Below are 229179 nucleotides of genomic sequence, written 5' to 3'. Positions count from 1 at the left end.
GAGCGAGAAGCGCCGCTCGTAGTCGTCGATCGTGGTCTGCCCGGCGAGCAGGTCGACGCGGGTGTTGAGCCGCGCCTCCTGCAGCACCCGGCGCAGCACGCCGTCGGCGCTGTCCAGGGTGATCGAGCCGATCGCGTCGTCGCCGCCGGCCGCGATCGCCCGCAGCTCGGTCAGGTAGCCGTCGGCGAACGCGGTGACCAGCCCGCTGATCACGTCGTCGGAGAGCGCCTTGCTGTAGCCGATGAGCGCGACGCTCGCGCTGAACCGCTTGAGGTCCCAGATGAACGGGCCGACGTAGGCCTCGTCGAAGTCGTTGACGTTGAAGACCAGCACGCCGGACGAGTTCATGTAGGTGCCGAAGTTCTCGGCGTGCAGGTCGCCGTGAATCCAGACCCGGCTGGTGCGCTCGTCGAGGAAGCTGTCGTCGCGGTAGGCGCCGGCCTGGTCGGCGTAGAAGAGCGAGGCGCTGCCCCGGTAGAACGCGAACGGCGACGCCGCCATCTTGCGGAACTTGCGCCGGAACGCCGCCGGGTCCAGCGCGATCAGCTCGCCGAACTCCCTGATCAGCACGTCGATGATGAAGTCGGCGCGGTTGTGCTCGCTCATGTTCGCAGACTAACGCCCTCAGGCAGGCGGGCGGACCAGCGGTGCGGTCAGCGAGCCGGCGTCGCGGGGCTCGGCCGGCGGGCCGGGGATCAGCGGATCGGGCCGGGACACCCCGCCCGGGCCGGACTGCTCGGCCGCGATCTTCTCCTGCAGGCGCAGGATGCCGTGCAGCAGCGCCTCGGGCCGCGGCGGGCAGCCGGGCACGTAGACGTCGACGGGTATCAGCTGGTCGACGCCCTTGGTCACCGAGTACGAGTCCCAGTACGGGCCGCCGCAGTTGGAGCACGAGCCGAACGAGATCACGTACTTGGGCTCGGGCATCTGGTCGTAGAGCCGCTTGATCGCCGGGGCCATCTTGTCGGTGACCGTGCCGGAGACCACCATCAGGTCGGCCTGGCGCGGGCCGTGCGCGAACGGGATCACCCCGAGCCGCATGAAGTCGTGCCTGCTCATGCTGGTCGCGATGAACTCGATCGCGCAGCAGGCCAGGCCGAAGTTGAACACCCACATCGAGTAGCGGCGTCCCCAGTTCAGCACGAACTTGATGGGTTCCCCGAGCACTCCTGGCAGACCGGCCACGCCGTCAACCTACCCCCTACCAGGCCGGCCGCTGGAGCTGGCTCAGGAAGCCGGCCAGCAGGGCCTCCCGCAGCGCGGGCGGCGCGACGTCCAGCAGCGAGTTCACGGCGGCCATCGCGCCGCCGACGCCGTCGGCCAGGCCGAGGCCCGCGGCCAGGCCCTCGATCAGCTCGGGCGTGACCATCTCCGGGGTCAGCGCGCCGGCGGCCTCGAGCAGCTCGGGCGGGAGCGCGACCGGGCCGCGGGCCCGCGTCGCGGCCACCGCGGCGGCCAGATCGGACGCGAACCCGGCGGCGGTCTCCCCCACTGCGGCGGTCACCGTGAGGTGGATGGTCGCCGGAATTCTCCCGTACGCGAGCTGGGGCTGGGTGTGCCACCCGCGCGCTGCCAGCTCGTCGGCGAGCACGAACAGGTCGACGCCCGGCTCGGCCGCCAGGCAGACGACGGTGGTCTCGGCGGGCGCGTACAGCCGGACGCCGTCGGTGGCCTCGACCGCGGCCGCCAGCACGCCGACCGCGTCCCGGGTCTTGCCGGCCAGCCGCAGGTAGCCGTCGTCGCCGAGGTGCCGCAGCGTGGCGACGGCCGCGGCGATCGGGCCGCCGGACCGGGTGGACGAGATGACCGGGTTGATCATCGTGTACCCCGGCCAGTCCGCGTACGCGAAGTACTGCGGCATCCGCAGGGCGGCGTCGCGGTGCAGCAGCACGGAGACGCCCTTCGGCGCGTACGCGTACTTGTGCAGGTCGGCGGAGATGCTGGTGACGCCGGGCACGGAGAAGTCGAAGTCCGGCAGGTCGGCGCCGAGCCGCTTGAGGTACGGCAGCACCCAGCCGCCGAAGCAGGCGTCGACGTGGAACCGGACGCCGCGCTCGGCGGCGGCCGCGGCGAGCTCGGCGATCGGGTCGACCACGCCGTGCGCGTACGACGGCGCCGAGGCCGCCACCAGGACCGTGTCCGGGCCGATCGCCGCGGCCATCGCCGCCGGGTCGGCGCGCAGATCGGCGCCGACGGGCACGACGTCGAGCGCGACCCGCAGGTAGTGCGCGGCCTTCGCGAACGCGGCGTGCGCGGTCGACGGGATCACCAGCCGCGGCCGCTCGATCTCCGGGTGCGCGTCGCGGGCCGCCTTGACCGCCAGGATCAGCGACTCGGTGCCGCCGCCCGTCACGCTGCCGACGACCTCCGGCGCGGCCGTGCCCGGCCCGGCGCCGAGCAGCCGCGCGGCGGAGGTGACCAGCGCGTTCTCCATGACCAGCAGGGACGGGAACGCGGTCGGGTCCAGGCCGTTGACGTGCGCCGAGATCGCGTACGCGGCCCGCGCCAGCTCGTCCAGCCCGGCGACGGCCGGGTCGTAGACGTACGCGAAGAGCCGGCCGCCGTGGGTGGGCAGGTCGGCGGTCCGCAGCTCCCGCAGTTCGGCCAGCACCTGGTCACCCGGCACCCCGTTGCACGGCAAGGCTTCGATCATGACCACGACGCTAGTCCAAATGACCGCCGCTTCGACGGCCCGGGCGTGAACTGCGCCGCACGCCCGGGCCGTGCCGAAGGGTGGGGATCAGGGGAGGTCGATCGGGCGCAGGACCCGGTCGATGCCGTGGGCGATCTGGCGGTTGCCCTTGTTGATGTCGAAGCGGTTGATCCGCGGGTTACGGTCGCTGCGGTCGGCGTCGATCAGGGAGATGCGCTGGTGCCGACGCGGCCCGTACACATTGACCTTGATCTTGGATCCGGCGGCCGTGGTGAGCTTGACGTTGTCGCTCCTGAGGGCGGCCTTGCGGGTGATCGCCGCACCGGGGACGACGTGGTAGAGCAGCACCGCCTCGACGGTGTCGATGCCGAGGCCCGCGACGGCGGTGAAGGCCTTCCGCTCGCCCGGCAGCTTCCTCGTGTGCGTGATGTCGGCGACCAGCCCGCGGAACGCGCGATCGTTCGGGAGGAAGGCGGTCAGGGGAACCTTCCCGTCGGCGAGCACGGCGACCTTGCTTCCGGGCTTGGCCTTGAGCACGGCGGTCACGGCGGCGGTGAGGATGTCGTAGTCGCGGCCGTTACGGTCGAAGCCGCTCTTGTCCGCGGTGAGGACCGCCGCGAGGGACCTGGTCTTGAGAGGATGCCTGCCGGCGGCCTGCGCGGGGGCGGCGCCGAGTGCGGAGGCGACGATCGCGGTGGTGGCTACGGCGGCGGCCTGCTTACCGAGACGGGTGAACCTCATCTTTGAGCATCCCTTCCGGGTACGGGTGGTGGCTCCGACAGCCACCACCCGTACTTCGCTCAGGCCCCACCGGCTGGATGCACCTACTTCGTGAGGGTTCCGCGCAGCAGGCTCTTGCCAGAATGCGTGGCGTCGCCGTCGTGCGGCTCGTCGCTGACGTCGACCAGCCGGTACCGGTTCAGGTCGGTGCCCGGCGGCACCGCGAGCACGGCCTCCGCCTGCGCGGGCAGGCTCCCGACGGCCACCATCTTGCCGGGAGCGTCCGGGTCCAGCAGCCAGACCTCATGAAAACCAGAGGTCAGGGGCAGGTTGCGTACGTCGATGCGCAGTTGCCCGTCGGACAGCACGCGCACGTCACCGCCCGCGCTCGCCGGGGCCGTCGCCAGCGGCGTGAGTGTCGCCCGGGCCGTCACCCGCGCGGCCGGTGCCCTGTCGGTGAACCGGTCGAATGCGACCGTGCCGGCCACCGCGAGAACGGCTGCCGCCGCCGCCGCGAGAGTCGGCGTGAGCCAGCGTGGCCGAGAGCGCCGGGCACGGTTTTCCGCGATGTCGATGACCGGTGCCGGCGGTTCGGCGGATGTCCGGGTGCCCGCGATTTCCGCCTCGATGGCTTGCCAGAGGTGTTCGGGCGCGGCGGGCAGGTCGCGTAGCTCGCCGGTTTGTGAGGCGATGTCGGCGACGTCGCGCAGCGCCTGCATCTCGTGCCGGCAGACGGCACAGTTCTCGAGATGATCGAGTTCTGTCAGCTCCTCGAGTTCCTCAGAGAGCGCGAGAAGAGCCAGCCGATCGGGATCCAAGTGTGGTTGCACCGTCCACCTCCCAACGACGTCGCAGGTTCGCCATTCCGCGCCGGATATGGCTTTTGACCGTACCGAGCGGCAGTCCGGTGACCGCCGCTATCTGTGGATGAGTGAGATCGTCGAAGAACGCCAGCTCCAGTGTGCGTCGCTGCTCGTCGGGCAACCGGCTCAGCTCGTCGGCGACCACGAGGCGGTCGACGATGCGCTCCGGTGACTCCTCGGCCGGCGCCGCCGGCTGCTGGGCCTGCACGGTCTCGGTGGTCCGGTGCTCGCGCGCCGCCGCCCGGATCCGGTCCACCGCTTTGCGGCGGGCGATGCCCAGCAGCCAGCCCAGCATCGTGCCGCGTTGCGGATCGAAACCGTCCCGCCCGGTCCATGCCGCCACGAACGTCACCTGGGTGACGTCCTCGGCGTCGGCCCGGTTGGTCAGCAGACGCTGAGCCAGATAGAGCACGGCCGCACCGTGCCTGTCGTACACCTGACGTAGTGCCGTCTCGTCGCCGGCGCGTAACCGCTCGGCGAGCTCGTCGTCGGGACTCATCGACCTCCTTCCCGTTCGCCGGTACTCACTGACTGTTCGCTTGCCGGGCCTCCGGCGGTTGCAGCTGTTTTCGTCCGGCTGCATCCATGCGTCGCTGCCACGGCGAAGGACAGGGCGTACAGATAACGACGAATCCCTCAGGAGATCCGATGCGCATTCTGCCTCTCGGTCGCGCCGCCGCCGTCGGCGCGGTTTCCCTGCTCGCCTTCGGCGGTGTCGCGGGACTGGCCACGTCGCCGGCGTACGCCAAGGCGAACTCTCAGGTGTCGGTCGTCCACGGCATCCCGGGCCAGGCGGTGGACGTCTACGTCAACGGTGAGAAGACCATCCCGGACTTCCAGCCCGGCAAGGTCGCCGGGCCGCTGAGCCTGCCGGCCGGCGAGTACGACATCGCGCTCACCAAGCCCGGCGAGGCCGTCGGGGACGCGCTGCTGACCGTCGACAACGCCGAGGTGCCCGGAGATGCCAACCTCAGCCTGGTCGCGCATCTGAACGAGGGCGGCGAACCGACGCTGACGCCGTTCGTCAACGACACCACCAAGTTGGCTGCCGGCAAGGCGCGGCTCATCGTCCGGCACACCGCGGCCGCACCCGCGGTGGACATCCGGGCGGGTGGACAGCCGGTTTTCGAGGGCGTGACCAACGGCAAGGAGGGCAAGGCCGACCTGGACGCCGGTAAGGTCTCGGCCGACGTGGTGCTGGCCGGCACGGACACCCGGGTGCTCGGCCCGGCCGACCTCGACCTGGCCGAGGGCACCGCGACGATCGTGTACGCGGTCGGCTCGGCCGAGGACAAGACGCTCGGCATCGTCTCGCAGAGCATCGGGAACCTGCACTCGGCGCCGGGCGGTGTGCCCAGCGGTGACGGCGGCCGCGCCGACGGCAACGGCATGCCGCCCTGGTACGTCATCGCCGCTGTCGGCATCCTGCTGGCCGCGTTCGGTCTGACCCGGCTGGTCACCGCCCGCCGATGACCGTCTCCCGCCGAAAGGGCACGCCCCGGCAGGTGCCGGGGCGTGCCCTGCTCATGCTCGTGCTCGGTGTCACGCTGGCCACCACGGCCGGTGTCGCCGCCTGGCGGTCGCGGCCCGCTGACGACTTCGGCACCTCGGCCGTCGCCACGTCTGCTTCTCCCGCGGCGTCCGGCATACCGATCTCAGACGGCACCGGCCCGGCCGCGACCGGCGCCGACCCGCCGACGCGGCTGCTCATCCCCGCCCTCGACCTCGACGCTTCCGTCGATCCCGCCGGCGTCGACCCGGCGACCGGCGACTTCGCCGTTCCGCCCAGCGTCGATCGAGTCGGCTGGTACCGCTACGGTCCGGGCTTCTCCGCCGACGCCGGCTCCATCGTCATCGCCGGACACGTCGACAGCGCGGCAGATGGGCAGGGCGCGTTCTTCAAGCTCGGCTCCCTCGTGGCCGGGGACACCGTGACCCTCACCGGGGCCGGCGGGAAGGCCCGTGCGTTCAAGGTCGTCGCCCGCGAGCGCTACGAGAAGACCGCCATCCCGCTGCGGAGGTACTTCGCCCGCGACGGCGCCATCCGGCTCACCCTCATCACCTGCGGGGGACCCTTCGACCCCAGAACCCGGCACTACCGCGACAACGTCGTCGTGACCGCAGTCGCCCGCTAGTCCTGGTAGCGGCGCAGGAGGGTGACCGCCGCTCCGACCAGCACGGCGGGCACCAGGGTGAAGCCGACCAGGACGCCGAGGCGGGCCGCCGAGTCCTGCGCCGCCGCCTCGCCGGTCGACGACGAGACGTAGCCGAAGACCTGCAGGATCAGCGCGTAGATGCCCGGGCCGAGCGCCAGGCCGAAGGTCTCCCCCGCCGTCCACAGACCGGTGAAGACGCCCGCCTGGCGGCGCCCGGTCCGCACGGTGTCGCGCTCGATCAGGTCGGGCAGCATCGCCAGGGCGAAGACCTGCTGCCCGGCGTAGCCGCAGCCGATGACGGCGGTCAGCGCGTACACCGCGAGGGCCGGCAGCACCGGCGACAGCAGCAGGGACAGGGCGCCGCCGGCGAAGAGGAGCGAGGCGATGATCAGCCCGCGCCGCTTGCCGTGGCGGGCGCCGACCCGGGTCCAGAGCGGCATGACCAGCAGCGCCGGGCCGACGAAGGCCGCGAACATGAAGGTCGCGCCGGAGTCCTGCCGGATGACGTGGTCGGAGAAGTACTGGACGCCCGCGAGCATCGTGGCGATGCCGGCCGCCTGGACGATGCAGCAGAGCAGCAGGGCCCGGAACGACGAGTTGCCCGACGCGACCCGCAGCTGCGCCCGCAGGCTCGGCTCCGGCTCGGGCGCCGAGTGGGACTCCGCGGTACGCGTACCGAAGAAGGCACTCAGCGCGCCCACGACGATGAGGGCGCCGACGAACAGGCCGGCCCACCGGTGGCCGGCCAGGCCGCCGCCGCCGAGGTCGACGACCAGCGGGGCCAGCGCGCCCGAGACCAGAATCCCGCAGGCCAGGACCGCGACCCGCCAGGTCATCAGCCGGGTGCGCTCGGCGTAGCCGTCGGTGAGCTCGGCCGGCATCGCGACGTAGGGCACCTGGAAGAACGCGAACGCGGTCGCCGCGGCGAGGAACGCGGCCGCGACGTAGGCGCCGGCCGCGCCGCCGCTGCCGAACGGCCCGGCGAAGATGGCCGCGAAGAGCACGGCGAGCGCGAGGCCCGCGCCGAGCAGGAACGCCCGCCGGTGGCCGGTGCGGTCGGAGATCCGGCCCGCGACCGGGTTGATCAGGACGTCCCAGGCCTTCGGCAGCAGCACGAGCAGGCCGGCCACGCCCGCGGCGACACCGAGCGTGTCGGTCAGATATGGCAGAAGGAGTAGGCCCGGCACCGTGCCGAAGGGCCCGGTGACCAGCGAACCCAGCGAATATCCCGTGACAACGCGGCGGGGCAGCCGTACGCCGTGCGAGGGACCGGTGACCGTCATGGACGCGGATGGTAACCATGGTTGGGCCGCGAGGCATACGCTTCGCCGAATGGAGCTTTCCCAACGGCCTTCCCGGGTCGCCGCCGGGATCGCGGCGAACCATCCGGCGACGGCGGAGGCCGGGCTGCGGATTCTGCGGGCCGGGGGCACGGCGGCGGACGCCGCGGTCGCCGCGGTGCTCGCCACCTGCGTCGCCGAGACCATTTACACCGGCCTCGGCGGCGGCGGTTTCGCCACCTACTTCGACGCGGCCAGCGGCTCGGTGACCTGCCTGGACTTCTTCGTCTCGGTGCCCGGGACGGACGGGGACGTGAAGGCCGGTCCGATGATCGCCGTCGACGTGTTCTTCGGCGGCATGCCGCAGGTCTACTCGATCGGCGGCGCCAGCGTCGCCGTGCCGGGCGTGCCGGCCGGCTGCGGCGAGGTGCACCGCCGCTGGGGCCGGCTGCCCTGGGCCGACCTGGTCGAGCCGGCGCTCGTCCTGGCCCGGACCGGCGTCGCGCTGCCGCACGCGCACGCCCGGACGCTCGGCTCCTGCGCACCGGCGCTCGCGCACGGCGAGGGTGCCGCGTACTACGCGCCGCGCGGGAACCTGCTGCAGGGCGGCGACCTGCTCTTCCACCCGGGGCTCGCGTCCGCGCTCGAGGCGCTCGCCGCCGAGGGGCCCGCGCTCTTCTACACCGGCTCGATCGCGTCCATGATCGTCGACACCGTGCGGGCCGGCGGCGGCGCGCTCGGGCCGATCGATCTCGCGGCCTACCGGGTGCTGGAGACGCCGGTCGACCACGCCACGCTGGGTTCGTACCGGGTGCGGGCCCGGCACGATCTCAATCGGACGGTCGACACCATCGCCGCGCTGCCGCGCGGCCTGCCGGACCAGGCGCGACCGGCCCGGGCGGTCGCCCTCGCGGCCGCGCTGCGGGACCGCGGCCGGCAGAAGATCGGCGACACCACGAACGTCTCGGTGGTCGACGCCGAGGGCAACGCCTGCGTGATCACCACGACGATGGGGCTGGGCGCCGCGGTCTGGCTGCCCGGGCTCGGCATCAACATGAACTCCATGCTCGGCGAGGGCGAGCTGATCACCGACGACCTGTCGCCCGGCGTCCGGATGTCGTCGAACATGTGCCCGCTCGTGGTCATCGACGCCGCCGGGGAGCTGGCCGTCGCCGCCGGGTCCGCGGGCGCCTCCCGGATCCGGACGGCGCTGGTGCACACGCTGCTGGGTGTGCTGGTCGACGGGGTCGCCACGCCGGACGCGATCGCCCGCCCCCGCTTCCACGTGGTGGACGACACGGTCCACGCCGAGCCGGGCTGCCCCGACGACGAGCTGGCCGCCCTGTCCGAGGCGGGCTGGATCGTGAACCAGTGGCCGGACGTGGACCACTACTTCGGCGGCGTCACGGCGGTGGGTGCCGGCGGTGCGGCCGGCGACCCCCGCCGCGACGGAGTCGGGCTGCTGCTCACATAGTCCGGGCCGCGGTGGCCTCGGCGGCGTCGGCGACCTCGCGCAGTGCCACGTCGAGGTCGGTCGCGGTGAGGCCGAACGTCTGCTGAGTCTCGGTGCTGTCCATGATGAACGGCGCGTAGAACTGGTAGTCCATCTCCGCCAGCTCCCGGGCCATCGGGACGACCGTTCCGGCGGCGCGCATCACGAAGCGCGGCAGCGACCGGAGCGCGACCGGCTTGACGCCGGCCAGCGCGCAGTAGCGGTTCGCCAGGTCACGGACGCTGAGCGCGGCCGGCGACGGCACGTGCCACGCCCGGCCCAGCGCCCGCTCGTCGCCGGCCAGGGTCACCAGCGCGCCGGCCATGTCGCCGGTGTAGGTGAACGTGTGCGGTGCGTCGAGGTCGACCGGCGCCCAGGCCGTGCGGCCCTTGGCGATCGCCGGGAGCAGCACCGCCGAGAAGATCGACGCGGTGCCCGCGCCGATGTAGTCGGAGCCGCGGACCTCGACCGTCGGCACCCCGCTGGCCAGCGCGTCCTGCCACATCGCGATCCGGACCCGACCCTTGCGCCCGGTTGCGGCGAGCGGGGTGCGCTCGGTCATCCGGCCGCCGGGAACCGGGCCGTAGCCGTAGAGGTTGCCGGTGATGGCCAGGACGGCGCCGGCCGCGACCGCGGCGGTGACCATGGCGGCGGCGAGGGGCGGCCAGAGCGTCTCCCACTTGGTGTATTTCGGGTTGGCGCAGTTGTAGAGCACGGACGCGCCGCGGGTCAGCTCGGTGAGCCGGGCCGCGTCGGTGGCGTCGGCGGCGACCCGCTCGATCAGCGGATGCTCGGGCCCGCCGCCGCTTCTGGTCACGACGCGCACGGACTCGCCCCGCCCGGCGAGCAGGCGGGCCACCGCGGAACCGACGGGGCCGGCGCCGACGATCACGTGGTTCGACATCATGTTCTCCCTTGTAAGCACTGCTCTCTGTTGAGAACAACAATCTCACCAACTCACAAACTTGGCAAGAGCACTGCTCTCTTTTGTGGCACACTTGCCGCCATGACCGCTGCTTCGATCCGCGCCCGGGTGCGCGCCGAGATGACCGACGAGATCAAGGCCGTGGCCCGGCGCCATCTCGCCACCGACGGCGCCAACCTGTCGCTGCGCGCGGTCGCCCGCGACCTCGGCATGGCCTCGTCCGCGGTCTACCGCTACTTCGCCAGCCGGGACGACCTGCTCACGGCGCTGATCATCGACGCGTACAACGCGGTCGGCGCCGCCGCCGAGGAGTCACCGCGCACCGGCGACCACGCGGACCGCTTCCTGGCGCTCTGTCACACGGTCCGCGACTGGGCGCTGGCCAACCCGCACGAGTGGGCGCTGATCTACGGCAGCCCGGTGCCCGGCTACCAGGCGCCGCGGGACACCGTCGAGCCCGCCATCCGGGTCATCCTGCAGGTCGCGGCGATCGTGCGCGACGCCACCCTGGCCGGCGCCGTCGAGGCAGGCGAGCCGATCACCGGCCCGCTCCTCGCGGAGCTGGAGGTCGTCGCCGAGCACACCGCGCCGGGCGCGCCGCCGCAGCTGGTCGCGCGCAGCATGGGCGCCTGGATCCACCTGTGCGGCGCGATCAGCGCGGAGCTGTTCGGACAGCTCAACAACACGATCGACCAGCGCCGGGAGTTCTTCGAACTCCAGATGCGCGGCGAGGCGGCGACGATCGGTTTCCGCTAGTCGTCAGCGGCGGTACCAGGTACGGGCGGATGTGTACTTCACGTTGCCGAGCCGGTCGTAGGCCCGGATCTGGACCTTCATCGTCCTCTTCTGCTTGCCGGTGCTGACCTTCAGGACGTACCCGGCGGTGGTGTCCTTCGCGACGACCTTGCCGTTGACGAGCAGCTCGACCCGGGCGACGCCGGCGGCATCCGACGCCTTGACGTAGACCTTGACCGTGCCCTTGACCTTCGCCTTGTGCTTCGGCGCCTTGGTGATGGAGACGGACGGGCCGGCGTTGTCGACGGTCACCGTCCGTACCGGCAACGTGCGGGACTGGCCCCAGCGGTCGGTCGCCTTCCAGGTCAGCGTGAGCTTGCCGGAGTAGGAACCGGTCTTCACCGCCAGCGCGTACGGCGCGGACCTGTCGACGCCCACGTACTTCCCGTTGGCCCACAGCTCGGTCTTGGCCACCCCACCCAGGTCGCTGACGCCGGCCAGCGTGCTGGTGAACGTGCCGCGCACCCGCGCGCCGGAGGCCGGGGCGATCGTGCCACCGGCCGGCGGCTCGTTGTCGATCCGCACCACGTGGATCACCCTCGTGAGGTTGCCGGCCCGGTCCCACAGCGCAACGCCGACCTCCCCCGTCGCGGGGTTCACCTGTGCCTTGCCCTTCCACTGGTTTGTACCGGCGACCCGGGTCAGCGAGCTGCAACCGCAGAGGTCGGGGTCGGACTCCGGGACGACGTAGGCCAGGTCGTTGTCCGGGGTCACGATGGTCACGTCGACCGTGTCACCGTGCACCACGGCGTTCGGCGCCGGCGAGATCAGCGTCCCGGTGGGCACGACGGTGTCCGCCTGGACCACCGTGGTCGCGCTGCCGATGTTGCCGGCGTAGTCGTAGGCGTTCACGGTCACCGGCAGCGGGCCGTTGAAGCCCGCGGGTGGGCGCAGCGTCACCTGCGAGCCGGGGTGGTTGATCACACTCACGACCTTGCCCTCGACCACCACCTCGACGCGCTCGACACCGTGGTCGTCCAGGGTCTGCGGGACCATCGCCTCGCCGCGGATCCCGATCGGCTCGTCCTCGGTAAGGCCGGTCTTCGTCACGGTGGGCGCGGTCGTGTCGGTACCGCCCAGGTCGTAGACCACCCGGGCTGCGTTGAGAATCGGCGCCTGGTGCGCGGGCACGGTCGAGAAGAAGTCGGCGCCACGCACGATCGTCGTGCGGACGTCCTGCGCCGACGAGGCGGGTTTCATCGCGAAGGCGAGTGCCGCGACCCCGGCCACGGCGGCGGTCGACCCGGAGGTACCGAAGAACCACGTCCTTTGCCCGGCCGGGTTCAACGCCACGAAGTTGCCGTAGGCCGCCACGTCGACCCACCGGTCGGTCGCGGTGTTCTGGGCCATGCCCACCCGGCCGACCGCTAGGGCCGACTCGAACGCGGCCGGGTAGCGCCGCGCCGTCGATGCCACGTTCCCGGCCGAGGCGACGACCAGGGAACCCCTGGCGGCGGCGTGCTCGACCGCATCCTGCAGCAGGCGGCTCGGGGACGCGGTGCTCAGGGAGGCATTGATCACCTTCGCGCCGTGGTCGGCGGCCCAGGCGATGCCGGCGGCCGCGTCGGCGCTTGTGCCCTCGCGGCCGTTCATGACGCGTACCGGCATGACCTGGCACTGTCCGCAGACGCCGCTGATGCCGGTGTCGTTGGTGGGGTCCGCGGCGATGATCCCGGCCACCAGCGTGCCGTGGCCGTCGCCGTCGGCGGTATCGGTGTCGCCGTCCACGGCGTCGTAGCCGGGAACGAGGCGATCCGCACCGAGATCGACGGTGGGACTGACGCCGGTGTCCACGACCGCCACGGTGACCGTGGGGCTTCCGGTCGTCCAGGTCCAGGCCTGGGGGATCTCCATGGCCTGGAGCCCGTCGTTCAACAAGTCGCTGTCCGCCTGAATGACGGAACCCCGCTCGGCGTAACGCACGCCCGCCGTGCGGCCGAGCGCGGCCAGAGCATTGTCGGCCCGGTCAGCGGGCACGTCGACGGCGAGTGCGTCCAGGCCTGGAACGGGTCGGCTCGACACCACGGACCCATCGAGTACGGCGAGCACCGCGGCCGGGTCGGTGCCGGCGGCGATGCCCACATCCAGCCGTACCGGATCCGACTCCGCCGCAGCCGCGGGCGCGGCGAGGCCCGCACCGAGCAACGCGGCCATCAGGCACGTAGACACTCTGCGCACGGTCGCCTCCGGATCGAAGATCATGAAATGCGATCGAAGGATACGGCACGGTACCGTCGCGACGGAATCGGTCCGACCACAGTGGCTAGGTCCGTCTGGCGTGGATGACGTGGCCGCCCGGGGTGTTCCGGGGCACGTCGGGTCGGCCGAACCAGCGGGACGCGAGCTCGGCGGGGCCGAGGTCCTCGAGCTCGTCGAAGCCCCGGGCACGCAGTTCGGCGGCGAGGTCGTCCGGCATGAAGTAGGTCTGCCACGGCTCGCCGATGCGCGCCACGCGGGCCGCCCGGGCCTCCAGGGCGGCCCGGCGCTCGGGCGCCATCGACGACGGCGGCATCGCGTAGTCGAAGACGACCTCCGCCCGCTCGGTCGCCGCGATCAGGCCCAGCGTCTCGTCGAAGCCCGCCCGGGTCAGGTAGGGCACCACGCCGAGCCAGAGGAAGAACGCGCCCGGCTCGGCCGCGAGCCCCAGACTCCCCGTCTCGAAGTCCGCCGGCACGTACGTCACGTTCTCCGGCACCGCGATGCCGGCCTCGGCCAGCCGCTGCCGCTTGTACGCCTGGGTGTCCGGGTGGTCGACCTCGAACACCCGCAGCTCCGGCCACGGATTGCGGTACGCGAACGTGTCCAGCCCCGCGCCGAGGACGAACAGCTGCCGGGTGCCGTTGCCGACCGCGACGGCCAGGGCGTCCTCGGCGAACCGGGTCCGCGCGGCGATGAACAGGCGCATGGCCCGCCGCCCCGGCGCCTCCTCGGCGTCCGGCGGCACGCCGAGGATGGGCACGGCCAGCGGATCCGAGAAGATCTCGCCGCCCTCGATGAGCTGATGGGCGGCCCGGTAGCGGGCCGCGCTGAAGGCCGTCCGGCTCGGCTGTCCCCTCTCCATCAGGGCAGCCAGCTCGCGCGGGCCATGTCCACGTGTTCGCCCTTCATCGGCACGCCCTCGCTGAGCAACCGCTGCCGCGCCTCCCGCTCGTGACCCGGCGGCGTCCGCCCGGCACTGTTCACCACCCGGTGCCACGGTACGCCGCCGCCGTGCCGCGCCATGATCGTGCCGACCTGCCGCGCCGAGTTGCGGCCCGACCGCTCGGCCAGCACGTCGGCGACCGCCCCGTACGACATGACCTTGCCCTCGGGGATGCTCTCCACGAGCCGGAGGACCTCTTCCACGTACTCCTGCGGTGTCACCGGCGCCACGATATGGGATCTCACCACGGCCGAACAGCGCCCGGCGAGCAGAATGGGCGGGTGCGTGAACAGGTGACCGGTGCCCGGCGGGTCGTGGTGAAGGTGGGTTCGTCCTCCCTGACCACCGCGACCGGCGGAATCGACGAGCAGCGGATGGACGCCCTCGTCGACGTGCTCGGCGCGCTGGCCACGCAGGGCCGGGAGGTCGTGCTGGTCTCCAGCGGCGCCATCGCCGCCGGCCTCGCCCCGCTCAAGCTGCGCCGGCGCCCGCGCGACCTGGCCACCCAGCAGGCCGCGGCCTCGGTCGGCCAGGGCCTGCTGATGGGCCGCTACACGGCGGGCTTCGCCCGGCACGGGCTGACCGTCGGGCAGGTGCTGCTCACCGTCGACGACGTGACCCGGCGCGCGCACTACCGCAACGCGTACCGGACGCTGCGCAAGCTGCTGGATCTCGGCGCGCTGCCGGTCGTCAACGAGAACGACACGGTCGCCACCGACGAGATCCGGTTCGGCGACAACGACCGGCTCGCGGCCCTGGTCGCCGCCCTGGTCCACGCCGACCTGCTGGTCCTGCTCTCCGACGTGGACGCGCTGTACACCGGCAGCCCGTCCTCCCCCGACGCCCGCCGGGTGTCGGTGGTGCACAGCGACGCCGACCTGGCGGACATCTCCGTCGGCACTCCGGGCGCCTCCGGCGTCGGCACCGGCGGCATGGTGACCAAGGTGGAGGCGGCCCGGATCGCGACCGGCTTCGGCATCCCGGTGGTGCTGACCGCGGCCGGGCTCGCGGGTCCCGCCCTGGACGGCGCCGAGATCGGCACGCTGTTCCACGCGGCCGCGCGCCGCCCCACGGCCCGGCTCTTCTGGCTCGCGCACGCGACGTCCCCGCGCGGCCGGCTGCACCTGGACCCGGGCGCGGTGGCGGCGGTCGTTGCGCGGCGCAAGTCGCTGCTGCCGGCCGGGATCACGGCGGTGGACGGCTCGTTCGCGGCCGGGGATCCGGTCGACCTGGTCGACGCCGGCTCGGGCGCGCCGGTGGCGCGCGGGCTGGTGAACTACGACGCGGTGGAGCTGCCGGCGCTGCTGGGCCGCTCGACGCCGGAGCTCGCGGCGGCGCTCGGCCCGGGCTACGAGCGCGAGGTGGTACACCGCGACGACCTGGTCCTGCTGTGACCCTGCGTGATTTAGCCGGACTTCCGGTGCAGGATTGAGCCGTCGCCGTCAGTCCGGCGGGTACAACAAGGAGTCGAGATGACCGTGCTTGCGCAGGCCTCCGACGCGCGGGTTGCCGCCGTCGACCTGGCCGCCGCCACCCGCGCCGAGAAGGACGCCGCGCTGCTGCTGATGGCCGACCGGCTGGTCGAGCGCGCCGACGACATCGTCGCCGCGAACGCCGTCGACGTGGCGAACGCCCGTACCGGTGGATCGTCCGAGGCGATGATCGACCGGCTGACGCTGACCGCCGAGCGGGTCGCCGCGATGGCCGACGGCCTGCGGCAACTCGCCGCGCTGAACGACCCGGTCGGTGACGTGGTCCGCGGATCGAAGCTGGCCAACGGCCTCGAGCTGCGCCAGGTCCGGGTCCCGTTCGGGGTGGTCGGCATCATCTACGAGGGCCGACCGAACGTGACCGCGGACGCCGCGGGCATCTGCCTCAAGTCCGGCAACTCGGTGCTGTTGCGCGGCTCGAGCTCGGCCATGAGCTCGAACGCGGCGATCGTTTCGGTGCTGCGCAAGGCGGTGGCGGACGCGCATCTGCCGGCGAACGCGATCCAGCTGCTGGACGCGTCGACCCGCGACTCGGTGAAGGAGCTGATGCGGGCCCGCGGCCTGGTCGACGTCCTGATCCCCCGCGGCGGCGCCTCGCTGATCAAGACCGTGGTCGAGGAGTCGACGGTCCCGGTGATCGAGACGGGCGTCGGCAACTGCCACGTGTACGTGGACGAGGGCGCGGACCTGGAGAAGGCGCTCGGCGTGGTGCTGAACTCGAAGACCCAGCGGCTGTCCACCTGCAACACGGCGGAGTCGCTGCTGGTGCACGCGTCGATGGTCGAGTCGTTCCTGCCGATGGTGATCGAGGAGCTGGTGGCGGCCGGCGTGACCGTGCACGGCGACCCGCGGGTGGCGGGCTTCGACGGCGTGGTCCCGGCGACCGAGGAGGACTGGGGCAAGGAGTACCTGTCGGCGGACATCGCGGTCGCGGTGGTGGACTCGCTGGACGACGCGCTGGACCACATCCGCCGCTACGGCACGGGCCACACCGAGGCGATCGTGACCGAGAGCGTCGTGGCGGCCCGCCACTTCGCGGCCCGGGTCGACGCGGCGGCCGTCATGATCAACGCGTCGACGCGCTTCACCGACGGCGGCGAGTTCGGCTTCGGCGCGGAGATCGGCATCAGCACCCAGAAGCTGCACGCACGCGGCCCGATGGGCCTGCCCGAGCTGACCTCGACGAAGTACATCGTCACCGGCAACGGCCACACCCGCTGAACCACCACGGCCGCCGGCCCGCGCTGCGGGACGGCGGCCGTTCGCGTGCGTAGGGCTCAGTACGACGGCAGCGACGGGTCCACGGTGTTGACCCAGGAGACGATGCCGCCCTGGACGTGCACGGCGTCCTTGAAGCCCGCCGCCTTCAGCGCCGCGAGCGCCTCCGCCGAGCGCACGCCGGACTTGCAGTGCAGCACGATCTGCCGGTCCTGCGGGAAGCGGGACAGCGCCCCGCCGGACAGGATGTCGCCCTTGGGGATCAGCGTCGCGCCCGGGATGCTGACGATCTCGTACTCGGCGGGCTCGCGGACGTCGACCAGGAACACGTCCTTGCCGCTGTCCTGCCACTCCTTGAGCTCGCGCGCGGTGATCGTCGCGTCGATGGTGGCCTCCTGCGCCTCCTCGGAGACCGCGCCGCAGAAGTCCTCGTAGTCCTCGAGCAGGTCGGTGACCGTCGGGTTCTCGCCGCAGAGCGCGCACGCCGGGTCCTTGCGGACCCTGACCTTGCGGTACTCCATCTCCAGGGCGTCGTAGACCATCAGCTTGCCGACCAGCGGCTCGCCGATGCCGGTGATCAGCTTGATCGCCTCGTTGACCTGGATCGAGCCGATCGACGCGCAGAGCACGCCGAGGACGCCGCCCTCCGCGCAGGACGGGACCATGCCGGGCGGCGGCGGCTCCGGGTAGAGGCACCGGTAGCAGGGGCCGTGCTTCTCCCAGAACACGGACGCCTGGCCGTCGAAGCGGTAGATCGAGCCCCAGACGTACGGCTTGCCGAGCAGCACCGCGGCGTCGTTGACCATGTAGCGCGTCGCGAAGTTGTCGGTGCCGTCGACGATCAGGTCGTACTGGCTGAAGATCTCCTTGACGTTGTCGCGGTCCAGCGCGGTGTTGTGGATGACCACGTTCACCAGCGGGTTGATCTCCCGGATGCTGTCCGCGGCGGACTCGGCCTTGGGCCGGCCGACGTCGGAGACGCCGTGGATGACCTGGCGCTGGAGGTTGGACTCGTCGACGGTGTCGAAGTCGATGATGCCGAGCGTTCCGACGCCGGCCGCGGCCAGGTAGAGCAGGGCGGGAGAGCCGAGACCACCCGCGCCGACGGCCAGGACCTTGGCGTTCTTCAGCCGCTTCTGCCCGTCCATCCCGACGTCGGGGATGATCAGGTGACGGGAGTAGCGGCGGATCTCGTCGATGCTCAGCTCGGCGGCCGGCTCGACGAGCGGGGGCAGTGACACGGTGAACTCCCCGGGATCGACGGTAGGTGCCACCCATTCTTGCTCTTCCGCGGCCGTGGAAGGACATGACGTGTAACACCGGCCCGGTATGCGGGACGGGGAATCAATCGTCAGTCCACGGGGTTGCCGGCGTACCGCCTGCCGTCCAGGTACGGCCAGGAGTTCGCGACGCAGCCCTTGAGGCCGTAGGTCTGCTGCATCATCACCGGTGCGGGCTCACCCCGGCCGACGCAGGCCTCGTGGCCGTGGCCGAGCTGGTGCCCGACCTCGTGGTTGATCGCGTACGCCCGGTAGGTGCCGAGCGGGGCGCCGTAGTCCGGCACCGCGCGCCGCCACCGGTCATGGTTGATGATCACCTGGCCCGGCAGCCGGCACGAGGTGAAGCCCTCGGTCCGCAGGCCGCCGCGGGCGCACATCCGCTCGGAGGTGCGGGCCGAGGCCAGAAAGATCGTGAACTCGGAGTCGGCCGCGTGCGGCACCCGCTGCAGCCGGAACCGCCGCCCGGCGATCCAGCTCCTCGGATCGCCGAGGATCCGGTCGACCTCGCCGGCGAAGTCGCCGCCGTCGCCCTCGCCCTCGCCGAGGTTCTCCTCGACGGCGACCCGGAAGCGCCGCAGCGGGCCGGCCGCGCCGAGCACCGGGCCGTAGCCCTCGGCGAAGACGAACCCGCCGGCCTTCGGCGCGGATCCGGCCGGGACGACGTCGGCGGCGTCGGCCGGCGCGGCGAGGACGGAGGGCGGTGCGGGTTCGGCCGGTGCGCCGACCCGGTCGGCACCGTGTTCGTTACGCATGATCCCGCCTACCGCGACGCCCACGATCGCGATGATCAACAGGTAGAGCACGGCTCTGCGGCGCCGCTCGCGACGGCGCCGGTGCCAGTTCCGGGACCGGGCCCGCCGCGCCCCGGCGGGCACTCCCGGCGCCACGGCCCGAAAATCCACTGAACCCATTGCCACCGCCAGCCTGCCAGAGGCGGGTGGGCGGCACCGCGGTTTCGCGCAGACCCGCCGCGGTCAGAGCCCCGGGCCGGCGAACCGGCGGTCGCCCCGGCGCGGCCACGCGTACGGCACGCAGCCGCGCAGCGTCAGCGTCTGCTGCACCATCACCGGCGCCGGCCCGCCGCGCCGCGGGCAGCCCTGATGGCCGTGACCCAGCTCGTGGCCGACCTCATGGTTCACCACGTACTGCCGGTACGTGGAGAGCGGCACCTTCGCCTCGAGGTAGGGCCGCGCCGACAGCCGCCAGCGGTCCAGGTTGATGATCACCTTGCCGGTGACCCGGCACGACGTGTGCGGGCGCCCGCCGATCGTGATGTTCGTGCCGCCCCGCCGGCACATGTCCCCGGCGGTGTCCCGGGTGGCGAGGTACACCGTGAAGTCCGCCGGCTGGCCGCCGGGTACCCGCTGCAACCGCAGCCGCCCGTCGCCGATCCAGCTCCGCCGGTCCCCCAGCGTCGCCTCCACCTGCGCCGCGAAGGCCGCCGGGTCCTCGTTGCCGCCCCGCTCCACCGCGACCCGGAACCGCCGCAGCTCACCCTTGCTGCCCAGCACCCGGCCGCGCCCCGGCGCGTACGCGAATCTGCCCGAGCCCCGCGGGGGCACCCGGCCCGGCAGCCGTAGCGCGTCGGGCGGCGCGGCCATGGTGGTGGCCGGCGCCGAGGGTGCCGGCGGGACCGACGGCGACGCCGGCGCGGACGGGGTCGACGGCGTCGGCGCCGCGACCGGCACGGTCTGCGGGGCCGGCGCAGGCGCCAGGAGGACCGGGATGAGCATCCCGCCGGCCAGCAGCAGGGCCGCGATGACCAGACCCGCGAGCCACCAACGGCGATGCCGGCGATCGCCGTCGCTGCCGGGTGCGACGGCGGCCGCGTCGGGCGCACGAGAATCGATCATTTGGGAACAAGCCTGCCACAGCGGCCCGGGCGGGGCCGCCCGACGATCGCATGGGCGATTTAGGTCACGCGCCCCGGCCGACGGGCGAATCGACGTCGTCCAGCAGCCCGACGACGGCCCGCGCGACCAGACGCGGAACCTCCATCTGGGCGACGTGGCCGACGCCCGGCAGGATCAGCAGCCGGCCGTCCGGTATCGCCTTGGCGACCTGCGCCGGCACCCGCGGGTCGACCAGCTCGTCCCGGAGGCCGCCGATCACCAGGGTCGGCGCGGTGACCCGAGCGGCCAGCCGCCACTGCGAATCGGGGCCCGGCAGGTACGCCCGCAGGAAGCTGGACACCAACCCGCGCAGCGTCCCGAGGTAGGCGCGCGGATAGTGCGCGACGGTGTGCCGGAGTTTGATCTCCTCGATCGCCTCGACGCGGCGCTGCGGGTTCACCTTGGTGGTGTCGCCGAAGCAGGCCAACAGCACCTGCTCGGCCAGCTGCTCCGGGGTCAGCCGGGCCAGGCCCCAGGCGAACAGCCGCTCCGCGCGCGGCAGGGCGAGCAGCGGCAGCATCGGGCCCTGCGCCGTGCGCCGGGGGTCGAGGAACGGCATGGCCGGCGAGATCAGCGTCAGCGTTCTGACCAGGTCGGGGCGCAGGGCCGCCACGCGTACGGAGATGGAGCCGCCGAGCGAGTTGCCGACCAGGTGTACCGGGCCGCGGCCGGCGAACTCGAGGTAGCCGATGAGCCGGTCGGCGAAGGCCGGGATGGAGTAGCGCGGGCTCGGGTCGCTGTAGCCGAAGCCGGGCAGGTCGACGGCCTGCGCGTCGAAGCGGTCGGTGAGCAGGCCGGCGAAGTCCGTCCAGTTCTGCGAGGAGCCGCCCAGCCCGTGCACGTAGACGGCGGGCTCGGCGCCCGGCGCGGTGGCCGGGGTGTCGCGGACGTGCAGCATCGCGCCGTCGATGACGACCCGGCGCGCCGGCCACGGCATCGGTACGGCGCCGTCGGGCGGCAGCACCTTGTCCGCCGCGAGGATCGCACCCTTCATCAGGACAACAGTGCCTCAAGGCGGCGGTTGATCGCGGCGAGAGTGGCGCGAACCATGGCGTGCCGGTCGTCGCCGGTGATCACCGCCGACCCGGAGAGCTGCTCGACCCAGCCGCCGACCGAGAGCAGCAGCACGACGACGGCGACCTGCGTCGACCCGAACGGCACGGACGCGGCGTGCTCGACGAAGCATTTCGCCGGCCCGTCGGCGTGGTCCGAGTGGGTGAGCAACTCGTCGACCGCGCTGGCGGTGGCCATCGCGCAGAGCCGCAGCAGGTAGCCGTCGACCGCGGGGCCGGTGGCCTCCCCGGAGGTGACCAGGCCGTTGACGATCAGCCGTACCTCGACGGTCGCCTCGGTGCCGAACGTGTTGACCCGGACGTTCTCGATCATCACGCGGGGTCCGGGCTGCTCGCCGGGGTCGAGCGGGCGCGGCGGCGACGGCTCGACGCCGCCCGGCAGCGGCGCCATGTATCCGGCGGTCGGCGCGGAGGGCAGGCCCGGTCCGGGCGCCGGCCGGCCTGCGGGGTTGTGCTGGCTGGGCACGAACGGCGTGACCGGCGCGTTCGGCGCGACGACCCGGGCCGGCGGCGCGGAGGACGGCGCGGACGAGGTCCGGGCGGCCGGCAGCGGCGCGCTCCGGACCGCCGGCGGGGAGGAGCGGGCCTGCTGCGCGGCCGGGGGCGCCGAGGCGGGAGCGGCCGGCGAGGAGTACGACGGCGGCGCCGAGCGGGGTGCGGGCGACAGGGCCGGCGGCGCGGACCGCGGCGCGGGCGCCGGCGCGGCCGCGAGCGGGGTCGCACCCTGCATGGCGGCGTCCAGGCCCATCCGGTCCTGCAGCAGCCGGGCGACCTGGCGGCTGACCTCGGCGGGGTCGGCGCCCTCGGACAGGTCCAGCCGCAGGCTGTGCGCGCCGGCCGGGGTAGTGCGCAGAGAGGCGTCCCGGACGCCGTCGACCTCGCGGACGGCCTCCAGGATCGCGTTCACGTCGAAGCCCTCCTGCCGCTCCTGCGCCGACAGCACGTCACCGCGGCGCAGATGCGTCGCGATGCGGGCCAGCGCCGGGGTCTCGGCGGTCGGCTCCACCGAGGGCGGCTCCGGGACGGTCGGCACGTCCGGCTGGGCCGGAACGCGCTGCGGCAGGGCCTCCGGCGACCGGTCCGGCGACCGGTCCGGCGTGCCGGGGAACGCACCCGCCGCGCCGTAGCGGGCCGGCGCGTCGGACGGCTCGGACCGCAGCCGGCGGGGGAAGCCGGCCGGGTCGTACGACGCCCGGACCGAGCCCTGATCGCCAGAGCGCGACTCGTCGGGCGAAGCCTGCGGCGGGCCGTCCAGCGGCGGGTCGAGGGCGTGCCGGGCGGAGTCGACCGCGGACCAGTCGGCCCGGCGTCCGCCGGGCGTCGCCGGGCGTACCGCCGGGAAGGGCCGCTCGGCGGGCACCGCGGTGCGCTGCTGCCCCACCGGCGGGCGCGGCGCGTCCCGCCGCGCGTCGTCAAGATCACCTTCGTAGGGGAAGGGCGGTGCGCTGGCCGGCAGTATGCCGCCGACCGCGCGCAGCTCGGTGGTGTCCTGCGCGTCCGGCCGCAGCAGCTCCGGCGAGAGCGGATCCGGCCGCACCGACGCGGCGTGGGGCGGCTCGGCGGCGCGAGGCGGCTCGTTCTGCCGGGGCTCGCTGCCGTTCGGCGACAGGTGCGCCATCAGATCCTGGTAACGCGACCGGCTGTCGGACCATGCCGCGGCGTTGTCGGGCCGGGAACCCTCGACGCCCGCCGGCGGCGCGGAGGCCGGGCTCGCCGGCGTGAAGGACGGCGGGGCGAAGGGGTGAATCTCCCCCGAAGGGGTGTCCGCCGGAAGGGTCCGATCCGCGGTGAACGACCGGCGTTCGCCGAGGGGCCGACGCCAGGCCGGCACGTCGGTCTCCGGGTCAAGCGCCGACCCGGCGTTGGACCACGGGCTCTCCCGTGTCGCCCAGCCGTTCAACAGGGTACGGTCACGCGACTCAGCACCAGCGCCACCTTCCCCTGCCCCGGCGTCCCCGGAATGCCCTGTTTCGTCCACCGCGCGCTCCTCGCTTGCCCCCGCTGAGGCTACCGTGTGGTTGCAGTGGCGATAAGTTGCAGCGTCGCGACAATTGCCCGCCCGGAAACCGGTAGGCGGCTAACCGGGCAATCTTCGCCATGGCGCGGGGGAACGAGTCTCGGAGGTACACATGACCGCTGCGTCCGGCGAGGCACAGACGGCGGGGCGCCCCACGCGCCTGCCGCGCTCGGCACGCCGTAAGCAACTGCTGGCCGCCGCGCAGCAGATCTTCGTGGCACAGGGCTACCACGCCGCCGCGATGGACGAGATCGCGGAGCGGGCCGGCGTCTCCAAGCCCGTGCTCTACCAGCACTTCCCCGGAAAGTTGGAGCTCTACCTCGCCCTGCTCGACACCCACTGCGACGCGATAATCGCCAAGGTGCGCGCCGCGATGCAGGCGACCCCGGACAACAAGGAGCGGGTCAAGGGCGCCGTCCGGGCCTACTTCGACTTCATGGACCACGAGAGCGAGGCGTTCCGGCTCGTCTTCGAGTCCGACCTGCGCAACGACCCGCAGGTCCGCGAGCGGGTCGAACGGGTCGAGCAGGGCTCGATCGCCGAGATCACCGACACCGTGGTCTCCGACACCGGACTCGGCCGGGCCGAGGCCGAACTGCTCGCGTCCGGGCTGGTCGGCGCGGCCGGCCAGGCGGCGCAGTTCTGGCTCGCCAACGGCCGGCAGACCCCGAAGCCGGAGGCGGAGGCGCTGGTCGCGGCCCTGATCTGGCGGGGCATCGCCAGCTTCCCGCTGCAGGGTGAGTCAACGCCCGGCTCGCCCGTGGAAATCGGCTAGCCTTCAGGGCGGACGACATCTGAGAGGGAGGACCCCCGTGGAGGTCAAGATCGGCGTGCAGTACGCCCCGCGTGAGCTGGTGCTGGAGAGCGCGCAGACGCCGGCCGAGGTCGAGCAGGCCGTGACCGAGGCGATGGCCAAGGACAGCGTTCTCACTCTGACCGACGAGAAGGGCCGCAAGGTGATCGTCCCGATCGCCAAGGTGGCCTACGTGGAGATCGCCGAGAAGTCCGAGCGGCCGTTCGGCTTCACCACGCGATAAACACCGCGCGACGAAACGGCAGGGAACTCCGCTCCGGGGCACCCTGCCGTTTCTATACAGCACCGTCACCTTCGCCCTGAGGTGCGCAATCTCGGTGTCGGGTAGACTCGGTTCGTCGCCGTCGACGTCGGCTCGTCAATTCGAGTCGCCGCGGCGACGCGCGTGCGGCCCGCGAGCATTCGCGTGTGGCCCGCGCCCTACCCAGACCGCGCCCAGGACTTCGACGGGCGCACCACGAGAGGCACCCGTAGAACTTCATGAGCGACATCGAGAACAACGAAACAGAGCCGGCTCTGGTCCCGGTGCTCACCCGCGCGCCCGTCCGCGCAGACAGCCCCACGTTCGCCGAGCTCGGCGTCCGCGCCGAGACCGTCGAGGCGCTCGCCGCCGCCGGCATCACCCGGGCGTTCGCGATCCAGGAGTACGCACTTCCCATCGCCCTGCGCGGCACCGACCTGATCGGCCAGGCGCCCACCGGCACCGGCAAGACCCTCGGCTTCGGCCTGCCCCTGCTCGAGCGGGTGCTCGCGCCGAGCGAGGGCGCCGACGGCCAGCCGCAGGCGCTCATCGTCGTACCGACCCGCGAGCTCGGCCTGCAGGTCGCCCGCGACCTGGCCGCCGCGGGCAGCACCCGCGGTGTCCGCGTGCTGCCGATCTACGGCGGTGTCGCGTACGAGCCGCAGGTCGAGACGCTGAAGAAGGGCATCGAGATCCTGGTCGGCACCCCCGGCCGCCTGCTCGACCTGGCCAAGCAGAAGCACCTGAAGCTCGGCTCGATCAAGGCCCTGGTGCTGGACGAGGCCGACCGGATGCTCGACCTCGGCTTCCTCGAGGACGTCGAGAAGATCCTGGCCATGCTCCCCGAGCAGCGCCAGACGATGCTCTTCTCGGCGACGATGCCGGACCCGATCGTCGCGCTGAGCCGCCGCTTCCTGCGCCACCCGGTGACCATCCACGCCGGCCACACCTCCGAGAGCGGCCCGTCGCCGCTGACCAAGCAGGTCGTCTACCGCACGCACCCGCTGAACAAGCTGGAGATGGTCGCCCGCATCCTGCAGGCCCGCGAGCGCGGCCTGACCATGATCTTCACGCGGACCAAGCGGGCCGCCGACCGGGTCGCGGAGGACCTCGACTTCCGCGGGTTCGCGGTGGCCGCGGTGCACGGCGACCTCGGACAGGGCGCGCGTGAGCGGGCGCTGCGCGCGTTCCGCTCCGGAAAGATCGACGTGCTGGTCGCGACCGACGTGGCCGCGCGCGGCCTCGACGTCTCCGGCGTCACCCACGTCATCAACTACGACTGCCCGGAGGACCCGGACACCTACACGCACCGCATCGGCCGCACCGGCCGCGCGGGCGCGACGGGCGTCGCGGTGACCTTCGTGGACTGGGAGGACATGCCGCGTTGGGTGCTCATCGACAAGTCGATGGGCCTCAACATGCCGCAGCCGCCGGAGACCTACCACACCTCCGAGGCGCTCTACTCCGACCTGGACATCCCGGCCGACGTCTCCGGCACCCTGCCGACCGCGGTGCGCACCCGGGTCGGCCTGTCCGCGGAGATCGAGGAGGACCTGGGCGGCACCCGGCGCCGCGGCAGCCGCGACGGCGGCCGTGACTCGTCCCGCGGCCGGGGCCGCACTGATCGGACCCGCGGCCCGCGCCGCGACGACGCGCGGACCGAGGCCGCACCGGCGACGACCGACGACGAAGCGACGGGCGACGGGCCGCGCCGGCAGCGTCGCCGGCGCCGCGGTGGCGACCCGGTGACCACGGCCGAGGGCACGACGACGGCCCCGCTCTTCTCGGACGGTTCGGAGGCGGTCTCCGCGACGTCCGACGGCGAGACCGACGCGGCCGGCGACGACGGCGACGGCCCGGCCGACGCGGCGGGACGCCCGCGCAGGCGCCGCCGGCGCGGTGGCCGCGGCAACCGTGCCGCGGGCGGCGCCGCCGAGGGCGGCGAGGGCGGCGAGTCCGCGCCCGCCGACGCCTCGGGCGGTTCCGAGGACTGACATCCGCTCCGGGCGTGCCCGGCGGGATCACCCGCCAGGCACGCCCGTTGCCGTGTCGTCAGTGAGCAATTTCAACCTGGTCTCGGGCCAGAGCCATCCGGGGCCCGTTGAAAAGGCTCAGTGCGTCGGATCCACGCCAAGGGCCGCGCACGCACGCCGGTACATGCTGACCGCCTCCACGCGGACCTGGCGGCGCTCGGTCAGGTGCTCGCTGAACGGGATGCGTACCGGGACGGCGATGCCGTTCACCGTCGCGTCGAAGTCCATCCCGTCGGCGTCCATGCCCGACATCCGGGCCGCGCTCGCGGCGTCGATGCCGCCCAGGCCGCGGACGATCAGCACGTTGTCCTCGGCGTGGTCGTCGTTCATGTGGCGGGCGATCTGCGCCACCACCTCCGGGGTGAAGGTCATTGCCAGCGCTCCTTCAGCTCACGCAGCACCGCGATGTTCAGCCGATAGGCCTCGACCACCTCGGCGAGAAAGTTCTCCTCATCGTCCGGTGTGAATGCGACCTGGTCGAGCAATTCGCGGTAACGGGTGCGGAAGGCCGGCGGCGAGACGCCCTCGAAGACGAAGAACCGGTGGCCCGCGCCGTCGAGGCCGTACGCCTTGGCGATCGCCGGGCCCAGGTACTGCCCGCCCGAGAGGTCGCCCAGGTACCGGGTGTAGTGGTGCGCGATGAAGGCCCACGGGCGGTCGAAGGCCACCTCACGCAGCCGGGCGCGGTACTCCGAGGTCGCCGGTAGGGCCGCGGGCCGCGCCTGGTGGCCGAGCAGGGTCTCCAGGTCGTCCGTCAGCGCCGGCAGCCGGGTCAGCTCGGGGAAGACGAACGCGCCGGCGACCGGGTCGTCCGCCATCGCGCCGGCCGCCTGCTCGAGCGACTCGTAGATGTACCAGTGCTGCGCGGCCAGGTCGGCGTACGCCTGCCGGGGCAGGCGGCCCGCGGCCAGGGCGTCGAGGAAGCCGCTGCCCTGCGCCGCGTCGTGATCCATCCGCGTTCCGGCGCGCAGCCGTACGGAGAGTCGCTCCGCGGGTGGGTCGGCCAACGTCATCGCAGCACCTCCGAGTTAGTTAGGTGAGCCTAACAAAGCCGGGCGGCTTTGTGGATCATCGATTTGGGCCGGGCAGAATGGTGGGATGCCCCAACCACTGGACGCCGTCCTCGCCGAAGTGCGTGACCTGCTGCTCGACCCCGCACTCACCCGCGCGGTCGCGGCCGGCCGGCGCCGCGGCCACACCCCGTCGGTCAACCGGGCCGAGCTGCGGCCGGTCGCGCTCAAGGGCGGGAACCGGCTGCAGATCGTCACCGATGACGGCTCCCGGCCGTACACCCGCAACGTCGCGCCCGGCGCCGAGGCCGCGGCGGCGATCGACGCCCTGCTCGCGGAGCCGTTCGGCAACTGGCACGTGGAGACGGCCGCGACCACCGTGCAGGTGCGGATCACCAAGAAGGGTGACGCGCAGGTGCACCGGGCCGCGACGGCCGCGCCCGCGGCCGCGCAGGGCCACGACCGGGCCAAGCAGTGGCTGCTGGATCCCGGCGACCCGCTCTTCACGGTGATCGGCGGGACGGCCGCGAAGCGCCGGCAGGTCGACGCGTTCCTGCGCGCGCTGGCCGCGACGCTGCCCGACGACCTGCCGGAGCTGCTCAGAGTCGTCGACCTGGGCTGCGGAAACGCGTACCTGACCTTCGCGGCGTACCGGTACCTGGCGGACCGCGGGGCTCAGGTCAGGGTGGTCGGCGTCGACGTGCGCGAGGATCAGCGGGTGCGCAACTCGGCCGTCGCCGAGCAGCTGGGGTGCGGGGACGCGGTGACGTTCGTCGCCGGCACGATCGAGGACGCCGTCGTCGACCAGGCGCCCGACCTGGTGCTCGCCCTGCACGCCTGCGACACCGCGACGGATCAGGCGCTGGCCCGGGCGGTGAACTGGGGCGCCCGGTGGGTGCTGGCGGCGCCCTGCTGCCACCACGACATCGCCGCGCAGCTCAAGGGCAACCCGGCCCCGCCGCCGTACGGCGAGATCCTCCGGCACGCGATCCTGCGGGAGCGCTTCGCCGACGTGCTCACCGACTCGCTGCGCTCGGCCCTGCTGCGCCTGCGCGGTTACCGGGTGGAGGTCGTCGAGTTCGTGGACTCCGCGCACACGCCGCGCAACCTGCTGCTGCGGGCCAGGCTGACCGGCGCGGCGCCGGCCGAGGGTCAGCGCGCCGAGTACGACGCGCTGACCGCTCAGTGGGGCGTGACGCCGGCGCTGGAGAAGCTGCTCAGCTGACGACGGCGGTGAACGCCGCGGTGTGCACCCGGCCCGCGACCTGGAAGTCGAAGAACATCCGGTAGCGGCCGGGGCCCGGCGCGGTGAGCCAGAACCTGACGGCACCGTCGACGAGCCGCGGCTCCGGGTGCACGTGCACGTAGCCGACGTCGCCCTCGCGGAAGACCACCAGGTGCCCGAACGCGCCCAGGTACGGCTCCAGCGCGGCGGGTGCGCCGCCCGGCCCGGTGACCGTCATGAGCAGCGGCTCGCTGACGCCCGTCCGGGGCCGGCCCGCGTACGACACGGTGAAGCCGTCGGTGGTCGCCTTCGTCGCGGGCGCGGGAAGCGCGACCGGGGTGTAGTCGCCGGCGACCGTGAGGTCGACGCCGAGCGTGACCGGGGTCTTCCGGCCGCCGACGATCGCGGTGAAGTCGGCCACCGCGCGGTAGCTGCCCGGCGCCGCCAGGGTGAGGTCGATGCCCCAGGTGCCGTCGGGCGCCATGACCGGGTGCAGGTGCTGGAAGCCGCTGAGGTCCCGGCGCACGACGACGAGGTGCAACGGCTTGTCGTGCACGACGGCGTACGTGGTGACGGGCGCGCCGGCCGCCATGATCCGGAAGCTGAACGGCTGCCGCTTCCCGGCCTGGAACGCGGTCTTCTCGGGCGCGAGGGTGAGGCCGGAGGCGGTGACCGCGAGGCCGCCGACGGTCTCGGCGGCGGGCGGACCGCCCGCGACGTCGGTGACCGTGCCGTCCGCGTTGTGCACGTGCGGCGGCGCGCCGGTGTCGTCGTGCGGCGAGGGGCTGACGGCGCCGGCCGGCGCGGCGTCGTGGCCGTGACCGCCGCCCGTGGTGGCCGCGGGCGGCGGGACGGGAGCGGCCGCCGCCCGCTCGACGGAGTCGTTGAGGCGGCCGATGCCGTAGCCCGCGAAGAGCACCACCACGAGGAGCGCGCCGAACGCGGCGAGGCGGAAGCCCGCGCGCTCGGAGACCGGCTCGCGGGGCGCGGGCTCGCGCGTGTCAGGCATCGGCCAGCTCGTAGCCGGCCTCGTCGACCGCGGTGCGCACCGCGTCGTCGGTGAGCGGGGCCTCGCTGGTCACGGTGACCGAACCGGATCCGAGATCGACCTGGACGCTGGTCACGCCGGGCAGCTCGGCGATCTCGCTGGTGACGGCCTGAACGCAATGCGTGCAGGTCATCCCGGTCACGGTGTATGTGGTGGTGACTGACATTGCTTTCCCTTCGAGGGGTTCGCTCAGGAACGGATCAGGCGGGCGATGGCGTCCGACGCCTCTTTGACCTTGGCGGTCGGGTCGCCGGCGCGCGCGGCGTCGACGACACAGTGCGCCAGGTGATCCTCGAGCAGGCCGACGGCGACGGCCTGCAGGGCACTCTTGGCGGCGGAGATCTGGGTGAGGACGTCGATGCAGTAGGTGTCCTCGTCGACCATCCGCTGCAGCCCCCGGATCTGGCCCTCGACGCGGCGCAGGCGGCCGAGCAGGGCGGCCTTGTCGCCCGAGTAGCCGTGCGGGCCGGGATGTTCGTGGTCGGTGCTCATGACCGCAGCATACCCCCCACCCGTATCGAAGCGGGCAAGCCACACGCGTGGCTTTTATTCCTTTTGTCTCGTTAAGGGTTCTGTGTCGTTTACCCTGACCGCCCAGAAGTTCATTGTCGCGCTCCTGTCGGTGCTGCTGCTCGCGGGTCTGGCCCCCGAGGCCGCGCGCGGAGTCGACCGCCCCTCGGCCGCCGAGCTGGACAGCCGGATCGCGGCGGCCGCCCGCAAGCTCGAGGTGATGGTCGAGCGTTACAACGACGCGCGCGAGGACCTGCACGCCACCAGGATGCAGACCAAGCACCTGGGCGGTCAGCTCGGCCCGATGACCCGCGACCTGGAGCGGCGGCAGAAGCTGATGGGCGGGCTGGTCTCGCGGACCTACCAGCGCACCCGCAGCGGCCCGACGATCGCGCTCTTCGCGGCCGACGAGCCGCACGTGTTCGTGGACAAGCTGCTCGTGCTGCACCAGCTCGCCACCGAGGAGCAGCGGGCCGCCACCGACCTGCGCGAGGCCCGGACCCGGGTGTTCAAGACCCGCAAGATGCTCAACGCGCTCGCGGACCAGCAGCGCCGGCAGCAGCTGCGGATCCGCGTCGGCCAGGCCACGGTCGAGGGCGAGATCGCGGCCCTCAAGCAGATGCGGGCGATCGCCTACGCGGGCGGATCCCGGCTCGGCCCCGACGAGGACATCCCGATGCCGGAGTTCGTACCGGGGCGCGCCGGCAAGGTGGTGGCGTTCGCGTTCGGTCAGCTCGGCAAGCCCTACCGGTGGGGCGCGGCGGGGCCGAACTCCTACGACTGCTCGGGGCTGACCCTGGCGGCCTGGGACGCGGCCGGGGTCGGGCTGCCGCACAACGCCGCGCGGCAGTACCGCGCCATGAGACGCATCAGCAGATCCGAGCTGCGCCCGGGCGATCTGGTGTTCTTCTACGGCCCGATCAGCCACGTCGGCGTCTACATCGGCGGCGACAAGATGATCCACTCACCCGAGTACGGCGAGAACGTCCGGGTGTCCAGCATCGACACCCAGCCCATCCACGGCTTCGGCCGCCCGGGCTGACCTCGACCACCGCACCACAGGCCTCAGCGCCTGTCCTTGAACTTCAAGATCGGGTTGGTGTCGGTCGTACGCTCGCGGCATGAGCGGTGGCGGGCGCGGTGCTCGGGGTTGGCTGTCGCTGGTGCCGCAGCCGGCTGGGGCCGGCCGAGCACCGACCGTAGTTCCTGACGGCGGGCCACGCCGCGCTGCGGCGGCCTCCTGGTGGTGAGCGATGCCGGCGACGATCGGGCAGGTGACGCAGAAACGCTACGACGCGATCGTGGCCGAGAGCCGCGAGCTGGTGGCGCAGCGAAGCCGGACTCAGTTCTGCGTCGGCGACCTGGCGTTGGAGATCGAGCCGATGCGCCCGCATAGCGGCTCATCGCCGGCCGCGACCCGTCTTCGGCGCTGGTGTCGCAGGTCTTCGCGATGTTCGCCGAGGACGTGGGGGCGTCGCTGAGCTCGGTGAATCGGTGGCGGTGGGATGGCGTCGCGGTGGCCGGTGGCGCGTCCCCGCGACGACCTGCCGCACTACATCCACGGGATGCCGGCGCCGATCCCGGACGCGGACCAGCGGTTCGCCGCGATCGCGGAACCACCGGTGCTCGCGCGGACCGGTGAACGCCGGTGGACCGGGGACGAGGCGAAGCGCCTGACAGGCCGTCAGGTTGCGGGGCCAGAGACCGTGCAGGAAAAGGTCGTGGCGGTGCACGAGCTGGTCCGCGCCGAGGACGTTGCCTCGCGCGTCGGGACGGATCTGCTGCGCCGGCCGGAGGTGGCGTTCAAGGCGATGACCGACACCACGGCACGGCACGTGGTCAACCGCGCCCAGGCCCGCCAAGGTGTGGAGATCGTGCGGCAGCGCACGCCCGCGATGCAGCACATCGAACACACCGCCGAGTTCCTCGACCTGGTCGGGGCGTGCGCCCATTTCGTCACGCAGGCCGGCCGGCGGCGCTAACCGACCGATCGCCCCGCTGCTACCGCTCCCGCCAGCACCACCCAGCCCGAACGGTGCGGGTAGCTGGCGCATCTCCCGGGCGACGGCTGCTAGCAGCGGTCGGACAGCCGTCGATACATGCGCAAAGCAGCCCCCGCCGACGAGAAAATCTAGGTCCAGATCACTAGACATTCCCGCCGGGCCTGCTAATATTTCTTCCGTTGACAGCAGAGATCAGCAAAGACGCAGACGAAGTAGACCGAGCGTTACGCAGGGCCCGGACCCCGATCCGTGGCTCGCTCGGCACGGCAGTTGGAAGTAGGCATCACCGCACGCAGCAAGGCAAGGCAGGTAGGAAGTGGAACGTAAGACCCTGATGTAATTCCAGGTCAGGGCAAGGCGGGCCGATGCTGGTTTCGGGGCTCGCCTGGCAGGACAGTCCGTCGCACGTGCACGGGGCCATGAAGTCGCGTGGGGCTCTGGCACCGGCGGACGGCACGACAGCAGCACAGCAATCGGAAGCAGAGGAAAGGGAGGGCACTAACACCGTTGGATCGCCCGTCGCCGGGACGCAGTTCGACTCCGGCGCGGACACCGCAGTTTCCATCGAACGAGAGGTGGTCTCCGGTCACGCTTATGCGGTCCTCGCACCCCACGCCGCCGACGGCGGCAGGTGCGGATACGACAACCCGACGAACCTGTCGGTAGATGGTGTTTTGACCCGTAACCCTGGGCCCCGGCGGTTTCTGCGCCGGGGCCCTCGTCCATGGAGAGGTACCTGTATGGCCCAACGCGACGACATGTTCGGCGACGACGACTTCCCTGCCTACACGATGGGCCGCGCCGCGGAGATCACCGGCGCATCGCAGGACTTCCTGCGTCGCCTCGACGAGGCGAAACTGATCGCCCCGACCCGGTCGGCCGGCGGGCACCGCCGCTACTCCCGCTACCAGCTGCGCCTCGCTGCCCGGGCCCGAGAGATGGTCGAGCAAGGCACCGCCCTGGAAGCCGCCTGCCGGATCATCATCCTCGAAGACCAGCTCGCAGAAGCCCTCCAGCACAATCAGGACCTCCAACGGCAACGGCCGGCGGACTCTGCCTGATTCACCGCCCGTACGCGGTCCCTCTCTGCCACGAGGGGGACCGTTGTTGTTGTCGGCTCGGGTCAGTCGGGCGTTCGGCGCTGATGTTCGCGTCCGCGATGGGTGACGCGGCGGATCCGGTCGGCGTCGTCGGTGACGCCGGTGACCCGCTCGGCGAGCGGGCGTGCCGGTTTTGCAGGTATGCGTGGGTGTCGCTGAGCAGCGGGAGCAGGGTGGCCGGGTCGCTGTCGCCGAGGGCGTGGTGCAGCCGGTCGAGGCTCGCCTGAGCGTCTGGGCCGAGGTCGGTCAAGGCGGTGATCTGACCGGCGAGTTGCCGCAGGTCGGCGCCGTTGGCGCGGGCCCAGCCGGCGACCGCTCGAGCGCCGGCCCGGCGGTCGCGTTCGGCGGTCGCGTTCGGCGGTCGCGTTCGGCGGTCGCGTTCGGCGGTCGCGTTCGGCGGTCGCGTTCGGCGGTCACGCGCTGGTCGGCGGTGGCGGTGGCGTCGTCCTGTTCGCTGCGGCGGATCCGCAGGTAGCGGCGTTCCGCGGCCTGGCGGCTGGTGACCCCCATCGCGGGGGCGAGTTCGGCCCAGCTGGCCCCGGCGGCCCGGGCGGCGGCGATCAGCCGCGGCTCGCAGCCGTCGAGGTGGTCACGCAGGTGGCGTAGCGCGATCAGTGTGATCAGCGCCGCCTGGCGGGACGTGGCGGCGGCCTCGGGATCGATGGGTGCGGTCGATCCGCTGCTGGTCGCGGCCAGGATCAGCGCGAGCGCGTGACCCGGCAGATGTTCGGTGACCCCCAGCCCGGCACCTGGTCTCGGCCGGTCGCGATGCCGCTGGACGCCTATCGCGCCGGCGACGAGTTCATCGTGGCGTTCGACCTGCCCGGGGTGACACCGGACAGCATCGACCTCGACATCGAGCGCGACGTGCTGACGGTCAAGGCCGAACGGCGGCCGCTGGACCTCGGTGACGACGCGCAGCTACGGACGCCGGAACGGCCGCTGGGCGTGTTCTCCCGCCAGCCGATCCTGTCCGACGTGCTCGACAGCGAGCGCATCCAGGCCGGCTACGACAACGGTGTCCTCGTCCTGCGTATCCCGGTGCTGGAGAAGGTCAAACCCCGCAAGGTCGACGTCGCGGTCAATTCCAGCGAACCGACCGCGATCAACGCCTCAAGCCGTCCACCCCGCCCCGGGCGGCGGGAAGCAGTCGGGCGGAGCCCGTCATGAACTGCGAGATCACCGGCACCCAGGTGCGCAGCAGCCGCAGCCGTGCGGGACGCGTTCATCGACCTGGTCTGCCAGGACGACGACCTGCTCCGCGCCGATTTCGACGCCCTGGTCGCCGCGTCCTGGCACCCCCGCCAGGCCCTCCTCCGCCAGCGCCGCCACGGCGCCCCCGCCCGGGGGCAGCCCACCCAGCTACACCCGCCATCCACACCGGACGGCCATACGCAGGCGGAACACCCACACGGCGCCAGGACCGGCGGCAGCGTGCCCCTCCGTGACACCGACCGCCGCCACCCGCCACAACCATCAGGGAAACGGTGAAGGGACCGATCCGGTGCCTCGGTTCCGCTGGGACAGGGACCGGCGTCACCGTGACGCCGACCCGAACGCCGGGGACACACCGAGCCAGCGCAGTATTCGCCTAGCTGCGAAACAGGTTGAGTGATAGCCACTCAGCCGGCGACGGCCAGGGCGAAGGGCAGGACGCTATCGGCGCCGGCCCGGCGTAGCGCCCGGCCGGCCAGGACCATCGTCCAGCCCGAGTCGCAGAGGTCGTCGACCAGCAGGACCGGGCCGCCGAGGCCCGCGAGCGACCCGGCCACCTCCGGCGGGACCGTGAACGCGTCGTGCAGGGCCAGGACCCGCTGGGCGCTGTTGCCGCGGTGGCCGGCGTCGCCCGCGTGCGAGGAGGTCAGCGTCCCCAGCATCGGCAGCCGGCCCACCGCCGCGATGCGCTCCGCGATGCTCGCCACCAGCACCGGGCGCCGGTTCGAGCCGACGGACACCACCGCCGCCGGGCGCTGCTCCCAGCCGTCGTCGCCGTGCGCCCAGGCCTTCAGCACCTCGACCACCGCGGCCGCCAGGTCGTCCGGGAGCGGGCCGTCCGGCGCGTCCGGCCCGACCAGGCCGCGGAGCCGGCCGCCCCAGCCGAGGTCGGACAGCCGGCCGACCGCACGGCCCGGGCGGATCTGCTCGGCCGGGCCGATCTTGCCCTTCACCGGTACGCCGACCGCGGCCAGGCCCGTCGGCCAGAGCTTCTTCGGTGCGATGTCCACGCCGGCGTGGCCCAGGAACGTCCTGGCCGCGGTCAGCGACGCCGGGGACACCTCCGCGTCGAACATCGGGTCGGCGCAGGTGTCGCAGCGGCCGCAGGGCCGGGCCTCCGGGTCGTCGAGGCAGCGGCGCAGGAACTCCATCCGGCAGCCGTCCGTCGCCGCGTACTCGATCATGGTTTGCTGCTCCGCGGTGCGGGCCTGCGCGACGCGGCGCAGTCGGGCCGTGTCGTAGGTCCACGGCTCGCCGGTGGCGACCCAGCCGCCGCGGGTGCGGCGAACCGCGCCGTCCACGTCGAGGACCTTCAGCATCAGCTCGAGGCGGGCCCGGCGCAGGTCCACAATGGGCTCCAGTGCCTGCGTGGACAGCGGGCGGTCGTGTGGCAGCGCCGCCAGCACCGAGCGGACCTGATCTTCCGGCGGGAAGGCCAGCGAGGCGAAGTAGCGCCAGATGGCGGCGTCCTCGGCGCCGGGCAGCAGCACGACCTCGGCGTGCTCGACGGCGCGGCCCGCGCGGCCGACCTGCTGGTAATACGCGATCGGGGACGGCGGCGCGCCGAGGTGCACGACGAAGCCCAGGTCCGGCTTGTCGAAGCCCATGCCGAGCGCGGACGTCGCCACCAGCGCCTTGATCTTGTTGTCCAGGAGGTCCTGCTCCGCGGCGCGGCGCGCGGAGTCCTCGACCTGGCCGGTGTAGGACGCGACCGGGAAGCCGCGCGAGCGCAGGAACTCCGCCGTCTCGGTCGCGGCGGCGACCGTCAGCGTGTAGATGATGCCGGAGCCCGGGAACCGCTCGAGGTGGTCGGCGAGCCAGGCCAGCCGGTGCGCGGGGTTGGGCAGGTCCAGCACGGCCAGGCGCAGTGAGTCGCGCTCGAGCGCGCCCCGCAGGACCAGCGCGTCGCCGAGCTGCTCGGCGACGTCGGCGGTGACCCGGGCGTTGGCCGTCGCCGTGGTCGCCAGCACCGGGGTGCGGGCCGGCAGCCCGGCCAGGAAGGTGCGCAGCCGCCGGTAGTCCGGGCGGAAGTCGTGGCCCCAGTCGGAGACGCAGTGCGCCTCGTCGACGACGAGCAGGCCCGTGCTGGCGGCGAGCCCGGGCAGCACGTTGTCGCGGAAGTCGGGGTTGTTGAGCCGCTCGGGGCTGATCAGCAGGACGTCGACCTCGCCGTTGCGGATCTCGGCGGTGATCTCACCCCACTCGTCGAGGTTGGCCGAGTTGATCGTGCGGGCCCGGATGCCCGCCCGGGCCGCCGCCTCGACCTGGTTGCGCATCAGCGCCAGCAGCGGCGAGACGATCACGGTCGGGCCGGCGGGCGGGTCACCGACCTCGGCGGTGACCCCGTCGCGCAGCAGGGCGGTGGCGACGAAGTAGACCGCCGACTTGCCCCAGCCGGTGCGCTGCACGCAGAGCACCCGCCGCCGGTCGACGACCAGGGCCTCGATGGCGCGCCACTGGTCCTCGCGCAGCACCGCGCCCGCGCCGGCGAGGCGGCGCAGCACCTCCTCGGCGCACTCGCGCACGCCCAGCCGCTCGACCTCGCTCACGTCCCGCCGCATATCCGCCACGCCAGCATGTCTACCAGCCCGCACCGACATGTACCGGTCGCACCGGACATCAGCGTCCCAGGACCGAGCCGCCATTCACGTTGATGATCTGGCCGGTCACGAAGCCGCCGCCGGGGCCGGCCAGCCAGCGGACCGCCTCGGCGATGTCGTCCGGCACCCCGGCCCGCTTCACCAGGGTCGCCGCGATCCGCTGCGCGTGACCCTCCTCGGTCATCCGGCCGTCGAAGAACTCGCTGTCCGTCACGTAGCCGGGCGAGATGACGTTGGCCGTGATGCCCTCGGGGCTCAGCCGGGTCGCCAGGTCGAGCACGTAGCCGTGCAGGGCCGCCTTCGCCGCCGAGTACGGCCCGCCTCCGCCGCGCTGCGCCGCGATCGAACTGGTCAGCACGATCCGCCCGCCCGGCCGCCGCAGCAGCGGCAGCAGCGCGTCCGTGAGCAGGACGGCGGTGATGACGTTCGAGTCGAAGTTCGCCCGCCAGCGCTCGGCCAGCCCCTGCGGCGTCGAGTCGTCGCCGCCGATGTACGCGCCGGCGTTGTTGATCAGGACGTCCACCGCGCGACCGGCGACCGCCTCCACCACGGCGTCGGCCTGCCCCGGGTCCGCGAGGTCGGCCCGGACCGCCGTCGCCTGCGGGCCGATCCACTTCACGGCGTCGGCCAGCACGTCCGGGCGCCGCCCGACGATGATGACGTCGTAGCCCTCACCCGCCAGCATCCCCGCCGTCGCCCGGCCGATTCCCGTGCCGCCCCCGCTGACCACCGCAAGCCTCGTCATGTCGCCGACTCTAGCCAGCGGACCGGGCGGCGCCGCTCAGATCGTCACGGAGAAGCCCGACTTCGGCTGGTCCTTCCGCGGCGCCGGGGTCTGCGCCGGCGCCGGGTCGCCGGCGGGCTTCTTCGGCGGCCGCGGCGAGGGCGTCGAAGAAGCCGGCTTCCGGGTCGAGGCCGGCGGCGCGGGACCGTTGTCCACCGTCTCGGGTGTCAGCACCGCGCCGAGCACCTCGGCCCGGCACTTGTGCCCGTTGAGCCGGAACGTCAGCGGCAGCGGGTTGCTGTCGGAGTAGCTGCCGCTCAGCACGATGGTGTCGGAGCGGCCGGGCCGCAGGTCCCGGCCGTCCCGGGCGTCCAGCATCAGCTTGCGGCCGCGCTGGCTGAGCCGCTTCGGCGAGTCGGTGAGCCGCTGCCCGCCCGCGAAGGCGAACTCCAGCCGCCACCCGGACAGCACGTGCGCGCCGGTGTTGATCACGGTGACCTGCGCGCCGAAGTCCGTGCCGGTGTCGCGCTGCACGCGGTAGCGGACCTTGCACCCGCTGCCGTGCGGCGCGACCGCGTTCGGCCCGGCGCCCGCCGCCGCGGCCTGCGCGGTGCCGACGTCGACCGGTTCGCGGCTGGACGACCAGGCCAGGCCGAGAGTCGCGGCCAGGACGACGGTGGCGACGCCGGCCTGCAGGCGATGCCGGCCGGCCAGGACGGCGTCGTCGAGCCGGCCCCCGCTGAACAGCTCCCGCAGGCCGCCCCGGAACAACCCGCCGGCGCTACGCGGCGCGGTGCGCGGCGGTGCGCCGGCGGCCCGGCGCGGCGCGGAACGCAGTCCCGGGCGCGGCGAGGGGCGCGGCACCGGGTGCGGCGACGGGCGCGGCGCGGCCTCGTTGGCCGGCACCGGCGGGATGATCGGCTGCAGCCCGACCAGAGCGCCCAGCGTCACGGCCATCTCGGCCGCGTCCGGGCGCTGCCCGGGGTCCTTGGCCAGGCAGCGCAGGCAGAGGTCCGCGACCTCCGGCGGCAGGCCGGGCAGCGACGGTACGGGCTCGGGATCCGCGAACAGGTGCGCCCGCAGCGCCTCGGTGGTGTTGCCGGCGGGCCACGGGAACCGTCCGGTGAGCGTGCGGTACAGCAGCAGGCCGAGGGCGTACACGTCGGTGGCGGGCGACACCGGGCTGCCGCTGAGCCGCTCGGGCGCGAGGTACGCGGGCGTGCCGAGCAGGCTGCCGTCCGCCGCGGCGTCCCGCTGCCCGATCAGCGCGGAGATGCCGAAGTCGACCACCTTGGCCCCGGTGCCGGTGAGCATGACGTTGGCCGGGGTCACGTCGCGGTGCACGACGCCCCGGGCGTGCGCGGCCGCCAGCGCCGACGCCACCTCGGCCACCATGATCACCGCGTCGCGCCACGGCAGCGAGTCCTGCCGGCGCAGCCGGGCGGAGACCGACTCGCCGTCGTTGAGCTCCATCACCACGTACGGGACGGTGAGGTTCTCGTCGAGCGGGGACTCGCCGAAGTCGAAGATCCCGGTGATGTGCGGGTGGCACAGCCGGGCCGCGGCCAGCGCCTCCTGGCGCAACCGGTCGCGGAACAGCGAATCGGTGGCGAGCTGCGGGGAGAGCACCTTGACCGCGACGGCCCGGCCGAGGACCTCGTCGTGCGCGCGCCACACGACGGACATCCCGCCGGTGCCGAGCCGCTCTATCAGCCGGTATCGATTGCCGACAAGGCCACCTCGTCTGCCGGTCGCCAGCCACCCCATGTGCCGATTGTTGCCCGCGCACCGCCCTCTCACCCGGGGTCCCGGAAAACACCTCCGGCCGTCACGGCGGTCTGACCGGCGCAACGCTCTTTGTCCGGAATCACCCCGCCAACAGCTGATCCACCGGCGCGTAGTCGTCGGTCAGCACCCGGGCGCCGCCGACGAAGTCGTCCAGCCGGGCGCCGTCGATCAGCTGCACCGGCTCGTCGACCAGATCGAGGCGCTCGCGGATCTCGGCCAGCCGCAGCGGCGACCGCGACGCCACGATCACGAAGTTCGACCCGGTCTCGCCGTCCAGGGCGGCCTGCGGCGCGACCAGCGCGACGTACGGAAAGACGGCCGCGACCGTGGCCACCTCGGCCCGGATGAAGCGGCCGGGCGGGTAGTCGATGACGTTCTGCGCGTAGACGCCGTCCGCGCGCAGCACCCGCGAGATGTCGGCGGCCATCTCCCGGGTGGCGAGGTGCCACGGAACCACCAGGTGCCCGAACGCGTCGCCGACCACCAGGTCGTACGCCCCGGCCGGCCGCCCGGCGAGCCCGACCCGCGCATCGCCGACCCGCACCCGCAGCCCCGGCCCGGTACGCAGGCCGAGCTCCCGCCGGTCGAGGTCGACCAGGCCGCCGTCGAGCTCGAGGACGAGCTGGTCGCTGCCGGGCCGGGTCTCGGCGACGTACCCCGGCACGGTGAACCCGCCACCGCCCAGGTGCAGGGCGTCGATCGGGGCGCCGCGCTCCTTGGCGACGTCGACCAGCGCGCCGAGCCACTGCACGTACGCGAACTCGAGGTACCGCGGATCGTTCAGGTCGACGTACGAGTGCCGCGCCGAGTTGAGGATCAGCGTCCGCCCGCCCGGCCGGCCCGGATCGGCGTCGACCCGCGCGCAGTGATAGGCGGTCTCGACGTCGCACGGCGTCGGCGCCGACGCGCCCAGCCCGGCGCCGAACAGCCCGATGGTGACCACCACGGCCCGGGTCCGCGGCTTGCCCGGCAGGCTCAGCCCGGGCGTGGTGCGGCGCAGCCACCAGCCGAGCCCGAAGCCGGCGACGGCCAGCACCCCGGCGAGGGTCAGCACGATCCAGCTGCTCGGCATCGCCGCGACCAGGACGAAGCCGGTGCCGAGGGTCGCGGTGATCGCGCCGAGCGTACCGAAGCTGGAGAGCCGGCCGACCACCTCGCCGGTCCGGCGCAGGTCGCCGAGCTGCAGCTTCACCGTCAGCGGCGTGATGGTGGAGAGCAGGAACGCGGGCAGGAAGACGGCCATGGCGGCCAGCAGCAGCACGGCCGGCGCCGCGCCGCCGCGCATGATCTCGCCGCCCCAGCGGACCAGCGGCAGGGTGCCCGCGGTGGTGATCGCGGCGAGGAGCAGCGCCGGGGCGAGCAGCACCCGGGGGTCGTGCCGGTCGGCGAGGCGACCGCCGAGCCACGTGCCGTACGCGATGGCGGCCAGCGAGATCCCGATGACCGAGCTGCTCACCTGCAGCGTCACGCCGACGTAGGGCCCGACCAGCCGCAGTGCGACGATCTCCAGGACCAGCACCGCGCCGCTGGCGAAGAACACCAGCCCGGTCGCGAGTCCGGACGGCAGCGCGCGCGGTGGGGAGGTCTCCATCGCGCGGATGCTACCGGCGTCAGCCTGTCAGATGACTGAAAGGTGCACGTGGTTGGTGTGCGTGGCTGACGGGCCGCCCGAGCCGCTGTATGCCCGCCAGCCCGTGCCCGGCGACCAGATCTGCCGGTACCAGATCACGTAGAGCACGCCCAGCCGCGACGCGTTCTTGACGAAGTAGGCGGCCAGGTTGTTGCCGTAGGTCCGGTCGCCGCCGGAGGCGTTGACGTTCTCGAAGCCGCCGGGCGCCGCGGAGAAGTCGCAGGCCCGCCCCTTGGGATGCTCGCCGGACGCGCGCTCGCTGAAGCACGAGGTGTACCGCTTGAAGTTGGCGGTCCTGGACTGCTGGTAGGAGTTGAGCAGCCGCGGCGTGATGCAGCCGGAGGTGGTCGGGTCGTTGATCGTGCAGGACTCCTTGGGCCAGGAGCCGTCGGAGTTGCGCGGCGCGGCCTTGGCCAGCGGCGAATTCGCGCTGATGAAGCCGCCGGCGACTGCGCCGCCGCCGACGCTGGCCAGCGCCTGCTCGGCCTGCTCCTTCTTCTTGGCCATGACCGTGACCTGCTTCTTCTGCTCCTTGATCTCCAGGTCCAGCGCGGTCTTCGCCTGCTCGGTCGTGGCGACCGCGTCCTGGAAGCCGGTCAGGGCCTTGCCGTCGACCTGTGCCATCTGGTCGAGGCGCATCGCGCGCTCCATGAACGCGTCCGGCGAGGCGCTGTTGAGCAGCAGCGTCATGGTGTTGAAGCGGCCCTGGCGGTAGGAGCGGTTGGCGATCTCCCCGACCCGGCCCTCGAGCTCCGCCGCCTTCAGCTTGGCCTGCTTGAGCGTCTCGTTGAGCTTGACCTGACGCTTCTTGGAGTTGTCGAGCTTGTTCTTGGCCTCGATGTGGCCCTTGGCCGCCGACTCGAGGGCCGCGCGGAGGGTCTTCGTCCCGCCCTCCTCGTCGGGGTCCGCATGCGCGGCCGGCGCGGCGACGACGAGCACGGCCACTGCGGCGAGCAGTGCCAGGACAGGCTGGAGCCGGCGCAGGAGAGTCGCCGCCACGGTCTACCTCCCAAGTCGTGAGCGCGGTGACTCTACCCCGCCTCGGGTGATATCTGCAGCTCGGTCAGGTCGCCGAATATCCACCGTCGACGAAGAGTGTTTGGCCGGTCACCGCAGCGCTAGCAGCACTCGCCAGATATACGGCACAACCGGCGAAATCGGCCGGAACGCCGTTTCGGCCGATCATCGTGCGGCGGGCGTGCGCGGCGACCTTCTCCGGGTCGGCGAAGACCGGCTCGGTCAGCGGGGTGTGCACGACCCCCGGCGCCACGGCGTTGCAGCAGACGCCGCGCGCCGACCACGCCTCCGCCTGCGACCGGGTCAGCGCCACCAGGCCCGCCTTGGCCACGCCGTACGCGCCGCTGTTGCCGTACGCGCGGAAGGCCTGCTGTGAGACGACGTTGATGATCCGGCCCCGGCCGCGCGCCGCCATCGCCGGCCCGAAGGCCTGCCCCAGCAGGAACGGCGCGGTCAGGTTGGCGGCGAGGGTGACGTCCCAGTCGTCGTCGGTCAGCTCGTCCAGCGGCGGCCGCCGGTTCACCGCCGCCGCGTTGACCAGCACGTCCGGGTCCCCGTACGGGGAGACGATCCGGCCGATCGCGGCGCTGAGCGCCGCGCGGTCGGCGAGGTCCGCGGCGACCGTGGCCACCCGCACGCCGTCGGCGGACAGCTCTGCGGCGGTCTCCGCCAGCGGCCCGGGCCGGCGCGCGACCAGGACGATCCGGGCGCCCGCCCGGCCGAGCGCGCCCGCCATCGCCCGGCCGATCCCGGAGCTGCCGCCGGTCACGACGGCGGTCAGGCCGGTCAGGCCGAAGAGCTCTTCGAGGTAGGCCGACATGGCGTCAGGCGAGGAGCGCGGTGTGCACGCTCGCCCAGATGTCCTCGTTCGCGGCGACCAGCAGGCCGCGCTCGGAGTCCGTCGGGCGGTAGGGCGAGCCGTCCAGGTGCAGCACCGTGCCGCCCGCCTCGGTGACGATCAGCGAGCCCGGCACGTGGTCCCAGGGCAGGATCCGCCAGAACGTCGCGAACTGCTGCTCGTCGGCGACGACCGCCACGTACTCGTACCCGGCGCAGTGCCGCCCTCGGGTCACCGTGCCGAGCGCGCCCATGCCCCGCTCCATGCGCGCCCGCACGTCGTCGGGGAAGTAGCTGCGGGAGACCGCGCCGCTCAGGGCGCTCGCGGGCGGGTCGTCGGTGCGGACCTTGACCCGCACGCCGTCGGTGTACGCACCGCTGCCGGCCTCGGCGACGGTCATCCGGTCGTCGACCACGTCGAGGATCCACCCGGCGGCCGGCTCGCCGTCGCGCAGCAGGGCGACCATCACGGCGAACGGCGTCCGGCCCGCGGCGAAGTTGTTGGTGCCGTCGACCGGGTCGACGATCCAGAGGGCGCCGTCGTCGGCGACCCGGCCCAGCACGCCGGGGTCGGCCGCGACGGCCTCCTCGCCGACGACCTGGGAGCCGGGCAGCAGCGCGGTCAGCCCGGCCGTGAGCGCCCGCTCGGCCTCCTGGTCGGCGACGGTGACCAGGTCGCCGGGTGACTTCTGCTGGATCTCGGCGTCGCTCAGATGCCGCCACCTGGGCAGCACCACGGTCTGCGCCACCTCGCGGATGAGCGAGGTGGCGCGGTCGATCAGGTCGTCACGCACGCGGCGGCAGCTTCACGACGGTGACGAAGAAGGCGTCGATCTGGCGGATCACCGAGATGAAGCGCTCGAAGTCGACCGGCTTGGTCACGTACGCGTTCGCGTGTAGTTGGTAGCTGCGCAGGATGTCCTCGTCCGCCGCCGACGTGGTCAGCACGACCACCGGGATGCGGCACAGCTCGTCGTCCTTCTTGATCTCCTCGAGCACCTCGCGGCCGTCGCGGCGCGGCAGGTTGAGGTCGAGCAGGATCAGGTCGGGGAGCACCGCGTTCTCATATGGAGCCTCGCGGCGCAGATAGGACAGCGCCGCCGCGCCGTCGGACACGACGGTGAGCCGGTTCCGGAGCTTGTGCTCCTCGAACGCCTCCTGCGTCATCAGCACGTCGCCCGGGTCGTCCTCGACGAGCAGCACCTCGATGGGCGTGCCGTCCTGCCGAATCGCAGCGGTCACGATGAGCCCCCTTTCGCAGCCTCCTGTGGCTCGCGCACCGGGACACCGGCCAGCAGGGGCAGAGTGAAGTAGATCGAGGCGCCCTCGGCGACGTCAAGATCGAGCCAGATCCGTCCACCATGGTATTCGACGATCTTCTTGACGATGGCCAGGCCGATGCCGGTGCCCTCGTAGGCGTCCCGGGCGTGCAGCCGCTGGAAGATCACGAAGACCTTGTCGGCGAACTCCGCCTCGATGCCGATGCCGTTGTCGCGGACGTTGATCCGCCACTCGTGCTCCTGGCGCTCCGCGGAGACGGTGACGACCGCCGGCACGCCGGGCCGGCGGAACTTCAGCGAGTTGCCGATCAGGTTGACGAAGAGCGTGGTGAGCAGCGGCTCCTCGCCCTCCACCGTCGGCAGGCCGGCCCATACGATCTCCGCATCTTTGCCGCCCCGGCCCTCCAGCTGCGACCTGACCTCGGTGAGCACCCGATCCAGGTCGACCTCCGTGAAGCCCGCGGCGAGCCGCCCGATCCGGGAGAACGCCAGCAGGTCGTTGATCAGGCGCTGCATCCGCTGCGCGCCGTCCACCGCGAAGCCGATGTACTGGTCGGCGCGCTCGTCGATCTTGCCCGCGTACCGGCGCTGCAGCAGCTGGCAGAAGCTGGCCACCTTGCGGAGCGGCTCCTGCAGGTCGTGCGAGGCGACGTAGGCGAACTGCTCGAGGTCGCGGTTGGAGCGGGTCAGCTCCTCCGCCTGAATCTTGAGCTGCTCGTTGACCCACTCGATCTGCTGGCGCGCCTCGCGCACCTCGGCCAGTTCGGCGGAGATCCGCCGGCGCATCCCGTCGACGTCGGCGGCGAGCGTGCGCAGCTCGGGCGAGCCCTCGCTGGTGATGGACCGGTCGTAGTCGCCGCGGGCGACCTCGCGTACCTGCTCGGCCAGGTCGGTGACCGGCCGGGTGACCAGCCGGTCGAGCAGCAGCAGCAGCGCGGCGCCGGCGAGGATCACCACCACCGCGGCGAAGACCTCGAGCGCGATGAGGATCGTGCCCGTGCGCTTGGCGGCGTCGGCGGCCTTGGTGCGGACCACATAGATCTCGTCCTGCAGGCCGTCGATCGAGCCCCGCAGCGCGTCGAACTCCGTCGTGCCGGCCGCCTCGACCAGCTCCTGCCCGGCCGCGGGCCCTCGCGTCCGCACGGCGGCGATCACCGGATCGGCGACCGCGAGCCGCCAGGCGTCGGCCCGCCGCGACACCTGCTCCGCCGCCGCGTCGACCCGGGCGTCGCCCTTTCCGTCCTGGTGGTTGAGCCGGCGGATCTGCTCCAGGAGCCGATTCTGCGTGGCCAGCCCCTCCAGGTACGGCTGGAGGTTGCGCTCGTCGCCGCTGATCGCGAAGCCGCGGACGCCGGTCTCCTGGTTGACGACCGCGGTGGTGATGCCCTCGCCCGCCACCCGCATCGGACCGGTCTTGTTGAGGATGACGTCCATCTGGTCGTTGCTGCTCGCCGCGGTGATCAGGGCGAAGACGCCGAGCACGGAGAGCATCAGGGCGACGGCGAGGCTGAGTGCCACGACCCGCCGGCGCAGGGTCCAGGTGCGCACGCTGAGCAGGTTCATCGACCGCCTCCACGAGAGATGAGCAGCATGGCGACGTCGTCGGCCAGCGGGCCGCCGTTGCCCTCCTCGGCCCGACCGACCAGCCAGGCCGGCAGGGCCGCGAGCGGCACGCCCTTCGCGGCCGGCCGGCCGAGCAGCTCGCAGAGGCCGTCCACGTCGAGGCGTTCGCCGCCGACGCCGGTGTGGCCCTCGATCAGCCCGTCGGTGTACATCAGCAGGGACCAGTCGCCGCCGGGGAACTGCACCTCGGTCGCGGGCGTCGGCGTCGGCCTGACACCCAGGACGATGCCACTGCGCGCGTCGACCGGTTCGGCCCGATCGCCGGTGAGCAGCACCGGGGGCGGGTGGCCGGCCAGGCGTACGGTGGCCCGGTTGCCGGCGAGGTCGATGACGGCCGACGCGACCGTCGCGAAGATCTCCCGGGCCCGGCGCTCGCTCATCAACACCTGCTCGAGGGCGCCGAGGATCTGATCCTCCGGTACGCCGCCGAGCACCAGCGCCCGCCAGGCCACCCGGAGCTCGACGCCCAGCGCCGCCTCGTCGACGCTGTGCCCGCAGACGTCGCCGACGATCACGTGCAGCCGGTCCTCGCCGACCTGCACCACGTCGAAGAAGTCGCCGCCGAGCAGCCCCATCGCCCGCCCGGAGCTGTAGAACGTGTGCACCGCGACCTCGGAGGTCTGCATCAGCGGCTGCGGCAACAGGCCGCGCTCGAGGCGCGCGGACTCGGCCTGGCGCAGCTCCACCTCGCGCAGCCGCTGCGCGTTCTCGTCAGCGCGCTTGCGCTCGACCGCGTAGCGCAGCGCCCGTACCAGCAGGACGCCGTCGACCTGACCCTTGACCAGGTAGTCCTGCGCGCCCTCGGCCACGGCCGCCACGCCGAGGTGCTCGTCGGAGCGCCCGGTGAGCACGCACACCGCGGCGCTGCCGGCCACCGAGAGCAGGCTGCGCAGCCCGTCGATGCCCTCGGCGTCGGGCAGGCCCAGGTCGAGCAGGACGCACTGCACGCCGCGCATCAGCGGCCGGGCCTCGCGCAGGCTGGTCGCCACCTGGAGGTCGAAGGACGCGCCGGCCTCGGCGAGCAGCTCACGGACCAGAAACGCGTCGCCCTCGTCGTCCTCGACGAGCAGGATGCGCAGCCGCTCCGGGGCGGCCAGCGTCGCCGGCGAGCCGACGGGGGAACGCTCCATCAGCACGCCACCCCGCACGGCAGGGCGCGCGCAACGACGGCGCCGGCGCGGCGGGGACGCTTGATGGCTCGACTCCTTCGGGCGGGACCCGCTGATAGTCCACCACAGGCTGCGGGTGCACAACACCGGCCGCCGGTGCCGGGCGGCGCGCTCATCCAGGCGGCCCGTACGTGGGGTCGGCGGCGACCCGCCGGGCGTGCTCGGCGATCACCTCGCCGAGGATGCCGTGCAGCCGGCCGCAGTCGCGGCAGTGCAGGTTCTCGTCGAGGCTCCGGCTGCCGCAGGAGATGCATTTGCCCCGGTCGGCGGGATCGCGGTACGCCTCCAGCGCCCGGCACATCGCCCGGACGACATGGTCGCTGACCTGGAACGTCGCCTCCCCCAGCGCGGTACGCAGGCCGATGACGGCCACCGGGCCGGACTCGGGCGCGGGGTCGTAGCAGGCAACGCGTTCGATGAACTCGGCGAACACGGCTGGGGGGTCGAGCGGGACGGTCACCGGACAAAGCTATGCCACCAGCTCCAAGGATCTTCGGGGTACCCGGTTCGGCACGCAGGCGCTTAGATGTCAGGCGTGGAAGAACCCCGGATCGTGGCCGCCGCGCGCGCCCTGGCGCGCCCCCCTCGGCGGGCGCTGACCGCCCTGGCCGCGCTCCTGGCGCTCGCGGTGGTCGCGGTGCTGGCGCTGCAGTCCGTGCGGCCGCCCGCGGCGCGCCCGGCCGGCGCGCCCGCCGCGGACTTCAGCGCGGGCCGGGCGTTCGAGCGGGTCCGGGCGATCGCCACCGGGCCGCACGTGGCCGGCAGCGCGGCCAACTCGGGGGTACGCGACCAGGTGCTCGCCGCGCTGCGCGCCGCCGGACTCGACCCCGAGGTGCAGGACACCACGTCGGTGCAGGGCGGCGAGCTGTCGTCGAGCGCGGGCGGCACGGGCCTGGCCCAGGTCCGCAACGTCGTGGCGCTGCTGCAGGGCACCGCGTCGACCGGGCGGATCTTCCTGGTCGCGCACTACGACTCGGCGCAGACCGGGCCGGGCGGCAACGACGACGCGGCCGGCACCGCGACCGTGCTGGAGGTGGCCCGCGCCCTGGCCGGCGGCCCACGCCTGCGCAACGACGTGGTGTTCGTGCTGACCGACGCCGAGGAGGCCTGCCTCTGCGGCGCGCAGGCCTTCGTCGAGCAGCATCCACTGGCCCAGGGCGGCGGCGTGGTGCTCAACCTGGAGGCCCGCGGCAGCGCCGGGCCGGCGATCATGTTCGAGACGGCGGCGGACAACGCGGGCCTGGTCGGCGCGTTCGCGAAGGCGCCGAAGCCGGTGGGTACCTCGTTCGCGGTCGAGATCTACCGGCGGCTGCCGAACGACACGGACTTCACGGCGTTCCGCGAGCGGGGCTTCACGGGACTGAACACCGCGTACATCGACGGCGCGGCCGTCTACCACGCGCCGACGGACACGCCGGAGGCGATGGACACCGACAGCCTGCAGCACCTCGGCGACAACACCCTGGCGCTGGCCCGCGACCTGGGCGGCCGCGACCTGGCCGGGCTCCGGTCCGGTGGGGACGCCACCTACTTCCCGGTGCCGGGCGGGCTCGCCGTCTACCCTGGCGCGCTGACCTGGCCGCTCGCCGCGCTCGCGCTGCTGGCCGTGCTCGCCCTGGCCTGGCTGGCCCGCCGCCGCGGCCTGGCCGGCCCCGGCCGGCTGGCGGCCGGCTTCGGGCTGGCCCTGGTGCCGATCATCGTGGTCCCGGTGCTGGCCCAGCTCCTCTGGGCGCTGCTCAAGGTCATCCGTCCGGGGTACGCCGAGCTGCCCATCGACCCGTACCGCCCGTTCTGGTACCGGCTGGCGATCCTGGCGCTGGCGGCCCTGGTCGTCTTCGCCTGGTACGCGCTGCTGCGCCGCCGGCTGGGCCCCGCGGCGCTGGCCATCGGCGGCCTGGGCTGGCTGGCGGTGCTCGGCCTGGCGCTGGCCGCGTTCGCACCCGGCGGGTCGTACCTGACCGCCCTGCCGGCGCTGGCGGGCGCGCTCGGCGGCATCGTCGCGCTGTACCTGCGCGGCTGGTGGCCGGTGGTGCCGCTGACGCTGGGCGCGGCGGTGTCGGTCGTCGTGCTGCTGCCGACGGTGATCATGTTCTTCCCGGCGCTCGGCCTGAACCTCGCGGCCTCCGGCGCGTTCATCGCGACCCTGCTGGGGCTCGCCCTACTGCCGGTCATCGACCTGCTGCACCCGGAGGCGGGCGGCCAACGTGGACTGGTCGCCGCCCGCGCCCGCCGGCTGGGCGCGCTGCCGGCGCTGGCCGCGGCGCTGGCCGTGCTGGCGTTCACCGCGACGGGCCTGGTCGTGGACCGCTTCGACGCGGCGCACCCCGCGCCCACGCACCTCATGTACGCCCTGGACACCGACACCAACGAGGCGCGCTGGCTGAGCGCCGAAACCTCGCCGCAGCAGTGGACCGCGCAGTACGTGTCGGGACCGGCAGAGGCCGTCACCGCGACCCTGCCGGCGTTCGGCGACGAGGAGTTGCTCGCCGGGCCGGCTCAGGCCGCGACGCTGCCCGCGCCGCTGCTGACGAAGGTGGCCGACGCGACGGCCGGCGACCTGCGCACGCTCCGGCTGCGGCTGGCACCGCAACGCCCGGTCCGGCTGGTCACCCTGCACGTCGGCGCCGAGGCGACGGTCACCGCGGCCACCGCCGGCGGCCGGCCCGTGCCGACGGACCGGACCGCGGGCGGCCCGTGGGGGTTCGGCCTGGTCTTCCACGCGCCGCCGGCGGACGGCGTGGAGATCACCATGACGGTACGCGGCACCGCGCCGCTGAAGATCCGCGTGATGGACGCCAGCGACGGCCTGTCCACCCTCCCGGGCTTCAAGCCCCGCCCGGCGGACGTGGGGATCACCGGCTCACACAGCTCCGAGATGCTGGCCGTGGCGCACACCTACACCCTCTGAGGCGTTCACCGGCCGCGGCGGCCGCGGCCCTGCGCCGGCTCGAACCGGAAGTGGATGAACAGCCGGCCCCAGTTGTCGCCGTCCTTCTCCACCCGGTGGTAAAGCTGCTTGATCTCCTTCTGGTCCAGGAAGCGGAGCACCTTCTTCTTGAGGGCTCCCGAACCCTTGCCCGGGATGATCTCGACCAGGGTCGCCTTCTTCGCGATGGCCTCGTCGATGATGCCGCGCAGCGCCCGGTCGATCTCGGTACCGCGGTTGAAGATGTCGTGGAGATCCAGCTTGAGCTTCACGTTCGCGATCCTATGCGCCGCCGTTCTTGCCCAGCCACGTCTCGGCCCGGCGCACCGCGTCGGTGTAGTCGTCGTGTTGTTTCATCGCGGCCGCCAGGCGCAGGTGCGGCAGGGCCTCGCGGAAACGGCCGGCCCGTTCCAGGGTCCGGCCGAGGACGTGGTGCGCGTAGTGATCGGACGGGTCGTGCTCGATCAGCGCCCGCAGCTGCGCCTCCGCCCTGGTCAGCTGGGCCGAGTTGAAGTAGGCGCGGGCCAGCAGCTGGCGGACCGCCGCGTTGCCGGGCTCGGCCTCGACTATCGGTTCCAGGAGGCGGGCCGCGCCGAGCGGGTCGCCGGACTCGAAGATGAAGGTGGCCCTGCGGTACTCCTCGAGAAGATCCACAAACCCGCTCCCCACGCTCAGCCGGCGACTTGACCAACGCTGGCACAACATCGGCCGTACGGCGAGTGTTCCGCTGGCTCAAGCTTCCCGACAATTCACCGTATTCCGCAAGGCTCGGGGCCTGCTACCTCCTCCGCACGAGGAGGGCCGCCAGGCCGCCGCCGAGCAGCATGGTGCCGAGGGCGAGGAGCGCGAGCGGGCTCAGGCCGGTCACCAGCTCTCCCGCGCCGTCGCCGGGCAACACCGTGACGGGCTCCCGGCGCGGCGGCGGCACCCTCGACGGCGAGGGCGCGGCCATGGCCGGGGCGCCGGTGACGAGGTTGCTGACCGTGAGGCCGTCCCGGGTGCGCACCAGCACCGCCACGTCGTACCGGCGGCCGTTCTCGAGGCCGACCAGCTCGCAGCCGTCGGCGGTGGCGACCGCCAGCGTGCACGTCGAGCGGTAGTCGGCCGTCGTCGCCCAGAAGTACAGGAACTCGCCGGACCCCAGGTCCGCGGGCGGGCGCCAGAAGACCCGCAGGCCGCCGTCGAGCGCGCGCACCCGCACGCCCGTCGCGGCCGCGGGCGGCCTCGGCAGACCCCGGACCCGCACCGGTACGGCGCGACCCGCCGCGACGGGCGTGCCGAGCCGGCCGTCGGCGCCGACGCCCCAGCAGTACGCGTACCCGCGGGTGTCGAAGGCGCAGGTGTGCTCGTCGCCGGCGTCGATGTCGCGCAGCGCGAGGCCGGCCCGCACGCCGACCGGTGCCGTACGCCGGGCCCCGCCGCCGTTGCCGAGCCGGCCGCCGGCGCCCGCGCCCCAGCAGGACGCCCGCCCGGCGCGGTCCAGCCCGCAGGCGTGCTCGCCGCCCGCCGCGATCTCGTCGAACTCGCCGGCGGCGCCGACGGCGACCGGCTCGAAGCTCGGCCGGTCCGGCCCGGCGCCGAGCGCCCGGCTGCCCCAGCAGAAGGCCCGCCCATCCGTGTCGACCGCACAGGTATGCGTGCCGCCGACCGCGATCTCACGGATCTTGCCGCGCAGGGCACCGCGCGCCGGGACGACCGCCGGCTCGTCGCGGTCGCCGCGCCCGGCGGGGCCCAGCTGCCCGTACGCGTCGGAGCCCCAGCAGTACGCGGCGCCGACCGCGGTCGTGGCGCAGGTGGTGTCCCGTCCGGCGGAGATGCCGACGACCGGGTCGCGCATCCCGGTCCGGGCGCTGACCCGCACCGGCAGGGCCGAGCCCGTCAGCCCCGGCGCGCCGAGCTGGCCGTGCGAGCCGTCGCCCCAGCACCAGGCCACGCCCTCGTCGTCGACGGCGCAGGAGTGCCGCGCGCCGGTGGCGATCTCCACCAGGTTCCGGCCGGCCAGGGCCGCGACCTTGACCGGCGCGTCCCGGTCGGCGTGCGCGCCGTCGCCGAGCTGCCCGGCGGAGCCGTCGCCCCAGCAGTGCGCGCCGCCGCGCAGGTCGATCGCGCAGGTGTGCGCCCGGCCCGCGTCGACCCCGACCGCGGCCGGGAGGGCCGGCACCGCCTGGCCGACCGCGTGCGCCTTCGGGCCGTCGCCGAGCTGCCCGGACGAGTCGTCGCCCCAGCAGTAGAGGCCGCCCAGGCTGGTGATCGCGCAGGAGTGCGCGCCGCCGGCGGCGATGGTCGCGTCGCGCAGCGTCGCGGTCCGGACCGTGTCGGCGCTGATGCCCGGTGGATACGGCGCCTCCGCGGCCGCCGACCCCGGCAGCAGGAACAGAGCAAGCACAGCGACCACAGCACCGACCCGGCGTGCTCGCACCCGTTCCTCCCTCAGCCGCCCGGCGCAACGCGGCACATTATGCGGAGTTTTAAGCTTTTAGTCCGATTCCGACACACCGGGACCACCCGTGCCGGAGACGCACAGGTGCTACACAGGAAGCGGAAAGGCGGCGCAAAGCGAGGCCCGCGACAGTGGGGGCATGACGATGGCGAACGCAGAGGCCGGTGCGGAGCTCCGGCGTCCGGACGGCGGGCCGGTCCGGGTCCTCGTGGTCGACGACGAGGCCACCCTGGCCGAGGTCCTCTCCATGGCCCTGCGGTACGAGGGCTGGGAGGTGCGCAGCGCCGGCGACGGGCAGAGCGCCGTCCGGACCGCCCGCGACTTCCGCCCCGACGCCGTCGTGCTCGACATGATGCTGCCCGACATCGACGGGCTCGAGGTGCTGCGCCGGCTGCGCGGCGAGGCGCCCGACGTGCCGGTGCTCTTCCTGACCGCGAAGGACTCCGTCGAGGACCGGATCATCGGCCTCACCGCCGGCGGCGACGACTACGTCACCAAGCCGTTCAGCCTGGAGGAGGTCGTGGCCCGGCTGCGCGGACTGATGCGCCGGTCGACCAACTCAGGGCTGCGGACCGACGCACAGCTCATCGTCGGCGACCTGAGCCTGGACGAGGACAGCCACGAGGTGCGCCGCGCCGGTGACCAGATCACCCTGACCGCGACGGAGTTCGAGTTGCTGCGGTACCTGATGCGCAATCCGCGCCGGGTGCTGAGCAAGAGCCAGATCCTGGACCGGGTGTGGAACTACGACTTCGGCGGCCAGGCGAACGTCGTGGAGCTGTACATCTCCTACCTGCGCAAGAAGGTCGACGCGGGCCGGACTCCCATGATCCACACGATGCGCGGAGCCGGCTATGTCCTCAAGCCCGCCGACTGAGACCCCGCGGCGCCCCGCCCGCTGGAGTCCCGCGGGGTGGCCGCTGCGCACCCGGCTGATCGCGATCATGGTCGGCCTGCTGTCGCTGCTCGGCCTGGTGGTCGGCGTCACCGCCGAGATCTATCTGCACAAGGTCCTCTACGAGCGCGTCGACGATCAGCTGTACGAGGCCGGCCGGCGCGCGCTCGGCGGGCCCGGGCGCGCGCCGGACGGTGGACGCCCGACCCGGTACCGGGCCAACCCCGTCCCGCCGCCGGGCGCGCAGTCCGGCCAGATCTTCGTCGGGCTGGTCCCGGCGGACGGCGGCGTACAGGTGGCCGGCGGCGGCATCGTGCAGTACCGGCAGACCGACACCGCGAGCGAGACCTCGCAGTGGCAGTTCAACGAGTTCGCCACGCTGCCGGCCGACGCCGTGAACGAGCTCGCGACGGTGCCCGTGGACGGCGACCCGGTCGACGTCGACCTCGGCGACCTCGGCGACTACCGGGCCATCGCCACGCTCCTCGAGGACGGCACCCGGGTGGTCACCGCCCTGCCGCTCGAGGAGACCCAGGCCACGCTGCTGAGCATCGCCGTCGTCACCGGGGCGACCGTGCTCGTCACGCTGCTCGTCGCCGGCTGGGCCGGAGCGGTGATCATCCGCCGCAACCTCAGGCCGCTGAGCCGGGTCGCGGCCACCGCGACCCGGGTCTCCGAGCTGGAGCTGGACCGGGGCGAGGTGAAGCTCGCGCCGCGGGTGCCGGCCGCGGACACCGACCCCCGCACCGAGGTCGGCCAGGTCGGCTCGGCGCTCAACCGGCTGCTCGACCACGTCGGCGACGCGCTGGAGGCCCGGCACGCCAGCGAGACGCAGGTACGCCAGTTCGTCGCCGACGCCAGCCACGAGCTGCGCACCCCGCTCGCGGCCATCCGCGGCTACGCCGAGCTGAGCCGCCGCAGCCGGCAGCCCGTACCGGATGAGATCGCGCACGTGCTGCGCCGCGTCGAGTCGCAGGCGACGCGCATGACCGCGCTGGTGGAGGACCTGCTGCTGCTCGCCCGCCTGGACGCCGGGCGGCCGCTGGCACACGAGCAGGTCGACCTGACGATGCTGGTGGTCGACGCGGTCAGTGACGCGCACGCGGCCGGACCCCGCCACGACTGGCGGCTCGACCTGCCGGAGGAGCCGGTGACGGTCACCGGCGACGGGCAGCGGCTGCAGCAGGTGCTGGGCAATCTGCTGGCCAACGCGCGGACACACACGCCGGAGGGCACCCGGGTGACGGTCGGCGTCAGCCGGGACGACCACGCCGCGCTGCTGACCGTCACGGACGAGGGCCCGGGCATCCCGGCGGACCTGCAGCCGCACATCTTCGAGCGGTTCGCGCGCGGCGACGGCTCGCGCTCCCGCGAGGCGGGCAGCACCGGCCTTGGGCTGTCGATCGTGCACGCGGTGGTGACGGCGCACGGCGGAACGGTGTCGGTGCACAGCGCGCCGGGCCGCACGGAGTTCACCGTCCGGCTGCCGACGACGACGGTTCCGCAGCTCCCGGAACACCAGTACGCCACGCCTTAGGGTCAGCGGTTCAGGCGCAGGCCGTCCATCAGCACGTCCCGGAGCTCGTTGAGCAGCGCGCCCGCCGCCTCGCCGTCGGTCACGTGCAGCTCGAGCGGCACCGACGCGCTGTCCCGGCCCACGATCACGTCCAGGGCGCACAGCGCGCGGCCCGCCAGCTCGCTCGTCACGTTCGGGCACGCCGCCGCCCGCAGCCGATCGTCGACCCAGGGACGGCCGGCCGCACCCGGCAGCCCCGCCGCGATCGCGGCGATGGCCGTCAGCGCCTGAGTCGGCGGGATCTCATCCAGTAGGACGGCCGGCGTCTCCCAGACCCGGAGCACGACCATCGCAACGGTCTGCCGGCGCTGTGCCGGCGGCAGCTCGGCCAGGCCGTCCAGGAGGTACGGCGCGCTCGCGTTATTCATGTGCTTAATGGCAGCACAGCAACTTGCAGGTGGACATACCCCGGCTGCGGGACACGCACCCGGCCCGATGGGCTAAGCTCTGCGCGTGTCCTTCTGGTATCAGTGGTTTACGAGGCCGGCTCCCGCCGGTGCCTCGGCCATGATCCCATGACCTGAGACACCCCCGTAGGGCCGGCCAAGGCAGCGACAATCGTCGCTGCCTTTCGTTTTATGCGAATGCCGGCACCACCCGGGCCGCCGGCCCCGGGTACCGGCGGAGGAGAAGAAACCAGCCGTGACCATCCCCGAGGTGCAGCGGGTCAGCGACCAGCGCATCGACACCATCGTGCCGCTGATGAGCCCCGCCCTGCTCCACCACGAGCTGCCGCTGACGCACGAGCTCTCCGCGACCGTGCTGGACAGCCGCCGGCAGGTGGAGGCCGTGCTCGACGGCCGAGATCCGCGCCTGCTCGTCGTCGTCGGCCCGTGTTCGGTGCACGACCCCGTCGCCGCCGCGGAGTACGCGGACCGGCTCAAGGACGAGGCCGCCCGACTCGCCGACGACCTGCTGATCGTGATGCGGGTCTACTTCGAGAAGCCGCGCTCCACGGTCGGCTGGAAGGGGCTCATCAACGACCCCGCCCTGGACGGCACCGGCGACGTCGGCCGGGGGCTGCGGGTGGCCCGGTCGCTGCTGGTCGAGGTGCTGGCCCGGGGCCTGCCGGTCGGCGTCGAGTTCCTCGACCCGATCACCCCGCAGTACATCGCGGACACCGTCGCCTGGGGCGCGATCGGCGCCCGCACCGTCGAGTCGCAGGTGCACCGCCAGCTCGCCTCCGGCCTGTCCATGCCGATCGGCATGAAGAACCGCCCCGACGGCAGCATCTCCACCGCCATCGACGCGATCAACGCCGCCGCCGTGCCGCACGTCTTCCCCGGCATCGACGTCTCCGGCACCCCGGCGATCATGCACACCACCGGCAACCCGGACTGCCACCTGGTGCTGCGCGGCGGCAAGGGCCCGAACTACAGCGCCGCCGACGTGAACGCCGCGCTCGCGCTGCTCAAGGCCGCCGGCCTGCCCGAGCGGGTCATCGTGGACTGTTCGCACGGCAACAGCGAGAAGGACCACCTGCGCCAGCCGATCGTCGCCGACGACGTCGCCGGCCAGCTCGAGGCCGGCCAGCGGGGCATCCGGGGCGTGATGCTGGAGAGCTTCCTCATCCCCGGCCGGCAGGACCTGGGCGGCGAGCTCGCGTACGGGCAGAGCGTCACCGACGCGTGCATGGGCTGGGAGCCGACCGTCGAGGTGCTCAACCGGCTCGCCACGGCCTCGGCGAAGCGCCGCGCCGCCTGAACGGAGTTCACAGGGGGCGCACAGGATCGGCATAAGGGTCCGACAGGCGGGCGGAAGACAGTGGCGTGGACAGCGCTTCCGCCTGCCCTAAGGATCCACGATGACCTCGACGTTGCCCGTACCGCCGATGGTGTCGCCGGTCGAACCGCCACCGACCGCGTCGCCGCCCGCGGACCCGCCCCGGTCCCGCTGGTCCGCGCTCACCCGCGGCAGCACCGACGACCCGCCGTGGGTGCGGCCCTCGCTGCTCGCCCTGCTGCTGCTCACCGGCGTCCTCTACGTCTGGGGGCTGGGCGCCTCCGGCTGGGGCAACGCGTTCTACTCGGCGGCCGTGCAGGCCGGGTCCGAGAGCTGGAAGGCGTTCTTCTACGGCTCGTCCGACGCGGCCAACTCGATCACCGTCGACAAGACACCCGCCTCGCTGTGGGTGATGGCGCTGTCGGCCCGGGTCTTCGGCGTGAACGCGTGGAGCATCCTCGTACCCCAGGCCCTGATGGGCGTCGCGACGACCGGCCTGCTCTTCGCCACGGTCCGCCGCTGGTACGGCCCGGCGGCCGGCATGATCGCGGGCGCGGTGTCCGCGCTCACCCCGGTCGCGGTGCTGATGTTCCGCTTCAACAACCCCGACGCGCTGCTGGTCCTGCTGATGGTCGCCGGCGCGTACGCGACGGTGCGGGCCGTCGAGCGCGGCTCGACGAGGTGGCTGGTGCTGGCCGGCACCCTGGTCGGCCTCGGCTTCCTCACCAAGATGCTGCAGGCGCTGCTGGTCGTGCCGGCGTACGCGCTCGCCTACCTGATCGCCGGGCCGCCGAGGCTGGGCCGGCGGATCGTGCAGCTGCTGCTCGCCGGCCTCGCGGTCGTGGTCTCCGCCGGCTGGTACATCGCGATCGTCGAGCTGGTGCCCGCCTCCATGCGGCCGTACATCGGCGGCTCGCAGAACAACAGCCTGCTCGAGCTGACGCTGGGCTACAACGGCCTGGGCCGGCTGAGCGGCAACGAGACCGGCAGCGTCGGCGGCGGGGGCGGCAACGCCGGCGGCGGCTGGGGTGAGACCGGCCTGCTGCGCATGTTCGACGGCTCGCAGGGCGGTCAGGTCTCCTGGCTGCTGCCGGCCGCGCTGATCCTGCTGGTTGCCGGGCTGGTCCTGACGGTGCGGGCCGCCCGGACCGACCGGCTGCGCGCCGGGCTGATCCTCTGGGGCACCTGGCTCGTCGGCACGGGCCTGGTCTTCAGCCTCATGCAGGGCATCTTCCACGCCTACTACACCGTGGCCCTGGCGCCGGCGATCGGCGCGGTGGTCGGCATGGGGTCGGCGCTGCTCTGGCGCCACCGGCGCAACGTGTTCGCCGCGTTGACCCTGGCGGCGACGATCGCGGTGAGCGCCTGGTGGTCGTACCACCTGCTGGCGCGCAGCGCCGACTTCCTGCCGTGGCTGCGCTGGGTGGTCCTGGCCGGCGGGGTCGCGGCGGCCCTCGGCGTGCTCGCCGCGCTGCGGCTGCCGGCCCGGGTGGCGGTGGCGACCGCGGGGCTGGCGCTGGCGGCGGTGCTCGCCGGGCCGGCGGCCTACGCGGTGCAGACGGCATCCGAGCCGCACACCGGCTCCATCCCGTCGGCCGGCCCGGCCGGGCAGGGCGGCTTCGGCGGCCGGGGCGGACCGGGCGGCGGCCCGGGCGGCGGCCCGGGCGGCGGCCCCGGCGGCGGTCGCGGCCAGCGCGGCGGTTTCCCGGGCGGCACGGGCACCTTCCCCGGCGGCAACCTTCCCGGCGGCGCCTTCCCCGGTGGCGGCCAGCAGAACGGCGGCACCGGCACGCCGCAGGGCGGCACACCTGGCGGCGGGATGCCGGGTGGCGGGATGCGCGGCGGCGGGGGCATGGGCGGCCTGCTCAACGCGGCCACCGTCAGCGACGAGATGAAGGCGCTGCTCGAGGCGGACGCCGACCGGTACACCTGGGTGGCCGCCGCGATCGGCTCGCAGAACGCGTCGGGATACCAGCTGGCTACCGGCGACCCCGTCATGGCGATCGGCGGCTTCAACGGCAGCGACCCGTCGCCGACGCTGGCCCAGTTCCAGCGGTACGTGGCCGAGGGAAGAATCCACTACTTCATCGGCGGCGGAGGCGGCTTCGGCGGCCGACCCGGCGGCTCGGGCGGCAGCAACTACAGCTCGCAGATCTCCGAGTGGGTGACCGCGAACTACACCGCGCAGACCGTGGGAGGCGTGACCGTCTACGACCTGACCGCCACCCGATGACGCACCGATCCGACCCGCCGCGGGCGGTCCCCGAACCCGGGGGCCGCCCGCGCGGCGTGTCCAAGACTCCAAACGGGACTCACAGGCCGGGCACAGGTTCACCACAATCCGGGCATAGCACCGCGACCGATCTTCGTGACATGAGCCTTTCCATGCTGCCCTCGCCCGCCGCCGAGCAGGTACGGATCGTCGCCCCGACGCTCGACGTGGTCGTGCCGGTCTACAACGAGGAGATCGACCTCGAGCCCTGCGTCCGCCGGCTGCACGAACACCTGCGCACCGGAGTCCCGTACCCGTTCCGGATCACCATCGCGGACAACGCCAGCACCGACTCCACCCGGGACGTCGCCCGCCGGCTCGCCGGGGAGCTGCCCGGGGTGGTGGCGGTGCACCTGCCGGAGAAGGGCCGGGGCCGGGCGCTCAAGCACGTGTGGACGCACTCCGACGCGGCCGTCCTCGCCTACCTCGACGTGGACCTCTCGACCGACCTCGGCGCGCTGCTTCCGCTGGTCGCGCCGCTGATCTCGGGCCACTCGGACCTGGCGATCGGCTCCCGGCTGGCCCGCGGCTCCCGGGTGGTACGCGGCGCCAAGCGCGAGTTCATCTCCCGCACCTACAACCTGATCCTGCGCGGCACCCTCTCGGCGCGCTTCTCCGACGCGCAGTGCGGCTTCAAGGCGATCCGCGCGGACGTGGCCGAGCGGCTGCTGCCGATGGTGGAGGACACCGGCTGGTTCTTCGACACCGAGCTGCTGGTGCTGGCCGAGCGGGCCGGGCTGCGCATCCACGAGGTGCCGGTGGACTGGATCGACGACCCGGACAGCCGGGTCGACATCGTGGCCACCGCGATCGCCGACCTGCGTGGCATCGCCCGGCTCACCCGGGCGCTCGGCAGCGGCCGGCTGCCGCTGGCCGCCCTGCGCCGGCAGCTCGGCCGTAACCCGCTGCCCGTGCCGGGCGTGCCGGCCGGGCTCGCCGGGCAGCTGCTGCGCTTCGCGGCGGTCGGCGTGGCGAGCACGCTCGCCTACCTGCTGCTCTTCGCCCTGCTGCGCAACGGTTTCGGCCCACAGGCCGCCAACCTGGTGGCGCTGCTGGCCACCGCGGTGGCGAACACCGCGGCCAACCGGCGGCTCACCTTCCGGGTACGCGGCAGCGACGGCGCCTGGCGGCATCAGGCGCAGGGGCTGGTCGTCTTCGCCGTCGGGCTGGGGCTGACCAGCGGCTCGCTCGCCCTGCTGCACCTGGCGAGCGACCCACCGACCATCGTGGAGCTGGGCGTCCTGGTGGTCGCCAACCTGGTCGCCACGGGGGTGCGCTTCCTGCTGATGCGCGGCTGGGTCTTCCGCGCCGCGCCGGCAAGCTTTGATCAGGCGTGAACACAACGCTCCAAAGAGTATGAATTCGGTGACCAACGAGTAACAATGAGCATCGACCGGGACGGCTCCAGGGTCCCGGTCGGTGTGCTTTCTGTCCGGTCCCGCCGGAGGTGCCGACATGCTCAGCAAGGAAGACAGCCGCAGACTGGCTCAGCTGGAGCGCCAGCTCCGCCGGGACGACCCGGACTTCTGCGCACGGATGCGCGGCCACGCGCCCGCCCGCCGCCGGGTGCCGACCTCCCTCGTACTGGCCGCCTGCGTGGTCTGGGCGGCCGTCCTGGCCCTGGGCGTCCTCGGCTGGTGGGGCGCGGCCGCCGTCGCCGCGGTGTGGGGCGCGGTCCTCCTGGCCGCCCTCACCTACCGCTGCCGCCCCAGCCGCCCCTCCCCCGGAGGCCTCCCCCCAGCCTGGTGATCCCCGCCCCGGCCCGGGCGATCCGGCTCGGCGACCGTCGGCATCGGCCGAGCGGGACGGCCGGTGTGCTCAGGCGAAGGTGACGGTGGCGTCGGCGACTCCGCGGGCCCGGGCCACCACGGCGGATTCCTTCTCGACCTCCTTGCGGGCCCTGGCGGTCATCGGGCCGAACGGCGTCACGGTGAGGTCGACCCGCTTGCGGCCGGCCAGCCTGGCCCGCCACACCCCGGTGATCTCGCCGTCGCTGAGCACCACGCCCGGATTTCCCAGCAGCTTCCAGATCTCCTTCTGCCGGGCCCGCTCCGGGACCAGCAGGTCGCGGTCGCGCGCCTGCAGCAGCGCGTCCATGGCGGGAAGCAGCCGCACCCCCCGCGCGGGCGCGGCGGCGGCGAGCCCGGCCTCCGCCGACGCGGGCAGCCAGGCCCTGCGGCCGTCGACCCGGACCTCGGCCAGGTCACCGGGCCAGACCTTCTTGAGCTCGGCGGTGGTGCTGCCCAGGTATTTCGCCACCTCGGCCGGGGTGGCCGGGCCGAGCAGCCGCAGATAGGTCCCGATCAGGTCCCCGATGCCCGCGTTCCGCTCGGGCTGCGGCGGCGCGTCGCGGATCGGGCCGAGCGTCGCGTCCTTGCCGCGCGACTCGACCTCGACGCCGCCCGCCAGGCCGGAGTGCTGCCACACGTTGCCGGCGATGTGCCGGGCACCGCAGGACCGGCAGTCGTAGGTCAGCTCGCGCGGCACCAGCGCGCTGACCCGGGTGCTGGCCTCGCCCCGCGGCATGGACGCCGTGACGACCTCGCGGAACGCGCTCGCGGTCGCCTCGAACGCCTTCAGGCCCAGCTTGACCCCCTGGGGGATCTGGGCGCTGTTGATCCGCGTCGACGCGTCCGCGTCGCTGACCGGCCACAACGCCTTGACCAACGCACCGAGGTCGCGGCGGCGATGCAGATGCGGCGCGCCCCGGGCGGCCCAGACCATCAGCAGCCGGTCGTCGGTCAGCTCCGCGGTGGTGCGGGCGGCCAGCGCGACCTGCACCGATCCGGGCGTGTATTCCTGCACGCCCAGGTCGAGCACCGGCAGGTCACCAGGCCGGTCCCGGCCCCGCTCGGCCAGCCCGAGTGCGGCGATCCGGTATGCCATCACCTGTGCGCGGTCCACGTCCATGGGAACCACCTTTCACCCGCGACGACCGTAGCGCCGGGCTGCGACATTCTTCAGCCGCTCGAGGCGGGTTCCGCCGCCGACGGAGACGAGTTCCCAGGTGTCCAGGCTGCTCGGGCCGTACGGGCCCTCCTGCAGGATGGGCGGCTCGCCGGTGAGCCGGTAGCCGCAGCGCCGGGCGACGGCACAGCTCGCCGTGTTCGCCGGGTCGATGCGCAGCAGCAACCGGCTGAGTTTGAGCTCGCTGCGGGCGTACCCGGAAAGGAGCGAGAGGGACGTCGAAGCGTGCCCGTGCCGGCGATGCGCGGCGCCGACGAGGTAGCCCAGCTCGGCCTCCCGGAGGCCGGCGTCGACGCCGAAGAGCAGCACCTCGCCGACCGGCCGGCCGGCGGCGATGATCGCGAGCTGGATCCGCTGGCCGCTGGCGCGGCTCTGCCGCGCCCGCTTCAGGTAGGCGACGCCCGCCTCGCGGTCGAACGGGGACGGCATCGGCGTCCACCGTGCGATGTCCGGTTCGTCGAGAAGCTCGACCAGGTCGTCGAGGTCCTCGTCCCGCCACTCGCGCAGCTGGATGCCATCACCGGTCAGCGCGATCGGGTAAGGCAGGCGGCCGGAGGTCGTCATGCGCCGATCCTGCCCGTAAACACCCGGTTCCGGCCAGCCGGAGTCCTGTGAATGCCGTGAATGAAGCCTTCAGCCGCGGACCACGATCGGCGCCGTATCCAGCAAAGACCAGTCATGGCTTATGTCGGCGGCCGCATGCAGCAACAACGGCAGGTACGCACCTGTCAACTTATCGACAGATGTCTCCGCCGCGTGCACGGTGACGTTGAGCGCGGCGACCACCTGGCCGTCGCCGTTGCGCACGCCCGTGGCGATGGACCGGATGCCGAGCGCGAGGTCCTGATCCGCGAGGGCCCAGCCCCGGGCGCGGACCTCGCGCAGCGACCGCAGCAGCGACTCGCGGTCGGGCCGCCACCGGGCGTCGACGCCCGAGCGGCCCGGCTCGGCCAGTACCGCGTCCAGCTCCGCGGGCTCCAGCGCGGCGAGCAGCACCTTGCCCATCGAGGTCGCGTGCGCCGGGAAGCGGGTGCCGATCGAGACCGCCAGCGTGACGATCTTCGGTACGGCGACCCGCGCGACGTACACGATGTCGGAGCCGTCGAGCTGGGCCATCGACGAGGACTCGCCGGTCTGCGACACCAGGCGTTCCATGTGCGGCCGGGCGACGTCCCACATGTCCAGGGAGTTGACGTAGGCCATGCCCAGCTCGAGCACCCGGGGTGTCAGCGTGTAGCCGCGCTCGACGGACCGCACGTAGCCGAGCTCGGTCAGGGTGAGCAGGATCCGGCGCACGGTGGGCCGGGCGAGCCCGGTGTCGACGGCGATCTCGCTCAGCGTCGACACCCGGCGGCCCGGCCGGAAGCTGCGCAGCACGTCCAGCCCGCGGGCGAGGGCCTCGATGAAGTCCGGACCGGTCTCCCGTGTCATCGAGCCCTCCCCCGTCGCCGTCCGAGCGGCTAATGCTTCCATTGCGCCGAGCCGGCGTCCCACTCGGTGTATGTGTACGGGTTGTCGCGCACCTTCGTCTCCGGAACGTCGGGATTCATGCCGCGCGCCCAGGCCTCCTCGCCCAGTTCCCCGCGCAGGTACTCGACGGTCCGCCCGACCTGCGCGCGGGCGGCGGCCAGGTCGACGCCGACCAGCCGGTGGTCCCGCTTCACGATCCGGCCGTTGACCAGCACGGTGTCGACGTCGCCGCGCTGCGCCTGGAACGCCACGTGCCCGTACGGGTGCAGGATCGGGAACATCGCCGGCGAGTTCTCGTTCCTGAGCAGCACCACGTCGGCCTTCTTGCCCGGCTCGAGGCTGCCGACGACGCCGTCGAGGCCGAGCGCCCGGCTGCCGCCGCGGGTGGCCCAGTCGACGACCTGCTCCGCGCGCAGGTGCACGTGGGTCACGGTCTCGCCGCGCCCGTGCGCCTCCATGTGCTCGCGCGAACGGTCCGCGCCGAGCGTGCTGCGCATCGCGGAGAACAGGTCGCCGCTCCACCACACGCTGGTGTCCATCGACAGCGAGACGCCGATGTCGTGGTCGCGCAGGATCCAGGTGGGCGGGTAGCCCTGGCCGGCGCTCTGCTCGCTCTCGGTGGCGACCGAGACCGAGCCGCCGGTGGCGGCGATCCGGTGGTACGAGTCGTGGTTCAGCGTCGCCGAGTGGACGTACACGGTCTGCGGGGTCATGAAGCCGTTCTCGTGCATGAGCCGGATGCCGTCGTCGTTGGTCGCGCCCCAGACGCCCGCGTGCGTGGTGACCGGGACGCCCAGCTCGCGGGCCACCTCGAAGGCCGCCCGCTCCGGGAAGGCCGGGTCGCCGGTGACGTCGAACGCCATCTGGAAGCCGAGCATGTCGTCGCCGGGCGTGATCCGGCGGCTGACGAAGTCGCGGAACTCCGGGCTGGCCGACCACTCCCACGGCCCCTGCTGGATGTTGCCGTACGCGAGCACGAACCGCCCCGGCACCGCCTGCAGCGCGTCGACCGCCGCGTCGGCGTGCTGCGGCGTCTGCAGCCCGTGCGACCAGTCGACAGTGGTGGTGATCCCGGCGTCGATGGACTCGATCGCGGCGAGCAGGTTGCCGGCGTGGATGTCCTCCGGGCGGAACAGCTTGCCGGACTCCAGGTAGTACCAGACGAAGTACTGGGTAAGTGTCCAGTCGGCGCCGTAGCCGCGCATCGCGGTCTGCCACATGTGCCGGTGGGTGTCGATCATGCCGGGCATCACGATGCCGCCGGACGCGTCGATCACGGTGGCGCCCTCGGGCGCGGCGAGGCCGACGCCGATCTCGGCGATGCGCTCGCCGACGACGAGCACATCGGCATCCGGCAGCACGGTGTGCCGGTCGTCCATGGTCAGCACGGTGCCGTTGCGGAACAGCACACTGTCACTCATCTCACCGTCAACTCCCTTCGAAGCCCGACGGACAGACGTCCGCCAGGCGGTCACCATCTCGGGGCCAGTGTGTTGCGAGTCACTTCGAGTGTCAAGGATGCTGTTGACAGCCAAATATGCACGGGTCGAGACTGGCGAGAGCGCGGACGGCCGTCCGCCTGACGGTCAACAACCCTCGAAGGACGGCACATGGGACCACTGAGCGGACTGCTCGTCGCGGACTTCTCCCGGATCCTCGCGGGGCCGTACGCGACGATGCTGCTCGCCGACCTCGGCGCCCAAGTGATCAAGGTCGAGGGCCCGGCCGGCGACGACACCCGCACCTGGATGCCGCCGGTGCGCGACGGCGTCTCGACCTACTACCTGGGCATCAACCGCAACAAGCGCTCGATCGCGCTCGACTTCGGCAGGCCCGAGGACCTCGACGTGGCCCGGCGGCTGGCCGCCCGGGCCGACGTGATGATCGAGAACTTCCGGCCCGGCGGCCTGAAGCGCTTCGGGCTCGACTACGAAACGGTCGCGGCGGCGAACGAGCGGATCGTCTACGCGTCGATCAGCGGCTTCGGCACCGGCGCCGGCGCCGGATACCCCGGCTACGACCTGATGATCCAGGCGATCTCCGGCCTGATGAGCCTGACCGGCGACGCCGACGGGCCACCGTACCGGGCCGGGATCTCGGTCTTCGACGTGATGGCGGGCATGCACGCCGACATCGGCATCCTGGCCGCCCTGCACCACCGCGCCGCCACCGGCGACGGACAGCACGTCGAGGTCAACCTGCTCTCGTCCGCACTGTCCGGACTGGTCAACCACTCCAGCGGTTACGTCGCCGGCGGGAACGTCGGCTACCGGATGGGCAACGCGCACCCCAGCCTCTTCCCGTACGAGCCGCTGCCGACCGCCGACGGCGAACTGATCGTCATCGCCGGCAACGACGGGCAGTTCCGCCGCCTCTGCCAGGTGCTCGACCTGCCCGACCTGCCGGAGGACCCGCGCTTCGGGCGCAACCAGGACCGCACGGCCAACCGCGAGCAGCTGCGCCCGATCCTGGTGGAGCGGCTCGCCCGGCGCACCAAGGACGAGTGGTTCCGCGACCTGCTCGCGGCCGGCGTGCCCTGCGCGCCGATCAACACCATCGACGGCGGGGTCGCGCTCGCCGCGGAGCTGGGCCTGGACCCGGTGGTCACGGTCGGCGGGATACCCGGCGTCCGCAACCCGATCACCTTTTCCGGTACGCCGGCCGGCTACGAGCTGCCGCCGCCCGGCCTCGACGAGCACGGTGAGGAGATCCGCGCGTGGCTGACGAAGGACTGAGGTTCCCGACCGCGATCGGCACCTCCGACGAGGAGCGGATCCGGCTGCTCGGCCAGGATCTCGCCGCCGACCTGATGGGCCGGGTCGGCTTCGGCGAGCTGGCGTACTGGCTGGTGGCCCGGCGCCGGCCGACGCCGGGCGAGGTCCGCGTCTTCGAGACCGTGCTGGTCGCGCTCGCCGACCACGGCTTCACGCCGACCGCGATCGCGGCCCGGCTCACCTATCTGAGCGCGCCCGAGTCGCTGCAGGGCGCGCTCGCCGCGGGCCTGCTGGGCGGCGGCTCGCGCTTCCTGGGCGTGACCGAGGACTGCGCGCGCTTCCTGGCCGAGGCGCTCGAAAGCGGCACCCCGGCCGACGACGCCGGCTTCGACGCCCTCGCGCTCGAGGCGGTGACCGCGGCTCACGAGGGCAAGAGGCTCGTGCCGGGCCTCGGGCACCCCGTGCACAAGCGGCAGGACCCCCGTACCCCCGTGCTGATCCGCATCGCCGAGGAGGAGGGCCTGCGCGGCCCGCACCTGCGCCTGTTCGAGGCCGTCGGCCGGGTACACCCGCGGGTGCTCGGCCGCACGCTGCCGCTGAACGGCGCCGGGGTCTGCGGCGCGGCCCTGGCCGACCTGGGCCTGCCCGTCGACCTGCTGCGCGGCTTCGCGCTGCTGGCCCGCGCCGCCGGGCTGCTCGGCCACCTCGCCGAGGAGCGCCGCACCCCGATCGGCATGGACGTCTATCTGACCGTCGACCGCAACGCCGTCTACGAGGACCGGTAAGGAGCCGCCATGGCCACCGTCGCCGCGGTGATCGCCTCCACCCATCACCCCTTCTACTACCGCGCCAGCACCGCGACCGGCGAGGACCGCCCGCCCTTCGCCGACGAGTGGGTCCGCAAGATCACCGCGTTCCGGCAGACGCTGACCGCGGCCCGCCCGGACGTGCTGGTCATGGTCGGCTCGGACCACTTCCACCAGCTGTGGCTGGACAACATGCCGCAGTTCCTCGTCGGCAAGGCGCCGTTCTACGACGCCAACTGGTACAACGAGGAGCGCGAGTTCGGCCTGCCGAGGATGCTGCTCAAGGGCCAGGAGGACCTGTCGGCGCACATCCTGCGCGCCGGCCTCGACTCCGGCTTCGACCTGGCGTTCAGCAACGAACTGCGGATCGACCACAGCGTCACCTGCCCGATCATCACGCTGCGGCCCGAGGCCGACCTGCCGATCGTGCCGATCTACACCAACATCTTCGCGCCGCCGCTGCCGCAGCCGAAGCGCTTCGTCCAGCTAGGACAGACCATTCGCGAGATCGTCGAGTCCTGGCCCAGCCACCTGCGCGTCGCGATCGTCGGCACCGGCCACCTGTCGCTCGAGCTCGGCGGGCCCCGCCAGTTCGGCCCGCACGGACCGGACCCCGAGTTCGACGCCAAGGCCGTCGAGTGGATCGCCACCGGCGACATCGAACGCTGCCTCGCCGAGGTGACCCTCGACAGCCTGCACTCGCCCGGCAACGCCACCCACGGCTTCATGGACTTCATGCTGATGATGGGCGTGGCCGGCGCCGGCCGCAAAGCCGACCACGTGGACAGCCTCGACCTCTTCCACACCATGGAGGCCTACTTCACCTGGTACCCGAACGGGGTGCCGACATGAGCAGGTACCTGGTGGACAAGTTTCTGTACACGGTCGACCGGGACCCCGAGCTGGTCGAGCGCTACCGCGTCGAGCCGCGCGAGACCGTGCTGTGGTGGGAGGCCGAACGCGCCAACAGCGTGCTCAACTGCCACGGCGGCGAGGCCAGCACCTGGCTGCGCTTCACCGACGAGGAGCGCGAGGCCCTCGCCGGGCACGACCACGTCGCGCTCTTCTCCCTCGGCGCGCACCCGTTCCTCACGCTGACCCTGTTCATCGCGATGTTCGAGCGCGACCACGGCCCGCTGGAGTATCAGAAGGCGTTCGGCGCACGCCTCGCGCACTTCTCGATGCCCTACCCCGACATCGCCACCTGATGCGCGCCGCGTTGCTGCACAAGTGCGGCGCCGCACCGGCGATCGACGAACGCCCGACGCCCGTGCCGGGAGACGACGAGATTCTGGTACGCGTCACCGCGGCGTCGATCACCCCGCTCGACCGGCTGTGCGCGTCCGGCACCTCGTACTTCGGCACGCCGGCCACCCCGTACGTGCCGGGTGTCCAGGGTGTCGGCCTGCGCGACGACGGGACCGCGGTGTGGTTCCCGACCGGCGCGGGCATGCGCCCGGGCGACGGCAGCATGGCCGAATACGCGACCGTGCGGGCCGCCGACACCGTCGAGCTGCCGGCGGGCGCCGACCACGCCCTGGTGGCGGCGCTCGGCCTGTCGGCGGTCGCCGCGCAGATGGCCCTGACCTGGCGCGGCGAGCTGCGACCGGGCGAGCGGGTGCTGGTGCTCGGCGCGGGCGGCGTCGTCGGCCAGTCCGCGGTGCGGCTCGCCCTGCTCGCCGGCGCCGACCGGGTCGTGGCGGCCGCCCGATCCGGCCCGGCCCAGCGGCGCGCGGCCCGCGCGGGCGCGACTGTCGTCGTACCGCTGGAGGAGAATGCCGAGGTCGCCTGGCTGGCGGCACGGCTGCGGGCCGCGGCGGACGGCCCGGTGGATCTTGTTCTCGATCCGCTCTTCGGGGTGCCGGCGGCGGCCGCGCTGCGGACGCTGCGGCCCGGCGGCCGGCTGGTCAACCTCGGCGACGCCGCCGGCGCGACCGCGCCGATGGACTCGGCGACGCTGCGCGGCGGGTCGCTGCGGGTGCTCGGTTACACGAACAACGAACTGACCCCCGCGCAACGCTCCGAGGCACTCACCCTGGTCGCCGCGCACGCGGCGGCCGGCCGCCTGACGGTCGACTTCGAGACGGTACGCATGGAGGACGTCGCCACGGCCTGGCACCGCACGGACTGCCGAATGGTGCTGGTGCCGTAAGGCCTGTGGAGATCCTGTGGAAAACCGAGCCGGGGGCTCAGCCCCGACGGCTCGTGTTGCGCGGCGGCTCGGTCGCGACGGCGAAGGGGTCGCGCAGGCGCGTCATCGCCTCGGCGCTGCTGTCGGCCGTCTCGGCCTCGGGCTCGGGCACGACGGCATCGGCCGGGGCGAGGAACAGAGCGGGATCGTGCTGGTCGGTAGGTTTCATTCACCGGTCCGATGATCTGTGTGGTGGGTCAGCTACGAGGACGGTTCTTGGAGTTCTTTCAGGTCGACGTGCAGCGTGGCCAGTAGCCCGCTGTACCGGAACGTGTCGACTTCGTCGGGAAGCTCCCGGTCGACCCAGTCGGCCCGGACGTTCTGGCCGCGTTCGCGGAGCTTAGCGATGATGACGCTCTTCTGAACGATCATGTCTGTGCCCGTCGAGAGAAATGGCGTAAAACAAAAAGCGCCGGACGGGAACGGTTACCCATCAGGCGCGGTGACGTCAACGGATTCAGAACTGGAACCCACGGTAGCACGAAATCACCCCCGTCCCGAGTACGCCCTATCGTCGCCGGCGGGAGGGCGTGCATGACCCGTGTAGGCTGACCTGCGAGTCGCCAGGCGGGCTCACCGGTCGCACGAAAGCCGCAGGTTCTGCGGTGAGTAAGAGCGGCGAACCGGATGATCAGCTGCTCGCACCGAGGCGTACGACTCGACGACGCGCGGTCCCCGGCGACCTGGCGGCTTGCAAACTGAGCTTTTTCGACCTGTGCCTTTTCGACCTGTGCCTTTTCGACCCGGCGCGGGCAGCTCCCGGCGGCGGTCAGTTGCTCGGCTACCGCTGGCCCCAGGCCATTTGAAGTGCTCGATGCTCACCGTCCACAACGGCGCGTCCCGTCACTCCCGCGGCGTGATGAACTCGGGCTGGTCGAGCACCCGGAGCCAGGTGCCGTCCGGCTGCCGGCGTACCACCTGGGCGCGGGCGCCGGAGCCGTCCTTCGGCGGGGTCGAGGTGAGCGCGAGGTCGCCGCTGATCAGGGTGGGCAGCGGCGCCTCCGGTTCGAAGGCCGGCAGGTGCGGCAGCGCCTGCTCCCACAGCCGGCGAATGGCGTCCCGCCCGACCGTCTGCCGGCCGGGCGGGTAGGCCATCACCGCCTCCGGCTCGTAGAGCAGCGCGATGCCCTCGGCGTCGCCGGCGTTGGCACGCTCGACGAAGAGGCGGGTCAGATCCTCGGGCCTGGCGGCCTTCTCGCGATCGGTCATGATGCCAGCCTTACCCCGCGCGAGTGACAAGTCCAACAGATGGTTGTTGTGATAGCTATGATCAGCGCTCATGGATCTGCGGCAGCTCGAATACTTCGTGGCGGTGGCCGAGGAGGCCAATTTCACCAGGGCCGCAGACCGCGTGCACATCACCCAGTCGGGCGTCAGCGCACAGATCCGCCAGTTCGAACGGGAACTGGGCGCCGACCTGTTCGACCGCTCCGCCCGCATGGTCCGCCTCACCCCCGCCGGCGCCGCCGCGCTGCCGCACGCCCGCGCCGCCCTGGCCGCCGCGCAGGCCATCCGCCACGCCTGCGACGAGGTGAACGGCCTGGTCCGCGGCCGCCTGAAACTCGGAATGATCACCGGTTGCAACATCACCCCGCTGTTCGACGCCCTCGCCACGTTCCACCGCCGCTACCCGCGCATCGAGATCGCCCTCACCGAGGACAACTCCGACGTGCTGGTCGAGAGCGTCCGGGCGGGCGCCTGCGACATCGCCCTGGTCGGCTCGGCGGGCGGCCCGCCGGACGGGCTCCGCTCCCTGACCATCCTCAGCGAGGGCCTGGTCGCGGCGGTACCACCGGACCACCCCCTGGCCGAGCAGGAAAGTGTGCCTTTGCGCCGACTCTCGGCGTACCCGTTGATCTGTCTGCCGGTGGGAACCGGAATCCGCAGCGTGCTCGATCAAGCCTGCGCGGCCGCCGGGATGCGGCCGGCGGTGGCGCTGCAGGCGACCGCGCCGGGCGCGGTCGCCGACCTGGCCGCCCGCGGCCTCGGCGTAGCGATCCTCAGCGCCTCGATGGCCGCCGACCATGACGGGCTGCGCGCGGTACCGGTCGACGAGGTGGAGATCCCCGCGCTGCTCGCCCTCGTGTGGCGCAGGGAGGAGAACACGGTGCTACGCGCGCTGCTCCCCCACTGCCGCCACGCGTTCGGCCTCGCCTAACTGTGCGTTGGCCGCTCGGCCCGGGCACGTTCGGGCTAAGGCAGCTGCGTCAACTGCTGGCGCGTGGTCCGGCTCGGCCGGCTGCACCAGCTGCTGGCGCGTGTTCCGACTCGACCGGCTGCACTAGCTGCCGCAATGCGTTCGGGCTCGGGCGGGTGCGCTAGTTGCCGGCGCAGGCGGTCTCGGCCTGCTCGCTCCAGGGTGTGCCGTCGAAGGCGTCCTTGGGATGGGCGGTCCGGGAATGCTCGTCCTGGGTCTGCACCGAGAGGGTGACGGGTATCCGGCCCAGTGGGAGACCCCGGAGACAGTCGACCTGCACATCGACGTCGGCCTGCGCGGTCACGCCGGGGGCGACCCACCGCTGCTTCTCCACCCCGCGCACGGTGACCCCCGGCCGCCCGGCGGTCAGATTGCGGATGTTGACCGGCGCCGGACCGACATTGACCAGGGTGACCCGCCGGGCGAGCGTGACGCTGGCGACCCTGCCGTGCAGAACGATACGGCCCCCGTCGGGGACCTCCCTGGCGTCGGCGAAGAGCAGCACGGAGACCTCACCGTCGCGGGCGGCGGAATGCCGGCGAAGGTTCCATCCATAGGTGACGGTGCCACCGATCACGACACCGACGATCAGCGCGACCGCGGTGAAGGCGTGCGGTGCTCGCCACTGCGGCGCAGCTGGTGCGGCCGGCCGGTCGAGATCGATCACGCTCATGCGGTGCCCTCGCCCTGGCTCTGTTTAGGGAACGGACGACTGAAAAAACGTACGTCACCCCACGCCGGTTGCGGCCACCCGCCAACGCTCTCCACCGATCGTGGTCCCGCCGACCCTGAACGCTCCCAGTAAGGTTCCCGGCCCCGTGACGCCATGAGGGCGTGGCGAAACGGTTCGTCATGCCGGGGCGGCGCCGACCCGGGCGCGTGTCGCGACTTCCGACACCGCGACCGGGCTGCGCCGCCCCGGCATGACAATCATTCGGACCCGCGGCCGCGCTACGGCAACGGTCCTCATGCGCCCATTCGTGCAGGCTGCCCGTCACATATCAAGGTTCTGTTCGATCTGCTTCAACCGGTGCCGCGCCATCGCGAGATTGGCGCGATCGCGGTGCAATGCCAGATAGATGAATAGACCCTTGCCGGAGCGTGCGGTGACCGGCCGGATCAGGTGATACTGCGTCCCCAGCGTCACGAGGATGTCCTCGATCTTGTCCTTGAGGCCCAGCATCTCCATCGTGCGCATCTTGGCCTTCAACACCTCCGTGTTGGTCGCCGCGGCGACCGCCGGATCGAACGAGTGGTCACCGCCGGCGGTGCCCAGCGCCATGCCGCTCGTGTAGTCGCCGATCGCCGCGGCGATCGCCCCGTCCACCTGCAACGCGTCCTTGAGCGCCACATCCATCTCTGTCATTTGCGTCCTCTCGGCTCCTGACGACCAGGACCTGAGAATGCTCGGCGGCCACCCGAATGGAACGGACGCGCTGTCCGATGTCGGCGAACTGCCGTACCCGATGATGTAGATGTTCGGGATTGAGTTGCAACTTTTCGCAACTCGACATCTCGACATCTCGGAATGTCCGAGTATCGGAAGGCGAGCAAACCGGTAGAGGTAACGGACCGTTGCACCCGAACGGCGGTGCTCCTCTGGTCTGCCGCGGCTGGGTAATGTGGGCCGCGCACGACATAGCCAGCACCTGGGCGACCGCCCGGGCCGTTGCAAACCAGGGTGGGAGCCGCCGGTGTCGGTGCCGCTGTATCAAGCCAAGGCGGAGATGTTCCGGGTACTCGGGCATCCCGTTCGGATCCGCGTACTCGAATTGCTCCAAACCGGCCCTCTTCCGGTACGCGACCTGCTGGCCCGCATCGACATCGAACCCGCCAACATGTCCCAACAACTCGCCGTCCTGCGACGAGCCGGCATCGTCATCTCCTTCCGCGACGGCGCCCTGGTCATGTACGCCCTGAGCACCCCCGCCGTGGCCGACCTGCTCGCCGCCGGCCGCCGGATCCTCAGCGAGGTCCTCACCGACCGCGACAGCCTGCTCGCCGAACTCCGGGCACAGAAGGACTCCGTGTGACCGTCACCAGGCGGCATCCAGGCGGGCCCGCGACTCCGCATCCAGCTTGAGATCAAGCGAGTCCATAACCTCGTCGAGCCGCTCGACGGTGCTCGCGCCGACGATCGGCAGGACCGCCGGATCCCCGCCGAGCAGCCAGGCCAGCACCACCTGGTTGCGGGTGGCCCCGAGCTCCCGCGACACCTCGGCCACCGCGGCCGACCGGCTCACCGTCCCCGGGTGCTCGTAGGCCCGCTCCAGCGGCCGGTCCGCCCGGCCGTAACCCCCGTTCAACAGCGTGGTGTACGCCCAAAGCGCCAAATCCGGCTCGCTGCGCACGTAGTCCAGCGTCTCCGGAAAGACCTGCCGGTGCGACCACGACTCCAGCGGCGCACCCGGACGCGGCTGCAGGTACGAATGCCGCAGCTGCAAGGCCGTCCACCCGGCCACGCCCTGCCCGCCGGCGAGCCCGCGGGCACGCTCCACCCGCCACGCGGGAGTGTTCGACGCGCCGATCCGGCGGGCCCGACCGTCGGCCACCAGCTCCCCGAAGACGCCGACGGTCTCGGCCAGCGGCACGCCGCGATCCTCGACATGCGCCCAGTACATGTCCACATAGTCGACGCCGAGCCGGCCCAGGCTCGCCTCCATCGCCGCGCGTACCACCGCGGCCGACAGGCCCTCCGCCGAGTCCAGCCCCCGCGCCGGATCGGTGGGCTGCCCACCCACCTTGGTGCTGATCAGGACCCGGTCCCGCACCCCCGAGCGCTGCGCCAGCCACCGGCCGACCGTCCGCTCGCTCTGCCCGCCCAGCCCGGACGGATGCTCCCAGAACGCATAGTTGTTCGCGGTGTCGATCCACCGCCCGCCCCGCTCCACGAAGCGGTCGAGCAGCGCGAACGACTCCGCCTCGCCGATCCGGGTACCGAAAAGCATTGCTCCGAGCACGATCTCCGTCATGTCGCCTGAGCCTGGTACCTGGAGCGCGCTCCAGGTCAAGCGCTGACAGAATCGGTTTCATGTCCCGATACACGCCCGGCGAGGTCGCCCAGCGGACCGGCCTCAGCCTGGACACCCTGCGCTACTACGAACGAATCGGGCTCCTCGACGACGTCGACCGCACCCCCACCGGCCGCCGGGAGTACAGCGACGACGACCTCGGCTGGCTGGAGATCCTGCGCTGCCTGCGGGAGACCGGAATGCCGATCCAGCAGATGCGCCGCTACGCCGACCTGTGCCGCGACGACGGCACGATCGCCGAGCGCATCGCTCTGCTGGAACAGCACGATGATTCCGTACGGGATCAGATCGCCATGCTGCAGTCGCAGCGCGCCCATCTACGGGGAAAGATCGACTTCTATCGCGCCCAGGGTTGAGCCACGGCCCTAGGTTGTCGGGATGCCGTTGACCTTCCCGTCCCACCCGGCCGCCGTGCTGCCGCTCAAGCTGTGGCGACCCCGGTGGTTCGACGGCGTCGCGCTCGCGGTCGGCTCGATGGCGCCCGACCTGGCGTACGCGCTGGACGGCAGCGGCCTGCCGGTGTGGCCGCTCTCCCATCAGCCGGCTGGCCTCATCGCCTGGTGCCTGCCGCTCACCCTCGTGCTGACCTGGCTGATCCGGCGCGCCGCGCCGGTCCTCGCAAGCCACCTTCCGGCCGCCGGCCCGCTCGCCCTGCGCGACTACGGCGCGCTGGGCGCGGCCCGGCACCGCTGGCCGATCACGGTCTGCTCGGCGCTCCTCGGCGCCGCCAGCCACCTGCTCCTCGACCGGATCGAGTTCGCCGTTCCCACGAGCGAGAACATCATGCACGTGCTGGGTGCCGTCACGCTGGCGGCCGTCGCCGTCGTCATCGGCCGGCGCCGGTTGCTGCGTCAGTGGCACGGAGACCCGCCGCCGCGGCAGGGGCGCCCGGTCCTGTTCTGGGCTGTCGCCGTGGGAGTCGCGCTGCCGTTGATCGCCCTGATCCCGTTCCTTCCGGGCGCCACCTTGACGCACACCTCCGGCGCGCGCCTGCTGTGCGCCCTCGGCCTGGGCCTGCTGACCGCGTCGCTACTCGTCGTCACGGCGAGCCGAAACCCCGCCGCCCGGCCTTGAGTCGCGAGTGCCGCCGGCGGCGGCACGTTGTCCGGAATTGATTGATCGCCCCTCCGACCTGCTTTCGGACAACCATCCGGAGCCGTACAAACACAGGTGATCCGCTGTTTGTCCGAAGCGTGCGCTTTCCGCAGCACGTATATCGATCGGAAGAGGTAGGCAGTTGAACACCAAACGCATTGCTACGGCGTTAGGAATGGCGGCCGCTGCGGCTGTCGCCACGGTGGTGGTCGACGTCGCTCCGGCGAGCGCGGGCGCGTACGGCTGCGCCGGGGTTGCGGTGGACAGCGACACCATCACGCGTGGCGGGAAGACCCTTGGCTGGCTGACCTTCTACTGGGACAGCGCTTCGGGTGACAACTGCGCCGTCATGGTGAAGAACGGCGACGTCCTCCCGGGCCGGGTGCAGATGCAGGTGGCGATCCATCAGGCCGAGGCCCCGTACCGGACTCACCAGGACTACGGGAACTACAGCTGGTACGCCGGGCCGGTGAAGGTTGACGGCCGCAACAAGTGCGTGTGGGCGAACGGCCACATCGACGGTGTCGGTGGCGTCATCGACGACCACTGCGGCTGACTCCGGGGATCGGCGTGCGGAGCCGCCGCGCATTGCCGTGGCGGCTCCCACCGGCCCGGAGCACCTCACGCTGAACGGCCGACGCCTGCGCAGGTGGCGGCGTCCAACTCCGCCGCCCGAAGGGCTGAGCCGGCCGTTGAGCGCCTGGCCGATGTCGAGGACGTCCGTCGCGCCGTTACCGGGATCCCAATTTCAGTGTGTTGGGCAGTTACCTAGAAAGGACACTCTTTATGTTGCGTCGAATCACGTCCTTGCTCGCCGCATCCGCGCTCGCCGTGGTCACGTCGGTCACGGTTGCCGCCTCGCCGGCGATGGCCGGCGCAAACGCGATGGCCTGGACGTACGACGGCGGAACCGCCCGGGGTCAGGCCGTCTGGTACCACGACGGTGACAGCCTCAAGGTCTGCGACATGGACGCCGACGGCAGAGGCGTCCGGGGCGTCATCTACTCGTACAATTCCTCGGGCGATTTCTGGGAGAACGAGTTCACCGTCACCGACTCCAACTCCTCTGACGGCTGCAAGACCGGGTCGAAGAACGTGCCGGACGGACGAAAGATCGAGGTCCTCGTCTACCAGTACTGGGGCGACACGACGTGCTGCGGCGCGACCTCGACCGGCGTCGCCTGAGTCGAGCTGACAGGGGCCCGCCCGGCCCGCGCCGGGCGAGCCGCAAGGTCACGAGGGTGTATTCCGCCGGCGTCCGCGCGCGCCCTTCGCAGCATCGCTCCCGCCGTAGCTGGTAGACGCGCAGCCACGGCCGGCGGGCGAGCGCCCCGTACCCCCACACGGCCGCAGATCATGATCTCGTGGCGGCGCCGGAATACAGCCAGCCACCGTTTGATCATCACCGGTATGCCGATGATCAAACGGTGGCCGTGGCCAAAGCATAAAACCCGCAGCGTTACGCCGGGCCTTTAGATCCGACGCACGTCAACGTTGCACTGCATAGAATTTCCAAATTATCTCAGGTCGCTCCTACAGTGCATGACCGAATCAGTCGGACCGCAAGAGATGGAGTATCCCAGGAACGGCACCAACTCCTAACTCTCTCCGCACTTCCGACTGGAACGCCTGCATCACATAAAGCATGTTACGCGAATGACGTCAGTCGCCCGAAGGGGCAGCCTGAAGAAACTCTCGATAAACCAGTTCCAATAAGGCTGCATATGCGTGCTGCAATCGAGCAACCTCACGGTCATTAGCCGAGGCGTCATCACCAAGGCGATCGGTTTGGCGTAAGACATCTTGCAACAAGACAAGCACGTCGACCGGCGCCGGCATATATATTCCGCGCTCCACAAATCGGATTACTGTCGTAACGTACTCATCAGCCTCTGCCAGGTCACTGTGCGCTGCGGTGAGAGCTGGGCTTGAACCACTCTGAGGAAACGGAAGGCAGCGCCAAATGGTGTAAGCGTCCATGAAATTTAGTGTCATGTTCTACCTCCGTCCTTAGTGGGCGCCCGAATACCAGAATGAGACTATTCGCCCATCTGGCGCGACGATTCCGCCCTTCCCCCCGTTCGGCTCCGTGTATTTTACGCCAAACTGGTTGTTATCGAAAGGCATTCTTTTCGCGTTCAACCCCGCCTTGCCTCCCGGTTGCTTCAAACGCGCCGCCCAGTCCTGCGCATCCTGCAAGTACTGTTCGCGCGTTACATTCATCGGCGCGCCATGCTTATCGAAGTGATACTGGAGGCTGGCTTCAGAGGATTCGAAGGTGCCCTCATGCCAGACATCGCATGGCCCTTGGTTATGCACAAGTACCGGAGTTTTGCCAGCGAGCACATAGTACGTGGACAGGTCCTGGACGGTGAGGTTGTACATCCAGCGGGTGCCCGGGTACGACCGCACCGCCAGCACGGATCGCAGGGACCCGTCCTCGGCACGAAGTTTGCTGCTGGTTGTCAGGGCGCCTGCGTCGACCCATTCATCGGTCGTTTCGTCCCAGAACGGGTGCTCGGGGGTTGTGCGGATCAGTGGCTCATCCCCAGCTGACGCGCGCACCGTAAGGTCGGTGAGTTCATGGTCGTCGTTGACGTGTACGGCGGTGACCACACGGGGTTCAGTCCGGCCGGTTTTCGGGTCGGTCGCGAGTACCTTGTCGCCGACCTTGATGTCCCCGATCTTCTTGACGCCGCCGTCTGCCAGCAGGACCAGGGTTTCGGGGGCGAAGCTGTTACCGGTGGAGCAGCTGTCGTCGTCATCTTTGCGTTTGGGAAGTTTCGGCTTGAGTTGCTTCGGCCTGGCGCCGGCCTTGGCCGCCTTCTTGGTTTTGTAGTTGCCGGCGCCGTCGCTGCAGGCCACGTCCAGGCAGAGGGCCATGGCGTTGTAGATCCCGACCTTGCCCATGAAGTCGCCTGAGCATTCTTCCTTGCCGGTCTGACATGCGCGGAAGACGAAGTTGTAGGCCTCCCAGGCACACTCCACTTGGCAGCCGTAGAAGTCGAACTCGTCGACCGCGGCGGCCTCGTCCATCTCGGACAGCAATTTGTTGAGGTCGGGGCCGCCCTTGGGCATCACGATGTCGAGGACCGCCTGGCGGCCGTTGTCGTATGTCGTGACCTTGACACCGTGCCGGCCGTGCCGGTTGCTGAAGCCCGCGGGCCGGTTCTTGGTGTTGTTGTCGACCCAGCCGTTCCGCCGTCCGTCCTTCTTCCTCGCCTTCGGGGCGACCGGCACCGCGTTGTTACAGGAGCTCATCCCGCTACCGTTGCCGCAGTCCGGGCGGAGCCCGGAGGGGTCCGACAGCGTAATGGGGCTGTTGTTGGAGTACGAGTAGCCGTTCCACTGCTGCGGATCCATCAGGTCCTGAACCGGATCGACGGAGAGGAACCGTCCCAGGGCCGGATCGTAGACCCGAGCGCCGATATTGGTCAGTCCGCTGGCGTCGCGGTCGCCGCCGACGAAGCCCTTGACCGTCGGCCATTGCACGGCCTGGCCGCGGTTCTCGCCGTAAGGCTTCTGCCGACGCAGGGCGACTGTCTGGGTGTACGCATTGACCGTGACCGACTGGGTGCCCTGGTGGTCGTCGAACAGCCAGCTCAGTGACTGGGCCGCCGCCGTCCGGGTAGCGACCGTCCTTCCGCCGAAGGAGTAGAAGCGGGTGGTAGCGGCCGATCCTGAGGTCGGCACCTTGATTTCCTGGCCCGGCAGGTACAGCGTTTTCCCGGTCGTGTCGCGGTGGACGAGCCGGCCTCCGTCGGGGTCGTAGATGTTCGACGTCGTGGTGACGCCGTTCTCCACGATGGTGGCCTGCTTTCCCTCGCTGTCCCAGTTCAGGGTCTGTCCCGGGCGGGTGAGGGTGTTTCCGGACTCGTCGTAGGTGAACGCCGCCGTGGTGGGTGTGCCCTGTCCCGGCAGCGTCGTTGACGTCGCCGTGACCGCGTGCGGGCGAACGACGCCGGGACCCGGGGTCGGGACCGCGTAGTCGGTCGTCTTGTCACCGGTGGTGGTGTGCTCGACCTGCTTGGTGCGGTTGCCCAGGGTGTCGATGGTCCAGTCGGTCCAGTACGGCGCCGGGCCGCCCAGACCGGCCACGCTGGGGGTGGCGGTCTTGCAGTCCACCGCCGTCGCCGGGGTCCATGCGGTGGTCAGCCGGCGCAGCGCGTCGTAGCCGAAGCACTGCAGGTCGGCCGCCCCGATCTCGGGGGTGTCGGCCTTACCGAGGATGTTGCCGGCGTCGTCGTAGTTGTATTTGACCTGCGAGACGGTGCCGGCCGAGGTTTCCGGCTTCACCTTCACGGTGTCGACGCGGCGGGTGTAGGTGTCGTAGGACGTCGTCTGCTGGGTGGTGACCCCACCGGTGATCTTCAGGGTGGTGCGGGTGGGCTCGCCGTAGGAGCTGTACTCCTGGTCGGCGACGTAGGAGTCGATGCCCGACCAGGCTGTGTTCAGCTTCTTCGGCAGGCCGCTCGCACTGTCGTAGGCCGTGCTCACCTGCTCGTCGGCGAGGTTGCCTGCGGGCGGGTAGCTGAGGCTCGTCGGTGCGCCGGTGTAGGGGGAGTATCCGTAACTGTAGATGTAGGTGCCGGCCAGGCCGGTCTCAGACGGCGGGATCACGTATTGCTCACCGGCGATGTCGTACTGCAGGGTGAAACTGCGTGCCTGCCACTTGTAGGCATTGCCGTTGTCGTACCGGATCGACTCCGTCATCTCTCCCTTCATCGGGACAGTGGTGTAGAGCTTGTCGTACGTCCATGAAGCGCGCTTGTTGGCGACGGCCACGGAGGTGTCGTAGACCGCGGTCGCGCGACCCATCCAGTCGTAGGTGTAGACGAGCTTCTTGCCACGCGCGTCGGTGGTCGACTCGACCTCGTCGTACTGGGTGTAGGTCGAGGTGGTCTTGCCCTTGTCCGGGTCATCGCTCTCGATCAGACGGCCCAGGAGGTCGTACTTCATCTTCCAGGTGTTGCCGGACGAGTCCTTGACCGAGGTCATCTGGTCCTTGGCGTTGTAGCCGTACGTCGTGGTCAGGTGCGCCCCGGAGGAAGCGCCTGCCACCGTGTACTGCCACGCCTCGGTGGTCCGGCCGAGGGCGTCGGTCACCGTCGTGGTGGAGGTGCCGCCCTTGGGCGGGACCACCGTGGTGCGGTCACCTTCGTAGCTGGTGGTGGTCCGCCAGCGCTCCACGATGTTCGTCACACCGTCGCCGGTGCGGTAGGCCACCGCGGTGGCCCGGTCGGCCCGGTCGTAGTAGTTCAGAGTCTGACTCGGCACCGACCACTCCGGTGTCCAGTACAACGTGCCCGACGCGTCTCCCTGCTCCGCGTGCGGCGCGAGCGTCATCTCGGCACGACCGTGCGCGTCGTAGATCGTGTCCGAGACCACCCGGCCGCCGCCGACGGCCTCGCTCTGGCTCTGCCGGGGACGCAGCAGGGCATCGAAGATGTCGTACGAGACGTCGGTGGTGCCACCCGCGTTCAACAGCTCGGTCTTCAGGTACGGGTACGCCACCCGCGCGGGGTCGTAGTAGTAGGTGTACTTCGAGGAGGGGAGCGACTCGTGACCCGAACGGGTCCAGCCGACGTTCCACACGTGGGTGGTCCGGCCCAGCCCGTCGTACGCGGCCTCGGTCACCCGCCCGTTCGGGTCCACGATCTTGACCGGGCGCCCCGCGGCGTTGAACGTCGTGGTGGTGTTCCAGCCGAGCTGGTTGGTGTCGGTACGCGTGACCAGCCGCCCCTTCTCGGGCGCCAGCACAGTGGTGACGGTGTTACCCCGCGCGTCGGTCGACGTCTTCTGACGGCCGAACTCGTCGAACGTCGCACTGCTGGAGGTCTGCCGCTCGGTGCCGCCGGACGCCGTCCAGTTCTTCATCGTGTCGGCGCGGGTCAACGACCCGTACTCCGGCGCCGTCGACGAACTCGACGCACCGTCGTAGAAGCTGACGCCGTCGGAGAGCAGCTGCTCGGCGCTGGTCACCGCCGTCCCGCAGGGCAGCGCCTTGAGCGTCAACTGCTTGACCGTGGCCAGCAGGTTCTTCGTGGTGTTGCGGTTGTACGTCGTGGTCGTGCACTTCTCATCGCCGGTCTTCGAGACGTCCCCGTTGTCCTGGACCGTCGTCGGCATGCCGTACCCGTCGAACGCCGTCGTCGTGCTCGTCGTGCTCCAGCCCCGGGCACCGTTGACCCCCAGCGCCGTCGCCGAGTACTGCACCTGAGTCGCGACATAGCGTGCGGAGACCGTGTCGCCATTGATCGTCCGCGACGCCGTGGGGTCGGAGCGCCACGGGACGCTGACCGTCTTGCTGACCGGCTTGTCCACGGTGCCGTTGTAGTTGACCGTCTCGCGGGGCATGCCGGCGAACTGGTCCTCGTCGTAGACGGTCTCCGAGCCCAGTGACGCGTCGACCGTCACGGTGCGGGTACCGCCGCTCGGGGCGGCCCGGTCGCCGTGCATACCCCGCAGGTAGGTGGTCTTGGACAGTGACTGCTCGGTGTCACCGACCCTGGTCGTGACCGTGGCGAAGCCGCGGAACTGGTTCCACGTCTTGCGCTTGGGGTTCATCAGGCCGTCGTCGTCGGCGTAGTGCCAGGCCGGGTCACCCTCGTACGAATAGCGGGTGTTGACCGTCGGCGCCTGATGACCGCCCTCCAGCTGGGTGTCGGTCTGTGACACCTGCGTGACGACGTACTTGTGCCACCACTCGGTGATGTCGGGACCGTCCGGGTTGTACGGATCAGGTCCGACCACCGGATAGCAGAGCTTGGTGTTGTTCTGCGGCGACGACGGCAGGTTGCCCGCCGTGCACTCCGGCAGCGAGTACGTGACCTGGACCTGCGCCCCGGTCTCGGTGAAGATGTTGCTCAGCCGCTGCCAGTTGTTCGTCGTATTCGTCTTGGTCAGCACCCGGTTCGTCTTCGCGACCGGCTCCAACGTCACCGGCGGCAACGTCACCGTCCCACCGACGTGACCCGCATGAACGATCGACTTCAACCACAGGCCGCCCTTCTCGCCGTCACCCGGCGACGGGAAGGAGTGCTCGAACGTGAACGAGTCGACATTCTGCCACCCCGGAGTGGCCGGGATGGAGTCCCAGACCCGGGTGCTGATCTTCTTGAGCCGCTTCGTCGACCAGAACGTCGGCGTCATGTCGTCGCACTCGGTCGCCGAAGCCTTGCACTCCTGGTCCCACGGGGTGTCCGGCCAGTGCGAACCGTCCTGCTCGGTGCAGTCAGACAGGCACCGGTCGTCGGTTTCGAAGACGACCTGCGCCAGCGCCTTCACCGAACGGTCGGCGCTTCCACGGTCCCACGTGCCGTAGTCGATCCTGGCCAGCGTGCCGCCCCGGACGTAGGGGACGTTCTCCGACTCCTTGGCCTCCGCCGCGTACTGGTTGGACTCCTTGTCGTACCAGAACGACGTGGTGTTTCCGCGCACGTCGATCGCGTAGTCCAGGTTCCACCGCCAGGCCTGGGTGACCCGGGAATCGTGGAACGAGGTGGCGTGCTCCGGCTCACCCGCATGGTTGCTGTAGACCGGCATGGTCCACGCCGAGTTGGTGTCGGCGCTCTGCCCGGTCAGCTTGTTCTGACCGAAGAAGTACTGGGTGCCGTCCGTCGAGGTGACCTTCCAGTACTCGCCGTTGTCGTCGCCGTTCGTAGCGCCGGTCAGCCGTTCGATCTTCGAGCCGTCCTCGGTCCGGCCGTGCCAGCCCTTGCCCTCCTCGTACACCAGCTCGGTGCTGCTGCCACCCAGCGACATGGTGGCGTTCTGCGAACGCCAGCACATGTCACCGGTGTACTCCGGGTTGTTGTCGTCCCCCGCCTTGTCTTCCGAGCACGGCACGTAACGGCGCTCGATGAATCCCGGCGAGTAGTCGAAGCCCTCACCGATCCAAGACGGCTGATTGTTCGTGGCCGACGACCGGCCGTCCACGCTCGACGAGGAGTACGACAGGCCCACCTCCGGCTCCGGCCCGCCCAACCCGACCGGCACCTTGATCGGGTACGACCAGTTGAAGTCGCCCGTGGAACCGCCGGCCGACCAGGTCGACGACGGCGACAGCGAGGTCGCCCCGAAGTCACCGGAGTCACCGGCCGCCGCCGCGGCAACGGCCACCAGAGAAGTAGCGGCGACGGTCGAGGCAGTCACCGTCTTCTTCGCCTTGTCGTTCGTCGACGGCATCGGTGTCGCCGCGCAACGCGCCTTTTCCGGCGTGGTGAGCGCGCACTCGGGCAGCGACCACATGCGCAGACGCGACGACCAGCCGCCCCCGTACGCGTACTGGAACTTCGAATAGTCCATCGTCAGCTCGGCCGCACCGGAAACCCGAGCGACCACACCGTTTCGCCAGCGCTGCGGCACCTTTGCGCGATCCACCACGACGGCGGACGGCGCGGCGTCGGCCGCGGCGCCGCGGGCGGTCTTGCTCTTGGGCGGCGTGGCGGTCACCGGGGTTCCCCCGGCCGGCCAGACCGGCGCCGGAAGCTGCAGGTCCGGAACGTCCTTGTGCTTGCGGGCGATGCCGCGGATCGCCTTGCCGTCGTCGCCGAGCCGTACGGCCTGAGCGATCAGGGGTCCGCCGGGCCGGGGCGGTTTCGCCTGGGCGGCGGGGACCATCATGGTGGAGGCCACCAGAATGCCTGTCGCCGAGGCGGCGATCAGCCGTCTTACGCGATTCATCCTCTTCCTATCGCCGCTCATGCGGTCTGCTCGTAGAGGTCATCAAGGGTGGGTGTCGGGGCGCCGCCTACGGCGAAGGGCAACCGTTCGGTGCCCTCGCCGGAGGGTGGGTGTCCGCGAAATTGGGCAGCATGAATTGGGGCCACCGAAGACTCCTGTAGGTATTGCGCAGCGTCCCTGCGGAGCCGGGGACCGCAACGGCGCTCCCCGGCTCTCGGACGGGTCAGGAGACTGCTTGTTCCTCGAACTGCTGCGCCACCTGGCCGCTGGTCATGTAGCCCTGGTAGATCTGGACGTTGTCGATGGTGCCGAACCACTGGTCGGTGTACCGGCCGGTGCCGGGGTCAGCGGACCAGAAGGCACGACCGACGGCCATGGGCCCGGCGGTCTGCCAGAGGGTGCCTGAGCCGGTTTTCGCCAGTTCGCCGTTGACGTAGAGCCGCAGTTGCGTGGGGCTCCATGGGATGTAGACGAAGGTCAGTTGGAACCATTCGTCGGTGTCTTCGGCGGTGAGCAGGGTCGGCGCGATGAGGTGCGCATAGGTCTCGGTGTCGGTCGCGTCCGCGCTGACCGTCATCACCTCGAAGCGCATCCCGGTGATTCCGTCGACGGTGCTCTGCCGGGTCTGCAGGTAGAACGGCGACTGGTAGTTGCCCCTCTGTGACACGGCGGTCATCGTGCTGGTCAGCTTTGCGGGCTGGACCCAGGCCGAAACGGTGAAGGGCTGGTCGGTGCGGAGCACGGGCCCTGCCTGCCACTGCGGGGCTGAATCGGCCGGCGCAATGTTTCGCTGAACGATGCCGTACTCCGTGGTGACCTCGCCGTAGTGCGGATCCGTGGGGTCGTCGGCGAAGTGCGCGTCATCGAGGGTCAGGCCCTGCGCGCTGCCGTAGCCGCCGCCGGTGAATGCACCCTGGGTCAGTTCGAGGCGCCGCTTCCAGCCGGTGCCGGCGTCCGGCGCCTCGCACATGTTCGCCTCGCCGGCCTGATAGCACGGAACCGCAGACTCGAAGTCCCACTTGCCTACCTGGATCGGCGCGACGATGCCCGGCTCGTCGACTCCGCCGGAGCCGACGTCGGTGGCCATCTGACCACTGAAGTCGTGCGGCACCAGGACCCTGTCGAACGCCTGCACGTCGACGATCTGGCCCTTGAACCAATTGCCGAGAAGGCCGCCGGTCAGGTATCGCCCGACGCCCAGCTTGCCGGAGGCCCAGGGCGTCGCCGTGCGGGCTGCCTCAGCGGACAGCACACCGTTGACGTACAGGCGTACCTGCTTGGCCTCTTTGTCGTACACGCCGGCGATGTGCGTCCAGCGGCCGATGTCGGCGGACGTGATCGCGGTGGCCGAGTAGGCGGCCTGGGTCAAGGCGGACTGGGCGTCGGTGTCCTTCATCGCGAACGACCAGCGTGGCGTCAGTGGGGATCCCACCTGCCGGGTGCCGAGACCGAAACCAACCGTCTGGGTACCGTCCTGGGTGACGACACCGAGGTCACCCGGCATGGCGCTCAGCCTCACCCACGCGGCGACACTGAACGACTCCGTCGTGTCGAGGACCGAATCGGTCGTGGTCGCCTGCGAGTTCCCGCCGAAGGTCGCCGCCTGGCCGCCGATCGCCCGCGACTCACTCGTCCACGCCACATTGGACTCGGTCAGCGGGGTGTTTCCATTAAGTACGGGCTGCCGGTCGTCCAGCGGACCGGATCCGCTGTTCACGGGGTACGTCTCCAGCCCCCAACCGGCGACGGCCGGCGAGGGTCGACCGACGGTGAACTCGTGCGAGCCATAGCCCTTGTTGTTGGTGGCGTCGATCGCCTGCGCGTACAGCACCGTGATGCCGTACTTGGGTGCGGTCACCACCACCTCGGCCTCTTTACCGGTCACGCCCGTGACCGTGACGGCGGGGGCCTCGGAGGTGACCGCCTCGGTCCAGCCGTACTTGAACTTGGAGACGTCGGTCGCCGTCGACGAGATCTTGAATCTGCCGAGCTCGCCTGGCCCTTCCGGCAGGCTCAACGGCGTGATCGTCACGGGTGGCACAGTGGTGTCGATCGTGAAGTAGCAATACCCCGTGGTCGGGCTGGCGATGTTGTACGGGCTTGGATCAGTGGTGAACAGACGGAATGCGTACCGGGTGTTGGTGACCAGCCCCGTCCGGCGTGCGCTGGTATTGCGTTTGTTCGCCGGCGCCGACGTCACTGCCGGCGCGCTGATCGCGGTGAGCGCGCCGCTCGCCGCCACCTGGTAGAGCTGCCACGTCGCCTTCAGGGCCTGCGAGGCGTCGCCATCCCACCCCATCGCCGAGAAGTACGGGTTGGTGACACCGACCGAGATGCCGGCCGTCGTACACGCCACCCCGTTGACCTGCAACTGGGTCGGCACGGTCGGCTTCGCGTCGACATCGGCGATCAGCTTCGCGTCGTTCGGGAAGAACTTCTTCCACCGGGTCTCGTCACCCTCCGAGGTGCCGTCCGAGTCCCGGGCACTGAACCCGAACGTCACGGTGGTGCTGCCCTTTTGGGCCACGCCGGCCAGCACTCCGGCCACACCGCCGGTGAAGTTCACCGTCATGTTCGGCTGCGGCGAGTCATCGCAACCGCTTCCCTCGTTGGCGTTCGACGACGCCGACGTCAGGTATGTCCCGAGCGAGGTACTCCATGCCGTACGCGGCGTGCTGATCACGCCGCTGCGGTACATGCTCGTCGGCGTCTTCGTGCACGACCAGGTGTGGTCCACCTTCATCTGGACATACGCCGACTCGATGTGCTTGCCCTTGATCTTCGTGGTCGGGAACTCGAAGAACGAGCGGTAGACCTTGCCGCTGTCCGGGTCCTCGCCGACCCGGGCCACCGACGTGTCGGTGTTGTTGGTGTTGTTGTTCGTGGCGTACGCCCACCGCGACTTGGCCGTGGACCACTCCGGGTCGATGAAGACCGGGAACTTCGCCGCCGACCCCAGCAGCCTCGGGTCGGGCCGCAGCACCAGATCGCCCGTGCGGTCGATCTCCGTACCCAGCTTGGCGACCCGCGCCGCGTCACCCGGAGCCGCATGCGTGGACTTCACCGCGTTACTGCGTGTGTCCGCCTGCCCCGCCGGAGCGCTGCGCTCTTTCGCGCTGGTGGCCGCCGGTACGGCGGAGTCCCACATCTGCGGTGCCTGCGCCAGCGCCAGCAGCGTGCCGCCCGCCACCGCCTGCAGCGAGCCGTCAGGCAGCCGCCGCGTCTGCGCGTCCCCGCCCAGATCAAACTTCACCTCACGCACCGCGGGGTTCGCCGCCGCCTTCGGCGTCTTCACCACCAACACGTGCGTGAACCCGGTCCGCGTCGCCCGCACCACCAGGTCGACGTCCGGCAACACACCCGGGTACGTCGCCGAGTCGCCCGACACCGACGGCGCCGGCAACGACCCGTGCGGCCACGACATCGTCAGCTTCTTGCCGTCGCGGACCATCGTCACCAACGGCCCCGAACCACCCGCCGAGAACCGGACATCCGCCAAGGTCGCGGCCGGACGCAACAGCCCGCCCTCGCCCTTGGCCAGGTTCACATCGATGTCCGCCCAGGACCCGTCCGGTCGATGCACCCGCTGCGGCACCGCCGCCGCCTCGTACGTCAACCGGCCCGACGGCTCGGCGAACGTCTGGCTGAACTCCGTACGCTCCGACAACGCCTCCACACGCTTGCCGTGCTTCTTCGCCGCCTTCGCGGCGGCGCCCTCGTCCGGCGCCACGCTGGGCGCCGGACCCGCCGCGGGCGCCGCGGTAGCCCCCGAAGATGGCACTGCCAGAGCCAGCGCGGCGGTGCCCAGCACCAGGACGCCTACGGCTCCGAACGGCCGATGCCAATTAGCCCATTCGGTTCGAAATAAACGCGATTCAGACACCCGTATCCCCCATGATCGAATAGTCGAGTGCGACTATATTCGTAGAACGACATGCTTCTATCGCCGGCCTTCTCCATCGTTGCTGAATCGAGATGGAGCATCTTCGCCCGACGCGGGTGGCCGTCCATAGTGGCCTATTTGCGTTCTGCACGGTGCCGCCGGCTGCACCCGATGGAAGGTGCGAAAGATCGCCTGACCTGGGAATTCGCTGCCGCGAAGGCGCCCGGATGCAACGTCCACTGACGACGCTTTTGTCAAGGTCCCCATTGCAGCGGTCGCCACGGCGGCCCGAATCCGACGGGCCTTCGTCCAGCCTGAAGTCAGGGCCGCTCTCGTTTGTATGGCTGACTCGGTCGATTTCTGACGGCGTGGGTGTCATGCGCAGATAAGGCATGCGGTATCGGCGAAGGTGGGGGTCCGAACGCGTAGACCAGCAGCGGCCATGGCACTCCGCTCGACGACCGCCATCGCCGGCAGCGCCAAGGCGATCAGGAGCACCGATGTCACGGCGTAGGGGCCAGCGGCGGCGCCTTGGTGACCCATGCCCACGCTGTTGGTCCGGTGTCGAACGACATCTTCCAGGCGTCATTCAGTACGCGGAATGGCCGTCGGCGCATCCCAGCCGGTTGCCCGAACCAGGCGATGTAGCCCAACCTGCCCAGCGGCGCGAGCGCGCCGGCCAGCCGTCCTGGCGACGGAAGGCGCCGACGAGCCCGATCGCGCCGGTCGGCCGGGAGCCAGTGTCGCCGGAGTAGCGCGGCGTCTCGGTGTAGGACGTGTGGGGCCCGCCCAGAGTGCGGCGGGCCTTACCCCGGTCTGCTGGTCCAGCAGATGAGCGCCGATGCCCGAACAAGCCCCACGCGGCCGCCGGCCCGGCCAGTCAGGGGAGATGATTCCGGCGCTGCGTGCACCGCCCGGAAGGACCTGGTCGAACAGCGCCGCCAGACCGAGAACGCCAGATTGGTGGTGGCCAGGCTGCAATCTGGCTTAAGCAGGATGACGTGGTCATAGCCACCCGTCGCGATGCGGGCGTCGTGAACGGCATCGAACCTGCCGAGCAGCGTCGGCAGGGCACCCGGTCCATGCTCCTTCGCAGGCTTGGTGCCGGATGCGCCTCGCTGGTGCCCGAGCCGAGAACATTCACCGTGTTAGGCAAACGCGAAGGCAGCTCTAACTGTCAAGTCGTTGATCGACCACGCTGCGTGTTGCAGTTCTGCGACGTGCCCCCGGCAGGAATCGAACCTGCGACACACGGTTTAGGAAACCGTTGCTCTATCCCCTGAGCTACGAGGGCCTACGGCCCATATCGTACCTACCTGGGGATTCCCGCGAGTGCCCGGGCGTCCCGATCGATGCCTTCCGGTGCCATCGAGTCCGCCGGTGACCGTTCCGTCGCTGGTCGGAGGACATGCGGAGCATTTCGCGCATACGCGACCCTGCCTACCCGACGGTGACCGCTGGTACCCGGCGCTGATCTCGGGTCCTATTCGCTCGTGAAGCACATTTGGTGCCTCCACCGGTCACCTGTCACCGGACGGGTTGGCCCGTGGAGGAGGTCCGGGCTATCGGACCACCTGGGTGGTGACATTGCGGTCGACGACGTCGCCGAGCCCGTAGACCCAGGCCCGGGCTGCCGGGTCGCCGAGTTGCGCGCGCAACCAGAGCGCACCCCACCGGGCGCAGGTGGCCACGCTGACCGCCTGGTCCAGCGTCTGCGGCGCCGTCTCCGGGCGGGCGCCGGGTGGGTTCTGAACGTCGGTCACGCCGTAGTGGTTCGCGCCTTGCAGGTCGACGTAGAGCTTCGGCGGCGCCTGCAGCGCCTGGAATGTGGCGAGGCCGTTGGCCGGGCTCGCGATGCCGTCGGTGCTGCCCTGGATCAGCGCGACCGGGACCAGGTTGGCGACCGGCGGCACCGCCGGGCCGCCCGGACCGACGTTGTTGGTGCCGAAGAACGCCGCCGCGCGCAGCTGCGCCGGAGCCGGGGTCGGCACGTCGCTGAACGGCGGCGTGCTCAGGCCGGTGGTCAGCCCGAGACCGGCGGCGCCACCGAAGGAGTGGCCGAACAGCAGCAGCGTGGCCACATCGAGCGCGCCGGCGACCGGCGATCCGGCCCGGCCCTGCTCCGCGACCGCCCAGTCGACGGTCCACTGCGCCTGCGCGCCGACGACGAAGAGGCCGGGCTGGCCGTACAGAACCCGGAAATGGTTAGGCACGACCACCACGAAGCCGTACCCGGCGACCTGGCGGGCGAGTTCCGCGTACTGGCCTTTGTCCACGTTGGCGCCCTGCAACACCAGCACGACCGGCCAGGGCCGGGGCGGCGACGGGGTGACCGGATGGTAGACATCGGCGGGGTCCGGACCGATCGTGGTGGCGAAGACACCCACCTCTCGCTGCGCGGCCCCGGCCGCACGTGGGGCCAGCAGCGTGCCGGCGACCACCGCGGCTCCGGCGGTGGCGAGCAGTCGGCGACGGGATAGGTCGGCGGGCATGATGCCTCCCAGGGCAGTGTCGTCGGTGATCGGACTTCCACAACGGAACATCGATAGGCGCGCACGGTCAGCCACGCCGCCGCGATCAGGACCGCCGGCGCCGCGGTGTTGGTGGTCTGCTCGAACAGGCCGACTCTGACTGATTGGTTCCCCTAGCGAAACGCTGTTTCCAGAACATACACTCGGCGGCAGCACCGCGATAGGGCCGCAAGCCGCCCGTCCAGGCTGCGCCGACGCCGGCCGGCTCGTACATCTCCACGAAGGAATCCGATGACGCAGAGCGCGGTGGATGACCAGCGGGATGTGATCGCGTACGGCGGACGGCCGCCGGTGCGGGTGCGACGCGGGACGGCTGCGCCGTTCGGGTGGTGGCCGGCGATCGTGGTGGCGCTCGTCGCACTGATCGACCGGATCGAGTACAACCTGCTCGCCGGGGCGCTGCCGCGAATCCAGGCGGAGTTCGGGTTCAGCGACGCCGCCGCGGGCGCGATCCCGACCGCGGGGGCGCTGGCCGCCGTGGTGCTGCTGCTGCCCGCCGGCCGGCTCGCCGACACCGGCAAGCGCACCTGGATCATCGCCAGCGTCGTCGCGGTGTGGGCGCTGCTCACCGTCGGCACCGGCCTGACCGGCACGTACGCGGTGCTGTTCGGGGTACGGGTGCTGCTCGGCGCGGCCGGCCAGCTCTACAACCCGCCGGCGGCCAGCCTGCTCGGCGACCTCTACCCGGGATCGAGCCGCGCCCGGGCGTACGGGTTGGAGCGGGCCGCGTACTTCTCGGGTCTGCCGATCGGGGTGATCGCGGGCGGTGCGCTGGCCGACGCGTTCGGCTGGCGGACCGGGTTCTTCCTGGTCGCCGTTCCCGGCGTACTGATCGCGATGCTGGTGCTCACCATCCGCGAGCCGGTGCGCGGCCTGGGCGACCGCCTCTCCCGCTGGTACGCCGACCCGGCGGTGTCCCCCAATCCAGTCACGCCCGTGGACGTCACCGCAACGGCGGTCGAGGCGCACCGCGCGGCTAGGGCCCCCGCGGCGCCAGCCGGGTCGATGTGGGCGCAACTGCGAGCGCTGCTGCGGATCCGGACGCTTCGTTTGGTGGTGATCGGGCTCAGCATCCTGTTCTTCGGCCTGGGCGGCACCTTCTTCTGGATGCCGTCCTTCTACGAGCGCGCGTTCTTCCCCGGTGACGAGGCAGCCTCCGCGGCGCTTGCCGGGGGCAGCGGCCTGGTCGGCATCGTCGCCGGCATCGCGCTCGGCAGCTGGCTCGGCGACCGCTGGCACGGCCGGCGGCCGGGCTGGCGGGTGGCGCTGGGCGGCTGGTCGCTGCTGGTGGGCACGGCCGCGCTCGCCGTCGCGGTCAGCGTGCCGGTGCTCGCGGTCAACGCCACCTTCTTCACCCTGGCCAACGTCGGCTTCGCGGGCGCGATCGCCAACCTGACCGCCGCGAACGCCGACGTGGTTGCGGCGCAGCGCCGTGGCCTGGGCTTCGCCGTGCTGCAGTTCGTGGTCACCCTCGGCGGCGCGTTCGGGCCTTGGCTCGTCGGCGTCGCCTCCACCGCTCTGAACGACGGCGGTGCCACGCCCGGCGACTCACTTCGCTACGCCTTCTGGGTGGTGGTGGCCCCACTGCTCGCCGGCAGCCTGGTCGTCCTCGCCGGCCGCACCAGCTACGACCGCGACGCCGCCCGCGCCCTGTCCGCCGCATAGCCACAGCGCGGCTGGAGGCCAAACTCAGTCGTCTACCCAATCTCGGTGTCGGGACCGGTCCGGTCGGCAGGCCCAGTGTCGCGGAACAGCGTGGCCGTTCACCTGTGTGGACTGGCCACGACGCGAGCCAGGCAGAAACGGCCGTGGCCATTGGCCACGGCCGTTCATGTCACACCTGTCGGGCTATCGAGTGAAGGTCAGATACACCCAAGGGCTGATGGTCGTGGCGTTCAGGGAGTCGCCCGAGGAACCCTTCACGTACGCCGACCGCATTCGCAGGCGCAGACCGCTGTCGTGTGGCGGACCCAGCGTCACCAGCGAGCGGCCGCTCGCTTCGAGAGTGAAGTACTGCGAGCCTGCGTCGCGCCACTTGCCCTTTGCGTACACCTCTAGCTCGAGGCGCTGGGCGCGACCCTTGTACGCAGTCATCGTGGTGGTGAAGCGCGGGTCCTTCGACTTGCGGAAGTAGTGGTACTTCTTCGAGCCGATCTTGCCGGTCTTGTAGTGCCCGGCGACCGCGACGGACACCTTGACCTTGGCGTAGGCCGTGGCCTTCGCCGTCCTCGGGCCCGTACGCGTATCGCCGGCGAAGACGGCGGTCAGCGTGGTGTTCCGGGTCATCCAGACGGTGGCCGACAGCTGCCCCTTGCTGTTGACCTTGCCCTTCTTCACCAGCTTCTTCGCTTTGTCGCCGCCATACGGGTCGGCCCAGATCTCGACGACCCGGTTCTGGTACGTCTTGCCGAGCTTGGCGGTGAACACGACCTTCTTGTTGTACGTGTGCGTCTTGCCGTTGCCGTCAAGGGTCAGGGTCGTGGCGTCCTTGGCGACGCTGGTGGTGCCGGCCACGGAGGCCGCGATGTGCTTGGGGTCGCCGGCGTACGACACCCGGTAGGTGACTTTGCCACCGGCGTACGGGATGTCGGTGAACGAGAACCGGTTGTTCGCCCCCAGTGCCTTGCTGCCGAGCGGCTTACCTTTCGGGGTTTCCTCGTCGACGCGGATGACCGCCAGCGGGGTGCCGGCCGGCAACGGAACGGAGGCGGTGAGCGTGCCCGAGACGGTGAGCGACTTCCCCCGCTTGGCGCTGGCCGGAACATCGATCGTCATGGTCGTGACAGATTTGGCCGGGTCCACCAGCGCCTGCAGGATGAACTCCTGCCGGGAATTCTCCGCCACCGCGAACAGCCGGCTGCCACCCGGTTCCCAGGCGAGTCCCTGCCCGACCAGGTTGTCGGCGCCGGTGATGTCGGGGTCCGTGTCCGGCAGATCGATGACCCGGATCGGCTCGACCGAACCACCCGGATAGACGTACACCTCGGGCCAGTACGACATGTTGCCGTAGCCGATGGCCAGCGTCTCGTCTGCCGCCATCGCCAGCGCGTTCGAGCCGCCGGAAGACGAGTAGGAGGTCAACAGCGACATGTCCGAGGTCTTCCAGACCCAGGTGCCGTCGCCGTTGGCGGTGAACAGCCGGCTTCCGTCCGGGGAAAGGGCCAGGTCGTTAATCCACGGCTTGTCGGCGCCCACGGCGGTACGGATCGCGGTGCCGCTCGACACGTCGTACACGGAAGTCTTGCCCACGCCGCCGGCGGCGAGCAGGTTCGGGGCGCCCGCGACCGTGGCGAGTCGCGGTGGGCTCGGCCAACCGGACGTGTCCTGGGCGAGTGCCACCGCGGGTTGGCTCCCGGCGATGTCCACCGAACCGACGTTGCCGCCGCCGTCGTCGCCGTACCCGAACCAGATTTTGCCTGGGGTGGTCGCCACGTGCATCGGGGTCGTGTCGTCACCGGTCGGATAGCGGGCAGCCTCGGTCACCGTGTCGGTGGCGATGGACACCACGGCGTCGGCGCCGGGCACGGCCGCGTAAAGGTGCGCCGAGTCTGCGGCCAGCGCAAGCCCTTGCACGCCCGGCAGGTTACGCCGGACGCCGAGTACCTTGCCGGTGAAGTCCGCCGCGACGATCGTCGAGTTCCGCGCGTCGCTGACGAAGATTCGCTGGTGGACGCCATCGACGACGAAGTCGGACACCGTCTCCACCGGCAGCCCTGGGCGCGGCAGCGGGTCCGGGTCGGGCGTGGTCGGGTCGGTCAGGACACGCAGGGAGAAGACGTTCAGGGAGTTGCTCGTGACGGCGAACAACCGATCGGTGCCACCCGGCTCCCAGGCGAGGCCCTCGCCCGCGAGTGTGTCTGCACCGCTGCTGGTGCCGGTGTTCGGAAACTCGTACCTACGCACGGCCGTCATCGAGCCCGGCGCGAAGACGTGCACGTCAGGGTTGTACCAGCTGTCGCTGCCGGTGGCGACCGTGCCGTCGTCGGCGACCGCCACGGCGTTGGCGTACCACTCGGTGCGATAGGTCCCCGCGGTGGAAAGCTGCGGGACCTTCCAAACCTCGTGGGACCCGCCGGCCCGCGCGGTGATGAGACGCTTGCCGTCGGGGGTGAAGGCGAGGTCTTCCGTACGGCCGTAGCCGGGCGTCTTCACCGCGGTCCGCCGGGCCGCGCCGGTGGATACGTCGAAAACAGCGACCCGGCCGGCCGTCTCGGAGTACGCGGACTCCCCTGCGGCGAGCACGCCGGGGGTCGCTGGTGTGGCGGCGAGCCTGGGCGCGGCCAGCCACGGCGTGTCCTTGTCCTGCTCGAGAAGCACAGTGGGAGCTGCGTCGGCCAGATCGAGCGAACCGATGCCGGCCTTCGTGGCGCCGTCCTCAGGTCCCGACCCGTCGTATCCGAACCAGAGCAGATCCCCGGCGTACGCAAGGAACTTGGGGCCGGTGCCCTTTCCGGTGTCGTACCGTGCGGTCTCGGTGAGGGTCTCGGTCGCCAAGGACACGATGGAGTCGGCACCGCGCACTGCTCCGTAAAGGGTCTTCGCGTCCGGCGAAAGGCTGATGCCGGCCACCCCGGGCAGAACGCTTCGGGTGGCGATGACCGTTCCGTCATAGCCCGTCGCGACGATCTTGCCGGCCTGCGGATCGCTAATGAAGATCTGCTTGTGCACGCCGTCAACGACGACCCCACCTACCGATGAGATCGGCAACCTGACTGCCGCGTCGGCAAAGGCCGGCTGGCCGGAGGCGACCAGGGAGACACCGGCGATGAGGACCGCTCCGGCGGCTGCGCCGATTTTTGTGCGCATGTAGTTATGAACCCCCGTAAAAGCGTTCCCCAAGATCCATATGCCAGCCGAGAGCATAAGGCAGCCATTCACGGTCGTGAGGCCCACGGGGCTATTAGTTGCGCTACGGCCCTGTCGTGACGGCGTGCGGCCCGCGACCGTCACGCGGTGCGGGCGCAAAATGCGTGGCCAGGCACTCCAGGCGGACCTGCCGTCGGCTTTCTGGCCGTGACCATGGGTCGCGTGTGCACTGAGGACGCTATGTCCGCCTACGAGGCGAACCAACGAGACTGGCGGAACGCGCGACATCCTTGAGCGCAACGAACACCCCGCGCCCAGTTCGTTCACCACGCCGCGAGGCGGCTGGCCTGCTGGGGCCCCATCTCCCGACCCGTCGCGGTCGCCGCCCGGGCGAAGGACCTCGACAGTGGACACCTTCAGCCGACCTCGCCTTGCTGGCCGGGGTGCCGCAGGACCTCGCGGTACCCGGCCTGGATGGTACGACCGCTCCCGTCCCGAGCGCACCAATGTGTGTCAGCTTGCCGGGAACGGGTAACCAAGTCTGAATGCGGAGCGAAATTGCGCAAGGAGAGGACGGTGCTCCCGGGGTCGCCCGGCGCATCGTTCGGCTGCTTGTGCTGCTCGGCGTGGTCGTGGCGGTCTACCTGGTACTCAGCCTCTTCGATCGCGCCGCCCGGGCCGATGTTGGGTCGATCGATGAAATCGGCGCAACGGATCCGGTCGCCTCGGTCACGGCCGCAGGTGCCAAGAAGGCCATTTCGACACCGAAGTCACCCGCTCCGAAGGTCCACCCGCAGAGGATCCACCGGCCGGTCACCAAGATGCCCAAGGTCCATCCGCCGAAGATCCAGACGGCGGAGAAGATCTCCGCACCGAAGATCCAGAAGCCCAAAGGGATCCAAAACCAGGTATCGAGGAAGATCCCGGCGTCGGGCAGCCGCGACGGTGGGCTGGTCCGGCGGGTTCAGGCCCGGACATCGGAACTCCGTCAGCGCACGTCCGATGCGGTCCGAGGCGCTGCCCGAGCCACGATGCCCCCGGCAGGGATGGCGGTCGTCCGGCAGAAACTTTCGACCCCGGTCGAGCCCATTGCCGTACCAAGGTTCGCCGATCTGGCGCAGGCCGCCCTCGCCTCTTGGACGCAGCTGCCCGATCAACTTCCCGCGTTGCCGCAGCAACCCAGGCTGCCGCAGGCCCACTTCCCCGCATTGCCCCAGCAGCCCAGGCTGCCCGAGGCCCGAACTACGGCGTCACCCATCGCCCCTGTGCCGCACCTGCCGGCGGCGTGCCCAATCCCGCAATCGTCGGCCTCCACGCCGGCACCCGGCTTGTCCGGCGTGACCAAGCCGCCGGCAGCACAGCCTCAATCACGAACAGCGCCTCTCCCGGCGCCGGCGCGCCAGCCGGCCGACCACTCAACCCCCACCGGGCAAGCACGTGACTCCGGTGGCGGAAACGCGCCCGCGATAGGCACCGTCTCGTCGGCGTGGCGGCCCGAGGTGGCGGCCGCCGAACGTCGCCTACCCACCGATCTCATCGCCCGCGGGCGCACCGTCCGCTACGCGGGCCCTCCCAGCTGAACGAACTCCCGCAGGGATCCGGAAACCGGCCGGCACCAGTTCGGCCGTCCCGAAGCTTTGACCCTGGCTGGGAGGCCATCGTGATCCGCATTCTGCTCGTCGAACCCATGAATCTGCTCCGCGGCGCCCTGGTAGCGACTTTGTCCCTGGAGGAAGACCTCGAGGTGATCGCCGACCTGGGCACCCTCAACCAGGCGCCGGACATGGCCCGCGCGGCACCGCCGGACGTGGCCGTGGTCAACATCGCCCTGCTCGCCGGCGACGGCCTGGCCATGCTCGCCCGGCTCACCGCAGAGCAGCCCGATTGCGCCACCTTGCTGCTGGCCGGCCCGGACGAGCCCGGTCTCCTCAACCGCGCGCTCAACCTGCGCATCGACGGGGTCGTCGGCAACCAGGCCGCCCCCTGTGAGCTGATCCGCGGCATCCGCCGGCTCGTCCGCGGCGAGCGGGTCATCGACGCGAGCCTGGCCGTGGCGATGGTGACAGCACCGCGTAGTCCACTGTCGCCGCGCGAGCTGAACGTACTGAGCGTGGCCGCCTCAGGAGTGCCGTCCACGGAGGTCGCCGCCGCGCTGCACCTGAGCGCCGGCACCGTGCGCAACTACATCTCGGCGATCCTCCGCAAGACCGGCGCCCGCAACCGCCTGGAGGCGGTCCGTCTCGCCGAGGGCGCCGGCTGGTTCCAATGACGGCGACGCAGCCGCACCTGAAGAGGTGCGGCTGCGTCGGAGGTACCGGTCAGAGCTGGCCGAGCAGCGCCAGGATGGCGTTGAGCAGTGCGGCCAGTCCACCCGCGGTGGGGGTGCCGTCGAGCAGGTGAACGATCGCGCACAGCAGGTTCCCGAGCAGGTTGCCGGGCGCCTGCACCGCGTTGATCACCAGGTGCACCTGGTTCAGGTCGATCACCAGGCCGAGCAGGTCAAGGTGCAGCGGCCCAAGAACCAGGTTCAACACCTGACACGTCGCCGCCGCGACGGTCACCGGCATGCTCACGGTACGGGTGACGGTGCCGATGGTGTCGCCGGACGAGTCGCTGACCGTGCCGGTGAGTACGCCGGTGGCCAGCAGATTCCCGTTCCGCGACGAGAACCCCGTCGGGGTGAAGGTACCGGCGAAGGAGCCGTTGTCGCCCGTGCCGGTGATCGGTGTGGCGAGGGCGGTCACGGGTGGCGCAGCCGCCGCGGCACTTGGGGCGGCACTGGCCACACCGGCACCCGCAAAGCTGAGCCCCAACGCCGCAAGCAACGTTACGACGATCATCGAAAGCCTAGTCCGAGATGTCATCGTTCCTCCTGCTGATCATGATCCGCGTGACTTCTGCTGTCATCGATAAGCCTCGCTGCCTGGGTGGGCTCAACCCAGTGAGTGCTGTCATCGGCTGACGGTGAGCGGAGTCAGGGGGATCGCTGACAATCGTCATGTTTGCCGCACGATGAAGGCGTTACCGGCCGGCCAGAGGAACCTCGCCCAGCGGTGATAGCAGATCGGCAGTCTGGCCCAAGCGTTGTGGAACCGACCGGGTGCCTTATCGGCCGACCGTCGAGCTCAGCGGGGCGTGTCAGTTCCAGCCGGTTGCGGTGACGGCGACCGTGTGGCAGTCCTCGCAGAGGTAGAGGCTGCGCCAGCCGTCGCCGTAATCACGGATGTGGTGGGACACGGTGGCGGTGTGGAACATCAGGCGCTTGCAGGACGGACACGACGGGTTCGGGTAGATGCCGAGCGGCGGACCGCCGACCGTTCCGACCACGCCCGGCGTCAGGTCGACGTGCCCGTTGCAATAGACCAGATCGGGACCGTACGGCCGAAGCACCGCTCGACCGGTCGTCGGGTCACCGCCGATCTCGTCGTCCGTTTCGTCCTCGAAGACGGCCTGCTCGCCCTGGTATCGGCCGTCGCTGTCGACGTCGGCGAACAGCGTCCACATGCACCAGGAGTTGAGGCCGATCAGGTGCGCATGGGTGGCCGGCCACGCAGGCAGCCCGGGTATGTCGGCGAGCCGAAGTGACAGGTAGTGCCAGCTGACCGGGCTCGTCGACGGGTCCCGGACGACCCGGTCGAGCGGCTGGCCGACCGGGTGATCGGCGGCGGGAAAGCTGCCGGCCTCCAGCGTGATGACCTGCCGGTGTGGGGTGAATCTGTACTCCGCGGGGCCGGCGGGCGGGATCCAGATGCCGGACTCCTGGTAGACCTCCCGGTCACCGCCCTGCCGCACGTCGTCGGCGATCGCAACCCGGGCGGCGTCGGTGCCGATCGCGGACAGCGCCCACGCCTCCCCGAACGACCACCGGTCACGCAGCCGCCGGTAAAGGATCTCCACACCCCGATCGGAAGCTCCGTCGAACAACACCCGCAAGTCAGCAAAACTCAGGTCGAGACGGGCCAGGAGGCGTGGGTCGGCGATGACTGCCTCCTGATAAGGCTGGAACCATTCGGGCCGAGTCCCGGCCAGATAGGCGAAATGGGTGCCGAGCCAGGCCGGCTCCCGGTCGCCTCGGGAAAGATGCCCCACGAGAGCGGCGACGTCGTCGGGGCTGTCCAGCGGGATCGGTTCCCCGCCCTGCAGCGGCTTGATCGGCACGGTGGGGACGCTAGCACCGGGGTCCGACACCCGAGGGGGCTCAGCCGTCGTTCATGTCGACCGCGCCTGGATAGTCGCTTCGAGGGTTCGTGGCTGGCAGCGGCTCGGTAGCCTCGACGATAGCCATCGATGGGGGTGTGTCTCATGAGCGACATCGATGCCGCCGAGGAGTGGCTGGATTCCTGGGTCGGGCAGGTGAACGCGCAGGCGCAGCGCAGTGTTGAGCTTTCCCGCCGGGTGGCCGCGTTGACCGCGTCGGCGCAGGGCCGCGACGGAGCGATCCGGGTTACGGTCGGTTCGGCCGGCCAGGTGGAAAGCCTCGACCTCGACAATCGAGTGCACGAGGTGCCTGGCCCGCGCCTCGCGGAGGAGATCATGTCAGTGATCCGGCGCGCCCAGGCCGCCCTGTCCGGCCGGGTGGCCGAACAGGTCCGGGCGACAGTCGGTGAGGACTCCGAGACCGGCCGGGCCGTCCTGCAATCCTTCGAGTCCCGGTTCCCGGCCCCGACAGACGGGGAGCAGGACCGGTGAGCGGCAGTGTCGAGTTCCCGGCCGCAGCGGTACTCCAGCACGCCGCCGCGGTCAGCGAGGCGTCTGATCGCATGGCGCAGGCGAAAGCCGCGGTCCACGAGGTCACCATGGACAGCCAGGCCTACGGACAGCTCTGCCAATTCCTGCCAGGCCTGCTCAGTCCCGTCTTCGCCAGCACCCTCGAGGTCATAAACGACGCCGTCGACGCCCTGACCGAGACAGCGCTGAAACTGCACGCGACCGCCGCAGCCATGGACACCACCGATTCCGGCAGCGCCGACCGGTTGAAGAGCGCCGCAAGCCCGGGCCTCGACCTGCCGCTGTGAGCGACAACCCGCTGGTCGCCGCGCCAGTCAGCTCGACCACCTGGTACACCGGACTGGGCCTGGTCGAAGACGCCGCGCAGATCAGTAGCGGCATCCACGACAACAGCTGGGTCGACACCACCCTCGGCGGAGTCGGCGGCAGCCTCGACACCCTCGCCCTGGTGATCGACCCGGTCGGCTCGCTGGTCGCCTGGGGCGTCAGCTGGCTGATGGAACACGTCCAACCGCTGAAGGACGCCCTCGACTGGCTCGCCGGGAACCCGGACGAGATCGCCGCGCACGCCGCCACCTGGCGCAACGTGTCCGCCTCCGTCACCGACACCCACCACCAGCACACCGCCGCCGTCCAAACCCAGACCACCGACTGGCTCGGCGCATCCGGCGACGCCTACCGCAACCACGCCGGCCAGCAACTCGACGCCATCGCCGGCATCGCCACCGCCACGCAGGCGATCTCCTACGCCGTCGAAGGCGCCGGCCTGCTCGTCGCCCTGGTCCGCGGCATCGTCCGCGACCTCATCGCCCAGTTCGTCGCCACCCTCGCCGCACGGCTACCGCAATGGCTCGCCGCGGAAGGCCTCACCCTCGGCATCGCCACCCCAGTCGTCGTCAGCCAAGTCGCCGTCCTGGTCGCCAAATGGACCAACAGAATCCAAGGCTTCATCCGCGCCCTCCTCAACAGCCTGCGCCGACTCAACGGCAAACTCGGCGACCTCACCGGCGTCATCGACCGCCTCAAGCAAGCACTACAGCGGCTAAGCCGCTCCGACCCGGCGAGCGAAGCAGCCGTCGTGCCACCCGCAGACGTCGTTCTGCACTCGCGGTCCGGTGCCTTGTCGAATCGCGAGGTCCTCGAACAGGACATCGGTCTGCCCCGCACCCCGGAGACGATCCAGCACTACGCCGAGCTGGCCGGCGTGGACTTCCGCGGGGCTCCGGTCGAGGCTGTGGAGAGCGCGGACGACATCGCCTACCTCGACTTCCAGGGCGCCATTGCCAGAACCGACTCCTTAGGGGTGCAGCTCGGGCCGGCGGCCTTCCAAGACGAGGAAACGTTGGTGCGGACGCTGGCACACGAAAGTGTGCACGTGCTCCAACATCAACAGGGCCGGGTCAACACACTGACCGGGCCGTTGGAGGATGAGGCGTACGCGGCGGAGGACGGCTTCGTCGATACCTGGAGGAGAAACCGCGAATGATCCGGCTCACCGTCGAGAGCGTGCACCGCGTGTCGAGTCGCCCCTGGGTCTTCGTAACCGGTCGGCTCGAGGGCGGCGAGTTGTGCATCGGCGACGAACTGACGGTGGCGCACGGTGATGTGCCCGTGGCCTCCGCTGTGGTTCGGTCCATCGAGCTTCACAGCCCGCCGGGAACGACCACGGTCGCCATCGACGCGGACCTCGCCGACTCGGTCCAGGGCGGCACTGTACTTCTTCGCGGCTGAAGATAAGCGCATCGGGTCATCGCACCCCAATTCCGGCGCGGAGAAGTTGCAATTCGATCGACACCTTTGATCGGGCGCCCGCGGCAGGTAATAGTTTGCCGATGGGTCGCCTGCCGCTTGGTTTACCGCAAGTGAGGCCGACAACAATCCAGACCCATCCAAGCCAGTCATCCTGGAGGTCCGGTCCGTGTCCCGTGCGCTAATCAGGCGAATCACCATAGGAGCCCTGCCACTATCCATAGTGGTAGTCGCCGCCGCAGCACCCCTAACCCCCGCATTCGCCAACCCGGCGGGAACCGGGCTGATCATCAACGAGGTCTACGTCAACGGCGGCTCCTCCGGCGCCAGCTACCTGAACAAGTTCGTCGAGCTCTACAACCCGACGTCGGCCGCCCTGCCGCTGACCGGCAACACCCTGCAGTACCGGGCGGCCACCAGCACGGTCGTGCCCAGCGGCTCCCAGGTCTTCGCCCTGTCCGGAACCGTCGCCCCGCACGGCCACTTCCTGATCCAGCTGCCCAGCAACAACGCGAGCACCAACCCGGGTGAGCCGCTGCCCACCCCCGACCTGACCACCAGCGTCAACCCGGGCGCGGCCGGCGGAACGCTCTACCTCGCCGCGAGCACGACCGGCGTCCTACCCACCGACGCCGCGGTCGTCGACAAGCTCGGCTGGGGCACCAGCAACTCGCCGGAGGGCGCCGCCGCGACCGGCAACTCGCTGGTCCTGAGCTACCAGCGGGCCGCGACCGGCGCGGACACGGACAACAACAGCGCCGACTTCACCGCGGCCACGCCGACGCCGCGGAATTCCGGCGGCGGCACCGCGACGGTCGCGGTGACCGACCCGGGCACCCAGAACGCCATCGCCGGCCAGGCCATCGCGCCGCTGACTCTGGCGGCCACCGGCGGCGCCGCGCCGTACACCTGGACCGGGACCGGCCTGCCCGCCGGCCTTGCGGTCTCCCCCGCCGGCGTCCTTTCCGGTACGCCGACCGACGCCGGCACCTCGAGCGTGACGGTGACGGCGACCGACTCGGGCGGTGCGACCGGCTCGGCGTCGTTCACCTTCCAGGTGGGGGCCGCGCCGGTCACGGCATCGATCGCCGAGATCCAGGGCACGAACACCGACCTTTCCCCGTACGCGGGGAAGAGCGTGACCACGACCGGCGTCGTCACCGCGGCGTACCCGGTCGGGGGTTTGAATGGTTTCTTCCTGGAGAGCGGTGGCCCGGACCTGACGCCGGGGGCCTCGGACGCGGTTTTCGTCTTCGGTTCGATCTCGGCCGGGCAGGTTGCCGTCGGTGACAGCGTGCGCGTGACCGGGTCGGTCACGGAGTTCCAGGGGCTGACCGAGATCACCTGGCCGACGGTCACGAAGCTCGCCGACCCGCTGCCGGCGGTCGTCGCGGAGACCCTGCCGTGGGCCGCTCTCGACACCGATGCCGAGAAGGAGGCGTACGAGGGTGAGCTGATCGTGCCGCAGGGCGCGTTCACCGTGTCGGACAACTACGACACGAACTTCTACGGCTCGTTCACGCTGGCCGCCGGCGACAAGCCGCTGCGGCAGCCGACCGACGCCGGGCGGGCCGGCAGCGCCGCGGCGCAGGCCGTGGTCGCCGACAACGCGGCTCGCATGGTCACTCTCGATGACGGCTCGAGCGTGAACTACAGCAGCGCGGCGAACTCCGGCAAGCCGCTGCCGTGGCTGACGGCCGGCAACACCGCCAGCGTCGGCTCGAAGGTGAGCTTCCACCAGCCGGTGATCCTGGACTACCGCTTCTCGCTGTGGAACCTGCAGCCGCTGCGGCAGGTCACCGACGACGGCGCGGCGGTCGCGACGTTCAGCGACACCCGGGCCGGCAAGCAGCGGCCGGCCGCGCTGCAGGGCACCAGGATCGCCACGTTCAACGTGCAGAACTACTTCCCGATGACCGGCGAGGAGTATGTGACGCGGGGCCTCGGCACCTGCACGTACTACAACGACCGGGCCGGCAACCACATCACGGTGAACCGGTGCTCCGGCCCCGGCAACTCGCCCGGCCCGCGCGGTGCCGCCGACGCCGTCAGCTTCGCCCGCCAGCAGGCGAAGATCATTACCGGCATCAACCGGCTCGGCGCGAGCATCGTCTCGCTCGAGGAGGTCGAGAACTCGGCGTGGTTCGGCGAGGACCGGGACAGCGCGCTCGCCGGGCTGGTCGACGCGCTCAACGCCGCGGCGGGCTCGGCGGTGTGGGCGTACGCTCCGTCGCCGTCCGCCGACAAGCTGCCGCCGCTCGCCCAGCAGGATGTGATCCGGACGGCCTTCATCTACAAGCCGGCCGAGGTCTCGCTGGTCGGGGAGCCGGCGGTGCTGTCAACCGAGTCGGACGAGGGCGAGCCTTTCTCGATCGCTCGGGAGCCGGACGCGCACGGCTTCAAGAAGGCCGGCGCCAGCGACCTCGACGCGTTCGTGGTCGTCTCCAACCACTGGAAGTCCAAGGGCAGCGGCACCCCGCTCTACGACGGCGACGCCGAGGACACCTCGTCGCCCGCCAACAACCAGGGCGCGTTCAACGCGACCCGGGTGCGCGAGGCGCAGGCCGTGGTGACGTTCGCGAACGAGGTCGCGGCGGGCCTCGGCACGACCCGGATCTTCCTGGTCGGCGACTTCAACTCGTACACCCACGAGGACCCGATGCACGTCCTGTACGAGGCCGGCTACACCGACCTGGGCAGCAGGTACGACCCGAACGAGCACACATACGGGTTCAACAACCTGCAGGGCTCGCTCGACCACGTGCTGGCCAGCCCGACCGCCTTGGCGCTGGTCACCGGGGCGGACGTCTGGCAGATCAACGCGCAGGAGGCGGTCGCGTACAACTACAGCCGCTACAACTACAACGCCACGCTGCTCTTCGACGGCACCGACCCGTTCGCGGCCTCCGACCACGACCCGGTCCTCGTCGGCCTGAACCTGCCGTCGACCCCGGCGTGGAACGCCACGAAGATCTACCAGGCCGGCGACACGGTGGCCTACCAGGGCGCGATCTACCGGGCCCTGTGGTGGACGATCTGGCAGGCGCCGGGCAACCCGTACGGCTCCTGGGAAGAGATCGCGACGGCCGCGGACGGCACCGCGATCTGGACACCGTCGCGCATCTTCACCGGCGGCGATACGGTCGTCCACCAGGGTAAGAAGTACGTCGCCAAGTGGTGGACCCGCAACCAGGTCCCGGGCAAGCCGTACAGCCCCTGGAAGGCGGCCGGCTAGCTTGGCCGACGATGCGGCCCGGGGTCAGCAGACCCCGGGCCGCTCGTGCCTTGTGCATCAACTGATGTGCCACTCCAGTAGTTCGGTGGCCCTCGCCGCGCGGCCGAAATACTTGACCTCCTGGGCCACCTCGGTAAGTGCTTCACGGAAGTCCTTGTGCGCGTCGTTGCCCGGATCCTCGGCCGTGCCTCGGACGAATGCCACGAAGAAGGTGGCTGGGCCGCCGCCGCTCTTGGGTCGGATCACGCGCCCCAGTCGCTGAATCATCTGTCGCTTGCTGCTGCTGGCGGCCATGACGATGCCGAGATCCGCCTCCGGGACATCGATGCCCTCGTCGAGAACCTTCGGTGCGGTCAGCACCGCCACCCGGCCCTGTCTGAAGTCATCCAGGCGTCGCCGGCGTTCGGCCTTTGGCAGCGCGCTGGTCATCGACGTCGCCGGCACGCCGCAGGCCGTCAGGACCTCGGCGGACCGCACTGCGCAAACCTTCGACTCGCCGAATACCAGTCCACGGTTGGCGACAGCGAACGCCGGCGCGAGATCGGCGAGCAGCCCGTACTTGCTCTGGCAGTCGGCAAGCGTTCGGCGGCGCATGCTGAATGCCGCCAGATATTTTCGGGCAACCCGGCATGCGGCGGCGTGGACGTTGTCGGGCTGTGCCAGCCGGTTCACGGCCTTGATGAACTCGCCGAAAGGCTCCGCCGGACATCCGTGGTCGAAGACAAGCCGATTTCGGGCATCCTTCATACGGCTTTCGCACTCGTCGTGTCGTTCGCGCTCGGCGGCGGTGAAGTCGGCGCCCACGAATGCGATCCGGAACGGCGCGAGGATGCTGTCGGCCAAGCCACGCTGGTAGCTGCACGACGCCACGACCGGCCCGAAGTACGGCATGAGGTTCTGCTCGAGCAGGTCATCCTCGCGGGTGAAGGTGGCGGTCAGGCCAAGGCGTGCGCCGAAACCGCCGCTCAGCGCGCGAGCGAAGAACGGCGCTCCGTAGCGGTGCACCTCGTCGGCCACGATCAGTGCGGGATACCCGCGTGGCACGACCGGGTCGATGGCGGCCGAGTTGACGACGGCGACCACGACGTCATGGTCGGACAGCGAGTCTCGGTGCCCGCTCCCCAGGCGGCCGATCCGCAGCGTCGGCAGGTCACGCCGGAGCACGGCGTGCCACTGTTCGAGCAATTCCGTACCCGGCACCAGGATGAGCACTCGTTCGCCGGCGTCCACCGCCTCCGCCGCCGCGAGGATCCCGACGGTGGTCTTGCCCGTGCCGGTGACGGCCTCGACGACGCCTCGCCGGCCTTCGGCCCGCCATGCGGCCAGTGCCTCGCGCTGCCATGCCCGTGGCTCGTTGCCCGCATAGCTACTACCGCGCCTCCTGGTTTCGCCCGCCAGGCGCCAGCGCGGAGGAGTGGCCCCGTCGCAGGCGAAATTCGCTCGGCCACGGTATAGCGTTTGATTGATTTGCCGGGTATCGATTCCGCGCAGACCCAGGCGCGTCAACCCGCGCTGCAGCTCGTGCTTGTCCTGCCCAGGCGCGACCGTCAGCAATTGTCGCAATGCGAGCCTCAACGTCTCGTGCCCCATGCGTCAGCCCCTGTTCGCCAAGCGTTCCGTTCGCCAATTAAGCACGTGCTCGAATTGACAAACGAATCGCCGGCACGTCCACGCACCGCCGATCAGGGTCGACTCCGACACCGAAAAGGATCACGCCTATCGGACAAATGGTGGAGTCCGGGCGGTCGTGGCCGTACCACCGTCGTACGGTGAGACCATCAAGATCCAGTCCATGCCACCTACACCTGGAAACCATGAGCATCGAATACATCCTCTTCCCCGGTCGTCATCACCTGCTCACCCGGTTTCAGGCCGAGCACCTCGGACGGCTCTGTGCGGGTGGGAGGGCGACGGTGGTCTGGGCGGTCACCTCGGCCAACCACGAGAACACCAAGCGCAACCCGGTTCCGTATCACCGGCGTGAGGCGGCTATCGAGCGCTTCAGCGTCCTGACCGGGCTGCGGTCGGTCGTCGTGCCGGTCTTCGACACCGCGCCGACCGAGCGGTTCGCCGAGGTGACGCTGAAGAACATCGCGGTGGCGACCGGCCTCGACCTGCATCCGGGCAACACCGTGGTGGCCTGCTCCACGCCGGCGGTCGCGGAGCTGTACGAGCGGCTCGGTTTCGGTATCGACCCGGTGGAGGCCGGCCGGGACCCGGCGCCGGAGCGGCCCTGGGACGTGCTGCTGCGACTCGCCGCGGGCGACCCGGCCTGGCTCGACCTGGCCCATCCGGCCACCGTCGACGTCTACGAGCGGTACCGCCTGGTGGAGACGGTGCGGTCGGTGGTCAACGACCCGGTGGTCGGCGACGAGGGCGGACTCACCCCGAACCGCGATTACCGTACGTACGCCGAGGCGTTCGCGGACAGCGCGCAGCGCAAGTGGAAGCTCGTGCACGAGCATGTCCGGCCGGGCCGGATCGTCGACATCGGCTGCGGTGCGGGCGCGGTCCTGGAGCTGGCCGACCGGGACCCGGCCCTGCGCGAGAGCGACCTGATCGGCGTCGAGGTGGCCCGGCACCTCTACGAGGAGTGCGTGCACAAGAAGGCACAGGGCGCGTTCACCAACGCCAACGTGTACTTCTACCGCCGCAACGTCCTCGGCGGCGCGGTCTTCCCCGACCGGTCGATCGACACGACGCTGACCTTCGCGCTGACCCACGAGATCTGGTCCTACGGCGAGCGGGCCGCCTCGATGCGGCGATTCGTCCAGGCCATCTACGACCAGACGGCGCCCGGCGGGGTCTGGATCAACAGCGACGTCTGCGGCCCGGACGGCCGCGACCGTCAGGTGCGCCTGCGATTGCGTGCCGACGACGGCGGCAACCCTGTGGGCGTACGGGAAAATCTTGCGCAGGTGCCGGCGCGGGAGGTGGCCGAGTATGTCGGTGGTCTGTCGACCAGGGCGCGGTTCGATCAGTTCGCGGTCGACTACCGGTTTCCGTTCGACTATTCCGCGGACGGCGACACGATCACGCTGGGTTTCGCGGACGCGATGGATTTCCTGACGCGCAAGGACTACACCGACAACTGGCTCTCGGAGACGCGCGAGCAGTTCTGCGGGCTCGAGTTCGCCGACTGGAAGCAGCTGCTGACCGACGTGGGCTTCGAGATCGACTCGGCCAGCCGCACCAGCCGTAACGACTGGATCGTCGAGCACCGGATCGCCCCGGTCGCGACCCTGACCGGCCTGGACGGGACACCGATCGACTGGCCGGTCACGCACGTCCTCCTCGTCGCCCGCCGTCCCCTCAACACCTGAGCCACCGGTCGGCGTGCGTGGCGGGTCGATAATGACCGCATGCCTGTCGTTGAAGCGACCATCGTCGTTCCCGTGCCGCCGGATGTGGCGTTCGCCGTGTCGCAGACCACCGCGCCGGTGCGGTACCGGTGGGATCCGTTCGTGCGCGAGCAGCACTTCGTCGACGGCGCCACCCGGCCCGGCAAGGGCGTGCGGACCTTCACCAGGTCGCGGCACGGCATCTCGATGGTCAGCGAGTACGTGTCGTTCCAGCCGCCGACCAACGTCGGCATGAAGATGGTGCGCGGGCCGTGGTTCTTCGAGATGTTCGGCGGCGGTTGGCGCTTCGTGGCCGCACCGGAGCGGCCCGGTCACACCGTCGCCACCTGGCGGTACAACTTCCGGTGCCGGCCCGCCGTGCTGCGACCGGTCGCCGACCGGATCGGCCGGTGGCTGCTCGGCCGCGACATCCGCCGGCGGATCGCCGGGTACGCGCGGGGCTGCGAGGATCCGGCCGTGCTCGCCGCGGCCCGCCAGGCTCTCGACGAGCGGGCCGCCTAGCCGCGGATCGAACGCTTACCTGCCGCAGATCGAACATGAAGCTGTCGCAAATCGAATATCATCGGGCATGCCTTCGCCTCATCTGATCCCTCGCCGCGTCTCGGCGCAGGTGGACGCCGCGCTGGCCGACACCCGGGTCGTGCTGATCAGCGGGGCGCGCCAGACCGGCAAGAGCACCCTCGTGCGCGTCGTCGCCGGCGATCGGCCCGCCGAGCGGCGTGACCTCGACCGGGCGCAGGACAGGGCGGCCGCGATCGCCGACCCGATCGGCTTCGTCGACTCCGCGGAGCTGCTGGCGATCGATGAGATTCAGCGGGCCCCGGAGCTGCTGCTGGCCATCAAGGCCGCCGTCGACGAGGACCCGCGGCCCGGCCGGTTCCTGCTCACCGGGTCGTCGCGGCTGTTCGGCATGGTCGCCGCGCCCGACGCGCTCCCGGGGCGGATGGAAACCATCGAGCTCTGGCCGTTCTCACAGGGCGAGCTGGACGGCGAGCCGGACGGCTTCATCGACGCCGTCTTCGCGCTCGGACCGGAGCTGCGGCACGAGTCGGCCGTGACCCGCGCCGACTACGCCGCCCGGATCGTGCGCGGCGGACTTCCGGAGGCGACGGCCCGCGGCGACGTGCGGCGCCGCCAGCGGTTCCTCGACGCGTACGTGCAGGCGCTCATCGACCGGGACGTGCGGCAGTTGTCCGACATTCAGCGCAAGGGCGAGCTGCGCAAGCTGGTGCGGCTGCTGGCCGGCAGGTCCGCGACCATCATCGCCGCGAACTCGCTCGAGTCCGCGCTGGGGCTGAGCCGGCCGACGATCGCGCGTTACCTCCAGGCCCTGGAGGAGATCTTCCTGGTCAAGCGGATACCTGGGTGGTCGCGCAATCTCGGCACCCGGGCGACGGCCGCGCCGAAGCTGGTCTTCGTCGACTCGGGCATCGCCGCCGGCGAGATCGCCGTCGACGGGCGGGCGCTGCTGCGGCCCGGGGCGCCGTTCGGGCCGCTGCTCGAGTCGTTCGTCCTGTCGGAGCTGTCCCGGCAGCTCACCTGGTCCGGGCGGCAGGCCGAGCTCTCGCACTACCGGGACCACAGCAAGTTCGAGGTCGACGCGGTGCTCGAGGACAGGTCTGGCCGCGTCGTCGGCATCGAGGTCAAGGCGGCCTCGACGGTCGGGGCCGACGACTTCCGCGGGCTGCGCCGGCTCGCCGAGCGACTCGGCGACGACTTCGTCTGCGGCGTGGTGCTCTACACCGGCGGCTCGACGTTGCCGTTCGGCGACCGGCTGCGGGCCATGCCGGTCAGCGCGCTGTGGCAGGTCGGCCCTTCGGACGTCTTGACTGGCGCTGCACCTGGTCTTGAGGTTCGCGGCGCACAGTAACCACATGAACACCGAGCCGCTGACCTCCGCCACCAAACAGGTCCTCCGTAGCGTGCTCGACCACCGCGCCATCCACCTCGCGTTCCAACCCGTCGTCCAACTCCACGACGGCCTCGTCCGCGGCTACGAAGCCCTCGCCCGCTTCGACCACCAACACTTCACCAGCCCCGTACACGCCTTCGCCGCCGCCAACGCCGCCGGCCTCGGCGTCGAACTCGAACTCCTCGCCGCCCAAACCGCCTTCCAACGCCTCGACGACATGCCACCCGGCGCCTGGCTCAGCATCAACCTCTCCGTCGAAGCCCTCACCACCCCCGCCGTCACCACCCTGCTCCTCACCCACGCCCACCGCGGCATCACCATCGAACTCACCGAACACACCCAGGTCAGCGACTACCACGCCCTCAACCAAGTCACCGACCAACTCCGCGCCGCCGGCATCCTCATCGCCGTCGACGACGCCGGCGCCGGCTACGCCAGCCTCAGCCACGTCCTGCAACTACGCCCCGACATCATCAAACTCGACATCACCCTCGTCCGAGACATCGACACCGACCCCATCCGCACCGCCCTCGCCCGCGCCCTGGCCACCTTCGCCCGCGAAACCGGCGCCATGCTCATCGCCGAAGGCATCGAAACCCACGCCGAACACGAAAAACTCCGCTCCCTCGGCATCGAACTCGGCCAGGGCTACTACATGGCCCGCCCCGGACCACTACCCAGCCGCCACATCGAACCGCTGCTGTAGCTCGTCAGCGCTGCCCACCGACGGTTTCGGAGGAGGCGGCGGTCAGCACGCGGTGGATCCGGTCGAGCAACTCGTCGGCGTTGAACGGCTTCTGGATCAGCTCGACCTCGTGATCGATGATCTCCTGGGCACCCAGCAGGCGCTCGGTGTACCCGGACATGAAGAGCACGGGCAGCCCGGGCTGGCTCTGCTGGGCGAACCTGGCCACCGTCGGGCCGGGCATGTTGGGCAGGATGACGTCGCTGAGCAGCAGGTCGAAGCGCTTGTGCTCGAGCTCCGTCAGCGCGCTCGGCCCGTCGGCGGCCGCGGTGACGGCGTAGCCGTGCTCCTTGAGGATGCGCACCACGAGGTCCCGCACGCCCTCCTCGTCCTCGACGACGAGCACATGCTGGCCGTGCGCGACGGGCGGGCGTACCGGTGCCGACTCGCGGTCCTGCGCCGCCGGCTCGGCTGCGACCGGGAGCAGCAGCCGGAACGTGGTGCCCACGCCGACCTCGGATTCGACGCCGATGCCGCCGGCGGCCTCGGACACGATGCCGTAGACCGTGGCCAGGCCGAGGCCCGTGCCGCGGTCCTTGGCCTTCGTCGTGAAGAACGGCTCGAAGATGTGTGCGACCAGCTCCGGCGGGATGCCCGTGCCGGTGTCGCGGACCACGAGCTGGACGTAGGACCCGGGCCGGATCGCGGGGTGAACGCCGATCGGCTCCTCGTCGATCTCGGTGGTGCCGGCCTCCACCGAGATGGCGCCGCCCTGCGGCATGGCGTCCCGCGCGTTGATGATGAGGTTCAGCAGGACCTGGTCCAGCTGGGTCCGGTCGGCGTGCACCATGAGGGGCTGCTGTGCGCGGCGCACGACCAGCTCGATGTGCTCGCCGAGCATCGGGGCGAGCAGGTCGCGGGAGTCGGCGAGGGTCAGGTTCAGGTCCATCGCCTCGGCGTTGCCCGGCTCGGACCTGGCGAAGATCAACAGCTGGCGGCAGAGCAGCCGGGCCCGGTCGGCGGCGCCGCGGACCCGGGCCAGGTCGTCCTGCGCGGTGCCGACGCCGGCGCCCTGCTCGATGGCGAAGTCGGTGTAGTTGAGGATGATCGCGAGCAGGTTGTTGAAGTCGTGCGCCACGCCGCCGGCGAGCCGGCCCAGGCTCTCCAGCCGTTCGGCCTGCGCCGACCGCTCGCTCACCATGCGTTCGCGGGCCTCCATGGCCCGCTTCGCCGTGAGATCCCGGTGGGTTGCGCAGACCTCGAAGAGGTCACCGTTGCGGTCGAGCAGGCCCGCGACGCTGACGGACACGGTCAGCTTGGTGCCGTCCTTGCGGATCCGCCCGGTCTCCAGCTCGTCGAGCCGATGCCGGTGAGCCAACCCGGCGATCAGCGTGATTTCGTCCGCCGAGGCGCCGAGCATCATGACGCTGCTCCCGATCGCCTCCCGCGCCGTGTATCCGTAGATGCGCTCCGCGGCCGGATTCCATCCGGTTATGTGGCCGTTCAGGGACGAGGTGATGATCGCGTCCCGGGACCCCCGGACGATCTCCGCCAGCCTCGCCCGGCTCTTGGCCCCCTGCTCCTCCGCGACCTGCCGGTTGTACGCCAGGGCGACGCACAGCCCGGAGATACAGAGGATCAGCAGCAGGAGCTTGGACTCGACAGTCGAGGCCCACAGGCCCTTGGCCGTGGCGATCCAGATGGTCAGCACCAGCGCGTATGCGCCGATGGCGGCGACGGCGCGGGGCCTGGCGGTGCCGACCGCAAGGCACGGTCCGAGCACCATCATGCCGATGGCCAACGTCTTCCCCGGCATCAACACGGCGCAGACGCCCGCCACGGTCACGGCCAGCACTGACACGGCCAGCAGCGTTCCCGACGTCGTCCGCACGCGGCGGTCCATGTCCGCCAGTGCGGCTCGCCCGCGGTTCCGAAGCGCTGAGATGTGGAACATGACCGGACCCCGTTCCGCACGGCCCAGGTGCACTTTGCGTACGTTAGGAGATATGCGGTGATCACCCATACCGTACCTGCGTGGTGGCGACGGCGGATGCCCTTCGGAACCATGGCCGCAGTCCCGGCGTCGGACGGGGGTGCGTCTGCTGACTCTCGCCGGCGAGGCCCTGGTCGGGCTCGTCGTGCTCGCCGGTTCGATCCACGCGCCGCATGTCCGGGTGCCCGGCCCTCCGATGGATCCCGGCGACGCCGTGTTGCAGGTGAAGGAGTGGCGCAGCCTGGTCGGCCCCTCCGAGCGGGCCGAGATTCCCGAGGTCACCATCCTGGGCGGCGGCCGCGTGATCGTCCCGGCCGGCCAGGACGGTGCGCTGCAACGGGCCGCCGAGCACACGCTCACGCCCGACGAGTACCGGTACGTCTACCGCCTGGCACACCAGGCCGGGCTCGCCCGGAACCGGAACCATTCCTCGCCGATCGAGGCCACCGACGGCTCGCTGCTGGTGGTGACGCTGCGATCGGGCGGCCGGACCTACACCACGACCGTGACGAGTCCCTGGGGCGAGGAGACGGGACCGCGCGGCCGGATCGTCAAGTTCCGCCGGACGCTGAACGCCCTGGTCGCCGGTAGGGCGACCACCCCGTACCGGCCGGGGATGCATGCCGCGCTCGTCACCGGTGGATTCGGCGGCCGGGAGAGCCGACCGTGGCCGGGCGGGACCGGGCTCCTGCCCGGCGTCCGCACCTACGTCGGCCTCTGCACACCGCTCACCGACGTGCCGCCGGAGGCGACCGGCACCGCGCAGTGGACATCCGGCGACGAGATCCTCTGGGTGACACTCCGGCCGATGCTGCCGCACGAGCGGGCCTGTGCCGATCTCGACCGGCACACACCTCAGTCCAACGTGTAGAGGATGTCCGGGCCGATGTCGCGGCGGGTGACGCCGGGGGTCGGCGGGGCGCGCAGCACCGCCTCGAACGGGGTGCCGAGCACCCGGTCGCGGATCACCACGACGCTGCGTATGCCCAGTCCGCGCAGGCGGTCCAGGCTGGGTGCGCTGGGGAACGTCACCATCAGGTCGCGGATCGCCTGGTGGTCGGGGGTGGTGATGCTCGACGCGCCGTTGACCATGGTCGGAAAGCCCGCCGTGGACCACAGCGCGATGTTCAGGTCGATGCCCTCGTCGGACGGCAGCACGATCAGCGGGGCCGGCGCCGCGGCCAGCGCCGCGGGGGCCGCGGGCAGGGCCACGTGGTCCAGCTTCGGCAGGCCCTCGAACAGGACCACGAGCAGCAGGGGCACGGCGACGACCCGGGCTGCGACGCGGGCATGCTCGCGGCCGGTGACCGCGACGGCGCGGCGGCTCAGGTGGGTGATCAGGCCCGCGGCGAGGACACCGAGCAGCAGGGTCGGCCAGAGGATCAGCCGGCCGGGGGTGCGGGCGCCGTCGAAGCCGGGCAGGTACAGGAAGACGTACCGGTACAGCGGGCCGTTGGTGCCCAGCGCGAGCAGGACACCGACCACTATCGCGGCGCCGAGCAGCACCCGCTGCCGCACGGTCCAGATCGAGGCGAACAGGCCGACGGCGGCCAGCGCGTACAGCACGAAGCCGCAGAGCAGGACCTTCTCGTTCGGGGCGTTGCCCATCGCGGCCCGGGCCGGTTCGTGCCAGGCGCCCCAGGGCAGCGACGGGCGCGGGGCGGCCAGCAGCCCGCGCCAGGTCGGCGAGAACAGCGCGACATACTCCCAGGATCGCGGGGTCTCCGGGTGGAGTTCGCGGACGTGCAGGTAGACCTGGGCCAGGTAGCCGGTGACGGCGGCGAAGGCGAGGCCGCCGCCGACGTCGGCCAGGAGCAGGCGCCGGTCCAGCGCGGGGCGGCCGGTGATCAGCCAGCCCGCGACGGCCGCCAGGCATGCGGCCAGGAGCAGGTAGACGAAGGGCAGGCCGATCCCGAAGCCGAGGGTGATCTGCCAGGCGGCGACGAGCCAGCCCGCGAGCGCCCAGCCGGGCCGGACCCGTTCCGGCCGGTAGCCGTGGGTCAGCGACCAGCCGTGACCGCGGGCGAGCATCGCGACGGCGAGCGCGATCCCGCCGGTGGACAGGATGTTCAGGTGTCCGTCGTGGCCGTAACGCCAGGGCGCGAAGGCGAACGCCGCACCGGCGACCGCGGCGCCGACCCGGTTGGCGCCGAGCTGCCGGACCAGGGCGTAGCCGCCCAGGTAGGCGAGGGCGAAGGCCAGCACGAAGAGGATGTTGTAGCGCAGGATGGCGTCGGCCGGCCCGCTGCCGAGCAGGCCGGCCGGCGCGTACCCGAGCAGGCTGTCGGTGAACGCGAGCCCGTAGGTGTCGGGGTAGAACGCGTTGGTGTTCCACAGGCCGTCGAGCCCGTTGCGGAGCGCGTGGCCGTTCCAGGCGACCAGCCAGGCCTGACCGCTCGGGTCGCCCCCGTCGCCGATGATGGTCCGGGCCGGATTGGCCACCCTCACCGGGACGCTTCCGGCCGTCATCACCCATTGGGCGTACGGCGGAAGCAGCCAGATCATCGCCACCGCGAGCAGTAGCGCCGAGACGCAGGCCGTCACCCACTCGTGCCGGGTGAACGCCCGCAGGCGCTGCAGCCGCGGACGTTCCGCAGCCGGTTCCGCCAGCGATTCGTCCACTATGGTGGATTGAGCCGACACCCCCGCACCCCCGCCGCGTCGCCTGTCGGCCTGAAGCTAACACCCGCGCGGCAAGTGAGATAGATGTTGCTCAATTGGCGGACATCGGCTTGAATCGGCGAACCTCCTGGGGCCAGCCGCACGCCGCCGCGACCTTGCCGGCCCACGATCTGGCCGCCTCCTCGTCGGGCACCTCCACGATGGCCAGTCCGCCCAGGAACTCCTTGCTTTCGACGTAGGGCCCGTCGGTGAACAACATCGTGCCGCTCGTATCGTCGGCGCTGAAGACCGGGCCGTCCCCTTCCTCCAGCCCTCCGGCGAAGACGAACACGCCGGCGGCCTTCATCTCGTCGATGACCGCCCTGGCGAGTGGCCCGCGTCCACGGAACCACTCCTCGGAGTGCTCGCCCACCCACTGCTGGTTGAAGTAGATGAGGTACTCGGCCATGTTCGCTCCCTCGGCTCGGCCGGACCCGATGTCCGACTCCACCTACGCTACGAACGACGCCCGGCAGATCCGACAACCTCCGGCCGCAATTCGTGCCCGCGCCAGGACTTGAACCTGGGACACCCGGTTTGTAGGACCGGTGCTCTTCCAGCTGAGCTACGCGGGCGGGTACAGCTCCGGCGGGTGGACTCGAACCACCACCGTACGGATTAACAGTCCGCTGCCCTGCCATTGGGCGACGCCGGATCGAACAGGGCCAGCGGCCGGCCTCGAACCGGCTTCCTCCTGTTTACAAGACAGGCGCAGATCCCGTTCTGCTTCGCTGGCATAGAAAAACCGCCCGGACCTCGGCTCGAGGTGGGCGGCGCGAACGCGACTACCGCCGCGCTACCCGCTCCACCGCACATGGCCGACCGTCGTACCCGCGGTCACGGAATTGTGCTGCTGCGACATGACGTTCGGCTCCCCTCAAGGTCTGGAACCAGTCTGCGCAACGCCCGGCGCACCCACCACCGAATTATTTCGGTGACGCGTGTCGAGGTGCGGCCGCCGGCTCCGACTCAGGGGTACGAACCCGGATCGCCGAGAAGGAGAACAACCGTGAACTGGACGCTTGAAGTCGTCATCGTCCCGGTCAGCGACATCGACCGCGCCAAGGCCTTCTACGCCGACCAGCTCGGCTTCAACGTGGACCACGACGTTCGCCTCGGCGAGGGCAAGCGCCTCGTCCAGTTCACCCCGCCGGGCTCGGGCTGCTCGGTGGTCATCGGCGAGGGCGTGGTCCCCGACATGGCGCCCGGCTCGCTGCGCGGCCTGCAGTTGGTGGTCGCGGATGTCGTCGCGGCGCACGCCGAGCTGGTCGAGCGCGGCGTCAAGGTAAGCGACGTGACCGTCCTCGACGGCGACGCGGACAAGCTGGCCCGCGGCGGCACCGCCCTGGACAACGTCGGATACGTGTTCTTCGACGACCCGGACGGCAACGGCTGGGCCGTGCAGCAGATCTCGGCGCGGGGCTGACAGTCGCATTGCGGCATGCGGGTTGACCAGGGCAGGGGCCGGGCGTACTAAGGCGGCATGGGCCGGATCCGGATACAGCTCGTGGGGCCACTCGTGGTCACCCGCGACGGCCGGACGCGGTCCGCGGCCGAGATCGGCAGCCGCAAGGCACGTCAGTTGCTGGCGCTGCTCGCGACCGCCCGCGGCCGGGTCGTCACGGTCGACCGCATCGTGGGCGTGCTGTGGCCCGGCCGGCCGCCGCGGCGGCCGGCGGAGAACGTCGCCACGCTGGTCAGCCGGGTCCGGGCCGCGCTCGGGCCCGGCGCGCTGGTCGGCGGGCGGGCCGGCTACCGGCTCGGCGACGACGTCGCGACGGACGTGCACGAGGCCGAGCTGCTGCTGGCGGACGCGGAGAGCCGACTCGTCCCGGAGCCCGCCCTGGCCCGCGCCGCGGCACAGGCCGCGGCGGGCCGGCTCGGGCCCGCGATGCTGCTGGCCGACGAGCCGGAGGCCGACTGGGTGCGCGCGGCCCGGACCGACCACGCGGAGCGGCTGCGCCGGGCCCGCCGGGTGATCGCCGAGGCGGGACTGCGGACCGGCCTGCCGGCGCTGGCCCGCGACGCGGCCTCGGAGGCGCTGGCCGACGACCCGTTCGACGAGGAGGCCTGCCGGTCGCTGATGCGGGCGTACGACGCCCTCGGCGAGCCGGTCCGGTCGCTGGCGGCGTTCGACGGCCTGCGCCGGGTCCTCGCCGACGAGCTGGGCGTCGACCCGGCGGCGGCGACCCGGGCGCTGCACGTCGCCATCCTGCGCGGCGACGCGGACCGGCCACCGGGCGGCGGCGCGACGACCGGGCTGGCCGGCCGCGACCGAGAGCTGGCGGAGCTGGCCCGGTCGTGGCAGGACGCCTGCGCCGGGCGCGGCGCGGTCGTGCTGATCGGCGGCGAGGCCGGCATCGGCAAGACCCGGCTCGCCGACGAGCTCGCCCGGCGGGCGGCGCCGGCCGGGCGGGTGGTCACCACCCGCTGCTACGAGGCCGAGCGGTCGCTGTTCCTGCAGCCGATCGTCGAGGCGCTGACCCGGCTGGTGGTCACGCTGCCCGCCGAGCGGATCCGGGCCGCCGCCGCCGACCGCGCGGGTGCGCTGGCCGCGCTGGTGCCCGAGGCCGCCGGGCTGCTGGGTGCGGCACCGCGGGAGCACGGCAGCCCGGATGCGCAGCGGCGGCGGGCCTACGACGCGGTCGTCACGTTCCTGCGGCGCCTGGCCCGCGAGGAGACCCTGCTGCTGACCGTCGACGACCTGCAGAACGCGGGAACCGCGACCGTTGAGCTGCTGCACTACCTGGCCCGCCACGTCGGGGACGCCCGGCTGCTGGTGGTCGCCACCGTGCGCGACGGCGAGGGCCGGCGGGCGCTGTCCACGCTGCGACCGGTCGCCCGGACGGTGGAGCTCGCCGCGCTGGACACGGCCGCGATCCTGACCCTGGCCACCGCGGCCGGGCATCCCGAGCACGCCGGACAGATCGAGCGGCGTACCCGGGGGCACACGCTGTTCGTGGTGGAGAGCCTGCGCGCGCTCACCGCCGGCGAGCCGGGGGTGCCGGAGACGCTGCGGGCCGGGGTGCTCGCCCGGGTGCAGCGGGCCGGCGGGCACGCCGAGGAGCTGCTGCGCGCGGCGGCGGTGCTGGGCCCGTCGTTCGCGCCGGCCACCGTCGCGGGGCTGCTCGGGCTGGCCGTGCAGGAGACCACCCGGCGCTGCGAGGCCCTGCTGCGCACCCGGCTGACGGTGGTCGCCGGGCCCGCGTACGAGTTCGCGAACGACCTGGTGCAGGAGGTGCTGTACTCCTCGACGCCCGCGCCGACCCGGATCGCCTACCACCAGCGCGCGGCCGACCTGCTCGGCGGCAACCCCGAGGCGGTCGCCGGGCACGCGGCGGCCGCGGGTGACGATCGCCGCGCCGCGCGGGCCTGGCTGGCCGCCGGGCAGCGCGCGGCCGGCCGGTACGCGATGGCCGACGCCGAGGCGCTGTACGACCACGCGATCGAGGCCGCCGCCCGGACCGGCGACGCCGAACTGCTCGGCCGCGGCCAGCTCGCCCGCGGCCGGGTACGCGAAACGGCGTTCCGCTTCGACGAGGCGCTGGCCGACCACGGCGTCGCGGTCCGCGTCGCCCGGGAGACCGGCGACCGCAGGCTGGAGATGGCCGCGCTGTACGAGCTGGGCGGTCCGGCGTGGACCGGTCTCGGGCGCCCGGTCGACGGCGCCGTCGGCCACATCCGGGCGGGGCTGCGCCTCGCCGAGCAGCTGGGCGACCGGGGCGCGGAGGCGCGGCTGCTCGGCTGGCTGGCCGTGCTGAACTGCAACCGGCTGCGGTTCGGCGAGGCGTTCGGGCACGCCCGGCGCTCGCAGGAGGCGGCGCTGGCCTCCGGCGACGAGGCGGCGCAGCTGGCCGCCTGGGACGCCCGCAAGACCACGCACGCGTACCTGGGTCACGTGACCGAGCTGGCCGCGGTGCTCGACGAGATGGAACCGCGGGTCCGCCGCGCCGGAGACCTGCGGCTGCTGCAGTGGTGCGTGTTCGAGTCGTCCTTCCCCCACCTCGCCGCGGGACGCTGGCGGGACGCGGAGGACCTCGTACGGCGGGCCATCGCGATCAATCTGCGCTCCGGCTACACCAGCTACACCGCCTGGTACATCGCGCACCTCGGCTGGATCGCGCGGCTGGCCGGGCGGACCGGCGACGCGATCGAGCACGGCCGCCGGGCGGCCGGGATGGAGTCGCACGCCTGGTTCGCCGCCGCGGTCCAGGCGATGTACGCGACGACGCTGCTCGACGCCGGCGAGACCGCCGCCGCGGTGCCGGTGCTCGAGCGTGGCCTGGCCGGCTGCGCGACCCACCTCACGGCGGCGTACCGGCTGCGGTGCCTGGCGCCGCTGGCGGAGGCGACCGGCTCGGCCGCCGTGCTCGCCGACGCCGACGCGGCGCTGCGCGAGATCGACGAGCCCTGGCTGTACGGCTCCGACGTCTACCTGTCGGTGGCCCGCGCCTGGCGGGCCCGCGGCGACGACCACCGCGCGGCCGGGATCATCGACCCGCTGCTCGCCGCCGGGCGGCGTACCGGCTGGATCGCTCCCCTGCGCGGGGCCGCTCAGATCAGCTCGGCCAGCAGCCGGGCCGCCCTCTCGGCGCCGTCGGTCTCCACCGGCCGGTAGTCGACCGGCCTGCCGATCTCGGCGACGATCGCGGCCGCCAACGCCTCCGGTTCGGTGTCGGCCCAGTCGAGGCACCGTCCCGCCCGGTACGCGTCGAGCCGGTGCCGGACGTGCCGGTTCTGCTCGAAGTGGTTGCGCAGCGGAACGTACAGGAACGGACGGCGGTACGCGGTCAGCGTCATCGTCGTCGACAGGCCGCCGTGGGTGATCGCCAGGTCGCAGCTCGCGAGGAGGCGGTCGAGGCGATCCACGTACCCGCGGATCTCGAGTCCCTCGTGCCCACCCAGGCGCGCCCGGTCGATCCGGGGCCCGGCCACGACGATCATCCGCAGGCCGGGCAGCGCGCGGCGGGCCAGCGGGAAGGCCGCGATCACGCGGCGCAGCAGGTCCTCGCCGGTTCCGGAGCCGCCGACGGTGGCGACGCAGAGCAGCTCCTCGCGGGGCGCGGCCGCTGGCGGCGGCCCGATGTAGCCGGAGAAGTCGAAGTGCGACATCGTCCACTCGCGCACGGACGGCAGGCCGGGGCCGAGCGGGTCCTCGACCAGGTCCGTCGGGTTGCCCACGAAGATCGCCCGGTCGCGCAGCCGCGGCCACCGCGCCACGTGCTCGATCATCTCGGCGTTGTAGTCGGCGGTCAGCCCGGCCTCGGCGGCGCCGCCGCCGGGCATCGGCAGCCAGCCGACGAAGTCGGTGAGCCACGCGTACGGCGCGCGCTTGAGTTTCGGGTTCTCGTGCAGGAAGTGGTCGAGCTCCCAGGCCTCGTCGCCGACCCAGAGGTCGTAGTGCTCGTTCTCCACCAGGTCGGCGAAGAGCATGAAGTTGGCGACCAGGATCGCGTCCATCCGCCGGACCGCCTGGAACGCGTGCAGGTCGTGCACGCCCGCCTCGGCGTCGACGTGCGCGGCCTCCGACGCGAGGTAGCGCGAGGCCGGATGGACCCGCTCGCCGCGGCGGGTCAGCACCTCGGTGATCGGGTGCTGGGCCAGCCAGTCGACCTCGAGGCCCGGATGCTCGCGGCGCAGCGCCTCGACGACGGCGACGTCGCGTTCCACGTGCCCGAGCCCGATCGGCGAGGACAGGTAGAGGACCCGCTCGGCCCGGCCGCGCCGGGGCGGCGCCGGCGCGGGTGCCGGCGGGCGGATGAGGTCGCGCAGCAGGTGGTTCACCTCGACCGGCCACCGGGCGTGCGGCAGGTGCCCGGCACCCTCCAGGACCACGTCGCGGGCTCCGGTCAGCTCGGCGATGCCGGTCATCTGCCCGACCGGGCGGCAGCGGTCCTCGGACCCGCGGATCACCAGGACCGGGCACCGTACGGCGCGCAGCAGCCGCTCGGCGGAGTCCCGGTCGGCGACGCACAGCTCGGCGCCCATGCTGGCGATCAGCACCTCGGGGGTGGTCTGCGCCGCCCAGCCGACCGCGTCCTCCCGCAGTTTGCTGGAGTGCGGATCGTTGATCACGGTGTCGAAGAAGAACCGGGCGAAGCCCGGGTAGTCGCGCCGCCAGTAGTGGCGGTTGCACTTCGCCCAGCCCTCGTCGGTGTCCAGCTCCGCGTCGAAGTCGTACACGGTGCGCTCGGGCCGGGGCGGCGCCAGGAACGGGCCGGCCGGGCCGATCGCCGCGACGCCGGCGACCCGGTCCGGGTGCCGGGCGGCGGCGACCAGCGCGAGCCAGGCACCGGAGCAGAGGCCGGCCAGCACCGCGCGCTCGGTCCCGGTCTCCGCCAGCACCGCGAGCAGCTGCCCCACCTGGGCGTTGTCGCCGTAGGCGGCCGGGTCCAGCGGCCGGTCCGACGCTCCGTTGCCGGGCGGGTCGTAGGTGACGACCCGGAAGAGCCGGCTCAGGTAGGGCACCTGGGCCTTCCAGTGCTGCGAGTCGACGATCGGCCAGGTCGGCATGAGGACCACGGTCGGCTCGTTGCTGTCCCCGAGGACCCGGTAGGCGATCCGGACCCCGTCGTGCTCGGCGTATCCCCGCATGCCGCCCATGCTCCACCCGGCCGTTGCAACGCGATTGCAATCCCGGCTCCCAGCCTGATCACACCAGCGAAAAGCCTTTAAGGAGCGACTGAGATGGATCAGGACAAGTTGATGGCCTTCCTCGGCACGTTCGTCGGCGACCTGGGCGCCACGATGGCCGCGGGCAGCGTCGTCATCGGTGAGCGGCTGGGCCTGTACCGGGCCCTGGCGCAGAAGGCGCAGACGCCGCAGGAGCTCGCCGACGCGACCGGCACCGACGCCCGTTACGTCGAGGAGTGGCTGCGCGGCCAGGCCGCCGGCGGGTACGTGCGGTACGACGACGGCGTCTACTCGATGACCGAGGAGCAGGCCTTCGCGCTCACCGACCCCGACGGGCCGGTGTTCGTGCCCGGCGCGTTCCAGCTGGCGCTCGGCTCGCTGCAGGCGCTGCCACAGATCACCGAGGCGGTCCGTACCGGCGCCGGCGTCGGCTGGCACGAGCACGACACGGAGGTGTTCGAGGGGTGTGAGCGCTTCTTCCGGCCGGGCTACCTGGCCAACCTGACCACCGCCTGGCTGCCCGCGCTCGACGGCGTGGAGGAGAAGCTGCGCGGCGGGGCGCGGGTCGCCGACATCGGGTGCGGGCACGGCGCGTCGACGGTGCTGATGGCGAGGTCCTATCCGGGCGCGACGTTCCACGGCTCCGACTATCACGGCCCGTCGATCGACGAGGCGCGGCGCCGGGCCGAGGACGCCGGGGTCGCCGACCGGACGTCGTTCGAGGCGGCCAGCGCGCAGACGTTCGGCGGCGGGCCGTACGACGTGGTGACCACGTTCGACGCGCTGCACGACATGGGCGACCCGCTGGGCGCCGCCCGGCACGTCCGCGAGTCGCTGGCGCCGGACGGCACCTGGATGATCGTCGAGCCGTTCGCCGGCGACTCGGTCGCCGACAACCTCAACCCGGTCGGCCGGGTGTACTACTCGTTCTCCACGTTCCTGTGCGTACCGAACGCGCTGTCCCAGCAGGGCGGGTACGCGCTCGGCGCGCAGGCCGGCGAGGCGGCGATCCGGCGGCTCGCCACGGACGCGGGCTTCACCCGCTTCCAGCGGGTCGCGGAGACGCCGTTCAACATCGTGTACGAGGCGCGCCCCTGAGTCGCGCACTCCGGTGGCCGGGCCGGGCGCCCGGCCACCGGTGTCACGGGCGTCAGGGCAGGGCCGCGCCCCGGTCACGGGCGATGCGTACCAGCTCCAACAGTCCGTCGGCGTACTCCTGCGACTCCGCGTGCGCCTCGTCGAACGGCGGCTGGAAGCCCATGCCGTCCCACTCCTGCGTCGCCTCGTTCCAGCGGTCGTTGCCCACCTCGAAGTTCCAGGCCACGATCCCCAGGTCGTAGTACAGGTGGTCGGCCGAGTTCCCAGCGGCGGAGTAGAGCACGTCCGCCACCGGCCCGGTGTACGCGGGCCACGTCACCGTCCCCCGCGAGGCCGCGATCGCGCCGACGATGCGGCGGGCGCTGTCCTGGAAGTACTTCGACTCGTCGATCGACGGCCGGGGCAGCGTGACCCGGCCCGCCGCCTTGTACGCGCCCGGCGACCACATGAAGTAGCCACCGTAGCTGTGCACGTTCAGCGAGAACCTGATGTTCGGGTGCGCCTCCGCGAGCGCCACCACGTTGCGGCTCTCCGCCTCCGACAGCTCGGCGGTGCCCGCGTAGGTGCCCGACAGGCAGTTGGCGCTCGCGCCGACGTACCCGTCGAAGTAGGAGCCGACCGCGTAGTTGCGGTTCACGTCGACGCCCCACGAGTCACGCCGGGCGGGATCGCGTGCTGCGCCCGTACAGTGATTGACCAGGTTCTTTCTTTGGAAGTTGAAGTCGTTGAAGGAGTAGTTGGCGCCGTCCGGGTTCACCGTCGGGATGACGAAGACCTCGACCGCGTTGAGCAGCGCGCGCGTCTCGGCGTCCCGCGCGTAGTTGGCCAGCAGCCGCTCCGCGAACTCCATCGTGACCAGCGGCGTCGCCCACTCGCGGGCGTGCTCCTGCGAATAGGTCATGATCCCGATCTTGGAGCCGTCGCGGACCGCGCCGATGCGCAGCGCCTGCACCGTCCACGGCCGCCGCGGCACCTCGGCACCCTCGAGGCCGTCGTCCAGCCGCGCCGGGCCCGCGACCGGCATGGGCAAGCCCGCCGAGCCGTCCTCGACGACGGCGCGGAACCGCTGCGGGTAGCGCGCCGTGATCAGGGCCGCCACGTCGTCGGTCGAGCTGATCACCTTGCCGCCGGCGTCGGTCGCGAGGGTCACGGTCAGGACCCGGTCCCGGTACGCCGCGCCGAGCGGGCGGTTCGGCCGCCCCGGATCGACGGTGCGCACCTGTACGCCGTTCAGCCCCTGGTCGCCGAACTTCACCGACTCGACCACGACGGCGGCCGTCGCCGGATCGCCGAGGTAAGCCGCCGCCGTGCGCCGGTAGCCCTGCGTCTTGTTCGGCAGGTTCAGCACGTCGACCAGGCGTGGGTACTGCCGGGCCAGGCGCCGGATCCGGGCGCTGATGTCGGTCGGCGTCAGGTACGCGTCGATGAAGTCCTTCTGGTATCCGGCCGGCTGCGGCGGCGGGGTGGCGTTCGGCCAGGCGGCCGGGGTGATCACCCGCGAGGTGCCGCCGAGGCTCGAGGTCGCGCTCACCCGGGTCGGCTGCGCGGGCAGCCGCTGCGGCAGCGCCACGTGGTACTGGTATTCGCCCGAGTCCTCGAACCGGGACAGCGGGTAGCTGCCCGTCGTACCGTCGGCGGTCGTCCAGGTCACGGTGATCTCGACGTCGGGATCGTCGGACGCCGAGGTGGCCACCTGGGTCTGCAGGAACGTCCTGCCCTCGCTGGTCCACCAGTACGCCTGCAGGAACTGCAGCGTGTCCTCGGCGGCCGCCGCAGCCCGCTGGGCGCGTCCGGATTCGGTCGGGATCACCTGTACGGCCACCGCGCCGCGCGCGGTCAGCGCGTCCAGCTCCCGCCCGGTGACCACCAGGTCGGCCAGGACCTGGCCCGGGGTGCTGCGCGGGCGCGCGGCGACGTCCGCGCCCTCGGCGACGAGCTGCCGGAACATCGCCTCGTCGGGCAGCCGGAAGCGGACCAGGGCGGACGCCGTATCGGCCAGCTCGACCGGGTCGGACGGCGCCGCGAGGCCCGCTCCCGGATGGGTGAGCAGCCCGGCGGTGAGAACGGCTGCGGCGGCGGTGGCCGCCCAGCGTCGTCTGGTTGACATCGAACCTCCTGCGACATCGAAGGATGTTGTTGCCAACACCAGTCGATACATAGATTCGTGTCAACTCCTATGTCAGCGAGCCGGTGACATTGCCGCCGGACCTGGTCACGTAGTAGGTCAGCACCGCGCCGCTCCAGAAGTGGAACTTGAGCGTCACCCGGGCGTTGTCGTTCACCTCGGCGAAGAAGTCCGCGGTCAGGGTGATCGTTCCGGCGCTGTAGTTCGGCGCGAACGTGCGGTCGAACTCCTTGTACGGCGTCCAGTTCTGCGGGCCGGCGTTGCTGCCGTCGGCGTAGTTCGCCTCCATCGTGGCCAGTTGGTCGCCGCGGAACGCCGTCGTGACGGCGAAGGAGCTCGTCGTGCCGGTCGCGTTCTGCAGCACGGGGACGTCGTAGGTGATGATGTTGATGCGCCACGGCACGCCGGTGGAGAAGCGGGCGGAGAGGACGGCGTTCACCCCGTACGCTCTCGATCCGGTCAGTCGGGTGAGCGCCGCCGCGGTGAGCGTGAGCTGGTCGCCCGACAGGGTGTAGTCGGTGCCGCGGACCAGGTCGGTGCTGCCCTGGCGCAGCGCCCTGAACGTCGCGCCGTTCGGGTTGAGCGTGATGGTCTTGCTGGTGATGGCCGACGCCTTGGCGTTGAAGATCTGGTCCGTCGAGGCCGTTCCCGAGCGCGTGGTCCAGCTCGACCTGATCGCTGCGATCAGCTCCGGGTCGGACCACTGCAACGAGGTACGGCCGAAGTGCTGGCCGTTGTCCCAGAGCATCGTGGTGACCCGCTTCGCCCGGGCCTGGTAGCCGAACAGTTCGAAGAACTTCAGCTTCTCGCCCTGCTCGATGGTCCCGGTGTGCCGGTCGAAGCCCAGCAGGCCGTATTCGCCGATGATGACGGGGATGCCCCGGGCGAGGAACGTGTTGTAGACCCGGTCGAACGTGTCGGTGAGGTCCTTCTGCGCCGTCGCGTCGAAGTGCGTGCCGCCGGCGATGTTCACGCTGAACGGCCAGTAGCCGTAGTAGTGGACGGTCGCGATCAGGTTGGGGTCGTTCATCGCGGTGAACGTCGCAGCCAGCTCGTCGAGCCGGGCCTGGTCGGCCGAGGTGTGCAGGGTCGGCAGGACCAGCAGCCGGGTGGCGTTGCCGCCGCCGGAGTTGCGCACGATGGTGCGGAACGACGTGTTGAGCTCGCCGAGCAGGGTGGCGTTCTGCGCGTCGCCCGAGCTGCCGGTGAACTGCGGCTCGTTGACGCTCTCGAAGACGAGCTTCGCCGACGAGCCGCGGAAGGCGGCGGCCACCTGGGTCCAGATCGCGTTGTACCGGGCCAGCACCGTCGCGCGGTCGCCCGGCATGGCCGCCATCCACTGCCAGGAGTCGTGGTGGACGTTGATCATCACGTAGAAGCCGTCGGCGAGGGCCCAGTCGACGACCTCCTTGACCCGGTTGAGGTAGGCCGCCTCGATCGCGTAGTTCGGGGCCGCGCCCTGGTGCTGGCCCCAGGTGACCGGGATGCGGATGCTCTTGAAGCCCTGCGCCCTGACGCCCTCGAGCAGCGCCTCGGTGACCCGGGGGTTGCCCCACGAGGTCTCGTCCGCGCCGGTGGCGTCCAGCGAGTTGCCCAGGTTCCAGCCGGGCTGCATCGCCGCCACCTCGGCCATCGCGTTGCCGGTCGGCGGCGGCGTCGAGGGCTGGCCGGTGGTGGGTGTCGGCGTGGGCACGCTGCCGGTGCAGGCCGTTCCGTTGAGCGTGAACGCCGTCGGCGCGGCGTTGCCGCCGGTCCAGGCGCCGTTGAATCCGAAGGAGGTTGAGGCGTTCGTGGCGATGGCGGCGTTGTAGCCGACGTTGGCGGCGGTCACCTGGGCTCCGGACGCGGTGATCGTCGCGTTCCAGGCCTGGGTGACCGTCTGCCCGGAGGGGAACGCCCAGCCCAGCCGCCAGCCGTTGATCGGATCGCCGAGGTTGGTCACCGTGACGTTGGCGGTGAAGCCGCCCGACCACTGGCTCTGCACGGCATAGGCGACCCGGCAGCCCGCCGCCGCGGCGGCGCCGGTGGCCGCGCCGACGAACAGTCCACCGAGGAGCGCGACCGCGCTGCCCATGACCAGGCCGACCCGCCACCGGAATCCGCGCATGATGCCCCCTCCGAAGGTGAACTACCTGCGGAGATTAATTCTGGATTCCAAACTATGTCAATCGATGGAGGTGGATTGTAGTGCCGTCAGGTCCAGCCGGCGTCCCGGCAGGCCTGCGCGAAGCCGTCGGCTCCGGTCTCCCACTCCTTGGTGGTGCCGTTGGCGCTGCGGCCCATCGCCGCCGCCCGCTCCGAGATCGCCTCGTTGTCGCTCTGCGCCGACGACGCGTTCACCTTGTCCGCCAGGGCGAGCCGCTCGGCCTTGGTCCCGGCGTCGTCGACGCCGGCGGCGAAGTCGTCACACGCCTGCGTAGCGGGACCGTCCAATGTGCCCGGGCCATCGTCGTTGCGGGCGGACCGGCCGACCGCCAGTCCAATGAGGATCAGCACGGCAACGCCGGCCACCAGCGCGATCTGGCGCTTGTTGACGCTCACCTTCAACGGTCTCCACTCTGCGGTCCGGCCCGGTCGGGATGCAGAGTATCGGTGCCGGCACGCGCCGCGCGCCGGCCGTCGCCCGGCCGGGGCCCGCGGTCAGCCCGCGCGGCGGGGCAGCTTCCAGCCCGGGCGCGCGAAGTGACAGGTGTAGCCGTCCGGGATGCGTTCCAGGTAGTCCTGGTGCTCCGGCTCGGCCTCCCAGAACGGGCCCGCCGCGGTGACCTCGGTGACGACCTTGCCCGGCCACAGCCCCGAGGCGTCCACGTCGGCGATGGTGTCCTCGGCGACGCGCTTCTGCTCGTCGTCGGCGTAGAAGATCGCCGAGCGGTAGCTCGCCCCGATGTCGTTGCCCTGCCGGTTGACGGTCGACGGGTCGTGGATCTGGAAGAAGAACTCGAGCAGGTCCCGGTACGAGGTCACGGCCGGGTCGAAGGTGATCTCGATCGCCTCGGCGTGGGTGCCGTGGTTGCGGTAGGTGGCGTTGGGCACGTCGCCACCCGTGTAGCCGACCCGGGTGGAGATCACCCCGGGCCGCTTACGGATCAGGTCCTGCATCCCCCAGAAACAGCCTCCGGCGAGTACGGCCTTCTCTGCGCTCATCGCGATACACCTCTTCCTCAGCGACCTGCTTCAGGAACGGTAGCGCGCCGCGGGCGGGAGTCTCACGGTGGAACGCTCGCGGTGTGAGGACTTTTCGGATTTTGCCTACCTCGGGTGTTGATCCATAGCGTAATGGGGCGTGTGAAACGGCTCGCCACACTCCTCAGCGCCCTGCTCCTCGCCACCTTCCAGCCCTTCGTCACACCGTCCCCCGCCGCCGCGGATATACCGACGCCCGCCGTCGCCGCTCCCCCTTTTCATGTAGTGCGGCCGGGCGAGACGATCAAGAGCATCGCCGGGGCACACGGGATCCGCCGCCGCGACCTGCGTGCCTGGAACGGCATCGTCAAGCCCAACCAGCCCAGCGTCGACGGCGTGCTGAACCTGGCCAAGCCGCCCGCCGGCCGCCTCACCGGCTGGCGCTCCTGGGTCGAGACGGTGACGCCCGCCGCCCTCAACTGGGACGCCGCGGCCAAATGCCCGGTCGAGCCGGCGGAGCTGCGCAAGGTCTGGGTCACCTACATCGACTTCTACGGCGCCGCACACCAGGGCAGCATCGTCGTGCACGAGAGCATCGCCACCCGGACCCAGCGGGCGTTCCAGGCGCTGTACCGGATGCGGTTCCGGATACAGGGCATGAGCCCGATGTCGCTGAACGCGCCCTACATCTCGGACATGGGCACGGTCTCGGCCGCATACAGCTGCCGCCGGGTCGGCGGGAGCAACACCTGGTCACAGCACGCGTACGGCCTGGCGATCGACGTCAACCCGGTACAGAACCCGATGGTCCGCGACACCCCGGCGGAGACCGGCTTCCAGGGGCGCGAGCTGTACCGCCGCGGCATGATGCACGCCGACGGCGCGGTCCGGGCCTTCACCGACCAGGGCTTCTACTGGGGCGGCCGATGGACCACCCTCAAGGACTACATGCACTACAGCACGAACGACCGCTGACGTTACGCGCCGACCGGGCGGATCCACGGGTCGAGGATCAGGTGGTCGAGGCCGATCGCGGCGAACTTGTCGTACAGCGGCTGCGTCAGCTGGATCATCTGCACCCGCATCTTGCCGTCTTCCGACGTGGCCAGGTAGATGTCCGAAGCGGGGTCGTCCATCAGCGCACCGACCGCCTGGCCGGTGGTGGCCTGCAGCGTGTTCTCGGCGGCGATGCTGTGCCCGCCGGGTGCGGCGACCACGCAGAGGTTGTCGGTGTAGATCGCGGTCAACGCCGCCCGGGCCTGCTTCACGTCGCCGCTCACCACCTCGACCACCAGGATGCGGGCGTTGCCGACGTGCGTCGCGAAGGGCTCCGCGAACTGGTCGGCATGGGCCTGCAGATACTCGCGGACCTGGTCGTCGACCCAGTCCTCGCCGTCGCGCCAGCCACCGGCCGGCGCCGGGCACGGCGGGGTGTCCGGCAGATCGGAGTCCCCGAGCACGCCGGCCGACGTGGGCGCGTACGGCATCCGCTGGATGTCGGACAAAACGGTCGGATGCCACCGGCCGCGCAGCGTCACACCGCCCGTCGGTCTGACGCCCGGCACCCGGATGCCAAACGGGCAGGTATCGCTGCCGACCGGGCCCGGCGCGCACAGCTCACCATCCTCGACCGAACCGCTCGCCTCGACGAGGTCGCCGTCCCGGACGATCAGCTCGGCCCGCCCCGCTGGAACGACCGCCACCGGCGCCGCCACAACGAAAGCCGGCACCGGTGCGGGCTCCGGTGTTGCCCGGTCAGTGACGACCAGGACCCCCACGGCCAGGATCATGACCGCCACCAGCCAGTCGCGCCGATTCCTGTCCACCGGTCAGACGCTAGGCGGTGATCAACTTCCTGGCCTCCCCCGGGCCAACCAACTGCACGTCCGAACGGAGGAGGGTGGATCGCTTGTCAGATCATGGTCGTTGGGGTCGGCCGGGTCGGTGTCGGTCGTATGGTGCTGGCCGGGAGGCGGGAATCGTTGGTTCGTGATGGGTCGGCGGTGACGGTCGGTCGATGGGTGGAGGTGCACCGGCTGGCGGTCGCCGGCCGGGAGTCCGCGATCGCCCGGGAGGTCGGGCACCGGGTGGCGAGGGCGTGGCTGCCCCGGTCCCGGTTCGCCGACGTGGCCACCCTGGCAGCCGCGACCCTGACGCTCGGCCCGGACGCCGAATCCTTCTACCACCTGGGCTGGGCCGAATCCTCCACCGGGCAGCCCCGACAGGCGTTGGTCAACTACGAGCAGGCCCTGCACCGGTATCGCGAGGCCGGCGACCGCGGCGGCGAGGCCGCCACCCTCACCAGCATCGGCCTTGTCTACGACGGGCTCGGGGACCGGCAGCAGGCCCTGGCCTACTACCAGCAGGCCCTGCCCATCCGGCGGGAGGTCGGCGGCCGCGCCGGCGAGGCCGCCACCCTCAACAACATCGGCCTCGTGTACGACAATCTCGGGGACCGGCAGCAGGCCCTGACCCACTACCAGCAGGCCCTGCCCCTGACCCGGGAGGCCGGCGAACGCGTCGGCGAGGCCGCCACCCTCAGCAACATCGGCCTCGTGTACCACGGACTCGGGGACCGGCAGCGGGCCCTGGACTACTACCGGCAGGCCCTGCCCATCCGGCGGGAGGTCGGCGACCGCGCCGGCGAGGCCAGCACCCTGCACAACATCGGCAGCGTGTACAACGGGCTCGGGGACCGGCAGCAGGGCCTGGCCTATTTCCTGCAGTCCCTGGCCATCCGGCGGGAGGTCGGCGATCGCGCGGGCGAAGCCGCCACCCTCAACAACATCGGCAGCGTGTACAACGGACTCGGGGACCGGCAGCAGGCCCTGGACTACTACCGGCAGGCCCTGGCCATCCGGCAGGAGGTCGGCGACCGCGCCGGCGAGGCCACCACCTTCACCAACATCGGCGGCGTGTACCACGGGCTCGGGGACCAGCAGCAGGCCCTGGACTACCTCCGGCAGGCCCTGCCCATCCGGCGGGAGGTCGGCGACCGCGCCGGCGAGGCCGTCACCCTCAACAACATCGGCGCCGTGCACAACGGGCTCGGCGACCGGCAACAGGCCCTGGCCTACTTCCGGCAGGCCCTGCCCATCCTGCGGGAGGTGGGCGACCGCGCCGGCGAAGCCGCCACCCGGTTCAACATCGCGATGATCCATCGGGCGGAACGCAATCTCGACCAGGCGGTCGACGAGCTGGAAATCGTCGTCGACCTCGACCGCCAGGTCGGCCGCCCGAGCCTCGAATCCGACACCGCCGTGCTCGAACAGGTACGCCGAGAACGAGCTGGAGCGACCTGATCACTCGAGGGGTCAGGCGGGACGAAGCAGGGCGACGATGAAGTCCGACGTGCTGGAGAACGGGCGCAGGTCCCAGGTGGAGAGCAGCACGTCCGGGACGAGGCCGGCGGTCGCCGCGTCGGTCAGGAACTCGTCGAACGGGTAGCCGCGGCCGGCGCCGAAGCCGATGACCACCCGGCCGCCGTCGGCGAGGTGGCGGCGCATCCGGCGGAGGATCTCGGTGCGGGTGCCCGCGGCGACGAAGGTCATCACGTTGCCGGCGCAGACGACCACGTCGAAGCGGTCCGGCAGGTCCAGCTCGGCCAGGTCGCCGGTGCGCCAGGTGGGTCCCGGATGGTCCTCCTCGGCGGCCGCGATCAGCTCGGGGTCGAGGTCGACGCCGGTGACGTCGTGGCCGCGTACCCCCAGCGCGCCGCCGACCCGGCCGGCGCCGCAGCCCGCGTCCAGGATCCGGGAGCCGCGGGGGAGCATCGCGTCGATCAGGCGGGCCTCGCCGGCCAGGTCGACGCCCTCCTTGGCCATGGTCCGGAACCGCTCGATGTACCAGCGCGAGTGGCCCGGGTTCTCGGAGATCTTCTGTAACCAGAGGTTTTCCACGTCCGATCACACTGCCAGACGCGGAGGGCCCGGTCTCGCGAAGAGGCCGGGCCCACACTCACGCGGGTGTCACCAGTGACGGTAGTTGTCCTGGGTCTGCGCGTTGAACAGATCCGTGCGCGCCCAGCGGGCCGAGTTGGTCCGCCGGTCGTCCAGCTTCAGCACATCCAGACCCTTGACGATGTCGTGGGAGTAGATGTACCCGTTGTACCAGTACGCCGACCACGAGCCGCCCAGCACCAGGGTGGTGGCCGAGATGGGTCCACGCTCCCAGTACGCGATCTCCTTGGGCTTGCGCGAGTTGGTGAAGTCCCAGACCGAGACGCCGCCCTGGTACCAGGCCTGCACCATGATGTCGCGGCCCGGCACCGGGATCAGCGAGCCGTTGTGCGCCACGCAGTTCTCGGTGTCGGTGTTGGCCCGCGGGATCTTGAAGTAGCTGCGGAACTCCAGCTTGCGCTTGGCGCCCCGGCCGACGATGTCGTAGATCGCGTCGGCGCCGCGGTTCGGGCCGACCGTCGTGTTGCAGGTGGCACCGGCGCCGCCGCCGAGCTCGTCCGTGAAGACGACCTTGGTGGCCTTGTTGTTGAACGTCGCCGAGTGCCAGAAGGCGAAGTTCACGGTGTCGCGCACCGTGGTGATCACCTTCGGCGCGGTCCGGTCGGAGATGTCGAAGAGCACGCCGTCACCCATGCAGGCGCCGGCGGCGATGTTCTTCTCCGGGTACGCGGTGATGTCGTGGCAGCCCGTCGTCGGGGACTGGCCCTCGCCACCGCCGCCGTAGCCGCCGTCCGGGAACAGCACGGGCGTCGCCACCACGGCGGCGTCCGCGGGGTTGCGCAGCGGCACCCGGACGATCGAGATCTTGTCGTGCGGCAGTGCGCAGTTCGGCAGGTCCGCCGCCGCCAGGTTGTACGACGACACGTACAGGTAGACCGACCTGTCGCCGCGCTTGCCCGGCACCAGCGTCTGGGTGTGCGAGCCGCAGACTGTCTTGACCGACTTGACGTAGACCGGCGTCAGCGGGTTGCTGATGTCGAAGATCTTGATGCCTTCCCAGCGGTCGCCGGGTACGGCGGCCGTCGAGCCGGCGTTGTCGCAGGAGTCGTTCGTCCGCTGCGAGTCGGTGCCCAGGAACAGCAGGTTGCCGTGGACCGAGACGTCGTTCTGCGAGCCGGGGCAGACCACCTGGGCCGCGACGGCCGGCGCCTTCGGGTTTCTGATGTCATAGACCGTGAAGCCGTTGTAATTGCCGCCGTATGCGTACTTGCCCTTGAAGGCCCAGTCCGTGTTGAAAGAGTTCGCGAACGGGCCCGCCTTCGGCAGAAAAGCGACCTGTTTGAGGTTCGGCGTGCTAGCTATCTCGTCGACGCCTGGCGGGGTGCCGGGGTCGGCAGGTGCCTGCGCCATACCGCTCGAGGGCGCCGTCAACAGTCCGAGCAGAACTGTCGCAACGCTGAGACAGGCCAGGCGCTTGAGCTGCCGCCCTCGTGGGGCAGAGTGCTTCATGAAGCTCCTTCCGACAGAGGCGCACCGCGGGCAGGATGGTGGCACTTACGGTGCGCATTCACCATGGTCGTTACAGTAGTTGCCCGAGCCTGGGCGCGGGGGTATTTGTTACCGGCACGAAGGGATTCGATGAGTCGGCATAGGACATTTACGCTGATCGCGGCCACGGCAGCGGTTCTGGCCGCCGGCGCGGCGGTGGTCGCCGCCCGCTCGGGCGACGATTCGAGGGCCGCGGCGCCGCGGCCGAGCGCGAGCGCGAGCACGCCGCCGGTCCGGGTGATCCTGCCCGGCAGGCCCGGCGAATCCGCGCGGGTGACCGACTCGGGTCAGGTCGGCTCGCTCGGCGGCTCGACCTACAACACCATCGACGTCACGTTCGTGCAGATGATGATCGTGCACCACGAGCAGGCGCTCGAGATGGCGGCGCTGGCGCCGGAGCGCGCCGGCGACACCGGGCTGCGCAACCTGGCGGCGCGGATCAGCGCCGCGCAGGGCCCGGAGATCGTCTGGCTGAGGCGCTGGCTCGCGGACCGCAAGCTGGCCGAGGCCGGCGCGGCGCATGACCACAGCACGATGCCCGGCATGCAGACGCCCGCCGATCTGGCGGCGCTGGCCGGCGCCCGCGGCGCCGAGTTCGACCGCAGGTTCATCGCGATGATGACCGCGCACCACAAGGGCGCGATCCAGATGGCCGGCGACGTCCTGGCCGGCGGCACGGACCAGACGCTCTACGAGCTGGCCAACGAGATGGCGGTGGAGCAGGGCAGCGAGATCCGCCGGATGGAGCAGCTCTAGTAATCGTTGGCTGGATCACGTATCGAGCCGTGGAGATGCGTGGTCCCCGCCCGGCCCGATAGATTGTCGATGTGCCGTTCGTCGCGTCTCTGCTGCTCGCGGCGCTGCTCGGCGCCCCGAACACGGCAGCTCTGACCGTCGACCCGCGTCCGGTGCCCATCGCCGCCGCCTCCGCCGCCTCCGCGGCATCCGTCGCGGTCACCAAGGCCACCGAGCCGCTCGCGGCCGAGCCGACCGCTCCCCCGTCGCCGGTCGCGCCGGCCGCCGGCACCCCGGCCGCCGCATCGCCCGGCGTCCGTGCCCTCGCCGACCAGTCCGGCACCGCGGCCACCGGGCCGCGCGCACCGCCACTCTCCGCCTGACCCGCCCCGCCACGCCCGGCCCGTTCTCCCCCGGTGTGCGGCGGGTCGTCTCGTCACGCCCGACATCGCATAAGTGGCACGACCGGTGGACAAGGAAGAAGTCATGGAATTCGCTCTCGCGCTCCTCGCCGGGGACGGTGGCCGCGCGGCCGCCGCCATCTGGGCGACCCTGATCCTGCTCGCCCTCCTCGCCCTCGCCGGCCTGGCCCTGCCGAGCGGCGTCCTCAGCCCGCGCCAGATCTCCGCCTGGCTCGCCGACTCGGCGGCGCGCAAGCACGCCGAGGCGCAGCGCCGGGCCGAGGCGGACGCGGAGTCGATCCGGTACGCCGAGGAGATCGCGGTGGCGGCGCGGGGCGCGGCGAACACGGCCGAGCGCCGGCGCGAGGAGTGCCAGGAGGCGCAGGCCGGCACGCAGCAGGCGTGGCAGGCCTACCAGGACGCGGACGCCGCGCTGAGCCGGGCCCGCGGCGCGGCCGCCTACGCGACGCCGGCGGGCGAGGCGGACCGGGACGAGCAGGCCGAGCGGGCCCGGGCGCTGCGCCGGTCCGCGCAGGCCGCGTACCGGCGGGGCGACCTGTCGGACTCGCAGCTGCTGGACGCGCTGACCCACCGCAACGGCTGGGACCCGACGCTGCACCCCGTCAGGCAGGAGCTCGCCCTCGCCCGGGCCGCCGTCGCGCACCGGTTCGCGGCCTACCAGGAGTGCCTGAACGCCGAGGACGCCGCCTGGCAGGCCGCCGGCGTCGCCACCGCCGCGGTCCGCACTCTGCGGCGCGAGGTCCTCGCCGCCGAGGCGCGGGCGGAGGCGGCCCGCGCCGCCCTGCCGCAGCAGGCCCGGCCGGCCCGCTCCGGTCGCCGCGCGCCGGCGACCGCCTGACCGATCACCGGCGGCGACGGCGGCATCGGCCGGGCCGTCGTCTTCCCGGTCACCGGCGGAAGACCGATTCTGTGATTTGACACCTTTGCCCTGACTTTTTCTCGGGGCGTTTGGGGGTGTCCGACGCGGGAACGTCCCGTGACATGCGAACTTCCGGGCGTGAAACTGCCACGGGCGCCGGCCTAGAGCCGCTCGGCGACCCCGAGGATCAGGGCGGCGACTTCGCCGAAGAACACGAACAGTTCGTCGTCGAAGGAGCTGACGACAAGGGCGACGGGAACGGCGGGGAGCAGGAGAGCCCCGACCGCTACGACGGTGGCCTCGATCATGAGGGACCGCCGTAGCGGCGACCGCAGGGGTGGGGCGGGCGGCCCCCTTGACCGCCCGCCCCGGCCGGCTACCAGGTCGTCGGCGCCGGGGGCGCGACGACCGGCGGGCGGTCGTCGCAGGTGATCGTGTTCGGGAGTTCCCAGGCCGCCAGCCACGGGCCGGTCGTGCCGCCGCCGTCGTTGCCGCCGAGGTCCGTCAGGGCGAACTCCGATCCGGTCGGCCTGAAGTTGAACGAGCCACAGTTGTTCACCCCGACCGCGCCGACGTTGCGGGCGTCGACGTTCTCGAAGGAGGCCGAGCCCGCCACCCGGGCGGACACCACCGACGTTCCGGTGCCGTCGACGCGGATATCGCTGAACCGCACGCCGTCGATCGAGTAGAGGTCTTTGACGCCCCAGTCGCTGACCAGCATGATCGCGTTGTAGGTGTTGTCCAGGTAGTGGTCGCCGGTCACCCGGATGTTCGCGGCGATGCTGCGGTCGAGCGCGTAGAACCAGATCGCGCCGAGGCCGATCTTCCAGTTCAGTTCGAACGTTCCCGCGCGTACCACTGTGTTGTTCTTGATTGTCAGGCCGCCGGCGAACGGCTCGGCGCCGAAGCGCGAGCCCGCGTGGATGCCGCTGCCCTCGCGGATCGGGTCGGCCACCAGGTTGCCCGACACGGTGTTGTCGGTGCCGCCGTAGATCGCGATGCCGTTGGCCAGGGTCGGCGTCTGCACGGTGTTGTGGTCGAACGTGTTGCCCGCGTTCGCCGTCTTCTCCGACCACATGGCCAGGCCGTCGTCGCCGGTGTTGCGGATGAAGTTGTTGCGCACCACCGAGTTCGTGACGCCGGTGTGGAAGTTCAGGGCGTCGGCGATCTGGTCGACGATGACGTTGTCGGTGACGCTCAGGTTGCTCATCGGGCCGTCGAACCACATGCCGACCTTGGTGTGCCGGATGTACAGGCCGTCCACCGTGGAGTCGCTGAGCGCTCCGCCGACGCCGTTCACCTGGTCCGTGTCGATGCGCTCCCGGACGTCGCCCTCGATCGCGAAGCCGCTCAGGTGCACGTTGCGGCTGCCGCCGGCGGCCGCGTCCCGGCCGTAGAAGCCGACGCCGGTGTGCACCGAGCCGTCCGGCGCCGGCTCGTCGAGCGCGACCTGCCGGCCCTTGATGATCGTGTACCAGTTTCCGGCGCCCTCGATCGTCACGTCGTCGACGATGACGTGGCGGTTCACCTGGAAGGTGCCCGGCGGGACGTACACCTTGAGCCGCGCCTTGCGGGCGAACGCGATCGCCCGGTCGAACGCGGCCGCGGAGTCGCGGCGCCCGGTCGGGTCGGCGCCGAAGAGCAGCACGTTCGCCGCGCGGAGGTTGACCCGCGGCGGGCCGACCAGCTGGGTGTCGAGCAGGTCGATGACCGTCCACGCGGCGCCGGACGAGGCGGTCAACCGGATCTTCTCGCCGGCCCGGTAGGTCCGGCCGAGCAGCAGGCGCTGCTCGTCGTAGAAGTGCATCGGGCGGAACGGCTTGGCGATCTCCGGCGCGGGCGTCGTCGCCGACGGCACGCAGGCGCACTCGGTGATCCACCAGTCCGGGTGCAGCAGGCCGGCGCTCGGGTCGTTGGTGAACGGGTACTGGTTGTAGAGGTACGCGTACTGCGAGGTCAGCGTCATCGTCCGGGTCGACCCGCCGACGGCGACAGTGAGCGGCGCGGTGATGCCGCCGCCGGTCGGCGCGTCCGGGATGCTGTAGCGCACGTTGACGGCGTTGGCGGGCGCCGGCAGCGTGAACTCGACGTACTGGCCGGGGCTCAGCCTGACCGCGGTGCGCCCGGAGGCCTCGCCCGCGAGGGAGTACGCGGCCCGGTCCGGGCCGATGACGGTGCCGTTGTGCCGGGCGTTCTCCGCCTCCTGCTCGGCGAAGTCCACGGTGGCGCCCCGCCCGGCGACCAGTGCCGGGTCGAGCCCGGCGCGGGTCACCACGGGTGCCGTCGGCGCGGCGCCCGCGGGGACGCCCGCGCCGGCCGCCAGGCCGATCCCGACAGCGCAGGCGGTGGCCAGGGCCGGCCATCTCGCATTCACAGACATCGAGCAGCTCTTTTCCTTGGGAGCGCGGAGTGAGGTGACCTTAGGTCGCCTGTGACGAACTCCACAAGGGTCTGTCTACTATTTTCGCACTCCTGTTCCGTTCTTTCAGAACTTTCGGCGGCCCCCGCCACGAAGGGCGGAGGCCGTCGACTCAGGACTACGGCTGACTGCGCGGGCTGTCCGGCGCCAGCGTGTCGATGAACTCGTGCGGATCGTGCACCGCCGCGCCGGTACGACGGGCGGCGTCGGCCTCGGCCGCCATCGCCTTGGCCGGACCCGCGGCGTCCACGCCGGCCCGCTTCGCCGCGGCGACGACCTGCCGGTACGCACCCTCGGCGAACGCGTACGCGGCGCGGTAGTCGTGCCGCGCGAAGGCCTTCACGGCCAGCCCGAGCAGCACGTCGGCCGCCCGCAACCCGCCGCGGGCCCTCGACGCGCCGGACGAGCCGAGCACCTCGGCGGCCAGCCGGTTCGCGGCCTCGTAGTACGCCGCGGTCAGGAACCGGTCGCTGTTGTCCCGGTCGAACTGGCTGAAGTCCCAGTTCACGTCGATGTAGCTCATCATCGAGTTGCTCTCGTCGCCGGCGTTGGCGAAGTAGAACCCGCCCTCGGGCCCGTAGTCGACGCCGGTCTCGCTGTCGTAGCCGTCGTGCGGATGGCTCATGCCCAGGTGGTGGCCGACCTCGTGAATCTGGGTGGTGGTCAGGCCGTACCCGGACTGCACCACCTCGGGCGAGATGAAGCAGAAGACGCCCGTCTGGGTCCCGTCGACGTAGTTGTCGTCGGCGAAGCCCAGCGCCGGCACCCCGACCCCGGCGTCGACGGCGTAGTTGAACACCGGCAGCTCATAGTCGACCCGGCCCTGGTCGTCCTGGGTCCGGTCCAGGTTCGCCCAGTTGTAGAGGTAGAGGTTGGCGAACGCCGGATAGCCCGAGTCCGGGTAGCAGCTCTCGTCGGTGAGCACGCCGAGGTAGCACTCCTGCGCCTTCGCGTCGTACGGCAGGTCCTGGCTGTCGAAGTCCAGCCGGTTGCGCCAGCGCAGCTCGGCCAGCTCGTCCACGACCAGCTTGGGCTTGACGTACTGCCGCGACGCGTCGACGCCGGGCCAGCCCTCGTACGTGTTGCTGTCGATGTTGATCGACTTGGGCGGCTCGGCGGTCGGCAGCTCGACCGGGTAGAGCGGCGAGGTGGTCATCAGCAGGTTCAGCGCGACGTAGCGGGTGATCAGCGAGAGGTCGCCGGTCAGCGCCGCCGGTGACCGGAAGCCGCCCGCCGTGTACTCCCAGGTCGGCGGCATCCGGTAGTCGACGACCCCGTCGCCGTCCAGGTCCGGGTTGTCGACGTCGAAGTTGCTGGTCCACGACTCGGGACCGGCGGACAGGTCGTGGAACCAGACCCGCCGGGTGCTGCCCAGGCCGGTCTCCTCGTCGTCGGCGGTGGTGCCGCCCCAGGCGATGATCTTGCGGCTGGCCCGCTCCTTGCCGAAGTCGTACCCGGTGTCGGGGTCCGGCTCGCCGATCTTGGTGTAGACGTGGAACTTGAAGTCCGCGCGGCCGTACCAGTTGATGAAGAAGACGGTGTTGCGCCGGGTGTCGACGCCCGCGGGCGGGTGGGCCGCCAGCCACTTCTCCACGCTCGGCGCGTCGATGAAGTTGTTGGACGTGATGTCAGTGACGTTCTTCGCCTGCTCGTTGTAAGCGGTCTGGAAGGCGGTCAGCGGCGCGGGAGTCGCCAGCGCGCCGAGCTTCTTGAAGAATTTATCCTCATAGGACTGTTTGGCGTAGGTGACGCGGTAGTCGTAGGTGTACCTGATGCCCAGCTTCTCGGTCTGGCCGTAGAACAGCCGGGAGCGGACCACCGGCTCGTACGACCGGGGCAGGCCCGACAGGTACGCGGCCTTGCCGACCTGGTTCGGTTCGTAGCCGACGAACACCACGTTGACCGGCACCTTCTCGGCCAGCCGCGGCTGACCGCCGGGGTGCAGGAAGGCATAGGAGGACTTCGGTGCGGCGCCCGCCGGTCCCGCGGACGCACCTACCATCGCCGTGATCAGCGCTGCTACGAGCGCGACTCTCCGTCTCATGTGGTCACGCTGCCACTCGATACCACCCTCGGTGGAACCTTGTTTGGCTTTGGTCGCGACTTCCGGCAATTTCGGCAACTCGCGATCTAGGCTCGGGTGGTGGCGAAGTATTTCGACGTGCATCCCGACAACCCGCAGCAGCGGGCGATCTCGCAGGTGGTCGGCATCCTGCGGGACGACGGGCTGATCGCGTACCCGACCGACTCCTGTTACGGCCTCGGCTGCCGGATCGGCAACGCCAAGGGCCTCGACCGGATCCGCGAGATCCGCCACCTCGGCGACGGCCACCACTTCACCCTGGTCTGCCGCGACTTCGCGCAGCTCGGCCAGCTGGTGCAGATCAACAACGCGGTCTTCCGGTCGGTCAAGGCCGCGACGCCCGGCAGCTACACGTTCATCCTGCCGGCGACCCGCGAGGTGCCGCGCCGGCTGCTGCACCCCAAGAAGAAGACCGTCGGGGTACGCATCCCGGAGCACACGGTGACCCAGGCCATCCTGGCCGAGCTGGGCGAGCCGCTGCTCTCCAGCACGCTGCTGCTGCCCGGCGACGAGGAGCCGATGACCCAGGGCTGGGAGATCAAGGACCGGCTCGACCACTCCGTGGACGCGGTGATCGACTCCGGCGAGTGCGGCACGGTACCGACCACCGTCATCGACCTGTCCGGCGGCGAACCCGAAATCCTCCGAGTCGGCGCCGGCGACCCGTCCCGCTTCGAGTAATCCGCAGCCCCCTGCACTTCCCCCGATTGTTTAGCTCGAGCTATAGTTTCCCCATGCCGCAGGACGCGTCACGCCGCTGGTCGATCAAGACCACGTCTGACGTACGGACCTGGCTGCGGACGCTTCGGCAGGAGGATCCGGACGTCTTCCGACTCGTGAGCGAGTTCCACGACTGGGACGACCTCCGTGCGGAGTTGCACGACGGGGACGACGAGGCCTTGGCCGCGGAGCGGGCGCGGACCGAGGCCTGGATCAGTGCGTACCATCTCGCCGAGGAACGCAAGCGGCTGGGAATGACGCAGCGGCAGGTTGCCGAGCTGATGGGCGTCTCGCCCGGGCGGGTCAGCCAGATCGAGAACGGTGACCTCGAGGCCAACGAGGTGGCGACCCTGAGCCGGTACGCGCGAGCGCTTGGCGCTCGGATGCGGATCATCTTCGACTACGGCAACGATCTACGCCAGATCGCCTGACGGGCACCCGTTCCGGCCCGCGGAAATTTCGAGGACCGGGGCGGAGTCGCTGCACTAGAATTCGGACCGCGAAGGCGTTGATGGGGACGAGTACCGCCGCACGCAGCCAGCAGAGACCCGGGGACGGTGGAAGCCCGGGGGCGTGCGCGGCGCGAAGATCACCCCGGAGCCGCCGGAGGAAAGGCCCCTGGGCCGAGTAGAACCGGCCGCGACCGAAGGAGAGGGCCGCCGCTGCCGGGCGGTCAAGGAGGGTGGTACCGCGGGGCGCGCAGCCTCGTCCCTCCGTTGGGGATCGCGTGTTCCGACGGAGGATGACGATGTACAAGCCCGTGCCGGCCCAGGTCGAGCTGGGTGAGCTGGACCGCGAGGTGCTGCACTTCTGGCAGGCCAACAGCGTGTTCCACCGCAGCCTCGAGCAGTCTCGGGGGCGGCCCGAGTGGATCTTCTACGAGGGCCCGCCGACCGCCAACGGCATGCCGGGCACCCACCACATCGAGAGCCGCGTCTTCAAGGACGTCTTCCCGCGGTACAAGACCATGAAGGGCTTCCACGTCGCCCGCAAGGCCGGCTGGGACTGCCACGGGCTACCGGTCGAGCTCGCCGTGGAGAAGGAGCTCGGGTTCGCCGGCAAGCAGGACATCGAGGCGTACGGCATCGAGCTGTTCAACGCCCGGTGCCGCGAGTCGGTCACCCGGCACACCGACGCGTTCGCCGAGCTCACCCGGCGGATGGGCTACTGGGTCGACATGGACGACGCGTACCGGACCATGGACCCGGAGTACATCGAGTCCGTGTGGTGGTCGCTGCGGCGCATCTTCGACAAGGGCCTGCTGGTCGAGGACTTCCGGGTCGCGCCCTGGTGCCCGCGGGACCAGACCGCGCTCTCCGACCACGAGCTGGCGCAGGGCTATGAGCAGATCGTCGACCCGTCGGTCTTCGTGCGCTTTCCGCTGACCTCCGGCCCGTACGCCGGGAAGGCCTCGCTGCTGGTGTGGACCACGACGCCCTGGACGCTGGTCTCCAACACCGCGGTCGCGGTCAACGCCGAGGTCACCTACGTGGTGGCCACCGACGGCGACGAGCAGCTCGTCGTCGCCGAGGCGCTGCTGGAGGCCGTGCTCGGCGACGGGTGGCGGCCGGTGGCGTCGCTGCCGGGCAAGGAGCTGGAGCGGTGGACCTACCGGGCCCCGTTCGACCTGGTCGAGGTGCCCAACGCGCATCTGGTGATCCTCGCGCCGTACGTCACCACCGAGAGCGGCTCCGGGCTCGTGCACCAGTCGCCCGCGTTCGGCGCGGACGACCTGGCGAGCTGCCGGGCGTACGGGCTGCCGATGGTCAATCCGGTCCGGCCCGACGGCACGTTCGCGCCGGAGGTGCCGCTGGTCGGCGGCCAGTTCTTCAAGGCGGCCGACGCGGCGCTGGTCGCCGACCTCAAGGCGCGCGGCCTGCTCTTCCGCGAGGTCTCCTACGAGCACAGCTACCCGCACTGCTGGCGCTGCCACACGCCGTTGATCTACTACGCCCAGCCGTCCTGGTACGTGCGCACCACCGCGGTCCGCGACCGGCTGCTGGCGGAGAACGAGCGGACGAACTGGCAGCCGTCGACGATCAAGCACGGCCGCTACGGCGACTGGCTGACCAACAACGTCGACTGGGCCCTGTCCCGGCAGCGCTACTGGGGCACGCCGCTGCCCATCTGGCGCTGCCCGGAGAACCACCTGACCTGCATCGGCTCGCTCAAGGAGCTGGGCGAGCGCGCCGGCGCGGACCTGTCCGCCCTGGACCCGCACCGGCCGTTCATCGACGAGATCACGTTCGCCTGCGAGTGCGGCGCGACCGCCACCCGGGTGCCCGACGTCATCGACGCCTGGTACGACTCGGGCGCCATGCCGTTCGCGCAGTTCGGCTACCCGTACCGCAACGCCGAGGTCTTCGAGCGCAGCTATCCCGCGCAGTTCATCTCCGAGGCGATCGACCAGACCCGCGGCTGGTTCTACACGCTGATGGCGGTCGGCACGCTGGTGTTCGACCGGTCCGCGTACGAGAACGTGGTCTGCCTCGGGCACATCGTGGCCGAGGACGGCCGCAAGATGTCCAAGCACCTCGGCAACATCCTGGAGCCGTTGCCGCTGCTGGAACGGCACGGCGCCGACGCGGTGCGCTGGTTCATGGCCGCCGTCGGGTCGCCCTGGGCATCCCGGCGGGTCGGGCACAGCACGCTGCAGGAGGTGGTGCGGAAGACCCTGCTCACCTACTGGAACACGGCCGCGTTCCAGTCGCTGTACGGGCGTACCGCGCTCTGGTCGCCGTCGGCGGCGGACCCGGCGCCCGCCGACCGGCCGGTCATGGACCGCTGGGTGCTGTCCGAGCTGCACACGCTGGTGCGGGAGGTGGACGCCGCGCTGGCCGGGTTCGACACGCACGAGGCCGGAAAGCTGCTGGCCACGTTCGTCGACGACCTCTCCAACTGGTACGTGCGCCGCAGCCGCCGCCGCTTCTGGCGCGGCGACCCGGCCGCGCTCGCCACGCTGCACGAGGTGCTGTCGGCGGTGACGCTGCTGATGGCACCGATCACGCCGTTCGTCACCGAGCGGGTGTGGCAGGACATGGTCCTGCCGGTCACCCCGACCGCGCCGCAGTCGGTGCACCTGGCGGCGTACCCGGTCGCCGACGAGTCGCTGATCGACCCGGCGCTGTCGCGGCGGATGGCGCTGGCGCGGCGGCTGGTCGAGCTCGGCCGGGCGGCGCGGGCGGACTCGGGCATGAAGACCCGGCAGCCGCTGTCGCGGGCGCTGGCCTCGGCGCACGGCTTCGCGGACCTGTCCGAGGAGCTGCTGGCCGAGGTCGCCGCCGAGCTCAACGTCGGTGTCGTGCTCCCGGTCGGTTCCGCGGGCGACTCGCTCGTGGACACCACGGCGAAGGCCAACTTCCGGCCGCTCGGCCGGCGCTTCGGCAAGCGGGTGCAGCAGGTCGCCGCCGCGGTGGCCGCGGCCGACGCGACCGCGCTGAAGGAGTCGCTGCGCGCGGGCGCGAGCGCCTCGGTGGTGGTGGACGGCGAGACCGTCTCGCTGGGGCCCGACGAGGTGATCATCACCGAGACGCCCCGGGAGGGCTGGGCCGTCGCCGCCGAGGCCGGCGCGACGCTCGCGCTCGACCTGCACCTGACGCCGGTGCTGCGCCGGGCCGGCGTGGCCCGGGACGCGATCCGGCTGATCCAGGAGGCCCGCAAGTCCAGCGGCCTCGAGGTCTCCGACCGGATCGTGCTGCGCTACACCGCGACGCAGGACGAGACCGCCACCGCGCTCGGCGAGCACGCCGGCCTGGTCGCCGACGAGGTGCTGGCGACGGATTACGCCGCGGGCGAGCCGGACTGGCCCGGCGCGGCGCCGCACCACGAGGAGGCGATCGGCCTGACGTTCTGGCTGAGCAAGGCCTGAGCGTGCTGCGGGCCGGCCTCGCCCTGGTTCTCCTGGTCGCCGGCTGTTCGGCGGCGCCGGGCAACGCCTGGGCGCGGGCCACGCTGCCGGGGCCCGGCCCGCACCTGGTCCGGGACGCGACCTCCTGTGGCGGCCGCTGGTACGTCGTCGGCGGCCGGGCCGGCGCCGGCGGCGAGACCAGCCCGGCCGCCTGGGACAGCGCGGACGGCCGGACCTGGCGCGATCTGACCCTCGCGCCGCTGCCGGGCAGCTACTACGGCCCGCGCAGCGTGCTCCTCTCGGTCGCCTGCGCGAACGGGAGGATCGCCGCAGTCGGCGCGCGCGGCGGCGGCGCGCACGGCAATCCGCGGGTGAGCACCTGGTACGAGCGCGGCGCCGGGGTGCTCGCCGAGGCCGCGGCGCCGTTCGAGACGTACGGCGGCGACACCGCCGTCGACGTCGGTCCGATCTCGGGCGGCCCGGCCGGATTCCTCATCGCGGGCAACCGGACGAGCGGGGCGGCGGCCTGGGTCTCCGCGGACGGCCGGGATTTCCGCCTGTACGAGGGCGCGCCGGGGCTGGCCGGCCGGGCGCCGCGCCCGCTCGCCCGTGCCGGCGCCGTACTGGACGGGCGATTCGTCCTGGTCGGCGCCCTCGGCGCCGCGCCGGCCGCCTGGACCTCCCACGACGGCGCGGCGTGGACGCCCGCCGCCGTGCCGGGCCGGGCCGGCGTCGCGGAGTTGCAGCGGGTGGTCCGCCTCGGCCCGGACCTGGTCGCGGTCGGCACCCGCGACGACACCTTCGGCGCGTGGCGCGGTCCGGCGTGGGCGCCCGCCGGGCGCTTCGGCCGGGCGGACGGCGGCGGCGTGCGTTCGCTGGCCGTCGCCGGTGGACGGTTGTACGCGGCGGCGGGTGGACTCTGGCGCTCCACCGACGGCGGCAGGTCATGGCTCAGGGTCATCACGCCGCGCGGCGCCGGGCTCCCGGCGGCGGTGGCCACCCGCGATGATCAGGTACTTCTCGTCGCCACGGATCGGGTCTGGCTGGCTAACGGGGTGTGACATTTTCCCCATCCACACCAAGGCTACTCGCGGGTAATGTTCGACCTCCACCGATGTGTTAACGGGAGTCACCATGCTGACCGTTCCCCCTGGCCTGGCCGGCGTCGTCGCGTTCTCCACAGAGATCGCTGAGCCCGATCGTGACGGTGGCGCCCTGCGCTATCGCGGTATCGACATCGAGAAGCTCGTCGGCCGGGTGTCCTATGCCGACATCTGGGGCCTGCTCGTGGACGGGGACTTCGGCGCCCCGCTGCCGGCCGAGGAGCCCGTCACCCTGACCGTGCGCTCGGGCGACATCCGCGCCGACGTACAGGCCGCCGTCGCCACCCTGGCGCCGCGGTGGGGCCTCGGCCCGCTGATCGACATCGACGACGAGCAGGCCCGCGCCGACCTGGCGCGCACCTCCGCCGCGCTGCTCGGGCTGGTCGCCAAGGGCGCGCGCGGCACGGACCTGCCGGCCGTGCCGGAGAGCCGGGTGGACGAGGCGACGAGCATCGTCGAGCGCTTCATGATCCGCTGGCGCGGCGAGCCCGACCCGCGGCACGTGAGCGCGATCGACCGCTACTGGATCTCGGCGGCGGAGCACGGCATGAACGCGTCCACGTTCACCGCGCGGGTCGTGGCCAGCACCGGCGCCGACGTGCCCGCGTCCGTCTCGGCGGCGGTCGGCGCGATGTCCGGGCCGCTGCACGGCGGCGCGCCGTCGCGGGCCCTGCACATGGTCGAGGCCGTCGAGCGCTCCGGCGACGCGCGGGCGTACGTGAAGCAGCTCCTCGACAGCGGCCAGCGCCTGATGGGCTTCGGCCACGCGATCTACCGCGCCGAGGACCCGCGGGCCCGGCTGCTGCGCGCGGCCGCCAAGGAGCTGGGCGCGCCGCGCTACGAGGTCGCGAAGGCGCTGGAGGACGCGGCGCTGGCCGAGCTGCGCGAGCGCAAGCCGGACCGGGTGCTGGAGACCAACGTCGAGTTCTGGGCGGCGATCATCCTGGACTTCGCCGAGGTGCCCGCCCCGCTGTTCACCTCGATGTTCACCTGCGCCCGGACGGCCGGCTGGAGCAGTCACATCCTGGAGCAGAAGCGCCTCGGCAAGATCATCCGCCCGTCGGCCGAGTACGTCGGCGGCACCGACCTGGAGCCGACCGACGTACCCGGCTGGGAGGACGCCCTCAAGCGCAACGCGGGCCGCGCCTACCTCTAGGCATCGGCCGCAACGCCCGCCGGCTCCAGCCGGAAGCGGTTGACGATCGCGCGCAGGTCGTCGGACATCTCCGCGAGCTGTCCGGCGGCCCGGGTCGCCTCCGTGACGCCGACCGTCGTCGCCTGCACGGAGGCGGCCACGTCGGTGATCGTCTCGGCCACCCGGCCGCCGGCCTCGGCGGCCTCGGTGACGCTGCGGCTCATCTCGTTGGTGGTCACCGTCTGCTCCTCGACCGCGGAAGCGATGGTGGTCTGGTACTCGCTGATCCGGCCGATGATCTCGCTGATCTCCCCGATCGCCTCGACCGCGCCCTGGGTGTCGGTCTGGATGGCCGCGACCCGCTGACCGATGTCCTCGGTCGCCCGGGCGGTCTCCTGCGCCAGGTCCTTGACCTCGCTGGCCACCACGGCGAACCCCTTGCCCATCTCGCCGGCCCGGGCCGCCTCGATGGTCGCGTTGAGGGCGAGCAGGTTGGTCTGCTCGGCGATCGCGGTGATCACCTTGATCACGTTGCCGATCTCGGTGGACGACTCACCGAGCTTGGACATCACCGTGGTCGTCGAGGCGGTGACGTCGACGGCCCGGGCCGCGACCCCGACCGCCTGGGTGGCGCTCTGGCTGATCTCCCGGATGGAGGCGCCCATCTCCTCGGCGCCGGCGGCAACCGTCTGCACGTTCGACGACATCACCGCGGCGGTCTCGGCGACGGTGTTCGCCTGCCGGGCGCCGGTCTCCGCGCTCGCCGCGCTGTCCCGGCTGGTCGCGGCCAGCGCGCCGGCCGCGGTGTTCAGGCTCTGCGAGTGCGCGGACAGGTCGGTGATGGTCGTCCGCAGGTTCGCGATGGCCTGCCGCAGCGCGCGGGCCATGCCGCCGAGCTCGTCCTTCTGATCCACGTCGGGATCCCTGGAGAGGTCTCCGTCGGCGACGGCGTCCAGCACCGCCGACACCCGCCGCAGCGGCGTGACGATCATCCGGGCCACCCAGAGCGCGAGCAGCACCGAGAGCAGCAGGGCGACGCACATCGCCACGATCACCGTTGTCAGCGTCTTCTGCACCGTCGCGTCGAACTGCTCGCCCGCGATCAGGGCCGCGTCGGCCCGGTCGGTCTCGGCCGCGAGCTGCTCCTCGTAGGCCTTGCGCAGGTCGCGGTTCGCGCCGAAGGACGCGTCGATGGCCGCCTGCGGGTTCGCCGCGTAGCTCTTGAACTCGGCGTCGAGCGCGGCGAACCAGGCGTCGGTCCCCGCCTTGATCTCGTCGATGGTGTTTTGCTCGGCGGGGGTGCCAAGTGCACGCGCGGCGGCGAGGCGCTCGTCGACGGTCTCCTGGCGGCCGAGGGCCTCGGTCGCGAACGACTTGTCACCGGCGATCAGGAATCCCCGCTCGTCGTTCGCACCGGCCTTGGCGGCGAGCTCGGCGTCGTGCAGCGCGGTGATGTACGGAACGGCGCGGCTCAGCTCGTCCGTGCGGGTGGTCTTGAGGCTGGAGATGCCGATGAGGCTCATGATGCCGGTGACGAGCATGCCCGCGATGGCGACACCGGCCACCGTGAGAACCTTCGTCGACACCCGGCGGTTGCGTGCCCATCCGGTAAGACCTGCCACTGTTACGCCCCTTCACCCGATTCGGTCCGTCCACTAACCCATTCGGCCCGAGTTGCAGGGGGCTTACTGCGAGGGAGCAGAAAGAGGGCGGCCGAGTTGAGGGGCGATCTTCGCCGTCAGCCTCAGCCTGAGCTGTGCGCGGGTCAGCAGGCTCACGCCCAGCGCCGCGGCGCCGGCGCTGGCCACCGCGACCAGCGCGCCGACCCCACCACCGGCGATCCGCTCGCCCAGCAGCACGATGCCGATCGCCGCGGCGGCGACCGGGTTGGCCAGCGTGCTGACCGCCAGCGGGGCTCCGAGGCCGCCGCGGTAGGACCGCTGGGTGAACAGCGTTCCGGCCGACGACAACGCCACGATCGCACACGCCGCGACGGCGACCGTCGGATTCAGCAGCGCGGCCGGGCCGTCGCCGGTGAGGTGCACGGCCACCGTCTGGGTCAGCGCCGACGAGACGCCGAAGGAGACGCCCGCGGCGGCCGCCGGCCAGAGGGCCGAGGCGCCCGGCACCGCGCCCCAGCCGCCCAGGGTCGTCAGTACCACGGCGGTCGCCATCAGCAGGCCGAGAAGCTGCCCGGCGCCGAGCACCGCGACGCCCTTCGCGGTGCCCGCCAGCATCAGGATGCCGAGCAGGCCGGTCACCGTCAGGACGATGCCGCGCCCCTCGACGCGGGTTACCGCGCGCCGGGCGATCACCGCGGCCAGCGGGACCGCCAACACCAGCGTGAGCACGCCGAACGGCTGGACCAGGGAGAGCGGGCCGTAGCGCAGCGCGACCACGTGCAGGGCCGCGGCGGCGCCGTTCAGCGCGATCGCGAACCACCACAACGGCATCCGGACCAGCACGCCGATCGGCCGCTGCGCGAGCCGCTCCTGCAGGACCGCCGCGGCCGCATAACCCGCGGCCGACGCGACGCAGAGCAGGACCGCGGTGATCGGCCCGCTCACGGCTGCTGCTCACCGGGCCGGACCAGACCGCTCTGGTACGCGATGACGACCAGCTGCGCCCGGTCCCGCACCCCGAGCTTGGTCATCGCCCGGTTGATGTGCGTCTTCACCGTCAACGGCGACACGTACAGCCGCTCGCCGATCTCGTCGTTGGACAGCCCGTGCGCCACCAGCGCCAGCACCTCGCGTTCGCGTTCCGTCAGGGCGCCCAGCTCCAACGCCGCCGGCAGCGCGCTCGGCACCGGCTGGCTCAGGAACCGGCTGACCAGACCGCGGGTGGCGGCCGGGGAGAGCAACGACTCCCCCGCCGCCACGACACGGATCGCACGCAGCAGTTCGGCGGGCTCGACATGCTTGCCGAGAAAGCCGCTGGCACCGGCGCGCAGCGCCAGCACCACGTTGTCGTCGTTCTCGAACGTGGTCAGCACCAGCACCCGGACGCCCGCCAGGTCCTCGGACTCGGCGATGCGACGGGTGGCCTCGATGCCGTCCATGCCCGGCATCCGCAGGTCCATCAGCACCACGTCGGCGCGCGCGGAGCGGGCCAGCTCCACGGCCTCGAGGCCGGTGCCGGCCTCGCCGACGACCTCGACATCCGGGTCGGGCTCGACGAACATCCGAAATCCCGCCCGGATCAGCGGCTGATCGTCGGCGAGCAGCACGCGGATGCTCACGAGGCGACCCGCTCGAGGTCCGCGGCCGGCAGCTCGGCGCGGACCGTGAACCGGCCGTCGTCGCCCGGCCCCGCCGTCAGCGCGCCGCCGGTGGACGCGGCGCGCTCGCGCATGCCGACGATGCCGTACCCGGAACCGGCCGGCGCGGCACCGGGCCGGACCCGGTTGGTGATCTCCAGCGTCACGCCGTCCGCCGCGTAGGACACCTCGAGCCGGGCCGCGCCGTCGCCGTACTTCTGCGCGTTGGTCAGCGCCTCCTGTGCGATCCGGTAGGCCGCGAGGTCGACCAGCGCGGGCAGCTCCCGGGGCTCGCCGAGCTGGCGGTGGTCCACCCGCAGGCCCGCGGCGGCGAGATCGTCGAGCAGCCCGCGCAGCCGCGCCAGCCCGCGGGTCGGCTCGGTGGCCGGCGCCTCGATGCCGTCGGCGCCGCGCAGCAGCCCGACGACGGACGCGATCTCCTTGAGCGCCGCGTCCGACGAGCGGCTGATGTGGTCCAGCGCCGGCGCGACCTGCTCCGGGCGGTGCGCCAGGATGTGCTTCGCGCCGGTGGCCTGAACCTTGATGACGGCGATGTGGTGCGCGACGACGTCGTGCAGCTCGCGGGCGATGCGCACCCGTTCCTCGACCACCCGGCGCCGGGCCTCCTCGTCGCGGCTCTGCTCGGCGCGCCGGGCGCGCTCCTCGACCTCCGCCACGTACGCCCGGCGGCTGCGGGTGGCGTCGCCGACCGCGGTGGCCATGCCGATCCAGGCGAGCGTGCCCAGGTTCTCCGGCGCCCACCACCCGCCGCCGCCCCAGGCCACCCCCGCCAGGTACAGCGCGACGCCGATGCAGCAGGCGGTGCCCCAGGACGTACGCCGGTCGTTGCGGCTCGCGAACGTGAACAGCAGCACGACCGCGGCGACGGTCAGGACCGGCTGCCGCTCGTGGAAGACGGCGACGAGCGCTGTCCAGGTGACGGCCACGACGATCAGGGCCGGCCGGGTACGCACGCGGCGGACCGAGACCCCCAGAAAGGCGACGCAGATCGCGACGGCCTCGACGGCGCCGGGAGCCCGCGGCTCCTGGCCGTGCGGCCCGACGCGCACGGCGGCGAGCGCGGCGGCCGCCAGGAGCAGGCCCAGCGCGACGTCGCAGAGCAGCGGATGGCGAACTATCGCCAGCCCGGCCCGCGTCTGCCGCAGCCCGCTCATCTCCATGACGATCACGTTACGCGCGGACCGGGGCACCGGACGTCGTCCCCGCGCGGTAAGAACGTGACCTGGCATACCGCCGCCGCAGTACGCGAGTTCGCCCCGGGTAGGACCTAGGCTCGGCGCATGGCGTTCGATCAGCATGGACACACGCATCGCCTGGACTGGGCCGACCCCACGATCCGGGAATGGGACTGCACGGTCGTCTGGTCCGATCCCGCCGACCCGGAGGCGGGGATCGTGCTCGACCGCTCGGCGTTCTACCCGGGCGGCGGCGGCCAGCCGCCGGACCACGGCGTGCTGATCTGGCAGGGCGTGCAGACCCGGATCGTGGACACCCGCAAGGGCGACGAGCACTACCTGATCCCGGCGCCGGGCGACCCGGTGCCGCCGGTCGGCGCGAGCGTGCGCGGCGCCGTCGACGACGAGCGCCGCAGCACCCTGATGCGCACCCACTCGGGCCTGCACATCCTCTGCGGCACGGTGTTCCGCGACTTCGGCGCGCTGGTCACCGGCGGCAACATGCAGCCGGGCGAGGCGCGGATGGACTTCAACCTGCCGGAGATCCCGCCGGGCTTCAAGCAGGCCCTCGAGGACGCGGTGAACGCGGAGGTCGCCGCCGACCGCAAGATCGTCGCGCGGGTGCTGTCGCGCGCGGAGGCGCTCGCCATCCCCGACCTGGTCCGCACCCAGGACGCCCTGCCGCCGCTGGAGAACCCCGAGATCCGGGTGGTGGACATCGTCGGCCTGGACGTGCAGGCCGACGGCGGCACGCACGTGGCCTCGACCGCCCAGGTCGGCCGGGTCCAGGTGGTCAAGGTCGAGAGCAAGGGCCGCCAGAACCGCCGGGTACGGATCAAACTCGTCGCCTGACGCCGGGGCCCGCGAGCCGACAGGGCACGAATCGCCTGTCAGGTGCGGTGCCCCGGCAGGGTGGTCGCTGAGCTCAGCCTGATCAGGCGAATTTCGTGCCTCCACGACCCCGACCGAAGCGCCTTCGGAGAGTGGTCGCCGGTGGTGGGTAGGCTGCCGGCAAGTGTCCATCCCTTGTGGTGGCGTCTGACCGTCTGGCGATGCTTCACGGCGAACTCCGGTGCCGACTACCGGACGAGCCACCTAATAAATGAGACCAGACGGAACACGAGCCGAATACATAGCAGTACTTACACAGCGCGCGCGTGGTCAGAGCAGTACAAGGCTTCTGCTAGTCGGAGCAGGACCTCAGTTATCAGGCCCATAGGTGGCCGAGCTGAGCCCTGCGTGTCTCCAGCTCGGGCGCCCGAAGCGTTAGGAGACCGTGTGCAGAACCACACAATTCACTCAAACCCGTTCCCATGGACTGCCCTAATCGTCGTCGGCATACCTGTGGCCGGAGCCGTTGTCGTAGCTACCGTCGCCCTTCGCGGCTCTGACTCGGGAGACCGAGCGGACATCATCAAGGCGGCGGCCTGCTTCGTCCGCTGACGTAGCCAGTCAACGGACGTCACGTGTAGCGGGGTGTGGTCACGATCAGTCGCCGCACCCCGTTAGGCGCGTCGGCCCTACCGTGGCGCCCCGTCAGAGGTCGAACTCGCCGTCCTTTACTCCGCCTGTGAAGGCCGTCCACTCCGAGGGCGTGAAGACAAGCGCCGGACCGGTCGGGTTCTTCGAGTCGCGGACGGCGACCACACCGGGCAGGTTGTCGGCCACCTCCACGCAGTCACCGGACGATCCTGAACGGGTGCTCTTGCGCCATACCGCGCGAGACAGGTCCATGCCCCCGTCCTCCTTCTATGTCGCCAGGTCAGCAGAGATCTTGCTCAGCCTATCCCGTGATTCCTTCGGACCTAGCGACAGTGCCTGTAGCTGCTCGTACGCCGCGGAGTAGATGGAGACCTCCGCGGGACGTTCGAGGTACAGCGCGCCGGTGAGTGTGTCGACGTAGACCATCTGATCCTCTGCCGCATCGGGGTACGGCTCCGGCAGCGGCGGAAAGTTGAGGATCACGAAGCTGCCGTCGAAGCCGACACCGGCTGCGTACGGCAACACCAGGATCTGGATGTTCGTCTTCTGGCTCGCCTCAATGAGCCGGTCGATCTGCGCCTTCATGACCGCCACTCCGCCGACCAGGCGGCGAACGGCTCCCTCGTCGATGACCACTCGCAAGATCGGAGGCTCGTCCGAGGTGAGGATCTCTTGCCGTTCGAGTCGGAGAGCCACCTGCCGCTCTACTTCGTCGTCTCTCATCGGGACCGGCGCGCCCTGGAAAGCCGCCCGCGCGTACTCCTCCGTCTGGAGTAGGCCAGGGACCATCTGACACTGGTAGCTGCGGATCACTGACGCCTCGGACTCCATGCCGACGAACGTGGTGAACCAGTCCGGCAGGACGTCGTTGTACCTCTGCCACCAGCCGCGCTGTTTGGCTTGGCGCGCTACGGCGATGACCGCCTCGGCCTGGTCCCCTTCGACGCCGTACAGCGACAGCAACGCGCGCACGTCGTTCGGGTGAGGCCGGACCTCCGAGCTCTCGATCCGAGACAGCCAGCTCGCGTCATGGTCCACACGCCTCGCGGCATCGGCAGCGGACAAGCCTGCCGATGCTCGGAGCTGTCGGAGCGTGAGGGCGAGGCGTCGCCTCCTGACCGTAGGGCTCTGGCGTTGGGTCACGGCTCATCCTCCCTTCCTCGATCCCTTGCAGACAACATGACAGACATTCGCAAATCTCCAATCTGCATAGTGTAATCCGCATGTTGCGGATTTCATGACCATCAGGCACGGTGATCGGGTGACCGATTCGTCACTCCGAGGGAGGTTGCCGTGAGGCATAGGCCAGTGCGGGCATGGTTCGCACCCTGGAAGAAGCGATGTCACTGCGGGTGCCCCTGGTATCCGTGTCCAGACTCGACCGCGGTCTACCGACCCGATCCCCTCTGGAAGGACAAGGCCGCTGTCCCTGGGCAGGAATGCTGCTCACGAAGGCACGTGCGGTGACCACGGCCGTGGAAGCACTGGAGCACATAGCCGACCGGCCATCGTGGGACTGCCGGTCCTGAGGCAAGGCGTGGCCCTGCGATTCGGCGCGCGAACGCCTGGGCTGCGAGATGGATCGGATCTCCCTCGCCATCTACATGTGGGTGAACCTGGAGGAGGCGGTCGGCGACCTTCCACACGGGCCACCATCGGAGCTTTTTGAGAGGTTCATCCGCTGGACGCACCAGCGCCGGGTCCGGCAGACCTGGCGGTACGGATCAACCTCGTCGCCTGACGCCGGGCCCGCGAGCCGATAGGGTCGGATCAGGTCAGGTGCACGGGAGACCGGAGGACGACGATGTCCCTTTTCGGGCGCGGTACCTGGCCTGAGACCCGTCGCATCGGTGAGCTGCTGCGTACCGAGACCACCGGCGGGATTCTGCTCCTGGTGGCCGCGCTGATCGGCATCGGCTGGGCGAACTCGCCGTGGAGCGCCGCCTACCGCAGCCTGCTCGAGCTCCACCTCGGGCCGCTGACCCTGGCGGAGTGGGCGGCCGACGGGCTGCTGGCGATCTTCTTCTTCGTCGCCGGGCTCGAGCTCAAGCGTGAGTTCGTCGCCGGCGACCTGCGTGACCCGCGGCGGGCGGCCCTGCCGGTGGTGGCGGCCGTCGGCGGCATGATCGTGCCCGCGGTGATCTACGTGCTGATCAACCTGGACAGCGGCGCGCTCGCCGGGTGGGCGACGCCGACCGCGACGGACATCGCCTTCGCCCTCGCGGTTCTCGCCGTCATCGGCACGCACCTGCCGACGGCCCTGCGCACGTTCCTGCTGACCCTCGCCGTGGTCGACGACCTGCTGGCCATCGTGATCATCGCGGTCTTCTACACGTCGTCATTGCACCCGTTGCCGCTGCTGCTCGCGCTGATCCCGCTGGCGCTGTTCGGGCTGCTGGTCCAGCGCGGGGTCCGCCGGTGGTGGCTGCTGCTGCCGCTGGCGGCGGCGACCTGGGTGCTGGTGCACGAGTCCGGCGTGCACGCCACCGTGGCCGGCGTCCTGCTCGCCTTCACCGTGCCGGTACGCCGGTTCGGGCTGGCCGAGCACTTCGAGCACCGCTTCCGGCCGCTGTCGGCCGGATTCGCCGTGCCCTTGTTCGCGTTCTCCGCGGCCGGCGTCTCGATCGCCGCGGCCGGCGGGCTCGGCGCCAGCCTGCGCGACTCGGTGACCATCGGCGTGATGGCCGGCCTGGTCGTCGGCAAGTCGGTCGGCGTGACCGGCGCGACCTGGCTGGTGCAGCGCTTCACCCGGGCCAGCCTGGATCCGGGGCTGAGCTGGTGGGACGTCATCGGCGTCGCCCTGCTCGGCGGCATCGGCTTCACGGTGTCGCTGCTGATCGGCGAGCTCGCGTTCGGGTACGGAACCGTGCGGGACGGGAACGCGAAGATCGGCATCCTGCTGGGCTCCCTGCTGTCCGCCCTGCTCGCGGCGGTCGTGCTCCGGGTGCGCAATCGGCACTACCGGGCGATCGAGGCCGAGGAGTCGGTCGACTCGGACCACGACGGAATTCCGGACGTGTATCAGCGTTGAGGCCGGTAGCCTCGTCGAGGTGACGGACATTGTGGAGAGTGTTGAGGCGACGACGCTGCTCGATGAGCTGACCCGGCTGCCGGGCCGCGAGGATCCGTACCCCCGCTATCGACGGCTCCGGGAGATCTCCCCGGTCGTCCGCGCCGAGGACGGCGCGCTCGTGGTCACCCGGCACGCCGACTGCGTCGCCGTCACCCGGCACCCGAAGCTCGGGCACCTGCCGTCGCACATGATGGAGTTCGTCCGCCCCGACTGGGCCGACCACCCCGCGCTGTACCAGCTGTTCACCAGCGTCCTTGCCAAGAACCCGCCGGACCACACCCGGCTGCGGCGCCTGGTCAGCTCCTCGTTCACCGCCCGTCGGGTGCAGGCGCTGCGGCCTCGGATCGCCCAGATGGTCGAGGACCTGCTCGACCGGATGAGCGGCGAGGTCGACTTCGTTCAGGCGCTGGGCTTTCCGCTGCCGGTCAACGTCATCGGCGAGCTGCTCGGCATCCCCGAGCCGGACCGGGCCCAGTTCCAGACGTTGGTCCGGGACTGGACGCAGGTGCTGGAGGTGATCACGCCGGAGGTTCTCGAGACGGCGGACCCGGCGGCCGCGGCGATCCGCGAGTACCTGGCCGCGCTGACGGCCGAGCGCCGCAAGAACCCGGGCGACGACCTGATCAGTGCGCTGGTCGCGGCCGAGGAAGACGGCGACAAGCTCACCGAGGACGAGCTGCTCACCATGGCGGCCCTGCTGTTCGCGGCCGGCTTCGAGACGACGACGAACCTGCTCGGCAACGGCGTCGTCGCACTGCTGCGCAACCCGGATCAGCTCGAGACGCTGCGCCGGCAGCCCGGCCTCGCCACCAGCGCGGTCGAGGAGCTGCTGCGCTTCGACACCCCGGTGCAGCTGCTCAGCCGGGTGGCGTGGGACGACGTGGAGATCGCGGGCGTGCCGATGTCGGGCGGCGAGCGGATCGTGGCGTACCTGGGTGCGGGCAACCGCGACCCGGAGCGTTTCGCCGATCCGGACCGGCTCGATCTGGCCCGCCCGGACAACGCGCCCCTGTCGTTCGGCGGCGGCATCCACTTCTGCCTGGGCGCGCCGCTGGCCCGCCTGGAGGCACAGCTGGCGATACCGGCGCTGCTGGCCCGCTTCCCCCGCCTGGCACTGGCCGGGGAGCCGGGGCGGCGCGACAGCCTCGCGATCCGCGGCTACACCAGCATTCCCATCTCGGCCGACTGAGCTTGCGGTGGCCAAATAAGAACGCCGCTGCGAATTCCACGGGGGAAGAACTCGCAACGGCGTCGTAAGCAAGAGTATCGACCACGGCGGTTGTTGTCCATCCGTACCGCCGATCATCACGCCCGAGCCGAAACTCCGATGCCACCTCGCCGGTCAGCACCCGGAGGCCGCCATCACGACGGCCGACCCGAGCCGGTCGGCCGAGGGTGGCACCGTAATGACATTGACGTCCATCGCGGGCGTCGGTCTATTAGTCGGGTGCGCCGGAAACGCCGACTCCGGGCGCCTCCGCGCTCTCGGCGAGCATCTTCTTGCGCTTCTTCGCGGGCAGCCGGTCGACGTAGAGCAGCCCGTCGAGGTGATCGGTCTCGTGTTGCAGGCAGCGCGCGAGCAGTCCGGTGCCGTCGATGCGTACCGGCTCGCCGTGCATGTCCACCCCGGTCACGTACGCGGTGGTCGGGCGGCCGACGTCGGCGCGGACGCCGGGCACTGAGAGGCAGCCCTCGCTGTCGACCTCGAGGTCGCGGCCCTCCGGCAGGTGCAGCACGGGGTTGACGACATGGGCGACGACGTGGGTGTCGGTCGCGTCGGGGCAGTCGACGACGAACACCCGGGCGTCGACGCCGATCTGGTTGGCCGCGAGCCCGACGCCCTCGGCGGCGGCCATCGAGGCGAACATGTCGGCGACGAGCTGCACCAGGTCGTCGTCGAAGACGGTCACCTCGGCGCACCGGCGGTGCAGCACGGGATTGCCGTAGCGGGTGATGGGTCGCGGGGTTCCGGCGCGGGTCTGCACCCCGCGATTTTAGGACGCGCGGTACCCGGACCTGAAGTCGCCCGCGCTCCCATGGGGGCCGGGAGCGCGGGCGACGGTCGATCAGGCCGGCGGGTTCTCCCCGGCCGAGCCGTTGCCGCCGTTGGACCCGTCGGCCGGGCCGTCACCGGGGCTGTCGGCGGGGCGGCTCTCCCGGCGGGCCGCCCGGCCGGCGGCCTCGGCCGCCGTGCTCGCCCAGGCCCACGCCTTCCCGGTCTGCGCACCGGCCCAGCCGCCCAGGTCGGCAGCGCCGCCGCCGAACCGGCGGAGCAGCGTCACCAGCGGGTCCGGCGAGTTCTCGAAGACCTCCCGGTAGTGGCCCGCCGCCGCCTTCACGTCGCCCGAGACCGACGCGTTGCCGTCGGAGTCGCGGCGTGGGTAGTCGCCGCCGAGGATGCGGCCGTACTCGCCCGAGTCGATCCAGCGGCGCAGCTCGGCCGCGCGGGCGACCGGCACCGGGTGGCTGCTCCACGCCGTCATGCCGATCTTGTGGATGCTGTCGCGGAGGTCGCCGCCGCCCTGGTACTCGGCGGCCTGCTCCAGGAACGCGGTCGTGTCGATCTGCGAGAGGTCGCCGCCGCCCGCGAGCTTCATCAGCAGGCGGGTCGAGGCGCCCGGGTCCTGGCCGGCGAGCAGGCCGGCGCGGTCCGCCGACAGCTCAGCCTTGCGCCACCACTCGTACATCGCCGCGATGATCGCCCGCAGCGCGAGGGCGCCGATCGGCAGCCAGCTGACGCTGGTCGCCCACCTGGTCAGGATGATCATGATCGTCTTGTAGACGGCGTGGCCGCTGCGCACGTGGCCGATCTCGTGGCCGAGCAGGGCGCGCAGCTCCTCGTCGTCGAGCTTCTCGACCGCGCCGGTGGTGATGACGATGAACGGCTTGTCCATGCCGATCGCCTGGCCGTTGATCATCGGAGACTGCGAGACGTAGAGCTCGGGCAGCTCGGCCACGTCGAGGGTCGTCGCTGCCTCGACGAAGCGCTGGTGCACCCGCGGGTACTGGCGGTGGTCGACGCGGATCGATCCGGCCAGGTACGAGAGCCGGAAGCCGCGCTCGTTCCACATGCCGAAGAACGCCTTCACGACGTCGTCGAAGCCGCGCAGCTCACGCAGGGCGGTGAGCGCGCCGCGGTCGGCGGGGTGTTCCCAGGCCCGGGAGCTGATGTCGGTCAGCGTGATCCTTTGCCGGGCCGGCCGATTCTCGTCATCGATCGTCATGGGTTCCCCTCCGCGACTCGGTCTCGTGCTCCAAGGAAAGCTTCCCGGCGCAAGCGGGCGAGGCACATCGGCTCGGAGCGGGACTTCCGCGCTTTCAGGTCAGACTTTCGGCCGAGTCGGGCACCGTGTGTTTTGTCACCGTCACCGTCCGGTCAGTTCCTCGGCTCGGGCGAGCAGGGCACGCCGCTCCGGCTCGGAGTGTGCCGCCGCGGCCGCCCGTTCGAAGAGGAGCACGGCGCGCTCGGCGTCGCCCGCGCGTGCGGTCAGGTCGGCCTCGGCGGCCACCGCGTACGGGTACCCGTCCAGGGCGCCGCCGGAGCGGGCCGCGGCCAGCAGCACGAGCCCGGCCTCCGGGCCGTGGGCGTACCCGTGCGCCACCGCCCGGTTCAGCGCGACCACCGGCGCGGGCAGCAGCCGCGCCAGCTCGTCGTAGAGCGCGGCGATCGCCGGCCAGTCGGCCGGGTCGCGGACGTGGCAGGCGGCGATCCGGGCCTGCAGCGCGTACTGGCCGCCGGTTGCCGGTAGCAGCGCGAGCGCCTCGGCGATGGCCGCGTGATCCCAGCGGGACCGGTCCTGCCGGTCCAGCGTGAGCAGCTCGCCCGCGTCGTCGCGCCGCGCCGCGCGGCGCGAGTGCTGGAGCAGGAAGAGCGCCAGCAGGGCCCGGATCTCCGGCTCGCCGGGCATGAGCCGGTCCAGCAGCCGGGCGAGCCGGATCGCCTCGTCCGCGAAGGCCGGCTCGCCGTCCGCGTCGTACCCCCGGGTGAAGAGCAGATAGAGCACTGCCAGCACCCCGGGCAGCCGCTCGGCCAGCGCGGCGCCGGCCGGCACCCGGTACGGGATGCCGGCGTCGGCGATCCGCGTCTTCGCCCGGGTCAGCCGCCGGGTCATGGTGGACTCGGTGACCAGGAAGGCTCGGGCGATGTCGCCGGTCGGCACCCCGGCGATGGTCCGCAGCGTCAGCGCGACCCGAGCGTCGAGCGGCAGCGCGGGATGGCAGCAGGTGAAGATCAGCCGCAACCGGTCGTCCTCCATGCCCTCCTGTTCGGCCCCTACGGGTGAGGATGGGAGGAGCGCCAGCTCCTCCCGCTTGCGGCGCTCGACGGTCGCGCGCCGCAGCACGTCGATCGCGCGGTTGCGCGCGACCGTCATCAGCCACCCGCCCGGGTTCGCCGGCACCCCGTCCCGCGGCCAGCGTTCCAGGGCGAGCGCCAGCGCATCCTGCGCGCAGTCCTCCGCCAGGGTCCAGTCGCCGGTGATCCGGATCAGCGCGGCGACGATCCGCGGGCGCGACTCGGCACCCGCCTCGGCGACCGCCTGGCCGGCGTTCATCGCGTCACGCGAACGGGCGCAGCTCGACGCGGCCGCTCCAGGCCATCGGGTGTGCCCGGGCGACCTCGATGGCCTCGTCCAGGTCGGCGCACTCGAGGATGTCGAAGCCCACGATCACCTCCTTGGTCTCGGCGAACGGCCCGTCGGAGAGGAGCAGTTCACCGCCGCGGACCCGGACCGTGGTGGCCGCGGCCGGCGACGCCAGCTCGTTGCCCTGCAGCCGGCGCCCCGCCGCGTCGTTGTCGGCCACCCACCCGTGGATGTCGGGCACCTGGGACTCGTCGGTCTCCGGCTCGGTGTCGGTGCAGACGAACATCATGTACTTCATCTCAGCGCTCCTCGTTTCGTGATCTCAGCACAGTGACGAACGGGCGACGCCGTACCGGACAGGCTTCGATGTGTCGCGGCTCACCATCCTCCCCGACGGCCGGCGGGAAGAGGCGATCATGAGACGGCGACGTTATGATGGCCGGACCCGGTCGAGAGGCGCTGCGACGGACCCAGGTCCGCCACGCTCGGCCGTGGGCCAAAAGACGTAAGGGCGCCTCCTTAAGAGGGGGTGCCCTTCTTTATGTCCGATCGACTTCAGCGGATCAACGGTCTCGACTTCGCCGTCGCCGACCTGTCCCTGGCCGGCTTCGGCCGGCACCAGATGCGCCTCGCCGAGCACGAGATGCCGGGCCTCATGGCCATCCGCGCCGAGTACGCGCAGGCGCAGCCGCTGCGTGGCGCCCGCATCGCCGGCTCGCTGCACATGACGATCCAGACCGCCGTGCTCATCGAGACGCTGGTCGCGCTCGGCGCACAGGTGCGCTGGGTCTCCTGCAACATCTTCTCGACGCAGGACGAGGCCGCCGCGGCGATCGTCGTCGGCCCCGAGGGCACGGTCGAGGCGCCCACCGGCACCCCGGTCTTCGCCTGGAAGGGCGAGACGCTCGAGGAGTACTGGTGGTGCACCGAGCAGCTGTTCGACTTCGGTGACGGCCTCGGCCCGAACATGATCCTGGACGACGGCGGCGACGCCACCCTGCTGGTGCACAAGGGCGTCGAGTTCGAGAAGGCCGGCGCGGTTCCCGCGACGACCAGCGAGGACAACCACGAGTACACGATCATCCTCGACACGCTGCGCCGCAGCCTCGCCTCGGACGGCGGGCGGTTCACCAAGATCGCCGCCGAGATCCGCGGCGTCACCGAGGAGACCACCACCGGCGTGGCCCGGCTCTACAAGTTCGCCAAGACCGGCGAGCTGCTCTTCCCGGCGATCAACGTCAACGACGCGGTCACCAAGAGCAAGTTCGACAACAAGTACGGCATCCGCCACTCGCTGGTCGACGGCCTCAACCGCGCCACCGACGTCATGCTGGGCGGCAAGCTCGCCGTTGTCTGCGGCTACGGCGACGTCGGCAAGGGCTCGGCCGAGACGCTGCGCGGCCAGGGCGCCCGCGTCGTGGTGACCGAGATCGACCCGATCTGCGCGCTGCAGGCGGCGATGGACGGCATGCAGGTCGTCCGGCTCGAGGACGTGGTCTCCGAGGCCGACATCTTCATCACCACCACCGGCGGCACGGACATCATCACCGTCGACCACATGGCGAAGATGAAGCACAACGCCATCGTCGGCAACGTCGGCCACTTCGACGACGAGATCGACATGGCCGGGCTGGCCAAGGTCGACGGCATCAAGAAGGTCGAGGTCAAGCCGCAGGTGCACGAGTGGCACTTCCCGGACGGGCACGCGATCCTCGTGCTCTCCGAGGGCCGCCTGATGAACCTGGGCAACGCCACCGGGCACCCGAGCTTCGTGATGTCCAACTCGTTCAGCAACCAGGTCATCGCGCAGATCGAGCTCTGGGTCAAGCCGGGCGAGTACGAGAAGCAGGTCTACGTGCTCCCGAAGCACCTGGACGAGAAGGTGGCCCGCCTGCACCTCGACGCGCTGGGCGTGCGGCTGACCGAGCTGACCAAGCGGCAGGCCGAGTACCTCGGCGTCGCGGTCGAGGGCCCGTACAAGCCGGACCACTACCGCTACTGATCCACCGCGGCCCAGGTCACCCGGAACCCGGGTGGCCTGGGTCTTTCAGTGCCGCCGCCGCGCGCAGGACGGCCGTCCGCGGGCTGGTCAGGACCGGTGTCGGCAGGTCTGCAAGGAGATCGGCCGCGGGTGCCATGCTGGCCTGCGCCAGCACGATCACGTCGGCGGTAAGGCCGCGGCAGTGCGCCGCCACCCGCCGCGCGTAGCCCGCCAGGTCGCCGGCCGCGAAGAGCGCCCACGCGTCCAGGCAGGGCGCGTCCACGATCTCGACCGGGCCGTCCGCGCACTCCAGCAGGAGCGAGCGGGTCGGCGCGAGCGTCGATTCCACAGTGGCGACCACGGCGATCCGCCCGCCGACAGCGACGGCCGCCTCGGCCATCGGGCGGTCCAGGCGCAGCACCGGCACCCCGGCGCCGACCCGCTCCGCGCGCCCGCCGAGCGTCGAGCACGTGCAGACGACCAGATCCGCCCCGGAGTCGGCCAGCGAGCGCAGCCGCTCGGCGAGCCGGGAATCGACGCCGGGCGCCGCGGCGTCGGCCAGCAGCCGCTCGTCGACGACATGCAGGTCGCGCACGCCCGGCGCCAGCTCCGCGACCAGGCCGCGGAACGTGGGCACGTGCGCGTCGGCGGTGTGCAGGAACCCGATGGTGGTCACGCCGCAAGCATGCCGCACCGCGTCATACCTGGCGGAACTCGATGCCCAGCAGGCTCGCGGCCGCCCGGTAGTCGGCCGCGCGGTGGTCCAGCGACAGCGACCAGTGGTGGCCGACGCCGGAGGCGCTCCAGTCGTCCACCCACTCGCCCGGGTCGCGGCCGAAGTCGACCCGGCTCGTCGTGTTGCCGATCGCCAGCAGCGGCCCCGGCACGACGGTGCCCTCGGCGGCGATGAACGACAGCGAGCCGTCCCGATCCTGGCCGAGCCCCAGCAGCGTGACCGGGCCGGGCCGCACGTCGACCTCGACGCTGACGCCCCAGCCGCGCTTGCCGTGGTAGACGCCGAGGCCGCGCAGCAGCGGGTCGCGGGCGCCGAGCGCCAGGTGCGCCGGGCCGTCGTGGCCCATCTCCACCACGTTGTCCTCGAAGTTCAGCGCCTGCAGTTCGCAGAACGTGCCACCGGCACCGACGGCCTGCGAGGCGAGCTGAGCCACCGTAGTGCGCAGCTCGTACTCGCCGGTGGTCGGTATGCCGCGGGCGGTGAGCAGCGACGCACCGAGGATCATTCCCGCGCCGAGCCGCTCGTGCTGCTCGCCGTCGAGCCCGCGGTGGTAGTAGGCGAGGCTGTCCAGCTCGAAGTCCTCCACCAGCCGGTCCAGCGCCACCGAGACCGTCGCGCCCCAGGCGAAGTCCTCCTCCCGCACCGTCTCGTCGAGGGTGAAGACCTCCCGGGCCAGGTCCATCCGCGCCCTGAGCTCCGGCTCGGTGACCTTCTCGACCCGCTGCCGCAGGTCGTCGAACTCGAGCACCTCGACGTGCGAGCCGAACGTCGACGGCAGCAGCGTCAGGTCGGTGGAGACGTCGAGCATGCCCGGGTACAGGTGACCCATGAGTCCGTGCCGCGCGTGCCGCAGCGCCGCGCGGACGTGCGCGGCGCGGATCCACTGCCCGATCCGGCGCCAGGCCGACTCCTGCCGCAGCCAGCCGGAGACCGACCGGAAGTCGATGCCGGCCCGGCGGAACGTGTTGCCCATCTCGGGCACCGGGCACTGCCCGCAGTACGCCAGCCAGGCGCCGGTGTCGAACGACGCGTGATCCATCTTCTCGGTCGGCTGAAGGTCGATGACCAGCACCGGCGTGTTCGCCCGCTTGGCGATCGGCAGCACCATCGACGCGGTCAGGTACGTCGTCAGGAACAGCACGATGAGGTCGCAGTCGGCCCGCCGCAGCCGCTCCGCCGCGGCGGCGCCCTCCTGCGCATCCGAGATGAAGCCGACGTCGGTCACCTCGGCGTCCAGGTCCTTCAGCCGCTGCGAGACGTACCGGGCGGACTCCTGCAGCTGCGGCAGTAGGCCGGGGAACTGCGGCCAGTACGTGCCGAGCCCGCCGGCGACCAGGCCGATGCGGGTCGGGCGGCGCCGCCGCTCGGGTGTCGGTTCGTTCATGTGCCGGCCTCCAGGAGGATGACGTGCAGCCGCCGCGGGCCGTGCACGCCCTCGACGCGGTTGAGTTCGATGTCGCTGGTCGCGGACGGGCCGCTGATCCAGGTGAGCGGCCGGCGCGGGTCGAGCCGGGCTATCGCGTCCGGCACGCCGGCCACCACCTGGTCCGCGCGGACCACGCAGATGTGCAGGTCGGGCAGGAGCGAGATGATCCGGCGGCCCTGGTCGGGCGAGCCGTCCAGGACGATCGTGCCGGTCTCGGCGACGGCGACGGTCGCGGCGGTGAGCACCCCGCCGGCGACCGCCAGCGTGTCCGCGCCCAGGCCGTCGTCGGGCAGCACCTCGACCGAGGCGGGCAGCCAGGCAGGGTCGATGCCGGGCGGCACGACCAGCGGCCCTGCCACCAGGCCGGCCACGGTGTCGGCGATCGCGACGCCGCGGTGCACGACGGCCTTGTAGTCCTCCAGCCGGCGCACGAGCAGGTCGAGATCGGCCGGGCCGCCGCCGCGGGAGTACCCGCGCGGTATCTCGGCGGCCGCCGCCGGTGCCGCGCCGCCGCCGAGCGCGGCCCGGATCCGTCCAAGTACCACGTCCCGTCCGCTCATCGCTTCGCCCACCATTCGCGGAAGGTCTCCGGCGGCGGCTTCGGCAGGTCCCGGCTTCTGGTCCAGCCGTTGAACGGCCGCGGCAGGCGCCGGCCGGCGAATCTGCTGAGCCGCGCGGCGCGCTGCGCGGCCGCGAACAGCCGCGGGTGGTCCATCGTGTACGCCGCGGCGGCCATCGCGATCGACTCCGGCGTCGGCCGCCGCTGCGCCCGCACGTGCTCGCCTCGCAGGTGCACCAGGATCGACGGGATGTCGATCTTCACGGGGCAGGCGTCGAAGCAGGCACCGCAGAGCGACGACGCGTACGGCAGGGAGGCGTTGTCCTCTACCCCGGTGAGCTGCGGCGACAGCACCGCGCCGATCGGGCCCGGATACACCGACCCGTACGCGTGCCCGCCGGTCCGCTCGTACACCGGGCAGACGTTCAGGCAGGCCGAGCACCGGATGCAGTGCAGCGCCTGCCGCCCGATCTCGTCGGCGAGCACCGCGCTGCGCCCGTTGTCGAGCAGCACGAGGTGGAAGTTCTGCGGACCGTCGCCGGGCGTCACCCCGGTCCACATCGACGTGTACGGGTTCATCCGCTCCCCGGTCGACGCCCGCGGCAGCAGCTGCAGGAAGACCTCGAGGTCCCGCCAGGTCGGCACGAGCTTCTCGACGCCCATCACGGTGATCAGGGTCTCCGGCAGGGTCAGGCACATCCGCCCGTTGCCCTCGGACTCCAGCACCGCGAGGGTCCCGGTCTCGGCGATCGCGAAGTTCGCGCCGGAGACCGCGACCCGGGTGCGCAGGAACGTCTCGCGCAGGTAGCGCCGGGCGGCGCCGGCCAGGACCGCCGGCTCGTCGGTCAGCGCCGGGTCGACGCCGGGCATCTCGCGCAGGAAGATCTCGCGGATCTCGGCGCGGTTGCGGTGGATCGCCGGCACCAGGATGTGGCTGGGCCGGTCGTGTCCGAGCTGGACGATCAGCTCGGCCAGGTCCGTCTCGACCGCCTCGATCCCGGCCGCCTCGAGCGCCTCGTTGAGCCCGATCTCCTGGGTCGCCATCGACTTGACCTTGATGACCCGGTCGTGGCCGGTGGCCCGGACCAGCTCGGTGACGATCCGGTTGGCCTCGTTGGCGTCCGCGGCCCAGTGCACGACCCCGCCGGCCCGGGTGACGTTCTCCTCCAGCTGGAGCAGCAGCTCCGGCAGCCGGGCCATGGTGTCCGCCTTCAGGGCCGAGCCGGCCGCGCGCAGCTCCTGCCAGTCGGGCAGCTCGGCGATCACCGCGCCGGACTTGGCGCGGATCGTGGTGGTGGCGTGCCCGAGGTTGCGGCGCAGTTGCTCGTCGCCGAGCGCCTTGCGGGCGGCCGCCGGGAACGGCTCCTCGCCGCGCAGGTTGCCGACGCCGCGCGGGGCGGTTGCCGGCATGCCCAGGAAGGTGCTCATGGTTCCTCCGTCGCCGCAAGGATCTCCGCGAGGTGCACCGTGCGGACCTCGGCGCCGAGCCGGGACAGCCCGCCGCCGATGTGCATCAGGCAGGACGAGTCGCCGGCCGCGCAGACCTCCGCGCCGGTGTCGAGCACGTGCCGCATCTTGTCGGCGAGCATGGCGGCCGAGGTGTCCGCGTTCTTCAGCGCGAACGTGCCGCCGAAGCCGCAGCACTGCTCGGCCGCGGGCAGCTCCAGCAGCTTCAGCCCGCGCACGTTGCGCAGCAACCGCAGCGGGCGGTCGCCGACCCGGAGCATCCGCAGCGAGTGACAGGTCGGGTGGTAGGTGACCCGGTGCGGGTAGTACGCGCCGACGTCGGTGACCCCGAGCACGTCGACGAGCAGCTCGGACAGCTCGTAGGTCCGCGCCGCGACGTCCTCGGCGCGGGCCGCCAGCCCGCCGTCGCCCGCGGACCGGGCCAGCGCCGCGTGCTGGTGGCGCACCGAGCCGACGCACGACCCGGACGGCGCGACCACCACGTCGTACGGCGCGAAGGTCCGCACGTGCCGCCGGACCAGCGGCAGCGCGTCGCGGGAGTAGCCGGTGTTGATGTGCATCTGCCCGCAGCACGTCTGCCCGGCGGGGAAGACCACCTCGTGGCCGAGGCGCTCCAGCAGCCGCACCGTCGCCTTGGCCGCGGCCGGGAACATCGTGTCCGCCAGGCAGGTCACGAACAACGCGATGCGCATGTCAGGCCTCCAACCGCCGCTCGGCCGACCGCCACGCCGCCGCGTCGCCGCCCGGCTCGTAGCGCACGATCTGCTGAGTCTCCCGCAGGACGGCCCGCAATGCCGGTAGGCCGCCGCCGATCGCGCCGGCCGCCCGGGCCTGCACGAGCACGTTGCCCAGCGCGGTCGCCTCGACCGGGCCGGCCAGCACGGGCAGCCCGCAGGCGTCGGCGGTGAGCCGGCAGAGCAGCTCGTTGCGGGCGCCGCCGCCGACGATGTGCACGGCGTCCACGTGCCGGCCGGAGAGCTCCTGCGCCTGGCGCACCGCACGCCGATGTGCGAGCGCCAGGCTGTCCAGGATGCACCGGACGACCTCGGCCGGCGACGAGAACGCGGCCCGGCCGCTCGCCGCGGTGAGCCGGCCGACCATGTCGCCCGGCGCCAGGAACACCGGGTCGTCGAGGTCGACGACGGCGCCGAAGGCGGGCACCGCGGCGGCCGCGCGGAGCAGTCCCGGCAGGTCCGGCGAGCCCCACTCCCGCAGGCACTCCTGCAGGGGCCAGAGCCCCATGACGTTGCGCAGGTGGCGCACGGTCCCGTCGACGCCGCCCTCGTTGGTGAAGTTGGCCAGCCGGGACGCCTCGGTCAGCACCGGCGCGGGCAGCTCGACGCCGACCAGCGACCAGGTGCCGCAGGAGATGTAGGCGAAGTCCGGGCCGGCGGCGGGCACGCCGACCACCGCCGAGGCCGTGTCGTGCGAGCCGACGGCGATGACGTCGGGCGTGCCGATGCCGATCTCCGGCAGGACGGGGCCGATCACGGTTCCCGGCGAGCGCAGCGGCGGGAAAAGGGCGGGCGGGATGCCGAGCGAGGCCATCAGCTCGCCGGACCAGGCGCCCGCGCGCAGGTCCAGCAGCTGCGTCGTCGAGGCGTTGGTGAACTCGGCGCCGGCCTCGCCGGTCAGCCAGTACGCGAGCAGGTCCGGAATCAGCAGCAGCCGCCGCGCCGCCGCCAGCTGCGGTGTTCCCGCCGCCGCCACCAGCTGATAGATCGTGTTGAACGGTTGCCGCTGCAGGCCGGTCAGCGCGTACAGCTTGTCCTCGCCGAGCAGGGCGCCGACCCGCTCCGGCACGCCGTCGGTGCGGGCGTCGCGGTAGTGCACCGGGTTGCCGAGCAGCGCTCCGGCCGCGTCGAGCAACCCGTAGTCCACCGCCCACGAGTCGATGCCGATCCCGTCGACCGGCCCGGCCTGCCGGAGTCCGTGAAGGACGCCGCGGTACAGCGCGAGGATGTCCCAGTGCAGCGTCCCGCCGACCCGCACCGGCTCGTTGGCGAAGCGGTTGACCTCCGTGAGCGACACGGCGCCGGCCTCGACGCGGCCGACCATGACGCGCCCGCTGGACGCGCCGAGGTCGACCGCCGCGAACGTGTTCACCGCAGGAACGCCGCGGCCACCCCGGCGTCCACCGGAATGTGCAGGCCCGTCGTGTGCGACAGCTCGCCGCCGGTCAGCACGAACACCGCGTTGGCCACGTGCTCCGGGAGCACCTCGCGCTTGAGCAGCGTGCGCTGGGCGTAGTAGGCGCCGAGCTCCGATTCGGGTACGCCGTACACCGCGGCGCGCTGGGCGCCCCAGCCGCCGGCGAAGATGCCGGAGCCGCGCACCACGCCGTCGGGGTTGATGCCGTTCACCCGGATGCCGTGGCCGCCCAGCTCGGCGGCGAGCAGCCGGACCTGGTGCGCCTGGTCGGCCTTGGCCGCGCCGTACGCGACGTTGTTGGGGCCCGCGAAGAGCGAGTTCTTGCTGGAGATGTAGACGATGTCGCCGCCGAGGCCCTGCGCGATCAGCACGGCCGCCGCGGCCTTCGAGACCAGGAACGAGCCCTTCGCCATGACGTCGTGCTGCAGGTCCCAGTCGGCCTCGGTGGTCTCCAGCAGCGGCTTGGAGACCGACAGCCCGGCGTTGTTGACGATCAGGTCGACCCCGCCGAACGCGAGCACCGCCTCCCGCAGCGCGGCGTCGACGGCGACCGGCGAGGTCACGTCGGCGTCGACGGCCAGGCCCGCGTCCGGGCCGCCGATCTCGGCGGCGACCGCCGCGGCCGATTCGAACGAGCGGTCCGCGACCACGACGCAGGCGCCCTCGGCGGCGAGCCGCAGCGCGATCGCCCGGCCGATGCCGGAGCCGCCGCCGGTCACGAACGCGACCCGGGTGGCCAGCGGCTTCGGCCTGGGCATCCGCCGCAGCTTGGCCTCCTCGAGGGCCCAGTACTCGATCCGGAACTTCTCCGCCTCGTCGATCGGCGCGTACGCCGAGACGGACTCGGCGCCGCGCATGACGTTGATGGCGTTGACGTAGAACTCGCCGGCGACCCGGGCGGTCTGCTTGTCGGCGCCGAAGCTGAACATGCCGACGCCGGGCACGAGCACGATCGCCGGGTCGGCGCCGCGCATGGCCGGGCTGTCCGGCAGGGCGTGCCGCTCGTAATAGGCCTGGTAGTCCTCGCGGTAGGCCGCGTGCAGCTCTTTCAGGCGGGCCTCGACCTCGGCCGGCGGCGCGTCCGGCGCGGTGTCCAGCACCAGCGGCTTCACCTTGGTGCGCAGGAAGTGGTCGGGGCAGGAGGTGCCGAGCGCCGCCAGCTCGGGCATCCGCTCGCGGCACACGAAGTCGAGGACGACCTCGCTGTCGGTGTAGTGGCCGACCTGCGCGCGGTCCGTCGAGACGAGGCCACGGACGATCGGGAACAGGGCGGCGGCGCGCTCTCTGCGTACGGAATCGGGTAAGGGCTCGTGGGTGCGGGCGCCGAACGGCGCCTCGCGGCCGTGCGCGGCGATCCAGGCCGCGGCGGTTTCGATGATCTCCCGCGAGTTGGCCTCGCACTCGGCGCTGGTGGCGCCCCACGCGGTGATGCCGTGCCCGCCGAGGATGACGCCGACGGCCTGCGGATTGGCCCGCCGCACCGCGGCGATGTCGAGGCCGAGCTGGAAGCCGGGCCGGCGCCAGGGCACCCAGAGCACCCGGTCGCCGAAGATCTCCTTCGTCAGCGCCGGGCCGTCGGCGGCGGTGGCCAGCGCGATGCCCGCGTCCGGGTGCAGGTGGTCGACGTGCGGAGCGTCCACCAGGCCGTGCATGGCGGTGTCGATCGACGGGGCGGCGCCGCCGCGGCCGTGCAGGCAGTAGTCGAACGCCGCGACCATCTCGTCCTCGCGCTCGACGCCGGGGAAGACGTCGACCAGGGCGCGCAGCCGGTCGAGGCGCAGGACGGCGAGGCCGGCCTCGGTCAGGGTGCCGAGGTCGCCGCCGGAGCCCTTGACCCACAACAGCTCGGCGGGTGCGCCGGTGACGGGGTCGGTCCCGGTCCCCTTCGCCGAGGTGTTGCCGCCGGCGTAGTTGGTGTTGCGCGGGTCGGCGCCGAGCCGGTTGCTGCGGGACAGCAGGTCGCTGACCTCGGGGTTAGGCATGTCGCGTCCTCCGCCGAATGGCCTGAAACGTTTCATCGATTGACCTGAGATTACGGCCCGGCAACGCGCCCGGTCAATACCCGGCGGCCGTCAGTAGGCCCGCGGGCGCACCACCGTCGAGGCCCGCGCGACCAGCTCCGGCACGAAGGTGAGCTGCTGGTGCTCGTGGTCGGGGTTGGTCGCCTCGTCCAGCACCAGCTGGGCGGCGGCGCGGCCCAGCTCCTGGCGCGGCTGGCGCACCGAGGTCAGCGGCACCGCCGCCGCGGCGGCGAACTCGATGTCGTCGAAGCCGACGATGGCCAGCTCCTCCGGCACCCGCAGGCCGGCGCCGATGCTCTGCTGCAGCAGGCCGAGCGCGAGCAGGTCGTTGGCGCAGAAGGCGGCGGTCGGCCGGCGCCGGGCCGGGATGCCGGCGAGCCGCTCGCCCGCGGAACGCCCCTCGGCGACCGTCAGCGCGGCGGTGGGCAGGTGGATCAGGTCGTCGGGCGGCAGGCCCAGCTCGGCCCAGACCTCCCGGGCGCCCTGCACCCGCTCGCGGACCTGGCCGATCGACTCCGGCCCGCCGACCACCGCGACCCGGGTGTGTCCCTGCTCGGCCAGGTGCTCGACCGCGATCCGGCCGCCCAGCACGTCGTCGACGGCCACCGAGCAGAACACCCCGCCGGCGCCGACCCGGTCCACTATGACCACCGGAATGCCCCGGCGGGCGATCTCGGTGAGGTAGGCGGCCTCCGGGTTGACCGGGGTGATCAGGATGCCCTGCACCCGCTGCTGCATGAGGCGGTCGACGTGCACCTCCTCGCGCTCGGCGCGGCTGTTGCTGTTGCAGATGAACAGCGACAGGTCGGCGTCCTCGGCGGCGAGCTCGATGCCCTGCGCGACGTCGTGGAAGAACGGGTTGGTGCCGTCGAGCATCACGTACGCCAGCGTGCGGCTGGTGCCGGCGCGCAGCTGCCGGGCCGACTCGTTGCGCACGAAGCCGAGCTCGGCCATGGCCCGCTCGACGCGCTCGCGGGTCGCCGGGCTGACCACCTCGGGCCGGTTCATCACGTTCGAGACCGTGCCGAGGGAGACGCCGGCCGAGCGGGCGACGTCCTTGACGGACGGTGTCCTGCCGTTGACCAAGACTCCCCCTTTGAAACGTTGAAGCGACATCCTACGGTACCGGCCGGCCCCGCCCGGACCCTGTTACATCTTCGTTTCCACCAGAACCTTGACACGTGTGATCGGCGCCACCTACGTTCGTGACACGGCGTATGAAACATTTCAAACACCCTTGTGGAGGTGGCCGTGACATCGCCCAGCCCGGCGCTCGAGGTGCGCGAGGTGACGAAGTCGTTCGGCGCCGTCGCGGCGGTGCAGGGTGTCAGCTTCAGCCTGTACGGCGGCGAGGCACACGCGCTGGTCGGCGAGAACGGCGCGGGCAAGTCCACCATCGTGAAGATGCTCGCCGGGGTGTACCGGCCCGACACCGGCGCCCTCGCCGTCGGCGGCGCACCGGCCGACTTCGGCGGCCCGGCCGACGCCAAGTCCGCCGGCATCGCCGTCATCTACCAGGAGCCGACGCTCTTCCCCGACCTGTCGGTCGCCGAGAACATCTCGATGGGCAACCAGCCGCTGACCCGGCTGCGGCAGATCGACCGCCGGGCGATGCACGCCAACGCGACCCGCCTCTTCGCCCGGCTCGGCGTGCACATCGACCCCGACCGGCCGGCCCGCGGCCTGTCGATCGCCGACCAGCAGCTCGTCGAGATCGCGAAGGCCCTCTCCAGCGACGCCCGCATCCTGATCATGGACGAGCCGACCGCCGCGCTCAGCGCGGTCGAGGTCGAACGGCTCTTCTCGGTCACCCGGGCGCTGCGCGACGAGGGCGCCGCGATCATGTTCATCTCGCACCGCTTCGAGGAGATCACCGCGCTCTGCGAGCGGGTCACGATCATGCGCGACGGCCGGCACGTCTGCACCGAACTCGTCGCGGACCTCAGCGTCGACGACATGATCCGCCGGATGGTCGGCCGCGACCTGAGCGCGCTCTTCCCCAAGCAGGACGCCGTCGTCGGCGAGACCGTGCTCGAGGTCGAGGGCCTGGGCCGCGAGGGCGTCTTCCGCGACATCAGCTTCACGGTCCGGGCCGGCGAGATCGTCGCCCTGGCCGGCCTGGTCGGCGCGGGCCGCTCCGAGGTCATGCAGGCGGTGTTCGGTGTGGACAGGTACGACACCGGCTCGGTCCGCTTCCTCGGCAAGCCGCTGCGGGCCGGCTCGCCCCGGGCGGCCATGGCGGCCGGCATGGCGCTGGTGCCCGAGGACCGCCGCCAGCAGGGGCTGATCATGGACCTCTCCGTCGAGCGCAACGTGACGCTGCCGCGCAGCCGCGCGCTCGCCCGGCTGGGCCTGCTGCTCGGCGGGTCCGAGCGGCGCGAGGCGCGCAGCTGGACGCGGCAGCTGCAGACCAAGCTGGGCCGGCTCTCCGACCCGGTCGGCACGCTGTCGGGCGGTAACCAGCAGAAGGTCGTGCTGGCCAAGTGGCTGGCCACCGACCCGAAGCTGCTGATCGTCGACGAGCCGACCCGCGGCATCGACGTCGGCACCAAGGCCGAGGTGCACCGGCTGATGTCGTCGCTCGCGGCCCGCGGCCTCGCCGTCGTGATGGTCTCGTCCGAGCTGCCCGAGGTGCTGGGCATGGCCGACCGGATCTTCGTCCTGCGCGAGGGCCACATCGTCGCCGAGCTCACCCGAGCAGAAGCCACGGAGGAATCCGTCATGTACGCCGCCATGGGACAGCAGGTGGCGGCATGAGCGCGGCGCTGGCGACCGCGACGCCGTCACCGGCCCGGAGGATCATCGGTGGGCTGGTACGGACGCGCGAGCTCGGCATCATCCTGGCGCTGGCCGCGCTGGTCGGCTACACCGCCGCCGGCAACCCGCGCTTCCTCTCCGGGCAGAGCATCCGCGACATCCTGCTGAACACGGCGATCCTCGCGGTGATGGCGGCCGGGCAGGCCGTGGTGGTCATCACCCGCAACATCGACCTGTCCGTCGGTTCGGTGCTGGGGCTGAGCGCGTTCGCGGTCGCCACCATGATGAGCGCCAACCCGGGCCTGCCGATGATCGTGGCGATCCTCGCCGGGCTCGCCATCGGCGGCGTGGCCGGGCTGATCAACGGTGTCCTGGTCCGCTTCGGCCGGGTGCCGGCCCTGGTCGTGACGCTCGGCACGCTCTACATCTTCCGCGGCATCACCTACTCCTGGGCGGGCGGCCAGCAGGTCAACGCCGACGAGCTGCCCCGGCACTTCCTGACCTTCGCCAACGACTCGTTCCTCGGCCTCCTGCCGTGGCTGGTGCTGATCGCGCTGATCGTGGTCGGCGGCGTCTCGCTGGTGATGCGCAACTACCGGGTCGGCCGCGAGCTGTACGCGATGGGCTCGAGCCCGGAAGCCGCCGAGCTGGCGGGCATCCGGGTGGCCCGCAACCTGCTGGGCGTGTTCATCCTCAGCGGCGCGCTGGCCGGACTGGCCGGCGTGCTCTTCGCCGCCCGGTTCGGCACTGTCGACGCCGCCGCCGGCACCGGCCTCGAGCTCAACGTCGTCGCCGCCGTCGTGGTCGGCGGGGTGGCCGTCTTCGGCGGCAGCGGCACGGTCTGGGGTGCCGGCCTCGGCGCGCTGCTGCTGACCGTCATCGGCAGCGCCCTCGCGGTCCTGGACATCAACCAGTTCTGGCAGCAGGCCATCGTCGGCGCCCTGATCATCCTGGCCATCTGCGCGGACCGCCTGGTCGCGGTCCGCATCGCCCGCGCGCTGCGGAAGAGGGACTCGCATGTCTGAGCTCGCGGGCCGGCTGGCCAGATGGGACAGCATCATCATCCTGCTGACGGGCGCGGTGCTGGTTGCCGCATCGCTGTCGATCAGCAACTTCGGCACCGGCCGCAACTTCACGTTCCTGGTCCTGGACCTGATGCCGATCATGCTGGTCGCGCTGCCGATGACCTTCATCATCGTGACCGGTGAGATCGACCTGTCGGTGGCGAGCACGCTCGGCCTGGCCAGCTCGATCATGGGTTACCTGTGGAACCAGGGCCTGTCGATCGAGTCGATCATCCCGATCTGCATCGTCGCCGGCGCGCTGCTCGGCGCCCTGAACGGCTTCCTGGTCACCGGGCTCGGACTGCCGTCGCTGGCGGTCACGATCGGCACGCTCGCCCTCTACCGCGGGCTCGCCTTCGTGGTGCTCGGCGACAGCGCCGTCGCGGACTTCCCGTTCAGCTACACCGGCTGGGTGACCGGGACCATTGGTGACGGCGTCGTCCCCAACGTCCTGCTCCTGATCGTCCCGCTCGCGGTGATCTTCGGGGTGATCCTGCACGCGACCCCGTTCGGCCGCTCCCTGTACGCGATCGGCGCGAACGCACAGGCCGCACACTTCTCCGGCATCCGGGTCGCCCGCACCAAGTTCTGGCTGTACGTGGTCAGCGGCGCGGTCGCCGGGCTCGTCGGTGTGCTGTGGACGCTGCGCTACTCCAGCGCCCGCGCGGACAACGGCGCCGGTCTCGAGCTGGCCGTGGTCGCCGCGGTCCTGCTCGGCGGCGTCTCCATCTTCGGCGGCAAGGGCAGCCTCCCCGGCGTCCTGGCCGGCGTGGTCCTGCTCGCCGCGCTCCAGAACGCGCTGCGCCTGCAGGACGTCTCGGGCCAGGCGCTGAACATCGTCACCGGCGCCCTGCTCGTGCTCTCGGTGCTCCTGCCCAACATCGCCTCCTCGATCCGCACCAACTGGCAAAGACGGAAGCTCCGTCGCGCCGCCGCTGTTTAACCTCCCCCTCATAGGAGTTCGCCATGCTTCGTTCCCACCGACGCCTACTCTGCGCAAGCGCCGCCTCACTACTCGTCCTCGGCATCGCCGCCTGCGGCGGCACCACCAAGGACAACTCCTCCGATTCCGGTACGGCCGCACAGGCCGGAGCCAGCGCCGACCCCAACGCGAAGCTCAAGGAAGGCCTGAAGATCGCCTACCTGCCGAAGCAGCTGAACAACCCCTACTCCGACGTCGAGGTCAGCGGCGGCAAGGAGGCCGTCGGGGAGCTCAAGGGCGAGTACAAGCTGGTCGGCCCGAACGACGCCAGCGCCTCCTCGCAGGTCAGCTACATCAACACGCTGATCCAGCAGCAACAGGACGTGATCGTCATCGCCGCGAACGACCCGAACGCGGTCTGCCCCTCGCTGAACCAGGCGCGCCAGGCCGGCATCAACGTCGTCGCGTTCGACTCCGACGCCGCCAAGGAGTGCCGCGACGTCTTCATCAACCAGGCCACCACCCAGGGCATCGGCGAGAGCCTGGTCAAGATGGCCAGCGAGCTGGCCGGCGGGGAGGGCGAGATCGCGATCCTCTCCGCGACGCCCAACGCCACCAACCAGAACGCCTGGATCGAGGTCATGAAGACCGAGCTGGCCAAGCCGGAGAACGCCAAGCTCAAGCTGGTCAAGACCGTGTACGGCAACGACGACGACCAGAAGTCCTTCCAGGAGGCCCAGGGCCTGCTGCAGTCGTACCCGAACCTGAAGGTGATCGTCTCGCCGACCACCGTCGGCATCGCCGCGGCCGCGCGTTACGTCAGCGGGTCGAACTACAAGGGCAAGGTGGCCATCACCGGCCTCGGCCTGCCGAACCAGATGCGCGAGTACGTCAAGGACGGCACGGTGAAGAAGTTCGCGCTCTGGAACCCGGCGGACATCGGCTACCTCGCCGGGTACGCGGGCGCCGCGCTGGCCTCCGGCCAGATCACCGGCAAGGAGGGCGAGAAGTTCACCGCCGGCAAGCTCAAGGACTACACCGTCGGCGCCGACGGCGAGATCGTGCTCGGCCCGCCGACCGAGTTCACCGCCGCGAACATCGACCAGTTCAACTTCTGAGCGGCACCCGCATGCGCTACTGCTTCAACCTCCAGGTCCGCACCGAGCGGATGGCGGAGTACGTGGAGCGGCACCAGGCCGTGTGGCCCGAGATGCTTCAGGCATTGCGGGCCACCGGCTGGCGCAACTACTCCCTGTTCCTGCGGTCCGACGGGCTGCTGATCGGCTACGTCGAGGCCGACGACCTCGAGGCGTCCCGGGCCGCGATGGAGGCCACCGGCGTGAACGCCCGCTGGCAGGCGGAGATGGCCCCGTTCTTCGCCGGCACCACGCCCGACGACGGATTCCCCCTGCTCACCGAGGTTTTCCACCTCTCCGCAGACGAAGACACAGAAGGTAAGTGATCCACATGGTTGACCTGGCCGCCGTCAAGCGGGCCCTCACCGCGCAGCGGATCGAGACCCCCTCGTGGGCCTTCGGCAACTCCGGTACCCGGTTCAAGGTCTTCGCGCAGGCCGGCGTCCCCCGTACCCCCGAGGAGAAGATCGCCGACGCCGCGGCCGTGCACCGGTTCACGGGCGTGGCGCCGTCGGTCGCGCTGCACATCCCGTGGGACAAGGTGGACGACTACGCGGCGCTGGCGGCGTACGCGGAGGGGCTCGGGGTCCGGCTGGGCGCCATCAACACCAACGTCTTCCAGGACGACGACTACAAGCTCGGCTCGGTGACGAACCCGGACCCGGGCATCCGCCGCAAGGCGACCGACCACCTCCTGGAGGCGGTCGACATCATGGACGCCACCGGGTCGCGGGACCTGAAGCTGTGGTTCTCCGACGGCATCAACTACCCGGGGCAGGACGACCTGCGCAACCGCCAGGACCGCCTGGCGGCGGCGCTGCGCGAGGCGTACGACCGGCTCGGCGACGACCAGCGCATCCTGCTGGAGTACAAGCTCTTCGAGCCGGCCTTCTACGCGACCGACGTCCCGGACTGGGGCACGTCGTACGCGCACTGCATCGAGCTGGGCGCCAAGGCGACGGTGTGCATCGACACCGGGCACCACGCGCCGGGCACGAACATCGAGTTCATCGTGGCCTTCCTGCTGCGGCAGGGGAAGCTCGGCGCGTTCGACTTCAACAGCCGCTTCTACGCCGACGACGACCTGATGGCGGGCGCGGCCGACCCGTTCCAGCTCTTCCGCATCATGTACGAGATCGTGCGCGGCGACGCCCTCGACCCGGCGTACGGCATCAACTTCATGCTCGACCAGTGCCACAACATCGAGGCGAAGATCCCGGCCATCATCCGCTCGGTCATGAACATCCAGGAGGCGACGGCGAAGGCGCTGCTGGTCGACCGCGACGCCCTCGCCAAGGCGCAGCACGACGGCGACGTGCTGGCGGCGAACGCGGTGCTGATGGACGCGTACAACACCGACGTCCGGCCGCTGCTCGGCGAGGTGCGCGCGGACGCGGGCCTGGACCCGGACCCGGTCGCGGCCTACCGCGCCAGCGGCTACCAGGAGCGGATCGTGCGGGACAGGGTCGGCGGCCGGCAGGCCGGCTGGGGCGCATAGGAAGACCGCCGCCTCGTCAGGCGGCGGCCTCCCGCGGGGCAATGTCTATGCGGCCTGCGGCGGCGGCTCGGCCGCGCCCGTCATGATGGCCACCGCCTCCGACATCGAGTGGCTCTTCGGGGTGATCACCGTCGCCCGGCGGCCCAGCCGCTGGATGTGGATCCGGTCCGCCACCTCGAAGACGTGCGGCATGTTGTGGCTGATCAGAATCACCGGCAGGCCCCGGTCGCGCACGTCGCGGATCAGCTGAAGGACGCGGTTGCCCTCCTTGACGCCCAGCGCCGCGGTCGGCTCGTCCAGGATCACCACCTTGCTGCCGAACGCCGCCGAGCGGGCCACCGCGACCGCCTGGCGCTGGCCGCCGGAGAGGGACTCCACCGCCTGGCCGATGTTCTGCAGGGTCGCCACGCCCAGGTCGCTCATGTGGCGTTTCGCCTCCGAGCGCATGTGCGACTTGTCCAGCAGCCGGAACACCGAGCCGAGCACGCCCGGCTTGCGTTCCTCGCGGCCGAGGAACAGGTTGTCGGCGATGTCCAGGCCCGGCGCCACCGCGAGGGTCTGGTAGACCGTCTCGATCCCGGCCGCGCGCGCGTCCATCGGATTGCGGAACTGGACCTGCTCGCCGTCCAGGTAGATCTCGCCGCTGTCCGGGATCAACGCCCCGGACAGCGCCTTGATCAGGCTCGATTTCCCGGCGCCGTTGTCGCCGATCACGGCGAGGATCTCGCCGGGGTACAGCTCGAGATCGCTGTTCTCGATGGCCGTGACGCGGCCGTACCGCTTGGTGATGCCGCGCGCTTGCAGAACCGGCGTCGTCACGTTTTCACCTTCCTGATCCACTGGTCCAGCGAGACGGCCACCAGGACGAGCAGGCCGATCGCGAAGCCCTGCCAGACGACCTCGACGCCCGCGAGCTGCAGGCCGTTGCGGAACACGCCGACGATCAGCGCGCCGATCAGGGTGCCGAGCACCCCTCCGCGGCCGCCGAAGAGGCTGGTGCCGCCGAGCACGACCGCCGTGATCGAGTCGAGGTTGTAGTCGATGCCGACGTTGGGGCTGGCCGACGCCAGCCGGCCGATGAGGATCCACGCGCCGACCGCGTAGAGCAGGCCGGCCACCGTGTAGACCGAGAAGAGCACGCGGTTGGTCCGGATGCCCGCCAGGCGGGCCGCCTCGAGATCGTCGCCGGTCGCGTAGACGTGCTTGCCCCAGGCCGTCGAGCCGAGGGCGTAGAAGAAGAACGCGAAGAGCAGCAGCATGATGATCGAGCCGTAGGTGAGCCGGAAGCCGCCGATCGGGATCGTAGTGCCGGTCCAGGTGAGGATGTCCGGCATGTCCGAGCCGCGGACGGTCTCGCTCTTGGACACCACCGAGTTGAGCGAGAAGAAGATGCTCAGCGTGCCGAGCGTGACGATGAACGGCGGCAGCTTGATCTTGGTGACCAGGAAGCCGTTGAGCGCGCCCATCGCCGTGCCGCAGGCGAGGCCGAGCAGCAGCGCCAGGACGCCCGGCATGCCGAGCTTGGTGGCGAAGTTGGCCATCAGGATCGACGAGAAGACGGCGATCGCGCCGACCGACAGGTCGATGCCGGCGGTCAGGATGATCAGGGTCTGCCCGAGCGCGAGCACCGCGATGACGGTGACCTGCGCCAGCACCAGGGACAGGTTCGGTGCCGAGAAGAACCGCTGGTTGGCGATCGAGAACGCGATGATCGCCATGACCAGCACGGCCAGGGGGCCGAGCGTCGGGTTGCCGTGCAGCAGGTGCTGCAGGCGCAGCCCGAGCGAGTCGTTGTGCCGGACCTCGAAGTCCTGCGGCGGTGGTGGTTCCTTCGTGACGGTCGTCATCGTCAGCCCCAGCAGTTCTGTTTGCCCCAGGCCGAGTCCTCGGCGTCGAGTCCGGTCTGCGGCTGGTCGGTGATCAGCGTGACGCCGGTGTCGACGAAGTCCTTGCCCTCGGTCGCCTGCGGCTTGGTGCCGTCCTCGATGAACTTGTCGAGCGCCTCGATGCCGAGCGAGGCCATCTTGAGCGGGAACTGCATGGAGGTCGCGCCGATGACGCCGGCCTTGACGTTGTCGACGCCGGGGCAGCCGCCGTCGATCGAGACGATGGTGACGGCCTTGTCCTTACCGGCCGCCTTGATCGCCTGGTAGGCGCCGGCCGCCGCGGGCTCGTTGATCGTGTAGACGAGATTGATCGACGGGTCCTTCTGGAGCAGGTTCTCCATCGCGGTTCGGCCGCCGTCCTCGGCGCCGTCGGTCACGTCGTGCCCGGAGATCCGCGGGTCGTTCTCGTCGCCGATCTTGTTCGGGTCGCCGACCGGGATGCCGAAGCCGTCCAGGAAGCCCTGGTCGCGCTTGACGTCGACGGAGACCTGGTTGGCGTTGAGGTCGAGCATGGCGATCTTCGCCTGTTTGCCGTCGGCCTCGAACTTCGCCTTCGCCCACTGCCCGATGAGCTTGCCGGCCTGGTAGTTGTCGGTGGCGAAGGTCGCGTCGGCCGCGTCGGGTGGGTCGGTCGGGGTGTCCAGGGCGATGACGAGCATGCCCTGCTGCTTGGCCTTGTCGATCGCCGGGACGATCGCCTTCGAGTCGCTCGGGGTGATCAGGAAGCCCCGGGCACCGGCGGAGATCAGGCTCTCGATCGCCTGCACCTGCGCCTCGTTGTCGCCGTCCTGCTTGCCGGCGAAGGTCTGCAGCGACAGGCCGGCCGAGTCCGCGGCCTGCTGGGCGCCCTCCTTCATCTTGACGAAGAAGGGGTTCGTGTCCGTCTTGGTGATCAGACCGACGATCTCCTCGCCGCCGGAGTCATCGCCGCCGCAGGCCGCGGTTCCGATCACCACGGCGACCGCGACCAGCGCGGGCCCGAGGCGCCCGCGCTTGATCAGCATTGATTGGCGCATGTCCCCCTCCAAATCGATTTAGCCGAAATAGCGAGACAACGTTGTCTTGCAGTAGACGTCTCGCCGCATCGAGTGTCAACAATTAGTTTCCGTATCGTTGCATTGCGTGATCATCATTAGATGTCGATCTACTCAGGGGGGACCATGACGGAGGGGAGGCCGACGATGAACGACGTCGCCCGCACCGCCGGGGTCAGCCTCAAGACCGTCTCCCGGGTCGTGAACGGCGAGACCACCGTGGACCCCACCCTTGCCGCGCGGGTCCGCGCCGCGGTCGCCGCGCTGAACTACCGCCGGCACCTCGGCGCGAGCATGCTGCGCCGAATGGACCGGCGGACCGGAACCATCGGGCTGCTGATCGACGACGTCGGAAACCCGTTCTCCGCCGCCCTGCTCCGGGCGGTCGAGGACGCGGCCCGCGCGCGCGGCGTACACGTGCTGGCCGGCAGCCTCGACGGGGATCCCGACCGCGAGCGCGAGCTGGTCCGGGCCTTCGCCCGGCGGCACGCCGACGGCCTGATCCTCGCGCCGGCCGGCCCGGACCAGGGCTATCTCGCCGCGGAACTGCCGCCGGACGTCCCGGTCGTCTTCCTGGAGCGGCCGGCCACCGGATTCGCGGCCGACGCGGTGCTTACCGGCGACGCCGCCGGTGCGCTGCGGGCCGTCCGGCACCTGATCGGGTACGGGCATCGCCACATCGCATACCTCGGAGACCCGGCGACCCGCGAGCGCCGCCAGGGCTACCTCGCCGCGCTCGGAGCCCTCGGGCTGCGCCCGGTCATGGTCGACGGACTGCGCGGTTCACCGGCCGCCGAGGCGGCCACCCGGAGCCTGCTCGGGCGCCCGCGGCCGCCGACCGCCCTGTTCACCGGCCGGAATCTGATCACCATCGGCGCCGTGCGGGCGCTGCGCGGGCTCGGCCGGCACCTCGACGCGGCCCTCGTCGGCTTCGACGACTTCCTCCTGGCCGATCTGCTCGAACCCGCGATCACGGTGGTCGCACAGGACCCGGCCGCGATGGGCGAAGCGGCGGCCCGGGCGCTCTTCGAGCGCATCGACGGGTACGCGGAGGAGCCGCGCGAGATCAGCGTGGCGACGACGCTGATCCCGCGCGGCTCCGGAGAGGTGCCTCCTACGGGAAGTTGACGATGTTGACCGGCACCGTCGCCGTCCCCTGCGCGGGGCCGCCGGTGTTGTTGACGACGTGGTCGATGACCCCGTTGCCGCCCAGCGACACGGTGAAGATGTTGTGCAGCCGCACCCCGGAGTTGACCGGGACCTCGAAGCCGCGGTCCGAGTGCACCTGCGGGTTGACGTTGAAGTAGCAGTAGCTGCCCATCGCCCAGGCCTCGTGGCTGGTCACGCTGTCGGCGACCTTGTACGCCGCGTACCCGTTGGCGCCGGAGCGCCAGGTGGCGTTGTTCGGCGGGTCGTACGGCTGCTCGTTCTGCAGGAAGTAGGTGCGGCCGCCGTTGCCGTTCCAGATCACCTCGTACTTCTGGTAGTGCTCGACGAAGAGGCCGTACCCGGTGACGTTCTGGCCGTTGACGATCAGGCCGCTGTCCGCCGTGTTGACCGTCCAGCCGTAGGTGCCGGCGTTGCCGTGGTCGGCGCGCCAGGCCCAGATGTGGTCGATGATCGTGTTGTTGCTGTTGATCAGCAGGCTGTTGGTCGCCTTGCCCGCGATCGAGCCGCCGATCCGGAAGAAGACGTCCTGGACCGTGGTCGGGTTCGCGGCGTGCCCGGCCGAGGAGCCGTTCGGGCCGATCACCAGCAGGTTCGCCGAGTTGGTCGTGCCCGCGTCGAAGAGCAGGCCGGCGATCTTCACGCCGTCCACGTCGGCCACCTGCATCGGCGTGACGCCGCCGTCCGGGATGATCGTGGCGTAGCCGAGGCCGAGCACGACGGTGTTCGCCCGGGTCACGTTGATCGTCTGGTTGACGTGGTAGATGCCCGGCTGGAAGAGCAGGTTGAGGCCCTGCGCGAGGGCGTTGTTGATGGTCGCGGCGCTGTCACCGGGCTTGGCCACGTAGAACTGCGTCAGCGGGATCGCCGTGCCCGGGGTGTTGCCGTTGGCCCAGGTCACGCCGGCCGCGTTGGTCTGCAGGTTCGGTACGAACACCTGGTACGCGCCGCCGGCCTGGTACAGGTACGGCTTCTCCCGGATGACCGGCGTGGTGCCGATCGTGGTGTACGGCGGGTTCGGGAAGCTCGACGCCGGCGCGCCCTGCACCCCGACGAACGTCTGGTTCCACACCGCGTTCAGGCTCGAGCCGATGGTGCTGTTGCGGGTGAACCACTGCTGCTGCGAGTACTGCTGCTCGGAGCCGCTGATCCGCGAGTCGGCGATGTAGCCGCCGGACGCCCAGCCGTAGCCGGCCGGCGCGAGGTTGAGGTCGCCGTGAATGTCCATCCGGCGGAACGGCGCGGCCTGCGAGACGGCCCAGCGGTTGGCGCCGGAGACCGGGTAGACCGACAGGTTCTCCACCGAGCGCCAGAAGTTCTGGGTGGCGTTGCCCTGGAACCAGCCCGCGTCGACGGTGATGTCACCGTTGATCCGGGTGTCCTGCGGGTTCTGGCCCAGGCCCAGCACCGAGGTGTAGAAGCCGACCTGGATGTTCAGGCCGTTGTAGGTGCCCGGCTTGAACGCGAGCACGTAGCGCTGCAGGCCGAACTGGTTCGACTCCTGCTGCCGGAAGATCGTGTCGGCCTGGCTCTGGATCGAGGCGCTCGACATGGACGGGTCGAAGACGATCACGTTCGCGCCGAGGCTGCCGCCGCCGGGCACGGTCGGGCCGGTCGGCGGCGTCGTCGGGGTGGTGGTGCCGCCGAAGATCTTGAACTCCCAGAGTGAGTAGCCGTACTGGGTGGCCCGCTCAGTGCCGTACATCCGCACGTAGCGGGCGGTGGCCGAGACCGCGAGGCTCTGCACGCCGGCGACGCCCGCGGTGGCCGCGGTCGCGTCGGTCCAGGTGCTGCCGTTCGCGGAGGTCTGAATCCGGAAGGTCCTGGCGAACGCCGCCTCCCAGTTCAGCTCGACCCGGGTGATCGCCGAGCTGGCGCCGAGGTCGACCTGCAGCCACTGCGGGTCGGCGAACGCCGAGGACCAGCGGGTGCCGGCGTCGCCGTCCACGGCGGCGGTGGCCGGGAACACCCCGGGGTTCTCCGACGACGAGGCGGTGGCCGGCTTGCCCTGCGACAGCAGGGTCTCGGCGGCCGAGGCACTCAGCGCGGTGACCGCGCCGAAGCCCGCGACGACTGCGGCGACCAGGGCTCCGGTGGCGGCGAGGCGCCATCCGGTGCGAGTTCGTCTCTCCAGGACCGCGGAGGGATCGGGGATGACCATTGCGTCTCCTAGACACGGCGGTACGGGCGCGGGGGATGCGCGTCCGGGTGGGAGCCGGGGAAAGCTCCCGATGGGGATAGCGGGAGGCGCTCTCAGAGAGAGCGCTCCCCCGATTCCTGGACGCTAGGTTCGTAACGCTCATGTGTCAAAGGTGAGTCCAAAAGTTAAGCGTCGATGGATCGCGCCCGCCCGGCCGCGACGACCGCCTCACTTTGTGTGACCGACACTCCGCCTCATCGGCCTTGAGCTGCAATTAGGACTGACGCAGCGACCGATGGGGTTTGCACCCGAGCGATCCTCCGGGCGGCCACGACGGGCCCACCCGGGCCTCGATAACGATTGTCCGCCCAGGGATCGACGCGCCCGAATGAGCTTGGACTTGCAAGACGATCATTACCGACATGCTATGCAAATAGGACGCTGCGACAGAATATGGGGAAGCGCTTCCCCGACCCGCCCGTCAGACGACGAAGGGCCGCGCCCGGCGGACGCGGCCCTTCACGGTCGGGGATCAGCCGAGGTCGACGCTCGGGTAGAGCGGGAAGTCCGCGAGCAGCTCGGTGGCCTGCTTCGAGATGCGGTCGGACACCGCGGCGTCCAGGTCGAACTTCGCCTTGGAGGCGCCGGGCTTGGTGCTGCTCAGCACCGTGTGCATGAGCTCGGCGATCTGATCCATCTCCGCCGCGCCGAGGCCGCGGGTGGTCAGCGCCGGCGTGCCGATGCGGATGCCGGAGGTGTACCAGGCGCCGTTCGGGTCCTGCGGGATCGAGTTGCGGTTCGTGACGATGCCCGAGTCGAGCAGCGCCTGCTCCGCCTGACGACCGGTCAGGCCGTACTTGTCGACGTCGATCAGCACCAGGTGGTTGTCGGTGCCGCCGCTGACGACCGTGGCGCCGCGGCTGGTCAGGCCGGCCGCGAGCGCCTGGGAGTTGTCGACGATGCGCTGCGCGTAGTCGGCGAACTCGGGGCGGCGGGCCTCGGCGAACGCGATCGCCTTGGCCGCCATCACGTGCGAGAGCGGGCCGCCGAGCACCATCGGGCAGCCGCGGTCGACCTGGTCGGAGAGCTCCGGCTGGCAGAAGACCGCGCCGCCGCGGGGGCCGCGCAGGCTCTTGTGCGTCGTCGTGGTGACGATGTGCGCGTTCGGGATCGGGTCGAAGTCGCCGGTGAAGACCTTGCCGGCGACCAGGCCCGCGAAGTGCGCCATGTCGACCATGAAGGTCGCGCCGACCTCGTCGGCGATCTCCCGCATGATGCGGAAGTTCACCTTGCGGGGGTACGCCGAGTAGCCGCCGACGATGACCAGCGGCCGGAACTCCTTCGCCGAGGCACGCAGCGCCGCGTAGTCGATCTGGCCGGTCGCCGGGTCGACGCCGTAGCTGCGCTGGTCGAACATCTTGCCGGAGATGTTGGGCCGGAAGCCGTGGGTGAGGTGCCCGCCGGCGTCGAGCGACATGCCGAGCATGCGCTGGTTGCCGAACGCGGACCGCAGCTCGGCCCACTCGGCGTCGGTCATGTCGTTGACGTTGCGCTTCTGCGCCTTGGCCAGCGCCGGCGCCTCGACCCGGTCGGCGAGGATCGCCCAGTACGCGACCAGGTTGGCGTCGATGCCGGAGTGCGGCTGCACGTACGCGTACGGCGCGTTGAACAGGGCCTTGGCGTGCTCGACCGCGACCGCCTCGACGGTGTCGACGTTCTGGCAGCCGGCGTAGAAGCGGCGGCCGATGGTGCCCTCCGCGTACTTGTCGCTGAGCCAGTTGCCCATGGCGAGCAGCACGGCGGGAGAGGCGTAGTTCTCGGACGCGATCAGCTTGAGGGACTCGCGCTGGTCCGTGAGCTCCTTGGCGATCGCGTCGGCGATGCGGGGCTCGACGGCGCGTACCGCCTCGAGGGCGGAACGGAAAGCGGTCGACTCGGCATTCAGTGCGGACATCGGACCTCCCTATCACAGGTGAAGAGGCCCAGGCGCACGGCAGGTCGTCCAGCGGACCGGTCTCCACGAGACGGGGCCGCTCCACGATGGTTGGCCCATCCGAACGCGCCAGTCACGGCCCGCCGAACAGCATACCGGCGTCGTCCACGCCACGCACATTTCGGGCGCGGCCGACCGGTCACAACACCGCGAGCTCGATCAGCTCCGCGTCGCCGGGGCGCCACCCCTCGACCGCCACGGCGACATAGCGGGCCCGATCGCCGAGCGCCGAGTAGGTCAGGCCGTCGGCGGAGGCCTCGATGCGCCACTTCCGGTGGCGCCCCCTCGACCAGGTCAGGCGGACGTCGTCGACCGCGACGACCGCGCCGAGGTCCACCACCATCCGGCCGGACTCCCCCGGCCGCCAGGCCGTGCGGGGGTCGCCGTCGACCGCGCGCGCGGGCGGGTTCATGCCGGCGGGCAGCGGCGAGGTCGGGAACGTGGTGCGGCCGCGGGCCAGGTCGGCGGTCGGCGTCACCGGATGCCCCGGTACGACCAGGGTGCGGGACCGGCCGGCCCGCAGCCGCACCCGGGCGGACCAGGAGCCGGCCCGGACCGTGAGGTCGACCCGGCGCCGGGCGGGCGCGGTGATCTGGAGGTGGTTCGAGTCCCGGGCCTCGAACCGGGTGCCGTCCGGGGCCGGCTCGTCGAGCAGGAAGCGCGGCGGCTCGACGACGGCCGTGCCGCCCGCCAGGCTCGTCGCCCACTCGAGGCCCTTGCCGCGGGCGGTCTGCTTGCCGCGATAGATGCGCCGGCCGGACGGGAGGCGCACGGCGGCGTCCACCCGGGCGGGGGTGAGGTTGAAGACGCTGAGGTAGCCGTCGGCGTCGCTGATCAGCAGGCCCTCGGCGGTGGGCAGGGTGCGGGCGGCGGCCGCGGCCAGGTTCGTCGTGGTGCCCGGGTAGCCCTCGATGACGGGCGCCGGCGCGGAGACCGCGCCCGCGCTCACCACGATCTTGCGGGACGTGCCGTGCGTGACGATGCCGAACCGGCCGTCGACGCCGACCCAGCCGGACGCGGACCGGGTCTCCGGGACGGCGGCCGCGTCGGTCCAGGTCAGGCCGTCGGTCGAGGTCTGGATCACAAAACCCTTGCCGTACGCGGCCTCCCAGTCGATCCGCACGCCGGCCACCTTCACGGCGGAGCCGAGGTCGACCGCGAGCCAGCTGTCGGCCCGGCCGCGCTCCTCGCGGGCGACCGCCCAGCGGGTCTCCGGATTGCCGTCGGTGGCGTTGCGCGCCGGGTTCCAGATGTCCTCGGAGGAGGCCGTCGGCATCGCGCCCTGCGCCAGGTCGGCGCCCTTGGTGTCGAGGACCGCGAAGGTGAAGATCGAGTAGCCGAACTCGGTGCCGGGCTCGCGGCCGAGCATCCGCACCCAGCGGGCGTCGCGCGGGCTGAAGGTGACGCCCGCCTTGCCCTGGTCGCCGAGCACCGCGCCGCCGTCCGGCGTGGTGAAGCGCCGCTTGCCGGACAGGCCGGGCATCCCGGGCATGTCGAGGGTGAAGAGGGTCAGGCGGCCCTCGCCGGACAGGCCGGTGCTCGCATAGACGACCGCGCCGGTGGGCAGGGTGGCGAAGCCCGCGGCGCGGTCGCCGTCGAAGGCGAGCACGGTCGCGGTCGCGTCGAGACCGTCGCGGTTGCGCTGGTACGCCCGGGTCCAGCTGCCGGTCGGTCGACTGCCGGCGGGCAGGAAGGCCGGCTCCCGGGTGTCGATCAGCCAGTTGTCGTGCTTGGGCTGCCACAGGAAGTTCACGAAGCCGGCCTTGGTGACCGCGCCGGCGAACGCGTGCTCGGACTGGTGCGCGGTCAGCCCGACCTCCTTGCCGAAGTCCCGGGTGCCGCCGGCCCGGCGGAAGAACTCGGCCCGGCCGACCGGCTGGACCGGGCGGGTGCGCAGGCGGTGGAACAGGTAGGAGATGGCCAGCTCGGCGCGGGCCTCGGGCTCGTACTTCTCCTCGCCGCTGAACTTCGTGAGCCGGTACTTCGGCTCGTACCGCAGGTAGGGCATCAGGCGCTCGGCCAGGTCGGCCTCGGCGCGGGCGGCGTCGCGGTCGCCCTGCACCTGCGCGAGGAACGCGAGCGGGAGGACGTCCCGGCCGTACAGGTGGTAGCGGTCGGCGACCATCGGCATCACCGGCTCGCCGGCGTCGCTGGCCAGCAGCCGCAGCGTGGCCCACAGCTGCTCGCCGTTCGGCGCGGCGGTGAGCACCTGCGGCAGCGGGCGGCCGGCGAGCAGGAAGTGGATCGCGGCGCGGCCCGCCATCCGCCAGAGCTCGGCCTGGTAGTGCGGGTTGACCGACCCGTGGTTCTCCACGATGAAGGTGTCGTGCAGGTTGTGCGCGGTGGTCCGCAGGTCGATCCGCTCGCCGTCGACGACGGCGGGGTTGGCGAGGTCGGCGACCGGCAGGCCGCTCGCGTTCGTCGCCCACAGCAGGAAGCGCTCCTGCCACCCCTCGGCCGCCTCGTCCGAGGCCCCGGCCCAGGCGAGGCCGGGCGCGAGGGCCTGCGCGTATACGCCCATCTCCTCCAGCCGGGTGTCGCCGGCCCAGCCGCCGGTCGTGCCGCGCGGCGACCAGCCGCCGCTGAGCGGGTCGTCGTCGGAGCCCAGGCCGTACGCGTACGCCGCCTGACCCGCCGCGATCCGGTCGATGTTCGCGCGGGTCTGCTCGTCCAGGTCGTCCCAGAGCAGCCGGGCGGCGAGGACGAAGTACAGCTCGAAGGTGGAGTCCCAGAAGAGCCGCCGGCCCCACTCGGTGCCGCCGGCCAGCCGGTTGGTGGCGGCGTACCGCGCGATGGTGGCGAGCGTCTTCGCCTTGAGGGTCGGCGCGTCGACGTCGGCGAGCCGCGGGTCGTAGTCGTCCATGCGGAGCAGTACCGCGTTGCCGAGGACGGAGACGAAGCAGAAGTCGGCGGCGCGGTAGGCGCCGATCCCGGTGTCCCACTGCTCCTCCACCCAGCGGGTGTGCGCGTGCAGCGCCTCGCGGTAGCGTTCGGCGACCGGGTCCGGCGTGGCGGCAAGGGCGCGTCCGGGCAGGGTGAGGGCACCACTGATACCGCCGACGCCCGCCAGCGCGAGCAGCTGGCGGCGGGACAGGGCGAGCAAGGAACCTCCCGGGCAGATCAGAATGCCGATGACAGCCTTCGCGCCTGCCCCAAAGACTGTCAAATCACCATTTGGGCACGATCCCCGTTCCATCGTGGCCGCGACGGATTTCGATCCGCCGGAGACCGTGGTCCAGCATGCCGGACCGGGCACGCCGACCGCCCACGGCGAGAGCCAGGTCACTGCGGTTCGCGGCGGCGCTAGTTCCGGAACTTAGATTGCTTGCTTGTTAACTAATGCATCGATGAAAATGACTTCACCGTCCCCAGCAGCACGTTCCCCCGCGCCGTGGCGCCGGCCCCACCCGAGGCCGGCGCCACGGCCGTATCCGGGGCGGGCGGGTGGCTGGCCGGGTACCCGCTCGGCTAGGAAGTACGGATGCGTCTCCTTCGTATCGTCGCCGCCGCCCTGACCGCGGCCCTGCTCGCCGCCCTGACCGCCGCCCCCGCGTGGGCGCACAACGCGTTGGTGGAGGCGACGCCCGGCAAGTCCGCGAAGCTGAAGACGGCGCCGGAGGAGGTCCGGCTGAGGTTCCTGCAGAAGCTGGACGCCGACCGTACGACCATCGTGGTGACCGACGCCGGGGGACGCGAGGTGCCGGCCTCCGCGCCGAAGGCCGACGGCAAGACGGGCTCGATCACGTTCACGGAGCCGCTGCCGAACGGGGCGTACACCGTGACCTACGGGGTGGTCTCGCAGGACGGTCACCCGGTACAGGGCAAGTACTCGTTCACCGTGAACGCGGCCGCGCCATCGACCTCGCCCGCGTCCCCGGCGTCGCCGCCGGCCGCGCCAACCACGGTCGCGGCTCCGGTTCCGGTCGCCCAGGAGGAGGAAAAGGGCGGGGCCGGCTGGCTGCCCATCGCCGCGGTGATCGGCGTAATCGCCCTGGTGGGGGCGGTCGGCGTCGCCCTGCTCCGGCGCCGCCGCCCCTGAGCCCGTCCACTGTGATCGCATGGTTACTTAACGTGACTCATACTTTCGGCTAGTCATCTATGGCCCACTCGGCTAACCTCTGCATAACCGAACGGCCATACGTGCCCGGACGGCGGTGATCCATCGATCGCCGTCGGCCCCGAGCCGAAAGCGATACCTTGCCCGACCCGGGCCCGGCGAAACGCCGGGCCGGCTCTCCGGACAGGTGACAAGGAGGACACGAGATGACTGTCATGCAGTCCACCGGGACGAGGACCAAGCCGGCGATCAGCACGGCACCGGCGGAGAGCGCCGCCGATCTGCTGAACGCGATGGCGGCGATGCCGGCCGGTCACCCCTCCCGCGCGTCGCTTCGGGACCGGGCGATCGAGGCCTGGCTGCCGCTCGCCCGCCACCTCGCACACCGCTACTCCGGCCGCGGCGAACCCACCGACGACCTCGTCCAGACCGCCACCGTCGGCCTCATCAAAGCCGTCGACAAGTTCGACCCCGACCGCGGCGTCGACTTCGCCGGCTACGCCATCCCCACCATCATCGGCGAGATCAAGCGCCACTTCCGCGACCGCACCTGGTCCGTACGCGTACCCCGCCGCCTACAGGAACTGCGCCTGGCCATCACCGAGGCCAACAGCACCCTCACCCACACCCTCGGCCGCTCACCCACCGTCGCCGACATCGCCGTCCACCTCGGCGTCACCGAGGAAGACGTCCTGGAAGGCCTCGAAGGCGCCCGCGCCTACAACGCCACCAGCCTCTCCACCCCGATCAGCGCCGACGGCACCACCGAACTCGGCGACACCCTCGGCGACACCGACCACGAGTTCGAGGTCGCCGAAACCCGCGTCGCCCTCGGACCGGCCCTGGCCACCCTCGACGAACGCGAGCAGAAGATCCTCACCCTGCGCTTCTACGGCAACCTGACCCAGTCCCAGATCGCCGACCAGATCGGCATCTCCCAGATGCACGTCAGCCGCCTGCTCACCAAGGCACTGACCAAGCTGCGCGGCCAGCTGGCCAGCGAGCTGCTCTGACCCGCACCCGGACACCCAGACACGCAGATCGCCGGCCCGGTTCGGGCCGGCGTTCTGCGTATGCTCACGCGTGCGAGAAAGCGAGTTGATGCCGTGAGCGAGCCCGGCTGGGTGGAGCACGCCGTGTGGTGGCAGGTCTACCCGCTCGGCTTCACCGGCGCGTACCCGGACGGCGGCGCGGGCGGCGGGCTCGCTCGGATCACCGACTGGCTGGACTACGCGATCGAGCTGGGCGCCTCGGGGCTCCTGCTCGGCCCGGTCTTCGCGTCCGAGACGCACGGCTACGACACGGTCGACCACCTCCGGATCGACCCCCGGCTCGGCGACGACGCCGACTTCGACGCGCTGATCGCCGCGGCGCACGACCGCGGGCTGCGGGTGCTGCTCGACGGCGTCTTCAACCACGTCGGCCGGGGGCACGCCGCCTTCCAGGCGGTGCTCGCGCAGGGTGGCGACGCGCCGACCGCGGGCTGGTTCCGGGCCGCCCGCCCCGACGGCGGCGGCGCGCCGCGGTACGAGACGTTCGAGGGGCACGACGCGCTGGTCGCGCTCAACCACTCCGAGCCGGCCGTCGCCGACTACGTCGCCGGCGTGATGACGCACTGGCTGCGGCGCGGCGCGGACGGCTGGCGGCTGGACGCCGCGTACGCGGTCCCGGCCGAGTTCTGGGCCGGCGTGCTGCCGCGGGTCCGCGCCGAATTCCCCGGCGCGTACCTGCTGGGCGAGGTCATCCACGGCGACTACGCCGACTTCGTGGCGCGCTCCACGGTGGACTCCGTGACGCAGTACGAGCTCTGGAAGGCCGTGTGGAGCGCGCTCAACGAGGGAAACTTCTTCGAGCTCGCCTGGGCGCTGGACCGGCACAACACGTTCCTGGACACCTTCGTGCCGCAGACGTTCGTCGGCAACCACGACGTGACGCGGCTGGCCAGCCGGATCACCGACCCGCGGCACCTGCCGCACGCCCTCGCGCTGCTGCTCACGGTCGGCGGCACGCCGTCGGTGTACTCGGGCGACGAGCAGGGCTTCACCGGCGTCAAGCAGGACCGCGAGCACGGCGACGACGCGGTCCGGCCGCCGTTCCCCGAACGCCCGGACGACCTCGCGCCGTACGGCCGGCCGCTCTTTCACCTGCACCAGGAGTTGATCGGGCTACGCCGGCGGCACCCGTGGCTGCACCGCGCCCGGACGAGCACGGTGCACCTGACCAACGAGCAGTTCGCCTACGAGGCCGCGGCGGGCGGCCATCGACTGCTGGTGGCCCTGAACGCCGGCGCCGACCCCGCCGAGCTTCCCGTGGCGCACGCGACGAGCGTCCTGCACGGCGAGGCGAAGCTGAGCGCGCCCGGCTCGGCCGCCGCGACGGTGGCGCTGCCCGCCGCCGGCTGGGCGGTGCTCAGCGCTGAGGCGGCGAGAGCGCCCGGCTGACGTCGTCCGACGGCCCGTACGCGGTCAGGAACCTGTCCCGGAACTCGTTCATCCGCCAGACCGGCGCCGCCGGGGCCGGCTTGAGCCCGTCGGTCCAGCCCCAGTCGGCGATCTTGTCGAGCACGGTCTTGTCCTTGGCGACGATGGTGATCGGCACGTCGTGGCTGGCGCCCTCGCCCGTCACGATCTTCGAGGCCTGGTGGTCGCCGAGGAAGACCATGACGGTGTTCTCGTCGCCGTACAGCTCCAGCCAAGTGGTGATCGTGGTGAGCGTGTACTGGATGGACCGCGAGTACTCCCGCTGCACCTTGGCCGGGTCCTTCCAGATCGCCTTCGGCCGCTTGCCTTCCTTCTGGATCTGCTTGTAGATCGAGCCGTCGCCGACGTCGTTCCAGTCGATGAACTGCGGGATCGGCGCCCACGGCGTGTGGCTCGACACCAGCGGCATCTCGACCATCATCGGCGCGTGCGCGGGCCCGTGCACGTTCTTCTCGAACCAGGACATGGTGTACTGATCCGGTTGCGGCGCCCAGCTGAACTTGGGGCCGACGTAGCCGGTGTTGCGCGAGTCGTACACCCGGTTGTAGCCGTAGAAGCTGCCCTCCGGGAACGCCTTGGTGGCGCCCGGCATCACGCTCACGGTGTCGAACCCGGCCTTCTTGAACGCCATCGTCATGGTCAGCCGGTCGCTGGCCATCAGGTTGCGGTACCGCTGCTGGTTATCGATCCACACGCCGGACAGGAAGGTGGAGTGCGCCAGCCAGCTGTTGCCGCCGTACGTCGACGAGGCGAGGAAGCCGCTCTTGGCCGCGAAGCCGGCCTTCTTGAGGCTCTCGGTGCCCTCGGCGAGCACCTCGAGGGTGCCGGGGGCCAGCTTCGGGTCCTCGATCGCGGAGCGGCCGTAGCTCTCGACGAAGGTGAAGAAGACGTCCTTGCCGCGCAGCCCGGTCAGCAGCTGGTCGCCCGGGGTGTCCGCGAAGGCGTCGTTCGCGGCCTCCCGGGCGAAGTTCTTCTCGTCCTGCAGGCCCGAGACGACGGCGCCCGCCCGGTTGTAGACGTAGAGCGCCGAGCTGCGGGCGGCCACCGGGATGTTGAAGACCTGCACGCCGAGCAGCAGCATGACCAGCCAGACCGCGGTGCCGGTGATGGCCGTGCCCGCGGTGGCCCGGCGGTGCGCGGCGGCGACCCTGGTGATCCGCATCGCCGCCAGGCTGGTCAGCGCCAGGATGGCGACGACCAGCAGGACGACCCCGACCAGCGCGCCCTTGGCGCCGGCGTCGCCGACCGTGTCCTTGAGGAAGGACTGCGCGTCGTCCAGCAGCTCCCAGTCGAGCACCAGGTCGAACGGCCGGTTCAGGGTCTCGTTGAAGCCCATGTCGATCATCTTCAGGACGGTCAGCAGGCCCAGCCCGGCGCCGAGCACGCCCGCGGCGATCCGCTTCCACCGGCCGGGCAGCAGGATGATCAGGCCGACGGCGACGAAGCCCTCGATGGGCAGCCGCAGGTAGGTGCCCGGGCGCTCCAGCCGGCTGATCACGTTGGGCATGATCAGCGCGGCGAAGACCAGCACGATCGCCGAAACGGTGAGTACATGCCCGGCGATCCGCCGGATCCGGCCCCGCGTGGGCGCGGCCTCCGCCTCGGCCACCGCGGTGTCCGCCTGCGGTTTCGGCTCGGCCTCGACCGCAGCCTCCGCTTTTTCGGCGCGGCGGAACCGTGCGACGAGTGCTTCGCGTACCGAACCAGACAAGACGTGGCCCTCCTCCGGGACATTCCCATCAGAGGAACGGATCTCGGCGGCCGGTAGTTCAATCGGCGGTCACGGCCCGATCCGTACGAACGGGAAGAACGGGCCCAGGAGGGTTGACACATCGGAGCTTGTCGATAAAGGCTTCCCCTTGACGGGTCATGACATCGATGTCATCAGGGGGAAGTGCATGCTCGGATTCCGTACCGTTGCCGCGCTCTTGGGTCTCGCCCTGGCCGTGCCGATCGGCTCGGCCGCCCGGGCCGCGCCGCCGCCCGCGCTGGTCGCGGACCCCGCGGCATACGTGAACCCGTTCATCGGCACCACGAACCTGGGCAACACCTACCCGGGCGCGGTGACGCCGTTCGGGATGCTGGCCTGGAGCCCGCAGACCTCGCGCGGCAACCAGCTCTCGACGCCCGCGCCGGGCGGCTACCAGTACACGGCGACCCGGATCCGCGGGCTCAGCCTGACCCACCTCAGCGGGGTGGGCTGCTCGGGCGCGAACGGCGACATCCCGATCATGCCGCACGTCGGCGACGTCGCGACGTCCCCGACCGCGGACGCCGTCGACGCCGTCTACGCCAGCACGTTCTCGCACGCCAACGAGGCCGCCGCGCCCGGCTGGTACTCCGTCGGACTGGACAGCGGCGCCGGCGCCGAGCTGACCGTGACGCCGCGCACCGGCTACGGCAGGTTCACCTTCCCCGCCGACAAGCCGGCCGCCCTGCTGTTCCGCACGTCGATGTCGGAGACCGGCAGCGAGGCCGCGACGGTGCACCTCGACCCGGCGACGCAGACGGTCAGCGGCTCGGTGAGCGCCGGCAACTTCTGCGGACCGCAGAGCACCAACAACTCGCACGCCTACTACACGCTGCACTTCGTCGCGAAGCTCGACCAGCCGTTCGCCGCGACCGGCACCTGGAAGGACGCGACGCTGACACCGGGCGGCACCGACGCCGAGGGCGGCAGCGGCTACAGCGCGACCGGGCGGCCCAACCCGGGCCGGGGCTCCGGCGGCTACGTGTCGTTCGCGCCCGGCACCACCGCCGTCGGGATGCGCGTCGCCATCTCGTACGTGAGCCTGGACGGCGCGCGGGCCAACCTGGAGCGCGAGTCGCCCGAGCGGCGGACCTTCGAGTCGATCAAGGCCGACGCCCGCCGGGCCTGGTCGCACCGGCTCAAGCGGATCCGGATCGGCGGCGGCACCGAGGACCAGACCACGACGTTCTACACCGCGCTGTACCACGCCATGCTGGAGCCCACCCTGACCAGCGACGTCGACGGCCGCTACTACGGCGCCGACGACGAGATACACCGCCTGTCCACCCGGCAGAGGGCCCAGTACGGCACGTTCTCCGGCTGGGACGTCTACCGCGCCCAGGTGCAGCTGCTCGCCCTGCTCGACCCGAAGATGGCGTCGGACTTCGCGCAGTCGCTGTACAACTACGCGACCCAGCGCGACGGCGAGTGGGACCGCTGGCTGCTGCAGCACGGCAAGACCGCGGTCATGTCCGGCGACCCGTCGGCGGCCGCGGTGGCCGGCATGTACGCCTTCGGCGCCCGCGACTTCGACGTCCGGGGCGCCTTCGACTCGCTGGTGCGCGCGGCGACCGTGCCGACCGCGAACGACTCCAGCGACGCCGGCTGCAACGTCGAGTGCGTCGGCCAGCGGCCCTCCCTCGACAAGTACCTGACGCTGGGCTACGTGCCGGCCGACGACTGCCACTGCTGGGGCGGCGCGGCCGAGACGCTGGAGGACGCGGCGGCCGACTACGGCATCGCCGAGCTGGCCAAGGCGCTCGGCGAGGACGAGACGCACGCGGAGTTCCTGCGCCGCTCGCACAACTGGCGCAACGTCTTCGACCCCGCCGCCCGGGCCGACCCGGGCCTGGAGCACAACATCCGCGAGCGGATCACCGCGATCACCGCGAGCGGGGAGAACCCGCCCGGCGAGGGCAAGGCGCAGGCCTTCGACGGCGACAAGGGCACCAAGTGGCTCACGTTCGCCGCCACCGGCTGGGTGCGCGCCGGCCTGTCCGCGCCGCTCACTGTCGAGAGGTACGCGCTGACCTCCGCGAACGACGTGCCGGCGCGGGACCCGCGGGACTGGCGGCTGCAGGGCTCGGACGACGGCACCACCTGGACGGACCTCGACACCCGGACCGGGCAGACGTTCGAGGCCCGCGGACAGACCCGGCTGTACACGGTCGCCGAGCCGCGGCCGTACCGCGAGTACCGGCTGGAGGTCACCGCGAACGGCGGCGCGCCGATCGTGCAGCTCGCCGAGCTGGAGCTCGCCGACCCGGCCGTGCCGACCCCCGCGCCGGCCGACGGCGCACACGTCGGCTGGATGCGCGACCGGTACGCCGACGGGCACTGGGCCGAGGGCTTCAGCCCGTCGACCGGCGCGGGCTTCGTCGAGGGCAGCAGCGCGCAGTACACCTGGATGGTCTACTCCGACGTGGTCGGGCTGGCCGCGGCGATGGGCGGGAACGCGATCGCGATCGAGCGCCTCGACGCGTTCTTCCGCAACCCGGACGGCACGTTCGACCTCAGCGCCACCAAGAGCACGAGGTTCGACGCGACCAACGAGCCCGACATCCAGACGCCATACCTCTACAACTACCTCGGCGCCGCGCACCGGACCCAGGAGACCGTCCGGGCGATCATCGACGGCAAGTGGAGCAACGGGACCGGCGGCATACCCGGCAACGACGACGCGGGCACGATGAGCGCCTGGTACGTCTTCTCCGCGCTGGGGCTCTACCCGACCGTGCCGACCCGCGCGGAGCTGGCACTCACCTCGCCGCTCTTCCCCCGCGCGGTCGTGCACCTGGCGAGCGGCCGGGACCTGACCATCGCCGCGCCGCGCACGGACGGTAAGGCTGTCTACGTTCGGAAACTCACTCTTAACGGGAAAAAGACCACCCGGGCCTGGCTGCCCGCGAGCGTGCTCACCAGGGGCGGCAGCCTGCGCTTCACGTTGGCGACCACACCGAGCCTGACCTGGGGAAACGGTCCGGGGGACGCGCCTCCGCAGAATTGACCGGCGTGCCCGCGCGGCGGGTTGCGGGGTGAGCTCGGCGATCCCTCGCCGGGCTCACCCCCGTGTCGCAGTTGCCGATAGGTGGTTACCGTGTGACGTCGGGGGCGCGAGTCCCGACACCGATGACGGGAGACCGCTCAGCCCATGCCCCCCGCGGACGATCTACCCAGCTTCCTGCACAGCGTGGCACCCATCCTGGACCGATGGGGTTACCTCGCCATCGCGGGTGTCATCGGGGTCGAGAGCTTCGGCGTGCCCGCGCCGGGCCAGACGCTCATGATCGCCGCGGCGATCTACTCGAGCTGGGGACGGCTGGACATCTTCGCCGTCGCCGCGGTCGCCTTCGTCGCGGCCGTGCTCGGCGACAACATCGGCTACTGGATCGGCGTGCGCGGCGGCCGCCGGGCGGTGCACCGCTTCGGCAAGTACATCTTCATCACCCCGGCACGCCTGGAACGCGCCGAGCGGTTCTTCGCCCGGCGCGGCAACCGGATCGTCGTGGTCGCCCGCTTCATCGACGGGTTGCGGCAGCTCAACGGCGTGATCGCCGGCATAACCGCGATGCCCTGGCGGACCTTCCTGATCTACAACACGATCGGCGCCGCGCTCTGGGTCGGCTGGTGGACGACCGTCGCGTACCTGCTGGGCACCCACCTGGTGGAGATCATCGACCGGGCGCACGAGTACCGGTACTGGGCGATAGCCGCGGTGGTGATCGCCATCGGCGGCTACGCCTGGCTGCACATCCGCCACATCCGCCGGCGCCGCGCCCGCGCGGCCGCCGCCCTCGATCGCCAGGAGGTCCGGGCCTGACGGTTCACGGCGCGCGGGCCGGCCGGTAGCGTCCCGGAGATCGCGCGGGTTCAGGACTGGAGCATCATCGTGAATCGTTTCGCATTCGCCGGGCGCACCTGTGTCGTCACGGGCGCGGCCAGCGGCATCGGCGCCGCCCTCACGCTCGACCTGGCCCGGCGCGGCGCCGTCCTGGCCCTGGTCGACCGGGACGCCGAGGGCCTCGCCCGGATCGCCGGGCAAGCCCGCGAGTCCGGCGCGAAGCAGGTCAGCACCCACGTCGTCGATCTCTCCGACGGCGGGGACCGGCTGGACCTGGCCGCCGAGGTCGCCCGCCTGCACGGCGGCGCCGATCTACTGATCAACAACGCCGGCGTGGCGCTGAGCGGAACCTTCGACGAGGTCAGCATGGCCGACTTCGACTGGCTGCTGGAGATCAACCTGCACGCGGTGATCCGGACCACGAAGGCGTTCCTGCCGCAGCTGATGAGCCGCCCGGGTTCGCACGTCGTCAACATCTCCAGCCTGTTCGGCCTGATCGCGCCGCCCACCCAGGTCGCCTACGTCACCAGCAAGTACGGCGTCCGCGGCTTCTCCGAGGCGCTGCGCCACGAACTGGCCGGGACGGTCGGCGTGACGGTGGTGCACCCCGGCGGCATCCGGACCAACATCGCCACCAGCGCCCGGCTGTCCGGCCCCGACACCGACGGCAGCCAGGCCGCCCGGGCCGCCGAGTTCACTCGCACCGCGCTGACCATGCCGCCCGAGGAGGCGGCGAAGCTGATCATCGCGGCGGTGCGGGCCCGCAAGCCCCGGCTGGTGATCACCTGGGCGGCCCGGCTGGCCGACGTGCTGGCCCGGATCGCGCCCGGTAGGTACTGGAATATCCTCCAGCGTCAGGCCGCGAAGAGGACCATGTAGGCGCCGTGTCGGCGCCGTGTCAGCGGGCCCGGGCACGCTGGCACGCATGACAGCTGATCTGGTGATCGAGGCCGAGGGCCTCGTCAAGCACTTCGGGTCGACGAAGGCCCTGCAGGGCGTCGATCTCGCCGTGCCCCGGGGGACCGTGCTCGGCGTGCTCGGCCCCAACGGCGCCGGCAAGACCACCGCCGTCCGCATCCTCTCCACGCTGCTGAACCCGGACGCGGGCAGCGCGCGGATCAGCGGCTTCGACGTGGTCCGCGAGGCCGAGAAGGTCCGCCAGGTGATCGGCCTCACCGGCCAGTACGCCTCCGTGGATGAAGACCTGACCGGCCGACAGAACCTGGAGCTCTTTGGCACCCTGCTTGACTTGGGCCGGGCCGGCGCCCGCCGGCGGGCCGCCGAGCTGCTCGAGTGGTTCGACCTCACCGACGCGGCGGGCCGGCAGGCCAAGACCTACTCCGGCGGCATGCGCCGGCGCCTCGACCTGGCCGCGAGCCTGGTCGGCTCCCCCGACGTGATCTTCCTGGACGAGCCCACGACCGGCCTCGACCCCGCCAAGCGCGAGGACATGTGGGAGGTCGTCCGCACCCTCGTCAAGGCCGGCTCGACAGTGCTGCTGACCACGCAGTACCTGGAGGAGGCGGACGCGCTCGCCGACGAGATCACCGTGATCGACCACGGCCGGGTCATCGCGCACGACACCCCCGAAGGGCTCAAGCGGGTCGTCGGCGGCCAGACCCTCGAGGTCCGCCCGTCCGACCCGGAGCAGCTGCGGCTCACCGCGTCGATCCTCTCCGAGGTCTCCTCGGGTGCGCAGGCCGACGAGATCCGCAAGGGCATGCTCGCCGTGCCGGTCGCCGACGACCGCGCCATGACCGAGGCCGTCGCCCGGCTGGCCGCGGCCGGCGTCGCCGTCACCGAGCTCGCCCTGCACCTGCCGAGCCTCGACGAGGTCTTCTTCACGCTCACCGGGCGGACCGCCGCCGAGGACGACACGACCAAGGAAGAGGTGGCGGCGTGACCACGACGATCGCTCCCCGGACCGGCAACCCGGTCCTGCCGACGCGGGCGGTACCGAGCCCGCGGCCGTTTCGGCTCGTGCGGCACTCGCTCGCGCTCGCCAAGCGCAGCCTGATCAAGACCGCGCGTACGCCCGAGGCGCTCATCGACGTGACGCTTCAGCCCGTGCTGTTCCTGGTCATCTTCGTCTACATCTTCGGCGGCGCGGTCGCCGGATCCACCGAGGAGTACCTGCAGTTCCTGCTGCCGGGCATCCTCGCGCAGACCATCGCGACGGGCTGCATCGCGATCGGCGTCAACCTCAACACCGACATCGCGAAGGGCATCTTCGACCGGTTCCGGTCGCTGCCGGTGCCGCGCTCGGCGCCGCTGCTCGGCGCGGTGCTCGGCGACATCGTGCGGTACGTGATCGTCACCGTCTCCACGCTGGCGATCGGCTACGTGATGGGCTTCCGGATCACCACCGATCCGCTGAGCGCGCTCGCGGGCTGTGGCCTGGCGGTGCTGTTCGCGCTCTGCCTGAGCTGGCTGCCGGTCTTCGTCTCGATGAAGGTGCGCACGCCGGGCGCGGTGCAGGGCATCATGTTCGCCGCGATCATGCCGCTGAGCTTCGCCTCCAACGTCTTCGTCAACACCGACACGCTGCCCGGCTGGATGCAGGGCTTCGTCAACGTGAACCCGCTGACGCACCTCGTCGGCGCGATGCGTGGCCTGTTCCTCGGCACGCCCCTCGACAACCACGTGTGGTGGACGCTGGCCTGGTGCGCGATCTTCGTCGTGGTGTTCATGCCTCTGGCGCTGCGGGCGTACCGGAAGAAGGTCTGAGCAGGTCGGCCATCAGCTCCCGGATGCGGGAGCTGATGGCCGCCGGCGTCCGGTCCTGGCCGGCGCCGAGCAGGTCCCGGCGCCGCGCCTCCGGGCCGAGGGCGGCGGCCAGCCGGGCGCCCTCGCCGTACGGGAAGACCATGCCGGCGTCGGCGCCCGCCCGGATGCCCAGCGTCCACAGTTCACGGGCCGTCTCGTCGTCGCCGTTGAACGCCGCGAACTCGGCACCGCCGAGCGCCCACGCGCCCAGCGGCGGGCTCTCGCCGTACGCGGAGACGGCCTCGTTGCGCGCGAGGGTCAGCGAGGCGACGGCCCGGGCCGACGCCGACGCCCGGGTCTCCGGCCGGGCCTCGCCCACCCACAGGCGCAGGATCGCGACCGCGACCCGGAACGCGACCCGCCGCCGCGGCAGGTGATCCTCGAACAGGCCGACGGTCCGGTCCACCGTGTCGGCGTAGCCGAGCGCCTCGTCGTGGCGCCCGCGCCGCCAGGCCAGGTGCGCCAGGCCCAGGCAGGCGTGCACGGCGTCGTCGTCGCCGACCGGGGCGGACGCCACCAGCTCGCGCAGCCGCCGCTCGGCGTCCGGATCGCCGTCGAGCGTCCGCCGCACGTCGAGCAGCACCCCGATCGAGTGTGCGTCCTGCTTGGCGCCGACCAGCTCCATGTGCCGCACGCTGCGGGTCAGCCACTCGGTGGCCCGGGCGTCGCCGCGGGAGCCGACGGCGTGCCCGACGACCTGGGCGGCCATCGCCATCCCCCAGTGGTCACCCGCCTGTTCGAAGCGCCGGTACGCCAGCTCGGCGTCCTCGACGGAGTCGCCGGGCAGCCCACCGCTCTCCCGCAGCGCCGCCCGCAGGAACAGCCCGAAACCCTGCACGTACGGGTCCGGGTACGCGATCAGCTCCTCGGCGCCCGCCAGGCTGGTGCCCGGCCGGATCCGGTCGAACGCGGGCACGGCCCGGGCCAGCACCTTCACCCGCGCGGAGACCTCGCCGGAGCGCTCCGACAGGACTCGGACCAGCGCCCGGCGCGCGAGGGCCGCGACCCGCAGCGGCCCGGTGATGCCGGCGTTCACCCCGACCAGCAGGCACCACCAGGCGAGCCGGTCGGCGTCGGGCAGGGTGCGCCCGGCGGCGGCGCCGGCCGCGATCGCGGAGCGGAGCCGGGCCCGCGGGTCGTCGGCGTGCAGCTGGGCGGCGGCCCAGGTGGTCACCTCGACGTGCAGCCCGCGGACGGTCCACAGGTGGAACAGCGCCGCGGTGATGTCGACCCCCGCGGCCTCGTCGTCGCCGGCGATCGCCCAGCGCAGGCCGGCCAGCAGGTTCTCCTGCTCGGCGGTGCAGCGGGCGAACGCGCCGAGCTGGTCGTCGCCGAGGAACCGCCCGGCGAGCCCAACCGCCTCCGCCCGGGCCCAGCCCACCAGGCCGTCCGAGGCCGGCGCCCGGCCACCTGCCGCGTCCAGCCGGGCCTCGCCGAACTCCCGGACGGTCTCGAGCATCCGGTAGCGCGGCGCACCGCCGTCGCCTTCGATGCTCAGCAGCGACTGCTCGACCAGGGCGGCCAGCCCGCGCCGGACGTCCGGCGCACCCGCGACCGCGGCGGCGAGGTCAGCGGTGAACGGCGCCGGAATGACCGCGAGGCGGTGCAGCAGCTCCCGGTCGCCGGCCTCGAGCAGTCGGCTGCTCCAGTCGACCATCGCCCACAGGCTCGCGTGCCGCTCGGGCAGGCCGCGCAGGGCGTCGTCGAGCAGCGCGAACCGGTCGCTGAGCCCGGCAAGGACGTCGTCGATCGGCATGTACCGCAGCCGCGCCGCGGCCAGCTCCAGGGCCAGCGGCAGGTTGTCCAGCCGGTGGCAGAGCGCGAGGGCACGCCCGGCGTCCCAGGTCGGCACCGCGCCGCCGGACCGGGCACGGGCCTCCAGCAGGGCGAGCGCCTCGTGATCGGGCAGCGCCGTCAGCCGGTGCACCGCCTCGCCGGCCAGCCCGAGCGGCGCCCGGCTGGTGGCGAGGACGGCGACCTCGGGCGCGGCCGCGGCGAGCAGCTCGGCGACCACCTCCGCGGCGGCGGCCAGGACGTGCTCGCAGTTGTCCAGCACCACGAGCCCGTCGAGCTCCGGCGCGATCGCTTGCAGCCGCTCCCGCGGGCTCAGCACGCGCCGCTCGAGGCCCAGCCCGGCGGCGGCCTCCGTCTCCGCGCCGCCGAACGCGGCGAGGACCGCGGGCAGCACCCCCGCCGGGGAGCGCACGCCGGCCAGCTCGATGACCCGCACCGGGCCGTCCGCGCGCCGCGCGACCTCGGCGGCGAGCCGGGTCTTGCCCGCGCCGCCGGACGCGACGATCGTCACCAGGGGCGCCTCGGCGAGCGCCGCGGTCACGGCCGCGACGTCGTCCTCCCGCCCGACCAGCGCGCCCGCGGGTCGCCGCCAGCCGCGCGGCAGCACCGGGCGCGGCGCGGGCCCGGCCCGAAGCTCTCCGCGCAGCAGGGCGAGATGCGCCTCGGCCAGCGCCGGGGACGGGTCCGCGCCGTAGCGGTCGGCCAGCTCGGCCCGCAGCCGCTCGAACAGGTCCAGGGCCTCGGCGTCGCGACCCTGCGCCGCGAGCAGCCGCACGAGTAGCGCGGCGGCCGGCTCGTCCGGTGGCGTGTGGGCGGCGAGCCTGCGCAGATCGGTCTCGTCGTTCGCACCGGCACCGGCACCGGCCAGCGCGGCCTCGGCCCGCAGCGCGGCGACATCGGCGAAGAGCCGCGCGCCGTCGGCGAGGTCGGGTACCTCCGGAAACCGGGCCCGGGCTGCGTCGGCGGCCTCGCGCGCGGCCGCGGCGTCGCCGGCCCGCAGCGCGGTGCGCGCCCGCTCGATCAGGCCGCCGACGGCCACCGCGTCGACGTCCACGAGGTCGGCGGGGATCCGGTACCCGCCGGGAACCGCCTCCACCGCGAGGCCGAGCCGCCGCACCCGGGACACCAGGGCCTGCAGCGCGCCCGCGGAGTCGTCCGGCGGATCGCCGCGCCAGACCGCCTCGGCCAGCGCCACCGTGGAGACGGCCCGCCCCCGCGCACCGACCAGCTCCCGGACCAGCGCGCCCAGCCGCTCACCCCGCACCGGTCGCCCGTCGACCGCCAAGACCCCCAACGTGACAACGCTGGTCACGACGGCGCGGCCATCAGGTCGACGGGTGGGCGCTTGCGCACGCCGAGGAGTTCGAGCCATTCGATCAGCTGGCGGTGCACGGCGTCCGGGCCGTCGAGGTCGCCGTGGGTGATCTGCCACTCGGCCGGGTGCACCAGCATCGCGTCGGTCTGCCAGCCGCCGAGTCCGCCGTGCGAGCCGACCAGCTCCTCGAACGCCGCCACCTCGTCGGTCACCGGGTCGACCGAGCTGATCAGCACCAGGTCGCCGACGTGCGCGGCCCGCTGGTGCCGCAACAGATCGGCGCGGGCGTGCGGCCCGTACGGCAGCAGCGGATCGACCCCCTCGACCGTGCCGTCGGCGAGCCGGTGGCTGCCCGCCGCGCCGACGGCCACCGGCCCGTCGTCGTCCACGACCACCAGGCCGACGCCGGGGTGTTTCGCCAGGCCGGAGACGAGCTGCGGGTACTCCCGGTCGATCCGGGCCCGGTCGAGCCGCTCCGGGAAGCGGGTCAGGTAGATCAGCGCCAGGTTGCCCGACGAGACGACGAGCAGCGGGGCAACCGGCGTGGCCGGGAAGTCCGGCTCGACGGCGGCCTCCCGCTCGGCGGGCACCGCCGGCGCGTCCGCCCGGTCGGGCACCGAGAAGCGCTGGACCACCTCGTCGAGGGTCTCGCCGTGCCGCTGCCGGAAGGTGGCGCCCTGGCTCTGGCCGTGGTCGGAGAGGATCACGATGCGGTAGCGGCGGCCGGCCTCGGGCGCCAGGCGCTCGAGCACCCCGAGCATCCGGTCCAGGCTCTCCAGCTGCCGCATCGACTCGGGCCGGGCCGGGCCGGCGTGGTGCGCCACCTCGTCGTAGTCGACCAGGTCGCAGTAGACGGCCGGGGCGCCGCGGGCCATCTGCTCGGCGATCAGCGAGATGTTCACGTCGCGCAGCAGCATCGAGGCGGGCCGCAGCGCCAGGAACGCGCCGGACCGGCTGACCCGGGGCTGCAGGTTGCGGCGCCGCTGCAGCCGGGCCTGGTGCAGCTCGGTGAAGACCTCGCCGACGCCGAGGACCAGCGCCCGGGTGAAGCCGAACGGGCTGGCCATGAACGCCGCCCAGCCCCGGGCCGAGCGGCCGGGCAGGGCCGCGTGGCTGACCGTGAGCAGGCGGGTGACCGCGTCACCGGAGAACGCGTTGCCGATGCTGACGCCGCCGTCGCGCAGCAGTCCGGCGCCGTCGGAGAACCGCCGCTCGATCATCGCCGCGTCGCGGGGCCGGTTGGACACGATCAGCCGGCCGGACTCCTTCTCGTACCAGCGGAAGCCGGGAACCTGCTGGGACGCGCCGTGCAGGATGCCGGCCTGCGCTGCGGGCGTCGTCGACGGCAGGCCGGTGTGCCAGCCGCGCATCGTGTGCGTGCCCGCGCGCAGCCAGCGCCCGATGGTCGGCAGGTTGCCGGCCCGCACCGCCCAGCGCAGCACCGGCTCGCTGACCCCGTCGAGCTGCACCATCAGCAGGCCCGGCTCCTGGCCTGGCGGCGGCCGGCGCAGCGTGATCAGGCGACCGCCCGCCTGCCGGGCGTGGCGCCGGCGGATGCCGCGCATCAGCCGCCGCGCCTCCTTCACGAACGTGTCCTCGGTGCCGCTGTCGAACATCCAGTCCAGGATCGCCGCGCAGACCACGGCCAGCAGCGCCGCGAAGCCGACGGTCGGCCAGCCGCTGAGCCGTTTCGACGGATCCAGCTCCAGCGCGACCACCATCACGATGACCTGGGCCACCACGCCGAGCAGCATCGCGCCCCAGCCGCCCAGCGCGACGACGCCGGCCAGCAGCAGGGGACGCAGCACCGCGCCGACGGCGGCGACGAGCACCACCAGGCCCAGCGTGTCCAGCACGTCCGTGCTGCGTACGCCGGGCATCAGCCACAGCGTGAAACTCAGGACGAAGAACGTGGTCGCCGCGCTGCGGATGACCGCGCGGGCCCGGTCGACGACCCGAGGCCAGGCGAAGACCACGCGCAGCGCGCCCCAGCGATCCCGGACGGCCGGGACCGGCACGGGATCCCGCTGGCTGCCCCCACTGCTTAAGGCCACTGGAAAACGATCGCACAGCCCGGCACGCCCGCGCGCGGAGAGGCGGCCGACGCCGCGCCGCGGCGGCGGAACCGGCACCGGGCGGGCCGCGTCGGACCACCGGATACCGTCGACTCCGTGGAGGGCACCGTGCGATCCAGGACCGTTCTGCCCGGCATTCTGCTGCTCGCCCTCTCCGGCGCCTGCGCCGCGGAGGAGCCCAGCGTGATGAACGAGGGGCCGGCCACCTGGACGGTGCCGGCCAAGTACGGCTTCACCCTCGCCTCCGACTGCGGCGAGCGCGCGCTGATCGGCCGCTTCCAGGTCACCGTCGTGGACGACAAGGTGGTGCACGCCGTCGGCCTGGACGACTCCGCCCGCCGCGCGCTGATGCTGCGCCTCGCCGATCTGGTGCCCACCCTCAAGCAGCTCGAGGAGGAGGCCGAGACCGCCCGCCGCGAGGGCGCGGCCGTGGTCGAGGTCGAGCGGGACCCCTTCGACGCACACCCCACGAAGATCGTCATCGACGAGTCGGCGAACGCGATCGACGACGAGTCGTGCTACACGATCGAGGACTACACGATCGGGCTAACGCAGGCACCCTCGCCGTCCCCGTCGCGATAGGTTCGTGGCTCGGCGATCGGACCGGGGAGGCCCGCATGCGGGTCGTACCCGTCGTTCTGTCGGCCGTGCTGCTGCTGGCCGGCGCCTGCGACTCGTCGTCGGCCGAACCCCCACGGGACGTGGTCGCGCCGGCCAGTGCGAAGCGCGTGGTCGGCTACTTCACCGACTGGGGCGTGTACGGGCGCAACTTCCAGGTCCGCAACGTCGCCGCCAGCGGCGCCGCCGGCGAGCTCACCCACCTGGTGTACGCGTTCGGCAAGGTCGACGGCGGCCGGTGCGCCACAAGGGACGGCTGGGCCGACCATCAGAAGCCGATCGCCGCCGCGGACAGCACGGACGGGGTCGCCGACACCGCCGGCACCGGGCTGCGCGGCAACTTCGGCCAGCTCCGCAAGCTCAAGGCCGCGCATCCGGGCCTCAGGGTGATCTGGTCGTTCGGCGGCTGGAGCGGCTCGAAGGGTTTCACCGAGGCCGCGCGGGACCCGGACGGTTTCGCCGCCTCCTGCCGCCGGCTGCTCACCGACTCCCGCTGGGCCGGCGTCTTCGACGGCATCGACATCGACTGGGAGTACCCGAACGCCTGCGGCGAGGTCTGCGACACCAGCGGGCCCGGCGCCCTGCCGGCCCTGCTCGCCGCGCTGCGCGCCGCGTTCGGGCCGGACGCGCTGATCACCGCCGCCGTGCCCGGCGACCTCGGCAAGCTGAGTGCCACCGACTACGCGGCGGCCGCGCGCAGCGCGAACTGGCTCAACGCGATGACCTACGACTTCTTCGGCACCGGCGCCGGCACCGGGCCGACGGCGCCGCACTCGCCGCTGACCGCGTACCCGGGCATCCCGCGCGCCGCCGCGACGACCGACGCCGCAATCACCGCGCTGCTCGGTCTCGGCATCCCGGCGGAGAAGGTGCTGCTCGGGGTGGGCTTCTACGGCCGCGGCTGGAGCGGGGTCAGCGCGGCCGGCCCGGGCGGCACGGCGAGCGGTCCGGCGCCGGGCAGCTTCGACAAGGGCATCGAGGACTACGCCGTGCTGCGCCGGACCTGCCCGCCCACCGGGACCGCCGGGGGCACGGCCATCGCGCACTGCGGCGGCCAGTGGTGGGGCTACGACACCCCCGAAACCATCAGGACCAAGATGGCGTACGCCCGGAGCAAATCCCTCGGCGGCGCCTTCGCGTGGGAGCTGTCGGGCGACACCGCGGACGCGCAACTGGTCGCCGCGATGCGGGCCGGACTGGACGGTTAGCCGATGCGCACCCAGACGTTGTCGAGGATGCCCTGGAACTGGTCGTTGTCCGAGTAGGCGCCCTTGCCGCCGAGGCTGAGCGGCTCGTTGTTGCTGACCGAGAGCCGCTCGGAGATCGCCCGGTTGCCGCGGACCGCCCCGTCGACCAGCACGCTCAGGGATCCGCGTTGGCGGCGGCACTCGACGGTGTGCCAGCTGCCGTCGGCTACCGGTATCGAGCTGGTGACCATCCGGATTCCCGGGCGCGTGCCGACCAGGACGCAGCTGGCCCGCCCGGCGGCGCCGTCGACCTGCAGCTTGTATTGGCTGCTGGTCGCCGAGTAACCCTTCTGGATGACGTTCTGGCCCTTGGTGGTCTGGCCGCGGGAGAGCAGGACCATGGCGCCGTACGAGATCGGCCGGGTGCCGGGGTTGAGGTTGGCGGCGCTCGGGCTCTGCAGCGCGGCGTGCGGGCACGCGCCGGTCGTGCATTTGGCCGGGAAGCGCACGGCCCCGCCGCTGCCGTGCTGCACGGCGAGCACCCGGCCGCCGTTGCCGGCGACCAGCCTCAGCGTGTGACCGTTGCCGGAGTCGTCGGCGATCAAACTGGACCGTCCGCCGTCGAAGGCGTACCACGCGACGATCTTCCCCGCGCCGGCGACGGCGGGCCGGATCTCGGCCTGCGCGTGGCCAAAGGCGGGGCCGTGAACAGCGCATATGAACGTCCCGGCGAGGATAACGGAGACGGTTAGGTGACGAAAAGACATGTCCGAATTATCACTTGTGAACGTTTTCGAGGTGCCCACAATCGACTACGAGGGTCGGATGATCATGGTCGCCCGTTCGGACTAATCCTTCGTTGGCGTGAATACGCCCGGCCCCTCGGCCGGGCGTAACGACCGCGTGCTACTCGTCGCCGCCGAAGTCCTCGAAGGCCTCCTCCATGACCTCGCCGGCCACGTAGCCGGCGGCCATTCCACCCGCGACGCCGGCGACGAGCCCGCCCATGCCCGAGCCGTGTCCCCGGCCGTGGCCGTGGCCGCCGTGCACCGGCGGGCCGTAGCTCTGCCGGTGGGCGAGGGCCTCGCGGACCCAGCCGTCCACGACCTGCGCCCAGTCGGCGCTGTCCGCGTCGGCGTGCGGGATCGTGTAGCGGCCGAACGAGTCGTGGCCGCGGCCGAACATGCCGCCGCGCTTGTCGAACTCCAGCACGACCTCGACCGTCGCCGGGTTCGCGACGAAGGTCAGCTCGACCTCGTTGAAGGCGTGCGCGTACTGCGCCGGCGGGAAGTACTCGATCTCCTGGTAGAACGGCAGCGTCTGGTGCACGCCGGCGAGCCGGCCGTACTCCAGGTCGGCGTTCTTGAAGCCGAAGCCGAGCCGGGCGAAGGCCTCGAGGATCCGCTCCTGGATCGGCAGCGGGTGCACGGCGACCGGGTCCAGGTCGCCCTTGTCGATGGCCCGGGCGATGGCCACCTCGGTACGCACGCCCATGGTCATGCCGCGCAGGTGCCGGCCGTGCACGGCGGTGATCGGCGTCTCCCACGGCATGACGAGCTGGAACGGCAGGGAGATCTCCTGCTTCTCCCTCAGCCGCATGGACCCGGCGACCTGCACCCGGTGGAACTCGCCGGTGGCGCCGTACTCGCCCTCGCCGCCCTCGACCTCGACGCGCGTGACCAGGCCGAGCGCGATGTGTTCGATGTCGACATCGTGGCTGCCGCCGACCAGGTTCACCTGCCCGGCGAGCGGCGCGCCGGGCCGCGTGTTCGAGTCGGACAGCACGGTGTCGACGCTCGGGCCGCCAACGCCGAACGCGCCAAGCATCTTCTTGAAGCCCACGAGATCCCCCTAGCAGGACAGTCAGTTCGGGCAGAAGCTAACAAGTCACACTGAATGCTTGCTGTGAGCGACGACTCAGACGCGGGTGACCGCGGCCCGGGCCGCCGCCGGGTCGCCGGCGGCGAGCGCCCGCTGAGCCGCGGCCCGGCACTCGTCGACCGTGTGCGCCGCCAGCGCGGCCCGCACCGCCGGTATCGCGCCGGGAGACATCGACAGGCTGGTCACGCCGAGGCCGGTCAGCACCACCGCGAAGGCCGGATCCGCCGCCGCCTCGCCGCAGACCCCGACCGGGCGGCCGACGGCCGCGCCCGCCGCCGCGCAGAGGGCGATCAGCGACAGCAGCGCCGGCTGCCACGGGTCCAGCAGGTCCGCCAGCTCGCCGCTGCGCCGGTCGGCCGCGAACGCGTACTGGCTCAGGTCGTTGGTGCCGACGCTGAGGAAGTCGACCGCCTGCAGGATCTCCGCGGCGCGGACGGCGGCGGCCGGCACCTCGATCATCACGCCGACCGTCGACAGTCCGGCGTCGCGGCACAGCGCGGTGAACTCGGCGGCCTCCGCGACGGTCGTGACCATCGGCGCCATGACGGCCACCCGGGCCGTGTGCCGCCGGGCGGCCTCGGCGATCGCCGCGATCTGGGTACGGAGGATGTCCCCGCGGCGGCGGGCCACTCGCAGCCCGCGGATGCCCAGCGCCGGGTTCGGCTCGTCGCGCTCGCGCAGGAACGGCAGCGGCTTGTCCGAGCCGGCATCGAGGGTGCGGACGATGACCTGGCGGTCCGGCATCGCGGCGAAGACCTCCGCGTACGCGCCGACCTGCTCGGCCATCGTCGGCGGGTCGACGTGGTGCTGGAACAGCAGCTCGGTGCGGAACAGCCCGATGCCCTCGACGGCGGCGCCGCTGAGCTCGGCGGCGCGGCCGATGTTGGCCAGCAGCGCCACCCGGTGCCCGTCGGAGGTCCGCCCGATGTGCTCACCGGCGGGCGCCGCGCCGGGCGCCGCCGCCCTCGCGCCGGCGCCGGCCGCGCCGAGGCTGACCCGGCCGGCGGTGCCGTCGACGGTGACGACCGTGCCGTCCGGGATCTCCAGCGCACCGCCGCAGGCGACCACCGCCGGCAGCCCGCGGACCCGGGCCAGGATCGAGGTGTGGCTGACGAAGCTGCCCGCCGAGGTGACCACGGCGAGCACCTGCGCCGGGTCGAGCAGCGCCGCGTCGGCCGGCGCCAGCTCGACCGCGATCAGCACGAACGGGCAGCCCGGCCGGGGCAGCGCCGGCATCGGCAGGCCGAGGCAGCGCGCGACGACCCGGTCGCGCAGGTCGTCCAGGTCGGCGGCGCGCGCGGCCAGCCGCCCGCCGGCCGCGAGCAGGGCGGAGCGGCGCTCGGCGAGCACCGCGGCGACCGCGTGCGGCGCCTCGCGTCCGGCGCGCACCGCCCGCTCCACGCCCTCGCGCAGGGCGCGGTCGTCGGCCAACGCGGCCTGCGCCCGCAGGATCTCACCGGAGGTCGCGTCGGCGGCGGCCGCCGCGCGCCGGGCGAGGTCCGCGCCGACGGCGGCGATGGCGGCGAGGGCGCGGTCCCGCTCGCGGTCCGGGTCGGTCACCGGACGCGGCGCGGGCAGCCGGGGCGGGCCGGGCAACCGGTACGCGGGCCCGGTTGCCGTGCCCGCGCTCACGCCGAGGCCGCGCAGCAGGTCAGTGTACACAGTGGAATCGTTGTACCGACGAGATCACCTACTGTCAACGCCTGGGCACGCAGTCGCGCCGGACCGCCCGAACGCGCGACGCGGGGCCGGACGCGTTCCGGGTCATGGCGGCCGTTCGGACCATGAGCGAATCAGCCGAAAGGACCGTCACCCGATCCTCGGGATATTCGCGTCAATGACTGAGTACGGCGGCAGGCGGTGCCAATAATTACGGGGGGCACCGCCTGTCGCCCCAATCAGTGATCGGCGGAGACGAGCAGCCCGTGGCCACAGCGGCGGTGATTGACCGCGACATGTACGCTCACGGCTCTTTCCGTACGCCGATCGGACAGCCGGGAATGGATGAAGCTCGCGACTACGCCTATGCGGATTTCGTTCGTGAGCGTTCCCACGCCCTGCTGCGCTCGGCCTACCTGCTGACCGGCGACCAGCACCTCGCTGAGGACCTGGTGCAGGAGGCGCTGGCGCGCACGCACCGGGCCTGGTCCCGGCTCGAACGGCCGAGCAACGCCGAGGCGTACGCCAGAAAAGTCATGTATCACGCCCAGGTCTCCATCTGGCGGCGGCCGAAGGTCGCCGAGGCGCTGCCCGGAGACGGCCTGGAGCGGCACGGCGGCAGCATCGACGACCCCGCCGAGGCCACGGTGCGCCGGATCACCCTGCAGCGCGCCCTGCTCGCGCTGAGCCCGAAGCAGCGCGCGGTGATCGTGCTGCGCTACTTCGAGGACCACACCGAGGTGGAGGCCGCGCAGATGCTCGGCGTCTCGGTTAGCACCGTCAAGACGCAGTGCGGCCGCGCCCTGGACCGGCTGCGGCTGCTCGTGCCCGACCTGCGGGCGCTCGCCGACGCGCAGGAGGCCGGCCGATGACCGCGCCCGATCCGTTGCGCGATGAGCTGCGCGACCTGGCCGACGTGGTGGTCCCCGCCGACCTGTACGAGCGTTCGCTGGCCCGGTCGCGCAGGATCGGCCGGCGGGAGGCCGCGATCGGCACCACCGCGGCCGTCGTCGCGCTGGCCCTGCTCGGCAGCGGACTGTGGCGACTGCCGAAGGGCCCAGAGCCGGCGCCGCCGGTCGCGGCCGCCCCGGCCGGCCCCTCGGCGTCGGCGCCGGTGATACCGCCGGCTCCCCAGACCGCCGGGCCGGGAGAGGTCATCGGCGGCACGTCCGCGCCGGACCGGCCACGCCCGCGCAGCTCCACCTCCAGCCCGCGGTCCACCTCGCTCGTCGACGTGCCCGGTCAGATCTTCTACGCCGACGCCGAGGACGACGGGCGCCTGGTCCGGCTGACCGGCGCGGGTAACCCGTCGACCGTGCTGTCGGCGTCGAACTCCGCGGCCGGGGTATCCCCGGACGGCTCCCGGATCGCCTACGTGACCGACGGGACGCTGATGGTGGCGGAGACCGGCGGCCAGGCCACCCGGCAGGTCTACGCGGGCACCGCCTCCGCCGAGCAGGCGCCCGCGTGGTCCCCGGACGGCGGGCGGCTGCTCATCGACGCGGCCGACCCGGGCGTGCTCGACGTGGCGACCGGCCGGCTGGACCCGCTCGCCGAGGGCCTCGAGGGCCGGCACTTCCGCTGGTCGGGCGACGGCACCACGCTGGTCTACGCGACGCCGGGCTGCGGCCTCGAGGTGGCCGCCGGCACCGATGCGCAGTCCGGCACGCCGGTGCCGGATCAGAGCGGGACGGACGGCCGGGCCGCGTGCCGCCCGGTCAGCGTCGACGCGACCGGCGACCTGGTCGCCGTGCAGCTCGGGCCGACCGCGGCGGCGCAGCCGGACGAGGCGCCCGCCGACGCGATCGTGGACACGGTCACCGGTGACATCGTCGACCTGCCGGTCACCGGCAAGATCATCGGTGCGGTCTTCGACCCGGACGGCAACCTGCTGGTCCGCTCGAAGAAGAACGGCAAGACCCGGCTCTGGCTGTTCTCCCCGGACTTCACGCTGCTGGTGCAGGCCCGGGAGCCGTCGAAGCTCAAGGGTCTCGACTTGCTCGCCTACACCCGCTAAGGCAGGTACTCCTCCGGGCGGGCCGGCGTGTTCGCCTCGGCGCCGCGCTTGCCGAACAGCTTCCAGCCGCGCTTGCGCTTCTCCGGCGGGCGCACGGCCTCCCCGTTCAGGACGGCGAGCCGGTGCTGCGCGACCGGGTTCTCCGGCTCCAGCCGCAGCGAGAGCAGGAACGCCTGGCGGGCCTGATCGGCGTGGCCGAGCGCGTCCAGCGTGACGCCGTGGGTGAAGTAGAAGTGCGCCTCGTTCGGCTCGAGCCCGACGGCCGTGCGGGCGGCCTGCTCGGCGTCCGCGTACTGGCGGTCGGCGGCGAGCAGCGACCAGGCGACGCGGTCGTGCCAGAGCGGGTTCTTCGGCTCGACGATGACCGCCCGGTAGGCCATCGTGATGGCCTCCTCGTGCCGGCCGAGCAGGGTGAGCGCGCGGCTGGCGATCGCGAGCGGGCGGGCGTCCTCCGGCGCGAGGACGATGGCCCGGTTGGCCGCGTCCAGCGCCTTGTCCACCTCGTCGAGGACGAGCCGGATGCGGGCCAGCAGGATCCAGCCGGCCGGGGAGTCCGGGTCGGTGGCGAGGACCGGCTCCAGGTGCGCCGCGGCGGCCGCGGGGTCGACCCGTTCGAACAGCGCGGCGGCCCGCGCGACCCCGATCTCGGTCGGCGTGGTCAGCCCGGGGGCACCGGGCCTCTGCACCCTCAGCGGTCCCGGCTCCAGGCCGTTCATCGACGTCCTGCGGGATTGAAGCTCACACGGTCATCATCGGCACGTTCGCACCCCTCATGAGCGGTTTTCCCGAATCCCACCCGCGCGGAGGAGCCCCGCCACCGACCCCCGCGTCAGGCGCCTGAGGCCGGCAGCCGCCCGGGCAGCGGGCCGTGCGGCTCGGTCGCGGGGACCGACGCGTACGCCCGGACCGGGAACGTCCCGAACGCGGCGAGCCGCGGCGGCGCGGCGGTGAACCGGGCGCCGGTCGGCGGCAGGCCGGCGAGGCCCGTCAGGTGCTCGACGATCGGGATCCCGGCGCCGAGCAGCAGCGTGTGCGCGGGCCGGGCGCCGGCCGCGGCCGGGCTGATGTCGTCGATGTTGACCGCGTCGATGCCGACCAGCGCGGCGCCGTTGTCGATCAGCCACTGGGCGCCCGCGCCGGTCAGGTAGGGCGCGTCGACCGCGTACCCGGGCGTGGCCCAGTGCGCGTCGCCGCCGGTGTGCAGCAGGACCGCGCGGCCGGCGACGCTGTGGCCCGACAGCTCGTCGACGCCGACGCCGCGTACGCCGCCGCCGACCGTGCGGACGACGACCGCGGGCAGGTCGACGAGCTTCTCCAGCGGCAGTCCGGCCAGGTCGGTGCCGTCGCCGTAGCGGTGGAACGGGCTGTCCAGATAGGTGCCGGTGTTACCGACCATGGTGATCCGGTCGATCGAGAACTCGGTGCCGGCCGCGTAGAGCTCGCGCGATGCCTCGCGGGTCAGGTGCGGCGTGATCTCGGGTGCGGGCAGCCCGGGGTAGGTGGTCAGGCCCGCGGAGATGACGTGGCTGAGCTCGATCCAGCGCCGGCCGGGCTCGGACGGCCCGCCCGGGGTGCCCAGGTGCGGATCGGCGAAGATCCGCACGTCGCTCAGCCGCACGGTGTCGACCATGAGCAGACGGCAGGCCGCCAGGAACAGCGCGGAGATCTCCGCCTCGGTCGCCTCCGCACTCGGCACGTCCACCCGGAAGCCCTGCGCCTGCAGCCCGCCCCCGTTGCTGAACGTCACGGTGGCGTCGAACTCGGCCCGGTATTGCAGCACGGTCACTCCCTGTCAGTTGAGCTCCATGACGGCTTCCGCGAGCAGCCAGACGCCGAAGATAACGAAGAGCGCCGCGGCGCCGTACTTGATTACCCGCTCCGGCAGGTGCCGCCCGAGCAGGCGGCCGGCGACGATGGCGAGGGCGTCGGCGGCGACCATGCCGAGCGTCGAGCCGAGCCAGGTGCCGAACCAGCCGTGCTGGGTGGCCAGCGTGATCGTCGCCAGCATGGTCTTGTCGCCGAGCTCGGCCAGGAAGAACGCGCCGCCCACCGCGAGGATCGCGGAGCCGGTCGAGCGCTCCGCCTTGGTCTTCTCCTCCTCGGTGAGCCGGTCGCCGCGCAGCGTCCAGGCGCCGAAGGCCAGGAAGGCGAGGCCGGCCGCGAGCGAGATCCAGCCGGTGGGCAGCGCGGCGCCGAGGCCGTAGCCGATGCCGACGGAGACGGCGTGCACGACCGCGGTGGCGAGCGTGATGCCGATCAGGACCGGTACCGGCTTGAAGCGGGTGGCGAACGTCAGCGCCATGAGCTGGGACTTGTCGCCCAGCTCCGCCACGAAGATGACCGCGAAACTGAGCGCGGTGGCGGCGAGGAAAGCTTCCATGGTGTCTCCCGGTGCAGGTCAGGCCGGGAGTTTGGGCGCAGGGCGACCTCGACCCGGCCAGAGATGTGGCCAAGTCGAAGGTCTCGCTCGCCCCGGAATCGAGGCCGCGTGGCCGGGCCCCGAACCGCAGGGCCAGTGTGTCGACCACGACATTGGGAGCTACTCCCCTTCGCACCGTGCAGCCTACCGGGCCGGATGCCCCGGGCGGCCGGCGCGGGGATGTGAGCCTGCGAACAGCGGGCCGGCGCACCCCGGGGTGCGCCGGCCCGTCGCCTCAGTGCGCGCCGATCTGCCTCTGCAGCTCCATGCGGCGGCTCAGGGTCGCGTCCGCCGCCGCGCGCTCCGGCTGGGTCGCCGCCGGCTCCGCCGGCCGCATGGCGGCGCAGCGCTTGTCCGCACGGTTCGCCTTGACCCGCCTCGGCAGCTCGCCCGTCGCCAGGTAGTCGGCGACCGAGTTGTCGATGCAGGCGTTGCCGAAGAGCGAGCCGGCGTGCGTCGTGCCGCCGACGCCCTCGATCAGGGCCGCGCGGGGGAAGCGCTTGCGGACCTCGAGGCTGCCCGAGAACGGGGTCGCGGCGTCCAGGGTCTCGCTGACCAGCAGGATCGGCGGCACCTTCCGGCCGTCGACCCGCACCGGCTTGCCGGCCTTACCCGCCCAGGTCAGGCAGGGCGCGTTGTACCAGGCGTTGCCCCACGTCTCGAACGGCGCGGCCTTGTGCACCCGCCAGTTGTCCGTGCGCCACTTGTCCCACGACCTCGGCCACTGCTTGTCGGTGCACTGCACGCCGAGGTAGATCGCGTACCCGTTGTCGGAGCCCTCCGCCTGCGGGTTGGTCGCGTCGAAGAGCGCACGCAGCGGCGCCGGATCCTTCCGGTTGACCCAGCTCGAGAACGCCGAGCCCACCGAGTCCCAGCCGAAGACGTAGTAGCCCGCCTGCAGGAACACGTCCGTCAACTCGTCCGGGCCGATGAACCCGCCGGCCGGCTTCTTCGCCAGCCGTGCCTGCTCGGCGTAGAAGAGCTTCTCCACCTTCGCGCCGGTCTTGCCGAGGTGGTACGCCGCGTCGTGCTCGGCGAGCCACTTGAAGTAGATCTTGATGTTGCGGTCGAACGCGACGTCCTGGTCGAGGTTGGAGTCGTACCAGATCCGGTCCGGGTTCACGACGCCGTCGAGGACCATGCGGCGGACCCGCTCGGGGTACCGGGTCGCGTACACCTGGCCGATGTAGGTCCCGTACGAGTAGCCGTAGAAGTTGATCTGCTCCGCGCCGAGCGCGGCGCGCAGGCTCTCCATGTCCCGCACGGTGTCGGCGGTGCGCAGGTGATCGAGGAGCTCGCCGCCGCGGCGGGCGCAGGCCGCGGCGTAGTCGCGCGCCCGCTTGAGCCAGGTCTGCTCCAGCTCCGGCGTGCTCGGCACGTAGGCCGGCCGGTTATAGCCCTGGTACTTGCTGTCGCAGCTGAGCTTCGGCTGGCTGGCGCCGACCCCGCGGGGATCGAAGCCGATCCAGTCGTATGCGGCGCCGGCACCCTTCGGCACGTTCTCGCCGAGCGCCGACAGGTTCACCCCGCTCGCGCCAGGGCCGCCGGGGTTGATCAGCATGACGCCCTGGTACTTGTCGGCCGGCACGGAGTGCTTGATGCGCGAGACCGCCAGCTTGATGGTCCGGCCGGCCGGGTCCGCGTAGTCCATCGGCACGGTCAGGTAGCCGCACTCGGCCATGCGGGACTGGAGGCCGGCGTCCCCGCATTTGTCCCAGGCGATGGTGGGGTATCCCGGCTTACCGCGCGGCGGCACGGCCTCGGCTCCGTACGCGGCGGTCGCGCCGCACCCCGCCAGCACGATCGTGGCGGCAGTCGCCAGAAGTGTTCTCATGCACAGCCCTTCGTCGGTATTCGCCCCATATGCTCCGGTGCAGACTGCTGTTCAACAGCCCGTGACGCCCGGGGGTTACCACGAAAGAGGAGGCGGGTCGGGCCCCGCACCGCCGCGACCAGGTGTAAGGCCGGTCCGGGGCGGCGCACGACCACCCGTACGCGCGGTACGGCAATGCGCGGGCGACGCCCGCCCGAAATGTAACGATGCGGTGATGGACTTCCGGGGTCGAGAGCCATGCTGGCTGCACCCGCTCATGGGGACCACCGTCGACGACCGCTCGCCGCAGGCGTACATGGTCGCCCTGCAGCACGTCGTGCTGGCCCTGGACGACGACCCGGCCTGGCGGCGCTGGTGGCACCGGTCCGGGATGGCGGAGTGCGAGCTCGGGATAGTGGCCGAGGGGTACGTGGACCACCTGCGGCCGAGCGCCGACATCCGCAAGGCCGGCGGCAAGGTCCGGGCGAACTTCACCTGTGCCTCTCCGGAGGCCTGCGGCCGCCGCCCGGCGGAGTTGTTCCCCCTCGCGGCGCACGAGGTGAACGGCATGTTCGAGGTGATCCGCGAGGCGATCGGCCTGGGCGCGCTGCCGCCGATGCCGCACCTGCCCGACCTGCCGGACCAGGCCCGCGAGTTCGCGGTGACCCGCAAGGCGCCGGCGGTGGAGGCCGGCACGGTGGAGCCGCAGGGCTACCTGACCCTCATCCAGATCGAGGAGTTCTTCGGCGACGAGGCGCCGCCTATCCGGTGAGCTCGCGGTTGACCCGCTCGGGGCGGTGCGCACCGGGCTGACGCTGGCGGGGCACCGACCGCACCACCGCGACCGACGGCGTCACCACGACCGCGGCGCCACCCAGCCCGATGCTCGCGTAGGTCACCGGCGCCGCGCCGCGCAGCACCAGGCCGTAGACGACGCCGAGCAGGACCACGCCGGCGGCAACCGCGGGCAGCACCACCCGGTCCGGCACGCCGAGCAGCGCCGGGAGGTCGTCGAAGGCGAGATACGCGAGCGCGCCGAGCGCCACGGTCGACAGGCCCGGCGCCAGCAGCCGGGTCGCCACCCCCTCGCCGTTCGGATGGCGGTTCAGATACAGCAGCGCCGCCAGCGCGGCGCCGAGCAACAGCAGCAGGACGCACAGGCCGCCGCCGACGCTGAGCAGGCGGGCCGCGGTGACCGGGTCGGCGTCCGCGAGCGCGCCCCCGCCGATCACCAGGCCGACGACGACCGTCTGCGTCAGCGAGGCGGCACCCGGCGCCGAGGTGCGCAGGCCGGTGCGGCCCAGCCCGGGCGGCAGCACCCGCTCGCGGCCGAGGGCGAACAGGTAGCGGGCGATCGTCTGATGCAGGGCGATCATCGCCGCGAGCAGGCCGGCCACCAGCACGACCCGGCCGAGCGTCACCGCCCAGGGGGCGAGCCGGGCCGCCGCCAGGTCGAAGATCAGATCCGGCCCGCGCGCGCCGGCCTCGGCGCCGATCCGGCCCGGCCCGGCGGCAACGCTGATCGCCCAGCTCGCCACCGCGAAGAGGACCGCGAGCGCCACGATGGAGAGGTAGGTCGCCCGGGCGATCGCCCGGCGCGGCGCGCGCGCCTCCTCCGCGTACGCGGCGGTGGTCTCGAAGCCGGCGAAGGCGAGCGCGACCAGGACCAGCAGGAGACCGAGCGCGGGGCGCGGCAGCCCGGACAGGTCACCGGGCGTCCAGGCCGCCCAGGTCAGCCGCCCGTCGGCGGGTTCCGCCACGTCGGCGACGCCGTAGCCGAGGATCACCGCGGCCTGCGCCGCCACCAGCACGAGGAGCAGGCGGGCGGTCGCCGCCACCGGCAGCAGGCCGCACAGCGCGACGACGGCCCAGCAGCCGAGCGCCACCGCCCACCACGGCACCGCGGCCTGCGCCTCGACGGCCGCGCCGGCCAGCGCGTACAGGCCGACCTGCAGTGCGGTGTACGCGAGCAGGGCGAGCCAGGCGGCGCCGATGCCGAGCGGGCGGCCCAGCCCCCGGGCGATGAAGCAGTACAGCGCGCCGGCGTGCGGCATCCGCCGGGACATCGCGACGTAGCCGGTCGCGAAGACCAGCAGGAGCAGACCCAGGCCGAGGAAGAGCAGCGGCAGCGCGAGCAGGTCGCCGCCCGCGAAGGCCAGCGGCACGACGATCGCGACGACGGAGAGTGGGGTAGCGGCGGCGATGGCGAGGAACGCGATGGACATGCCGCCGAGGCGCCCGGCGGCCAGGGTATGAGGCGGGGGCACGCTTCATTGACGCCCATCCGGCGGGTCTTTGACAACCACCAGTGATCAGTCACTAACTGAACGTGCAAAGAATGGCACGAACGGCCATCGACATCCTCTTTTGGTGCGCGCGGCCGATCTCCCCCGGACAGTGGCCCGCGTAACAAAGCGGGCTCACAGCGATGATCGAGGCAAAGGCCTCAGCTCCGGCGCCGCCGGGCCGACAGACCTGGTCATGGGCATGCTCGCAACCCAGCGATTGACGGAGTTCCTCTCCGCGGTCGCTGACCGGCCGGACGGGCCGGCCGCGCAGTTCGCGGCAGTGGAATGCGCCGCGCGCGCTCTCGACGCCGAGACCGCCGCGCTGGTCATCGACGGCCGCGTGGTCGCCACCATCGGCGTGCTCGCCGACCAGGTCCGGCCGGCCGCGCTGGCGGAGGTCGGCGCCGGCCGCCGCGGCACGCTCACGCTGGGCGGCACCGGGTACGAGGCCATCGGCGCCCCGATCGGCGGCGAGACGCCCGGCGTGCTGGTGCTCGGCCGCGCCGGCCGGGAGTTCACCGACGAGGACGTCTGCCTGCTGCGCGCGATGGCCCGCGTGCTCGAGCTGAGCCTGCGCGCCCTGAACGTCATCGAGAGCGAGCGCCGCCACGCCCAGGAGAACGACCGCCTGGTCGACTCGCTGGAGGAGCGGCAGCGGCTCTTCGAGCACCTCACCCGGATCCAGCGGCTGATCGCCCGCCGCGCACCGCTGCAGGAGATCCTGGACGCCATCACCGGCAGCGCCGCCGAGCTGCTCGGCCTGGAGACGGCGTCGCTGAACCTGCTGGAGCGCGACGACCCGTCGGTCGGCAGCATGGTCTCCAATGTGGGCTTCGCCCCCGACATCCTGCCGAAGATGAAGCGCGTGCCGCTGCGGTCGGCCGGCGTGGCGGGCCTCGCGGTGCTGAGCGACGAGCTGGTCATGGTGGAGGACTACGCGGCCTCGCCGATCGCCATCCCGGCGGTGGTCGGCTCCGGCATGCGGGCCGTGATGGCCGTACCCGTGCACGAGAACGGCGAGGTCGTCGGCTGTCTGACGGTCGGGACGCACGTCGCACCGCGCTCGTGGGACAAGGCCGCGCAGGACGTGCTGCGCGCGTTCGCCGAGCATGTCAGCCTGGCGCTGACCGACGCGCGGACCCTCGAGGCGATGAACCTGGCGTTCCACGACTCGCTGACCGGCCTGGCCAGCCGCGCCCTGTTCCAGACCCGGCTGGAGCGCGCGTTCGTCGCGGCGGAGCACGATGACCTCGGCGTCTCGATGCTCTTCGTCGACCTGGACCGCTTCAAGGTGGTCAACGACTCGCTCGGCCACGCGGCGGGCGACCAGTTGCTGATCGAGGTCGCCGAGCGCATCAAGGCCTGCCTCGGCCCCGACGACACGGCGGCGCGCCTGGGCGGCGACGAGTTCGCGGTGCTGCTGGCACCCTCGACCGGCACGGAGGAGTCCGTCGCGCTGGCGGGCCGGATCCTCGAGGCGACCCGCGAGCCGTTCGACCTCGGCGGCAAGGAGACGTTCGTCAGCTGCAGCATCGGCGTCGCGCACACGGCGGCCGGCGCCCAGGAGGCCCAGCAGCTGATGGTCGCCGCGGACCTGGCGATGTACCAGGCCAAGAAGCAGGGCAAGGACCGCCTCGAGGTCTTCGAGCCGGCGCTGCAGGTCGCCTTCCAGGCCAGCCTGCAGATGGAGGCCGACCTGCGCCGGGCCGTGATCCGGCACGAGTTCGAGCTGCGCTACCAGCCGATCGTGCAGCTGAAGACGGGCGAGATCACCGGCCTGGAGGCGCTGGTCCGCTGGCAGCACCCGGACCGGGGCATCATCCCGCCGCTGGACTTCATCCCGATGGCCGAGGAAACCAGCATGATCGTCCCGATCGGCGAGTGGGTGCTGCGCGAGGCCTGCCGCCAGGCGGCGCGGTGGAACACCCTGCGGGACGGCAAGCAGCCGCTGACCGTGAGCGTCAACATCTCGGCGGTCCAGCTGGACCAGACGGACCTGCCCCGGGTGGTGGCGGCGGCGCTGGCGAACAGCGGCCTGCCGGCGGCCTGCCTGGTGATCGAGCTGACCGAGTCCATGCTGGTGCACCACCGGGTCTCGACCCTTCAGCAGCTCGAAGAGATCAAGGACCTGGGCGTCCGGCTGGCGATCGACGACTTCGGCACCGGCTACTCGAGCCTGGCGTACCTGCGCCGCTTCCCGGTCGACATCATCAAGATCGACAAGTCCTTCGTCGACGACGTCGGTGACGTGCCGGCGGCCGCGGCGCTGACGCTGGGCATCATCCAGCTCGGCCAGGCGCTGAACCTGTCGACGATCGCCGAGGGGATCGAGGACGCCGGACAGCTGAGCGAGCTGACCGACGGCAACTGCGAGCTGGGGCAGGGCTACTACTTCGCGGAGCCCCTCAACGACAAGGCCCTCGGCGAGCTGCTCTTTCCGGGCAGCTGACTCAGGCGATCGCCGCGGCGACGAGCAGGCCCGTGCCGGCGGCGGCGAGCCCGGCCAGGACGCTGCCGATCGCGTACGCCACGGCGGGCAGCCGGCCGCCGGCCCGCCCCAGGTGCAGCACCTCGTAGCTGAACGTCGAGTACGTCGTCAGGGCGCCGCAGAAGCCGGTGCCCAGCAGGCTCGCGAGCCACGGCGCGGCGGGGAGCCCGACGAGCAGGCCGAGCAGCAGCGAGCCCGTGACGTTGACCGCGAACGTGCCCCAGGGAAACGCCGAGCCGAACCGCGACTGCACCGCCCGGTCGGTCAGGTAGCGCAGCGGGGCGCCGACCGCCGCGCCGAGTGCCACCAGCAGCAGGGTCGTCATCGCCGGACCAGCGCCTCGGCGGCCGCGGTGCCGGCCCAGACCGCGAGCAGCGCGCCGACCAGGGTCGCCGCCAGGTAGGCCAGGCCCGTGACCGGCGCGGCCCGCAGTGCGTCGACGGACGCGGCCGAGAACGTGGTGTAGCCGCCGAGCACGCCGACGCCCCAGAACGGGCGGATCAGCCGCCGCCGGGGCCACACCCGGGTGACGAGCACCATCAGGACGCCGATCAGCAGGCAGCCGGTCATGTTGATGGTCCAGGTCGACCAGGCGAAGGCGCGCGGGTCGTGTGGCCAGGCCGCGCCGATGCCGAAGCGGGCCAGCGCGCCGAGCACGCCACCGGCGGAGATCGCCGCCAGCACCGGCAGCGCGTGCGGCCCCAGCTCGGCGCGGCCGGCAGGGGTGCCGAGGTCGACGTCCGGATCCATCGGTTCCCGAACCTCGGCCACGGGTCAACGCTAGCGGACGCAGCACGCCTCGGAGTCGTCTGGCGAGGCGCTCTCGAACACGTTGTTGTGCAGCCGGACGCCCTCGGCCCGCTCGATCACCATCGGCGACCACGCCTCGCCGGTGCCCGTACCGCGCAGGGTGCAGTCGCGGATCTCGGCGTCGCGGTAGCGCAGCACGCTGACCACCCCGTCGATCTCGCTGCGCCCCCAGCCGGCGACCCGGACCGCGTACCGCGGGCCGCGCCAGCGGACGCAGATGTCGGCGATGGTGATCGCGGAACCGACCACCGGCGAGCCGACGAACCGGTCGGTGTTGTCGCCCGGCAGCAGCCGGAAGCCCATCTCCACGTCGCGCAGGCAGGCGCCCTCGACCCGGACGTCGTGCACGGAGCTGAGGTAGAAGCCCTCGATCGCGTCGCGCACCCGCAGGTCGGTGATGGTGAGCCGGTGCGGGTGGTAGGTGGGGCCGACGATCGTGGACACGTCGTCGCCCACCGCGCCCCAGTGCACGGCCACGCCCGTGTAGCCGCCGCGGATCGTGACGTCGCGCAGGGTGATGTCGCGGATCGCGCCCATCAGCGCGATGCAGTTGGCGTGCCGGCCGCCGGACCGCTCCACGTGCACGCGGCGCAGGTCGACCCGGGCGATCCACTCCGGAGCGTCCGCGTAGAGGTAGTCGCCGACCGTCACCGCCGTGCCGCGGTCGCCGCCGTGCTCGCCCGGGTCGGCCGGCGGGGGCCGCAGCCCGAGATCGCTCACCGCGACGTCCGAGCCGACGATGTGCAGGACCGGGCGGCCGGTCACGCCGATCGACTCGAGCCAGGTCCCGGGCCGGCCGCCGTTCGCGCCGGCCACCTCCGCGCCGCGGATGGTCCAGGCGGCGGGCACCCGCAGCCCGTCGGCGATGAGGTGCACGCCGGGCGGCAGCTCCAGCTTTCCGGCGTCGACCGAGTCCAGCACCTGCTGGAGCACCCGCCGGTTGGCCACCGGGTCGGCGCCGAGCGCCGGGCGATGGATCATGGCGTCGGCACGATCCGGCAGGACAGGCCGCGGTCGGGGCGTTCGAGGCCGAGCAGGACCGGGCCCTCGACTCCGCCGGCCAGCCGCAGGTCGGTGCCGCCGGGTCCGTTCGCCACCACCTCGACCGCCACCGGCTCGCCGGTCAGCAGGTCGACCGCGTGCACGGCGCGCACGGTGCCGGGCCGGGACCGGTTGACCTCGGCGACCACCCGGGCGCCGGCGCGGCGGGCGGCTCGGAGCACCTTGAATCCGGCGCGGGCCGGCCGGCGGCGGGTCCACCTGTTCGACGGGGAGCGCGGCAGCGGCGGCGCCGGCGGCACGGCCGTCACCTCGAGCCGGAAGCGCTCCGGCGGGTTCGGCGCCAGCAGCGCCAGGTCGCAGCCCGTCGGATCCGGTGCGCCGTGGCCTGCGGGTGTGTGCGGCTGTGCGCGTACGGAAATATGGTCTATCCGGACGCCGAGGGCGGAGCGCGCGGCAAGCCGGCCGGCCACCCACGGCGGCCGCGGCGGCTCGGCGAGCTCGATCATCAGCAGGCCGTCGTCGTCCAGCTCGCCGGCCGTCAGGTCGAAGGCGACCTCGGCCTTCGCGCCGCCCGCCCGCCGCAGGCCCTGCGGCCGGCAGAGCAGCGCGGCGCCGCGCAGCTCGCCCTGCGCGCGGATCAGCACCAGCCGCGGCTGTTCGGGCGCGAAGCGCGGTGGGCGCACGCGGTCGGACCACCAGCGGGTCGCCAGCTCGTCGAGGTGGACCACGACGGTGACCCGGGTGGCGACGCCGGTGCCGCGCAGCTTGAGCCCGACCGCGCCGTGGTCGCCGGAGATGCGGCCGACGATGCCGGTGCCGCGGACCACCTGGTCGACGACGCAGACGCCGTCCTCCCGGCCGCCGGCGACCTCCGCCGGCAGCTCGAGGACCGTCGGCGCGGCGTCGTAGTCGGTGGCGAACCAGGCGCCGATCATGAGGCGAGGTCCGTCCGGGTCAGCATCGGCTCCCGGCGGGTCCACATCCGCTCGACCGCGGCGAAGAGCGGGTCGGCGTCGGCCTCGATGTGCCGGAACGTCGCGCGCATCGTCTTGAGCAGCACGTCGGCCGGCCAGACCTCCCACTGCGGCACGAGCGGGGTGACCACGTCGGTGCCGCTGCGGTACAGCCAGAGCCAGAGCCGGGCGCGCCGGACCTGCTCCTCGGTGACCAGGTCCGCGCCGTCGCGGATCGCGGTGATGCCCTGCTCGAGGGTCTTGAAGTACGCGTCCTTGTCGTCGACCACCGTGGACAGCCCGCACGAGCTCCACTCCGACCAGCCGGCCTGGATCACCGGGATGCCGTACGCGGGCAGCTCGTTGCTCACGCTGCCCCGCACGGTGACGCCGAGGTCGGTGAGGCTCCAGAGCGCGTTCTTGCTCAGCGTGGCGCTGGGCCGGAACGCCAGGTGCCGGGACCGGCGGTGTGCCGCCGCGACCGAGTCGAAGAAGCCGGTCGAGTCGTAGAGGGCCTGGCTCGGGTGGTCCAGGAACAGCCACTGCGCCTCGGGGTGCTCGGCCGCGTACGCCGCGGTGTCGGCGAACCAGTCGGCGAGGCTGGCGAAGAGCTCGCGGTTGGTGCCCAGCGCGTCGGAGACCGCGTGGTTGAAGACGGTGACGACCGGTTTGTCCGGTACGAAGCCCAGCCGGCCGACGACGTGGCTGCGCAGCCGCGCCCGCTCCGCCGGATTGTTCAGGTCCACCGAGGCGGTCACCCCGCCGCGCCACCAGCTCGGCCGGCCCAGGTTGACCTTGGCGCGCCAGGCGACGAGCTCCGCGATCGGCCGCAGCTGTTCGCGGCGCGGCCACACCCGCGTCTCGAAGACGTCGCCGATCTGGCGGGTCAGCTCCTCGCGGAACGTGCCGGTGCCGGTGTCGGCCTCCGGGAACAGCCCGTACGCCTTCAGGCAGCCGGTCTGCTGGGTGTGGATGATCGGCACCCGGGCCCGCCGGGCGGACTCGACGGCCAGCCCCCACTGGTCGTAGTCGACGTGGCTGGTGACCAGCGCCACGACGTTCCCGGCCGCGAACAGGCCCTGGTAGAGCTCGAAGAGCCGGGTGGCGTACGCGTGCCGCAGCCGGTAGTCCGGGCGGTCGCGGTGGCCGGCGGGCAGCCGCGGCACCTTGGCCAGGCGGCAGTAGGTGGCGTCGGTGTAGGCGAGCAGGGTCGGATCCTCGGCGCCGGCCGTGGTCATCGCGCGGACCCGGTCCCAGACGTCGATCACCTCGGTCGCGCCGAACGCCTCCGCGACGTCGCGGACCTTGGCGACGTCGAAGCCGCTCCAGAGCGTGCGCCGCCACTGCTCCTCGACCCCGGTCAGCACCACCATCCGGGCCGGCCGCAGCCGGCGGACGGCGTTCGCGAACGCCAGGTTGCGCAGGTTCACGCGGATGTCCTGATGGAACGCCTCCACCAGGATGACGGAGTCGTCAGTCGGCCGCGGGAGGTTCTTCTCCCAGTAGACCGATGCCGACTCCAGGAACCACTGCAGTTCCCTGCCGTTCGCGTTGAGCCACACCGTTGTTGTCCGTGCCTCTCAGATCAGGTCCCAGGTGAGCGGCGTGCCCTTCGCCGCGTCCCGGGTGAAGGTGCGGCCGAGCACCAGGCCGATGGCGTCCGGCGCCAGTCCGCCGGTCGGCCGGATGGAGCGGACGTTGTCCTCGGTGACGACGTCGCCGGCGCGGACGTCGGCGACCACGTAGAGGGAGCGGCGGAACCGCAGGCCCTCCTTCTCCGCCTCGGTCGGCCCGATGGCGGTGGTGCCCAGCGCCCGCCAGGCCCGCTCCGACTCGGTCACCAGGCTGCCCAGCTCGGCCGGCTCGAGGGAGAAGGCCGAGTCGACGCCGCCGTCGCCGCGGTCCAGCGTCACGTGCTTCTCGATCAGGCAGGCGCCGAAGGACACCGAGGCGATCGGCACGCCGATGCCGAGCGTGTGGTCGCTCAGCCCGATCGGCACCTGGAACGCCTCGGCCAGCACCGGGATGCGTCGCAGGTTGGTGTGCTCGGGCGGCGCCGGGTACGAGGCGGTGCAGGAGAGCACGACCAGGTCCCGGGCGCCGGCGCCGCGGGCCGCCTCGACCGCCGCGGCGATCTCCCGCACGTCGGCCATGCCGGTCGAGATGATCAGCGGCTTGCCGGTACTCGCGCAGAGCCGGATCAGCGGCAGGTCGGTGATCTCCGACGACGCGATCTTGTACATCGGCGCATCCAGCTTCTCCAGCAGGTCGACGGCGGTCCGGTCGAACGGGCTGGAGAAGGGCGTCAGGCCCCGACCCCGGGCGTGCTCGAAGATCGCCTCGTGCCACTCCCACGGCGTGTGCGCCCGCTCATAGAGCTGGTAGAGGTACTGGTCGCCCCACAGCTGGTGATCCTGGGAGATCCGGAAGCGCGGGTGCCGGACGTCGACGGTCATGGTGTCGGCCGTGTAGGTCTGGATCTTGATGGCGTGCGCGCCGGCCTCGGCGGCGGCGTCGACCAGGGCCAGCGCCCGGTCCAGCGAGCCGTTGTGGTTGCCGGACATCTCGGCGACGATGTACGGCCGCCGGCCGGCATCGATCTCCACGTCGTTGACGATCACTGCGTTTTCCCTCTCTCGGTCCACACCACGGTCTGCGGCGTGCCGTCGACCAGTCGCTCGTACCGGCGCCGCTCGGTGAAGCCGAAGCGCCGGTGCAGCGCGAGCACCGGCGCGTTGGTCGCCAGGGTCTCCCCGCCGAGCCGGGTCAGCCCCAGGTCGCCGAAGGCGTAGTCCACCGCCTCCCGCTCCAGCCGCATCCAGGCCTTGAGCAGGTTCGGGCCGAGGCCCGCCACGTCGAGGTAGAAGCTCCAGGCGGGCGGGTCCGCGCGGGTGTCGAAGATGACGACGCCGGTGTCGTCGTGGATGAGCAGGTGCCGGTCCGGATCCGCGGCGACCCCCGCCCACCAGCGCGCGTGCTCCTCCGGCGCGATGACGTGCCGGGTCAGGCTGACCGCCCGCACTTCCGGATGGTTACGCCAGGTGAGCACGATGTCACGATCAGCGTCGACGGCGGCGCGCAGCACTGCTTCGGATACCTCCCACGTTCCTCCAACGGAGGCGTCACCGTATGGGGACAGCCTGAGCCGGTCGTGGCGGCAAGGCGAGGCGGGGGCGAACCGGAGGTGACGGCTCGGGGTCGCCGGGTGAGGAGGTGGTGCGCAAATACTCACGCCGGGCGCGCGGCGACCGATCAGGGCGGTACGGAACCGACCGAAGGAGCTGGTTGAT

Annotated in this window: 197 protein-coding genes, 4 tRNA genes and 1 riboswitch (2 of these 202 cut by a window edge); of the genes, 86 read left to right on the top strand and 115 right to left on the bottom strand. The window is 71.8% G+C overall.

The features are described from left to right. From ACIBSW_RS27415 to ACIBSW_RS27390, 6 genes are all read right to left on the bottom strand, one after another. Positions 1 to 606 carry the start of a DUF2252 domain-containing protein gene (locus tag ACIBSW_RS27415; RefSeq protein ID WP_354719956.1) on the bottom strand. The gene continues 696 nt to the left of window position 1, outside the view, so only the first 606 of its 1302 coding nucleotides appear in the window; it begins with the start codon at positions 604 to 606; its stop codon lies beyond the left edge, outside the window. An 18-nt stretch (positions 607 to 624) separates the two neighbouring features. Next, positions 625 to 1185, bottom strand: a complete 561-nt coding sequence (locus ACIBSW_RS27410; protein WP_354719954.1) for an NADH-quinone oxidoreductase subunit B family protein — start codon at positions 1183 to 1185, stop codon at positions 625 to 627. Positions 1186 to 1201: 16 nt separating this feature from the next. After that, positions 1202 to 2653, bottom strand: a complete 1452-nt coding sequence (locus tag ACIBSW_RS27405; protein WP_354719952.1) for an aminotransferase class V-fold PLP-dependent enzyme — start codon at positions 2651 to 2653, stop codon at positions 1202 to 1204. A gap of 87 nt (positions 2654 to 2740) precedes the next feature. Then, the gene (locus tag ACIBSW_RS27400) at positions 2741 to 3394 is read right to left on the bottom strand and encodes a fasciclin domain-containing protein (protein ID WP_354719950.1); all 654 of its coding nucleotides are present in this window, start codon (positions 3392 to 3394) and stop codon (positions 2741 to 2743) included. Between the two features lie 83 nt (positions 3395 to 3477). Then, complete coding sequence (locus ACIBSW_RS27395; RefSeq protein ID WP_354719949.1) at positions 3478 to 4191, bottom strand: anti-sigma factor; 714 nt, start codon at positions 4189 to 4191, stop codon at positions 3478 to 3480. Then, on the bottom strand, positions 4154 to 4735 hold the full coding sequence (locus tag ACIBSW_RS27390; protein ID WP_354719947.1) for a sigma-70 family RNA polymerase sigma factor: 582 nt from the start codon (positions 4733 to 4735) through the stop codon (positions 4154 to 4156). The genes ACIBSW_RS27395 and ACIBSW_RS27390 overlap by 38 nt, the downstream gene beginning before the upstream one ends. 149 nt (positions 4736 to 4884) lie before the next feature. On the opposite strand from ACIBSW_RS27390, the gene ACIBSW_RS27385 reads away from it, so the two are divergent. Both ACIBSW_RS27385 and ACIBSW_RS27380 read left to right on the top strand, forming a co-directional pair. Next, positions 4885 to 5709 (top strand): DUF4397 domain-containing protein, encoded by an 825-nt coding sequence (locus ACIBSW_RS27385; RefSeq protein WP_354719945.1) that lies wholly within the window; start codon positions 4885 to 4887, stop codon positions 5707 to 5709. Beyond that, positions 5706 to 6371, top strand: a complete 666-nt coding sequence (locus ACIBSW_RS27380; RefSeq protein ID WP_404799469.1) for a class F sortase — start codon at positions 5706 to 5708, stop codon at positions 6369 to 6371. The genes ACIBSW_RS27385 and ACIBSW_RS27380 overlap by 4 nt, the downstream gene beginning before the upstream one ends. Here the strand turns inward: ACIBSW_RS27380 and ACIBSW_RS27375 are convergent. Beyond that, the gene (locus ACIBSW_RS27375; protein WP_354719943.1) at positions 6368 to 7675 is read right to left on the bottom strand and encodes an MFS transporter; all 1308 of its coding nucleotides are present in this window, start codon (positions 7673 to 7675) and stop codon (positions 6368 to 6370) included. The genes ACIBSW_RS27380 and ACIBSW_RS27375 overlap by 4 nt on opposite strands. 49 nt (positions 7676 to 7724) lie before the next feature. Here ACIBSW_RS27375 and ACIBSW_RS27370 point away from each other — a divergent pair, with 49 nt between their 5' ends. Then, on the top strand, positions 7725 to 9146 hold the full coding sequence (locus ACIBSW_RS27370; protein WP_354719942.1) for a gamma-glutamyltransferase: 1422 nt from the start codon (positions 7725 to 7727) through the stop codon (positions 9144 to 9146). On the opposite strand, the gene ACIBSW_RS27365 is transcribed toward ACIBSW_RS27370, so the two are convergent. Next, positions 9139 to 10068 (bottom strand): NAD-dependent epimerase/dehydratase family protein, encoded by a 930-nt coding sequence (locus ACIBSW_RS27365; protein ID WP_354719940.1) that lies wholly within the window; start codon positions 10066 to 10068, stop codon positions 9139 to 9141. The two genes, ACIBSW_RS27370 and ACIBSW_RS27365, sit on opposite strands and share 8 nt — an antisense overlap. Before the next feature lie 102 nt (positions 10069 to 10170). Here ACIBSW_RS27365 and ACIBSW_RS27360 point away from each other — a divergent pair, with 102 nt between their 5' ends. Next, positions 10171 to 10845, top strand: a complete 675-nt coding sequence (locus ACIBSW_RS27360) for a TetR/AcrR family transcriptional regulator (RefSeq protein WP_354719938.1) — start codon at positions 10171 to 10173, stop codon at positions 10843 to 10845. A gap of 3 nt (positions 10846 to 10848) precedes the next feature. Here the strand turns inward: ACIBSW_RS27360 and ACIBSW_RS27355 are convergent, their stop codons facing one another. The 3 genes from ACIBSW_RS27355 to ACIBSW_RS27345 all read right to left on the bottom strand — a co-directional run bounded on the left by ACIBSW_RS27355 (position 10849) and on the right by ACIBSW_RS27345 (position 14247). Then, positions 10849 to 13053: a S8 family serine peptidase gene (locus ACIBSW_RS27355; protein ID WP_354719936.1), complete on the bottom strand. Its 2205-nt coding sequence runs from the start codon at positions 13051 to 13053 to the stop codon at positions 10849 to 10851. A gap of 94 nt (positions 13054 to 13147) precedes the next feature. Continuing rightward, positions 13148 to 13945 carry an SAM-dependent methyltransferase gene (locus ACIBSW_RS27350; protein ID WP_354719934.1) on the bottom strand — a complete coding sequence of 266 codons (798 nt, stop codon included), beginning with the start codon at positions 13943 to 13945 and terminating at the stop codon, positions 13148 to 13150. Continuing rightward, positions 13945 to 14247 (bottom strand): MGMT family protein, encoded by a 303-nt coding sequence (locus tag ACIBSW_RS27345; RefSeq protein ID WP_354719932.1) that lies wholly within the window; start codon positions 14245 to 14247, stop codon positions 13945 to 13947. Before ACIBSW_RS27345 ends, ACIBSW_RS27350 begins: the two co-directional genes overlap by 1 nt. Before the next feature lie 60 nt (positions 14248 to 14307). Here ACIBSW_RS27345 and proB point away from each other — a divergent pair, with 60 nt between their 5' ends. Together proB and ACIBSW_RS27335 are read left to right on the top strand one after the other, a co-directional pair. Further along, a complete protein-coding gene (gene proB / locus ACIBSW_RS27340) occupies positions 14308 to 15420 on the top strand; it encodes a glutamate 5-kinase (RefSeq protein ID WP_354719930.1) in 1113 nt (370 codons plus the stop codon). A 33-nt stretch (positions 15421 to 15453) separates the two neighbouring features. Continuing rightward, positions 15454 to 16737 carry a glutamate-5-semialdehyde dehydrogenase gene (locus ACIBSW_RS27335; RefSeq protein ID WP_354719975.1) on the top strand — a complete coding sequence of 428 codons (1284 nt, stop codon included), beginning with the start codon at positions 15454 to 15456 and terminating at the stop codon, positions 16735 to 16737. Positions 16738 to 16793: 56 nt separating this feature from the next. Here the strand turns inward: ACIBSW_RS27335 and moeZ are convergent, their stop codons facing one another. The 5 genes from moeZ to ACIBSW_RS27310 all read right to left on the bottom strand — a co-directional run bounded on the left by moeZ (position 16794) and on the right by ACIBSW_RS27310 (position 22879). Then, a complete protein-coding gene (gene moeZ, locus ACIBSW_RS27330; RefSeq protein WP_354719929.1) occupies positions 16794 to 17975 on the bottom strand; it encodes an adenylyltransferase/sulfurtransferase MoeZ in 1182 nt (393 codons plus the stop codon). Between the two features lie 110 nt (positions 17976 to 18085). Next, positions 18086 to 18766 (bottom strand): DUF3152 domain-containing protein, encoded by a 681-nt coding sequence (locus ACIBSW_RS27325; RefSeq protein ID WP_354719927.1) that lies wholly within the window; start codon positions 18764 to 18766, stop codon positions 18086 to 18088. A 222-nt stretch (positions 18767 to 18988) separates the two neighbouring features. Further along, positions 18989 to 19867 carry a DUF3152 domain-containing protein gene (locus tag ACIBSW_RS27320; RefSeq protein ID WP_354719925.1) on the bottom strand — a complete coding sequence of 293 codons (879 nt, stop codon included), beginning with the start codon at positions 19865 to 19867 and terminating at the stop codon, positions 18989 to 18991. A gap of 64 nt (positions 19868 to 19931) precedes the next feature. Then, a complete protein-coding gene (locus ACIBSW_RS27315) occupies positions 19932 to 20900 on the bottom strand; it encodes an alpha/beta hydrolase (RefSeq protein WP_354719923.1) in 969 nt (322 codons plus the stop codon). Next, complete coding sequence (locus tag ACIBSW_RS27310) at positions 20900 to 22879, bottom strand: Daple (RefSeq protein ID WP_354719921.1); 1980 nt, start codon at positions 22877 to 22879, stop codon at positions 20900 to 20902. The genes ACIBSW_RS27315 and ACIBSW_RS27310 overlap by 1 nt, the downstream gene beginning before the upstream one ends. A gap of 229 nt (positions 22880 to 23108) precedes the next feature. Between ACIBSW_RS27310 and ACIBSW_RS27305 the strand changes: the two genes are divergently transcribed. From ACIBSW_RS27305 to ACIBSW_RS27295, 3 genes are all read left to right on the top strand, one after another. Next, entirely contained in the window at positions 23109 to 23771 is a 663-nt protein-coding gene (locus ACIBSW_RS27305) for a TetR/AcrR family transcriptional regulator (protein ID WP_354719919.1), read from the top strand. A gap of 37 nt (positions 23772 to 23808) precedes the next feature. Next, positions 23809 to 24033, top strand: a complete 225-nt coding sequence (locus tag ACIBSW_RS27300; protein WP_184997738.1) for a DUF3107 domain-containing protein — start codon at positions 23809 to 23811, stop codon at positions 24031 to 24033. A 257-nt stretch (positions 24034 to 24290) separates the two neighbouring features. Next, positions 24291 to 26045 (top strand): DEAD/DEAH box helicase, encoded by a 1755-nt coding sequence (locus ACIBSW_RS27295; RefSeq protein ID WP_354719917.1) that lies wholly within the window; start codon positions 24291 to 24293, stop codon positions 26043 to 26045. 117 nt (positions 26046 to 26162) lie between these two features. Here the strand turns inward: ACIBSW_RS27295 and ACIBSW_RS27290 are convergent, their stop codons facing one another. Together ACIBSW_RS27290 and ACIBSW_RS27285 are read right to left on the bottom strand one after the other, a co-directional pair. Further along, positions 26163 to 26456, bottom strand: coding sequence for a DUF2470 domain-containing protein (locus ACIBSW_RS27290; protein WP_354719915.1), 294 nt, complete (start codon positions 26454 to 26456; stop codon positions 26163 to 26165). Further along, on the bottom strand, positions 26453 to 27097 hold the full coding sequence (locus ACIBSW_RS27285) for a biliverdin-producing heme oxygenase (protein WP_354719913.1): 645 nt from the start codon (positions 27095 to 27097) through the stop codon (positions 26453 to 26455). The genes ACIBSW_RS27290 and ACIBSW_RS27285 overlap by 4 nt, the downstream gene beginning before the upstream one ends. Positions 27098 to 27182: 85 nt before the next feature. Between ACIBSW_RS27285 and ACIBSW_RS27280 the strand changes: the two genes are divergently transcribed. After that, the gene (locus ACIBSW_RS27280) at positions 27183 to 28319 is read left to right on the top strand and encodes an SAM-dependent methyltransferase (protein WP_354719911.1); all 1137 of its coding nucleotides are present in this window, start codon (positions 27183 to 27185) and stop codon (positions 28317 to 28319) included. On the opposite strand, the gene ACIBSW_RS27275 is transcribed toward ACIBSW_RS27280, so the two are convergent. Genes ACIBSW_RS27275 through ACIBSW_RS27265 form a run of 3 tightly spaced genes read right to left on the bottom strand, consistent with a single transcriptional unit; the run spans position 28312 to position 29859 of the window. After that, positions 28312 to 29328, bottom strand: a complete 1017-nt coding sequence (locus ACIBSW_RS27275; RefSeq protein WP_354719909.1) for a hypothetical protein — start codon at positions 29326 to 29328, stop codon at positions 28312 to 28314. The two genes, ACIBSW_RS27280 and ACIBSW_RS27275, sit on opposite strands and share 8 nt — an antisense overlap. After that, entirely contained in the window at positions 29321 to 29533 is a 213-nt protein-coding gene (locus ACIBSW_RS27270) for a cation transporter (protein ID WP_354719907.1), read from the bottom strand. The genes ACIBSW_RS27275 and ACIBSW_RS27270 overlap by 8 nt, the downstream gene beginning before the upstream one ends. Positions 29534 to 29556: 23 nt before the next feature. Further along, the gene (locus ACIBSW_RS27265; RefSeq protein WP_354719905.1) at positions 29557 to 29859 is read right to left on the bottom strand and encodes a metal-sensitive transcriptional regulator; all 303 of its coding nucleotides are present in this window, start codon (positions 29857 to 29859) and stop codon (positions 29557 to 29559) included. An 82-nt stretch (positions 29860 to 29941) separates the two neighbouring features. Here ACIBSW_RS27265 and ACIBSW_RS27260 point away from each other — a divergent pair, with 82 nt between their 5' ends. The 3 genes from ACIBSW_RS27260 to ACIBSW_RS27250 all read left to right on the top strand — a co-directional run bounded on the left by ACIBSW_RS27260 (position 29942) and on the right by ACIBSW_RS27250 (position 32941). Continuing rightward, positions 29942 to 30919, top strand: coding sequence for a C40 family peptidase (locus ACIBSW_RS27260; RefSeq protein WP_354719903.1), 978 nt, complete (start codon positions 29942 to 29944; stop codon positions 30917 to 30919). A 481-nt stretch (positions 30920 to 31400) separates the two neighbouring features. Next, on the top strand, positions 31401 to 31859 hold the full coding sequence (locus tag ACIBSW_RS27255) for a DUF6192 family protein (protein ID WP_404799468.1): 459 nt from the start codon (positions 31401 to 31403) through the stop codon (positions 31857 to 31859). A 761-nt stretch (positions 31860 to 32620) separates the two neighbouring features. Beyond that, complete coding sequence (locus ACIBSW_RS27250) at positions 32621 to 32941, top strand: helix-turn-helix domain-containing protein (protein ID WP_354719899.1); 321 nt, start codon at positions 32621 to 32623, stop codon at positions 32939 to 32941. 1 nt (position 32942) lies between these two features. Here the strand turns inward: ACIBSW_RS27250 and ACIBSW_RS27245 are convergent, their stop codons facing one another. Continuing rightward, complete coding sequence (locus ACIBSW_RS27245; RefSeq protein WP_354719897.1) at positions 32943 to 33230, bottom strand: hypothetical protein; 288 nt, start codon at positions 33228 to 33230, stop codon at positions 32943 to 32945. Between the two features lie 249 nt (positions 33231 to 33479). Here ACIBSW_RS27245 and ACIBSW_RS27240 point away from each other — a divergent pair, with 249 nt between their 5' ends. From ACIBSW_RS27240 to ACIBSW_RS27230, 3 genes are read left to right on the top strand one after another with little or no spacing between them, the layout of a single operon-like run. Beyond that, positions 33480 to 33695, top strand: coding sequence for a hypothetical protein (locus tag ACIBSW_RS27240; protein ID WP_354719895.1), 216 nt, complete (start codon positions 33480 to 33482; stop codon positions 33693 to 33695). An 8-nt stretch (positions 33696 to 33703) separates the two neighbouring features. Then, positions 33704 to 34150: an Hsp20/alpha crystallin family protein gene (locus ACIBSW_RS27235; RefSeq protein WP_354719973.1), complete on the top strand. Its 447-nt coding sequence runs from the start codon at positions 33704 to 33706 to the stop codon at positions 34148 to 34150. Between the two features lie 42 nt (positions 34151 to 34192). After that, a complete protein-coding gene (locus ACIBSW_RS27230; RefSeq protein ID WP_404799467.1) occupies positions 34193 to 34471 on the top strand; it encodes a hypothetical protein in 279 nt (92 codons plus the stop codon). A 131-nt stretch (positions 34472 to 34602) separates the two neighbouring features. Here the strand turns inward: ACIBSW_RS27230 and ACIBSW_RS27225 are convergent, their stop codons facing one another. The 11 genes from ACIBSW_RS27225 to ACIBSW_RS27175 all read right to left on the bottom strand — a co-directional run bounded on the left by ACIBSW_RS27225 (position 34603) and on the right by ACIBSW_RS27175 (position 47323). After that, positions 34603 to 36756 (bottom strand): DEAD/DEAH box helicase, encoded by a 2154-nt coding sequence (locus tag ACIBSW_RS27225; RefSeq protein WP_354719971.1) that lies wholly within the window; start codon positions 36754 to 36756, stop codon positions 34603 to 34605. A 58-nt stretch (positions 36757 to 36814) separates the two neighbouring features. Next, on the bottom strand, positions 36815 to 37540 hold the full coding sequence (locus ACIBSW_RS27220; RefSeq protein ID WP_354719893.1) for an SDR family oxidoreductase: 726 nt from the start codon (positions 37538 to 37540) through the stop codon (positions 36815 to 36817). A 36-nt stretch (positions 37541 to 37576) separates the two neighbouring features. Next, positions 37577 to 39286, bottom strand: coding sequence for a protein kinase domain-containing protein (locus ACIBSW_RS27215; RefSeq protein WP_354719892.1), 1710 nt, complete (start codon positions 39284 to 39286; stop codon positions 37577 to 37579). Positions 39287 to 39386: 100 nt separating this feature from the next. Further along, on the bottom strand, positions 39387 to 40898 hold the full coding sequence (locus ACIBSW_RS27210; RefSeq protein ID WP_354719890.1) for a fused MFS/spermidine synthase: 1512 nt from the start codon (positions 40896 to 40898) through the stop codon (positions 39387 to 39389). A 27-nt stretch (positions 40899 to 40925) separates the two neighbouring features. Next, entirely contained in the window at positions 40926 to 41936 is a 1011-nt protein-coding gene (locus tag ACIBSW_RS27205; RefSeq protein WP_354719888.1) for a hypothetical protein, read from the bottom strand. 64 nt (positions 41937 to 42000) lie between these two features. Beyond that, positions 42001 to 42774, bottom strand: a complete 774-nt coding sequence (locus tag ACIBSW_RS27200; protein WP_354719887.1) for an SDR family oxidoreductase — start codon at positions 42772 to 42774, stop codon at positions 42001 to 42003. Positions 42775 to 42778: 4 nt separating this feature from the next. Further along, positions 42779 to 43585 carry an inositol monophosphatase family protein gene (locus ACIBSW_RS27195; protein WP_354719885.1) on the bottom strand — a complete coding sequence of 269 codons (807 nt, stop codon included), beginning with the start codon at positions 43583 to 43585 and terminating at the stop codon, positions 42779 to 42781. Next, positions 43578 to 44033: a response regulator gene (locus ACIBSW_RS27190; protein WP_354719883.1), complete on the bottom strand. Its 456-nt coding sequence runs from the start codon at positions 44031 to 44033 to the stop codon at positions 43578 to 43580. Before ACIBSW_RS27190 ends, ACIBSW_RS27195 begins: the two co-directional genes overlap by 8 nt. After that, positions 44030 to 45634 (bottom strand): ATP-binding protein, encoded by a 1605-nt coding sequence (locus ACIBSW_RS27185; RefSeq protein ID WP_354719881.1) that lies wholly within the window; start codon positions 45632 to 45634, stop codon positions 44030 to 44032. Before ACIBSW_RS27185 ends, ACIBSW_RS27190 begins: the two co-directional genes overlap by 4 nt. After that, a complete protein-coding gene (locus ACIBSW_RS27180) occupies positions 45631 to 46824 on the bottom strand; it encodes a fused response regulator/phosphatase (RefSeq protein ID WP_354719879.1) in 1194 nt (397 codons plus the stop codon). Before ACIBSW_RS27180 ends, ACIBSW_RS27185 begins: the two co-directional genes overlap by 4 nt. Positions 46825 to 46975: 151 nt before the next feature. Beyond that, positions 46976 to 47323 (bottom strand): hypothetical protein, encoded by a 348-nt coding sequence (locus ACIBSW_RS27175; RefSeq protein ID WP_354719877.1) that lies wholly within the window; start codon positions 47321 to 47323, stop codon positions 46976 to 46978. A 75-nt stretch (positions 47324 to 47398) separates the two neighbouring features. Between ACIBSW_RS27175 and ACIBSW_RS27170 the strand changes: the two genes are divergently transcribed. Then, positions 47399 to 49771 (top strand): M28 family peptidase, encoded by a 2373-nt coding sequence (locus tag ACIBSW_RS27170; protein ID WP_354719875.1) that lies wholly within the window; start codon positions 47399 to 47401, stop codon positions 49769 to 49771. A 5-nt stretch (positions 49772 to 49776) separates the two neighbouring features. Here the strand turns inward: ACIBSW_RS27170 and ACIBSW_RS27165 are convergent, their stop codons facing one another. The 3 genes from ACIBSW_RS27165 to ACIBSW_RS27155 form a co-directional block, all read right to left on the bottom strand. After that, a complete protein-coding gene (locus ACIBSW_RS27165; RefSeq protein ID WP_354719874.1) occupies positions 49777 to 50061 on the bottom strand; it encodes a Smr/MutS family protein in 285 nt (94 codons plus the stop codon). Positions 50062 to 50071: 10 nt separating this feature from the next. Continuing rightward, on the bottom strand, positions 50072 to 50443 hold the full coding sequence (locus tag ACIBSW_RS27160; protein ID WP_354719872.1) for a tetratricopeptide repeat protein: 372 nt from the start codon (positions 50441 to 50443) through the stop codon (positions 50072 to 50074). 124 nt (positions 50444 to 50567) lie between these two features. Further along, positions 50568 to 52175, bottom strand: coding sequence for a hypothetical protein (locus tag ACIBSW_RS27155; protein ID WP_354719870.1), 1608 nt, complete (start codon positions 52173 to 52175; stop codon positions 50568 to 50570). A gap of 193 nt (positions 52176 to 52368) precedes the next feature. Between ACIBSW_RS27155 and ACIBSW_RS27150 the strand changes: the two genes are divergently transcribed. Then, positions 52369 to 53106 carry a response regulator transcription factor gene (locus ACIBSW_RS27150; RefSeq protein ID WP_354719868.1) on the top strand — a complete coding sequence of 246 codons (738 nt, stop codon included), beginning with the start codon at positions 52369 to 52371 and terminating at the stop codon, positions 53104 to 53106. Further along, on the top strand, positions 53084 to 54661 hold the full coding sequence (locus ACIBSW_RS27145) for a HAMP domain-containing sensor histidine kinase (RefSeq protein WP_354719866.1): 1578 nt from the start codon (positions 53084 to 53086) through the stop codon (positions 54659 to 54661). Before ACIBSW_RS27150 ends, ACIBSW_RS27145 begins: the two co-directional genes overlap by 23 nt. Before the next feature lie 2 nt (positions 54662 to 54663). Here ACIBSW_RS27145 and ACIBSW_RS27140 read toward each other — a convergent pair whose 3' ends face one another. Then, the gene (locus ACIBSW_RS27140) at positions 54664 to 55068 is read right to left on the bottom strand and encodes a hypothetical protein (protein ID WP_354719864.1); all 405 of its coding nucleotides are present in this window, start codon (positions 55066 to 55068) and stop codon (positions 54664 to 54666) included. Between the two features lie 274 nt (positions 55069 to 55342). Here ACIBSW_RS27140 and ACIBSW_RS27135 point away from each other — a divergent pair, with 274 nt between their 5' ends. The 4 genes from ACIBSW_RS27135 (at position 55343) to ACIBSW_RS27120 (ending at position 60443) form a co-directional block, all read left to right on the top strand. Next, positions 55343 to 56404, top strand: a complete 1062-nt coding sequence (locus ACIBSW_RS27135; protein WP_354719862.1) for a 3-deoxy-7-phosphoheptulonate synthase — start codon at positions 55343 to 55345, stop codon at positions 56402 to 56404. Positions 56405 to 56504: 100 nt separating this feature from the next. Continuing rightward, positions 56505 to 58655: a glycosyltransferase family 39 protein gene (locus tag ACIBSW_RS27130; protein WP_354719860.1), complete on the top strand. Its 2151-nt coding sequence runs from the start codon at positions 56505 to 56507 to the stop codon at positions 58653 to 58655. A 140-nt stretch (positions 58656 to 58795) separates the two neighbouring features. Then, a complete protein-coding gene (locus tag ACIBSW_RS27125) occupies positions 58796 to 60031 on the top strand; it encodes a glycosyltransferase (protein ID WP_404799466.1) in 1236 nt (411 codons plus the stop codon). A gap of 118 nt (positions 60032 to 60149) precedes the next feature. Beyond that, the gene (locus tag ACIBSW_RS27120; protein WP_354719858.1) at positions 60150 to 60443 is read left to right on the top strand and encodes a DUF3040 domain-containing protein; all 294 of its coding nucleotides are present in this window, start codon (positions 60150 to 60152) and stop codon (positions 60441 to 60443) included. Between the two features lie 69 nt (positions 60444 to 60512). Here the strand turns inward: ACIBSW_RS27120 and ACIBSW_RS27115 are convergent, their stop codons facing one another. The 4 genes from ACIBSW_RS27115 to ACIBSW_RS27100 form a co-directional block, all read right to left on the bottom strand. Continuing rightward, positions 60513 to 61604, bottom strand: a complete 1092-nt coding sequence (locus tag ACIBSW_RS27115) for a DNA glycosylase AlkZ-like family protein (protein ID WP_354719857.1) — start codon at positions 61602 to 61604, stop codon at positions 60513 to 60515. Positions 61605 to 61616: 12 nt separating this feature from the next. Further along, the gene (locus ACIBSW_RS27110) at positions 61617 to 62225 is read right to left on the bottom strand and encodes a GNAT family N-acetyltransferase (protein WP_354719855.1); all 609 of its coding nucleotides are present in this window, start codon (positions 62223 to 62225) and stop codon (positions 61617 to 61619) included. A 69-nt stretch (positions 62226 to 62294) separates the two neighbouring features. After that, positions 62295 to 63092, bottom strand: coding sequence for an IclR family transcriptional regulator C-terminal domain-containing protein (locus ACIBSW_RS27105; RefSeq protein WP_354719853.1), 798 nt, complete (start codon positions 63090 to 63092; stop codon positions 62295 to 62297). Positions 63093 to 63121: 29 nt separating this feature from the next. After that, the gene (locus ACIBSW_RS27100) at positions 63122 to 64552 is read right to left on the bottom strand and encodes an amidohydrolase family protein (protein WP_354719851.1); all 1431 of its coding nucleotides are present in this window, start codon (positions 64550 to 64552) and stop codon (positions 63122 to 63124) included. A 189-nt stretch (positions 64553 to 64741) separates the two neighbouring features. Here ACIBSW_RS27100 and ACIBSW_RS27095 point away from each other — a divergent pair, with 189 nt between their 5' ends. From ACIBSW_RS27095 to ACIBSW_RS27075, 5 genes are read left to right on the top strand one after another with little or no spacing between them, the layout of a single operon-like run. Further along, the gene (locus ACIBSW_RS27095) at positions 64742 to 65866 is read left to right on the top strand and encodes a CoA transferase (RefSeq protein WP_354719849.1); all 1125 of its coding nucleotides are present in this window, start codon (positions 64742 to 64744) and stop codon (positions 65864 to 65866) included. Then, complete coding sequence (locus ACIBSW_RS27090; protein ID WP_354719847.1) at positions 65848 to 66630, top strand: citryl-CoA lyase; 783 nt, start codon at positions 65848 to 65850, stop codon at positions 66628 to 66630. The genes ACIBSW_RS27095 and ACIBSW_RS27090 overlap by 19 nt, the downstream gene beginning before the upstream one ends. Positions 66631 to 66639: 9 nt before the next feature. Further along, the gene (locus ACIBSW_RS27085; RefSeq protein ID WP_354719845.1) at positions 66640 to 67503 is read left to right on the top strand and encodes an extradiol ring-cleavage dioxygenase; all 864 of its coding nucleotides are present in this window, start codon (positions 66640 to 66642) and stop codon (positions 67501 to 67503) included. Beyond that, positions 67500 to 67859 carry a hypothetical protein gene (locus ACIBSW_RS27080; RefSeq protein WP_354719843.1) on the top strand — a complete coding sequence of 120 codons (360 nt, stop codon included), beginning with the start codon at positions 67500 to 67502 and terminating at the stop codon, positions 67857 to 67859. Before ACIBSW_RS27085 ends, ACIBSW_RS27080 begins: the two co-directional genes overlap by 4 nt. Next, on the top strand, positions 67859 to 68803 hold the full coding sequence (locus ACIBSW_RS27075; RefSeq protein WP_354719841.1) for a zinc-binding alcohol dehydrogenase family protein: 945 nt from the start codon (positions 67859 to 67861) through the stop codon (positions 68801 to 68803). The genes ACIBSW_RS27080 and ACIBSW_RS27075 overlap by 1 nt, the downstream gene beginning before the upstream one ends. A 37-nt stretch (positions 68804 to 68840) precedes the next feature. Here the strand turns inward: ACIBSW_RS27075 and ACIBSW_RS27070 are convergent, their stop codons facing one another. The 3 genes from ACIBSW_RS27070 to ACIBSW_RS27060 form a co-directional block, all read right to left on the bottom strand. After that, a complete protein-coding gene (locus tag ACIBSW_RS27070; protein WP_354719839.1) occupies positions 68841 to 69011 on the bottom strand; it encodes a hypothetical protein in 171 nt (56 codons plus the stop codon). A gap of 32 nt (positions 69012 to 69043) precedes the next feature. Next, the gene (locus tag ACIBSW_RS27065) at positions 69044 to 69214 is read right to left on the bottom strand and encodes a hypothetical protein (protein ID WP_354719837.1); all 171 of its coding nucleotides are present in this window, start codon (positions 69212 to 69214) and stop codon (positions 69044 to 69046) included. A gap of 471 nt (positions 69215 to 69685) precedes the next feature. Then, entirely contained in the window at positions 69686 to 70051 is a 366-nt protein-coding gene (locus ACIBSW_RS27060) for a nuclear transport factor 2 family protein (RefSeq protein ID WP_354719835.1), read from the bottom strand. Positions 70052 to 70121: 70 nt separating this feature from the next. On the opposite strand from ACIBSW_RS27060, the gene ACIBSW_RS27055 reads away from it, so the two are divergent. Further along, positions 70122 to 71000: a LysR family transcriptional regulator gene (locus ACIBSW_RS27055; RefSeq protein ID WP_354719833.1), complete on the top strand. Its 879-nt coding sequence runs from the start codon at positions 70122 to 70124 to the stop codon at positions 70998 to 71000. A gap of 160 nt (positions 71001 to 71160) precedes the next feature. Here ACIBSW_RS27055 and ACIBSW_RS27050 read toward each other — a convergent pair whose 3' ends face one another. Together ACIBSW_RS27050 and ACIBSW_RS27045 are read right to left on the bottom strand one after the other, a co-directional pair. Further along, on the bottom strand, positions 71161 to 71712 hold the full coding sequence (locus ACIBSW_RS27050) for a hypothetical protein (protein ID WP_354719831.1): 552 nt from the start codon (positions 71710 to 71712) through the stop codon (positions 71161 to 71163). A 321-nt stretch (positions 71713 to 72033) separates the two neighbouring features. Beyond that, positions 72034 to 72405 carry a hypothetical protein gene (locus ACIBSW_RS27045; RefSeq protein WP_354719829.1) on the bottom strand — a complete coding sequence of 124 codons (372 nt, stop codon included), beginning with the start codon at positions 72403 to 72405 and terminating at the stop codon, positions 72034 to 72036. 328 nt (positions 72406 to 72733) lie between these two features. On the opposite strand from ACIBSW_RS27045, the gene ACIBSW_RS27040 reads away from it, so the two are divergent. Next, positions 72734 to 73072, top strand: coding sequence for a helix-turn-helix transcriptional regulator (locus ACIBSW_RS27040; protein WP_184997785.1), 339 nt, complete (start codon positions 72734 to 72736; stop codon positions 73070 to 73072). A 3-nt stretch (positions 73073 to 73075) separates the two neighbouring features. Here ACIBSW_RS27040 and ACIBSW_RS27035 read toward each other — a convergent pair whose 3' ends face one another. Beyond that, positions 73076 to 74011 (bottom strand): aldo/keto reductase, encoded by a 936-nt coding sequence (locus ACIBSW_RS27035; protein ID WP_354719827.1) that lies wholly within the window; start codon positions 74009 to 74011, stop codon positions 73076 to 73078. A 59-nt stretch (positions 74012 to 74070) separates the two neighbouring features. On the opposite strand from ACIBSW_RS27035, the gene ACIBSW_RS27030 reads away from it, so the two are divergent. The 4 genes from ACIBSW_RS27030 to ACIBSW_RS27015 all read left to right on the top strand — a co-directional run bounded on the left by ACIBSW_RS27030 (position 74071) and on the right by ACIBSW_RS27015 (position 76351). Then, on the top strand, positions 74071 to 74427 hold the full coding sequence (locus ACIBSW_RS27030) for a MerR family transcriptional regulator (RefSeq protein WP_354719825.1): 357 nt from the start codon (positions 74071 to 74073) through the stop codon (positions 74425 to 74427). A gap of 22 nt (positions 74428 to 74449) precedes the next feature. Beyond that, positions 74450 to 75145: a DUF4184 family protein gene (locus tag ACIBSW_RS27025; protein ID WP_354719823.1), complete on the top strand. Its 696-nt coding sequence runs from the start codon at positions 74450 to 74452 to the stop codon at positions 75143 to 75145. A 163-nt stretch (positions 75146 to 75308) separates the two neighbouring features. After that, a complete protein-coding gene (locus ACIBSW_RS27020; RefSeq protein WP_354719821.1) occupies positions 75309 to 75722 on the top strand; it encodes a hypothetical protein in 414 nt (137 codons plus the stop codon). Positions 75723 to 75973: 251 nt separating this feature from the next. Further along, positions 75974 to 76351 (top strand): hypothetical protein, encoded by a 378-nt coding sequence (locus ACIBSW_RS27015; RefSeq protein WP_354719819.1) that lies wholly within the window; start codon positions 75974 to 75976, stop codon positions 76349 to 76351. 477 nt (positions 76352 to 76828) lie between these two features. Here the strand turns inward: ACIBSW_RS27015 and ACIBSW_RS27010 are convergent, their stop codons facing one another. The 5 genes from ACIBSW_RS27010 to ACIBSW_RS26990 form a co-directional block, all read right to left on the bottom strand. Continuing rightward, on the bottom strand, positions 76829 to 77146 hold the full coding sequence (locus ACIBSW_RS27010; RefSeq protein WP_354719817.1) for a hypothetical protein: 318 nt from the start codon (positions 77144 to 77146) through the stop codon (positions 76829 to 76831). A gap of 30 nt (positions 77147 to 77176) precedes the next feature. Next, positions 77177 to 83851 carry a polymorphic toxin-type HINT domain-containing protein gene (locus ACIBSW_RS27005; RefSeq protein ID WP_354719815.1) on the bottom strand — a complete coding sequence of 2225 codons (6675 nt, stop codon included), beginning with the start codon at positions 83849 to 83851 and terminating at the stop codon, positions 77177 to 77179. Positions 83852 to 84074: 223 nt separating this feature from the next. Then, complete coding sequence (locus ACIBSW_RS27000) at positions 84075 to 87662, bottom strand: LamG domain-containing protein (RefSeq protein WP_354719813.1); 3588 nt, start codon at positions 87660 to 87662, stop codon at positions 84075 to 84077. A 1293-nt stretch (positions 87663 to 88955) separates the two neighbouring features. Then, a tRNA-Arg gene (locus tag ACIBSW_RS26995) sits at positions 88956 to 89028 on the bottom strand. Positions 89029 to 89296: 268 nt separating this feature from the next. Then, positions 89297 to 90226 carry a chlorophyllase/cutinase-like alpha/beta fold protein gene (locus ACIBSW_RS26990; RefSeq protein ID WP_354719811.1) on the bottom strand — a complete coding sequence of 310 codons (930 nt, stop codon included), beginning with the start codon at positions 90224 to 90226 and terminating at the stop codon, positions 89297 to 89299. A gap of 270 nt (positions 90227 to 90496) precedes the next feature. Between ACIBSW_RS26990 and ACIBSW_RS26985 the strand changes: the two genes are divergently transcribed. Beyond that, positions 90497 to 91930, top strand: a complete 1434-nt coding sequence (locus tag ACIBSW_RS26985; RefSeq protein WP_354719809.1) for an MFS transporter — start codon at positions 90497 to 90499, stop codon at positions 91928 to 91930. Positions 91931 to 92113: 183 nt separating this feature from the next. Here the strand turns inward: ACIBSW_RS26985 and ACIBSW_RS26980 are convergent, their stop codons facing one another. Beyond that, on the bottom strand, positions 92114 to 95071 hold the full coding sequence (locus tag ACIBSW_RS26980) for a hypothetical protein (RefSeq protein ID WP_354719807.1): 2958 nt from the start codon (positions 95069 to 95071) through the stop codon (positions 92114 to 92116). Between the two features lie 545 nt (positions 95072 to 95616). Here ACIBSW_RS26980 and ACIBSW_RS26975 point away from each other — a divergent pair. Together ACIBSW_RS26975 and ACIBSW_RS26970 are read left to right on the top strand one after the other, a co-directional pair. Further along, positions 95617 to 96651, top strand: coding sequence for a hypothetical protein (locus ACIBSW_RS26975; RefSeq protein ID WP_354719805.1), 1035 nt, complete (start codon positions 95617 to 95619; stop codon positions 96649 to 96651). Between the two features lie 80 nt (positions 96652 to 96731). Next, positions 96732 to 97340 carry a response regulator transcription factor gene (locus ACIBSW_RS26970; protein ID WP_354719803.1) on the top strand — a complete coding sequence of 203 codons (609 nt, stop codon included), beginning with the start codon at positions 96732 to 96734 and terminating at the stop codon, positions 97338 to 97340. A 49-nt stretch (positions 97341 to 97389) separates the two neighbouring features. Here the strand turns inward: ACIBSW_RS26970 and ACIBSW_RS26965 are convergent, their stop codons facing one another. Beyond that, complete coding sequence (locus ACIBSW_RS26965) at positions 97390 to 97815, bottom strand: hypothetical protein (RefSeq protein WP_354719801.1); 426 nt, start codon at positions 97813 to 97815, stop codon at positions 97390 to 97392. Positions 97816 to 98209: 394 nt separating this feature from the next. After that, positions 98210 to 99229, bottom strand: a complete 1020-nt coding sequence (locus ACIBSW_RS26960) for a hypothetical protein (protein ID WP_354719799.1) — start codon at positions 99227 to 99229, stop codon at positions 98210 to 98212. Between the two features lie 144 nt (positions 99230 to 99373). Here ACIBSW_RS26960 and ACIBSW_RS26955 point away from each other — a divergent pair, with 144 nt between their 5' ends. The 5 genes from ACIBSW_RS26955 (at position 99374) to ACIBSW_RS26935 (ending at position 104783) form a co-directional block, all read left to right on the top strand. Beyond that, a complete protein-coding gene (locus tag ACIBSW_RS26955) occupies positions 99374 to 99760 on the top strand; it encodes a YbaB/EbfC family nucleoid-associated protein (protein ID WP_354719797.1) in 387 nt (128 codons plus the stop codon). Then, positions 99757 to 100086, top strand: coding sequence for a hypothetical protein (locus ACIBSW_RS26950; protein WP_354719795.1), 330 nt, complete (start codon positions 99757 to 99759; stop codon positions 100084 to 100086). The genes ACIBSW_RS26955 and ACIBSW_RS26950 overlap by 4 nt, the downstream gene beginning before the upstream one ends. Further along, complete coding sequence (locus tag ACIBSW_RS26945) at positions 100083 to 101285, top strand: hypothetical protein (RefSeq protein WP_354719793.1); 1203 nt, start codon at positions 100083 to 100085, stop codon at positions 101283 to 101285. Before ACIBSW_RS26950 ends, ACIBSW_RS26945 begins: the two co-directional genes overlap by 4 nt. Further along, positions 101282 to 101530: a hypothetical protein gene (locus tag ACIBSW_RS26940; RefSeq protein ID WP_354719791.1), complete on the top strand. Its 249-nt coding sequence runs from the start codon at positions 101282 to 101284 to the stop codon at positions 101528 to 101530. Before ACIBSW_RS26945 ends, ACIBSW_RS26940 begins: the two co-directional genes overlap by 4 nt. A 241-nt stretch (positions 101531 to 101771) precedes the next feature. After that, a complete protein-coding gene (locus ACIBSW_RS26935; protein ID WP_354719789.1) occupies positions 101772 to 104783 on the top strand; it encodes an ExeM/NucH family extracellular endonuclease in 3012 nt (1003 codons plus the stop codon). Between the two features lie 57 nt (positions 104784 to 104840). Here ACIBSW_RS26935 and ACIBSW_RS26930 read toward each other — a convergent pair whose 3' ends face one another. Further along, a complete protein-coding gene (locus ACIBSW_RS26930) occupies positions 104841 to 106373 on the bottom strand; it encodes a DEAD/DEAH box helicase family protein (protein ID WP_354719787.1) in 1533 nt (510 codons plus the stop codon). A gap of 224 nt (positions 106374 to 106597) precedes the next feature. Here ACIBSW_RS26930 and ACIBSW_RS26925 point away from each other — a divergent pair, with 224 nt between their 5' ends. The 4 genes from ACIBSW_RS26925 (at position 106598) to ACIBSW_RS26910 (ending at position 110763) form a co-directional block, all read left to right on the top strand. Next, the gene (locus ACIBSW_RS26925) at positions 106598 to 108106 is read left to right on the top strand and encodes a class I SAM-dependent methyltransferase (protein ID WP_354719785.1); all 1509 of its coding nucleotides are present in this window, start codon (positions 106598 to 106600) and stop codon (positions 108104 to 108106) included. 39 nt (positions 108107 to 108145) lie between these two features. Continuing rightward, on the top strand, positions 108146 to 108646 hold the full coding sequence (locus ACIBSW_RS26920; protein ID WP_354719783.1) for an SRPBCC family protein: 501 nt from the start codon (positions 108146 to 108148) through the stop codon (positions 108644 to 108646). 67 nt (positions 108647 to 108713) lie between these two features. Then, the gene (locus tag ACIBSW_RS26915; RefSeq protein ID WP_354719781.1) at positions 108714 to 110015 is read left to right on the top strand and encodes an ATP-binding protein; all 1302 of its coding nucleotides are present in this window, start codon (positions 108714 to 108716) and stop codon (positions 110013 to 110015) included. 4 nt (positions 110016 to 110019) lie between these two features. Beyond that, positions 110020 to 110763 (top strand): EAL domain-containing protein, encoded by a 744-nt coding sequence (locus tag ACIBSW_RS26910; RefSeq protein ID WP_404799465.1) that lies wholly within the window; start codon positions 110020 to 110022, stop codon positions 110761 to 110763. 4 nt (positions 110764 to 110767) lie between these two features. On the opposite strand, the gene ACIBSW_RS26905 is transcribed toward ACIBSW_RS26910, so the two are convergent. Continuing rightward, positions 110768 to 112633, bottom strand: coding sequence for an ATP-binding protein (locus ACIBSW_RS26905; protein ID WP_354729062.1), 1866 nt, complete (start codon positions 112631 to 112633; stop codon positions 110768 to 110770). 202 nt (positions 112634 to 112835) lie between these two features. Between ACIBSW_RS26905 and ACIBSW_RS26900 the strand changes: the two genes are divergently transcribed. Next, on the top strand, positions 112836 to 113606 hold the full coding sequence (locus ACIBSW_RS26900; protein ID WP_354729064.1) for a hypothetical protein: 771 nt from the start codon (positions 112836 to 112838) through the stop codon (positions 113604 to 113606). Here ACIBSW_RS26900 and ACIBSW_RS26895 read toward each other — a convergent pair. The 5 genes from ACIBSW_RS26895 to ACIBSW_RS26875 all read right to left on the bottom strand — a co-directional run bounded on the left by ACIBSW_RS26895 (position 113591) and on the right by ACIBSW_RS26875 (position 116132). Then, positions 113591 to 115357: a hypothetical protein gene (locus ACIBSW_RS26895; RefSeq protein ID WP_354729066.1), complete on the bottom strand. Its 1767-nt coding sequence runs from the start codon at positions 115355 to 115357 to the stop codon at positions 113591 to 113593. The two genes, ACIBSW_RS26900 and ACIBSW_RS26895, sit on opposite strands and share 16 nt — an antisense overlap. A gap of 91 nt (positions 115358 to 115448) precedes the next feature. Next, positions 115449 to 115805 carry a YciI family protein gene (locus tag ACIBSW_RS26890; RefSeq protein ID WP_354729068.1) on the bottom strand — a complete coding sequence of 119 codons (357 nt, stop codon included), beginning with the start codon at positions 115803 to 115805 and terminating at the stop codon, positions 115449 to 115451. 93 nt (positions 115806 to 115898) lie between these two features. Continuing rightward, positions 115899 to 115971: transfer RNA gene (locus tag ACIBSW_RS26885), tRNA-Val, on the bottom strand. A gap of 8 nt (positions 115972 to 115979) precedes the next feature. Then, positions 115980 to 116051 (bottom strand) — tRNA-Asn (locus tag ACIBSW_RS26880). Positions 116052 to 116059: 8 nt separating this feature from the next. Next, a tRNA-Thr gene (locus tag ACIBSW_RS26875) sits at positions 116060 to 116132 on the bottom strand. A gap of 273 nt (positions 116133 to 116405) precedes the next feature. Between ACIBSW_RS26875 and ACIBSW_RS26870 the strand changes: the two genes are divergently transcribed. Next, complete coding sequence (locus ACIBSW_RS26870; RefSeq protein ID WP_354729070.1) at positions 116406 to 116822, top strand: VOC family protein; 417 nt, start codon at positions 116406 to 116408, stop codon at positions 116820 to 116822. Between the two features lie 81 nt (positions 116823 to 116903). Then, a complete protein-coding gene (locus ACIBSW_RS26865) occupies positions 116904 to 120014 on the top strand; it encodes an AAA family ATPase (protein ID WP_354729072.1) in 3111 nt (1036 codons plus the stop codon). Here ACIBSW_RS26865 and ACIBSW_RS26860 read toward each other — a convergent pair. Beyond that, positions 119951 to 121990, bottom strand: coding sequence for an alpha/beta fold hydrolase (locus ACIBSW_RS26860; RefSeq protein ID WP_354729074.1), 2040 nt, complete (start codon positions 121988 to 121990; stop codon positions 119951 to 119953). The genes ACIBSW_RS26865 and ACIBSW_RS26860 overlap by 64 nt on opposite strands. Positions 121991 to 122083: 93 nt before the next feature. Between ACIBSW_RS26860 and ACIBSW_RS26855 the strand changes: the two genes are divergently transcribed. After that, positions 122084 to 123127 carry a class I SAM-dependent methyltransferase gene (locus ACIBSW_RS26855; RefSeq protein ID WP_354729076.1) on the top strand — a complete coding sequence of 348 codons (1044 nt, stop codon included), beginning with the start codon at positions 122084 to 122086 and terminating at the stop codon, positions 123125 to 123127. A 52-nt stretch (positions 123128 to 123179) separates the two neighbouring features. Here ACIBSW_RS26855 and ACIBSW_RS26850 read toward each other — a convergent pair whose 3' ends face one another. The 4 genes from ACIBSW_RS26850 to msrA form a co-directional block, all read right to left on the bottom strand. Then, a complete protein-coding gene (locus ACIBSW_RS26850) occupies positions 123180 to 125234 on the bottom strand; it encodes a M14 family zinc carboxypeptidase (RefSeq protein WP_354729078.1) in 2055 nt (684 codons plus the stop codon). A gap of 67 nt (positions 125235 to 125301) precedes the next feature. Next, entirely contained in the window at positions 125302 to 127359 is a 2058-nt protein-coding gene (locus ACIBSW_RS26845) for a cellulase family glycosylhydrolase (RefSeq protein WP_404799464.1), read from the bottom strand. 86 nt (positions 127360 to 127445) lie between these two features. Beyond that, complete coding sequence (locus tag ACIBSW_RS26840; RefSeq protein WP_354729080.1) at positions 127446 to 127793, bottom strand: hypothetical protein; 348 nt, start codon at positions 127791 to 127793, stop codon at positions 127446 to 127448. 99 nt (positions 127794 to 127892) lie between these two features. Beyond that, positions 127893 to 128396, bottom strand: coding sequence for a peptide-methionine (S)-S-oxide reductase MsrA (gene msrA, locus ACIBSW_RS26835; RefSeq protein WP_354729082.1), 504 nt, complete (start codon positions 128394 to 128396; stop codon positions 127893 to 127895). 141 nt (positions 128397 to 128537) lie between these two features. Between msrA and ACIBSW_RS26830 the strand changes: the two genes are divergently transcribed. Next, positions 128538 to 129350: a M15 family metallopeptidase gene (locus ACIBSW_RS26830; protein ID WP_354729084.1), complete on the top strand. Its 813-nt coding sequence runs from the start codon at positions 128538 to 128540 to the stop codon at positions 129348 to 129350. Between the two features lie 2 nt (positions 129351 to 129352). Here the strand turns inward: ACIBSW_RS26830 and ACIBSW_RS26825 are convergent, their stop codons facing one another. Next, a complete protein-coding gene (locus tag ACIBSW_RS26825; RefSeq protein ID WP_404799463.1) occupies positions 129353 to 130201 on the bottom strand; it encodes a hypothetical protein in 849 nt (282 codons plus the stop codon). A 177-nt stretch (positions 130202 to 130378) separates the two neighbouring features. On the opposite strand from ACIBSW_RS26825, the gene ACIBSW_RS26820 reads away from it, so the two are divergent. After that, a complete protein-coding gene (locus ACIBSW_RS26820) occupies positions 130379 to 131677 on the top strand; it encodes a tetratricopeptide repeat protein (RefSeq protein WP_354723895.1) in 1299 nt (432 codons plus the stop codon). Positions 131678 to 131689: 12 nt separating this feature from the next. Here ACIBSW_RS26820 and ACIBSW_RS26815 read toward each other — a convergent pair whose 3' ends face one another. Together ACIBSW_RS26815 and ACIBSW_RS26810 are read right to left on the bottom strand one after the other, a co-directional pair. Continuing rightward, entirely contained in the window at positions 131690 to 132199 is a 510-nt protein-coding gene (locus ACIBSW_RS26815; protein WP_354723986.1) for a class I SAM-dependent methyltransferase, read from the bottom strand. A 144-nt stretch (positions 132200 to 132343) separates the two neighbouring features. Beyond that, complete coding sequence (locus tag ACIBSW_RS26810) at positions 132344 to 133783, bottom strand: LVIVD repeat-containing protein (protein ID WP_404799462.1); 1440 nt, start codon at positions 133781 to 133783, stop codon at positions 132344 to 132346. Between the two features lie 129 nt (positions 133784 to 133912). On the opposite strand from ACIBSW_RS26810, the gene ACIBSW_RS26805 reads away from it, so the two are divergent. The 3 genes from ACIBSW_RS26805 (at position 133913) to ACIBSW_RS26795 (ending at position 135817) form a co-directional block, all read left to right on the top strand. Beyond that, entirely contained in the window at positions 133913 to 134578 is a 666-nt protein-coding gene (locus ACIBSW_RS26805; protein ID WP_354723899.1) for a DUF305 domain-containing protein, read from the top strand. A 71-nt stretch (positions 134579 to 134649) separates the two neighbouring features. Then, positions 134650 to 134940 (top strand): hypothetical protein, encoded by a 291-nt coding sequence (locus ACIBSW_RS26800; protein WP_354723900.1) that lies wholly within the window; start codon positions 134650 to 134652, stop codon positions 134938 to 134940. Positions 134941 to 135043: 103 nt separating this feature from the next. Continuing rightward, the gene (locus ACIBSW_RS26795) at positions 135044 to 135817 is read left to right on the top strand and encodes a hypothetical protein (RefSeq protein WP_354723902.1); all 774 of its coding nucleotides are present in this window, start codon (positions 135044 to 135046) and stop codon (positions 135815 to 135817) included. Between the two features lie 182 nt (positions 135818 to 135999). Here ACIBSW_RS26795 and ACIBSW_RS26790 read toward each other — a convergent pair whose 3' ends face one another. The 3 genes from ACIBSW_RS26790 to ACIBSW_RS26780 form a co-directional block, all read right to left on the bottom strand. Continuing rightward, positions 136000 to 136146 (bottom strand): hypothetical protein, encoded by a 147-nt coding sequence (locus tag ACIBSW_RS26790; RefSeq protein WP_354723903.1) that lies wholly within the window; start codon positions 136144 to 136146, stop codon positions 136000 to 136002. Between the two features lie 68 nt (positions 136147 to 136214). Further along, positions 136215 to 138218 (bottom strand): glycosyl hydrolase family 28-related protein, encoded by a 2004-nt coding sequence (locus tag ACIBSW_RS26785; protein WP_354723905.1) that lies wholly within the window; start codon positions 138216 to 138218, stop codon positions 136215 to 136217. A gap of 157 nt (positions 138219 to 138375) precedes the next feature. After that, on the bottom strand, positions 138376 to 140301 hold the full coding sequence (locus ACIBSW_RS26780; RefSeq protein WP_354723907.1) for a hypothetical protein: 1926 nt from the start codon (positions 140299 to 140301) through the stop codon (positions 138376 to 138378). A gap of 99 nt (positions 140302 to 140400) precedes the next feature. On the opposite strand from ACIBSW_RS26780, the gene ACIBSW_RS26775 reads away from it, so the two are divergent. From ACIBSW_RS26775 to ACIBSW_RS26755, 5 genes are all read left to right on the top strand, one after another. After that, the gene (locus ACIBSW_RS26775; protein WP_354723909.1) at positions 140401 to 141021 is read left to right on the top strand and encodes an L-threonylcarbamoyladenylate synthase; all 621 of its coding nucleotides are present in this window, start codon (positions 140401 to 140403) and stop codon (positions 141019 to 141021) included. A 53-nt stretch (positions 141022 to 141074) separates the two neighbouring features. Continuing rightward, positions 141075 to 141491, top strand: a complete 417-nt coding sequence (locus tag ACIBSW_RS26770; RefSeq protein ID WP_354723911.1) for a helix-turn-helix transcriptional regulator — start codon at positions 141075 to 141077, stop codon at positions 141489 to 141491. 317 nt (positions 141492 to 141808) lie between these two features. Further along, positions 141809 to 144928: an isoleucine--tRNA ligase gene (ileS, locus tag ACIBSW_RS26765; RefSeq protein WP_354723912.1), complete on the top strand. Its 3120-nt coding sequence runs from the start codon at positions 141809 to 141811 to the stop codon at positions 144926 to 144928. Positions 144929 to 144930: 2 nt separating this feature from the next. Then, positions 144931 to 145968, top strand: a complete 1038-nt coding sequence (locus ACIBSW_RS26760) for a hypothetical protein (protein WP_354723914.1) — start codon at positions 144931 to 144933, stop codon at positions 145966 to 145968. Between the two features lie 73 nt (positions 145969 to 146041). Then, positions 146042 to 147166, top strand: coding sequence for a citrate synthase 2 (locus ACIBSW_RS26755; protein ID WP_354723916.1), 1125 nt, complete (start codon positions 146042 to 146044; stop codon positions 147164 to 147166). Here ACIBSW_RS26755 and ACIBSW_RS26750 read toward each other — a convergent pair. From ACIBSW_RS26750 to ACIBSW_RS26735, 4 genes are all read right to left on the bottom strand, one after another. Next, positions 147163 to 148710: a methyl-accepting chemotaxis protein gene (locus tag ACIBSW_RS26750; protein ID WP_354723918.1), complete on the bottom strand. Its 1548-nt coding sequence runs from the start codon at positions 148708 to 148710 to the stop codon at positions 147163 to 147165. The two genes, ACIBSW_RS26755 and ACIBSW_RS26750, sit on opposite strands and share 4 nt — an antisense overlap. A gap of 120 nt (positions 148711 to 148830) precedes the next feature. Then, complete coding sequence (locus ACIBSW_RS26745) at positions 148831 to 149712, bottom strand: hypothetical protein (protein ID WP_354723920.1); 882 nt, start codon at positions 149710 to 149712, stop codon at positions 148831 to 148833. Next, positions 149709 to 150386, bottom strand: a complete 678-nt coding sequence (locus ACIBSW_RS26740) for a response regulator transcription factor (RefSeq protein WP_354723922.1) — start codon at positions 150384 to 150386, stop codon at positions 149709 to 149711. Before ACIBSW_RS26740 ends, ACIBSW_RS26745 begins: the two co-directional genes overlap by 4 nt. Further along, entirely contained in the window at positions 150383 to 151585 is a 1203-nt protein-coding gene (locus ACIBSW_RS26735) for a histidine kinase (RefSeq protein WP_354723924.1), read from the bottom strand. Before ACIBSW_RS26735 ends, ACIBSW_RS26740 begins: the two co-directional genes overlap by 4 nt. Positions 151586 to 151705: 120 nt before the next feature. Here ACIBSW_RS26735 and ACIBSW_RS26730 point away from each other — a divergent pair, with 120 nt between their 5' ends. Beyond that, a complete protein-coding gene (locus tag ACIBSW_RS26730; RefSeq protein ID WP_354723926.1) occupies positions 151706 to 152452 on the top strand; it encodes an alanyl-tRNA editing protein in 747 nt (248 codons plus the stop codon). Between the two features lie 684 nt (positions 152453 to 153136). Here ACIBSW_RS26730 and ACIBSW_RS26725 read toward each other — a convergent pair. Together ACIBSW_RS26725 and ACIBSW_RS26720 are read right to left on the bottom strand one after the other, a co-directional pair. Continuing rightward, positions 153137 to 153334, bottom strand: coding sequence for a DUF397 domain-containing protein (locus ACIBSW_RS26725; RefSeq protein ID WP_354723928.1), 198 nt, complete (start codon positions 153332 to 153334; stop codon positions 153137 to 153139). Between the two features lie 15 nt (positions 153335 to 153349). Continuing rightward, entirely contained in the window at positions 153350 to 154225 is an 876-nt protein-coding gene (locus tag ACIBSW_RS26720; RefSeq protein ID WP_354723930.1) for a helix-turn-helix transcriptional regulator, read from the bottom strand. Between the two features lie 661 nt (positions 154226 to 154886). Here ACIBSW_RS26720 and nhaA point away from each other — a divergent pair. Both nhaA and ACIBSW_RS26710 read left to right on the top strand, forming a co-directional pair. Next, positions 154887 to 156113: a Na+/H+ antiporter NhaA gene (nhaA, locus tag ACIBSW_RS26715; RefSeq protein WP_354723932.1), complete on the top strand. Its 1227-nt coding sequence runs from the start codon at positions 154887 to 154889 to the stop codon at positions 156111 to 156113. Between the two features lie 19 nt (positions 156114 to 156132). After that, a complete protein-coding gene (locus tag ACIBSW_RS26710; protein ID WP_354723934.1) occupies positions 156133 to 157344 on the top strand; it encodes a cytochrome P450 in 1212 nt (403 codons plus the stop codon). A gap of 250 nt (positions 157345 to 157594) precedes the next feature. On the opposite strand, the gene def is transcribed toward ACIBSW_RS26710, so the two are convergent. The 4 genes from def to ACIBSW_RS26690 form a co-directional block, all read right to left on the bottom strand. Then, positions 157595 to 158140, bottom strand: coding sequence for a peptide deformylase (def, locus tag ACIBSW_RS26705; RefSeq protein WP_354723936.1), 546 nt, complete (start codon positions 158138 to 158140; stop codon positions 157595 to 157597). Between the two features lie 81 nt (positions 158141 to 158221). Then, positions 158222 to 159379 (bottom strand): M48 family metallopeptidase, encoded by a 1158-nt coding sequence (locus tag ACIBSW_RS26700; RefSeq protein WP_354723938.1) that lies wholly within the window; start codon positions 159377 to 159379, stop codon positions 158222 to 158224. 141 nt (positions 159380 to 159520) lie between these two features. Next, entirely contained in the window at positions 159521 to 160708 is a 1188-nt protein-coding gene (locus ACIBSW_RS26695) for a sigma-70 family RNA polymerase sigma factor (protein ID WP_354723940.1), read from the bottom strand. A 4-nt stretch (positions 160709 to 160712) separates the two neighbouring features. Further along, positions 160713 to 161036: a YciI family protein gene (locus ACIBSW_RS26690; protein WP_354723942.1), complete on the bottom strand. Its 324-nt coding sequence runs from the start codon at positions 161034 to 161036 to the stop codon at positions 160713 to 160715. 147 nt (positions 161037 to 161183) lie between these two features. Then, positions 161184 to 161262, top strand: a riboswitch (S-adenosyl-L-homocysteine riboswitch). Between the two features lie 17 nt (positions 161263 to 161279). Between ACIBSW_RS26690 and ahcY the strand changes: the two genes are divergently transcribed. Next, positions 161280 to 162740 (top strand): adenosylhomocysteinase, encoded by a 1461-nt coding sequence (ahcY, locus tag ACIBSW_RS26685; RefSeq protein WP_354723944.1) that lies wholly within the window; start codon positions 161280 to 161282, stop codon positions 162738 to 162740. A gap of 16 nt (positions 162741 to 162756) precedes the next feature. On the opposite strand, the gene ACIBSW_RS26680 is transcribed toward ahcY, so the two are convergent. The 8 genes from ACIBSW_RS26680 to ACIBSW_RS26645 all read right to left on the bottom strand — a co-directional run bounded on the left by ACIBSW_RS26680 (position 162757) and on the right by ACIBSW_RS26645 (position 172165). Then, positions 162757 to 163395 (bottom strand): aspartate/glutamate racemase family protein, encoded by a 639-nt coding sequence (locus ACIBSW_RS26680; protein WP_354723946.1) that lies wholly within the window; start codon positions 163393 to 163395, stop codon positions 162757 to 162759. A gap of 22 nt (positions 163396 to 163417) precedes the next feature. Next, positions 163418 to 164839, bottom strand: a complete 1422-nt coding sequence (locus tag ACIBSW_RS26675; RefSeq protein WP_354723948.1) for an L-fucose/L-arabinose isomerase family protein — start codon at positions 164837 to 164839, stop codon at positions 163418 to 163420. Then, entirely contained in the window at positions 164836 to 165441 is a 606-nt protein-coding gene (locus ACIBSW_RS26670) for an LUD domain-containing protein (protein ID WP_354723950.1), read from the bottom strand. Before ACIBSW_RS26670 ends, ACIBSW_RS26675 begins: the two co-directional genes overlap by 4 nt. Continuing rightward, positions 165438 to 166868, bottom strand: coding sequence for a LutB/LldF family L-lactate oxidation iron-sulfur protein (locus ACIBSW_RS26665; RefSeq protein WP_354723952.1), 1431 nt, complete (start codon positions 166866 to 166868; stop codon positions 165438 to 165440). The genes ACIBSW_RS26670 and ACIBSW_RS26665 overlap by 4 nt, the downstream gene beginning before the upstream one ends. After that, positions 166865 to 167599, bottom strand: a complete 735-nt coding sequence (locus ACIBSW_RS26660) for a (Fe-S)-binding protein (protein ID WP_354723954.1) — start codon at positions 167597 to 167599, stop codon at positions 166865 to 166867. Before ACIBSW_RS26660 ends, ACIBSW_RS26665 begins: the two co-directional genes overlap by 4 nt. 1 nt (position 167600) lies before the next feature. Continuing rightward, a complete protein-coding gene (locus tag ACIBSW_RS26655; protein WP_354723956.1) occupies positions 167601 to 169013 on the bottom strand; it encodes a rhamnulokinase family protein in 1413 nt (470 codons plus the stop codon). Then, on the bottom strand, positions 169010 to 171040 hold the full coding sequence (locus tag ACIBSW_RS26650) for a bifunctional aldolase/short-chain dehydrogenase (RefSeq protein ID WP_354723958.1): 2031 nt from the start codon (positions 171038 to 171040) through the stop codon (positions 169010 to 169012). Before ACIBSW_RS26650 ends, ACIBSW_RS26655 begins: the two co-directional genes overlap by 4 nt. A gap of 90 nt (positions 171041 to 171130) precedes the next feature. Beyond that, complete coding sequence (locus ACIBSW_RS26645; RefSeq protein WP_354723960.1) at positions 171131 to 172165, bottom strand: LacI family DNA-binding transcriptional regulator; 1035 nt, start codon at positions 172163 to 172165, stop codon at positions 171131 to 171133. Between the two features lie 165 nt (positions 172166 to 172330). Here ACIBSW_RS26645 and ACIBSW_RS26640 point away from each other — a divergent pair, with 165 nt between their 5' ends. Genes ACIBSW_RS26640 through rhaI form a run of 6 tightly spaced genes read left to right on the top strand, consistent with a single transcriptional unit; the run spans position 172331 to position 178456 of the window. Beyond that, positions 172331 to 173836 (top strand): sugar ABC transporter ATP-binding protein, encoded by a 1506-nt coding sequence (locus ACIBSW_RS26640; protein WP_354723962.1) that lies wholly within the window; start codon positions 172331 to 172333, stop codon positions 173834 to 173836. Then, a complete protein-coding gene (locus ACIBSW_RS26635; protein ID WP_354723964.1) occupies positions 173833 to 174861 on the top strand; it encodes an ABC transporter permease in 1029 nt (342 codons plus the stop codon). The genes ACIBSW_RS26640 and ACIBSW_RS26635 overlap by 4 nt, the downstream gene beginning before the upstream one ends. Beyond that, complete coding sequence (locus tag ACIBSW_RS26630) at positions 174854 to 175843, top strand: ABC transporter permease (RefSeq protein WP_354723966.1); 990 nt, start codon at positions 174854 to 174856, stop codon at positions 175841 to 175843. Before ACIBSW_RS26635 ends, ACIBSW_RS26630 begins: the two co-directional genes overlap by 8 nt. Positions 175844 to 175866: 23 nt before the next feature. Continuing rightward, positions 175867 to 176940, top strand: coding sequence for a rhamnose ABC transporter substrate-binding protein (gene rhaS, locus ACIBSW_RS26625; RefSeq protein WP_354723968.1), 1074 nt, complete (start codon positions 175867 to 175869; stop codon positions 176938 to 176940). Positions 176941 to 176951: 11 nt separating this feature from the next. Next, the gene (locus ACIBSW_RS26620; protein ID WP_354723970.1) at positions 176952 to 177284 is read left to right on the top strand and encodes an L-rhamnose mutarotase; all 333 of its coding nucleotides are present in this window, start codon (positions 176952 to 176954) and stop codon (positions 177282 to 177284) included. A gap of 5 nt (positions 177285 to 177289) precedes the next feature. Beyond that, positions 177290 to 178456, top strand: coding sequence for an L-rhamnose isomerase (gene rhaI, locus ACIBSW_RS26615; RefSeq protein ID WP_354723988.1), 1167 nt, complete (start codon positions 177290 to 177292; stop codon positions 178454 to 178456). Positions 178457 to 178501: 45 nt separating this feature from the next. On the opposite strand, the gene ACIBSW_RS26610 is transcribed toward rhaI, so the two are convergent. The 3 genes from ACIBSW_RS26610 to ACIBSW_RS26600 are packed head-to-tail and all read right to left on the bottom strand — an operon-like array spanning position 178502 to position 181358. After that, complete coding sequence (locus ACIBSW_RS26610; protein WP_354723972.1) at positions 178502 to 179275, bottom strand: ATP-binding cassette domain-containing protein; 774 nt, start codon at positions 179273 to 179275, stop codon at positions 178502 to 178504. Next, a complete protein-coding gene (locus ACIBSW_RS26605; protein WP_354723974.1) occupies positions 179272 to 180303 on the bottom strand; it encodes an ABC transporter permease in 1032 nt (343 codons plus the stop codon). The genes ACIBSW_RS26610 and ACIBSW_RS26605 overlap by 4 nt, the downstream gene beginning before the upstream one ends. A gap of 2 nt (positions 180304 to 180305) precedes the next feature. Next, the gene (locus ACIBSW_RS26600; RefSeq protein WP_354723976.1) at positions 180306 to 181358 is read right to left on the bottom strand and encodes a sugar ABC transporter substrate-binding protein; all 1053 of its coding nucleotides are present in this window, start codon (positions 181356 to 181358) and stop codon (positions 180306 to 180308) included. Positions 181359 to 181523: 165 nt separating this feature from the next. Here ACIBSW_RS26600 and ACIBSW_RS26595 point away from each other — a divergent pair, with 165 nt between their 5' ends. Next, the gene (locus tag ACIBSW_RS26595) at positions 181524 to 182504 is read left to right on the top strand and encodes a LacI family DNA-binding transcriptional regulator (protein ID WP_354723978.1); all 981 of its coding nucleotides are present in this window, start codon (positions 181524 to 181526) and stop codon (positions 182502 to 182504) included. Here the strand turns inward: ACIBSW_RS26595 and ACIBSW_RS26590 are convergent. From ACIBSW_RS26590 to ACIBSW_RS26580, 3 genes are all read right to left on the bottom strand, one after another. Next, the gene (locus ACIBSW_RS26590) at positions 182491 to 184704 is read right to left on the bottom strand and encodes a discoidin domain-containing protein (RefSeq protein WP_354723980.1); all 2214 of its coding nucleotides are present in this window, start codon (positions 184702 to 184704) and stop codon (positions 182491 to 182493) included. The two genes, ACIBSW_RS26595 and ACIBSW_RS26590, sit on opposite strands and share 14 nt — an antisense overlap. A 511-nt stretch (positions 184705 to 185215) precedes the next feature. Next, the gene (locus ACIBSW_RS26585) at positions 185216 to 186637 is read right to left on the bottom strand and encodes a glycine hydroxymethyltransferase (protein WP_354723982.1); all 1422 of its coding nucleotides are present in this window, start codon (positions 186635 to 186637) and stop codon (positions 185216 to 185218) included. A gap of 178 nt (positions 186638 to 186815) precedes the next feature. Then, positions 186816 to 189779 carry a discoidin domain-containing protein gene (locus ACIBSW_RS26580; RefSeq protein ID WP_354723984.1) on the bottom strand — a complete coding sequence of 988 codons (2964 nt, stop codon included), beginning with the start codon at positions 189777 to 189779 and terminating at the stop codon, positions 186816 to 186818. A 378-nt stretch (positions 189780 to 190157) separates the two neighbouring features. On the opposite strand from ACIBSW_RS26580, the gene ACIBSW_RS26575 reads away from it, so the two are divergent. The 3 genes from ACIBSW_RS26575 to ACIBSW_RS26565 all read left to right on the top strand — a co-directional run bounded on the left by ACIBSW_RS26575 (position 190158) and on the right by ACIBSW_RS26565 (position 193174). Next, on the top strand, positions 190158 to 190715 hold the full coding sequence (locus ACIBSW_RS26575; RefSeq protein WP_354730837.1) for a copper resistance CopC family protein: 558 nt from the start codon (positions 190158 to 190160) through the stop codon (positions 190713 to 190715). Positions 190716 to 190939: 224 nt separating this feature from the next. Next, positions 190940 to 191746: an RNA polymerase sigma factor SigF gene (locus ACIBSW_RS26570; RefSeq protein WP_404799461.1), complete on the top strand. Its 807-nt coding sequence runs from the start codon at positions 190940 to 190942 to the stop codon at positions 191744 to 191746. Positions 191747 to 191839: 93 nt separating this feature from the next. Continuing rightward, the gene (locus ACIBSW_RS26565) at positions 191840 to 193174 is read left to right on the top strand and encodes an alpha-amylase family glycosyl hydrolase (RefSeq protein ID WP_354728317.1); all 1335 of its coding nucleotides are present in this window, start codon (positions 191840 to 191842) and stop codon (positions 193172 to 193174) included. Here ACIBSW_RS26565 and ACIBSW_RS26560 read toward each other — a convergent pair. Then, positions 193143 to 194924, bottom strand: coding sequence for a sulfatase (locus ACIBSW_RS26560; protein WP_354728315.1), 1782 nt, complete (start codon positions 194922 to 194924; stop codon positions 193143 to 193145). The two genes, ACIBSW_RS26565 and ACIBSW_RS26560, sit on opposite strands and share 32 nt — an antisense overlap. Before the next feature lie 187 nt (positions 194925 to 195111). Here ACIBSW_RS26560 and ACIBSW_RS26555 point away from each other — a divergent pair, with 187 nt between their 5' ends. From ACIBSW_RS26555 to ACIBSW_RS26535, 5 genes are all read left to right on the top strand, one after another. Beyond that, complete coding sequence (locus tag ACIBSW_RS26555; RefSeq protein WP_354728313.1) at positions 195112 to 197970, top strand: GH92 family glycosyl hydrolase; 2859 nt, start codon at positions 195112 to 195114, stop codon at positions 197968 to 197970. Between the two features lie 144 nt (positions 197971 to 198114). Continuing rightward, a complete protein-coding gene (locus ACIBSW_RS26550) occupies positions 198115 to 198783 on the top strand; it encodes a DedA family protein (protein ID WP_354728311.1) in 669 nt (222 codons plus the stop codon). Positions 198784 to 198852: 69 nt separating this feature from the next. Next, positions 198853 to 199683, top strand: a complete 831-nt coding sequence (locus ACIBSW_RS26545) for an SDR family NAD(P)-dependent oxidoreductase (protein WP_354728309.1) — start codon at positions 198853 to 198855, stop codon at positions 199681 to 199683. 46 nt (positions 199684 to 199729) lie between these two features. After that, positions 199730 to 200707 carry an ATP-binding cassette domain-containing protein gene (locus ACIBSW_RS26540; protein ID WP_354728307.1) on the top strand — a complete coding sequence of 326 codons (978 nt, stop codon included), beginning with the start codon at positions 199730 to 199732 and terminating at the stop codon, positions 200705 to 200707. Beyond that, on the top strand, positions 200704 to 201531 hold the full coding sequence (locus ACIBSW_RS26535; RefSeq protein WP_354728305.1) for an ABC transporter permease: 828 nt from the start codon (positions 200704 to 200706) through the stop codon (positions 201529 to 201531). The genes ACIBSW_RS26540 and ACIBSW_RS26535 overlap by 4 nt, the downstream gene beginning before the upstream one ends. Here the strand turns inward: ACIBSW_RS26535 and ACIBSW_RS26530 are convergent. Then, the gene (locus ACIBSW_RS26530; RefSeq protein WP_354728303.1) at positions 201491 to 204658 is read right to left on the bottom strand and encodes a BTAD domain-containing putative transcriptional regulator; all 3168 of its coding nucleotides are present in this window, start codon (positions 204656 to 204658) and stop codon (positions 201491 to 201493) included. The two genes, ACIBSW_RS26535 and ACIBSW_RS26530, sit on opposite strands and share 41 nt — an antisense overlap. Positions 204659 to 204672: 14 nt before the next feature. Continuing rightward, a complete protein-coding gene (locus tag ACIBSW_RS26525; protein WP_404799460.1) occupies positions 204673 to 206697 on the bottom strand; it encodes an alkaline phosphatase family protein in 2025 nt (674 codons plus the stop codon). Between the two features lie 165 nt (positions 206698 to 206862). Here ACIBSW_RS26525 and ACIBSW_RS26520 point away from each other — a divergent pair, with 165 nt between their 5' ends. Both ACIBSW_RS26520 and ACIBSW_RS26515 read left to right on the top strand, forming a co-directional pair. Next, the gene (locus ACIBSW_RS26520) at positions 206863 to 207336 is read left to right on the top strand and encodes a DUF6174 domain-containing protein (protein WP_354728299.1); all 474 of its coding nucleotides are present in this window, start codon (positions 206863 to 206865) and stop codon (positions 207334 to 207336) included. A gap of 35 nt (positions 207337 to 207371) precedes the next feature. Further along, on the top strand, positions 207372 to 208580 hold the full coding sequence (locus ACIBSW_RS26515; protein WP_354728297.1) for a glycosyl hydrolase family 18 protein: 1209 nt from the start codon (positions 207372 to 207374) through the stop codon (positions 208578 to 208580). On the opposite strand, the gene ACIBSW_RS26510 is transcribed toward ACIBSW_RS26515, so the two are convergent. The 3 genes from ACIBSW_RS26510 to ACIBSW_RS26500 form a co-directional block, all read right to left on the bottom strand. After that, positions 208577 to 209326: a laminin G domain-containing protein gene (locus ACIBSW_RS26510; RefSeq protein WP_354728295.1), complete on the bottom strand. Its 750-nt coding sequence runs from the start codon at positions 209324 to 209326 to the stop codon at positions 208577 to 208579. The genes ACIBSW_RS26515 and ACIBSW_RS26510 overlap by 4 nt on opposite strands. A 139-nt stretch (positions 209327 to 209465) precedes the next feature. Then, entirely contained in the window at positions 209466 to 210401 is a 936-nt protein-coding gene (locus ACIBSW_RS26505; protein WP_354728294.1) for a sporulation protein, read from the bottom strand. Between the two features lie 75 nt (positions 210402 to 210476). Next, positions 210477 to 212102, bottom strand: coding sequence for a putative PEP-binding protein (locus tag ACIBSW_RS26500; RefSeq protein ID WP_354728293.1), 1626 nt, complete (start codon positions 212100 to 212102; stop codon positions 210477 to 210479). 338 nt (positions 212103 to 212440) lie between these two features. Here ACIBSW_RS26500 and ACIBSW_RS26495 point away from each other — a divergent pair, with 338 nt between their 5' ends. Together ACIBSW_RS26495 and ACIBSW_RS26490 are read left to right on the top strand one after the other, a co-directional pair. Continuing rightward, positions 212441 to 212971 (top strand): SigE family RNA polymerase sigma factor, encoded by a 531-nt coding sequence (locus ACIBSW_RS26495; protein WP_354728291.1) that lies wholly within the window; start codon positions 212441 to 212443, stop codon positions 212969 to 212971. Continuing rightward, positions 212968 to 214116, top strand: coding sequence for a hypothetical protein (locus ACIBSW_RS26490; protein ID WP_354728289.1), 1149 nt, complete (start codon positions 212968 to 212970; stop codon positions 214114 to 214116). The genes ACIBSW_RS26495 and ACIBSW_RS26490 overlap by 4 nt, the downstream gene beginning before the upstream one ends. Here ACIBSW_RS26490 and ACIBSW_RS26485 read toward each other — a convergent pair. The 4 genes from ACIBSW_RS26485 to ACIBSW_RS26470 all read right to left on the bottom strand — a co-directional run bounded on the left by ACIBSW_RS26485 (position 214113) and on the right by ACIBSW_RS26470 (position 218369). After that, entirely contained in the window at positions 214113 to 214832 is a 720-nt protein-coding gene (locus ACIBSW_RS26485; RefSeq protein ID WP_354728287.1) for a tetratricopeptide repeat protein, read from the bottom strand. The genes ACIBSW_RS26490 and ACIBSW_RS26485 overlap by 4 nt on opposite strands. Positions 214833 to 214945: 113 nt before the next feature. Continuing rightward, the gene (locus ACIBSW_RS26480; RefSeq protein ID WP_354728285.1) at positions 214946 to 215896 is read right to left on the bottom strand and encodes a cyclase family protein; all 951 of its coding nucleotides are present in this window, start codon (positions 215894 to 215896) and stop codon (positions 214946 to 214948) included. Positions 215897 to 215908: 12 nt separating this feature from the next. Then, positions 215909 to 216496, bottom strand: coding sequence for a TMEM165/GDT1 family protein (locus tag ACIBSW_RS26475; protein WP_354728283.1), 588 nt, complete (start codon positions 216494 to 216496; stop codon positions 215909 to 215911). A gap of 274 nt (positions 216497 to 216770) precedes the next feature. Next, positions 216771 to 218369 (bottom strand): alpha/beta hydrolase, encoded by a 1599-nt coding sequence (locus tag ACIBSW_RS26470; protein ID WP_354717923.1) that lies wholly within the window; start codon positions 218367 to 218369, stop codon positions 216771 to 216773. A 256-nt stretch (positions 218370 to 218625) separates the two neighbouring features. Here ACIBSW_RS26470 and ACIBSW_RS26465 point away from each other — a divergent pair, with 256 nt between their 5' ends. Beyond that, entirely contained in the window at positions 218626 to 219120 is a 495-nt protein-coding gene (locus ACIBSW_RS26465) for a hypothetical protein (RefSeq protein WP_354717925.1), read from the top strand. Here the strand turns inward: ACIBSW_RS26465 and ACIBSW_RS26460 are convergent. Continuing rightward, positions 219110 to 220615, bottom strand: a complete 1506-nt coding sequence (locus tag ACIBSW_RS26460) for an APC family permease (protein WP_354717927.1) — start codon at positions 220613 to 220615, stop codon at positions 219110 to 219112. The two genes, ACIBSW_RS26465 and ACIBSW_RS26460, sit on opposite strands and share 11 nt — an antisense overlap. Before the next feature lie 214 nt (positions 220616 to 220829). Between ACIBSW_RS26460 and ACIBSW_RS26455 the strand changes: the two genes are divergently transcribed. Next, positions 220830 to 223085 (top strand): EAL domain-containing protein, encoded by a 2256-nt coding sequence (locus ACIBSW_RS26455; protein ID WP_354717929.1) that lies wholly within the window; start codon positions 220830 to 220832, stop codon positions 223083 to 223085. Position 223086: 1 nt separating this feature from the next. On the opposite strand, the gene crcB is transcribed toward ACIBSW_RS26455, so the two are convergent. The 7 genes from crcB to ACIBSW_RS26420 are packed head-to-tail and all read right to left on the bottom strand — an operon-like array spanning position 223087 to position 228941. Continuing rightward, entirely contained in the window at positions 223087 to 223449 is a 363-nt protein-coding gene (gene crcB / locus ACIBSW_RS26450; RefSeq protein WP_354717931.1) for a fluoride efflux transporter CrcB, read from the bottom strand. Continuing rightward, positions 223446 to 223874 carry a CrcB family protein gene (locus tag ACIBSW_RS26445; RefSeq protein ID WP_354718184.1) on the bottom strand — a complete coding sequence of 143 codons (429 nt, stop codon included), beginning with the start codon at positions 223872 to 223874 and terminating at the stop codon, positions 223446 to 223448. The genes crcB and ACIBSW_RS26445 overlap by 4 nt, the downstream gene beginning before the upstream one ends. 30 nt (positions 223875 to 223904) lie before the next feature. Then, positions 223905 to 224915 carry a hypothetical protein gene (locus ACIBSW_RS26440; protein ID WP_354717933.1) on the bottom strand — a complete coding sequence of 337 codons (1011 nt, stop codon included), beginning with the start codon at positions 224913 to 224915 and terminating at the stop codon, positions 223905 to 223907. Then, the gene (locus tag ACIBSW_RS26435) at positions 224912 to 225871 is read right to left on the bottom strand and encodes a hypothetical protein (protein ID WP_354717935.1); all 960 of its coding nucleotides are present in this window, start codon (positions 225869 to 225871) and stop codon (positions 224912 to 224914) included. The genes ACIBSW_RS26440 and ACIBSW_RS26435 overlap by 4 nt, the downstream gene beginning before the upstream one ends. Continuing rightward, entirely contained in the window at positions 225868 to 227451 is a 1584-nt protein-coding gene (locus ACIBSW_RS26430; protein WP_354717937.1) for a hypothetical protein, read from the bottom strand. Before ACIBSW_RS26430 ends, ACIBSW_RS26435 begins: the two co-directional genes overlap by 4 nt. An 18-nt stretch (positions 227452 to 227469) precedes the next feature. Next, the gene (gene pseI, locus ACIBSW_RS26425; RefSeq protein WP_354717939.1) at positions 227470 to 228510 is read right to left on the bottom strand and encodes a pseudaminic acid synthase; all 1041 of its coding nucleotides are present in this window, start codon (positions 228508 to 228510) and stop codon (positions 227470 to 227472) included. Next, entirely contained in the window at positions 228507 to 228941 is a 435-nt protein-coding gene (locus ACIBSW_RS26420; RefSeq protein ID WP_404799482.1) for a GNAT family N-acetyltransferase, read from the bottom strand. The genes pseI and ACIBSW_RS26420 overlap by 4 nt, the downstream gene beginning before the upstream one ends. A 236-nt stretch (positions 228942 to 229177) precedes the next feature. Here ACIBSW_RS26420 and ACIBSW_RS26415 point away from each other — a divergent pair, with 236 nt between their 5' ends. Then, positions 229178 to 229179, top strand: partial view of an EAL domain-containing protein gene (locus ACIBSW_RS26415; protein WP_354717943.1) — a 2-nt sliver only. Its footprint extends 2314 nt past the window's final position; a 2-nt sliver of its 2316-nt coding sequence is all that appears in the window; its start codon straddles the right edge of the window (only 2 of its three bases are visible, at positions 229178 to 229179); the stop codon falls past the right edge of the window.

Source organism: Actinoplanes sp. NPDC049668 (genome assembly GCF_044465445.1).
In the GTDB taxonomy this organism is placed as follows: domain Bacteria; phylum Actinomycetota; class Actinomycetes; order Mycobacteriales; family Micromonosporaceae; genus Actinoplanes.
The sequence above is the reverse complement of the archived record's forward strand: the minus strand, read 5'-3'. Positions and strand labels throughout refer to the sequence as shown.

Excerpts from the sequence above, each read along its gene's own strand:
- ACIBSW_RS27405 (WP_354719952.1), bottom strand. The coding sequence starts at position 2,653 with ATGATCGAAGCCTTGCCGTGCAACGGGGTGCCGGGTGACCAGGTGCTG.
- ACIBSW_RS27400 (WP_354719950.1), bottom strand. The coding sequence starts at position 3,394 with ATGAGGTTCACCCGTCTCGGTAAGCAGGCCGCCGCCGTAGCCACCACC.
- ACIBSW_RS27390 (WP_354719947.1), bottom strand. The coding sequence starts at position 4,735 with ATGAGTCCCGACGACGAGCTCGCCGAGCGGTTACGCGCCGGCGACGAG.
- ACIBSW_RS27385 (WP_354719945.1), top strand. The coding sequence starts at position 4,885 with ATGCGCATTCTGCCTCTCGGTCGCGCCGCCGCCGTCGGCGCGGTTTCC.
- ACIBSW_RS27380 (WP_404799469.1), top strand. The coding sequence starts at position 5,706 with ATGACCGTCTCCCGCCGAAAGGGCACGCCCCGGCAGGTGCCGGGGCGT.
- ACIBSW_RS27375 (WP_354719943.1), bottom strand. The coding sequence starts at position 7,675 with ATGACGGTCACCGGTCCCTCGCACGGCGTACGGCTGCCCCGCCGCGTT.
- ACIBSW_RS27370 (WP_354719942.1), top strand. The coding sequence starts at position 7,725 with ATGGAGCTTTCCCAACGGCCTTCCCGGGTCGCCGCCGGGATCGCGGCG.
- ACIBSW_RS27365 (WP_354719940.1), bottom strand. The coding sequence starts at position 10,068 with ATGTCGAACCACGTGATCGTCGGCGCCGGCCCCGTCGGTTCCGCGGTG.
- ACIBSW_RS27360 (WP_354719938.1), top strand. The coding sequence starts at position 10,171 with ATGACCGCTGCTTCGATCCGCGCCCGGGTGCGCGCCGAGATGACCGAC.
- ACIBSW_RS27350 (WP_354719934.1), bottom strand. The coding sequence starts at position 13,945 with ATGGAGAGGGGACAGCCGAGCCGGACGGCCTTCAGCGCGGCCCGCTAC.
- ACIBSW_RS27325 (WP_354719927.1), bottom strand. The coding sequence starts at position 18,766 with ATGCGTAACGAACACGGTGCCGACCGGGTCGGCGCACCGGCCGAACCC.
- ACIBSW_RS27320 (WP_354719925.1), bottom strand. The coding sequence starts at position 19,867 with ATGATCGATTCTCGTGCGCCCGACGCGGCCGCCGTCGCACCCGGCAGC.
- ACIBSW_RS27315 (WP_354719923.1), bottom strand. The coding sequence starts at position 20,900 with ATGAAGGGTGCGATCCTCGCGGCGGACAAGGTGCTGCCGCCCGACGGC.
- ACIBSW_RS27305 (WP_354719919.1), top strand. The coding sequence starts at position 23,109 with ATGACCGCTGCGTCCGGCGAGGCACAGACGGCGGGGCGCCCCACGCGC.
- ACIBSW_RS27295 (WP_354719917.1), top strand. The coding sequence starts at position 24,291 with ATGAGCGACATCGAGAACAACGAAACAGAGCCGGCTCTGGTCCCGGTG.
- ACIBSW_RS27290 (WP_354719915.1), bottom strand. The coding sequence starts at position 26,456 with ATGACCTTCACCCCGGAGGTGGTGGCGCAGATCGCCCGCCACATGAAC.
- ACIBSW_RS27285 (WP_354719913.1), bottom strand. The coding sequence starts at position 27,097 with ATGACGTTGGCCGACCCACCCGCGGAGCGACTCTCCGTACGGCTGCGC.
- ACIBSW_RS27280 (WP_354719911.1), top strand. The coding sequence starts at position 27,183 with ATGCCCCAACCACTGGACGCCGTCCTCGCCGAAGTGCGTGACCTGCTG.
- ACIBSW_RS27275 (WP_354719909.1), bottom strand. The coding sequence starts at position 29,328 with ATGCCTGACACGCGCGAGCCCGCGCCCCGCGAGCCGGTCTCCGAGCGC.
- ACIBSW_RS27270 (WP_354719907.1), bottom strand. The coding sequence starts at position 29,533 with ATGTCAGTCACCACCACATACACCGTGACCGGGATGACCTGCACGCAT.
- ACIBSW_RS27265 (WP_354719905.1), bottom strand. The coding sequence starts at position 29,859 with ATGAGCACCGACCACGAACATCCCGGCCCGCACGGCTACTCGGGCGAC.
- ACIBSW_RS27250 (WP_354719899.1), top strand. The coding sequence starts at position 32,621 with ATGGCCCAACGCGACGACATGTTCGGCGACGACGACTTCCCTGCCTAC.
- ACIBSW_RS27235 (WP_354719973.1), top strand. The coding sequence starts at position 33,704 with ATGTTCGGTGACCCCCAGCCCGGCACCTGGTCTCGGCCGGTCGCGATG.
- ACIBSW_RS27225 (WP_354719971.1), bottom strand. The coding sequence starts at position 36,756 with ATGCGGCGGGACGTGAGCGAGGTCGAGCGGCTGGGCGTGCGCGAGTGC.
- ACIBSW_RS27220 (WP_354719893.1), bottom strand. The coding sequence starts at position 37,540 with ATGACGAGGCTTGCGGTGGTCAGCGGGGGCGGCACGGGAATCGGCCGG.
- ACIBSW_RS27215 (WP_354719892.1), bottom strand. The coding sequence starts at position 39,286 with ATGGGGTGGCTGGCGACCGGCAGACGAGGTGGCCTTGTCGGCAATCGA.
- ACIBSW_RS27210 (WP_354719890.1), bottom strand. The coding sequence starts at position 40,898 with ATGGAGACCTCCCCACCGCGCGCGCTGCCGTCCGGACTCGCGACCGGG.
- ACIBSW_RS27200 (WP_354719887.1), bottom strand. The coding sequence starts at position 42,774 with ATGTCGGCCTACCTCGAAGAGCTCTTCGGCCTGACCGGCCTGACCGCC.
- ACIBSW_RS27185 (WP_354719881.1), bottom strand. The coding sequence starts at position 45,634 with ATGAACCTGCTCAGCGTGCGCACCTGGACCCTGCGCCGGCGGGTCGTG.
- ACIBSW_RS27180 (WP_354719879.1), bottom strand. The coding sequence starts at position 46,824 with ATGGAGCGTTCCCCCGTCGGCTCGCCGGCGACGCTGGCCGCCCCGGAG.
- ACIBSW_RS27150 (WP_354719868.1), top strand. The coding sequence starts at position 52,369 with ATGACGATGGCGAACGCAGAGGCCGGTGCGGAGCTCCGGCGTCCGGAC.
- ACIBSW_RS27145 (WP_354719866.1), top strand. The coding sequence starts at position 53,084 with ATGTCCTCAAGCCCGCCGACTGAGACCCCGCGGCGCCCCGCCCGCTGG.
- ACIBSW_RS27140 (WP_354719864.1), bottom strand. The coding sequence starts at position 55,068 with ATGAATAACGCGAGCGCGCCGTACCTCCTGGACGGCCTGGCCGAGCTG.
- ACIBSW_RS27130 (WP_354719860.1), top strand. The coding sequence starts at position 56,505 with ATGACCTCGACGTTGCCCGTACCGCCGATGGTGTCGCCGGTCGAACCG.
- ACIBSW_RS27125 (WP_404799466.1), top strand. The coding sequence starts at position 58,796 with ATGAGCCTTTCCATGCTGCCCTCGCCCGCCGCCGAGCAGGTACGGATC.
- ACIBSW_RS27120 (WP_354719858.1), top strand. The coding sequence starts at position 60,150 with ATGCTCAGCAAGGAAGACAGCCGCAGACTGGCTCAGCTGGAGCGCCAG.
- ACIBSW_RS27115 (WP_354719857.1), bottom strand. The coding sequence starts at position 61,604 with ATGGACGTGGACCGCGCACAGGTGATGGCATACCGGATCGCCGCACTC.
- ACIBSW_RS27110 (WP_354719855.1), bottom strand. The coding sequence starts at position 62,225 with ATGACGACCTCCGGCCGCCTGCCTTACCCGATCGCGCTGACCGGTGAT.
- ACIBSW_RS27105 (WP_354719853.1), bottom strand. The coding sequence starts at position 63,092 with ATGACACGGGAGACCGGTCCGGACTTCATCGAGGCCCTCGCCCGCGGG.
- ACIBSW_RS27100 (WP_354719851.1), bottom strand. The coding sequence starts at position 64,552 with ATGAGTGACAGTGTGCTGTTCCGCAACGGCACCGTGCTGACCATGGAC.
- ACIBSW_RS27095 (WP_354719849.1), top strand. The coding sequence starts at position 64,742 with ATGGGACCACTGAGCGGACTGCTCGTCGCGGACTTCTCCCGGATCCTC.
- ACIBSW_RS27085 (WP_354719845.1), top strand. The coding sequence starts at position 66,640 with ATGGCCACCGTCGCCGCGGTGATCGCCTCCACCCATCACCCCTTCTAC.
- ACIBSW_RS27080 (WP_354719843.1), top strand. The coding sequence starts at position 67,500 with ATGAGCAGGTACCTGGTGGACAAGTTTCTGTACACGGTCGACCGGGAC.
- ACIBSW_RS27075 (WP_354719841.1), top strand. The coding sequence starts at position 67,859 with ATGCGCGCCGCGTTGCTGCACAAGTGCGGCGCCGCACCGGCGATCGAC.
- ACIBSW_RS27070 (WP_354719839.1), bottom strand. The coding sequence starts at position 69,011 with ATGAAACCTACCGACCAGCACGATCCCGCTCTGTTCCTCGCCCCGGCC.
- ACIBSW_RS27065 (WP_354719837.1), bottom strand. The coding sequence starts at position 69,214 with ATGATCGTTCAGAAGAGCGTCATCATCGCTAAGCTCCGCGAACGCGGC.
- ACIBSW_RS27060 (WP_354719835.1), bottom strand. The coding sequence starts at position 70,051 with ATGACCGATCGCGAGAAGGCCGCCAGGCCCGAGGATCTGACCCGCCTC.
- ACIBSW_RS27055 (WP_354719833.1), top strand. The coding sequence starts at position 70,122 with ATGGATCTGCGGCAGCTCGAATACTTCGTGGCGGTGGCCGAGGAGGCC.
- ACIBSW_RS27050 (WP_354719831.1), bottom strand. The coding sequence starts at position 71,712 with ATGAGCGTGATCGATCTCGACCGGCCGGCCGCACCAGCTGCGCCGCAG.
- ACIBSW_RS27045 (WP_354719829.1), bottom strand. The coding sequence starts at position 72,405 with ATGACAGAGATGGATGTGGCGCTCAAGGACGCGTTGCAGGTGGACGGG.
- ACIBSW_RS27035 (WP_354719827.1), bottom strand. The coding sequence starts at position 74,011 with ATGACGGAGATCGTGCTCGGAGCAATGCTTTTCGGTACCCGGATCGGC.
- ACIBSW_RS27030 (WP_354719825.1), top strand. The coding sequence starts at position 74,071 with ATGTCCCGATACACGCCCGGCGAGGTCGCCCAGCGGACCGGCCTCAGC.
- ACIBSW_RS27025 (WP_354719823.1), top strand. The coding sequence starts at position 74,450 with ATGCCGTTGACCTTCCCGTCCCACCCGGCCGCCGTGCTGCCGCTCAAG.
- ACIBSW_RS27010 (WP_354719817.1), bottom strand. The coding sequence starts at position 77,146 with ATGGACGCTTACACCATTTGGCGCTGCCTTCCGTTTCCTCAGAGTGGT.
- ACIBSW_RS27005 (WP_354719815.1), bottom strand. The coding sequence starts at position 83,851 with ATGAATCGCGTAAGACGGCTGATCGCCGCCTCGGCGACAGGCATTCTG.
- ACIBSW_RS26990 (WP_354719811.1), bottom strand. The coding sequence starts at position 90,226 with ATGCCCGCCGACCTATCCCGTCGCCGACTGCTCGCCACCGCCGGAGCC.
- ACIBSW_RS26985 (WP_354719809.1), top strand. The coding sequence starts at position 90,497 with ATGACGCAGAGCGCGGTGGATGACCAGCGGGATGTGATCGCGTACGGC.
- ACIBSW_RS26980 (WP_354719807.1), bottom strand. The coding sequence starts at position 95,071 with ATGCGCACAAAAATCGGCGCAGCCGCCGGAGCGGTCCTCATCGCCGGT.
- ACIBSW_RS26975 (WP_354719805.1), top strand. The coding sequence starts at position 95,617 with ATGCGGAGCGAAATTGCGCAAGGAGAGGACGGTGCTCCCGGGGTCGCC.
- ACIBSW_RS26955 (WP_354719797.1), top strand. The coding sequence starts at position 99,374 with ATGAGCGACATCGATGCCGCCGAGGAGTGGCTGGATTCCTGGGTCGGG.
- ACIBSW_RS26940 (WP_354719791.1), top strand. The coding sequence starts at position 101,282 with ATGATCCGGCTCACCGTCGAGAGCGTGCACCGCGTGTCGAGTCGCCCC.
- ACIBSW_RS26930 (WP_354719787.1), bottom strand. The coding sequence starts at position 106,373 with ATGGGGCACGAGACGTTGAGGCTCGCATTGCGACAATTGCTGACGGTC.
- ACIBSW_RS26925 (WP_354719785.1), top strand. The coding sequence starts at position 106,598 with ATGAGCATCGAATACATCCTCTTCCCCGGTCGTCATCACCTGCTCACC.
- ACIBSW_RS26920 (WP_354719783.1), top strand. The coding sequence starts at position 108,146 with ATGCCTGTCGTTGAAGCGACCATCGTCGTTCCCGTGCCGCCGGATGTG.
- ACIBSW_RS26915 (WP_354719781.1), top strand. The coding sequence starts at position 108,714 with ATGCCTTCGCCTCATCTGATCCCTCGCCGCGTCTCGGCGCAGGTGGAC.
- ACIBSW_RS26910 (WP_404799465.1), top strand. The coding sequence starts at position 110,020 with ATGAACACCGAGCCGCTGACCTCCGCCACCAAACAGGTCCTCCGTAGC.
- ACIBSW_RS26890 (WP_354729068.1), bottom strand. The coding sequence starts at position 115,805 with ATGGCCGAGTACCTCATCTACTTCAACCAGCAGTGGGTGGGCGAGCAC.
- ACIBSW_RS26860 (WP_354729074.1), bottom strand. The coding sequence starts at position 121,990 with ATGCGGGGATACGCCGAGCACGACGGGGTCCGGATCGCCTACCGGGTC.
- ACIBSW_RS26855 (WP_354729076.1), top strand. The coding sequence starts at position 122,084 with ATGGATCAGGACAAGTTGATGGCCTTCCTCGGCACGTTCGTCGGCGAC.
- ACIBSW_RS26850 (WP_354729078.1), bottom strand. The coding sequence starts at position 125,234 with ATGTCAACCAGACGACGCTGGGCGGCCACCGCCGCCGCAGCCGTTCTC.
- ACIBSW_RS26845 (WP_404799464.1), bottom strand. The coding sequence starts at position 127,359 with ATGCGCGGATTCCGGTGGCGGGTCGGCCTGGTCATGGGCAGCGCGGTC.
- msrA (WP_354729082.1), bottom strand. The coding sequence starts at position 128,396 with ATGAGCGCAGAGAAGGCCGTACTCGCCGGAGGCTGTTTCTGGGGGATG.
- ACIBSW_RS26815 (WP_354723986.1), bottom strand. The coding sequence starts at position 132,199 with ATGGCCAAGGAGGGCGTCGACCTGGCCGGCGAGGCCCGCCTGATCGAC.
- ACIBSW_RS26810 (WP_404799462.1), bottom strand. The coding sequence starts at position 133,783 with ATGAAGCACTCTGCCCCACGAGGGCGGCAGCTCAAGCGCCTGGCCTGT.
- ACIBSW_RS26805 (WP_354723899.1), top strand. The coding sequence starts at position 133,913 with ATGAGTCGGCATAGGACATTTACGCTGATCGCGGCCACGGCAGCGGTT.
- ACIBSW_RS26795 (WP_354723902.1), top strand. The coding sequence starts at position 135,044 with ATGGAATTCGCTCTCGCGCTCCTCGCCGGGGACGGTGGCCGCGCGGCC.
- ACIBSW_RS26790 (WP_354723903.1), bottom strand. The coding sequence starts at position 136,146 with ATGATCGAGGCCACCGTCGTAGCGGTCGGGGCTCTCCTGCTCCCCGCC.
- ACIBSW_RS26785 (WP_354723905.1), bottom strand. The coding sequence starts at position 138,218 with ATGTCTGTGAATGCGAGATGGCCGGCCCTGGCCACCGCCTGCGCTGTC.
- ACIBSW_RS26780 (WP_354723907.1), bottom strand. The coding sequence starts at position 140,301 with ATGAGACGGAGAGTCGCGCTCGTAGCAGCGCTGATCACGGCGATGGTA.
- ACIBSW_RS26770 (WP_354723911.1), top strand. The coding sequence starts at position 141,075 with ATGCCGCAGGACGCGTCACGCCGCTGGTCGATCAAGACCACGTCTGAC.
- ileS (WP_354723912.1), top strand. The coding sequence starts at position 141,809 with ATGTACAAGCCCGTGCCGGCCCAGGTCGAGCTGGGTGAGCTGGACCGC.
- ACIBSW_RS26755 (WP_354723916.1), top strand. The coding sequence starts at position 146,042 with ATGCTGACCGTTCCCCCTGGCCTGGCCGGCGTCGTCGCGTTCTCCACA.
- ACIBSW_RS26735 (WP_354723924.1), bottom strand. The coding sequence starts at position 151,585 with ATGGAGATGAGCGGGCTGCGGCAGACGCGGGCCGGGCTGGCGATAGTT.
- ACIBSW_RS26730 (WP_354723926.1), top strand. The coding sequence starts at position 151,706 with ATGGCGTTCGATCAGCATGGACACACGCATCGCCTGGACTGGGCCGAC.
- ACIBSW_RS26725 (WP_354723928.1), bottom strand. The coding sequence starts at position 153,334 with ATGGACCTGTCTCGCGCGGTATGGCGCAAGAGCACCCGTTCAGGATCG.
- nhaA (WP_354723932.1), top strand. The coding sequence starts at position 154,887 with ATGTCCCTTTTCGGGCGCGGTACCTGGCCTGAGACCCGTCGCATCGGT.
- ACIBSW_RS26700 (WP_354723938.1), bottom strand. The coding sequence starts at position 159,379 with ATGACGATCGATGACGAGAATCGGCCGGCCCGGCAAAGGATCACGCTG.
- ACIBSW_RS26695 (WP_354723940.1), bottom strand. The coding sequence starts at position 160,708 with ATGAACGCCGGCCAGGCGGTCGCCGAGGCGGGTGCCGAGTCGCGCCCG.
- ACIBSW_RS26690 (WP_354723942.1), bottom strand. The coding sequence starts at position 161,036 with ATGAAGTACATGATGTTCGTCTGCACCGACACCGAGCCGGAGACCGAC.
- ahcY (WP_354723944.1), top strand. The coding sequence starts at position 161,280 with ATGTCCGATCGACTTCAGCGGATCAACGGTCTCGACTTCGCCGTCGCC.
- ACIBSW_RS26675 (WP_354723948.1), bottom strand. The coding sequence starts at position 164,839 with ATGAACGAACCGACACCCGAGCGGCGGCGCCGCCCGACCCGCATCGGC.
- ACIBSW_RS26670 (WP_354723950.1), bottom strand. The coding sequence starts at position 165,441 with ATGAGCGGACGGGACGTGGTACTTGGACGGATCCGGGCCGCGCTCGGC.
- ACIBSW_RS26665 (WP_354723952.1), bottom strand. The coding sequence starts at position 166,868 with ATGAGCACCTTCCTGGGCATGCCGGCAACCGCCCCGCGCGGCGTCGGC.
- ACIBSW_RS26660 (WP_354723954.1), bottom strand. The coding sequence starts at position 167,599 with ATGCGCATCGCGTTGTTCGTGACCTGCCTGGCGGACACGATGTTCCCG.
- ACIBSW_RS26650 (WP_354723958.1), bottom strand. The coding sequence starts at position 171,040 with ATGCCTAACCCCGAGGTCAGCGACCTGCTGTCCCGCAGCAACCGGCTC.
- ACIBSW_RS26635 (WP_354723964.1), top strand. The coding sequence starts at position 173,833 with ATGAGCGCGGCGCTGGCGACCGCGACGCCGTCACCGGCCCGGAGGATC.
- ACIBSW_RS26630 (WP_354723966.1), top strand. The coding sequence starts at position 174,854 with ATGTCTGAGCTCGCGGGCCGGCTGGCCAGATGGGACAGCATCATCATC.
- rhaS (WP_354723968.1), top strand. The coding sequence starts at position 175,867 with ATGCTTCGTTCCCACCGACGCCTACTCTGCGCAAGCGCCGCCTCACTA.
- ACIBSW_RS26620 (WP_354723970.1), top strand. The coding sequence starts at position 176,952 with ATGCGCTACTGCTTCAACCTCCAGGTCCGCACCGAGCGGATGGCGGAG.
- rhaI (WP_354723988.1), top strand. The coding sequence starts at position 177,290 with ATGGTTGACCTGGCCGCCGTCAAGCGGGCCCTCACCGCGCAGCGGATC.
- ACIBSW_RS26605 (WP_354723974.1), bottom strand. The coding sequence starts at position 180,303 with ATGACGACCGTCACGAAGGAACCACCACCGCCGCAGGACTTCGAGGTC.
- ACIBSW_RS26600 (WP_354723976.1), bottom strand. The coding sequence starts at position 181,358 with ATGCGCCAATCAATGCTGATCAAGCGCGGGCGCCTCGGGCCCGCGCTG.
- ACIBSW_RS26595 (WP_354723978.1), top strand. The coding sequence starts at position 181,524 with ATGAACGACGTCGCCCGCACCGCCGGGGTCAGCCTCAAGACCGTCTCC.
- ACIBSW_RS26590 (WP_354723980.1), bottom strand. The coding sequence starts at position 184,704 with ATGGTCATCCCCGATCCCTCCGCGGTCCTGGAGAGACGAACTCGCACC.
- ACIBSW_RS26585 (WP_354723982.1), bottom strand. The coding sequence starts at position 186,637 with ATGTCCGCACTGAATGCCGAGTCGACCGCTTTCCGTTCCGCCCTCGAG.
- ACIBSW_RS26575 (WP_354730837.1), top strand. The coding sequence starts at position 190,158 with ATGCGTCTCCTTCGTATCGTCGCCGCCGCCCTGACCGCGGCCCTGCTC.
- ACIBSW_RS26570 (WP_404799461.1), top strand. The coding sequence starts at position 190,940 with ATGACTGTCATGCAGTCCACCGGGACGAGGACCAAGCCGGCGATCAGC.
- ACIBSW_RS26555 (WP_354728313.1), top strand. The coding sequence starts at position 195,112 with ATGCTCGGATTCCGTACCGTTGCCGCGCTCTTGGGTCTCGCCCTGGCC.
- ACIBSW_RS26550 (WP_354728311.1), top strand. The coding sequence starts at position 198,115 with ATGCCCCCCGCGGACGATCTACCCAGCTTCCTGCACAGCGTGGCACCC.
- ACIBSW_RS26540 (WP_354728307.1), top strand. The coding sequence starts at position 199,730 with ATGACAGCTGATCTGGTGATCGAGGCCGAGGGCCTCGTCAAGCACTTC.
- ACIBSW_RS26515 (WP_354728297.1), top strand. The coding sequence starts at position 207,372 with ATGCGGGTCGTACCCGTCGTTCTGTCGGCCGTGCTGCTGCTGGCCGGC.
- ACIBSW_RS26510 (WP_354728295.1), bottom strand. The coding sequence starts at position 209,326 with ATGTCTTTTCGTCACCTAACCGTCTCCGTTATCCTCGCCGGGACGTTC.
- ACIBSW_RS26495 (WP_354728291.1), top strand. The coding sequence starts at position 212,441 with ATGGATGAAGCTCGCGACTACGCCTATGCGGATTTCGTTCGTGAGCGT.
- ACIBSW_RS26490 (WP_354728289.1), top strand. The coding sequence starts at position 212,968 with ATGACCGCGCCCGATCCGTTGCGCGATGAGCTGCGCGACCTGGCCGAC.
- ACIBSW_RS26485 (WP_354728287.1), bottom strand. The coding sequence starts at position 214,832 with ATGAACGGCCTGGAGCCGGGACCGCTGAGGGTGCAGAGGCCCGGTGCC.
- ACIBSW_RS26475 (WP_354728283.1), bottom strand. The coding sequence starts at position 216,496 with ATGGAAGCTTTCCTCGCCGCCACCGCGCTCAGTTTCGCGGTCATCTTC.
- ACIBSW_RS26470 (WP_354717923.1), bottom strand. The coding sequence starts at position 218,369 with ATGAGAACACTTCTGGCGACTGCCGCCACGATCGTGCTGGCGGGGTGC.
- ACIBSW_RS26465 (WP_354717925.1), top strand. The coding sequence starts at position 218,626 with ATGGGGACCACCGTCGACGACCGCTCGCCGCAGGCGTACATGGTCGCC.
- ACIBSW_RS26455 (WP_354717929.1), top strand. The coding sequence starts at position 220,830 with ATGGGCATGCTCGCAACCCAGCGATTGACGGAGTTCCTCTCCGCGGTC.
- crcB (WP_354717931.1), bottom strand. The coding sequence starts at position 223,449 with ATGACGACCCTGCTGCTGGTGGCACTCGGCGCGGCGGTCGGCGCCCCG.
- ACIBSW_RS26445 (WP_354718184.1), bottom strand. The coding sequence starts at position 223,874 with ATGGATCCGGACGTCGACCTCGGCACCCCTGCCGGCCGCGCCGAGCTG.
- ACIBSW_RS26440 (WP_354717933.1), bottom strand. The coding sequence starts at position 224,915 with ATGATCCATCGCCCGGCGCTCGGCGCCGACCCGGTGGCCAACCGGCGG.
- ACIBSW_RS26435 (WP_354717935.1), bottom strand. The coding sequence starts at position 225,871 with ATGATCGGCGCCTGGTTCGCCACCGACTACGACGCCGCGCCGACGGTC.